Genomic DNA, 230,686 nt, shown 5'->3' with positions numbered 1-230,686 from the left:
CGATCGCCAGGGTTTTCGTAACTAGCTCTTTAATTGCAGAGATCAAATCTACTCGGACAGTGGGTGGTGATTTAACCCAACCGTTGAGCAGTACGTCTGGTTCTTGCTGTGTCACGGTAGTTCACTCCTGATGTTAACTGGTCGCCTGTATAGTGAATAAAGACATCATCCAAAGTTGCATTTGGGTTATCTAAAGAAGCTTTTAAGTCCCTTGGTGTGCCTGTGGTAACGACTTCACCTTGCTGCATAATCGCCACTCGGTTACACAGGCTATCTGCTTCTTCTAAAAAGTGGGTTGTTAAAAATATAGTTGTGCCGTAATCAGCACAGAGTTGTAGTACAAGCTGCCATACTTGAGTTCGAGCTATGGGATCTAGTCCGACAGTCGGCTCATCAAGAAACAGAATTTGGGGTTGATGGAGAACTGATATGCCGATTTCCAGCTTGCGGATCATCCCACCAGAGTAGTTTCGTACCAAGCGTTTCGCCGCATCTTGCAAACCCATGTACTCTAGAATTTCATAGATGCGGCGATCGCGTCCTTTGGCAGGTATTCCATACAGCTTGGCGAAAATTAAGAGATTTTCGTAACCCGTGAGACTACCATCAGCAGAGAGCGCCTGGGGTACATAGCCGATAGCCCGTCTCACAGGATTAGATTGACGAGCCACATCATAGCCAGCTAAGGTTGCTTTCCCTGCACTGATAGGCAGTAAGGTTGTCAACATCTTAATAACTGTACTTTTCCCTGCACCATTGGGGCCAAGCAGACCAAATACTTCGCCTTGTTCCACAGATATGCTCAGGTTATTAACTGCGGTTAACTTACCAAAACGGCGTGTGAGTCCCTGAGTTTCCAGAATCAACGGTTTTGGTTCGCTAGCAGGTTGCGATCGATTTATCTTTCCCGTCAGTATTGTCACAAGTTTGATGCACTTCTATTAATTAGTAAATCTAACTATTAGCTTCTCAATAGATTTACTAGAAGTCAATAGACTTCTGGCGGAAATTTGAATCAGAGTAAAAGGAAACTCGGTAGAGTAACAGCGAGGTTCTTGATGGGCAAAGCATCACTGACAAATTAACCGCAAACACTTGCTAGGGATGGTTAATAAGTAAAAATTTTCAGAATGCCTACTGCTGCCCAGCTAGAGAGTCTATGCCGCATTTATTTTTCATCAACAAGCTGCAAAACCCTCTTGTATAAAGGTTCCGCTACCCAAAATCCTGCTTGGTTAATCAGAGCATCTAACAAAGGTTTCACAGCAGAAATCAGCCTTTGACTTTTAGCTTCAACCAAGATTCCTAAAATCCCTGTGTAACCAAGATTTAGCCTAGCTGCAACCATGCGACCACGACGTTCATCAATTAAAACTTGATCTGCTTTCATTTCCAGCGCTAGAGCGATGGCTTCAGCTTCACCAATATCCAGTTCATTGCTGAGTGCTTCAACCAATGTTCGATCTTGAACTGGACGAGTTTGAATCCAGATAAAAGTTTGAACTTCAATTGCACCTGCCACTGGAAAGTTGGGATCAGTTAGTTCTCGGTAGACAGCTTCAGGAATTAGGACTGTTCCGTAAAGCTGTTGTAGTAAATGAAGATGGTTAATGGCGGCGAGGTTATTAATGGGTGAAGTATCACTGACAATGATCACAGTCTACCCATCGCCCGCAAGTTTTCTATATCTTGGTCAAAATCCTCGACCCCATAATGCACTGAAATTTGACGACTTGCGAGTAGATGCTGAAATGCTATACGATTCATGCCTGCAAATCGGCTGGCTTGAGCAAGGGTTAACTTTTCTTTTTGAAAGAGCATCACCGCAATTTCCTGCTTCATTTCGCCTTCAGTCATCCGAGTTGCGGTTAATATTTCATTAGGAATGATGACGTTCATAATTATAATCCTCTCTATCACTACTATTCTAAGCAGCTTGGGCATCGCCAAGTGATAATCAGGTAAATAAACCGAACCGTATCCTTTTTATAAATCTTGTTCATGTCATAATGTAACGCTTTGTTCTGGTTTGGGAACCCTAAGAATAATACTTGAGTACTGAATACAGTCTACATGACAATAAAGGATGTTCTTGCAGATTTCGAGGGAGATGATTTCGTCCCTCCCAGAATTATTCGTGCTGCTCGCAGTTTTAATGGTCAAGGTACTTCACTTTATTACTATATTGATGGTAAAGATTCTGATGGGCTTGTTGCTGGTCTAAAACTAGACTTCTTTAAAGAAGTTCGTTTTACTAACTTTAAGAAACCTCATCCAACAGAGAAATATAAACCTTATTTTGATAAATTCATTTCTGGATGGTCTTGTAGCCATGATGATGTGTTGCAATGTTTTACATCATCGAATTCAGTAACAAAAGTGCAATTAGACAAGATGGCTAGACATTGGGAAATTTCTGTAGAGCAATTTATCAATACCTTGTTACTTGCATATATGTTGTTGTGCGATGCTGAAGATGATGGCTGGCTTGATGGATCTGATTGGGACGGCGGAGACTTCGGGGGTTTTTTGCCTCCACCAAAGCGATGAAGCATTAATAAAATTGATTTATATTTTTAAATATCCTCAGATTACTAAACAGCATTGAGTTACATATCTACTTTTAGCCTAGATTAAGCTCATATCTATCTATAAGAAATTGCTCGTTTCCCTTTATAGAATCTAATTGTCTGGTCAACAAAAAATGGATGCTAATGATAACATCCATTTATCGCTTTCATTTCATTAATTTCATGATTTTGGAAACCATACATTACAGACTAATACAATTCTCTCAAAAAATAATTAGATAGTGAGTGAATTATATCAATATTGTTCCTATATGAATTCCAAAGCTTTACCTATGCTATTTCTAGTCATGGCTTACTATTGGTCAAGCCTAAAACCTAAAACTAGGATGGGAATTTGATCCCCATCAGCAGTGGTCAGATTCCCGGTTATTCTAATATCAGGATTACCTCGCATATCGCGATTACGTCGCCCTCTTGAAAAGAATTGTCCTCCAGACAGATGTTGCTGTTGGTCTGAAGGTATCTCTACAAATAACTCTTGTTGTTTGGCTATAATTGACATAATTACCTCACTTACGTACATAGGTATTCAATACCTATATGATTCTTTATAAGGATATTTATTTGAAATTAAATTATCCAAAAGTAATAATTTTGAAACCTATGTATACCTTTATTTTTTCATCTAAAAGCATTAGGGCGCATCTAGCGGTTAGGGGATGGCAAATCAGAATCTGGAAATAAGTTATCAGAAGCGTCCATTCACCCAAGCCAGTCGTAAATATAACAAATGATTAAAACCGGACTCACTCCACCACATTCCAACACCTTTAAATCTTGGCGTTCATCAACCATTTACAAGCCCTTTCAACTCATGCCACTTCCCAACAGCAAATTCTACTCAGTAGAAGAACAACTGGTGCAGGTATCTGTTGTGGCGTTCAGGAAGTGACTCTGCAAGAGTATCGCTCATCGCAGCAAAGTATACTGACCATAAATGCAACTTGGTAACAGCGACACTGATGTCCATTCCTGGTAGAAATGCTACATAATAACGCTGATTGTAGTGATCGGTGCGATCGCATTAAAAATTATTGAATCATTGAGCGCTTGTTGACAAAATCCTTCTTGGTAATCAGAATATAATTACTGAAAATTACGAATTATGAATTTTCTAAATATCTCTAGTTATCTTCAACATTTTATTTCCACCAGGCTGTAGCTCATATTCAACATTTTCAATATCGATCTTGTAACCTATTGAAGTGTAATATTTTACTATTTCATCTAAATGTTGAGAATGTTTCCACATTAAAGTTATCAGGGGAAATATTCTGATTTCTTTAGCAATACGTAGCATCTCACCTATAGAATTTAGGTGAAAGTTGTAATCTAGATGGTCTGAATATAAAAACAATAAATGTGAACACAGGGCTATGTCAAACTCTTGATCTTTAAATTCTAATTTTGGAAACTCATCGACTATGTATCTGTTACTTTTTTTGCCATTTTCATAATCAGACAGAAATTCTCTAATAACTTTGACTCGATTGTGTCGCAAATCATCTGGAGATTTATGATAGCCCCATACCCAATCTTTCGATGTAGCCTTGACTTGGTTAATGATGTTATCTACCACTTCATTAAATCGTTGCAATATCTCATCACCAGAAAATTGGTATAGTGGATCAACAGAAACTACACTTTTACCCTGACGTGTCATTTCTGCATTAAAGCTTGCCGGGCCATCCCCAATTCCAAGGATTTTTTTATTTAAATCTGCGTCTGTTAAATTGAATATTTTTATATATTCATCCATTGATCTCCCAAAAGGAACTACTTTATCTAAAACCATTGCCATAGAATTTACCTCGCCAAGAGACTGATTAAACAGGTTGATAGCAAAATCAAAAAACTTTATGTATTGCTAGACGGCAATCATTTAGAAGCAATTCAAGTTCTTTTACAACTTTCAACGGATTTCTACCTATAAATACAGCAGCTAATGCAGCTTCATAAGGATTTCTACCTGTTTTCTTGACAGCAGCGATTGCAGCTTGATTTGATAATCCTCGGACACTAACTAGCCATGCCGCTAATACATGTCCAGTACGTCCAACTCCACCAGAACAATGTACAACGACTTTCTCATTTTGTTTATCTGCTTCTATTAAGAAAGGAAGTATTTTTTGTGTGAGGGTTTCTAAATCAGATAGATGGAAATCTACAATTGGTGCCCAACATACTAGCTGATTACCAAATTCCTGTTTGTAGCTATCCAGAAGATTAGAATAATAAGCTAGCTGTTGATTGGGAAGAAGGCAACAAACTCGCTTAATATCTTGGCACTTCATGAATTCTATCCAATCCTGAACCTTATTGTTAGTGTATCCAGGTCGCGCAGCACCAAATACTATTTGCTCGTTCTCCCAAGCCGGGGCAAACTTATACATCTTTAAGCGGGTAATATTGTCGTTGAAATCAGGCGATAGACAATAGGCATAAGGGTTTTAGCCTAGTTCATTTTTATTTACATAGTTTGATTTTATTGTGTCAACTTACTTGTATTAGGCACAAATAATTAATTTGATAACACCACATCTTTACGCAATTTGAGATTTTGAATGCGAGTATCTTCTGCGGGTGGCACATCCCCTTGAGAAAAGGGAATCTGCTTAAAGTTAGCAGCTAGATATTCGGCTAATGTATCTTGCTCGGAACCATCAGCAGCAAAGGTGGCTAAACCTGTGCGTTTGTTCTTATCAGCATCTTTTGATATCAAATCAACCCGTTCTGTTTTCGGAAGAGGATAGCCATCGCCACCAGTTGCAAGGAAATTGAGGGTAACAGTGCGGAAGATCCGATTAGGATCACCCACTAACTCGGCATTTTTAACTACTACATCAATAATTTTGCCCTTCTCATCCTTGATAGCAAGGGATTTGACGCGCTTACCTGCTGGCAAATCTGGGTCAAAGCTAAAGGTTAATCCCGCTACTTGGGGAAAACTGCCAGGGGTAGCGCTGGGTGCGATCGCTGCTACGCTATGTTCAATGACCGCTAGTAGTTCTTTTGCACTCAGAGTAACTAAAGTCAAGCCATTGTTGAATCGTAGCGCATTGGTGATATCAAGTTGGGAAATTTCTTTTGCTTTCTTACCTGCTACAGGATTTGCTTGAGGTGGTAGTTTGATAACATCTTGTGAGCGAGTCGAACCAGGGGGAAAGGTGTAGATACCGATATTGTCACGGATACCACCGCCATTTTTGATGGAAATGACTGTTTTAGGATCGTATCGTTTAGCGATCGCTAAATTAGCTTCGGCTGTCAAATTCCCTAAATTGGTTTCTTGTGTGCGGACATCACCGCGCCAGCCATTGAGGAAGACGTTGGTTTTCCCAAAAATTTTACCATCTTGGGCAATAATCACTTTTTGAAGTGCCTCTGTAATGGCGACAATTTTAGGATCGGGTTTCCCGCCGACAGTTGCTACACCTTTAGAATCAGTCGCATAAGCACCACTGATTTTGGAGTCAATATTAAACGGAATAATCACTCCATTGGCATCAAAGTTAACTACTAGACGACCAACATAACGATAGTTTCCATCGGTATTAACTACGGCTATCGGATTACCATCTGCTGCTTTTGTGAGGATTGGATAAGTTCCAGCAGATTTATCACCGACTCGTAGACGGTCTGTTTTGTCGGCTAGTAAGGTATTAGAACCACCAGCAACAACAATATCTACTCCTTTGAGTAATTTTGCTAGCTTTTGCTCAATAGCAATTTGCTGCATGTGCGCCAACAGAATAACTTTATTAATATCTGGATTTTTTGTCAGCAGTGCATCGACAGAAGTTTGAATTTCAGCAGCTAAGGCGGCGATGTCTGCGGCATTACGATCGTTAAATGCTTTAGGCAACACAGTCACATTACCGGGAGAAGAAATCGTCCGCAGAGTGGGAGTTGTCGCGCCAATTACACCAATCTTTTCACCATTGAGGGTAATGATGGTACTACGGGCAATTTTATTAGGAATTTTACTTGCCTCTTGTCCATCAGCAGTAACTAATTTTGCTAGGTCTTTATCAGTGCTGAAGTCTAGATTCGTGCTGAGATACGGAAAATTTGTACCTGGGTAATCTTTTTTAGCACCGAGTAAATCGGCAACAACACCTGTACCTAAGTCAAATTCGTGATTACCAAAGGCGATCGCACCAAACCCTAAAGCATTTAAAATTAAAATATCTCCTCTTCCCTGTCCACCAAAAACTGTATCACTAGCAAATAAGAAGGGACTGGGAATATAGGCATCTCCAGATGAAAGGATTAAGGTATTAGGATAATCAGGCTTACCGTCACGATTAGCATCCTGATTTTTGAGTGCATTCAACACTGCCGAAAAGTTTGGTGCATCCTTCAGTGCTGGAACACCAGCTTCTTGATCGGAAGTATGTAAAAGTTGCAGTGTGAATCCCGATTTAGGTGTTGTTCTGACTTGCGCTACACCAATACTAGTTCCCAGAGAGAATAATATACCAAATATAACTAACGAACTTAACTGGTTAGTACTTAAAATTAGGCTATTAAGCTTACCGAAAAATCTATTTTTGGAATTTAACAAAGGCATAATAACTTTTCAACGTGTTATGTTAACTTGTAACATTATTCGGAATTCAAAAATCATTATTTATTAATTATTCACTTTTCCTTGCCAAACAATTTCCTTAACTTTGATTTCTTTCGGGATCAACTTAATTTTGTAGAAGGTATCTGCAATCTCTTGTTGTTTAGTAATCACTTCATCTGTGAGCGGAAGTACATCATATTCACGTCGCTTTTCTGCTATTTCCAATACAGGAGCATCTATACCCAAAGCAGGGGAAAGAAGTTTAGCAACTTCACTAGGATTATTCTTTGCCCAGCCACTAACTTTTTTCACCCTATCTAAAACTATTTTCAAAACATCAGGTTTGGCATCAACAAAAGATTTTGCAGCTAGATAATAACCACGATTGGGAGCTAATTCCGTTGCGTCTGTTAAAATACGTGCGCCTGTTGCTGCTTCTGCTGCGGCTAAATATGGGTCCCAAATTGCCCAAGCATCAACCTTTTTTCCTTCAAAGGCAGCACGAGCATCGGCAGGTGGGAGAGTTGCTGGCTGGATTTTACTGTACTGTACCCCTGCTTTTTCGAGCGCTTTCACTAATAGGTAGTTAGCATTAGAACCTTTGGCAAAAGCAACTTTTTTGCCCTTGAGTTCAGCCACACTTTTAATAGGTGAATCCTTGGGTACTACAATGGCTTCCGCTTTCGGACTCCAAGGATCGTAGGCAACATAAACTAGAGGGATACCCCCAGCTTGGGCAAATATTGGTGGTGATTCTCCGGTATAGCCAAAATCAATGCTACCTGCATTCAATGCTTCTAGCATTGGAGGCCCAGCCGGAAATTCTGACCAAGTTACGGAAGATCCTGAAGTTGCAAAGGCTTTTTCTAATTCTCCTCTCGCTTTCAGTGCATAGAGGACAGTTGACGCTTTCTGGTAGCCTATACGAATTGTAGTGCCGCTAGCTACAGCACTGGGGCTAGCGGTTTGAGTTGTTCCATTGTTACTTGCGCTTGGAGAGCAAGCAGAGATAGCCAAAGTTAAGCTAAGTCCCAATGCAAATAATAGGGAAAAGGTGTGGATTCTGTGCTGTTTGAACCTTTGGAGGAAGGCAAAAGCCATACTCAAAAATCGACTTGAAGAGAACTTAGTAAACATCTTCATTCTGCTTTCAGGGGTAAATAAATATCAGATTTCAGCTACTTAACAGTGAATCTACGATAAGTTTATTGATTCACCGTATTATTATGTAATGATAAAAATACCACATAATTACAGATGAAATGCAAGTTTATTCATTGAAGAAAAAAATCTTACTGAAAGTCATAGCAATGTCAAATATAAATTCAATCGGATCAGAAAGGACGCGATGACAGATAATATTCTTCAACAACAGATTGAGTACTATCGCGCTAGAGCCAATGAATATGATGAGTGGTTCTATAGGAAAGGACGCTACGATCGCAGTCCCGAAATAAACCAGCGCTGGTTTAATGAAGTAGTTGTGATAAAAAATACATTACACCAAATTGGTTTGATGGATGATATTTTGGAGTTAGCATCTGGAACAGGTATCTGGACGCAGGAGCTTTTAAGAATCGGTAAAAAGATTACTGCGATCGATGCCTCTGAAGAAATGATTGCAATTAATCGCTCGAAGTTGAATTCACTGAGTGTTGAATATCACCTAATTGATTTATTTACTTGGCAACCTGACACTGAATATGATTTGGTGTTTTTCGCCTTTTGGCTATCTCATGTGCCACCAAAATTACTCGATTCTTTTTTGACGAAAGTCTACCAATCTGTTCGCCTTGGTGGGGAAGTATTTATCATTGACTCTTCCTTTGAACCTACATCCACAGCTAACAATCATATCCTTGAAGACGACGGAAACATATATAAAACCCGTAAATTAAATAATGGTCAAGAATTTCAGATTGTCAAAATTTTTTATCAGCCGGATGAACTTAAGGATAAGCTAAAAAAAGCAGGCTTTCAGGCTGAGGTAAAAGTGACAGATAATTATTTTATCTACGCACAGGGAAAAAAATTTGAAACAATTCGTAATTCAGAATCTGTAATTATTTAAACTACACCTGATGTATTACTAATTAAATACTATGGGAATATCAGACATATTTTTTCTTGCAGAGACATTAATTCAAGATGGCATCAGAAAACATCTCCTGCTATTTTCTCTGACATACTCCTAAAACTAGGTACTGTTGCAAAATCTATGTATATATATTGGTTATAGCTATACAGATGACTTATGTGGGGCTAAAGGAGTAGAAATGAAATGTATTTTGATTGACTGCAAACAACATTATCAAGAGCTATATGAACAGAGAATTGAAGACCTTTTCAAGTTGAAGATAGACTATATTCTTGATCAATCTTAGTTAACTATGATTGCTGAGTAAGCAAAATAAAATCCATTAGCTGCCTAATAGATAGTTTGCAATGCAAATTCTTAAAGTATTAACCAGAGTCTATCTTAGTCCGGTAGACTTGGATGAGGCGATCGCTTTCTATGAAAACCTTTTTACAGAAAAATGTTGGTTGTGGTTTCAATATTCCGAGTCTGAGTTGGAACTCGCAAGTGTGGGTTCTATTCTTTTAATTGCTGGTTCGGCAGAAGCACTCTCTCCATTCAAGAGTACACACGCAACATTTCTTGTGGACTCACTCAATGATTTTAAAGAAGCACTTATTCAGCAGGGTGCTGTGATTCTGGCGGAACCGAACAAAGTTACCACTGGAGCGAATATGCGAGCGATGCATCCTGATGGAACCATTATTGAGTATCTTGAGTTTGGATAATGGAATGGAAGGTTTCTAGTTGATGTGATTGGTTTTTCTGGTGTACTGACTTAAGGGCAGATAATAGAGTTTTATCTGTCAGCATTAGTCCCAATGGTAAGATCCTTGCAAGTGCTAGGGACAATCAAACGATTAGGTTTGGGATTTAAAAACTTGGGAACAGTGCTATATTCTCACTGAAGATTTGGCAGTTGTGAATACAGTTGTTATTAGTCTTAACAGTCAAACTCTTATTAGTGGTAGTACAGACTCCACAATAAAGCTGCGGAATCTCCAAACCGGAGAATTACTCAATGCTCTGCTTAGGCATTCAGCAACAGAGATAGTATTATCAAACTTTGGAACCTCCATACCGAGAAATACTACAAAATATTTCTGGGTGTAGTCCTGTTGCTAAGACGCTGCTAAGTGGCGATAATTGCAGGAACATTAAGATTTGGAGTCAAATACAAAGCTTTGATAAATTTACTCTTGACACCGTATTATCTGGGGAACGGTGGGAAATATTAGGTGTAGATCAGAGTTATAATGTCAACTTTGTTAAACTTGCGTATCGTCGATTAGCAAGACAATATCATTTTGATATCAACAGTTCTGCATCGCAAAACCTTTAATGCAAGCAATTAATCAAGCTTTTGATACTTTCAGGTCTAAAGATGCTGAGATTATTTAATCAACGAGCCAAGCTACTCCGTGTCTTTACACCTCTCTGTGAGACTTGATTACTATTCTTAGGCTTACTTTTATAAACACCCCATGTCATCTGCCAGTGGGGTAAAAAATTTAACCCTTCAGAAGTATTGACATTTGAAATTTTTCAAGAATTCATCTTGCATATTCTGAAAAAAAGTTATAAATTATTATCTTATAGGGGAATAATCTGACCTCTTAGTGTCAAAAACTAATCCTGCTCAAGTAAATATACTGCAACCAGTTTTAACTTCACACAAACCATAAGCAGCGCTGAAGATATATTTTTGTTTGGTAAACCAAAGCTTCTGGACATGAAACAGAACAATAAATAATCTAAAAATATATCTTGTGTGACTGTTTGAAGAATTATATTACTACTCTGGGTGAATAAAAACAACTATAATTCACCAATGCAGTAATCGATTATAGGGCAATTAACTAATAATAATGCTGTAAAAATTTCAGCAGATTTATTTCTTGTTAGTTGATTAACTTTCTCCAATTATGCTATTCAAAGAATCGTTTTTGTTATGCTGAGAATAGCAAAAATAAGGAATGAAGACGCATCTACCACAAATTCACAACCCGAATGGAGTTATTCTGGCGATGCACTTAAACGAATTGGAAACTACTGAAAATTTAAAAGAAGTAGAAGAAGCGTGGCTAACACTAGAAAAATCAATTCTCTATTATCAAGGCCGCCCCGTTGGTACTGTAGCCGCTTATGATGCATCTGTAGAGGCTCTCAATTATGACCAGTGCTTTGTTCGGGATTTTGTCTCTTCAGCTCTAATTTTTCTGATCAAAGGTAGAACAGATATTGTTCGCAATTTCTTAGAAGAAACCTTAAAGTTACAGCCTAAAGAAAAGGCATTAGATGCCTATAAGCCTGGACGAGGATTAATACCAGCTAGCTTCAAAGTTGTATCAGACAATGGGCAAGAATATTTAGAGGCTGATTTTGGTGAACATGCGATCGCGAGAGTTACACCTGTTGATTCTTGCCTATGGTGGATTATTTTGTTACGTGCCTATGTAGTAGCCACTAAAGATTTTTCTCTAGCTTATCAACCTGAATTCCAAAATGGCATCAGGTTAATTATGGAAATCTGCTTGGCGAATCGCTTTGATATGTACCCAACGCTATTGGTTCCAGATGGTGCTTGTATGATTGACCGTCGTATGGGCATTTATGGGCATCCTTTAGAATTGCAAGTTCTTTTTTACACGGCATTGCGTGCATCTCGTGAACTGCTAATTTGTCAAGGGAATTCCGATATTGTTGCAGCCATTGATAACAGGTTGCCTCTTTTATGCGCTCATATTCGCCAGCATTATTGGATAGATATTAATCGCCTGAATGAAATTTATCGCTTCAAAAGTGAAGAATATGGTAAAGGTGCTGTGAATCTGTTCAACATATATGTAGATTCTGTTCCCTATTATGAATTAGATAAGTGGTTGCCAAAAAAAGGTGGTTATCTAGCGGGTAATGTCGGGCCGTCGCAGCTAGATACTCGCTTCTTTTCACTCGGAAACTTAATGGCGATTATTTCAGACTTAGCCACCGAAGAACAATCACAAGCAATTATGACTCTCATTGAGGAACGATGGGATGATTTGGTGGGAGATATGCCGATGAAAATTTGTTTCCCAGCTTTAGAACATGAAGAATACAGAATTGTAACTGGATGTGACCCCAAAAATATCCCTTGGTCGTATCATAATGCTGGTAGTTGGCCAGTTTTAATGTGGATGTTGGCAGCTGCGGCTGTGAAAACTAACAAAATAAGTCTTGCACAAAAGGCTATTCAAACTGCCCAAGGACGGCTCAGTACAGATCAATGGCCAGAATATTACGACGGTAAGAAAGGGCGACTGATTGGGAAACAAGCTAGGAAATATCAAACTTGGACAATTACTGGATTCTTATTGGCAAAAGAACTGATGGCAAACCCCACTTATTTGCCACTAATCAGCTTTGGTAAATTACCAGCAGAACAGGTTTCTAGAGCATGTGAGTTTGAAATCGCTAGTGTAGACCCGTATATGCCTAGATAGGGAAGTTAGGAGAGACGCGATTAATAGCGTCTGTACAGGAGTTGGGAGTTAGAATACAAAAGCCTCCTGACTCCTGATTCATGTTTCCATGACAAACCCCCGTCAACTAGCTTTTATCGCCCTGCGAGATGTTCATAAGGGGGCTTATGCTGATGTTGCCCTAGATAGAGTACTGCAAAAAGTTAATTTGCCCGATCACGATCGCCGCTTGGTGACAGAATTGGTTTATGGGAGCGTCAGAAGGCAGCGCACTCTTGATACTCTCATAGATCAATTCGCCAAAAAGAAATCTCACCAACAACCACAAGACCTCCGCACCATCTTACACTTGGGTTTCTACCAGCTGCGCTATCAAGAGCGTATTCCCGCCTCTGCTGCTGTTAATACCACTGTCCAACTCGCTAAAGAAAACGGTTTTTCTGGACTTACGGGTTTTGTTAACGGTCTATTACGCCAGTATCTTAGAAAAGCAGGGGAGCAAGGGGGCAGAGGGGCAGAGGAGCAGAGGAGCAGGGGAGCAGAGGAGAAAGATTCTTTGTTACTTCCCCAGTCCCCAATTCCCAGTCCCCAGTCCCCAGTTCCCCATTTTGATCCGTTACAACTTCCAGAAAAACCAGTGGAACGCTTGGGTATTTTACACAGTTTTCCTGACTGGATTATTCAAATCTGGTTAGAACAACTGGGTTTGACCGAGACAGAACAACTGTGTGAATGGATGAACCAATCACCAACAATTGATTTACGTATCAACCCACTTTGCACTTCAATCGAAGAAGTTGAGGCGGCTTTGCAATCTGTTGGTCTTTTGGTGAGACGGATTCCTGATTTACCCCAAGCTTTAAGATTCATGGGTAATACTGGATCAATTCAAAAACTACCTGGTTTTAAAGAAGGTTGGTGGACTGTACAAGATGCTAGCGCCCAATTGGTAAGTCATTTGCTCGACCCCCAACCAGGTGAGGTGGTAATTGATGCCTGTGCTGCACCAGGGGGTAAAACAACCCACATTGCTGAGTTAATGGCAGATAGTGGGAAAATTTGGGCTTGCGATCGCACTGCTTCTCGTCTTCGCAAACTTCAAGAAAATTCTCAACGCCTAAATTTACAATCTATCCAAATTTACACTGGCGACAGCCGCCATTCCAAGCAATTTCAAAACACCGCAGACCGCGTATTACTTGATGCTCCATGTTCTGGGTTAGGAACCATGCACCGTCATGCTGATGCTCGTTGGCGACAGACACCAGAATCTGTCCTGGAACTTTCGGTGCTGCAAAAAGAATTGTTAACACATACATCAACTTTTGTCAAAGCTGGTGGTGTACTAGTTTATGCCACCTGTACATTGCATCCAGCAGAAAACGAAGAAGTGATTTCGGCATTTTTAGCTGAGTCTCCTCATTGGCAAATTGAGCCTCCAAGGGGCATTGAGTTGGCTGCTTCTGCATATAGCACCCCTCAAGGTTGGTTTAAAGTCTGGCCCCACCAACAGGACATGGATGGCTTTTTTATGGTTCGCTTAAGAAAAACCAATAATTCCGAGTGAATACTGTTTAGGATTGTACGATTTGATGGTGGCCTGAATCTACCAGAGGAGGCAGCAATGGTTACACCTTCCAATGTCAAAAACTTAGTTAAAATCCTGATTGGAGCAGCCTGGATTGATGGCAGAATCCAGCCAGAAGAACGGCAATATCTCCGCGAAATAGCTCAAGCAAAAGGTTTGGCTAACGATCCAGAAATTAAGCCTTGGCTATACGAATTAGTTCCTGTACAGCCAAAAGAATGCTATGACTGGGTGCGGGAGTATTTAGGCGATCGCCCCAGCCTTGAAGATTGTGAAAATCTGATTGAAGCCATCAGTGGCTTAATTTATAGCGATGGCGAAGTCGCCGTCGAAGAAGCTAGACTCTTGACAGAATTGCAAGATATAGCGAAGCCAAATGATTCAACTCAACCGATTCAGACAAAACTTCTCAAACAAATTCAAAAGCTGTACCGTCGTTGGGTTGACGTACAAACCTAATCATAGTCAAAAGTTCATAGTCTAATGACTAATGACTAATGACTAATGACTAAATTATGACTTCGGTTTCCCCACACCCGGAGTTTCTTCTTTATCAACTTTAGGCACAAAATCAGGACGCTCTTTGCTTTCCCAACCTGCGGGGCGTTTCGAGTTGTACCAAGCTATTGAACCAATGCTTACAGCAGCAATAAAACCAACGACATACACCAAGGTGAAAGCAAAGGGAAAATGACCACCACCTGTTGCAACTGAATCTGCTGCCTGCATCAATATATGCATGAGTATATTCTCCAATGTTAAGTGACACTACTTGACACACTATAGAATGAGCGTATCACTTAACATCCTCCCCTAGTTTAGTTTGAGCAACTTCATATTGCATAAAAAAGGCAGAGGGGCAGGGGGCAGAGGAGAAAGATTCCTTGTTATTTCCCCAATTCCCAATTTCCAATTCCCAATTTTCAATTCCCAATGCCCAATGCCCAATTACCAATTCCCACTCTTCATTAATTAGAAGGTCTAAGTCTTTCGCGCCAGGATGGTTGTGGCGATGAAGAACCAGAACTATTATTGTCGGGAGAGGAAGATCGGCGAGTTCTGGGAGGCGGGGGAGAATCAGATTCTACTCTTCTAGAGCGCCGCCGGGGAGTAGATGATTCTGAAGAAGAGTTACTAGAATTTGATTCTTCGCTGCGATCGCGCCTTCTCCGTCTTGGGGTATAGTTTGACTGCTGTTCTTCTTGAGAATAGCTCCTTCTCCTACGTCTCCTTGATGAACCACTCTCCTCAGAATTTCTAGCACTTTCTCCTTCTGAGTCATCATTAGATGAAATAGAACGATTCAGCACTTGTTTGGGCTTGATGGACTGGGCTTTGATAGTACCTTTGCGACCTTCTAACTTTGGCCGTTTGGGAAACTTTTCGACAGGCATCCCCTCTGCCGCTTTCTCCATAAATTCGTGCCAGGTGTAAGCGGCGCTGCCACTGCTGCCATAAGTGGGGCGGTTATCATCATTACCTAGCCATACCCCTGTCACCATTTGGGGGATGTAGCCAATAAACCACAAATCGCGAGCTTCATCGGAAGTACCTGTCTTGCCAGCAACTGGTCTCTCACCTAATTGGGCAGCAGCACCAGTCCCCTCTTCTACGACGTTACGTAGCATCCAAGTCATGATGGCGGCACTGTCAGCGTCAAGGGCGCGTTTAGATTTGAAATTAGCTGACCAGATTACCTTACCTTGGCGGTTGAGGATGCGGGTAATACCATGAGGTTCTGTGTGCAATCCCTGAGTTGCAAAACTGCCATAAGCGCTGGTCAACTCCAGTAGATTTACTTCATTTGAGCCGAGAGCCAAGGAGTAGGTGGGCTTGAGTTCAGATTTTATCCCCATATCATGGGCAAGTTTAATCGTCGGCGTAAATCCGACATCAATCAACACCTTCACCGCAATAATATTAATAGAGCGGGTGAGGGCATCTCGGATATTCATTGAACCCCGAAATCTTTCACTATAGTTTTTCGGTTCGTAGCCATCTACTACAAAGGGTGCATCCTCGTAGCTATCATAGGGGCTTTTACCGCTAGCGATCGCAGTGGCATATACAAACCCTTTAAATGTCGATCCTGGCTGTCGTTGTGCCTGGGTAACTCGATTAAACTGGTTTTTACCAAAGTCTTTTCCCCCAACCATTGCCTTAATTTCACCGCTTCGGGGGTCAATGGCAACCATTGCTGCTTGTTTAAAGTTCTCCCAGCGTCCTTGATTTCGCAGTGTTTTGGCAACCGCCTCTTCTGCAACTTTCTGCCAAGCCGGATTCAGCGTGGTTTCAACTACTAATCCCTCACTTGCCAGCACCTTAGCAGAAACGTACTTCGGCAATTCTTTTTGGATATAGCTGGTAAAGTAGGGTGATTCTACTTGTACTCGCTTGGGTAAACTGTTTTTAAGGGTTAGTGGCTCTTGGAGTGCTGCTTGCCTTTGCTCTGGTGTAATCACTCCATCCTCTTGCATCCGTTGCAATACCAGATTTCTTCGCCGGATTGCCGCTTCGGGATTCTTATCTGGGGCATATAAGCTAGGAGCAGGGGCTAATCCTGCGATCGTTGCCATTTCTGCAAGGGTAAGCTGGTCTGGCGATTTACTAAAGTATACCCAGGCGGCATCTGCCACACCATAAGCTCCACCTCCCAAATAAACCAGATTCAGGTAACGCTCTAGAATCTGATCTTTGGTTAATTCATGCTCCATTTTTTGTGCTAGGCGGACTTCCTTGAGTTTGCGCCAGATTGTCTGTTCTTGTTTCAAAAAGAGAATCCGCGTTAACTGTTGGGTGATGGTGCTACCACCTTCTACCACACCTTGCGATCGCAAATTATTCAAACCCGCCCTGACAATCCCTTGCGGGTCAAATCCATTGTGTTGCCTAAATCTTCTATCTTCTGAGGCGATGAAAGCTTTTTTTAAATTATCTGGTATTTGTTCTAGCTTGAGCTGTTCTCTGGTAGCCTCACCTTGTTGTTGTAATATAGTTCCATCAGCAGCTTTGATGGTCAGTGTTTGCTCTCTCAGCACGGCGTTTAACTCGGCCTGATCTGGCAAAGTGCGGTCTATTAGACTGATGCCATAGATCAAGGCAACTATCCCACCACCTACACCCAAGCCTGCCCAAAACCATAATCGACGATAGAGTGGTTTACCGCCAGTTGCTTGATTGGTCTTCATCCTAGATGGTAAAATTTTCATTTGCTCAGTAACTGCCTCGCCTGCGCCATATATGCTGGTGGTAAGCTCTCATTTGTTCCTCCTTGTTCAGAGTCACTCAAATTAGTCGGTTTTCGCTTGAACCAGGAGGTAAGCTTCCCCACGTCAGTTCCTCGCTCAAAGTAGTAAATATCTAACCATCATCAATCAGCTTTGGGGTTATAGCACCACCGTTGTGTTAGTATAATATCCTATAAATAATTAACTAAATTCACCATAAAATAAATGTTTTTTAGATTTGGTTAATTTAGTTTTGTAAAAATGTTGTAATTCTGCTAATTATTCGGAATATCAGGCTGTTAGCATTTTCTGGAACAGTGCAGCGGAATATCCGCAAAGATAGCCCAAAAAGAGCTTAGTTTCAGGAGATTAAGATGTCTGGGTTGGATTACGCCTACACTAAGCCCAGAAGAAGCGCCGTTGCCCTTGGTAGTAATATCGGCGATTCCCAAACAATTTTAGAAGCAGCTACCAAAACTTTAGCCCAAACGCCAGGTATTCTCTTAGAAGCTAAATCCAGGTGGTATCAAACAAAAGCTGTAGGGCCACCACAGCCAGATTATCTAAATGGCTGCGTGACATTGCAGGTAGAGATGCTACCCCAGCAGTTATTAGAAATTTTGTTAGGAATTGAGCAACAATTTGGGCGTGTGCGTCAAGAACGGTGGGGGCCACGAACTCTAGATTTAGATTTGTTATTATTTGATGACTTTATTGTAGATACACCAAATCTACAGATTCCCCACCCACGAATGCGGGATCGGGCCTTTGTGTTAGTACCACTGGCAGAAATTGCCCCCGATTGGATAGAACCAGTATCCGGGTGTGTTATTAAAGAACTGCTGAAAGAGGTAGACTGTTCTGATGTACATTTATCGATGGGCAATTAAAATTACCATCTTTAAAACACAGAAAAGGCTGATATCACCTCTGTACTTAACAGATAATCAGATTTTACTATGCCATTAGGTAGAGAATTACCACAACTGCTAAAACAACGCCTGTTTTATAAAGGACGCAAGTTTGATTTTGAAGTCAATCGCTTGCGTTTGCCTAATAAAGCCGAGGGAGAATGGGAATGTATTCGTCACCCTGGTGGTGCTTTAGCAGTGCCTGTGACACCAGAGGGCAAACTTGTGCTGGTGCGCCAGTATCGTTTTGCGATTCAGGGACGGATATTAGAATTTCCGGCAGGAACTGTGGAAGCAAATGAAGAACCTTTAGAGACAATACAGCGCGAAATCGAAGAAGAAACAGGCTATAGTGCCCAAAAATGGGATAAATTAGGCGAATTTTTCCTAGCGCCTGGTTATTCTGATGAAATTATCTATGCTTTTCTGGCGCGAGATTTGGAAAAGCTAGAGACACCACCAGCACAAGATGGAGACGAGGATATCGAAACTGTGTTTTTGACTCCCGAAGAATTAGAGAAAGCTATTCTGGAAGGAGAGGCGGTAGATGCTAAATCAATTTCTAGCTTTTTTCTGGCGCGTCCGTTTTTAGTTTAATACCCTTATGCTGCTAGAGTTAGCGATGCCTTCGGCGGGCTACGCCTACGCAGATGCCTACGGTGCAGGCTTTGAATATGCTGATGAGATGATCGTTAACAACGATTTGAGTCGATACGTCGAACATCCCCGTTTTCGACTCATTTCTGGCAGCTATACCGATGACACCCAGATGAGCATTGCCATTGCAGAAGTGATTGTTGCTCAAGCACCGTGGACACCAGAAGTTTTAGCCGATAGCTTTGTTAGAGCTTTTAAACGCGATGAGAGAGAAGGTTATTCTCGAAACTTCTACCATTTTCTGGTAGAAATTCAGAATGGAGAAGAATTTTTAACCAAAATTAACCCTGACAGTGACAAAAGCGGGGGTGCAATGCGTGCAGCACCCATTGGCATCTATCCCACACCAGAAAAAGTTATTGAGGCGGCAACAATTCAAGCGGCAATTACCCACAATACAACCGATGGAATCAATGCTGCTGTTGCCGCTGCTTTGATGTCACATTATTTTATCTACCGACTGGGAGCAAAACGCAAATTAGGAGAGTTTCTCCAAGGTTATGTATCTGGGGAATGGGCTAAACCTTGGGAAGGTAAAGTCAAGTCTAAAGGTTGGATGAGTGTCAGAGCCGCGATTACTGCCGTGATGCGAAATGACAGGATGAGCGAACTTTTACAAGATTGTATCGCTTTTACAGGAGATGTGGATACAGTAGCTGCGATCGCCCTGGCTGCTGGTTCTTGTAGCGAAGAAATTACACAAGACATTCCCGCTCATCTTGTCACAGGCTTAGAGAATGGAACTTACGGTAGAGATTACCTCATCGACTTGGATAAGCAGCTGATGAGTTTGGCAAAAAATATCAGCTAAATGTAATACTCGGTTGCAAGCATTGCATCTCCATCCATTTCTGGTAAAGATGCTGTCGCGTATAGCCTTCAAAAACTGTCATTGCTGTTTGCGTTGCTTCCTGTCAAATTTCTTCAATGATTATATTCTCCATCCTTGGGGAAGCACTTGGGCAAGTTTCCTAATTTTTAAGATTGTGAGGCAAACTTACCTTTTCAAATACTACGGTTTTTCGATATCATTACAGTGATTTAGGTAAAAATAAAGCTACATTAGCCTTCACTATCTCCAAATTTGGGTAGTAAAGTACACATTGGTTGCTTACCTATATACCTGTATGTTGAAAAGATTAACCTATCATTGAGGAATTTACTACTTATTTTTCACACGTCTAGAGTGATATGAAAATTGACTAAGAGCCAAAGTTATAAGAGCATAACGGCAAGAAGCTTACAACTCCTAAATATGTGTCTCTGTGCCAGACGCATACATGTTTCACACAGATGATAAAAAATAAAACTTTTAACAGTGCAGGTAAACTGACTGCTCTTTTGTTCCTGATAACTCTCTTTCTTACGCCTTGTGTAATTGTAAATGCAGGAGAACGTGGTGTATTGATGAAATTTGGCGAAGTGCAAAACCAGATATTAGGAGAAGGACTTCACTTAATTATTCCTGTAGTCAATACTGTGAAAAAGTTGAGTATTCGAGTCCAAAAACAGGAAATTTCGACTGAAGCTTCTTCCAAGGATTTACAAAATGTTTTCGCCGATGTTGCTCTCAATTGGCATATTATCCCCCAGGAAGCAAATGTGATTTTTCAAGAAATTGGAGATGAACAAGCTGTAGTCATACGGATTATTAACCCTGCCGTTGAAGAAGTATTAAAAGCAATAATAGCAAAGTATACTGCTGAAGAAATTATTACTAAGCGAGGAGAAGTCAAAGGTGCAGTAGATGATGCGTTGTCTACACGGCTGGGTAACTATCACGTTGCAGTGGATGATATTTCTCTAGTTCATGTCCATTTTTCTGAACGATTTGGTGAGGCGGTGGAGGCGAAGCAAATTGCGGAACAAGAAGCAAAACGAGCAGAGTTTATTGCACTCAGAGCAACAAAAGAAGCTGAAGCAAAAGTTAATTTAGCTAAAGGAGAGGCTGAAGCACATAGATTATTACGTGATGGTTTAACTCCAGAAATACTACAAAGGCAAGCAATAGAAAAATGGAATGGTAAGCTACCATTAATCGTAAGTAAGGAGGCTCCAAAACTATTGAATTTAAGTGAATTTTTAAAATTTGATTAAAATTGAATCTTATTTTGTAATTATTTGCTCTCTACGAAAGGAGCAGATACCCGACTTCTTGAAGAAGCCGGGTATCTTTTTTTCTATAGAAACGCAATCGACTAAATTAACCGTTGGCAAATAAAATGGGAGAATCGAGAATCTTCAACTGGATTAATAGTATAATCAAGATGGTATAAGCGGTTGAAGATATTAGACCCGTGAATAATTCTTTTTTGAGGTTATGCTCTTGAGGTTCTTTTTGAAAAATGTCCTTAGAACCAAATTGCATCAAGAGAATTCCCACAATATTAGAGAGCCAATATCCTATAATTGAACAAGGTAGAAGTAATTTTGGGGAAAGTAAACTACATATATACCCAAAACCATAAGCTATCGGCAGATTGAATAGTAGGTCATTCCACCAACATAGTGGTGACAATAAATATCCTAGTACCAGAAAAAATCCACCTCTGAGTTTTTTGAAAATGTCTTTTTTGAACTCTTCTGGAGTCGATTGTTGCAAATCCTCTAGGGCTTTGTCTCCTGTTACATTTAACTCTTGACTGACATTTTGGACGCTTTCCATAAAAACCCACTATTCCTATCGGCTTAGTGTATTATAGTATGTAAACTAAACCCAAGTCTAGTACAGGAGTGAGAACAATTTGGCTTTCTGAGGCTGAAAGTTTTACAGATAAATAGTTTCAGCAGAATAGTAAAAACTAAAATTTCCGTTTAACTCAGATGTAAATTAATTTTTATTGTTGCACATATAGCAGTCCTAAATAATGAATGAGAATTTGAGATAATTGTAAAACCCTTGTCATCTCCCCCATATTTTGGGGGACGACGTTAGCCAGAGGGTGAATTCTCTTACAAATCATTTAGGATTGTTATAGTAAGGACGCAAATTTAGACTAATAATAGCTACAATAAAAATATTGAGGTATCTTAATAGTGGTATGACAGATATAACTCCAAACAGCACATTTTTAATAGCAGGAATTGTTTTTGTAACGATTGCTGTCATCGGGCAGTCTAAATTAGGTTTTATTGAAATTAATCCCGGTTGTTTTGGTAGACTTTTAGCTCTTTTTATCGGTATTTCAAGCCTATTATATGCTTTGGGATTACTCAATTTTTCAGGCGAAACCCTTGACTTATTAAGAACTTCTTTAACACAACAAATTAAACAGAGTTTAAGTTCAATTAATGAGCTTTTACAAGGATCTTAATAGGTCGGTAAAATTTATTGAGGATGTATCTTAAATACCTTTTAGTGAAAAGTTTGTCTGGAAAAGGTTTAGTTATAATATTAGGCAGTCATTAATCTACTCTAGCTCTTAAAAAGGGGGAAAGCGGAATCACATTCTCCCTTTTTAATGGGTATTTAAGAGGATACAAAAGTCTTTAAACAAACATAATATCACTCCTAATTTATCAACTTTTCTTCTTCAGGCAATAAGGTAGTTTCATCCTTGGGGAGTTCGCTATCTGCGGGTTTGACTTTAGTTATATACGGTTTGATAATTATACTGACACCAATTGTCCAACCTAATGTAACCATCCAACCTGCGAGAATATCACTGGGAAAATGTACCCCCAGATAGAGACGACACCAGGCAATAGCTATTATGTATAAGCTGCCGAAGGTGAGAACCAACCAGCGCCAAGAGCTAGCCCAAGTTAAGGATAGCAAAATTGCTACCAAAGTTATACTTGTCATAGCATGACCACTGGGAAATGCAAAACTAGACTCAGGTGCAATGGACTGCCACAATTGTGGACGCACTCGATGCATTAATTCCTTAGCTGTGCGGTTAATAATGACACTTCCCAGTGAGACGGTGAGCAAATAAGCTAGCGATCGCCAGCGTTTTTTTAGTAGTAATATTAGTGCGATCGCACCCAGAATCGGTATCGCCGTCCAAGGCAATCCAATGATAGCCAGCGTCACTGCTAAAATATCAAGCTGTGGGTTGGCTGTAGAATGAACTGCTAACAGAATAGGCACATCCCACGGGAAGCCTGCTTGATTTTCCCATATCTTCACTGTCAGAATTTCAAAGACCTGCAAAGGTAAATAAACTCCGATCAACAGGAGTAAGAGCGATCGCCAACGAGCAATCAACAGATTTTTGAGAAAAGAAAGCGGTGACTGACTCTCGTTATTGGCTTTTTCCATAATCTAAGTTAAAAATACCGATTAACTACTTCACTGATTACAAATTACTGGTGGAATTTTGAGAAGTTCCACAATGCTTACAGTAGGACAGATGTTTATAAGTAAGATTATGACAGTTTTGGCATTCAATGTACTGATAATAGCCACAGTGCGGACAGTAAGTATCAATCTGTCGAATTTTCTTAGCGCAATTGACACAGCGTGATTTTTGAACTCTACTAGCTGCCTGGACTTTAGTATTAAAGACAACTTTTTGGAAAAACTGAATAATTCCGAAACCAATAATTGGAATCAGCAAAATATAAGCATAATTTATTAGGAAAAGCAACCCACCAAAAAAGGTGCTAATAATATTAAAGAAAAATTGAAATATTGCACCTATTTGCAGAAATTCAAATATTTTGACAATTAGTGGAATAAAAAATATAACTAGCAAATGCCAGCTAATTAACGATACGAGTCCATATCCTCTTCTCTGAGCAAATTTGTGAACTGATAAGGCAATGATAATTAGAGGTAGTAGAAAGAGCGACTGAAAAGCAAGCTGGATACTTGGATACCAAAATGATGCCTGCTGATAACCTTTGTCAACTTCACGAAATTGATTGTCATCTTTAAGAAAGGCGATAAAACTAATGCTTTCTGGTTTGGCAAGCAATTCATTTTTAATAGTAGAAATTTCTTGTCTAAGAAGAGAAATTTGGCGATTATTTTGTTCTAATGTCTGTTTAGCTTTTTCAGCGCTAACTTGATTAATTGATTGTTGACGACTCTGGCCTGCAATTTTTTCTAAGAGCGTTGAGTCATATTGGGCTTCAATAGTGCTATTGGCTTGTGCAAGGGAACTGATTTTCGCTTGTTTCTGATCAATAGTTCTGATGATTTGCTGCTTTTCAGGATTGTTAAGTTTATCCTTGTAGCTGGCATATTGCAAACACGTTTGAGAAACCTTACCCAGATGTCCTGCTTCAGCCTGTTGATAGTTTTTCTGAAAACTAAGTTGATTATTCTGGTAATCTGGCAATGAAAGTCTCACAATTTCATAGTCTTTATCTTTATTGGTTTTTGCCCGGTAATTTTGCCACTCTGAATAACATGGATAAGCCTCGGTCGGGCTGATATGCCATCTGCTAATATCATCTAGTCCCGTAAAAACATTCATTAAGATAAAAATATCAATTAAAATAATCACAATCAAACTCACTTTATTCAGTGGTTCGTTGTTGATTGTTCTTGATTTACTAAAAAATTGACTCAAAATTTGGCGGATTCTGGCAAACATATTAGTTGTGAATAAATGGAAATTCAATTCGAGTCAATTCTATATGAGAAGTAGTAATTAACTGGACAAAAATACATCTATTCGTTTGAAGATTTGTTAATTAATGATTTTCATGAAAATATCCAAAATATCACTGAGGCTGTTTAGATAAATATTTTACAAAATATAAGATGGTCAATACTTAATCTTAATAAGTATGGGATTGATTGTGGTACTTCTGATCGTCGGCTTATCACTTGCCTTAATCAAACTGTGGTCATCTCAATCACGGAGCAAGGTTTCTAAGCCATACTTCAGTGACCCGAAAAACAGAAAACTGCAAAAACGTTTACTTGTTTTACTTAACGGTGATGCGACAACAGCCGAACGGCTACTCAAACAGCAGCGCCAGAGGCACCAAGGTCAATCGGATAAATGGTATTTGGAGAAAGTAATTTATGACTTGGAACGCGATCGCCGTTACTAAACCTCAAAACAGAAGAGCAATCTCTGAATCCCTTGTAGGGACGCACATCTGTACGCCCCTAGTGAAAACTATTTAGCAGCGAAGTAGGCTTCTAATGCCTCAGAACCACCAATTAATTTACCATCGATAAAGACTTGGGGAACTGTTGTCGCCCCTGTAACAGCTCGTAACGAGCGTGTGGTGACATCCTTACCCAAAGTAATTTCTTCGTAGTTAATGCCATGTTCCTTGAGCATCGCTTTCGCACGGGCACAGAAGGGACAACCCACTTTCGCAAACAGAGAAACTACTTCGGGCTTCACTGCTTGGGGGTTGATGTATCTAAGCATTGTTTCAGCATCAGATACCTTAAAGGGATCTCCTGGCTCGTCTGGCTCAATAAACATTTGGTTAATGACACCATCTCTTACCAGCATCGAGTAGCGCCATGATCGCTTACCAAAACCCAAGTCTGATTTATCTACCAGCATTCCCATGCCTTCAGTAAATTCACCATTACCATCGGGAATTAGTGTAATATTTTCTGCTTCTTGATCCTTTGCCCATTCGTTCATGACGAAGGCATCATTAACAGAAATACAGATAATTTCATCGACACCATTTTCTTTGAAAATCCCAGCCAACTCGTTGTAACCAGGAAGATGAGTGGATGAACAAGTCGGAGTATAAGCACCTGGTAAGGAGAAGACAACCACTGTCTTATCAGCAAACAATTGCTCGGTTGTTACATCCACCCACTGGTTATCCTTACGAGTATGAAAAGTTACATTAGGAACTCTTTGTCCTCGGCGATTCGTTACCATGTTCTTGCTTCCTCAAGTAATCAATTCCAGTCATAACCTAGCATGGGAGAACTAGTATAATGTAACTATCAATCAGCTAAGAGACTTCGTTAATGAATGGTGCGATCGCTGCTACAAATTCAGCAGTGGATTCATAAGGCAAAACATTACGCCCATTTATTTTTATACCTCTACTTTGAGGAAAACAGGCGAGGTAGTTAGCCAAGCGATCGTCTGGCGTTTCTTTTCTATTATTTTGGCTAATACTCGATGCAGTTTCCCCAACAACCGCTAATGTTGGTTGTTGAATCGAGGCCATAAAATTAGTATAATCCTGTCGCCAAAACCCGGCTAAAAAAGAAAACACTGCATGACGACTAGCAGGATTTTCTGCACCTGCAACTAATGTATTTAACCACTCTGCATCTACAGCACTCTCAGAAGCAAATAGTTGACGAGTTGAGAAAGAACGTAAAAATTGAGGAGTGCGTGCATAGCGATAAAAAGGAATCCCAAAAGGAGAATCTAACACATTCCAAAGAAATTTTTGTTGCCATTCTGGTGGTTTATTTGTCATCAAAGCCCACGTTGGAGGGCCAGCAAGTACAAGCTTGGAAATTAAGTTCGATTCCTTTTGGACTAATGCGACCGCAACTGGTAATAATGCCCCTTGTACAACTACAATGACAGGTTGCCGTACTACTGTTTGTAAAAAGTACTGCAACTGTTCTGCCCAATCACTAGGAGTATAAGCCAGATGAGGCATATCACTCTCACCACATCCTAGTAAATCAGGGTTGTAAATGGTATTACGCTGACCTGAATTATACCATTCATGACAAAATCGCTGCCAAAATTGTCGCGACAATCCAACACCAATAGGATGAATCAACAGTAAGGGAATACCCTCAGATGTTGTGTTAGTTGGTTGATGAACTTCATAGGCGCAACGATAATTCTGCCAAGTGTAAAACTGGCTAGGAGATGCTGTCAAATTAGTTGTATTAGTCACAGCAGAGGGTTGCATAATTCCTAGTTATAATACTTGCTAAAAAATCATCTGTGGATGAATTAACTGGTATCCAGCCTCTTTCAGCTTTTCATTCGATACCCAAGCATTATATGGGCGAGTACTCTTAATAGAAGTATCCCATATAACTTTGGGTAAATTATGTTTTTCAAATAGACTATCTAGCAAGTCTCGGCTGGTAAGATGTGCATCATCTACTAGATTATAAATCCCTTGCAAACGACGATGACGGGCAAATTCTATTGCAGCAACAATATCATCCAGGTGAATCCAATTTGTGATATCCTCGCCGCCGGGACGGTTTGTACCCGAATATCTACTAAATATTTTCAAAAGTTCTCTACCGGGGCCATATATTCCTCCTAAGCGGAAGATACAAACGCGGAGATTTTCGCTAGATGCTGATAATAATATGTCCTCTGTTTTGCGGAGAATTTGGGCATTTAAATTAGCGGGTGCAAGTGGTGTTTCCTCATCTACCCATACACCGTTTCTGTCACCATATACTGCATAACTACCTGTATATATTAATTGTTTCACACTCGGAATTTGCTGCAAGCATGAAACTAAATTTTGGGCAGTTTTTAGATAAGTTTCTTCATAAAAATCTGCACCTTTTGCACCAACGCTCAAAAGTACAACATCTTGATTGTGCAAAACTGATTTTAGACTATCTAGGTCATTTCCGCAGGTAACGACAACTCTTTGGGATACTGATTGTAGTGTAGAGACACGATCAGAGGAAGTTGTGGTTGCGGTGACAAAAAAATTCATTGTTTGCTGCCAATATTCAGCAACTTGATAACCAACATAACCACAACCAATAATTGCGACATTCATGACAAATTAAACACAAATAAATTAAACTACTAGTTGAGACACTATTCTCAAATTAAGGAACTGGGCGTAAATAAATTTAACCGTCCAGAGCTAACAGTCAATAGTACAAAAATTTTGACTTAGTGACTAATGACTATTTTGCTAGTTCTTTTTCAATTATGGCAATTATTTCTGGTGAATTGGGTTGCACACTACTATTAAATCTAGCTATCACTTCACCTTGTTTATTAACTAAAAATTTTTCAAAGTTCCAAGCAATAGTTCCTGTTGGCTCAACGGCTTTGGTAAGTCGCTCATAAAGTGGATGCTGCTGTGAGCCTTTTGCATGGACTTTATCGAATAGTTCAAAGGTAACACCATATTTACTTGTGCAGAATTGCACAATTTCTTCATTGCTTCCTGGTTCCTGCGCTCCAAAATCGTTGCAGGGGAACCCCAAAATCTTTAATCCTGCTTCGCCATACTTCTGGTTCAACTTTTCTAACCCGTCGTATTGAGAAGTATAACCACAGTAGGAAGCCACATTCACAATTAAGACCACCTTCCCGGTATAGTCGTTTAATTGTTTATCCTCACCGTTGATGGTCTTGACTGCGATATCCGAAATTGTGTTACTCATCTTAAATCTGATTTATAGGGAATATTGCCAAGTCTCCCATATTACAGGTACTCTAAACCCAGTTTGTTGAAGGAAATTAGATTTGTTAATCTTGTTTAGCACTACAATTTTGTTTAACTCACGTGAAATAGGGAGTAGTGTACTTCAATTACTTGAAAAGGGCTATCTGTAGCGATCGCCTATAAGTTTATACTTATAACCAGATTTACTTCTCCTGTAAATAGCTCGACTAATCCGCTATCTCAGAAATATGCGTTATTTTTAATACATTTTTTATTGCAGAGATTAATTATCAATACAACCAGTAATCGCTTTAAAGGAGAATTACTGAATTTTCAACGTAGATACCAAGAAAGTAACGAATAATTAACTTTTAGTATAAAAAATTAACGAAATTAAGTATTTCCCGATATCGAGATCGGAAAATACTTAATCATAAAGGATATAGTTGCTTTATTTGTTGCATCAGAAGCTATTTTGCACAGTTTAACTAGAAAATGTATTTTATGATACAGTTTTTTGGTTACAGTCAATAGAAAATCATTCAAATTTATCCATTTAGGAATAAATTCACTGAAGGTAAAACAATAAGTAGTCTCATAATTTTTGTGAAAGGATGTTTATATATTTTCTAATCAGAGTTTTTTGTCCATCCCGAAGCCGATCGCATTGGGATCGATGCTTATAAACACGCCGAATCAGTATGAACTGATGTTTATGCGCTCGAATAAAAAAATAATACTAAGACTTCGGAAATAGGAGCTTTCGAGAGCGAATAGAGCCAAGAATAACGCTTTCAAAAGAAAAATAGTCATTGTACAGTAGTTAAAGTAAATTGTCATAGATTATTTCCGAATATCTACCCTATTTTTATTGATAATTATGTTGATAATTTTAGAGAATTTCTATAGTCATGCAAATAATTTTTTGGCAATGTTTAAAGTTTAAGTAAAGGAAACTTGACTTTTTGAGAAAGGACATAATAATTTCTTAAGAAGACTTCCAAAAAAGATTTACAGATGTACCAATAGTTTTCTAAACTCCTACTAAGGTTATTTGATTTTCTGGTTTGGAAACAAATGGTCTAAGGAGAAAATATAAAAAACCAGTGGCTTTTACTTCTTCCGTTAGTTTTTTCCTGTTTTTAAGGATGGTTTAGAGGATAATGCTCAAGTTTATGTACAAACAAAAATCGAAAACAAAAAATAGGCGTTTGTTTGCAAGAAATTACGCTGTAAATTCACAGTCCAACTCAAAAGTCAAGCTATTTAATCAAGCCATTAAGCGGCTCTCTCCCAGTTGGCAAGCCTGCTTACCTATAGCTTGTCTGATTGTTTTGGGTTGGGGTTATGCCGCAGTTGCCCAAGCTCCAGCCGCAGGGCCAACGACAGCAGAACTTAAAGTTGCTCTTGATACCCTGTGGGTTGCGATCGCAGCCTTTTTAGTGTTCTTCATGAATGCTGGTTTTTGTATGTTAGAAACCGGCTTTTGTCGCCAGAAAAACGCTGTCAACGTTCTTTCTAAAAACTTGATTGTATTTGCTTTGTCCAGCGTTGCTTTTTGGGTCATTGGTTTTGGCTTAATGTTTGGTGATGGCAATGACTTCATCGGATTGAATGGGTTTTTCTTAGGAGGAGCAGATAACAGTCCCGCCACAGGAGAAGCCTATAAAGGCGTTTTCAGTGCCATTAGTTGGACAGGTGTACCCCTAAGTGCCAAGTTTTTATTCCAGCTAGTGTTTGCTGGGACAGCAGCAACAATCGTTTCTGGTGCAGTAGCCGAACGGATTAAGTTTGTTGACTTCCTAATTTTTAGCCTCTTACTTGTAGGTATTCTCTACCCCATTACCGGACACTGGATTTGGGGAACTGGTTGGCTAGCAGACAGAGGCTTTTGGGATTTTGCCGGTTCTACGGTGGTTCACTCCGTAGGTGGTTGGGCAGCTTTGATGGGAGCAGCATTTCTTGGGCCCCGCCTTGGTAGATATCAAGATAGGCAAGTTGTGGCTATGCCTGGTCACAACATGAGTATTGCCACTTTGGGCTGTCTGATCCTGTGGTTGGGTTGGTTTGGTTTCAACCCAGGTTCTGTGATGGCTGCCGATCCTAGTGCGATTAGTCACATTGCTGTCACCACTAACATGGCTGGTGCTGCTGGTGGAATTGCTGCTACCATTACAGCTTGGTTCTACTTAGGTAAACCAGATCTGTCAATGATTATCAATGGTATTTTAGCTGGCTTGGTTGGTGTTACAGCATCTTGTGCTTACGTAAGTATTTCTGCTTCTTTACTCATTGGCTTGATTGCTGGGATACTGGTAGTTTTCTCTGTAACATTCTTTGATAAACTTGGCATTGATGACCCAGTGGGAGCTACCTCAGTTCACCTAGTTTGTGGTACCTGGGGAACTCTCGCAGTAGGATTATGGTCTGTTGGCCCTGGTGTTTATTCCTGGTATGGCGATACACTTGGCCCAGCAAAAGGTTTATTTGCAGGTGGTGGCTTTGGACAGTTCGGTGTTCAGTTGCTGGGCGTTGTCTCAGTAGGTGGTTTCACTGTTTTACTCAGTAGTATTTTTTGGTTGGCACTGAAAGCTACTTTAGGTATCAGAGTATCCAAAGAAGAGGAATTAGAAGGTTTGGATATCGGTGAACACGGTATGGAAGCCTATAGTGGATTTCTCAAAGAAGGTGATGCAACTGGATTTTCTGAAGAAGAAAGCTCAATTGGGAGACTTTAGGAGAAATATTTATTTCTTTGGTTTAACCTCTGGAATATTCCTAATCCGAGCTACCAACACAGCATTAGTCTAGTAACCTGCTTTGATTTTTGTTCGCGCAGCGTTGCATAGACATACTAGTTAATAGGCAGCATGAAAAAAGGCTGTTCGAGTTGCACGGGGTTTTTTCAAAAATCAAATATGAGTCTTATAGATTAAACTGATTCCGTCAAATTCTGTGTCCAAGCGGGGAAAAGTAAGCGGTTTTATACCTTGTGCTTTTCCCGCTTTCTACCTTATTAAAAAAGGCAGAGGGCAGAAGGGAATGCTGACTCCAGCGTTGAAGCCCGTAACCAAAGGGAACACGGGTCTGAATCCCCGCCCAATTGTTCGTTCTGCCTCCTGCCTTCTTCAATAATTTAGCGATCCTATTTCACGAAATGCCTGATTGAAAACTTATTTTATTCTGTGAAGATTTTATGGCTAGAGAATTGAGAGTTGGTATGCTGCTATTGGCTATTGTGGGAAATCTGGCATGGTCGTTGAGTGCCAAGGCAAATTTTAACGGTAAACTTACCCTAGAAATTGATGGCTTAAAGAATAAAGAAGGACAAGTCTGTACCAGTATATTTGCTAGTAGTGAAGGATTTCCTAGCGATCGCGATCGCGGCTTACAAAAGCAGTGTACCAAGATTACTGACACTCCCTTATCCATTACCTTTGAGAACTTGAAAGCAGGTAATTATGCCGTTGCTGTCTTCCACGATCAAAATAATGACCGCATTCTCAACAGTAATGTTTTTGGTGTACCAAAAGAAGGCTTTGGATTTTCCAGAAATCCAGAAATTCGCACAGGTGCGCCCAAATTTAGCGAAGCAGCATTTTTAGTGGCAGGCCCAAACACTAATATCCAAATTCAGTTGAAATATTTTTAGGCTTATTCTCGTACATCGTTGTGTGAATTTTCTGGTAAACCTTGTTGTTCCGGTAAGCCACGCATTCGATTCATCTGTGTTAAAGCATATCGTGCTGTTGCTTGTACTTCGGCATCTGGGTCTTCTAATGCATGGCGCAACATCTGACTCATTTGACCCATCATGTCATAAATGCGCGTCAAGTCTCGGATCGCATTTTGCCGTACTTGGGGACTTTCATCTTGCATTGAAATTGCTAAACCCCGGTTCATCGGTTTGAGTGTGCGGATACCAATTTCTGCCAAAGCTGCCAAAATCAAGCTGCTTTCTTGAGAATCAGCATCAATCATTAGGTCAACCATTGGTTGAATTGCCCGCGAATCTCCCTGCTGACCCAAATCCCAAATAGCCTTGCGTCGCTTCGTTGGGTCAGAACTGCGTAAGTCTTGAATTAATTCGTCAACGATATTGAGTTTAGCAAGCCGGGAAGTTTTTTCTGGTAGTAGTAATTGTGTGGATAGCGGCGGCGTAGCTGTTTCTGGACTAGTTACAGTCTCTGGTGGGGGTGGTATCATCGTTTTTTTGTTAGCTTCACTCAAACTTTTAGTATCTGATATTTCGGACTTTTGCACTTGTTTAATCTGACGAAACCACCTCATCAGGTAAATAAGTGCGCCAATACTTCCTAAAACTCCGATGGCAAATATAAACCACCAGATGAAACCTTTCTCAGGTGGCTTGGGTTTTGCAGTCGGTTTGGTGGGAGTTGGATTAGGAAAAGTGACTATTGGAGAAGTGACGGTCTGATTTTTGGCAACTAAAGCTGCTTGCAGCCTCCTCCTAGTTGTTAGACCAGCAAGTCCATCTACTTTTAAACCCTTTGCTTTCTGGAATTTAGCTACAGCGATTTCTGTACTAGCGTTGTACTGTCCATCTATCAAGCCATTGTAGTATCCCAACTGTTTTAATTGGGTTTGTAATCTCTGCACATCTGATTTTTGACTACCATATCTTAATACAGCCGGACTAGCGGTAACTGTCGAACTAGCTTGTGCCAGTTCTAAAATTTCAGGCGCTAGGTTAGGTGTGGCTGTACTTGCACGATTTGGGTAAAAACCCACGCAAGAAAAACAGGTAAATATCAGAATTGAGGAACGGCATAGCCTCATATTGAAAGTTTCAGCCTGAACGTGCTTTTGAAGTCTTCGATACCACAATACCTTCTAGATGACAAAATGTTAACTGTCATTGGGCATTGGGTGTTGTCTCTAATCACCCTCACCTATACTTAACGAGTTAGGGTTAAATTTCTGGTTCAGATTTTCTAACTGCTAGGCTTACAGGGTTCAATTTTTTAGCAGATGAATCTAAAACTGGTTGCTTTATATTAGCTATTTCGCCGACAGTAAGTGTGTCGTTTTGCGCTCCTAAAGCATCACGTTGGTTAATGAGATAGATGCTAATTAAAGTGAGGAAAACACCTACCCACTGCACCGGACTGAGGACTTCTGAGAGAAAGAGATTGCCGAATAATAGGGCAAAGACGGGTGTAAGGAAGGTAAGAGAACTAAGACTAGTGAGACTGCCACTAGAGGCAAAGTAGAAGAATAACCCGTAGGCGATCGCACTGCCAAAAACAGTAGCATAACTCAAAGCCACTAAATCAGATCCTCCCAGATTTTCCCACTGCTGAGATTCGACAACTGACGAAATCCCCCATAGTGGTAATCCCCCCAAAATCATGTGCCATCCCGTAGCGGTTACTGGGTCAGCATACCGACAAACAAACCGAATCAACACTGTTCCCACAGCCATTGATAAGGCTGCCAATAGCATCAACCACTCACCGCTAGCAAACAAGTCTTGCCAGTTGCCAATTGTGATATTTGCGCCTGAGTCGAGAATATGTAAAATCCACTCATCAGGTAAGCCAATTAAACTAATGCCTGTGACTCCCAAACCTAACCCTAGCCATCCCCAAAAACCAATGTGTTCTTGGAATAGCCACAACGATAGCAATGCTACTGCCAAGGGTTGCGAGTCAATCATTACAGACCCTAACCCTGCGCTGGTTCTGACTAATCCTTCAGCCAAAAAGCCTTGAAATAAAGTCCCATCTATGAGGGCAAATAAGGCAATCCACAGCCATGCAGCCCAACCCTTGGGCTGGGGTTTACCCATGAATGCTGCTGCAATCAGAATTAACATCCCTGCTGGTATCAGGCGCACTCCCGCCATGAATAGCGGTGTGGTGTGGGGTATCACTCCTTTCATGGCTACCATTGCCGTCCCCCATAGGAAAAAGGGCGCAATTAACAAAAGAGGGGCGAAGGGAAGTCGAGATGCACTGAGTTTCAGTTGCATGGATTTGCTGATGCCTTTGTTTAACAAGCACAAAAATTGCTTTACCCAATTTTACCGAATTATGTAGTTTTGCGATCGCTTCTGGCGGGTGCTTTACAACATCGTGTAGCGTCTCAATGATCAGGGAAGAATACTCAGGTGTAGCTTAGGTTACAGGTGGTTGAATATGTTTTTAATTAGACAGATAGCTTGAAAAAGCTTGATCAGTTAACAAACACAAATGCTTAAAATCAAGTAGATAGCACTGTTTGTATGTATAATATGGTTATATTCTTGATTCCAATGATGGGCTCAAAAAAGTAGCAATTCGCTTGAGATTTTAAATTCAGCCAGAGAATAATCGGAAGTTAATATATTGCTCTGAAGTTTTTTACTGTAAACAAATCGGTTAATTTAGGCTTGAGATAAATTAAGATATACTCCAATCTTCTAAATGTAAATTAGGCAATTTTTCAAAAAGTTCAGTATTTTCCTTTTTTATATCTGTGTCGCGCCCTCAGATGAGCAAAGGACTTGCTTCTCTACACCTGAAGCGGTTTAATGCAGAAAAACATGCAGTCTCAACTGCTTTCTTGAGATTTTATATTATAGAAAGATACCTAAGTTTTCCCGGCTTAGGTATCCAATAGCAACATAACCTATTAAATAGATTGTTGACTATATTCTAATTACTAATTTTAATTTTTAAATGCTTCTTAGGACACTTTATAAATTGCTCCTTAAGTAGGATGCCAAAATCAGAGATGAGGTTTACTTTAATTCTGAAACCATCTTTATCAAAATAGAATTCAGGAGTCAGGAGTCAGAATTATGAATAAATTCTGACCGAAAAAAGGGATGGCGTATCGTAAAGCCTGCAAATAAGCAAGCTACGCGGGGCATCTCGTAGAGAGTATCTTGATTCTGACTGCTGAATTCTTCTTTAACTGCAAAATCTTGTTTTGTAACAGGTGCGTTACACTGCGTTAACGCACCCTACTGGAGCGGCAAGGCTAAAATGTTGCAAAAAAATTGTAGGTTGGGGAGCCAATGCGTTGCGCGGGTTTCCCGCGTTGTAGCAAGTGGCGTTGGAGGCTTTGCCAAAGCCAACATTTTTATATATGTTGGGTTGCGCTCTGCTTCACCTTTAGTCTGGCCACGCTACTACTTTCTAAAACAATTTAACAACCTTAAATTTTTCTAAAAGGTTTTTCTAAACTTGCTACTAATTTAACTCCAAATTCTTCCTCAAGCACTCCTTTTTTATAATCTAAACTCCAAAGTTCTAAAGCACAGTCATCATCAGCTTGAGATGGAAAAATTAGCAGGTTTACCTGTCGAAGTTGTTGATAATACTCACATTGCACTTGAGATATCGCACCAATTTGTCGTCTATCTAGTGCCACCGCTAATCTTAGGATTGCACTTAATTGACTAACCATTTGGCACTGCTCTTTAGTCAGCAGACTCTGGTAAATTTCATGTTTTTTCTTGGGCGGCGATTTGCGATGATAACGTGCTAAGTTGGCTATGATTTCAATCTCAGTTTCTGTATAACCAAGTAATTCACCATTGCGAATTAGATAATAAGAGTGCTTGTGGTGAGACGAATGACTGACATAATGACCGCAATTGTGTAATATTGCAGCTGCCCATAGCAGTTGTCGCTCGTCAGATCCCCAGTGATGTAACGTACCTTGAGTTTGATCAAATAAACTCTTGGCAAATTTGGCGACGCGATCGCTATACTCTAAGTTAACGTGGTATTTATTAGCGATTTTTAAAACATTCCGTTCCCGAACTGAACTTTGGTAACGCAGCTTATCTTCAATTAAACCGTGGCTTAACATCCAGTCTACAATTACACCTTCCCTTAAAGAGCGTTCGCAAACAGTGATCGATTCACTGCCTAAAAGGGTCATCGCTTCCTGTAATATTACTGCGCCAGCCAGTATAACTTCAGACCGTTTATCTGGCATACCAGGAATCGCAGCCTTTTCGGAATTACTCAGTTTCCGCAAGCGATTTACCAATTCTCGCAAGTCTTTAAGACTAAACTGGTAGCCATTAAGAGTAGAAGGAATAACACCCGATTTTTCTCGTGCATGAATCATCGCCAGAGTTTCAATCGTGCCAGATGTACCCACTAAACGGGGAGATTCTCCAGGTTGGAAATTTGCTAATACCTCATCCACGGAACGTTCTAACATACCGCGTGTATAGGATTGCAGATACAGAAACTCCGCGTTGCTGATGGGATCGGTAGTGATTAACTCGCTAGTGAGTCGCACTGCACCGACTTTGGTACTGGTGAGAGTCCGCGCTTGGTGACTATCGCCCAAAACTATTTCTGTGGAACCACCGCCAATATCAATAATAGTATGGGGTTGGTTGTGAAATTCCATCCCCGACAGCACGCCAAGGTAGATTCGTCGCGCTTCTTCTTGACCAGAAATTAAGTCAACGCTTAAACCCAATTCCGTTTCTACCCTGTACAAAAAATCTTTACCATTGGGGGCTTCGCGCACGGCACTAGTCGCCACAGCAATGATTGTTTCAGCATTGATGGTTTTGGCAACTTCTTGAAAGCGTCCTAAAGCAGCGATCGCCTTTTTAATGATCTCTGGTTTGAGTTCTCCAGTGGTAAGATTGCGATCGCCAAGTCTCACAGTTTCTTTTTCTCTGGCGATAATGCTAAAGGCTGGTAGCGTCGGGTCAATTTTGACTACTACCATGTGTAGAGAATTTGTTCCCAGGTCAATGGCAGCAATAATCCGATGTTGCTTAGGTGGTTGAGTTGCAGAACTCTCCCAGCTAGCCGAAACTAAATTCTGCATCTAGTTTTCTCTCTTTATAAGAAATGATGGCAAACGGTGGTATGTCGGGGTAGCTGGCACTGATATTAATTGCAATGTACTTACTCAAACTGAGTGCTGAGTAAATTAAAAAATACTCAGCAATCGCAACTCAGTTTCGTCAAGGGCAACTGAGCTAAGTATATTCACCCTAATGCGTCTAACGCTAGCGACTATTAAAAGATATTTAAAGTTGCCACTTTGGGTGATGTTTTTACAAATAACAAATAACGTTATTCTATAGATGTAAAGATGTGTGAATTCATCTATCTAAAGTTATTTGTTGATTTCTATGTTAACGATGCCAGAACGCCCCCAGTTACCAGTTTGGCTTGTAATTATCCGGCTTTTACGCTGGCATAAACCAGAAGGACGGTTAATTTTAATGATTCCGGCTCTTTGGGCAGTGTTTTTAGCAGCTTCTGGGAAACCGCCTTTACCTCTGGTTGGTGTAATTATATTGGGTACTCTGGCCACGAGTGCGGCGGGATGTGTTGTCAATGATTTATGGGATCGGGATATCGATCCAGAAGTGGAGAGAACACGCGATCGCCCCCTCGCTTCTCGCGCTTTGTCTGTGAAAGTTGGGATTGTAGTTGCGATCGTATCACTAGCATGTGCAGCTATCCTGGCCCTTTACCTTAACCCCCTAAGTTTCTGGTTATGTGTGGCAGCAGTGCCCGTAATTGTCCTTTATCCAGGCGCAAAGCGAGTGTTTCCTGTACCGCAACTGGTACTTTCCATCGCTTGGGGTTTTGGAGTGTTGATTAGCTGGAGTGCAGTTACTCAAACCATCACTCAACCAACTTGGTTACTTTGGGGCGCGACTGTACTGTGGACATTGGGATTTGATACAGTTTATGCCATGAGCGACAAGGAAGACGATCGCCGCATTGGTGTTAATTCAAGCGCCCTATTTTTTGGGAATTATGCCCCTGTAGCTATTGGAATTTTCTTTGCTGGCACAATCTTGTTATTGGCTTGGTTAGGTTTACTCATAAATCTGCACTTAGCCTTCTGGATTAGCCTTGCAGTTGCTACTATGGGATGGGTTTGGCAATCTCTGCGATTAAGACAGCGAGATTTACCTAATTCTGTTTATGGTAAGATGTTCCGGCAAAACGTGTGGATTGGTTTTATTTTACTTGTTGGGATGATCGCTGGATCTTTTTAATCAGTAAAAAGGGAATTTTCATAACTTTGATGATGGGATTTTTCCTTGAAGCGTACTTTGAAGTCGAAGCAACTGCGCGTCTATAGAGTTAAACAAAAATATTTATGAGTTTTTCTATGAGTAAATTCTTTGATTCCTTTAGTCCATTAATTCAGTATATGCGTACTTGGGCAGCAATAAGTCTGCTCTGTTTAGTTATCACCTGGTCATTTCCTGCACAAGCTGCTAGCCGAATTGATCCGCAATTAGAACAGCAAGTCTTACAAATTATCCGCGAACATCCACAGGCAATTATTGAATCTGTTCAAGCTTATCAGCAGCAGCAACAACAAAAACTCAAGCAAGCACAGCAAACATTTTTACAAGATTTAAAGACGAATCCTCAAACAGTGATTGGTGAGTCTCCCACCACAGGTTCAATTCAATCAAAAACTGTGCTAATAGAATTTTCCGATTTTCAATGTCCCTACTGTGCCGAGGCGCATAAAACATTGAAACAATTGTTAGCAAAATATCCCGATAAAGTAAAATTAGTTTATAAGAATTTACCACTAATTTCAATTCATGCTGAAGCATTACCATCGGCAGCAGCAGCTTGGGCAGCATATCAACAGGGCAAATTTTGGGAATATCATGATGCGCTATTTACTAATCAAAAGCAACTAGGTAAAGCGTTATATTTAGATATTGCTAAAAAACTGAATCTAGATTTAAGTAAATTTAAACGCGATCTTACTCTTGCTACTCCCGCAATTACAAAAGATATCCAATTAGCAGAGAAGTTGGGTGTTTCCGGCACACCTTTCTTTGTCATTAATAGTCCAACTTTTTCAGGAGTTGTACAGCTAGCGGATATCGAAAATATATTGACTGGTGCTAAGTAAATTACTGTGTTGAAAATAACCTCTGACTGTTTAAGTAACTAAGTGTAAATAAATTCAAGTTTGTAGTAATGACTTTAGTCCTGATAAACCTTTCCATGAGCGATTCATTGCTTACTACAAACTAGGATTTTATTATATTTTTAATTATGCCTAGCTACATTTTTTTATAATGATGCTTGATAACTAGCAATAAGCTTGATCAAGATATAAAGCTCATATTTGATTATTGAAAAAACCCTGTACAACTCAAAAAGCCTTCTTTTCTATTGCCTCTTGCCTACCCACGTAAGTATGGCTAGACTACACTATGCGAACAAAAATCAAAGCAGATTACTATATACTGTGTAAGGATTGTATCTCCATAGTATTTGTTTAGATAGATACTTTTTTATTTAACAATAATGTGCATCTTTAGTTAGAGGTTTCATACAACAGTTTAGTGATGTACTTGAGGCAAGTGTAAGGAGTAGCTGATGAGGAGTGATGAGAAGAAATTTTCTTCACTCCTCATGTTCTTAAATATATGGTAACTTAAAGCTTCTTTTAAGATTAGGGAAGTCAGAAAATTTGCTGCGCCTGACTCACCTTAAAAAGGCTTCCTCTAGTTCCCTTCTTTTTAAGGAAGGTTAGGGAGGATAAAGTCTTAACCCAAGAGTATTACTTTATGAATAGTCTTTCAGACTTCCTTTTTGATGCTCTAAATATTTATTCTTTAATTCCTCTGGAATAGGAATAGGACGACTATTTTGTAAACTGACAAAAGCACCCTTTTGACTAGCTACGGCTGCTAACTCATTATTAGATAAAATTTCAGCTTGTACAGTCCACTTCAATCGTCCTAAATTACTTAGCCATAAACGTCCAATTACTTGGTCAATAATTTTTATTGGGCGTTTATATTCAATTTTAGTTCCAGCTAGAACAGGTGCATATCCTTGATCAATTTGTTGATTGAGGTGCCAATATTCATCTAAAAACTTTAAACGTAAATCCTCTAACCATCTGATATATACAATATTGCTTACGATTCCCATAAAGTCAATGTCGTATGTTCTTACAGGAATTTCTAATACTACTTCTAATGGTCTGTGCAAACTGTTATTTACTAGCATTATTTCTCTTGATACTTTAAAACCGATCGGTCTGTAAAAATAGAAAAAATTTTACTCTTTTCAAGCATGGGTAATTATTAATTGCCTAATAACCCATTACCTACAACAATTTCAAACTTCTACTTTGTAGTTTAAGGTTAACTCGTCGCCAGGTACCCCTCTAATACCCCAGTTAGATTTGGGCGTTTCAAAAATTGTGATTTCAATATCGTATATAGGAATATTGAATTTTTCATTAATATTTTTAATCAGTAGGCGAATCAACTCTTTTTTTGTTTCCACTGAGCGTCCCTCAAACATACTAATTTCGATAACCAGATAATTGTCTGTTCTATCAGATGGATAGTAAAAATCTGATTTATCCAGTGGGAAAAAACGGTGAAATCTTTTTTCAGGGGCAATCTGTAAAACCTCTATGAGGGAGGTATGGATTACATTTGATAGCTCCGTTTTAATAGGATTTAATTTGTCAGCTAAAGAATATACTTTGATTTGTACCATATATTTAAAGGTGAGTTTCCAAGTATTGATTCAGGTGATTAATTATCCTGTGCATGTGAATTGAATCTCCATAAAGCTTACTCATCATTATGGCCCCTTCTAGCGTTGCAATTATGACGGTGGCAATTTCATCAGCATTTACTTCAGAGCGAATTTCACCCTTGGCAATTCCCGTTTCAATAATTCGACGAATTAGATGCAGCCAAGAGTTCATCGCCTGTTGAGCGCGTTCCCGCAACGCCGGATGAGCATCATCGCTTTCCACAGCAGTATTCATCAGTGGGCACCCTCCTTTGATAGGTGGGTTTTCTGCGAAGCTACTAAATATCCCAATGATTGCTTGCAGGCGTTCTACTGCATGGCGTTTGCTTCGCAATGCAAATCTAGTATGCTGTTTAATGCGAGCGATCGCAAAATCAAAAGCCTGTAATGCGAGATCGTCTTTGCTTTGAAAGTGATTATAAATTCCTCCTTTTTGCAATCCAGTCACACGCATGATGTCTGACATTGATGAGCCTGCATACCCCTGTTGGTTAAACAGTTCGGCTGCTTGATAGAGAATTCTACTTTTTGTTGCTTCGCCTTTGGACATTACAGCGATTTATTAGAGTAGGAAGTCGTGTAGTTTATTGATTAAAAATTACAGACCAATTGGTCTGTTTGTTTTTATCACTATACATGCTTGTAAGTCAAGTGTTTTTTGTAGTCCAAACAACGCAGACTTCACTCGGTTATAAACGCCGTTAGTTTTGATGCTACCTCCACTGTAGGTAATGAGATGTTTTTTTGAGCATCAACAGAAGTTTCAGCAGTAATATTGGCGATTTGAGCTTTGCCAAACAGGATTTTGACGGGGTTGTAAAAAACAAAATTTTCCATGAGTCATTAGACTTGCGGTGTATTATCCAGAGAATATAGCGATATACAAAACGAATACGCTAGACGTTTGCTCGTGTTTACAAGTAAAATACGGTAAGTACATAGCTTTACCGGCTTTTACATGTAAAACCGCAAAAAAACCAGTAAGAAGTTGATTTAGTAAAACAACTGACCCATAAGCAGTTATAAAAGTCTGTTTCAGCTAAATGTCAGTTGTCATACTTCCAAAAACTTTCAGACAGGTTTTAAGTTGTCTAGTAATTCTCTGCCCTAATTTTTAGCTAGATAAACCTTTCTTTGTGTCACTCATCCTTTGAGAAACACAATAATTTGCCATGACTAGCTCTATCACTGGGCTGTAGTTCGGCTGAGTTATTGCTCTCTAGTAGTGAAGTTCTAGCTGACTTTCTCAAACCCCCAAAGAGTATGCACTATTTATCACTACCATTCTTAAGCTTCTTCGTTGGCATCATAGTTGGTTTGACGGGAATTGGCGGAGCCTCTCTCATTACCCCAATGTTGATTTTTGTTTTTCAGGTTCCGCCTTCCATCGCAGTGAGTTCTGATGTTGTAGCTGCCACATTGATGAAGATTGTTGGTAGCGTTAAGCATTGGGAACAGAAAACTCTGGATATAGAAGTTGTCAAATGGCTGGCATTCGGGAGTGTTCCAGGCTCACTGTTTGGAGTGGGAATTTTGCACTTTCTTAAACGTACAGGTGATTATAATCTGGATAACATCTTGCTCCGTTTGCTTGGTGTGATGATTTTGCTAGTCACAGCGTTAGCACTAGTGCAATTGTTGTTATTGACTTTTTTACCCAAATTCAACTTACCCGAACTACCAAAGTTAGACTTAGAAACTAACTTTGGCCGCTTCCTAACAATCACTTTGGGGGCCATTTTAGGCTGTTTAGTTGGTCTAACTAGCGTCTCATCAGGTTCAATGTTTGCCCTAGTGCTGATTGGGTTTTTCCGTTTAGATGCACGGAAGTTAGTGGGTACTGATATCTCACACGCAGCAATTTTACTGCTGTTTACAGCCCTTGGTCATCTCAGCCTGGGAACAGTTGATTGGAATTTAGTAATACCTATCTGGCTCGGCTCTGTACCAGGAGTTCTGCTAGGTGCTAAAATCTGCCAAGTAGCTCCCCAGCGCCCACTACGGTTTATTATTTACGCCATTTTGATGATGGTGAGTTGGAAATTAGTTCATCAAGTGTAAGCAAATTGAGATTTTAGATCCCAAATCCAACATCCAACATCCAACATTGATTAACTTCTCACCCAAGGTAGTAGAGTGAATGTACCTCGCTCATACATAATGAACAGACCCAAGCCGATTAACACAAAAGGTACAGCAGCTTTACCGTAGCGACTTAAAATATAAGCAATGGTAGGTTGACGACTTAAAAAATAAGCGATCGCACACCAAACCCCTACCATGATAAAAAATATACCTAAAATTATTCCCAAACTGGCTAGGTCATGACCAGCGAACAAAGGGATATATATACTAATATTGTCACCCCCATTAGCGATCGTTACTGCTGCCACTTTATAGGTTTGGGGGTGCAAAACACTCAAAATAAAAGACAATAACGGGTTAGTAGGCGTAGGTTGATTAAAATCACTACTGACTGTCTGAACTGTTATAGTTTCTTCTTTTCTATATATTAATTGTTGAATACCAATTGCTATTGGTAGCAGTCCTAGTAATCCTATCCATTCTCGCTGTATGACCAATCCACCAAAAAATCCTGGTAAGCTAGCGATGATAATGGCTGAAAAACCCAGATATTGACCGAGTAAGATATGCCGCCGCCGAAAATTAACATCTATCTGTGAAAAAAATATTAACAAGATAATGATGTCATCTATGTTAGTGGCTATGAAGGCAATTATCCCTTCACTGAAGACTGTCCCTAACTTACTCATGCTGGATTTTTAGAACCTACGATTTCTCACCATAGCAAATTAACCTTTCAAGTAATTAAACTACACTACTTTTTAATACCCATTCCTGATCTGATCAGTCTAAAGACCTAGAAACTGCTGTAAAATATGAACGAATTAGTTACTGCAATTACTACAGGGGCAATTGCGTTCATTGCCACTAATATTGATGATATTGTCATTTTATTATTGTTTTTTTCTCAAATAAATACTAGCCTTCGTCCTCGGCATATAGTTGCTGGTCAGTTTTTAGGTTTTACAGTTCTGCTAATCCTTAGTCTTCCTGGTTTATTTGGCGGTTTAATATTATCTAAAACCTGGATTGGATTACTTGGTTTATTACCAATGTCCATAGGTATCAGTAGTTTGGTGAATCAAGAAGAAGATTCATCAAAAGAAGTTGTTGCTACGACAGAAGAGGCTGAAACATCAACAATTACGAGTTTTTTTTCTCCCCAAAGTTACAGTGTGGCAGCCGTTACACTTGCCAATGGTAGCGATAATATTAGTGTCTACGTGCCTTTATTTGCTAGCAGCAACTTAGAGAGTTTTGTGGTAATTATCGGATTATTTTTTATATTGTTAGGAATTTGGTGTTATGGGGCATACAAATTAACTCACTACAAAGTAATAGCTGATATATTGACTGGCTATATTAATAATTTTGTGCCTTTTATTCTTATCGGATTAGGCGCTTTTATTGTACTAAAAAGTGAAGCTTTGAGCTTAATCAAGCTAGCTGCTAGTTGTTTATGTTTGATGATTTTGGTGAAAAATAATGAAAGTGTAGATGAAATTGGCGAAAATTCTAAGTAAGTGGACGTGAATAGTATCGAGGGCTTTAGCCCTATTTTAAGGGCTGTTCGCAAAGCGTTCTCACAGGGTAGACCTCACTACGAGCCAATTTAATTAATTTTCTATTAAACCTCATCTATGTTGAAACCTAGAGTTTTTTAAAAGATATATTTATGTAGGTTGGGTAGAGTGAAACGCAACCCAACATTACCACCAAATTTTATGTTGGGTTACGCGATCGCTGCACCCAACCGACAAAACTACGGTTCTCAAGGTAGACGAGGCTTATGTAAGATAGTTTGAATTATTCTTTCCTACTTACTTAAAATTGTTATGCAGAATCAAACTTTACTCAACCACTCATTTTCTTCTGGATCTTTGAATAGTGAGGTGCTGAGGTAGCGTTCGCCGAAGCTAGGCTGGATCATGACGATTAGACGACCTGCATTTTCTGGACGTTGTGCTACTTGAATAGCCGCATATAAAGCAGCGCCAGTAGAAATGCCCGATAACAATCCTTCTTCTTTTGCTAGGCGACGGCTGTAAGCGATCGCTTGCTCATCCGCTACCTGAATCACTTCATCCACCAATTCTGGACGATAAATTGCTGGGACAAATCCCGCGCCGATACCCTGAATTTTGTGAGGCCCTGATTTTCCACCCGTTAATACCGGACTGCTGCTTGGTTCAACTGCGATCGCTTGAAAACTTGGCTTCCGTCCTTTAATAACTTCTGCAACTCCTGTAATCGTCCCACCAGTACCCACTCCCGCCACTAGAATATCCACCTCTCCATCGGTATCATTCCAGATTTCTTCTGCTGTGGTTTCGGCGTGAACTTTCGGGTTGGCGGGGTTGCGGAACTGCTGCAACATATAAGCATTGGGCGTTTGAGCTAAAATCTGCTCTGCACGACCGATCGCTCCTCGCATCCCTTCTACCCCTGGCGTTAACTCTAATTGAGCGCCATAAGCTTTGAGCATCGATCGTCTTTCGTGGCTCATTGTGTCAGGCATCGTTAGAATGAGATGGTACCCCTTAGCGGCCGCCACCATCGCTAGCGCAATTCCTGTATTCCCAGAAGTCGGCTCTACTAAAATAGTTTTTCCGGGGTGAATCAAGCCAGCTTCTTCCGCCGTTTCCACCATACTCGCGCCAATCCGATCTTTCACAGAAGATGCTGGATTCATGCTTTCTAGCTTCACCACAATCCGAGCAACCGCTCCTGAAGCTTGGGGAATTTTGTTTAATTGAACTAAAGGAGTCCGTCCGATTAACTCTGTGATATCTTTCGCTATCCGCATGTGAATACTCCATCGTGTTTAAATATAATACATCGGGCTTTGCTGTGCGCGAGTCTCTCTTTCCTCGCACAAGTCTTGGAGTGTATAGCGACCCAATACTTCAATTGCAGCAGTGTTAGCTTGCTCCCAAACTTCATAAACCAGAGTCTTTTCTAGAGTCGGAGAGTCAGATGTATCTTTCTCTTTCCGCTCACCTTCGACTAAAGTGACAATTTCCAGAAGTGTAATCTGCCAAGGTTCACGAGCTAAAACAAAACCTCCTTTAGAGCCGCGTTGACTCTGCACCACACCAGAACGCCGGAGGTTGGTCAAAATTTGTTCCAGATAGCGTTCAGGTATAGGTTGTTTGGTAGTGATCTCGCTCATGGTTAGAGGAAGTTTTTTTCCGTGGTGGCTTGCCAGTTCTAAGAGTGCTAGCAATGCATATTCCACTTTGGAAGACAGATCCAAGAGAGCGTAGTTTTGGCTATTCAAGACTGTACTCAACATACTACGGTGAATTGGGGGACTTATGGCAGTTTATCCGAAATTAATTTTTTCAACGTGTGGAATGTGATAGCATCCCACTTACTACCCACAAAAACACTATATTCTATCGACTTACCGTAGATTATTATCTTACATAATTCCCATAAATGACTCGATCTTTTAGTGGGAATTATCCTGAGTTTCTGTTTTCAGAGCCTCAATTACCAACGAAAATCTCAACAGAGTATGCTACTAACTGATTTGCGAACCATTTTTGAGCGTGACCCAGCAGCGCGTAACTGGCTAGAAGTATTGTTCTGTTACCCTGGACTCCAAGCCCTAGTGTTTCATCGATTAGCACACTGGCTGTATAAAATTGGGATTCCCTTCATACCTCGGTTTATCTCTCATATTAGTCGGTTTTTAACTGGGATTGAAATCCATCCTGGGGCATTAATTGGACAGGGAGTGTTTATTGACCACGGTATGGGAGTTGTGATTGGTGAAACTGCGATCGTGGGCGACTATGCCCTGATTTATCAAGGTGTGACCTTAGGTGGTACAGGAAAACAAACCGGCAAACGCCATCCAACTTTAGGCTCTCATGTGGTTGTGGGAGCGGGTGCAAAGGTATTGGGAAATATTCTAATTGGCGATCGCGTCCGTATTGGAGCTGGTTCTGTGGTGTTGCGAGATGTACCCAGTAACACAACCGTAGTCGGGATTCCAGGGCGCGTAACTCGTCAGAACAACTTGTCTACTAATGTTCTGGATCATGATAAAGTCCGCGACGTAGAAGCTGAAGTTATCCGCGCTTTATTTGAACGTGTCAAGGCTCTAGAAAAACAGTTCGAAGAGTTGCAAGATGAATCAAATTTGTCCTCAAATGAGCTTGGCGACGAACAAACATACAACCCTAAGAACAATAAGTCTGATGGGATGATTGAAGATTTTCTTGATGGTGCGGGAATTTAATTTTGGGCATTGGGCAAGGCAATACGGTTTGGTTAAAGGGGAAAGGGGAAAGGGACTCATGTTTTGAATACATCCTTTCCTCTTTAACCCTTAACCTTTACCCAGACCACAAGGAAAGTGAAAAAAGCTTATCCGAACCTATTGAGGGGGAAAGGAGAATAATTCTGCTCCCTTGCTCTATCTCCCTATTCCTTCTTTAAAATGCCCAGATGCTCTTAGAACCTGATATAAATATAATACTACGGTTAATTTATCGGAGAATAGTGTTATAGTCATGGTATCTTTATATGCAAATTTAACTAGCTTAAACAGTAATAATACTAAAGAAATTTTTGCCCGGAGGTCATTTCTACCAGAGCATCCAAACGGACTTTGGAAGATTGAAACTGGTTTTGTCAGGACTTTTACCTATTTGGAAGATGGTACAACCGTCGCTTTGGGATTGTGGGGCCCTGGAGATATTGTTGGTAAGTCTTTGTCAAAATTAGAACCTTATCAGATGGAATGCCTAACTAAAGTAGAGGCGACAGTCTTACCTGTAGAGGAGTGGACTCAACTAACAGAAACTCTACTTGCCCATATCCAACAAGCTCAAGAATTGATGGTTATTCGTAGCCATAAAAAAGTTGATACCATGCTGATCAAGCTGTTGGCATGGTTATCTAAAAAGTTTGGTTCGGAAGTTGAGAAGGGACGTTTAATAGATATGCGTCTGACTCACGAAGACTTGGCTGAAATGCTAGGTTCAACTCGTGTGACTATCACTCGTGTTCTTGGACAGTTTGAGCAAGAAGGCTTAATTGCTCGTCTTTCCCTGCATCGAATTGTGGTGCGAGAAGAAGATATTTGGTACTACGAAATTTAAATTATTTAGATTATTTCAACAAAACCAGCTATCGCCGTCTGCATTCGGCTTGCCCACAATTCTAAGATTCAGGGATTCCAGATAAGCCAAACCGTTAGAGATTTGTGGTAATGTTCCCCTTAGTTCAATATCAAAGCACCCTTCTTCGTCTGTATTTGGTTGTAGCATAGCCTTAGTAATATTAACTACCAAGCCGTAACTAGAAATTAATTGTGAAATCACAGGCGCTTGCAGATAGCATTTGGGAATATATATCCGCAGGCGAATCTGAGAGACTTGGCTTTTGTTAGAGACTGAAGAAACCAGTGATAATCTGGTTTGGGAATTGGTTTGACGTTTATTTAATGCTGCCATTGGATAGTGACGATTTTATTACTTAGCTATCGCTATAAACGCTAGATAAATCCAGCCAAATCGGTAGCCCCAGTTTTTCTAAATAACTCAGGCTAGAGTAAAGTTGTTTGGTTCTCCCCCACAAATCCAAGTCAAACCAGCCGTCATCTTCTGTATCGGGTTGAAGTGTAGCACTGGTAATATTTACAGTTAATCCATAACGAGAAACTAATTCAGAAATCACCGGCTCTTTGTAATAAGATTTTAAGACACACAGTTGCAAGCGCAATCGATTAGTTTGACCTAGAGAAATCCATTGCTGGAATTGTTCTTGCCATTGATTTGTCAGGAATGCAGAATCTTTGGGACTCAGTTTGCTAACTAGATTTGGGAAAGGTAAAGAGTGCTGGTTAGATTGAATGTGGTTAGCGATCGCTAATTCCAGTAAATTCACTCCCAATCCTTGCAAGTAAGATAGGCTATTTGTCAGTTTTTGGGGATTTCCCGAAAGTTCCAAATCAAACCAGCCATCGCTGTCACTATCGGATGTCAATGATGCTGCTTTGATATTGACGGTTAAACCATAACGAGACACCAGCCGCGAAATTACAGGTTGCCTATGATACCTCTGAGGTACGAGAATGCGGCTGTGTACTGAAGCAGGTTCTACAGATTTACACTGAGACATCAGATTAATTCCCAATAGCGATGCCTAGGCAATTTTTTGGTTCGACAGAGAATCTTGCTGATGCCGCGCCCCTAGAACTCAACTTTGCCTGGTTGAATGTCAGCCTTATAGAAATTTTCATCTTTTTGGCTCTTATTAAACTACGGTAGCTCTATCGATTTAACGCATTTTTGTTATGTAAAGGAGAATCCCACGAAGAATGCAAAAAAGCAATGGGTAAATTCACGTAAAATATGATTAATTTATGTAAAGTAACTCGATCCAAAATATATTGACAATTTACTATATTTGTGGCGTGGATGTATTCATAAGAATATTTAGTGTTTCCGCAAATGGAAACGCAATTTTAAGTTTTTTTAATCGAAATCAATTGACCGGCTAGAGAGCGATCGCATTAATTTTGATGGGTAATCAAATTGCCGAATTGGCAACCCATCAAAATTAATGATGACTGAAAAAACTAGGGACACTCAGGTAAAAGCCTAGTGGCGGAATTTGTATGTTTAATTTTCATTGATTTAATATATCCGACCAATCACCGTCAACCTAAAGCGTGCAGAATTTACGCGCACAGAAAGCAAGTCTGCTTGGTTTTGAAATCCTGGTCTTGCATATAACCGAGACTCAGAGCTACCTGATACCAGATATGAGCTACTCCCTGAATAACAAAAAATACAGGAGAAAATCATGGCTAATTCATCCTTCAATCTTGCTGACCTCAATGGCACTAATGGCTTCGTCATTAACAGCATTGCAACGGCTGACAGATCAGGCTCCTCTGTCAGCGATGCGGGAGATATTAATGGCGACGGCTTAGACGACCTGATTATCGGGGCACCCGGTGCCGACCCCAACGGCTCTGAATCTGGGCAAAGCTACGTGGTATTTGGCAGCAGCACAGGCTTTAGCTCTAGCCTCAACCTCTCAGACCTCAACGGTGCTAATGGCTTCGCTATCAATGGCATTGCGGCGAATGACTTTTCAGGCAATGTCAGCAGCGCTGGAGATGTTAACGGCGATGGCATCGATGACCTAATCATCGGAGCATCTGGTGCTGACCCCAACGGCTCCCAATCTGGACAGAGTTACGTGGTATTTGGCAAGAACACAGGCTTTAGCTCCAGCCTCAACCTCTCCACCCTCAACGGTACTAACGGCTTCGCCATCAATGGCATCGCAGCAAATAATATATCGGGTAGCTCTATCAGCGGTGCTGGAGATATCAACAACGATGGCTTCGATGACCTGATTATCGGCGCACCTTATGCTAATAACTTTTCCGGGCAGAGCTATGTAGTGTTTGGCAAAAGCACAGGCTTTAGCCCCAGCCTCAATCTCTCCAGCCTCAACGGTACTAACGGCTTTGCTATCAACGGCATCGAAATGGGTGACATATCAGGTGGCTCTGTCAGCGATGCCGGAGATATCAACGGCGACGGTATCGACGACGTGATTATCGGGGCATCCAATGCCTCACCTAACGGCTTCTCTTCTGGGCAGAGCTACGTGGTGTTCGGCAACAGCACAGGCTTTAGCCCCAGCCTCAATCTCTCTACCCTCAACGGTGCTAACGGCTTCACTATCAACGGCATCAAGGAAGGTGACTTCTCAGGCTCCCCTGTCAGTAGTGCTGGAGATGTCAATGGCGATGGCATCGACGACCTAATTATCGGGGCAATAAGTTTCAGTTCCGAGAACGGTACCGTCTTCGCTTCTGGGCAGAGCTACGTGGTGTTTGGCAACAGCACAGGGTTTAGCCCCAGCCTTAACCTCTCGGAACTCAACGGCTCTAACGGTTTCACTATCAACGGCATTAGAACGGATTCCACAGGGTTCTCTGTCCGAGGTGCTGGAGATGTCAACGGCGACGGCTTCGACGACCTGATTATTCTCAGATCGGAGCAGAACTTTGTGGTATTTGGCAAAAGTACAGGCTTTAGTTCTAGCCTCAACCTCTCGGATCTCAACGGCTCTAACGGCTTTACCATCAACGGCTTCACTTTGAACAACTCAGCCATCTCTGTCAGTGGTGCCGGAGATGTCAATGGCGACGGCTTCGACGACCTGCTTATCGGCTCCCAATCTGGGCAAACCTATGTGCTGTTTGGCGGGACGAATATCGGCAACTCTAACCTCACAGGAACTGCTGGTGCAGATACTCTCTTAGGCACATCTGGCAACAATATCATCGACGGCAAAGGTGGTAACGATACTCTTACTGGCAACGGCGGTCAAGATAAATTCGTAATTCGCCGAGGCGATCGCAATGATACCATTACAGATTTTGGTGGCGTTGGTAAAGGCTCAAATCCTTCATCAGCAGTGATTGGCAATGTTGACACCTTGCAATTTACAGGGAGTGGTTTAACTGCCCGAAATCTGCAACTAACTCAAAATGGCAGCAATTTGGAAGTCACCTTTGAAAATGTGGCTAATACCAAAGTTACTCTGCAAAACTTTCAGTTAGAAAACCTCGATAACTTGCCAGCTTCAGGAACAAGACTTGCCATTGGTAATATTTTATTTGATGGGCAAAATAACATTGCCGACAGCTTTGATGTCTTTGATGCAAATTCCACTCAAACTAGCCTGTACAACAAGAACACGGTAACTTTCCTCAATGAACTCAACAATAACATCACGGGTTTTGACAACTCTGCTGATGTGGTCAATGGTCAAGGAGGTAACGACAAAATCGACGGCAAGAGTGGCAACGATATATTGCGGGGTGGTGCTGGTAATGACACTCTCATTGGTGGTGCAGGTAATGATACCCTTGTAGGTGGTGCGGGTACTGACAAATTTTTGTACAACACCAATGCTCCCTTTGCCAGTGCTGCTGTTGGTGAAGATACGATCGCTGACTTCAAACACTTCCAAGGCGATAAAATTATTCTGGATAAGACTACTTTTAGTGCGATCGCTTCGACCCCTGGAATAGGTTTTAGTAATGTCAGTGATTTTCAAGTGACCAATTTAGGCAAAGCCAGCACAGCGAAAATTGTCTATGACGCTGTGAGTGGGCAGTTGTTCTACAATCCAAATGGTAGTGAGGCTGGTTTTGGTAGTGGTGGTCTATTTGCCACTCTTAGCGGTGCCCCCGCTCTCACAGCTACAGACTTCATTATTCAAGCGTAGTTGGTTAATATAGTAGTTCTTTATCGGGTATTCGTGAGGGCGTGCAGCTAGCTGTGCGCCCATACTATTGTTGCTATAATCCTTACCAATCAATTGTTTTAGTATCATCCCAGACTTCTAATTCCAAATCATGGAGATAAGTTAGTCCGCTCTGAATTTGTGCATCTGTTCCTTGTAATTCAAGGTCAAACCAACCATCCCCGACAGCATTGGCTCCCAGAATGGCTGCTGTGATATTCACAGTCAGATTGTAGTCAGACACTAGGCGAGAAATCACAGGTTCTTGGTGATAGTCCTTGGGAATTCTGAGTCGAATCCGTTTATTGGTAGGTGTGTTACTAGACATAATTAGTTAATAGCCGTAGAGGGGAGTGGGGGCAGAGGGGTGGAGGGAAACAAGGATGAATAAAAGGGAAAAGGTTAAAGGGGAAAGGGATGAACAGGTCGCGCCACTTGTGGGCGAGGTTTTTACCTTCCTCATAAAATTTGGATTATTTCGCGCCACTTGCGGGCGAGGTTTTACCTTTCCCCCTTCCCCTTTCCCCCTTCCCCTTCTTATAACCAATGCCCAAAACCTAACTATTCAACATCTTTGATGCTGGTTTTCCGTTCTAAAATCTCTTTTAGCACCAAAGTTACTACTGCTAGCAATGCTAACAATACAGCCGCAGAGAAGGCAGCTTCGGTTTCATACTGTTTGTAAGCATCTTCTACAAACAGTGGTAAGCTCTGGGTTTGGTCAGCAATATTGCCAGATACCACCGAAACTGCCCCGAATTCACCCATTGCTCTGGCATTGGTCAAAATTAAACCGTAGAGTAAGCCCCAACGGATGCTAGGTAAGGTGACACGCCAAAATATCTGCCAATCTTTCGCACCGAGAGTTCTAGCAGCTTCTTCTTGATCCTTACCAAATTCCTCTAAAACGGGAATCACTTCCCGCGCCACAAAGGGCATACTCACGAAGGCTGTAGCCAGCACCATACCTGGAAAGGCAAAGATTATTTTGATATCATGTGCCTGGAGCCAAGGGCCAAACCACCCATTGCGTCCGTAAAGTAGCACAATCATCAATCCTGCAACTACGGGCGAGATGGAAAAGGGCAGGTCAATAATGCTCAAAACTATGGCTCGTCCAGGAAATTTATGACGAGCGATCGCCCAAGCTGCACATAGCCCAAATACTGTATTTAAAGGCAGAGAAATTACAGCCAGCAAAAGTGTCAGCCAAGCTGCATGGAGAAAAGCTGGTCGTGTCAGGTTGGATAGAAATGGCCCAACTCCCTTACTGAAGGCTTGAACAAAAACGTTGATTGCAGGGATGTATTGAACTAAAGCTAAATAAGCGATCGCTATACCAATTAAAACTATTGGCACCCAACTCTTCTGCTCTTTAGGCTTGGCTGTATGTGTATCAGATGCAGATGAGTGAAAACTTGGCTTATCTACTGTCATATCGTCTTGCCCATGCTTGTAAGAAATTAATTGCTAATAGCAATACCAACGAAATTGATAGTAAAACTATGCCAATTACTGTTGCACCAGAATAGTCATACTGCTCTAACCGTTGGAAAATCAATACAGGTGCGATCAAATCTTGATAGGGCGTATTAGAAGAGATAATTACAGTTGACCCATATTCGCCAACCGCACGGGAGAAACCCAAGGCAACACCAGTTAAAATCGTCGGAAATAAAGGTGGCAAAATTACTTTCCAAAAGGTCTGCCATTGAGAAGCGCCTAGACACCAAGAAGCTTCTTCAATTTCATGTTCCATTTCCTGAAGTACGGGTTGCACAGTTCTCACAATAAAGGGTAGTGAGATAAATATCATTGCCACCGCTACTCCTGTGCGAGTAAAAGCTACCTTAATTCCCAGTGGTGCTAGTAGCGAACCTATCCAGCCATTATCACTGTAAACAGTTGCTAGGGTTAGCCCCGCTACTGAAGTTGGCAGTGCAAAAGGTAAATCTACTGTGGCATCAATCAAGCGTTTGAAGGGAAAGTCGTAGCGCACCAGAACCCAAGCAATTAGAGTACCAAATACGCCATTGAGTAAGGCAGCAAATATTGCCGTGACAAAAGTTACATTATAGGTAGCTAATGCGATATCACTGGTTGCGATCGCCCAAAATCTCGCCGGAGGTTCCGTACTCGCTTTCAGGAACATGGCAATTATGGGGATAAACAACATCACTGTCAGGTATGCTATTGTGATTCGCCAAGTCCAGGGAACCCGCCGCAATTTCTTCCAGAATGGTGTTTTGCGCTCAACTTCCAAAGAAGAAGATACAGTCGTCATAGTCAAGAATTCAAAATTTAAATTTCACAAGAATTTTTTTGCCAGTATTCGTAATTGCTAATTCGTAATTCAAAGACATTCCAACAAATTTTAATTTTCGATAAAATAATTTTGTAAGGTTATCACTACGAATTACGAATTACGAATTACTTAATTACCGTTTATTTTTGGGCTTGAATCTTATCAAACACGCCCCCATCGGCGAAAAATTTCTTATCGATTGCACTCCAACCGCCGAAGTCTGCAACTGTACCCAAAGTTTTCACCTTGGGAAATTTGTCTGTGACTTCTTTAGTTTGAGCTAAAGTCTCATCCACAGGACGGAATCCTAATTTGACAAACTCTTGCTGTGCTTCTGGAGTATAGAGGTATTTCACAAAACCTTCAGCAACTTCGCGGGTTCCATGCTTATCGACATTCTTATCTACCACTGCGATCGGATTGTCGATGGATATGTTTACATCGGGAATGACATAATCAACCTTCTCGCCCTTTTGCTGTGCCAAAATGACTTCGTTTTCGTAGTTGATTAAGACATCTCCCTGCCCTTGCTTGGCAAATGTATCAGTAGCTTCCCGTGCATCTTTAGGCAAGATTGGCACATTTTTGTAAACTTTAGTCACAAATTCAGTGGCTTTAGCCTCATCGCCACCTGTTTTAATCACAGAATCCCATAGTGCTAAGAAATTCCACTTAGCAACACCTGAAGTTTTGGGGTTAGCAGTAATTAGTTTTACACCGTCTTTAGCTAAATCTTGCCAGTTTTTGATGCCTTTAGGATTGCCGGAACGAGTTACTAATGCTGCAACTGATTTGGAGACAATACCGTTGTTGGGAACTTCTTTCTCCCATCCTGGCTGAATCAATCCAGCCTTCTCAATCTTTGAAGTGTCTCCAGCTAGTGCCAAGTGGACGACATCTGCTTCCAAGCCATCGATAACAGCGCGAGTTTGAGAACCAGAGCCGCCATAGCTTTGCTTGAAGACGACAGTTTGATTATGATCTTTCTTCCACTGTTCTACAAATTTAGGAATAATTGCTTCGTGAGCCGCTTTGGTGACAGCAAAGGAAACCAGAGTTAGTTCAACACTATCTTTGTTTGCAGCCACAGGAGTAGCGCTAGCATTAGGGGTTTCAGAAGAAGAAGTATTCCCAGTTCCTCCACCAGAGCAGGCAGCAAGCGCCACACTCAATACAGTCCCTACCAAAAAGAGTGATACAAAACCTTTAAGCGAATTTAGTCTGAACCGATATGTTCCATGTTCAGCAATTGCTTGTAATCTTTTCAGTGGGTGTTGCCACAAACTCATTCCATTTCCTCCGCTAAATCTACAGATAACTGATGGGAATACAGTTATATAGTGTTTATCATACCGGATGATTACATCTAACTAGTTGCAAACACCAATAAACCTCACATTCTTCATCAAGAATATGGTGATTCTACCAATTATGTAAGGAATTACAATACTTTTATTTTCAAGTATCAAGCAATTTGCTAGGGAATTGAGAATTAGACATTAGTTATTTTTTCTCCCTCATTTGAAATAGTAGTCGGATATTTTACATATCTTCACTACGAGTTTCCCCAGGAAAAATCAAAATTTTTAGTATAAAGGAAGTACAGAATAAATTTCCTAAGATTTCTAAGCTTTACAACGTTCAGAGTTTGGGAGGCTGGGATACTGTTCAGAAGAAGTTTTTCGATGACGGCGCAATATTCGACAAAATCCAAAGTGGACAACGCTAACATGGCCTTTTTGAACTGAATTAGAGAGGCGTGACATTGCCCTTTAGCGGCAAAAACTTGGATTAAAAAAGCGATCGCTCTTTCCCAACAAAGACAAAAGTGCGATCGCTATTTATATTTATGTCTTGGCAGACATCCCGCCCACCTAAAATCTAAATATCTATCTCGCTCAACTCGCGTGTGATGTGATCAAATGGTTCATCCACAAAAGCAGTATTAACCACACCTGCTGCTGCTACTTGCTCCTTAATCAGATCCTTGAGAATCTGGATACCGCGAACCGTAGGTCCAATAGGCACGCCTAGAGAATTGTAAGTTTCCCGTAGCCCTTGTAGCACTCGTTCATCCAATACATTTGTGTTCCCAGCAACTAGTGCATAGGTAGCGTAGCGCAAATAGTAATCAAGGTCGCGCAGACAAGCTGCATAACGACGAGTTGTATAGGAATTTCCACCGGGGCGAATCAATTCTGGCAGTTCTTCATATAACTTCAAACCCGCCTGCTTGACAAGTGCAGCCGCATTAGAATTTATCGCCGCCGCCGCTTGGACTCGGACTGTACCACTGTCAAAGTAAGACTTTAGGCTATCGATCGCATTCCGGTCAAAATACCGACCAGCTAAGTCATAATTCTTAATTAAACTTGTTACCGCATCGCGCATTCTTTTTTCTCCCAATCCTTGCTATTTATGGTTTGATATTTATTTGGCTGCACTTACGCACCAGTAAATTTTTGTGCTATTTAAAATAGATTCGGCACAAAAACAATCTATCCACTATTTAAGGATTCTATGCCAAAGTTGACCCCTATATGATGAACTTTCCAGTTTTGTACAGATGAGCGCTGAAAGGTTAATATAACCTGATAATCCAGATATCTGTAACATAAACTACAAAATCAGCTAATGTCTACTATTTAAGATATTTCTGGTGTGTCACGGTCTGATTGAGATCAGCAGGGTTAGGATGCAATGTAAGATTCTGGTTGACTTTAGGAAATTGGTAGAGAAGGAGTAACAATGACTACACCACAAGAACTCTTGAAGAGAATTCAAGATGAAAAAATTCAACTGATTGATCTCAAATTCATCGACACAGTAGGGACTTGGCAGCACCTCACACTGTACCAAAACCAAATCGATGAGACTGCGTTCACTGATGGCGTAGCTTTTGACGGTTCCAGCATTCGGGGTTGGAAAGCGATCAACGAATCGGACATGACGATGGTACTCGACCCCAACACTGCTTGGATCGACCCATTCATGGAAGTGCCAACACTAAGTATAATTTGTAGTATTAAAGACCCCCGCACGGGTCAACCATACAACCGTTGCCCACGGGTTATTGCCCAAAAAGCAATAGATTACCTGGTTGCCAGTGGCATTGGTGATACAGCCTTCTTTGGCCCTGAAGCTGAGTTCTTTATCTTTGATAGTGCTAGGTTTGCCCAAACTGCTAACGAAGGCTATTACTTCTTAGACTCCGAAGAAGGTGCTTGGAATTCCGGTAAAGCCGGTACAGATGAAAAACCCAACTTGGGTTACAAACCACGCTTCAAAGAAGGTTACTTCCCAGTCGCACCGACGGATTCTTTCCAAGATATCCGTACAGAGATGCTGTTGACAATGGCAGAATTAGGTGTGCCCATTGAAAAACATCACCACGAAGTTGCTACTGGTGGTCAGTGCGAACTAGGTTTCAAGTTTGGGAAGTTGATCGAAGCGGCTGACTGGTTGATGATTTACAAATATGTCATCAAGAACGTTGCTAAAAAATATGGCAAAACCGTCACCTTCATGCCAAAACCGATTTTTGGCGATAACGGTTCGGGAATGCACTGTCACCAGTCCATCTGGAGAGACGGCCAACCTCTGTTTGCAGGTGATAAGTATGCTGGTTTGAGTGATATGGCGTTGTACTACATTGGTGGTCTTCTCAAACACGCACCAGCGCTGTTAGCAATTACTAACCCCAGTACCAACTCATACAAGCGCCTAGTACCTGGTTATGAAGCTCCTGTAAACTTGGCTTATTCTGAAGGGAACCGTTCTGCTTCTATCCGTATTCCTCTATCTGGTAAAAACCCCAAAGCCAAGCGTTTAGAATTCCGTTGTCCAGATGCTACATCTAACCCCTACTTGGCATTTGCTGCAATGCTTTGTGCTGGTATCGACGGCATCAAGAACAAAATACATCCTGGTGAACCCTTAGATAAGAATATCTATGAACTCTCTCCAGAAGAGCTTGCAAAGGTTCCCTCAACTCCAAGTTCTTTAGAACTGGCATTGCAAGCACTAGAAAACGATCACGCTTTCTTGACAGAATCAGGCGTATTCACGGAAGACTTTATCGAAAATTGGATTGACTACAAGCTTAACGAAGCCAAGCAGTTACAGCTACGTCCTCATCCCTATGAGTTTTACCTCTACTACGATGCTTAATTAATTAAATTAAGAATCGTATCTAACTAAAATTAATAAGTTTAGCCACCCTAGAGTACAGGGTGGCTTTTTTTCCAGAGTTGCCAGTTGAGATATTCACTCAAAAAATCTAGCTTCAAACTCTTGAAACTTAACTCATGGAAGCGTGGCTGGGTCCATAAATCATCCGACTACTAGCATCTACCTTCCCTTGAATTGGGTTCCAGTAGTGAGAGACTTCTTCAGGAAGACCAAGTTCTTGTGCGGCCCGCATCAGCATTGATTGTTGGCGATTCTTGACTTGCTGATGTTCACGCACCATCAACGCACGAGATTTATCTGCGATAGACATAACCATAGTCCTCTTTATTTGGTGAATATATAATTTTTGTTTTCTTACAAGACTAATATAACAAAAAATCTGTAACATAAGCTACTTTTTACATAAATTTATATTTTGCTTTGCTGACAATATTAGCCATTTGTCCCCAAAGCTGGAAAAATCTTCCTTAATCTATCTATGATGGCTAAAATCATCTGGCTTCAAGTTTGTCTTGCCTGGGAGCTTTTACTTTTCCAACAGGAGGTAATTTTTTCGTTACAATTATTTACATAAAAGTAATCAAAACTTAAGCTATTTTTATGCCTGAGAGTTTAACTAAGCTGACTTATCAGACCTTTCAGCAGGGTAAAAATTACTTTGGTCTGGCTCACAAGATATTAAGTTCACAGTTGAGGAACCTGGTGTATCCGACACTTCAACAAAAGACCAAACCCATCCCAAATGAGCTTTTAGTCAAGCTTCAACAGAGATTGAACCAGCTGCTCGAAACAGACTGGCAAGATGCCCAAAAAGGTGTCTACCCGGAAAGTTTATTGTTTGATAACCCCTGGCAAGACTTTTTTTCCTACTATCCTCTAGTGTGGCTAGATTCTCCTCAAATCTGGGAGCGGGTTAAACAACAAAATTATCAAGATTTTTCGCCCGAAATTGACACAGATGGTTATCCCAGCTACTACGTGCAGAACTTCCATCACCAAAGCAATGGCTATTTAAGTGACTTGTCAGCCAATTTATATGACTTACAAGTAGAAATTCTTTTTGGTGGGGCAGCTGATGCGATGCGGCGGCGAATTCTCGCTCCTCTCAAGCAAGGGCTGAAAGCTTTTGATTCGTTTACACCAAAGCAAGTCCGTATTTTGGATGTAGCTTGTGGAACTGGGCGGACTTTAAAGTTAATTCGGGCAGCCTTGCCTCAAGCATCTCTGTTTGGCACAGATTTGTCACCAGCTTATTTGCGGAAAGCAAATGAACTACTATCGCAAATCCCAGGAGAACTACCGCAACTTTTGCAAGGCAATGCCGAAGAGTTACCTTATGTAGATGATTATTTTCATGCTGTAACTTCTGTTTTTCTCTTCCATGAGTTACCAGCATCTGTACGTCAGACAGTTATTGAGCAATGCTTCCGGGTAACAAAACCAGGCGGAGTCTTTATTATCTGTGACTCCATTCAGTTGAGTGATTCACCTGAGTTGGAATATATGATGGACTCTTTTCCTGAAACTTTCCATGAACCCTATTACAAGCATTACACCACTGATAACTTGGTAGAGCGTTTACAGAGAGTAGGCTTTGAGAATATTGAGATACAAGACCATTTTATGAGCAAGTATTTCATTGCTCATAAGCCAGCTTGAAACAATACCTTTTCATTGCCTTTTCTTTAAGGAAACTTTACCTAAAAAGGACAGATGCAAAATTTTGCATCTGTCATTGGGTGTAGAATAATTAAGATGAGTGAGATTATCTAGCAAATTCTTCTTAATATTTATTTCGTTGAACACCATCTACGAGGAGAACGAACCAGGGTGCAAGAGTAGCTCATAAATAGTAATATTTGTTGCCAAGTGCAATCAATCTATACTACTTGTGCGAATCCATGTCCTAGATAAGCTCAAATGGAACGAAAGGGATTTTATGCTTAGGTAAAGGACGCTAAACACGCGTCGAAGTGAAGATCCATTAGTTGCTCATATAGAAGCCAGCTACTCAATGTATGAGAAGAAAAGATATTGGGGAATAAAGTGAATGAAGTTGCCTTAAGACTATTTCCTTAGCAAGCAAAATGTTTGAATTAGACGTGCTTTAGATTAACTGATAGTCTAAATAACATCTATTTCTAGAGCCGTTAAGGATTGAGATGCAGAGCTTCCCACCGAATATAAGCAACAGTTATGTAGCTTTTGGGAGTTGTTAATGCTGCTGATCAAGACACTTAATTTTATTTGCGTTTTGATCGCCAGGATTAAAAGACCAACTAATGATATACAAAGCTTGCAGTTGAAATACTAAGCGATCGCTGAAGATTTTCGCGTGTCAACTGTATATATCTCTGTCAAAAAAGCTGTGTCAAATATGTTGGCATAACATCGTGTTTTCTGGAACTTTGGTTCTTTTGGAAGAACAGGCATTATCCTACGGTGGTTAAACCACAACATAGGTATTTCCGAATTTTTGTGTCACTTCCCTACGCCCACTACCGCGATGACGTGGCGCATCATCTGGATTTTGTTCAGATGCTGCCGAGAGCCACTGTTCCGAAGTAGGCGTGGAAAGTAGCCCCGTTGATAAGTGATTGACCATTGCTTGGCAGTTAGAAGCTAAGGGGCCGAACACCAGACTCGATACTAAAAGTGAAATGGCAGCACGCATAGCAAATGTCTATTTTGGAACTCTCCACTTCACTGATACTTAGCTTTTTGATTAATATCCGGACAATTAATCAAAAAGTATTCTGTTTTACTGAAAATAAACTCTTCTTATCCTCCGATTAAATGTTCGACTAATAACCAGTTACCAGAGTGGTTGTAACGACCCCACAATGTAACTAATTGTTCGTGGGGGTAAGTGCGTAATTGCTCGTCGATATGCGATCGCAAAGTCACAAGCTGCCAATTTTGCCCTTGATATGCGGCTGGCGCTGTGACAGCAAATCTGTATTCCTGCTGTTCCAAGCGGAAGAAAATGCCTTTGAAACAGTTACTTTCCCGAATTAATGCCTTTTCAAAAGCAGAGTCAGGGTACTCATTCTCCGATGGGCAAGGGCAATAACCACTAACTGGATAGGCTTGTGGGTTATTTAAGTAATACAGTTGCCAGTCCAGCCAATCCGAACGATTGGGTGGAAGATTAAATAAAGGAATAATTGCTGTTTTTGAACGATTATCCTCTAATAAAGCTGTTTGCAGTGATCTAACAGGTAAATGCCTCGGCTGACAGTTTAACTCAACACACATCGCCGCCGCCATACCTGCTGCTTGACCGATGCCCATAACCACAGGTTGTAATCTGGTAGCGCCATTGGCAATGTGAGAGACAGAAATGTTCTTTTCACAAACTAAGAAACCATCTGTTGTGGCTGGAATTAGGGAACTGTAGGGAATTGTAAAGGGTGTTCCAGTCCAACGCCCGCCCCAACGGATAGATTTTGGTTGCAGTGGGAATTGAACACCAGGATAATGATGGTCATTGGCGTAGTTACCAACTGCGATTGCATCATTAAATATAGATGCAACTCTTCCGCCGGCGATCGGCAAAATATCCTGTTCTCGGACAGTACTTAGTCCCAATAAGCGGCGGCTTTCCCGATAATAGGGATGCAGTGCAAAAGCTGTAGGGGCGTGAGGAAATACTTTTTCTGCTAAACCATAGCGACGACCAAGCTGATTTTGGATAAAATGGGCAAAATTTTGGCTATGCCAGCGAGATTCTTGGATGAATTCACCTCTGGACACATCTGACTCTATCAGCCGCCCTACTCCTTGGCCGTAGTCATTGCCACAGATTGGCCAATTAATCATGAATCGATTACCAGGCAAACGTCCATAATTCAAAAATGTCTCTGCTCCATAGCCATTCCAAGCATCTGTAAACTGTGATGGATTATAGTTAGGGGCAGCCGGAATTTCTGGTGCAATTGCATCACCAAAGTCTTGCATAATCACTACATAAGTAGGCGCTTGCACAGGATATTTCTGGGTCAAAGAGTTAAAACCCACTGGAGCGCTTGGTTCTCCCCACTCAGATTGCAATTCCCAACCCCAACGGTAAGGTATCTCAGCTAAAGCTAATAAATCTCCTAATTCTGTACCATCGAGAATAATTTTGGCTGTGACAGCAAAATCAGCAAAGCGCACACCAGTAATAGAATCACCTTGGCGGAACACCTCTATTGGCACTTGTCCAGAAATCCAGTGCAGATTTGGCAATTCCTGCACCCAGTCTGCAAAAATCTCTGCCCCAATTTGAGGATCGTAACTAAAAAAGCTTACCCAGCTGTTATCTAATCCTCCGGGCTGCCGTTGCCGCAATTCCTGCAAAAACGCACCCCATAAACCCGTTTGAAAGGCTTCTAATTCGTTGCCATCGGGTACAGACACCCCAGCCGAAGTTAGCATTCCCCCCAACCAAGAAAATTCACTCACCAGAATCGTTTTAGCTCCCCATCGCGCCGCTTGGATAGCAGCCGCAGTGCCTCCGGTTCCTCCACCGACAACTAAGACATCAACTGTGTATGTCTGATTAACCATTGCTTAACCTCACTGGAGTTACGTTATATTCCCCCAGATAGCTTGGCATCAAACAGATAAATTATTTTATTTTTTAGTTACCTCAGTAGATAGAGCAATCCTATTTATATTTACATAGTTTGATTTTTTACACTGCGATACTTGGAGAAGTTTCTCATGTCAGGAAAAACAAACTTTTTATCTATATACCACTTTTGTAAAAGTGAGATTATTTAAATTTTTGTACTCAGCTAGTAGAAACCTTGTAGCAAATTTGTTCCTTTTAATTTATACATAAATCAGAAAATACAATATCAAATCCTTGAATAGCAAGACTTATAAAGAATTGTCTTCTAACTGGATCTGCATAGTATTTAGTATTACATAATAACCAGAGATTGAATTTTTAGATAGACTCATGAGGACTTATTTTAAATGGATATAAATAAATACAACTTGTATATACAGCTAAAGATAGAGGTTATGACTATAGATTGGTATTTAAAATTAAAATAAATAGATTTTATAGATTAATAGCACTAAGTAACATCAAAATATTATGTTTACTAATTGTCTAAAAAATAATGATAAATTAAGTGGAAATCAAGGTAGAAATGTCTCAAATATTGAAATAGCACTTTTTATAGATCAAATTAAAAGTAATATCTGGATATTTGGTATTCCATCTTGGCTTTTTGGAATAACCGATAGAAGTATAGCTGCATTTGCTGATGGTTATTTATCTTATATAGAAATATTTCAGCTATTTACAGCTTCTTTCTTTTTTGTGAGTTGGCTATATCTCAAGCCTAACGAAAGCTTTAACAGTAATGATTTAGGTGCCAGCCAATATCAAGAATATCTCGCTCGTACTCAAGCTAATAAGCTTCAAGTAAAAAAGCTCCACATGATTAGCCAGGAGTATATTTTACCGTTTCCTTATCTTTGCCAAATTTATCATCTATTGAACTTAAAGCATTTAGAAACAGTTCATAATTTTAGCCTTAATAACCTGAAAATTTTCCAAATTAGCCAATTTCAGCCCACTAACACTGGTGGAATAATCAAATTCCAAACAATATTAGACTCGCCAGCTAATCCTTTGAGAATTTGGCGGCAACCGATTGTGGAGGTAGATTTAATATTACATACTCCATATACCGTTGAATTGAGTATTCCAGTTTACAATAACAAAAGGATAATTGTTTTATTTAATGCTTTTCCGTTAAATGACTCAGAACATCAGTTTTTTATAGATATATATAGTGACCTAGAGTGGCCAAAGCCATTATTACAAATAATATTGCATTTTGCTTCCTGTTTGACACTATTTGAAGATTTGCCGTATCTAAGAGCTTTAGCGGATAAAAATATAGGGCGTTTATTCCACTTAAGCAGGGCTTCAAATCACGAGACTGCATTGCTATTTAAAAGATTCGTTGAACTATATGCTTCGAGTGGAGAAGCAACTAAATTACTTAAGGGGAGGGAAGAGAATTAGGAGTTAGAGACGCGATTAATCGCGTCTGTACAGGAGTTAGTAATTCATAACTCCTCACTTTGTTGAGTTAGGCGCGTGCTAGTAAAGGGGCAGCAGCTAGTAGTGTTTTGGTATAAGGGTGCTGAGGATTGGCAAAAATAGTTTTTGTCAGACCAAGTTCGACAATTTTGCCACCATTCATCACGGCAATACGATCGCACAAAAATCTAGCTAACCAGAGATCGTGAGTGATGAACAGATAAGTTAACTCAAATTCTTCCTTTAATTGCAACATCAAATCTAGCACTTGCGACTGCACGCTAGCGTCTAACATACTCACAGGTTCATCGCAAATCAAAAGTTTAGGGTGAGTAATCAAAGCACGAGCGATCGCAACTCTTTGCTGTTGCCCTCCAGATAAATCTGATGGATAACGCTCATAATATACTTCTGGGGGTGTTAACCCAACTTTCTCTAGCATCCACAAAACCTGTTCTTTTGCCTTAACAGGATCGGCTAAATTGTGGATAAATAAAGGATCGGCGATACTTTGTCCCACAGTCATCGCTGGATTGAGACAAGCATGGGGATCTTGAAAAACCATTTGGATTTGTCGCCGTGAGGAGCGAATTTCTTGAGGCGACAGTGTAGTTAAATCTTGTCCTAAAAATTTAACTTTGCCACTGGTGGGACGAATTAGTTGCAGGATTGTTCGTGATAGTGTGCTTTTACCGCAACCTGATTCACCGACTAAGCCGAGAATTTCTCCTGGATAAATATCTAGATTGATACCATCTACTGCTTTTATTGTCTGTGCTTGTGTGTTAAACAGTCGTTCGATAAAGTTAGGTTCTATGGTGTAGTATTGCTTGAGTTCTGTAATACTCAAAATTGGAGATTGCTTATTAATAATCGGTAATTGCTTTTCTGAGTCGTTGGCAATTATCAATTCTCCATCATCATTTACTGCTTGAATGTGTAAAGCTGCTTTTAAAAGCGATCGCGTGTATTCATGTTGAGGTTGTCTAAAGACGGTTTCTGTAGAACCCATTTCGACCATTTTGCCCTGGTACATCACACCAATGCGATCGCAATACTCAGCCACCATTGCTAAATCGTGAGAAATCAGCAACAATCCCATGTTTTCTTCACCACACAGGCGAGTTAATTCTTGCAATATCTGCGCGGAGACGGTGACATCTAAACTGGTGGTGGGTTCATCAGCAACAATTAACTTGGGGTTGAGGAGTAAAGCTAAAGCGATCGCAACCCGTTGGCGCATTCCACCGCTAAATTCGTGGGGATACTGATTCCAGCGACTAGCAGGGATATTCACCTTCGCCAAAGTAGCAAGTGCTTTTTCTTTGGCTTCCCACGTTGATAATTCTGGTGAGTGCGCCTGAAGAGTTTCGATACAATGCTTACCAATCGTCATCAACGGATCGAGGCGTGTCATAGGATCTTGAAAAATTAAGGCGATCGCCTCTCCTCGAAATTTCCGCAACTGGTTAGGCATCAAGTCAAGCACCGACTGTCCTTGAAATGTCACCTTTCCCTCAACACAACTAGAGGCTGGTAGTAAACGCATTACTGCCCGCCCGATAGTTGACTTACCACAACCTGACTCTCCTACCAATCCCATTCTTTCACCTGGTTGCAAGGTGAAAGATACATCATCAACCGCCCAGCTTGCCTCTTCTCCACTCCGTTGTGGATAGGCAACTCGCAGATTTTCGATACAGAATAAGGCTTCACTCATATTTAGTTATCAGCCCTGGGCTACCAGCTTTTATAATTTCAAATTTAAGATAGTCTATCAGATTATTATTAAACCTCCGTTGTGCGAATATCTTTATTCTCTTAGCTTACTGATTTATACCGCTTGTCTCAACTTTTATCAGTTAATGTTAGGAGACAAGCAAGTATTTTTACTATTAAGCTAATTAATGTTCATGATCTTGATGATGATCGTTTGTGCCTTGCTCAGTTTCTAGTAGCCGTGAAATCAGTACGTCTGGTTTTCTACTAATAACAGACCTAACTTTATCAATAGCAACTACTTCACTTATTTTTACAACCATTTCCCAGAGAGTATCCTCTTCTGTATCTTTGTTGTAAGTTCTATGTTTAAACCACAACAAATCATCCCAAACTCCAATAATTGTGGCGAAATACCACTTCTCTCGTACTAATATCCAAATTTCTTGTTCTAAGTAAGTCTGTAGAAGAGATTTCACAATGACTAAGATAAAGAGAAAGATTGTGCTACATATTAAGTAAGTATTAACAGGTAAGACAACAGTTAAAATACTGATATATTTTAGTGTAAATTAAATTTATATATTTAACGATTAGCAAGCATAAAACCTATAATAACTATGTTTCAGGCAATATCTCAGTTGATATTGTCTAAATTTGACTAACAATACTTGTATAAAATATAATTTTATGATTTAGTATTAGCTGTTACAGACAAGAAGTATATAATACAGCACTATCACTGAGATATATCGAGACTATTGCTCAAGTAGTATTATTCCCAAGAGTGCGACCCAATCTAACATAACTGTTTCCTATTTAGAACCTTGGATGATATAGAACTCATATTTGATTTTTGAAAAAACTCCGTACAACTCAAAAAGCCTTCTTTCCTATTGCCTCTTACCTACCCACGCAAGTAAGTATAGCTACATCACGCTGCGCGAATAAAAATGAAAGTATATTCCTATATCAGCTAGTTCCAGATATTTAATAAGGTAGTTTAACTGATTAATTCACCCATTTGCGGGAGGTAATTAACAAGCCAATAAGTGTAGCTTGATTATAGTAAGACCAACAGAAGATGGTTTGAAGCAGCAGTTACACAACAGATGTATCAATCATGTTAAACCTAATATTAACCAGATGTATAAAAAGCCAACTCTTGCTGATTTCAGCAGCTTTTTTGCTGGCTGTGCAAACTTCTGCCAATGCTGAACAACCCCTTCCTAGTTTGACTCCTGCACAAGCTCAAAGTTTATCCCGTGACTTAGTTCCATATAATTCTCAAGACTTTTTTAGACAAGGAAAAGATTCGATTGAGAGAGAAATTCAAATTCTTAGGCAAAGGCAACTGCGCTCAATTAAACCTGTTCTAAAGATTGAGTCAGTACAGCAGATTAAAAGACCACCTACGCAGCAAAAACCCTAATATAGCAGTCAGCTTTGATTTGTATTTGCACGGCGTGGATAGGCAAGAGGCAATAGGCAACAGAAAAAAAGCTTCTTTGAGTTCTACCTAGCTTCTTAAAAATCAAATCTGAGTTCTGTATGTTATCTAAGTCGGAAGTATTGTGATTTTATGATACTGATACCTTAGATAGCCTTGAGCTATAGCACATAAATCGCACTTTCAGGCATCACAATAACTAGGCTCTGCTTTCCATAAACAGAGTTTTTGTGTTTCAAATAACCTTTGTAACAAAAAGGTACAATTTTAATCGTCTAGTAAACTCATCAATGCTTGAACTTCAACGTCTTGCGGCTCTGATAATTGACACTGCAACTTTAATAACTGACTCTGTAGTGCTTCTACTACATGGATCATATTAGATTCTTGGGCAATTCTTAACTGATTTTCTTTAATTTGGATTTGTTGAAGCAAGTCGTTTTCAACGTGAATTGAGTTGTAATGTTGAGCAATCATAGGTTTACATTTTTTATCAATAGCTAGAGGGGGATTGAAGAAGAATTCAGAAGTCAAGGCGGAGACGTTTAGCCCATTCTGGCTCCTGACTTATGACTCTTATTTCGACTAAATTTATAACCAATGCATTATTCCACACTTTTATCATTTTTTAAAGTTCTGGTAAATTAATTTTCATTACTCATAGTGTTTATGGGTATGGCAGGCTTAATACACCATGTCCATTTTTTTAGGGGCTTTTACAAAAATGTAAATCATGATATAAGATTGGTTGACTTAAGGTTAATTTTAGATGAAACACATAATATTTACGCATGAGTCACAGAAAAGCTAGGCACAGAGAACACCGATAAATAAGAGTTTGAGATATTTTTTGCGTAGGTTATCACAGATAAACTTATCTGTTACTTCATCGAGTCTTGTAGAGAATTTTCAACGATTGTTTTGTGAATGGCATGAACTTAAAACTTATAAAGAGAACAATTTTTACCATTGTAAAAATTATATCTACAGTTCTTATATCCAGCGCAATTGGATTAGAATCATGGCATATTTATGCATTAATAACTAATAGTAATATTCCCAGCAGCCTTAATCCAATTTTTTGGATTGAGCGTTTTGCCATGACGTGCCATTTTATCGAAGGTATTATAGCAGCTTTTTATGCACCTTCAAGAAAAAAAATGCCAATACAATATGCCACTTATACTTTTTTTGTAGGCACCATCGGGTTGTTAGAACTGTTTGATCGAGATGATGCTTCTACATCTTCTACATTCTGAAGGTGTGAGGTTTTTGGATTAGGTAGGTTGGTAGGTGCGATGTCTACGACGGGCTACGCCTACGCACTAGATGTAAGATTATTAAATTCCTGCTACTGACTTTTGCTCAGTAGTGGGGATTTGCCAATACAGGTACACAGGTAGCTGGTGAACCTGACGGACAGAAGAAGGTATAGTTTGTATAGTGAGTGAGATTTTTGCTGCAATTTTAGTTTGATACTAAGGAATTAAAAAATGTCTGCTGATACTCAGATAGTTGCTTATCTTGAAGAAAGTGAATTTGATGTTGTTTTAAATGGAAGTGAAGAGAAAGTTGTTGTTGTTGATTTTACTGCTACTTGGTGTGGCCCCTGTCGGCTGGTCAGTCCTTTGATGGAGCAACTTGCTGAAGAATACAAAGGCCGCGCCAAAGTTGTTAAGGTAGACGTTGATAGAAATAAGCCGATTTTCAAAAAATTCGGTCTTCGCAGTATTCCAGCAGTTTTAATTTTCAAAGATGGCATTTTAGCAGAAACCATTGTGGGAGTTTCTCCTTACGAGCAGTTTAGCGAAGCTGTTCAGAAGCTTCTTGAGGTTGTTTAAACTTAATTCGTAATTAAAAAGGCTTTTTACCGGATACCTAATAAAGGCATTAACGTTTCAAGTGGTGTTTAAATTTCCCGAAGTTTTGAGTATCGGACTTATCACCACTTGAAACATAATTATGAATTGTACATTTTTAAAGCTTCCCTTTTCGCCTATAATGTGATTGCAGTAAACCACTAGAATATTGTTTTGAGTTAATCAGTTCCAATTTTTCTTCAGGGGTAGGCGGTGGGAAAAGCTGTATACCGCTACCTAAGATAGTTGGAATAGTTGAAATAATATATTCATCAATCAAGCTGTGCTGAAGAAATGAATTGATTAATGCTCCGCCACCAACTAGCCAGATATTTTCAAAACCTTGAGCCTCTATATTTGCCAAGGCGTTCTTGACTGTATCAGAAACAAACACAACGTCCTCGCGGTCAGATTGGAGATGGCGTTTGGTGAAAACAAATGATTTCTTCCCCGGATAAGGCCATTCATCAAAACCCAGTCCTACTTCATAAGTATTGCTGCCCAAAACAATAGCATCAATGGATTTGTAGAAAGCACCATAACCGTAGTCTTCTCCCTCTATATCAAGGATTGATAGCCAATCAATTCCGCCATCGCTGCGAGCAATATAACCATCCAAACTAGCTGCAATATAGAGTGTAACTTTCGTCATTTGACTCTCCAAAATTTCACTGCTAATTAAAGTCTTAATCGCAAATTGGTAAATTTCTGATTGTATCACAAAAAACTTTTGCAAGAGTTCTAAAGCACGAGCAACTTATACTTTGATAAAGATGGACTGGAAGGAATGCAAGTCCTGCCTTATTTCCTTTGCCTTATTTTTGGTCTACAGTTTGAATTGTCAGCATTTGAGGGGGCGTAGCATCTGGTGGGTAGAGAAAATCTACTTTTACCATTCGCAGCTGACCTGGAGATATTTTTAATTGAGCAAGCGGTTCTCCCATCTGTCCCCGTTGTTGAACTAAATGCCAATATTGGGTTTTGGGTAAGCCATTATCGTCATTGTAGCGAATACGAACTGTGCCACGAAAAAAGACGGATGGTTGGGGTGGTGAAAAAAAGCGAAGCCCAGGTTTACTTAAGTCGTCTTCTTTAATAGGTGTTTGAAAAAGCACATTTACAGTTTGTGGTTTGGCGGTATTGTTGATTAATGGTAGCGAAATGTTATATTCAATACCGTAATTACCGTGGGCTTCGTAAGCAGTACCAGGATAACGCACCGCGAGTTTGGCAGTTTGGTTTTGTCCAGTACCCATTTTGCCTGCTAAAAGGGTACTTAAACCGTATGAAAAAGCTTGTCCTGAAGCGGGAATTGTCAGGTATGAACTATTGGAGTCGGTAACTTGTGCTTGCCAACGAGAGCCGACAGCTACCGCCGCTACCCGACCGTAAATTTCTGCTGTCGCTGTAAGATTATTTGGAGGACTAGGAGCAGGTTCACGCGGCCACGCAAAATCACCATTTTCTAACAAGTTTTCCCATTCTTTTAAAGTGGGCGCTCGTTCAGTAGCATCTGGATTGGGTTTGGCAAACATGGCTAGGTTCGACATATAAACTGGACTATCACTGTACAAACGCAACAAAGTAGAACGTCCATTTAATGGCGGTTTTAAAGGACGCACTGGAATTGGATGATTCATTAACATCCGGCTTTGTTTTGGTGGAATTACTAACTGCGCTGGCCATCCTGACTGCCGTTTTCCTCGTAGCACATCATTCATGACGCGATCGCCAGGCCCAGCATAAATTTTTCCCGAATTATTTGACTGTATAGGGGGAAGTTTGAGAAAAGGTGCATCAGGTTGACTAACATAACTGGCTGCTTGCAATATGTTTATAGTTGCAGGGCGATCGCTTGGATTGTAAACAATCACCCCCAAATAAAGAGTCCGCAAATCATTTGGAGTCTCAATGGCTCGAGCAATATGATGAGAAAACAAATCAAAGCGTCCCTTCCATAGAAAGTTCAGGTGTGCGCTTGGCACTTTTTTGCCTTGAGGAGGAAATGTAGACAGCAGAATACCTTCACTCTGAACTACTTCTGGGTTATTACTGTTAAATACTGGTATTGCATCAAGATGGCCAGGTAAAGGTCTTGTTTGTTGGGGAATGAAGATTTCCTGGGGTTCAGATACTGGAGAAGGTGCTGCTTGAGCCAAAAGCAAATAGGAAATAAAATTAAGCATTTATTCGAAAAGCAATTTATCGGTGAAGTTAAGAATACAGCATACTGTTAGTAATTATGTATGATGTTGCGCTTTATTCACCTATGCCATATAAGTAAAAATTTTTATGTTGACATTGACTTAAATCCAATACCTGTGAATGAAATTCTCAAGTTGATTTTGAAGAAAGAATTTCTCCATTTTTTTTCAATGTCACCCAGAGGATAATTTGTCGGAGTCTGGAGGCATAAGCTATTTAGTACCTAAAACCCTGATTTTGAGAAAAGTTACCAAGTTGTCCCAGCCGCCATGCGACTCTCAAAAGCATTGATTTTAACTTTCCTGTTGGGGATAACCGTTCTTCTCGCGTTTGAGGCTTTCTTCTAAGGCTTGAATTTGTTCGCGACGAGCTTCCAATTCTAAGGAACGCCTCGCTAAATCTTGGTTTTGCAACGTCAAGGATTGCCGCCAATGTTCTGCTCGCTCGGCTTCGTGCTGCAAAAACTCTGGGGTAATGCCGATAGTGAGGTAGTTTTGTACCAAATGGAGTACCCAGTTGGTAGCGTCTTCTATTCTTTCAATCTCGCCTGTTGAGGAAAGTTCTACTAAAACAAGCAAGTTTTCACTCATGTTCTTTCCCTTTCCTAGCAGAATGAAAGCCTCTTCTGGAATTATCGCCCACAAGTTATCAGCTTCTTGACGCGCTAACAAGCGTAACTGGTGCTGGTCTAAAAAATCGTTTTTACGCACCTGGGCTAGATATAGCATGAGGGTCGCTTCGCTCCAATTAAAAATTAAAAATTAAAAATTAAAAAAATTTAATAAAATAATAAGTCCCAGAAGTGATATTTGGATATTGTTAATTGGTAACAGGTAATTGGAATTATTAACACTCCCATTACCCATTACAGTTATCCTAGACCACGCAGGCTATGCCTACATTAACCCCTTAAGGCGATCGCGCAAAATTTCAGCTTGCTTTTGTGCTTCTGCTAAGGCATCTCGCGCCCCTTGTACCACATCAGCCCTAGCTCTATCTACGAAACTAGGATTGTTTAATCTGGTACTCAGGGATTGAACTTCGGCTTCAACTTTACTCAAGCTCTTTTCTAGCTTGGCACGCACAGCTTCAATATCTACCACACCGCTTAGAGGAATTAGCACTTGTATTGTACCAATTACACCTGCGATCGCATTTTCTGATTCTTGTGGTTGCTCTAATTCTTTCTGGGGGAAAAAGCGTCCCCATAACCTAAGTCTCGCTTGAGCAGTTAATAAATTTTGGCTAACAAACCAAGCTGTGTAACCAAAACCAACTAATTCAAAGAAAGTTCCGACGATGGGAATGTCATCAATGGCATTTCCCGCAGCTAAACCCAATCTAGCAAAGACAATGGCCACAAGAATTAAGCCAATTATCTTCAAACCCCTCTGAGGTTTCTTTGCAGTAACAGTTTGGTTTTCTTGTTTGTCAGTAATGGTTAAAATCTCAACCTTCGCCAAATCTTTAATATAAGACTGTCCAGCAGTGAGAATTTCCCGCTCCTTCTCGCTTTCAGTTTGCAAATTCGCTGTCACTTTTACCCCTGGCTTAATATCCGCTTCTGCGCGCAAATTCCGAATTGTGCGGATAGTAGCAATCAGCAATTCAAACTGTTCTTCTAAAGCTGGATCAATTAGGTTTGCATCTACCTGGGGATAGATTTGCAATGGTAAAGTTTGCGGGGAATCTGCTGGTTGTTGGGTGAGAGTTTGCCAAATTTCTTCGGTAATATGAGGCATCAACGGATGAAGCAGTTTTAAAATTCCTTCCAATATGTAGCCGAGGGTTTGCTGTGCTACCCGCCGCGATACTGGATCGGCATCTGCTTGCAATCTGGATTTTACCAGTTCAATATACTGATCGCAGAAATCACCCCAGATGAATTCGTAGAGTCCTTTTGCTGCTTCCCCTAAACCGTAATTATCGATGTAATTGGTGGTTTGTTTGATAACTTGATGATACCGCGAGATGATCCAGCGATCGCTCAATTCTGTAGCGACTGGATTCCCCAATTGCTGCGGCGTTTGTCCATCCAAATTCATCATCACAAACCGGGCAGCATTCCACAACTTATTTGCAAAGTTGCGGGATGCCTCTACAGATGCTGATTCATCCTTTTTGCGATCGTATTCCAGGCGGATATCTTGACCAGCGCCAGCCACTTCCCTAATTAGGGTATAGCGCAGGGCATCAGTACCATATTTGTCAATTAATAACAGAGGGTCAATGCCATTACCTTTGGTCTTTGACATCTTCTGACCTTTTTCATCCAGCACCAAGCCGTGGATGTAAACTGTTTGGAAAGGCATTTGCTGCGTAAAATGCCCAGCCATCATTGTCATTCTGGCTACCCAGAAAAAGATGATGTCAAAGCCTGTCACCAAAGTAGTAGTCGGGTAATAAGTTGCTAAATCTTGAGTTTGTTCTGGCCAGCCTAAAGTCGAAAATGGCCACAGTCCAGAAGAAAACCAAGTATCCAGTACATCTGGGTCTTGTTCTAACTTGACATTTTCGCCAAATTGTAATTTAGCTTTTTCCCAAGCTTCGGTTTCCGACTTTGCCACTACAAAGGGCGTGTTATCGGTAATTTGCCCATCCGTTTCACTGATAGCGTACCAAGCCGGAATTTGGTGTCCCCACCATAATTGACGAGAGATACACCAATCTTTGAGTTTTACTAACCAATCACGATAGACCTTTGTCCAGCGTTGGGGGACAAACTCTGGAGAAGTTTGCTGGTCGAGGAATTCGAGAGTGTTGTCAGCTAAGGGGCGAATTTTGACGAACCATTGAGTTGAGAGGAGGGGTTCAATAGGTACTTTACCGCGATCGCTGTAGGGAACGGTATGCTTATAATCTTCTATCTTCACCAAAAAGCCATCTGCTTCTAGGCGAGAAACCACATTCTTTCTAGCAACAAAGCGGTCTTGTCCTTGAAACTCCCCAGCGTTGGCGTTGAGAGTGCCGTCTTTGTTCATAATGTTGATTAACGGCAGATTGTGACGCTTACCCATGTCGAAATCATTCGGGTCATGGGCGGGAGTCACCTTTACGCAGCCTGTGCCAAAAGTGGGGTCAACAAATTCATCGCCAATAATAGGAATTTCTCGTTGTAGAATTGGCAGAGTTAGAGTTTTGCCAATGAGATGTTTGTAGCGATCGTCATTGGGATTAACAGCTACAGCCGTATCACCCAGCATCGTTTCTGGTCGAGTTGTCGCCACCTCTACAAAACCGGAACCATCGGTGAGGGGATAGCGGAAGTGCCAGAGATTTCCATTCACCTCTTGATTTTCCACTTCCACGTCAGACACAGCCGACTGAGAAGCTGGACACCAATTAACTAAATATTCACCACGATAAATTAAGCCTTCTTCGTAAAGGCGAGTAAATGCCTCCACAACAGCTTTGGATAAACCCTCATCCAGGGTAAACCTCTCCCGTGACCAGTCCACTGAGACACCCAAGCGTCGTAGCTGATTCAGAATTGTTCCTTCAGACTCCGCTTTCCATTGCCAAGCGCGTTCTAGGAATTTCTCGCGCCCCAATTCGTAGCGAGTCTTCCCCTCTTTCTTGAGTTGCTTTTCCAGCATACTATGCACAGCAATGCTGGCATGGTCAGTTCCGGGTAGCCATAGGGTATTGCGTCCCTGCATCCGGTGGTAGCGCACGAGGGTATCAATTAAGGCACTTTCAAAGGCGTGACCCATGTGTAAGCTGCCGGTGACATTCGGGGGGGGAATGACGATGCAGTAGGGTTCGCCGCCTTTGTTGGGGTCAGCTTTGTAAACTTGGTTGTCTTCCCAGAATTTTTGCCACTTGGCTTCAGTGGAAAAGGGGTCGTAGAGACTGGGGAGATTGGGAATGGTTGCGGTCATGCGGGAAAACTAAGGAAGGACTCTAATAAATTTTGCCACAGGGTTGGAGAGGGATTGATGGAAACGAACCGCAAAGGACGCAAAGGACACAAAGGAAGAGGAGGAAGGTAAGATGAGGCAACCAAGTGTTCAGTTAGAAAATCTAGCTTATAGGGTGATTGGAGCGGCGATTGAGGTACATCAGGTATTAGGAGCGGGGTTTTTAGAGGAGGTTTATCACAAGGCGTTGAGAGAAGAATTTCTGATTCGCGGAATACCTTATGAGTTTGAGCATCCAGTAAAAGTACACTACAAAGGTCGTTCAGTAGGCGAGGGCAAATTAGATTTTTTGGTTGGAGGCTCTCTAATTGTTGAATTGAAAGCTGTCCAAAACTTAATCCCCATTCATGAAGCCCAAGTCCTCTCCTACCTTAAAATGACTCATTATCCTCTAGCCCTTCTCATCAACTTTAACGTCCCTCTCCTCAAAGATGGCATCAAACGCATTATCCTTTCTTCTTAATCTTCTTTGCGCTCTTTGCGTCCTTTGCGGTTCGTTCTCCAAACCCATGAAACACCAAACAACCTCCCCTTGGACATTCATCCCCACCCTATATTTCACCTCCGGCATACCTTACATCATCATCAACACAGTTTCCGTAATCTTTTACAAAAAACTCGGAATTGATAACGCCCAAATTGCCCTTTGGACAAGCTTTCTCTATCTACCTTGGGTCATCAAAATGTTTTGGGGCCCAATTGTTGATATTTACTCTACCAAACGTAAATGGATACTTTATACCCAATTTGCCATGTTTTGCTGCTTGGGTTTGATAGCCTTCTCCTTACAACTGCCAAATTTCTTTTTTATCTCCCTTATAGCATTAACAATAGGAGCATTTATTTCTGCAACTTATGACATTGCCACAGATGGCTTCTATCTGCTGGCTTTATCTCCAGAACAACAAGCCTTCTTTGTCGGCATTCGCTCACTATTTTATAGAATGGCTGTTATCTTTGGTTCTGGAATATTAGTAGTCTTAGCAGGTCAGCTTGAAGTATCACTCAATAATATTCCTTTAAGCTGGACTATTGCTATTGGGTTCTCAGCTTTAATTTTAGCAATCCTGTTTATTTCCCATCGTCTATTTTTACCATTGCCGGAATCAGATAAGCAACGGCAAATACAAGTTAGAGAAAATATACCATTTTGGTCAATCATTAGCTCATATTTTGCTCAAGATAAAATTATTAGTATTTTAGCCTTTATCTTACTCTACAGATTTGGCGAAGCGATGCTTGTCAAGATAGCCTCTTTGTTTTTATTGGATAAACCAGAAGTAGGTGGTTTAGGGCTATCAACGTCAGATGTCGGGCTAGTCTACGGTACATTTGGGGTAATATCCCTAATTTGTGGAGGAATTTTAGGAGGCTTGCTAATTTCAAAACATGGATTAAAAAAGTGTTTATTTCCTATGGCTTTGGCATTAAACTTACCTGATATATTTTATGTATATATGGCTTATGCTAAACCTTCGTTAAAATTAATATATCCCTTGGTTTCATTAGAGCAATTTGGCTATGGTTTTGGATTTACGGCTTTTAGTGTTTACCTAATGTATATTTCCCAAGGTGAATATAAAACTTCTCATTTTGCCATATCCACTGGCATTATGGCTTTAGGAATGATGCTACCTGGATTAGTTAGCGGTTATCTCCAAAAATCTTTTGGCTATCCATTATTTTTTATCTTGGTTTGTTTGTTTACTATTCCTGGAATGATTGCTATCTTTTTTATTCCTTTAAAGGAAGAATCGAAGCGTCAAGATGAGTAATCTTATTACAAATCTATAGCAATTCTAAATGAGTTATAAAAAATAGAATTTTAATCGAACCACAGAGGCGCAGAGAACACAGAGAGATAAGAAATGGAGATTTTACAAGATGATTTAGGACTGCTATATGACTTATGTTTTGGGGGTAGATGGCGGTGGTAGCAAGACTGTTTGTGTCTTGATGGATGATTTGCGTCAAGTGCTAGGTTACGGTGAAGCAGGCCCATCTAATTATCAAAGTATAGGTATTGAAGCAACTTTAGAATCTATCAAATCTGCAATTAAGAATGCTGTTGAGGCAGCAACAATTACAAATAGCGTGAATATTAACGCGATATGTCTGGGTTTAGCGGGTGTTGGTCGTGCAGCAGATATTGAATTAATAAAAGGTTTAGTTGAAGAGTTACAATATCACAAATTTCTCCCTATTACTTGGGCATTGCAAGCAGAGAATATTGTAATTTGTAATGATGCTTTAATTGCTTTAGTTGGTGGAATTGGTCAGCCTGTAGGAATTGTGGTTGCAGCAGGTACTGGTTCGATAGTTTTTGGCCGAAATAATGAAGGACATACTAAGCGAGTCGGCGGCTGGGGGTATATTCTAGGAGATGAAGGTAGCGCCTATAAAATTGCGATCACAGGCATGAATGCAGCATTAAAATCTTATGATGGACGGGAAATATCAACGAGTTTGATAGAGGGTTTCAAACAGTATCTTGATTTGGAAAGTATAGAAGATTTAATAGAAGTAGTATATCGGCGAGAATGGGGAGTTAAACAGATTGCGGCTTTAGCACCAATTGTAGATTTTGCAGCAGCGTCAGGTGATATAGTAGCGAATATTATCATTGATGATGCTGTAAAAGAGTTAGTACAAGCTACATCTACAGTAATTAATGCAATTTTTACTGCCGACTCAGTTTTAGAAGTAGTCACAACGGGAAGTGTATGGCGTGGTAGATGCAAAATCCATGAAAGATTTGCAGCGTCTCTTCTTAAGAAGTTTCCTAATGTAAACGTGATTTTTCCGAGGTACGAACCTGCTTATGGTGCTGGGTTATTAGCTTTGCAGACAACTCAAAATTGACGCGAAGAAAGCAAAAATAAAAGTTTTCAGTTTGCAAATATGCGCCCCAAAAAAGTTATTATTTCAGACCAAGCTGCGGTGGTAGCACTAGAATCGTAACGATAACCGTCGTCGCGCATGAATGTATGTTCTGCTTCATACAAGAAAACTTGGTGAGGTATGTTAGCATCCTCCATTGCTTTGATTATGATTTGGCGATCGCTATCTGGTATATGAGGGTCAAGAGTACCGAACACCATTAGCATCTCACCTTGGATTTCATTTACCCTGTGGATTGTATCGGCTACCTCTTTACCCAGTTTACCACTGGGAATACCAGTCGGGTAACAGCAGACACAAGCACGAATTTCGCTTTGAAATGCTGCGCGGAATGCTAAATGTCCACCAATACAAAAGCCTAGAGTGCCTATTTGATTTGGAGAAACTGCACTCTCTCCTTTAAGGAATTCAATCACAGCAAGGCAATCGGCATCATAATCAGCTACCGAGATTCGACGCGCATCGTCATTTCCCCGCATCCGTCCCAGATCGTCTGGCTCAATTACTAAACCAACTGGCTCAATTCGATGAAAAATTTCTGGGGCTGCAACTACATAGCCGTATCCTGCTAAGTAGTTAGCTAGACGAATCATTGGATCACCTAACTGATAAATATCACTGTAGAACACAATACCAGGGTATTTTCCTGCTGCTTTAGGAGCCGCAACATAAACACGCATTAAACTGCCATCGACTCTTAACTCAATGTTGCGCTTAGTAATTTGCACTTTTTTGTCTCCGTGTATATCAATATGGCATCTAGCGATCGCCTCATCGCAATAATCCGCTTAAAGATGCGTTAGTGTTGCAGGACGAAGTACAGCCCAATGCCATTTTGCGTCTTTAATATTGAACTGCTTGTAGTATTCTTCTACATTTTTCAAAATCTACAGAACGAAATTAGATTAATTTATTGATAGTAAAAAACATCCCATCTCCGGGACTTACATCTGAAATGTGCTTTTTAAGACTTAGGTATTTCCAAGAAATAAATTATCCCAATCAACATACCACAGAGGCGATCGCAGATGATGACTGTTGGGAAATTACTAAATAAACAAGTACAGCAAGGAAATCATCAAAATCCAGAGGTTAGCTATTTCTGGTCAATTTCCAACTTCAACTCTTGTAAAAGTTCAGTACTAATGGGTGAAGTTGCCAAAATTGGATGCTTAATACCTCCCCAAATACTTCCAGTGCGGATACGATAGGAAACTAATATTTCAGAAATTTGACTAGAGATTAAAACCTGTGGTGCTGCAAGTTGACCGATGGCTCTAGCTCTTTGGTAATGATATGATTCTGATAAAGCTAGATCCAATTGTTCGACAATAATTTCTGGGGTTTCTTTTGCCGAATCTAGTAATAAAATATAGTGTGGAGGATCGGCAATGGGCATCAAACTTTTAAAATTAGTTTCTTGCAAATTTAACATATTCAGAGCATTTTTTACAAAGGTTTCTTGCAACTTTTCGCCTACCAAATCGCTAATAGCCTGATGTCGTCCGAGAAACTCTAAACAGGGAGTGTGGCGATAGTAATGAGTTACCCGGATGCGATCGCCAATCCGATAACGATACAATCCTCCTTTCTGGGATAAAATAATTGTGTATTCCTTGCCAATGTTGAGTTCATGTAAACCATGCAGGGAACCAGTCTCATCCTCGAACTCGAAAAATACTTCATCGAGAATCGGCACACATCCCCCAGCTACAATCAAGGGAATCGTTATTGGGGCTTCTGTTGCTAGCAGTCCTTTACCTTGAATTAATACGCCTGGAAATTTTAATCTTAATCCTTGCGCTTGATCTGCTGCATTGGCGCTATCCCAGCAAGAAATCAGCTTCAAATGTGGCCAGAGTTGCATCCAGGGAATATTACTTTCGCTAAGGAGTTGCAAGCGATAATGTGAAATTCGATTGTGTAATTCTTCTCGCAATAAATCCTGATTTTCTTGAATATATTTTAAATGTACTTGTAGAAAACTTGGACTCCAAATAGAGATAATTTCTAGTTTTTCAGCTTCTAATAATGCCAAAGCCAGTTGATGTTTAAATAAGTTCGCGTCATGCAGTCGATTAAGTTTATTTGGCATCACCAACCAAGGACGCAAAAACAAACGTAACCAGCCATCTAAGTAATCTAGATCGTTCTGTAAAGTTTGGCTATCAGCTACATTTAATTGCGGCGAGATACAAGCATAAAGCTTCCCTGTGGAAAATTTCGGCCCATGTATAATCAGATCGTGCGCCCATACACAGAACATCTGATTAAACGATCGCCGCAAAGATTGAGTATAAGGAATCCATTTTACTGCCCCACTACTACCAGAGGTTTTTTCATAGAACAAAATGGGTTCTGGTGTGAGGGAAATTTGCTGCTGTTTCTGATTCAACCAGGGTTCGAGTGCATCATAATCTACGATTGGTACACGCTGCCAATCGTCTATAGAATGAATCCCCAAAGTTTTACCATACTCACTATTGATGAGGCGATCGCAAATCTCTCTCTGCAAAGATGTCTGCATTAACTCTGGGTTATCCAAAGCTTGATGAAATCGCCTCGCAGTTGGCGCGAGGATTTGCCCAAAAATCTGAATAATCGGACGCATTATTGCACCTTTTGATTAGGATAAAGGTTACTGACTGCTGGTATATAAGAACCATCACCAATGATTACACCGGCAGCAAGATTAGATCCAGCACCGACAAAGACATTGCTGCCAATCTTGACTTTTTTGACATACAACATTAAATTTTGCTTGCGGGGTTTAATGATGTGAGAATAGATACCTACACCATGCCCGATAACGACGCGATCGCCAATTTCTAATAAACTGCGATCGGCAATCTCCAATCTTGTTGTCCAGTATACATCTCGCCCCACTTTAGCACCCCACAATCGCAACCAACACGAAAACACCCCCGGAATCAGTCGCAGCACTGCTTCCAATACCGGAATTGCAATATAAATTACCTGGATTTGATGACTACCCCACCAGGGACTATATTCTTTACCTTGTAGATAACTAATCCCCTCCCGCACAGGATAAACCCATTCATGCAAGCGGTAAACTAGCACTGGTAGCCCATAAATAGAAAAGAACACCGCCAGAATACTGAAGATGTTGGGTGAATAGGCGAGATAGACTATTGCTGCCCCAGTTAGCAATAATATAAAGGTGGGAAAAAACGAAAGAATTTTACTTATAACTGTCATGAGAAAGGGAAGAAAAGTTTTTGAAACAAGTTTAATGAGCTAGAAATTCCGATTATAGATGGCAATTTTTTGCTTTCATAATATGTTCCATGTAACTTATCCCAAATTTTCAGATTAGCCCCATAGTTATAATTGTGGATTTCGCGGCAATGATGCCAAGCATGATCCTGTGGTAAGATTAGCCAAGAAGATAAAAATTGATAAAACCACCTATTCTCAGGAATTATCAAACTGCTATGCCGCCATAAATCTAAAGCAGAAGTTAGACTTACTCCAAGTAAATAACCTATTGGATCGGCTAACAGATACAAAAATAAAGTGTGTATCCATAAATAAACAATTAACAAGCTTGTCCAAAGTGTGTTGCGAGAAGTTCCTAGTACATCCATCTGAGTGACAGTATGATGTACTTGATGAACATTCCACAACAATTTAGTATGTAATAAACGATGATTCCAATAATATAAATAATCAACTACAACAAAACTGATAATAAAAGCCGGAACTACTGATACTTTTAAACATCCTTGTTGAGTGGGTAATAAATATTGATAAAGCCAATAAACTAAACTAGCTTGTAGTAAGGGAATCAAAATTCCTTGAATCGTTAATCCTGTACCATCTAGCAACCAATCTTCACGACTTTTAACTTTTAGTTGAGTTCGTCCAACCTGATTGGTAATAGTCCAACCAACTAATCCAATAAAAGAACCAAAAATTAGTAGTTGTGAAAAGTTCTGTATTCCCACTTCTGATTGCTCACGGTGATTTGGATTAATTACGAATTATTCTTAGAGGATGTTTGAAAAGTCCTTTTCTTAGTAGCAAAACATTTTATATCCCCATAAATTCCCCTTAAAAAGGGGGACTTTGATTCCAGTTCCCCCCTTAAAAAGGGGGGTTAGGGGGGATCAACAAATGCCTAAAATCACAGCTAAATACTTTTCAAACAACCTCTTAAACCCAAAATGTAACTTTTACTGATTGATTTGGCAATAAACGCGGATCTTCTCCACGAGATATAGCTACCATAATTGACTCAACAAATATATGAATTGTGTCCGCAGAGGTATTATAAAATTGTGTCCCGTATTTAGCGATCGCTTCCCCCTGAATACCTAAAATTTCCACATCTTGGCGGATAATGTGTTGAGCAGTCCACCGCACAAAGGGACGTGCTAACTTATTCCAAATACCATAGTTATAAGTAACATCCGTGTAAACCAGAGTTGAATTATCGGTTTCTGGAATAGATTGACTGGTAATGAACAAATGGCGATTATGTGCCATCTTATACTCTACAGAGGTAATGTTTGGCATATAAAAGCGATCGCTATGTTTAATCTCTGCACCCTGCAAATTTAGAAAACGGCTGTACCATCCCAAATTACTGTCTTCATTGCGATACTCCACCAAAACAGAACCATTCCACCGTTCAACAGTCATCTCTAACTTTTGTTGGCGGGAAGTACGGAAAACACCAGGATGAACAAAAGCCGTATGGGGAATATCAATAAAGTTCTCCGCACAATTAGTAACATTGTTAGCAAAACGGTTAATTACCCGCACCGTCTCCCATCCTGTTTGTCCGTAGTGAGGCATAGAAAAGGGTTCAAAATCAACGCTATTGGCTAACCGCACATAAACATAGCCATCCTGTTCTTTGGTAGCGTAACACTTGGCTCGACGCTGTGGTGAAGGTTTGAAATCATCTCCTTCGGCTGGAACAGCAATAACGTTCCCAACCGCGTCATATACCCAACCATGATAGGGACATTGTAAAGCACCGTTACAGATTTTACCTGATGATAGACGGCTATTGCGGTGTAAACAGCGATCGCGCAAAGCTACGGCTTGTCCATCTTCACCGCGAAATATCGCTAACCATTCTCCTAAAACAGTGCGTGATAATACCTTGTTAGGTTGTAACTGTTCGCTGAGTGCGACAATGTACCAGAAATCTGCAAATTGCATGGTGGGTGGGAAAGAGCGTATTAAATTATGGCAATGTCTTAAGTAGAACTGCATTGCTGTATCTATCAAATTCCAAAAGAGCTAATTTACAATTCAAAATGAGATAACCTGAGATGGGAAAATGATCATGACATTACAACAATTGCAAAAGCAGATATTAGAGTTACCAATTAGCGATCGCTGGATATTAGTGCAGATCCTTTTGGAGTCGCTACAGCAAGAAACTAGTTCTGAATTGAAAAAGGGTAACTTGTCCCGACTGCGAGGGATTGCAAAAGGTACAGAAATATCAAGTGAAGATGTTGAAGTAGATTATGTTAACTATCTGACTGAAAAATATCAATAATGCGAATTTTTGCGAGTCACTATTACGAATCCATACTTGCTCTTTTAGTTTTTTTTAATCACCATCTAAACCTTACGAACTTGAACATTACCTGTAAGCTCAACTTGACAAGCTAACCGAACATTCGGAATATTAGCTGCTAACGTCTCCAACGTTTCCTGTTCATCAGATTGAGCAGGAGGAATATCACCAATAACCTCAATCAGACAAGTGCCACAAATACCAGTCCGACAACCAAACAAAACAGGTGAATTCTGAATCGTGAGATGTTCGGATAAATTTTTATGGGGTTGTAGAGTCAGGGGAAGATAATCAGTTCCCGGAAAAGATATCTTACAAAAGTCAGACATATATTTATTGCAAAGTATTCACTGAGAGTATTTTTAGTAATTGTGTAACGGTCAAGCTTAAATGCAACAGATCCCCTTTACATCACTACCAATATTTGGGTTTTGTCGATTGTAGTGCAAAGTTGAGCATCTACCATTCACCAAAATTATTTCAAATTAAACAGAAATGGTTTGACAGATGAAATCATACGCTCTAGCTCAGTCTTATTGTGTATGAGAAGATCGTGCCCCCATAATTCATTCGTGTTATCAGAGCAATCTTTTGCAAGAGCTTCTCCAATTTTTTCAAAACTCTTCTTAATATCTCTCCTTAACCTCTCTGGTTCAGATAACACCCCAATAACAAATACTCTATTTTTTACATCATCTGGAATCCGACCCTTTACATAACTCAATCTCTCTTTATCCTCATCAAAATCAATCAGCAAAGCAACCATTGTGTCTGGATATTGTCGCATTATAGAGGCATAATCATTCGTGAATTTCTCCAAAACATTTTTCCAACCACCAGCCTCCGGTAGAACTTGAATAGCGCGGCTATTGAGGTTTAAATTAAGAATAAATCCGTTTGCAATCTGACGATTAGCATCATCTTCAGGCAACACAAGAATGTGCGGTCTATGCTTATTTATGCTCATAGTTCTATATCACCACGAATCAAGGCATCTACAAGATCACCTTGAAAAGACAGATCACTGAGCAATCTGATTAAAGTTGGCTCTAAGTGGCTTTTTCGATCAAGTACAAAGGTATTTTCATTTGAAAATTTTCGGATTGCTTCAGGATTATGAGATGTCACCAAAATTTGACCAACATTCTTAAAAGAGCGTCGTAGTGATGTTAGAAAATGTCCAACCTCTGATATAGCGAGATAGTTATCAGGCTCATCCCAGAAGCAGAAAAGAGGGCCGTATGATTCGTTGGCAGCTAAGACAACAGAGCAAAGAAAAAAGCATTTTTCTCCGTCAGATAAGGCTTCAAAGTCAACACTCAGATTCGCATTATTTTCTTGAAACCGAACAATCATGCTTTTGGAGTCTTTGCCGATTAGTTCATTCAGAAAATCCTTAATATCAGGCATAACTTCACGGAGATATTGGACAACCTCTGTGTACGCAGCAGGATATCGACTCAATAACCCAGAAAACCACTCTCCAAAGTTTGAACCATCCCGTTTTGGCTCCAAAGTGTCGCCGTTGGAGTCTCCTGTCATCAAGCTTGGGATGGGAGCTAAAATAATCATGTGAGCAAGCCAAGTCTTGAACATACGGAGTGGATCAGTTTCTGATTGCTCCTGAATTACTGGAAGGGCGACAAGATGCCAATCAACCAAAAACTGAGCCTCATAATTTTGTGAACTGTTGTGAAGAGTGACTTTTGCTTCTTTTCGAGAGTATATTGGATCTCCTGAAACTAGCAGCTGCTCTTCAAAAACTCGAAGTTCTTTAAATCTTTCTGGCAACTCTAAAGCAAGCGCATATTTGTATAATTTATTTTCAATTAATACTTCTATTTCAAACCTGATCGGAACATCAGACCTTCCACGAGCGAAATCCTTTGACTGGACAAGTTGACCAACTCTATTTATGCCTCGACCAATCTTCTGAAGTACCTCTAATGCAGCAGCAGTAGTTGATTTACCTGAACCGTTTTTTCCAATCAAGAGAGCAGATGACATCCCCTTTATGGGCAGTTCAAAGTTTTCTAGGCATCTGAAGTTGTGTATATATAGTCTTTGGAGCATAGGAAAACGATTCTGAGGAGTGGAAAGTGAAAGAACTTTTTGATCTGTCTAAGTAGTGAATAAGCATTGCCAGAAAGATCCTGAAATTTCAGGTGCTTTGCTGATCTACAGAGGGATTAGCTACATATTAGATTACATTTACTTTCATCACAAATGCTATCCTCGATAAATGGGAAGTGATAGAAGAGCGATAAGTAGGTAGGCGTGAATATTTATCGTTAGGATAAAGCAGTAGGCAGAAGGAAAAAGGGTTTGAGCCTAATCGCTTGTATATCGTTATACACCAACTATTCTCTTTACCAAATGTAAACAAACCAGTATAAGTTGTTATACTTTTAATTTACACAAACTGAATTTCCCTTATTTTTAAAAGTCTATTCATGTGCAGCAAATCCCTGTAAATTATCAGTATAATGCTGTTCAAAACCTTGAAAAGCCCTTTGCTGAGTCGCCAAATATCGAGAAATTGAATTAGTAGCCATCAGCGACATATCCCGATTACGTTGCCAAAGATAATCGAGCTTTCCAACATACACCTGATAAGATTTCATCGCCTCCTGATGAGTTGAAAAACTGCGCTGCAATCCTTCCGATTCCTCAGTAAAGCAACGCCGCATCATTTCTTTAGCATCTTTATCACTCATCTCAAAAATTGGCGATCGCAACACCCGATAAATCTTGCCATACAGCGCCGGATCGTACCAAAAAATCCCGTTTATCGCCGCCGAAAAATGAAAATGATCGCGCTGACATCCCAGCAATCCTAAATTAGCTACCAGTCGCTCAAAAGCAGTCGGTGGCTTAAGACAAGTGATAACATCGTGAGATATAATTGTCGAACTATTGAAGTGAAAGCTTTCATCCATGAAGTGATAATAGGAGACTTTAGCAGGAATGGGAGCGGCTTCAGGATAAGGATGTTTTTGATAATAATTGCTGAGTTTGTGCTGTACTAATTTGCCGTTTAATGTCCGCACTCCCCGGACTGTGAAATACTGACAAGCCAAAAAAGTATTATTCGCAGAAATCAGCCCAAAGTATTGAAGCTGAATTTTTTTCCACCAAGTTTTTAGGGCATTGGTGTCAGCATAAACCATCGTTTCTGTAAAGGGGCCGCGCATGGGGTAGGTAAAGATAAGTTCCCCAAACAACGCTTGTTCAACCTGTTTAGCAATTGTGCGGAAGGCGTTAATGTGCGATCGCTCTTGGGCGGATTCCAAATCTAAGGTATCGCAGATTAAGCGAAAATCTTCTTGGGCGTAAAGTCCGGCTGCACTGGTTTGATTGAAGAAGATGGTTGCAATTTCGGCAGAAACAATTTGTGAGTAGTAAGCTACCCAGTAAAGTTGGTTTAAAATTATACGCTGATGTTGGCTGGACTGCTCCCATAAAGGTGTACCGTATAGCAGGGAAAATTCCTCTGGATTCCAATACTCGTTTTGGCAATCCTCATAGCGAAAATTGTTAACTGCTTCATCCATTAAAGCAGTATGATCTTGCTGTTTGTTGCGCGTGTGGTTAATTTGTAATTTGCGATGAATATTTTTTTCCATATCCGTTTTTTTTTGACGCAGAGATAAGATTAATATTTATTACACGCATTGATGGGCGGGGAGTGGTTCAAAGGCTCCGCGTTCTTCTAAATTTTGCAGGATAGACTGGGCTGATGTTCCCCCCATGAGCGATCGCAATATTTGTAATCGCGTTCCGCTATGAGTTTCTGTATCTAGTTCTTCTAAGATTTGGATTTTTTGCGATCGCGTCAGATGTCCTTTGACTTGTTCGATTGCTGCAAGTACGCTTTGTGGCCCCACCTGTACCATAAACAAAAACTGTGCCAATACATCGAGAATTGTTGTTTGACTAAATGCTGAAACAGTAATTTGATTAAATAAGGTGGTTCCCGTAGCATGATGGCGGGATTCAGATTGTAAAAAACTGGAAAAAAGTTCTGCTAAAACTGGATAGCAACATTCCTTCGCTAAACGTCGATAATGGCTTAAACCCCATCCTTCTAAAACGACTTGCAGCACAAACAACAAAACTGTTTTATCTGCACTTTCAACCACTTCTGATAATAAGCGTAAAAACGGATCGTCTGTGCTAGTTACTACCATTTCCGGCAAAAAATGGCTAATTTGGTGAAGGTGACTAGCTTCATCAGCCGTAAACAATCCATAAAGGATTCGTTCTTCAACTGTTTCGGCTAACAGTACCATTTTTGCCATGTAGCCAACGCCTGCTTTTTCAATAAAATATGATTCTTCTAACAGGCTGCGGTTGGCAAGCTCCAGAATAGCAGATTGTTCCGTAATATTAGATTCTTGAAAAATTTGGACTCGATGTAATTTGAAAAATTCAGCATCCCAATAATTTAATTGTGGGTAATTAGCACAATAATTCTGATTGGGTAACGCTGCTGTTAATATCCGTCGTAAACTGTCATAAGAATTTGTGTGTGGTAGATCAAAACCAACAATATTATATTTAAAATTCATGTTTTTCTGCTAAATTAAATTCAATTCAGGATATCTTATTCAAGAATATGCTAATTTTTCACAAATTCACGGGATTGACGCACAAACCCTTTACAACTGTCTTACCTTTGCGTCCTTTGCGCTCTTCGCGGTTCGTTTAATAATTAACCGCATTTTCATAGCGAATTATTATTAGGTGTTGCTAAAGTTTGAACATTTGGATAATTAACAGTTTCCCAAGTTCCCCAGCTTAAAGCTTTCTGATGATTAACGTGCTGAATAAATTCCAGAATAGATTGATCTGCTTTAGTCGGAGTCTTCAAATCAAACTGAATTGTCTGAAATACCTGCGTATCCCCTTTTGCAAAATAATTACCAACCTGTTGAGTTAACCATAACAAACCACGATTTAAAACCCATCCCCAAAATCCCGGACGCTTAGGAGTGACAAGAATTGTTTGCCCTTCGGTTTTACCACCTTCTACCATTCGCAGTGTAAATATAATGTAGAAGTGCAGAAAATCCGGGCCTAGCGTCACAGTGCCAGTGCTGCCATACCAGTAACACATACTATAAGTAACTTCGTTGCGATATAGAGGACGAATCAGGCGGATTAACCAAGAATCATCTCCTCCGCGTGTAGTGTTGCTGAAGGTAATAGCGTTAGGGTTGAGGTTTTGAGAATCAAATACAATCTCTAAAGGTAAATTGTGTACTGTATTGAAGTGGTGAGCATCAATCGCATTAATTAGTAAGACATTGGGATGGCAGTTTTTAACAAAACGAGTCCCCAATATATAATCACAATCTGCCTGTTCTAACTCTGGTACAAAAGGCAGCAAACTTGGCTTTTCTTTTCCCAACCAAACCCAAATTATACCGTATTTTTCTGCTGTATGCCAAGTTTTAATACATACAGGTAGCGGTTTTCCCAAAGAAGGAACATCTACACAAATTCCGCGACTATCATACTTCCAATTATGAAAAAAGCAGCGAATTCCATCACCTTCTACCTTACCTTCTGCTAAATGAGCGCCCATGTGTGGACAATAAGCATCTATAGCTACTACCTGGCCACTAACTCCTCGATAAATTGCCAGATTTCTACCTAGCAGCGTTATTGCTTTTACCTTGCCAATTTTTAATTTTTTTGATGCTAATGCCCAATACCATCCCTCTATAAATTGTGTCGGATTATTAAAGTTTGATTGTGGATTTGTAGATGCCATAAAAGTTAAATTAAAACACAATCTTGCACAAATTGTAACGATGATTCTGACTCCCACATCCGTTTTCCAGCACGAGTGAGATTATCATAGTTAATTTCAGTTAAACAAACTAATTCATCCCCTAATCGATAGCCGGGGTTTTTCTCTTCAAAAAATTGGATATGGGGGTTAGTCTGTCTTCCTGTGGGGATTTCAATTAATGCCTCACAGAGAATTTGGGGATGCGGGAAATTGACGATACCAGTTGATTCTTGGTATAAACTACCATAGTATTCGCGTGCTAAACTTGCCATCAGATTTGTTACATCCGCAGGTGTTGTGACATCATAACGCGGATAGAAATCTTGCCAAAAAGTAGGGAGAAAACGATAAGTGCGAAAACCAGAGCAAATTAGCAGCCAGTAAAGTTTATTTTCTGCATAGTGTTGACGCAGAAAATTGATGGCGGCAATCCAACTACGTGGTAGTGTTGTACTCGACCAAGCACTCGGATCAACGATAGTGTCGCCAGAATACACCACACTAATTTTTTCTCCCAAAAAAGTTGTTTGGCATAACATCAAAGTTGAAAATCCTTTGAGTGCGTTGGATGTCTCATCTCTCAACAACAAAGCCCAGTTTTTGCGCTCTAGATCAATTTCAAACCCATCCCAGGTTATACCTTTAAAGTGATTTTGCAGCAGCGCATACATGGCGGTGCGATCGCTTGGCTGCAAATTCTGAACAGGAATCAGCAAACTTTTCATTATTCGTAAATTACCTAGACTCGATTTGTATGATATTTCATTAAAACTTTATCGACCATTATGGTAAATTTACGGTGTAATGTGACAGATTCCAGAATGGTTATCTACACTACAATTCTGTATTCACATCTTGCACCTTTTGAATAAGAGTTGATGTAAATAGCGCACTCTACAAAATAATTAAGATGTATTTAGATTGAGAAACAAAACGCAACATTCCCAAAGCTTTTGTTGGGTTAAGCGATCGCTAATCCAACCTACTATTCTACACCCCTATTTTTTGACCATCGAGACGGTTTTAGCTGATTCACATACTTTATATATTCAGCTAATGGCCGATCGATACTAAGGAGTAAATTCGGATTAAAGCGAATATTGTCGTAAATTTTACCATCTTCATCCCTGAGCATATAGTAAGCCAAGCGCGTACAGAATAGCAAAAACTGACTCAGCAAATATCCCACAACACCTTGACGTTTTTCAGTTACATAAATCGGTTGAATTATCGTTCTTCCAGGCGCAATTGGAGTATAAGCATATATCATAAACAGCGGCGGAAAAAGTCTAACATCCTTCATCATTGTTAACAAACCAATGCAACCATGAGCATAACGCATTGAATACTGATATGTAGAACCAAGAAATCTTTGACCTAACTTTTCTCTCCAAGTAGTTTGAGGGAATTCTCCCCGCATTGTAAAGTCAATTTGTGTTTTTAATTCACTGTGATGTAGCGACAGATCCATCTTGATGTCTAAATGATGGATTGTTTTTAAATGTTGAGCATCAATCCCATTCATCATACAAATATGATGATGGCAACTTCTTGCAAATGCAATATCAGCTTTTGCAACAATTTCTTTACCCTTCAATTCATCAAAATCAGCCACTCCTTCTGGTGCTTCAGTATCAGGATAAATCCAGATAAATCCATACTTTTCCTCTGTTGCATAAGCTTGTAATTTAGCTTGAGGAGGAATTTCTGATTGACAGGGAATATTTTGACAAAGCCCTGTTTCATCAAATGCCCAATGATGAAATGCACAACGAATCCAATTACCGTCAACCTTCCCAATTCCTAAATCTGTTCCCAAATGAGGGCAGTAAGCATCTAAAGCACGTACTTGACCATCTTCACCTCTAAAAATGGCAATCTTATGACCGCATACTTCTACAGATTTTGCTGTTTTTTTAGGAATTTCATGACTAGGACAGGCAATATACCAACCTTTAACAATTACATTCCAATTATTGAATATTTGCATAATTATTTAATATTTCTTGCCGCTGACGAATATCATCTCGATATTTACCCGTCAAAATTCTAAATAACATTTTACCTAAACAATAAGAAGCCCGCCAAGAAAAAACAGCATCTTGTAAATCAATATGGCTACGCTCAAATAAAAAATGTCCAGTTAATCCCACTAATTGAGTTAATGGTAATCCTAAGAGTAACCAAAAGTTTTGCAACTTCCAAGTATAAAAAAGTAAACTGTAAAAGAAGAATATCCCAAAAATGTGTAGAGTAATATTAATTGGATGTTGATGTTTAAGAATAAAAATATCCCAATAGTCTGTAAAAGGATGATCCAGAATTTGATTATTAATTCTATTTCTTAGTTTTTGTTTATGATTAGAATTGATATTAATCATAATAGAGTGTATGATAAATCAATATAAGTTGTACTTTAATAGTCATTATCAGCCACACAAATACCTTTACATTTAATACCGTTTGTAGCAGTACGCTGGCAATGAGAACATAAAACTTTTTCGTTTTCTGTTTCTTGATTTATTTCTATACTGGTGCTTGTCTGTAGCTTGTCTTTTTCGGTCTGAAGTTTTTCACTCATAAGAATGGAGGGATTTTTTGCTGTTTAAATTTTACAAGTTATTTACGAGTGATTATTGGTGAGGCACTATCTAATATAGCAAAGTCATACCTGTCCTGAATAAAGCGATCGCTCCACCTGCCGTAGGTATTACTTTCATAAAAATGGTGCGTTATATTTCGTTAACGTAGCGTACAGGAAGAGCGATCGCACTTGACCATATTCCACACCTTACATTCCATAATACTTACTACTGAATCCTACTGACAGAGGTGCGCCCTCATACTGGCAGGATATGCTGACCTTTAACTTCCTCTTGTGGTCATAATAGGTGTGAAAGTGCGTCTGTTTGCGGACTAGTTCTAACTCGGATGGATTAATACTAAGTACACCCAAGATTTGCTCAGAATCGAACGGGCGGCTTTGACTCCAGGGCGCAGTCTTTTTGATTTCAACATCCACATAGCTGATAAAGTTTCCTTCTGCCTCTAATACCATGTGCGATTGCTCAGAGTCAATGATAATGTTACCTACTTCATTAGGCTTCCCCCCAACCGCTTTTGTAGCTTCTGTGATAGACATTCCAATATACTGGAAAGGACGATGGAAGGGTGCAATCACTATATCTAATCCAGAATTAATAGCTCTCTTTATAGCATCTGCGAGAGTCAACGTTCCAAGATAATTGCCATGCTGAGGAGTCACAGAAGCCTGTGAATTAACTATTGAAACTAATTGAGATGGTAAAGAGTTTATATCTTGCTCAAAACGGTTTTGAATAGAAACCGGGAGCGATACCTTTTTTTGTTTTTGCCAGTTTTTCTCAAGTGAACTAAGAAAATCTTTTGGAAAAGACCAATAAAAAATGTAATTTTGGCAGTCAACAATAATTAAGAATGTGGGATTTTTCTGAAGTAACCAATAATTAAGAGTCGTTACTGCAATAGGAACTGTAATTGAAGTGCCTTTTACTTCAGCTTCTTCTGTCCCTTTACATTGAATGTTAAATAACTTTCCAGTTGGGTACTCTCCCTGCATAATTTCACAGATAAAATCAATGCCAAGATCCAGTTCTTGAGGAACAGGAATAACAATGCAAAATTTAGTAAAAATTGATTTGAGGAAGTCCGCCGCACTTTGGCCGATTCTCTGAGACTTTGTACGTTTTGGTAACTTGGTCATCACAGTATTATAAATTTTCTCATAATCTTAACTCAACTGCTATCTAGGATGATAAATAGGTAGGAGTAGCAATACCTAAAGTAGAACTAATAAGGAAACAAAACAGTTCTCAACTTTTCACGCCCCAAGCGAGCGCTCACCTTGCCCACACAAACAACCTGAATCCCATTAATATAAGTTCCCTTTCATAGGTATATTATATCGATATATCAGATATGATATAAAATAGTATGGGAGATCAAAGTAAGCCTTTAGTTTGGTTACATGGTGAAGTTAAAACCCCACCTTTCACTCAAGAAGCACGCATAGAAGCGGGTGTTCTGCTCAGACAATTACAGGAAGGTGAATTCATTGGGTTGCCACATTCACGCCCTATGCCAAGTATAGGAATTCACTGTTATGAATTACGTATTAGAGATACAGATAAAAACTGGAGAATCATTTATCGAATCGATGACGATGCAATCTTGATTGTTGAAGTCTTTAATAAAACAACGAGAACAACATCCAAGAAGATAATTGAGGTTTGCAAAAAGCGTCTGAGCAAATACGATACCGATCAACAGGAGTAATATGATGGATCAAGCGAAGAGAGAACGTTTGGAATCTAAAGGCTGGAAAATTGGTACAGTTTCATATTTTTTGGAGTTAACACCCGAAGAAACTATCTTGGTTGAAATTAAGCTAGCTCTCAGCCAAAACTTGAAGGAGCGCCGACAAAAACTGATGACTCAAAGTGAACTCGCTGCTAAGATTAGTTCCAGCCAACCTCGGATTGCTAAAGCAGAAAATGGCGATGCTTCAGTATCAATTGAATTGTTGATCCGGGCAATGTTAGCAACAGGTGCAACCCCTCAAGATATTGGGCAGGTGATTGCTGGTGTGGGGTAAAAGCAATTCAATGCTCCCCTCTCAAGCCTCCGCGTGAGATAATTCAACAAGGAAACAAAACAGTTCCCAACTTTTCACGCCCCAAGCGATCGCTCACTTTCCCCCGACAAACAACCTGAACCCCATTAATATAAACAGCTTGCACAATCTCATCCGAACCACGCTTAACCATCCGAGGTTCACCATCTAAAACTGGATCTGATATCTGCACCTGCGGGCTAATTGGCTGATTTAAAGCATTGGGATCGAGTAAAACTATATCCGCTTTCGCACCAACTTTGAGAACTCCTGTATCAAGACGAAACCAACCAGCAGGTTCTCCCGTAACCCGGCAAATCGCAGCTTCAGGTGAAAGAAACTTCGTTGCAACTGCTTGTTTGAGCAAAGATAAAGCTCCATCATAGTAGCCCAGGTTACGCACGTGAGCGCCAGCATCGGTAAAACCAGGCAAAATATGAGGATGCTGCATCATTGCTAAACGGGGTTTTAGGCGATCGTTCGCTCCTGTCGCCACCCAGCGTAAATCTGTATCGTATTTTTGTAATGCGTCGATAAATAAATCTACTGATTCTTGTTGCTTTTGACGAGCAATTTGGGCAAAACTTAACCCTTGCCAACTTGCTTCGGGACAGTGAATAACTTCCATCAAATCTAACTGACGATGGAATGATTTACGCCGTTTACTCAGCCATTCTTGGCGAAACTGACGACGAAAAATTTCCGATGCCCATAGTTGTTGCCTTTCCTCTCGTGACTGACAGCCATTGAGTTGTGCGCCTGTGGAGAATTCTTCAAATAAGGGAGTCACAGATCCATCAGAGTAAATGGTGAAAGGTTCAGTTAGGGTTTGAAAGCGCACATTACCATTTAGAAGCCGATTCCAAATAAAAAGTAGGGGGGAAAATATTCGCCATAGTTTGCGATTGTGTACGGCATCTAAGGCTGAGAGGACAGTTAGCCGCAGTGGTTTTTGTCCAATCCCTGAACCCATACGCAGAATATCCACAAAGGAAGCGAGTCGTTGTAAATTGGGTGTGACTTGAAAAACGCGATCGCACCGCCGACATAAATCCGCCAACATTGCATATTCATTAAATTTCGCGTGTTGAGAGGGAATTGTGCAGCCTTGCCATTTTCCACTCATCCGATGCCAGGGAAACATATCAATAGAAATGCCAATAAAGCCAGCATCTATTGCATCTCTAGCTATGCGCTGCATAAGATTTAGTTCAAATTTTGTCGGCTGAACAGTTAAGCTGCGTTCTAATCCCATCACATAAGCGCGTAAGGCACTGTGTCCAAACATTGGGGCAACATTGGGGCCAAGGGGTAACTGTTGTAAATGCTGTAAATATTCTGCTGGTGTCTGCCAGGAAACCGACTTTTCTAGCCATTTTGCAATCAGCCGATGGGAAAGTGTCTCTACCCTCTGAAAAATATCAGCCAGGATTTGGGGTTCTGCGATCGCAACAGACAAGCTACAGTTACCAATAACCACACTGGTAACACCATGACGCACTGATTCACTCAATCCTGGTGCAATTTCTAACTCTAAATCGTAATGAGTATGAATATCTATAAATCCAGGTGTCACCCATAACCCAGAAGCATCAACCACTTCACGCGCTGGGGTAGTTAAAGAGGGTGCAAGGGTGACAATGCGGCCGTTTTGAATGCCAATATCTCCGCGCAAAGTTGGAGAGCCTAAGCCATCAAAAATTAACCCGTTTTGAATCAACAAATCTAGCATGATTATTTGTTTGATCGTGATTGCTAATTATCATTATTAATTTCACATAAGTATAAAATAATAAAAATTTCAAATAACAAAGATTCATAAAATATTACTGCTACGTTTGTTTGAACACGCCTTCAATTATATTTATTAATTCACTTAAATAAACCTTATCATTTTCTAATATCCACTTCGTAATCTCAGGAGAATGTTTAGTTTTCCTAAATTCTATTTTATAGTCATTAAACAATGTTTCTAAAATATGTGAAGCATGGATTTCCTGATAAATCCATTCTTGATTATTATTTTTTTCTTTTTTAACACCATTTGGAAAATATCTTTTGTTATTAGATTGAAATTCTTTATTAATTTTGTCCCTTAACCACATTTCTAATTTTTCAGTAGTTATGGATTCTCGTGGTAATTCATTTACGTCTCTACTAACGGTAGCAGTTTGTAACTCTTTATTAATTACGTATACTAAAGCTTCTGGGTGCAATATGTAATTTTCATACATGGTTCGAGTTAACCAAGTAATTGGTTTATGTTTGAGTTTCTCCATATATCTACAATTTTCACTTCTTTTTTCCAGTTCAATACACTGTTCTTTTGTTTTACCTTCCTTATCAAATACAAAACCAATTGCTGGTGGAAATAAACTTTCTTTATTACTAACTTTTTGATAAAGCCAAAAGAAAGCCTCAGATAATTTATCTTTTTTAGTATCAACTAATGTCCCTGTGGAATGAACACGTAAAATCTGAGTTCCTCTAAGCTTTTGTTTTGCAATTTTTTTCAAAATTAAAGGAAAACATATTTCTTCAGTTTCACCTTCTACCCAAAGAATACGATCCGCACCAAAAATATCTGATAATTGAACTCCAATTTCACTTAAGAGGCTATACATATCCTGTGTCCTTTGTGAATCAATTACAGATATAACTGTTTTATACTCTTTTTCGTCATATTTAAGTTGGATGATATTAGAAGGTTCAGCAACAGCAATAATTGCTGGCGAATGAGTTGTAATAAAATATTGATGTTGAGGAAACTCCTTGAGAATTTCTATCAAGTCTTTCGTCGCTCCTGGATGCAAAAAAGACTGAGGTTCATCAATAATAATAGTTCTAGAATCTTGTGAGGTAACGACAATATATAAAATAGCTAAAACTTGGCTAATTCCAGTACCGCATGATTCCAAAGAAAGTGCTAAATCGGATCTTTCTGTACTTGGATATATATTCCAAACTAAGATTTTAAACTTTCCATTATTAGGAATAACCGAAATCCATTTAATTTGGGGAAAAATCAAGTTAACAAAATCATTAAATTTTTTAAATCTTGTTGGATTTGATTGCAAATAATTCAGCACTTCTGCAAGATTAGAGGCATCCGGTTTTAGTTCATCACTGTCTCCATAGGGACAAGTACCAGCTTGAGGACGTTCTGCATAGAATCGATAAATACGAGTTTTATATAAATCAAAAATTTTATAGGCTATCGATTTAGTGTAATCTCCTACAAAACGATCATAATGAGAAAATACTTCATAACTTTCCCCATTATCATATTCTCGCTCATTAACTAATATAAGTTCAATAGCATTATCATGACTGTGTTTTTCAATTTTGGCAAAAAGATAATATCCTTTCCCTGTTTGATAATTATATGTGTATTCTGGATTATATATATCAAAATTAAATCTCTTGCTACCTTTTCCATTTTCTAATAATTTTGAATTATCAGAAATAGATAAACTCAAATTTATTAGTTTATCATCTTTGGCTAAAAAATCCTTAAATTTTTCAAAACTTTCTTCAATCTTCATTATATGAAGGTCTTTTGGATCTGCTATTCCTTCTTCTTTAGCTTCTCTGTAGCTATTAGATATAAGAATAGGAATTCCCAGAGGTTTAGGTATTTGCTCTAAAAAGCGATAAAATTCTTGATGAGTAAAACTTAATGTAATTTCAGCACTAGAATTGGTATTTATTAAGGTTGTGTATCTATCAGGTAAAGTTTTAATGCTACTATGTGGTAAGTTTTTAAAGTTGAGATTTAATCTTTCAATTAGTGCAGTTTTGCCAGAATTATTCTTACCTACAATAATATTAATACCTGAATTAAATTCAATGATGTCAGTTTCTTGAAAACATTTATAATTGGAAATAGAGAAGTTTGAAATATACATCTGTCAAAAGAGTACAGAACAAGCAAGCCGGATTAAAGGTGCTGACCTTACAGTATCTATGAGACTGTAAGCCATTATAGACTCAAAATTAATTAAGTAAGGTGATTTGCTACAAGTTTTTAATTACACCATGATGTTCAGTTTTCACCCAGTGCGATCGCTCCCTTTGCACACACATCTTTAAAGTCGTCACAATCATTACAGGAATCCAATGCACCATGTAGAATGATCCTTGAATTGTTGCCCAAAGCAAAGACCATCCTCGTAAATTTTGAAATTGGTAAAGTCCAGCAATAAAGGCAATCGTCAGAATAATGCTGAGTAGTGTCTGGAGGGAAAACAGAACTGGATGATGGCTATAAAATATTGTCCAAAGTAAATCAGGTATTAGTCCAATTGGTAGAAGAAATTGTAATAGAAAAAATAATAGTAAATCAATTTCTTTCGCCCAACCTAAAGTAAGAATTTGCGGAAAATAATCTAGGTAACGCTGATAGCCACCCTCAGCCCAACGACAGCGTTGATGCCAAAGTTTTTCCCAAGTAGTTACACCTTCTTCCTGAATTGATGGAACTGTCACAAACTCAATTTCCGTACCTGCTAAATAGAGTTTGAAGCAAAGATCCAAATCATCGGTGACAGTGTTCTCATTCCAACCTTGACACTTTTCTAACAATTCTCGACGAACTAACATCCCATTACCCCGCAGTTCAGACATTCCACCAATAGCAATGCGATGGGTTTGTAGAAAGCTATCACAGTTCATTTCCATCTGCTGACAACGGGTTAAGAAATTGGTATTAGCATTAGAAATCGCTTTTCGCACTTGCACTGCACCGATCGCTTGCTTCTGAAATAGAGGTACTGTTTGCTGGAGAAAATTGGCTCTTAATTGAGCATCTGCATCGCAGACTAAGATAATTTCCGCTTGAGTAAAGGGAAACACCGCATTCAACGCCCCTGATTTACCACCTTTTGATTCCCGTCGATGAACTTGCAAAGATGGAAATTTAGTTTGTAATTCCCTCAAAACCTGGGGGGTTTCATCGGTACTACCGTCATCAACAACCCAGATATCTAGGCGATTGCTGGGATAATTTAATTGGCATAGGCTGTAAACTAGATTAGCCAAGACTGGACTTTCATTTTTAGCTGGAACTAAAATCGAGACTGGCGGTAAATTAATCTCATTCTCCATCACCGCCGCCTCTGGCTTTGCTAACAGCATCCGTAATGTTTGCACAGTCAGGATTGCCGTTAATCCCAGCATCAACCATTGTGTTTCTGGTAGCCAGTGCAGCAAACTCACGCCACCCCAAACTAATAAAACTACTATGGTTGCTTTGAGACGACGATGAAAGCTAATATTTTTATTGGGCTGATAGGTGCTTCTTCCCACTTTATTTGCTATATCCTTTCGGTTCGTGGCTTAGTTCTGCGACGTAATAATAGCATCGTCACTGCTCCCAGAAGGAAACCGCCGACTCCTGCTGCAACTGCTAGAATTCGTCCCAATTGTTGAGCAGCATTTAGCACTGGGTTATTCAGCAGATTTGAGGAGAAATGCAGCGATTAAATCGTCCATTTATCTTGGAGTTTTTGCAGCACTGCTGTCCATCGCAACGCCATATCAGCCGCTTTGCCATCTTTGAAAGAGAAAGATGCGATCGCTTCTCCAGAGGCAACATCAATTTCTGGAGTAAGAAATGTTCTGAGAGTATCTCCCTTTAATTGCATTTTAATATCTTTAATGGAACTGGAAAATTGCTGATTCCAGTACTTTTCAAACTCAGGGACTTGATGAAAAGTCTGATTATCAACCGTTGTGATTGTGAAGTTTGGGTGCAAGTAAGGCTGTATTTTGGTAAAATCGCGGGTGTTTATGGCTTGCAGGGCAATATCCCGCGTGTGAATAATTGCATTTATCTCCTGTGAGTTGACATCTGCCAGAGCGGATTGGGGTACATTCCAAATTACCAACACTAACAAAACACTCCAAAGTAGCTGAGTGTATTTGTATATACTTGCCTGTCTCTGTTTCATCATCTAAAAAACCTGTAGATTGAGTGACGCATACCGAGAATTTTTTAATATTACTATCCACATTTAGCACTTCTTTTTGTTAGACATAAAGAAATACAAAAAGAAGTGCCGATCAAGTCAATCAGTTTTCTCCAACCCTGATTTTAGGTTAGGTATTTTCATTAATCTATAATTGTTGACAATCAGCCTGTATAAAAGCCGGGTTGTTTGAGAACTTACCGTGAAAAATCAGATAGATTAACCAGTTGGAGATGTCTGCTGAGTAACTACATTAGTTCCTTCAAATAGTAAGTAGGTTTTAACGGAGTTTACTTTATACTTCAAATGACCATTGTGAAGTGCGATCGCTTTCCTAATCGCACTTCACAACGGTCACTCAATTTTTTATTTTGTCATAGGCGCGATCGCGCCTATGATTTTTGTCTTACGAAGCAAGACGACGTAACACCATGAGAGAGCGGTCTGTAACTGGCACAGTTTGCTCACCCATAACCAACTTTCCTGGGCTAAGGAAGCGAGATTCATTGGTGTCAATAACTATTTCCCATTCCCTGTCTTTGAAAACCTTGGGTAAAGCAAACTCAATCGTTTCGTAGTGAGCATTAAAAAATAGCAGAAAGCTCTCATCAATAATCCGTTCACCACGGCGGCCAGGAGTAACAATACCCTCGCCATTCAAGAAAATTTCCATAGCTTTGGCATAACTAACTAGCCACTGCTTTTCAGTCATTTCGCTGCCATCGTCATTAAACCAACCAATATCACTGATCCCAAAACCGTGAATAGGACGGCCTTGAAACCACTTACGCCGCCGAAATACTGGATGCTGATGACGAAAATAAATGAGTTCGCGGGCAAAATCTAGTAGTTCGGAATTAGACTTTTGTAAACTCCAATCACGCCAGGCAATTTCATTATCTTGGCAGTATACATTGTTGTTACCCTTCTGAGTGCAACCAATTTCATCTCCTCCTAATAGCATGGGTATGCCTTGAGACAGCATTAGAGTCGCTAAAAAGTTGCGTCGCTGACGTTGCCGTAAGCGGATTACATCTGGGTCATTAGTTTCTCCTTCTACACCGCAATTCCAAGAGCGATTATGGCTTTCCCCATCCCGGCTATCTTCGCCGTTGTCCTGATTATGCTTTTCGTTGTAGCTGACCAAATCATTGAGCGTGAAGCCATCATGAGCAGTGATGAAATTAATACTGGCGCTGGGATTACGCCCGTTTGCTTGGTAAAGGTCAGGGCTGCCGGTAAAACAGTAAGCAAATTGCCCGAGGCTATCATCCTCACCACGCCAAAAATCCCGTACAGTATCACGATATCTGCCATTCCATTCAGACCAACGTAAAGGAAAATTGCCAACTTGATAACCGCCTTCTCCTAAATCCCAAGGTTCAGCAATCAGCTTTACATCTGCCAGAATTGGATCTTGATGAATAATATCAAAAAAAGCTGCGAGATTATCTACTTCATATAGTTCTCGCGCTAATGCTGAGGCTAAATCAAACCGAAAGCCATCAATATGCATTTCTGTTACCCAATAGCGCAGGCTATCCATGATTAACTTCAGAACTTGGGCATGACGCACATTGAGAGAGTTGCCGCAGCCTGTGAAGTCCATGTAGTAGCGGGAGTTATCTTTGACCAAGCGGTAGTACACAGCATTATCGATGCCTCGTAGCGATAATGTTGGCCCTAAATGATTGCCTTCGCCAGTGTGGTTATAAACCACATCTAAAATTACTTCAATACCAGCAGAGTGTAAGTCCTTGACCATCTGCTTAAACTCGGTCACTTGTTGTCCGACTGAGCCACTAGCACTGTAACCAGAGTAGGGGGTGAAATAATTAATGGAATCGTAACCCCAATAGTTTTTCAATCCTTTATTTACCAGAAATCCTGGAGAAGATAAAAAGTGATGTACAGGCATCAATTCCACAGATGTGATTCCTAGTTGTTGGAGATATTGAATTGCAACTGGATGTGCCAGCCCTGCATAAGTACCACGTAATTCTTCTGGAATTTCTGGGTGTAATTTAGTAAAACCTCTAACGTGAGTTTCATAAATAATAGTTTCGTGCCACGGTATAGAAAGTAGTTTGTCATCTCCCCAATCAAAGGATTGATCTACAACAATACACTTCGGCATAACTTCGGCATTATCTAAATCGGAAAAAGCTAAGTCTTGTTCTGGCGCATCTAAAGAGTAGCCAAAAATAGCTGCGGTATCGCTAATTTCCCCATCAATTGCCTTGGCATAGGGATCAATTAATAGTTTATTAGGGTTGAAGCGATGACCAAGTTCTGGGGCCCAAGGGCCATGTACTCTAAATCCATAGCGTTGCCCAGGCCCTACTCCTGGTAGATAAGCATGCCAAACAAAATTATTTTTTTCTGTTAAAGGCAAGCGAATTTCATGATTGTCAGCATCAAATAAACAAAGTTCTACACCTGTTGCATTTTCCGAAAATAAAGCAAAATTCGTACCTTTCCCATCCCAATTAGCACCCAAGGGATATACATTCCCAGGCCATACAGCTACATACATAAGCGAATTACCAAGAACTAATTTTACTGTTAATAAAAAACTTGAAGATGTGTTTAATACTAATTAATACAATTTAATTTTAAGGTTAAATCTAATAAGTTTAAATTAACGAAAAATTACTATTTTATTGCAATTTCCATCCTTAAAAATCTTAAGATCTGATGATGGCAAGGCTCGTTTTAAATTCAAAAATAGGATTTTTCATCGTTAATTGATAATATTGGAAGCATCCTTGTTACCTTTGAAGTCATAAATATGCTAACAAGTTTCTCTGCACATTTTTTTCAGTTTCATAAATATATGAAAAATAGCAAATACGGACATCTACCAAAATGAATAAATTTATTTATATCAGCGTGTAGATTTACTTAAAATATCTTTTATGAGACTATTATATAGATTTTGGCATTTACTTATTGTTGTAATATTTGTATCTGATAGCAAGCATCATCTTGAGTGATAGAATTGCCCAATAAATATGGTTTTCCTTTAGCCAATGCGTTGTTGTGGAAGAAATAAATTTACTATTTACTAAGTGTATTGATATGTTTTGGGCAACAAAAGTTGCAGATAAAACTGTAACTACGGTACAAGAGCGAGAATACGTTGAATTTTAAAGAGAAATATCACCTTACCATTTATACCATCCGGTATATGTGCGCGAACCGCAGTAGCGATTAACCTAAATATTAGGAAAATGCGCGAATTGACTGGGGTTTAAGCTAAAGGGAATCAATAAAAGCCCTCTGGCTTGCTTTTTGAGCAATGGTATTTACGTAAAGTCTCACTGCCTGCGTTTTTCAGCCTTGGGAGTTTTTAACAAGCTTACTAAGTTGTTATGCTGCCGTGTTTAGGCAAAATCTCTAGTAGAAATCAACCTGTATAAGGAAGTGGGCGATGCACATTGGATTTCTCAACCCTCAAGGCAATTTTGATTCAAACAATAGTCACATAACCAAACACCCAGATTTTGGGGGTCAACTGATCTACGTTAAGCAAGTCGCCATAGCCATAGCCGAAAAGGGACACAAAGTTGATATTCTCACCCGTCAAATTATTGATCCGGAATGGCCGGAATTTGCCGAAGCGTTTGACACTTATCCAGGAATCGATAACGTCCGCATTATCCGCTTACCAGCTGGGCCAAAAGAATTTCTTCCCAAAGAGTTGTTATGGACTCATCTGATTAGTGATTGGGTACCCAATATCTTGGAATTTTATCAACAGCAAGGTGGCTTACCCGATGCTATGACTGCTCACTACGCCGATGGAGGGCTGTGTGGCGTTCTAATTGAAGAGGATACAGGCATACCTTTTACCTTTACTGCTCATTCTCTTGGTGCCCAAAAGATGGACAAACTGGAAGTCACTTCAGAGAACTTGTTAGAAATAGATGAGCAATTCCATTTTAAATATCGCATCCTAGCCGAACGCCTGAGCATGAATCGCTCGGTCGTTAATATCACCAGTACACGACAAGAACGCTTTCAACAGTATTCTCATCGAGTCTATAGGAGTGCAGTGGATGTAGACAACGACAACCGCTTTGCAGTGATTCCACCGGGAGCAGATTTCTCGATTTTCGGTGCAAAGGCACGTTCCGAAAATGAGAAAGCGACTGAAGAGTTCATTCAGGAGCGATTGGCACGGGACATTGCAGAGCCACGTCGAGATTTGCCTGTCATCGTAGCATCCAGTCGATTAGAGCCTAAAAAAAACATATTAGGGCTAGTGCAAGCCTTTGCAATCAGTCCAACACTTCAGGAACGAGCTAACCTGATGTTACTTACAGGGGGGCTGGACGATCCCTTACGCGAGGAGACTAGTGACAGCATAGCTGAAGAGGTATTAGCCCCCATTCGAGAGGTGGTCAAGGAAAACGACTTATGGGGCAAGATTAGTGCATTTGGCTTGTCAGATCAGTCTCAAGAGTCACTGGCAGCAGCCTATCGGTTTATGGTTAAACGCCGCTCGGTATTTGCGCTGACAGCACTTTACGAACCCTTTGGACTTGCGCCCTTAGAAGCAGCAGTTGCAGGTTTACCAGTGGTAGCAACCAAGAACGGTGGCCCTAGCGAAAGCTTGCGACAGGGAAATAAGGAATATGGCATACTCGTAGACCCAGAAGATCCTGCTGATATTGCACGAGGCTTGGAGCGGGTGCTATGTGATGCTCAAGAGTGGGACTATTTTGCCCAAGCTGGTCAGCAACGGGTGCTGAAGACGTACAGTTGGGAATCTACTGCTGAAAACTACCTGACTTTGCTTGAGCAGATTCTGTCTTTACCAGAAACCCGCCCTCGCGCTGAACTCCTGCCCATCCATCCCTACTTTCGTAATCCAGAATCGCAGACCGATATTTCTTTGGAAGAATTAAGCGACCTCTACTTTGGATCTAACCAAAAGTTACTCAGTACATCTAGCCTTTAAGAAGATTTGGTAGTAGGGGCGTACAGTTGTACATTGGTGCGAACTTAAGCTAAAACCCTTTTCAATTCTCGTTCCCAGCCAGAGTCTGGAAATGTTGCTCATTGCGGCTCTGCCTCAGCGACGGGCATTCCCAGTCGGACACTGGAAACGAGATAAGAGATAATCTTTAAAAGCTGTTTATAGGCTGGCTTTCACGTTAAGTTGACACCAATGTACGCCTGCGAATCTCTACAAGAAGGGATTGTGGTTCAAATACGGGACTTAAACAGAGTCAAATGTATTTTTGACCTTTGGCATAAATTACTTTAAACTTCTGGTACAGTATCATCGTCAACTGGCAGTGGCAGTGGTGGTAATGATATTGGGTTGGGTAATTCGGCCCAAATATATCTGTGCTGATGAGATTGATGTAACCAGCCCTTTTTTAAAAAAATAAGCCAACCAAAAACCCAAACTAGTCCTTGTAAGACAAACCCTAAAAAAAAGCATAAAACTACAAAGAAAATTTCAATATTATTGATAGGAACAAGTTCTGGTGAAAGCGAACGAACGCTTAATATTTGTATTACACTCATCACTACAAACAAAGGCAAGAGGGCAATTGCCGAGAGGATTAACAACCAACGTCGTTTGCTCTTTGGAACGTCATTTCCAGTGTGCATTGTATATAACTTGCCAGATAACCATTTTAACGGCATCATCCACACGAAAAACACACCAGCCCATCCCAGAATATAGAGAATCAGAGTTAATATTGAAACTCTCCACAATGAAAAAGTATTAGGTATAGGTACTAGAAGACACCCCAAAACAAAACCAAATCCCAATACCAACGATAAATACACTAGTTTCATTGGTGAAAGTAAACGTTCTTCAGAAAAATCAGCCTTGTCAGCAAAGGCAGCTGCTTGGAGTTGAAGACCAACAGTAGTGATAACTGGAAGCAAGCCAAAAGCCGTGACGAGAAAAGCAATACTCAATAAATATATTAATGAAAGTGCCTTAACAATAATAAATGCTATTAAGACGATTGTTCGATCGTTAATGTCTTGTATTGCGTGACTAATCCAATGCACAACTTCCCCAAGCTGACCCATTGCAGCTGCCATAATAAAACTGGCGTTGAGCGCTAGCCCGGTTAGAAGGCCTGAAATAAAAGCAACTTCATAATTGAGTCTGAAAAGCTGACGGGTATCCATTAAAGCAGTAATGCGTTCCCGATTGGTTGGATGAAGTGGTGCAAATTTTGTATGGAATTGTTTTTCGATAAGATTCCACAGTGAAAATGCAGCTTGCTGTAAACCATTCTGTTGCATTTGAGATATGACGAGTAAAACTTGCTTGCCAAAATCCTTAATTTCACTTCTGCCCGAAGAAGAATTCTTCTCAGACAAGAGTTCAATCAATGGGTTTGCGGTTCCAAGCCATTGCTTAGCACATGCATCGGCGTAATATTCTCTAACTTTCAAGATACTATTACGAATTACTTCGACTAACAACAATAGTAAAATTGTTTTAATATTAATTTCTACAATCAATGGTATTCCTTCCCAAACAGAAGCAAGTGTTTGTCCTGAAATTAAGTCTTTAACTATAGATAAAACAACATAGGCATTGAACAGTAATAGAATAGTCAATGCCACAGGAAAAAAACATTGAGTCAGAGCAATAGCAAAAATAGTTTTATTCACATCTCTATTAGCTATGTGACCCAGTTCATGGAGAACAACTGCAATAAATGAATTTGGTAACAGAAGAAATGCTGTATACAGACCTTTTCTAAGACAAACAAGCTTTTGTTTACCAAATCCAAAAGCCATTCCAGTCGGGCGATCGCAACCTTGACTTGTATCATCCCAAATAAATCTAGGATTTGTTGCTTTTACATTCGGAAGGGTTTCTACAATTGCTTGAACATAGTCTGCTAACTGTTGTAGAGAATTAGCTTCCTTGGGGTCTTGGCTTGAAGGTGGAAAATCTTTCCAACCCTGTTTTATAATCTTGCTATTTGCATACCATTTTGCTTGATACCATGCCCATATAAAAACAAAGAGTGTAACTGCTATAGCAAATAAAAATGACAGTAATACACTTAATTTTAATATTCCTCCGGCAATAGCATCGACTAAAACTACTGTGATACCAATAACAGCAACGACTAATAGCAAAAAACGAGAATCTGTCTCTGACGGAAAAATAAAAGGATTAAGTTGAGTTGTATTAGAGCGAAGAATAGCCTGGTTCATGAAATAACCTCCCGCTATTTTTTGCAGGGCAAACTCACGTAGAATATGAAACCCTTCCAAGCTAAGAATTTTAAAAAATACACTAAATGAGAAACGGCTAAACGCTTGCTATTCAAGGGGTATACTACTTTGAATACATTTAACATGCTATTTCTTGGCAAGGGCAAGTCTGGTTATTACTGAGTCAGTAACCGTTGTAACTTTGACCCATTCAATATTCTCAATATTCTGTGTATTTACTTTATCATCGGTAATTTTTTGAATAGTTTTTGCAATTTCTTCTAACTGTTCCTGACTAAAAAGTGGTTTTGGTTTCGGTTCTGAAAATAAACTTCGCAACCATTGAGATGCTTCTTGAAAAATTTCCTCTCCAGTTTTTTTAGCCATTCCTTTAGCAACTTCAACTATTAAATATTCTAGGATGGGAGTAATAATAGGAAATACTACTTGTGTTAAAGTTCCTAATATAGCTATTTCTCCCATTCCCAACGGCTCATCAATGGCTTCACTAGATTCTTGTGAAAACTTTTCTGGATTAGCAAAGTATTTATCCCGAATTCCAACGTAAAGCGGTCGTTCTTTAGGAGCCTTTTCACTCACAATGCGATATGCTACTTCATTAATCAGTTTTCGTCCCTCTTGAGTATCTGTTAGCATTTACCATCTCCTTTACTTTTTTTGAAGAAGATTTAAAAGGGAACAAGGAAGGGGCAACAGCGAACAGGGAAATTCCCCTAATTAAAATTAGAGGATTTGTATCAGGACATATTTGTTTTTTCTACGAGACGCTGCACGAATGCATTACGTGTCTCGAAAAAAAATGTTTTTACCTCTTTTCATCAATAAATTTATGGGCTTAAAACCCAGTATTTGGTCAGGATTTTACGACTGTTGCTTGTTCTCTATTCCCTCTTCTGTGCCCGTTGGCGCAGCCGACGCACCAGAAGAGCTTGGTGACGATAATCACTAGATTCTTCAAATGAGCGCTCGAATAATAACTACATAATCAAAGTCTCACCAAGAATCTTAAGGTTTTAAATATTGTTTTTGCAAAAACTTTTTTTCCATTCATCTTCTAAAAGATGTATGTACAAAAGTTCTCGTATGTTCCTTTCGAAGGATAAATTGACGAACTGAACTTTGGCGGAAGCTCTGACGCGGCGACACACCAGACGCGGACAGCTTTTTTTGATAAGTGATTAGGCGGACATAATAATATCACGTTAATCCAGAATCGCAGACTGATGTACGCTTAGCCTTTAAATAAGCTTTAAGCGATCTCAGCTATGAGCAGCCAGCACAAAATCTGCTGACTGCTTCGCTAAACTGCTGATTTTGTTCCATCAATGCCATGTGTCCGCCTGGTTTGATGGTGACTCTTTCAGAGTAAGGTAATTCTGCTTTCATGCGATCGCTTGCCACAGGTTTAGTCGCTATATCTGAAGCCCCACACATGACCAATACAGGTACGTTAATAGTTGCGAGTGTTTGTGCTTCGTCAAACTTCAACATTGCCAGTGTGCCACGAGCCAGAACACCAGGCGAACCCAATGCTGATAGGAAAGCGGCAAAATTAAGTTGACCGCGTGTTTCAGTACCCGTAAATCCAGATAGTTCTACGCTGATATACAGCGAACCATTGAAATACGAAAGCCAAGTCATCAACCAAAAAATCGGCCACAGCACGATAGTCAGGTATAACAAAGGTTCGAGTAGCGGTTTCTGTAATTTCCTTACCAGATTGCTGAAGATGCAAGTTTTAACCGGATTGGTGTAAGTAGTATCCACAAGAATTAAGCCAGCCACCCGACTCCCTAATTGCTCTGGAAACAGGCGACAGAATGTCTGGTTAATCATCCCGCCCATGCTGTGTCCTAGCAGGATAACAGGTTTATTCCCTGCTATAGCAACAACAGCTTCTAAATCACGGGCATATTTTTCTAGGGAGTGATCGTTATTTTTCGGTTTAGAGGATTTTCCTAACCCTGGTAGATCCCAAACAATTACTCGGAAGCGATCGCTTAATTGTCGTTTGGCATAGTACCATATAGTACTGTTTGGTCCCCAACCATGTGACAAGATAATTGGTTGACCATCTTCAGGGCCAAAAAACTCTACTTGTAACACGCTCCCATCAGGCCGTGGCAACCGTTGCACGGTTTTACTACGCATAAACTTGGGTTCCTGATTTCCAGGACGACGCAGCAGTGGCAAACTGATAAAACGGCCGCCAAAAGTCCACAGAACCATTACTAGTCCAGCTACTAAGTAGGAAGTTCCTATAAGTTCTCGTTCGTACCACTCATAGAGAATGTAGATTCCCCCACCAAGTATCCCAACGGATAGCAGTTGAAACAGCCATATAAGTAGAAAATTATGAGGCATGAATATCATGAGCCTAAACCTTGGGATACCTTGTTAACTGCATTGTCTTTTAGGTTCATACCATAGTTATAATCATCCAACTTTCACTCCTAGGAATGATTTATACAGTGTTGTCAGGATGATAAAAATACTGAGTTAGCTAATAACTACTAAGTAAAAAATGTAATGATGCTTGGAACAGATTAATTGTGAAGATAAAATATTTTCTATAGGAATCTGCTTTGATTTTTGTTCGCACAGGGTGGTGTAGCCATACTTACTTGCGTGGAAAGGCAAGAGGCAATAGGCAATAGGAAAGAAGCCTTTTTGAGTAGTACGGAGTTTTTTGAAAATCAAATAGGATTCCTATATATCAGGATATTTAAGAGAGTAATTGTAATCCCTTAGTCTGTAAATGCTGCTCAATATACTGCATTTGTTCGATAGTTTCTCCAGCAATGATCGCATAGAGATCGGTATAGATTTTTCCGTATTTAGCCTTCTCTAAAGCCGATAAAATAATCAAGTCTTTACAATCTAATTCTGGTTTCAAGGTTATGAGGATTGATTCTAATGTTCCCTCCATTCGGTAGCTGCTGGAGTATTTAGCTACTTCTTTTCCCAGTCCCATTAGAGTATGACGCTGCAAGCACAACGGAGTAGAACCATTAACTCGGAAATTGGCATCGATCGCGTAAAATTGTCCGTCTTGGTTTTCCAATACATCAAAGCCAATCACGCCAAAATATCCCTGTTTGTGAGCATAATCACCAATGTTGGCAATCATTTCAAAGAACTTGCTCATGTCAGTTTTACCGTAGTCAATAACTCCTCCTAAATAGTTGCCTTCTGGAGTGACGAGTTGTCCAGTAGTGCCGATAAGAGTTATCTCCCCTGCTTTGTTGACATAGAACTGTACGCAGTAATTCTGCACCTCATTCTTGACGAACTCTGAGACAATAATCGTATCAAGCAACTTAATATCAAGATATTTCCTAATTTCTTCAAGGCAGTAGTTTAGATCGCTGGGACTTTTGATGATATAAGTGCCTTCTCCTGAGAGTCCGTGGGACGTTTTAATTAAGTAGGGAAATTGTGGTAACTGAATGTCTGCGATATTGACTTGGTGCAGATTGTAGCTCTTGTATTTTGGACATTGCACCCCTAGTTCGTCTAGCGTTACTTTGCTGAGTAAACGGTAATGGGTGTCTGAAGTAACAGCGTGTTTTTCAGGTTTTAGACAATCGAAGGGAAATAGAGTGATGAGTTTATCAAAGCGTTCGCTGTGGCTGAGATCGTCTAAATAAGTCGAGCAATCCATCATCTCAATATTGGAGTGCTTGAATCCGAAATGCTCTTGCCAGTATTCAAGCAGGGGCTTTGGTGGCGGAATAATCACAATTCCGGGAATGCGATCGCCTAAGACAGCCAGATTTTTCCAAGGTTCTTTCTGACAAATCTTGTCGAAGGAGGTTTTGCCGGCTTCACTACTACCATCTTGAATAAAATATTTTTTCCGGTTGGGATAAGCAGCCCAACTCGCAGTTGCAGGATAATTTAAGATAAATCCATAAGATCCATCTGTGATATCTTGAGCAAACAAGTCAGAAAGAGAACTGCCTTGAAAGTATTGAAAGTTATATTTTGAGTTCATTAATTCCTCCGATAAATTGCATTCATTTGTGAATGCGGTTGTTTCTATAAAACAAGCCTATTGGATTGATAAATAACGCCAATACAAAGAAAGCTGAGGTTTTAGCAAATTCTGGTGTAATTAATCTATCTGCTGCTTGAGATTGTTCCTAAAGCTCTTGTAGTTTTTTGTTCTGACTAGCTTTGATGCCCTGAATATTGGCATAAATCTTTTGCATAAAACTAACAATTTATAGTTTGATTTTCAAATATGGATATTGTTTTTTATTTTGGTCTTTTTTAGTTTTGATTTAATCTATCAAGAGAAATAAGAAATTTAGCTAGATAATTCCATCAAAAGAAAGCTCCTCTAAAATGGTTCATAGACCAAAGATGATCCAGTAAACTAAATAGCCTTTACGATAAAAAACGTAATATTCGATATTCTTCGTTTCACAAATAGGAAATAAACAGTGTTACCAAAAAAGGCCACCGCTCGCAATCAAACTCAACGCTGGACATTTGCTCAACTTTTTGGACTGGTAAAACGTAATCCCCTGATGATTTCGCAGTGGGTGCTCCTCTGGGTAGCTGTAGGTACTGCTGGTGGTCTATTCGCTGCGTTTTACTGGAATGTTTTAGAATTTTTAACTCACTATCTGCAACGATTTGAAGGTTTTAGCCTGCTGATAGTGATGCCAGTCGCCGGTTTAGTTATTGGGCTGGTGATTCATTTCCTGGGAAATCCCGGTGAAATCGCCGTAGTTGTTGATAATATCCATTTTCGTGGCGGACGCTTAGATGTTCGCAAAAATCCCTCAATGATTCTTGCTTCTCTAATCAGCATATCGGCAGGCGGTAGTGCTGGGCCAGAAGCGCCACTAGTACAAGTAACGGGTTCTTTTGGTACTTGGGTTGCCGATCGCTTAAAACTCCAGGGTGAAGACCTCAGAACTTTGAGTTTAGCGGCGATGGCGGCTGGCTTCACAGCGTTGTTTGGCGCACCTCTTGGCGGTGCAATGTTCGCGTTAGAAATTTTGCACCATGAGCATATTGTGGAATATTACGAAGCCTTAATGCCAGCCATTGTTTCAAGTTGCGCGAGTTATCTGGTATTTGCAGCGATTACGCATTTGGGAATTGCACCCACTTGGCATTTTCCCCAGTACCACCTAGAAAAAATTGATGATTTTGCGATCGCGATCGTATTCGGAATCATTGGGGCGGTGGCGGGATGGATTTTTATGAGCATTTTTCGGGGCTGCGATTACTTGTTTGCTAGAATTCCAGGCCCCATTTATGTACGCACAACATTAGCAGGATTTGGGCTTGGCACTTTAGCAGCTTTATTACCCCTAACCCGTTATTTTGGACATGAAGAATTAGAGCCAGTCCTCACTACTAGCTTTGGTGCTATTTTTCTCTTAACTCTTGCTCTTGGTAAAATGGCAGCCATTAGCATTACGGTAACAGGTGGGTGGCGCGGTGGATTCATCATCCCTCTGTTTTTCACTGGTGCTTGTATTGGTAAAGCAGTAGCAGTGTTAATTCCGGGGCTTAATCCCGCCCTTGCCATGATTTGTACAATGGCGGCCGTCAATGCAGCCGTAACGCGCACACCTATAAGTACAACTCTGCTGCTGTCAAAACTGACTAACTTAAGTCCTTTTACACCAATCCTTTTTGCCAGTTTGATTGGATTTTTTCTCTCGCCCAAAGTTCCTCTGATTGCATCTCAACTAAAGTCCCGGAGAGAAGCTACTGAATGAAAGGTTAGCTAGGGGTATTGGGTTAATTTAAGTAGGTTGGCGAAACTAAAGTTAACCGGCTAAGGCTGTCATTTGTCCTTTGTCATTGGTCATTAGTAAGGATTTTAAGCCTATTTACGTTTCGTAACATACTTAGTTTTTTCACACTAACTTATTTACCTGCCAAAGTGCGATCGCCTTTTGATTTTCCTGATGAACGCTTGATTTTTAGGATGGCGATCGCTTCTTGCGTGTAACTTCGACTCTTTTGTTTACCAAAACTGTATTACTGACCGAAGAGTAATTTAGCCTAGTTTGTACCTATTCCTCTTGCCATTATTGCTGCTAATAAAGGAATTAGGGTAAAACCAACCAATTCAATTCTAATGAGCCAGATGAGACGATTTAGTTTTAGTAATTCTAGCTTGGGTGCTTGTCCCTGTCGCAGACTTTTCACCCAACCAATGAAAGAAATAGTGGGATAGAGAGATAGCAAACCCACCACGATGAAAACCACAATTTTGGCGTAAAAAACTGGGTTGCTTAAATAGTAAACCGTGCCTTTACCAAAGTAGATAACACGTAAAATGCCTGTGACAAGAACGACAGTTGCTGATATACCATATACTGCATCAGCTATGACAATCTTCCAAGCCTCATTTAAACTCAATTCTTTTTTTAAATTCAATGCTTCTGATACCAGAGCGCCAAAACACAACATGAAGCTTAAATAATGTAAGTACGCAACTATGGCACTTATCCACATATTATTTTTAGTTTTTGCTAGTTTACTGTTTTGATATTGCTTTTGATGCGAAAACTTTCATCATCAAGCTCAAATTAGCACTAAGACAACTAGCTAAAAAGTGACCAATAATTCAGATTTTCATTGACTACGAACCCACAATCATTAACAGGGGTTGTTACTGCATTCCCTGGTGATTCCAGCTTCGAATTTCAAAAATTAGCTGGCATCGGCTTTGTTGTGGCCAACGTTAAAAAGTTTGATGGTGTAGATGAATATAGGAATAATCGAGTCTTACTGTAACGGGTTTTTAGAAATTGTACCAGAGAGCGATTATTGGCAGATTGTAGCTATACATATCAATGGCCATGCCTACTGCCCTACTCCTCGGCTTTATCGTTCAGAAAAAGTGGCATTGGCAAAAGCTGCACAAATTTATGATTGGCTAGCTGATCGCGAAGGAGAAATTAGTGATGGGGCTTGTAATTGTTCTGAGTTGAAACTCATCTTATGGAAGCAAACGAAAGTATCTTAATTACCGAAGAAAGGCAGAGGGCAGGAGGCAGAAGGCAGGAGGAAGAAAATATATTTTTTGCCCTCTGCCAAACGGGTTTAAAGCCCCTAAATTTATTTATGAATAAAGGTAAAAAAATGTATGTATTTTGAGACGCGTAGCGCAAAAAATACAGCGTCCATTATAAATCCCCTAAATTTATTTATGGGGATTACCTCCTGCCTCCTGCCTCCTTACCCTTGCGATCCAGAATTTCACTTTAAATTAGTCTGAGTGGCGATTTTCTCCAAAGTAGGGAGTACCTAAAGCTTTAGGAGGTGTAGATTTTCCCGCTAATCCTACTAATGCCAATAAAGCGATCGCATAAGGTAGCATGACTAAAAATTGGTAAGGTATATTTGCCCCTAATGCCTGAATTCGCAGTTGTAAAGCTTCTGTAGCCCCAAACAGCAAACAAGCCAAAGCACTACCTACAGGATGCCATCTGCCAAAAATTAATGCTGCGATCGCAATAAATCCCTTACCAGCACTCATCCCCTCGGCAAAAAATCTTACTTGTACCAGGGTTAAATAAGCACCTCCTAAACTTGCAAGACAGCCACTAATCACCACAGCGATATAACGGATATTTCGTACTGAAATTCCAGCCGTGTCAGCAGCTTTCGGAGATTCACCCACTGCCCGCAATGTCAGCCCAAAGCTAGTTTTAAATAAAAGGTATGTAGTTAAAATAACTAAGATAAATAATAAATATACTAAAAAATCTGACTGAAATAGTAGCGGCCCGATTAGGGGAATATTGGCTAAACCAGGAATAATAATTGCCCCGATTCCAGGTAACTGCTGTGTACTACTGCCACTAAACACTAACCGGGCTAAAAACGATGTTAATCCAGCTGCAACAAGATTAATTGCTAGCCCAGACACCAATTGATCGACACGCAAAGTTACACACAAAACAGCATGGAGTAGTCCGACTAATCCCCCAACAATCAAGGAAGCAAGGATACCAAGCCAGGGATTACCAGTGTAGAAAGTAGCCGCAGCACTAGTAAAAGCACCTGTAAGCAACATTCCTTCTAAAGCGATATTTAACACCCCGGATCGTTCCGAGTACAATCCTCCAAGGGCTGCAAATGCTAGGGGTACGGCTAGACGTAAAGTAGCTATTAAGTAATCAGAGAAGAAGTTTAGATTATTCATAGAGTTATTTTTTAACGCAGAGGTTCGCAGAGGGAAGCGCAAAGTATCGCAGAGTTTTCTCCGTGTTCCTCTGCGTTAAACCTTTGCGCCCCTTTGCGTTTTTACTCTTATTTCTCTTTCGACTGCGAAACTGATAGCAATAAATAACACCATAAACCCCTGAATTGCGTAAACCACTGTTACCGGCACACCTGCACTACGCTGCATCACATTTGCACCACTGCGAAGCGCTGCGAAAAACAAAGAAGTTAAAACTACACCGACAACACTACCACGACTTAAAAAAGCGATCGCAATGGCATCAAATCCATAACCTGGTGAAACTTGTTCAAATAGCCGATATTTCAACCCCATCACTTCACAACTCCCAGCTAACCCAGCTAAACCACCCGCAGCAGCCATTACCAGCATAATGGTACGTTCAACAGATATGTGGGCATAACGGGCAGCAATGGGGTTAAATCCCACTGCTGTCATTTGATAACCTAGAGGCGATCGCACTAACAATACCCATAAAATACCTGCGGCAATTAAACCGAATAAAATCCCAGCGTGGGCGAGGCTTTGCGGTAAAATAATCGGCAAGCGGGATGTTTTGGCAATTAATGGGGAATAAGGGCTAGGCGCACCTGCTGCCATTAATGGATTTTGGACGAGGTAGCTAACTAAATTCACTGCAATATAGTTGAGCAACAATGTAGTAATTACCTCATTCACTCCGCGTATGGCTTTGAGATAACCAGGAATCCAACCCCAAACTGCACCAAAAACAAATCCTGCTAAAAGTGCTAAAGGGATATGAATCACCGCAGGTAATCCTTGCACATATAACCCAATTAAAGTACTTCCCAACGCACCTAGATAAATTTGTCCTTCACCACCGATATTAAATTGCCCAGCCCGCAACGCCACTAATACGCCTAAACTAGCGAACAATAGCGGTGTCATTTTGGTGAGAGTGTTACCAAATCCAAAGTAGGTAGAAAGAGATTCTTGAAATAAGATGCTGTATGCGGTGATGGGATTTGCCCCAGCAATTAGCATCAGGATAGCACCGACGATGAGGGCGGAGGCAATCGCAATTAGCGGTGATAGTAGGGGTAGCAATCTAGGATGAATCCGATTAATTAGTGTCAGCACGAGCCTAACCCAATAGAACGCTTGCACTGAGGCATAACTGGGAATTTATGTGGTAGTGTTTCCAGCTTGAAAAATTTGCTCGGCGGTTAAATTCAATTCCGGGAAAGTAGGTGAGATAATGCGTTGTTTACCGCCGCAGGCATCGCTCCCACGGAACTGTCTGACTTGGTATTCGCCCTCAACTAGTGAATAAATCGATATTGTAGGCTCTTTGGAATTGCCAATGAACGATTTGCCTGCCAGAGCTAGGTAATCTACAATCCAATACTCTAGAATACCAACTTCTTCATACACGCCACGCTTAGTGTAATAGTCAGTACGCCAATTGGTACTAACTACCTCAATCACCAGAGGAATTGATGCAGCCTGAGTAACAGTAGATTCCTTTTTCCACAAAGGTTCATTTACCAGATTGGAGCGATTGATTATTAATACATCTGGAGAATAACCGGATTCATTTTCAGGTGGTTTTACGAGTGCTGTTTTTGGTATGAAGTAAGGAAGTTTAAGCCGATCGTATTCGATTGGAATTTTTGTAGCTAAAAATCCTCTGATCTCTTCATGATCGCCTAATGGTTGTGTCATTTCTACAATTACTCCATCATGCAGTTCATATCGCCCCCCGTCAGGTTTCCACTGTACAAATTCTTCAAAGGTTACTAGCTTGGTTTTAGGTAAAGCTTGAGTCATAGAGTCACCTTTATGAATTTTTTCTGTTTTTATTGTTAATTGTCTACTGATTTAGATTTTCGTTTAGTAAATTTATCAAGAAAATCCCCCAGCCATCAACAAACCAATTTCTTCCACCTTCGCTGTAGCGGCATCCAAAATAGCCACAAACTCACCTCTGTAGATTACTGCAATGCGATCGCTCATTGCCATCACTTCTTCTAACTCAGTAGAAATATACAAAATTGCCGCACCGCGATCGCGTTCTGTTAAGATTCGAGATTGGACGGCTACTGTCGCCCCGACATCTAATCCCCTTGTGGGTTGCATAGCGATAATTAAAGCTGGTGTTTGCGCCAGTTCTCGCGCTAACACCACTTTTTGTTGATTTCCTCCCGAAAGCTGACTTACCAAGATATCTTTCCCACTCGCCCGAATGTCAAACTCTTGCATTGCAGCTTGGGCACGATTAGCGATCGCTTCTTGTTGTAACAAAAAACGGCGACAAAATGGCAGATATTTAAAAGCTTTTAAAATCAAATTTTGGGCGATGCTAAATTGCAACACCAATCCCATTGTCTGCCTATCTTCTGGGATGTAGCCCACTAAAGAATTCTTGTGCGTAAACTCAATTTTACCCTGCTTAATAGTCCGCACAAGAGCGATGGCATCAGCTACTTCTCGCTGTCCATTGCCATCGACACCAGCAATTCCTAAAATTTCTCCCGCCCGCAGTTCAAAAGATACATTATTTACAGCAAGAATATTTCTTTCGTCAGCAACTTGCAAATTTTGCACCGACAGAATGATTTTTCCTGGCAATGTCGGACTTTTATTTAACTGTAAAGCTACCTCCCGTCCTACCATTAATGTTGCTAACTGCTGAGGTGTTGCCACTTCAGTTGATGTTGTTCCTACTACCTTTCCCTGGCGCAAAACTGTTACTGAATCACAGAGATTCATTACCTCTTCTAATTTATGACTGATAAAAATGATTGTGTTGCCTGCGGCTGCCAATTGGCGCAGGATAGCAATTAATGATTCTACTTCTGGCGGTGTCAAAACTGCTGTAGGTTCATCAAGAATCAACAACTTTGCTCGACGGTAGAGAACTTTGAGAATTTCTACCCGTTGTTGTACCCCAACAGATAAATTTTCAACTTTGGCAGTAGGGTCAATTTCTAATCCATAAGCTTGGGATAAAGCGGCGATTTCTTGCTGTTTGGATTGTAGATTTAGCCGCCAAGTTTTCTCTATCCCTAAGATGATATTTTCTGTGACAGTCAATTTCGGCACAAGCATGAAATGTTGGTAAATCATGCCAATCCCTAATTTAATTGCCTCATTTGGTGAAGTAATTTTTATTGGTTGTTCTTGGAGATAAATTTCACCAGCATCAGGTTGATAGAGTCCACTAATAATATTCATTAAAGTACTCTTCCCTGCCCCATTTTCGCCTAGTATTGCATGAATGCTTCCAGATGCCACAGAGAGGTTGATATTGTCGTTAGCAATAAAAGACCCAAAGCGTTTAGTAATATTGTTTAAGCGTAAATAGTTCATATTCACAAAACTGATAGCTCGTAGTGAGGACTTTAGTCCTCCAAATCTGGACTAAAGTCTTAACTACAAAAGGTTTTTAATATAGTCTGCTAAACTTATGTTGTTGCTTTCTTCACACAGCGCGTATCTTTACCAGCTTCTTTGCAGTCTTCAAAAACAATTTTTTTATTAACAATTTCTTGCTTTGCATTCAATACCTTTTGCTTAACCGCTTCCGGTATGATTGCCCCAAATTTCCCTAAAAATAATATATCTGGTCTTTCCAAACCAATTGTATATATTTGTCCTTTGATTTGTTTTTGTTTACCTAATTCTGCTAGGTAAGCAATGGCTAAATCTAAGCGTTTGACAGCGCTGGTTAAAACAGCTTTTGGTGCAACCTCTAATTGATCATTGGTATTACCAAAAGCATATACTCCTTTTTCACCTGCTGTTTGTAAAACTGCGGCTGAAGCATTATCTAACCATTGATAGATAACATCAGCACCGGAAGAAATTAATGCTAGAGTCGCTTCCTTCGCTTTGGCAACATCATTCCAATCACCTGTAAAAGTAGAAGTAATTTGGATATTTGGTTTAACAGATTTTGCCCCTAATTCAAATCCCCGCAGTTCTCCCTCGGTAGCGGGAAACTTCTCTCCAGCAATATAAGCCAATTTATTAGATTTAGTTACAAAAGCAGCGATAATGCCACATAAATAACTAGCTTGTAGGTGATCTATTCGTAAAGAAGCAATATTCTCACCCTTGAGATTACCATTTACTCCTACAAAAAATGTGTTGGGGAACTGTGAGGCGACTTGTTCAATTGCGGCATCAAATTGTCCGCCATGCGCGAAGATGAGATTGTACCCTTTACGAGCAAAATCTGTTAATACTTCTGTTTGATCTGCTTGTGCTACTTTTTCGACATAGGCAGTTTCTGCACCTAGCTTTTGTTTTGCTAGATTGATTCCTTCATAACCAGATTGATTCCAGCCTTTGTCGGTAATCGTGCCAGGGAGAGCGATCGCTATTTTAAACCCTTCAGTACCACCCGTTGTTGTCGCTGTTGGTGTCGTCGGCTTATTACTGCAAGCTTGTACCACTAAGCTGGTAGCAAACGCGCCTGAACCAAACAAGATAAATTCACGCCGACTAAAGTTTGTTGTCATACCTCGCCTTCAGATAAATAGTTATTTGAGTTATTTCAACACTCTAAAGTCGTAGGTGCTATTTTGGAAACAATTTCTCCCGAATTTCTAAATTCAGCAAAATCATCGCATTACCTTGACTGTTTGAAGACAGCAGTGATTTATACGATATTTTATTACTTATAAAACCACCAGCCAATCGTAAATAACTCATTTGCAGCCCTGAAGAGCCGGGATTACCATTCTGAGTGATTGGTTGATAATCAATACGGTGAATAAATTTTATAATTCATTAACCGTAAAGGGAACTATGGATGGTAAAAACTCTTGAAGAGATGGGGAAAATTCTAATCTTGCTGCATAATCATCTGTTTGTGATACTTCTAATTCAATTGTTTGCTGATTCTCTTCATCAAAGAGCAATTGAATTTGATAATCTGTCCAGAATTTTTCGCCTAGTTCATCTTCTAAATCGAAAAGGAGTTGTTCATCATCACTCCATATATTCGACCAAAGTATTATCCTATTAGCGCGAAAATGATTTTGACCTGTTGTATCTCCAATTACAAAATATGCTTCGACACTTAAATTAAATTCTAACTCATCGACTTCTGCCTCTGTGATGTTACATTTAACCACTATTAAAGTATCTGGGTTAACGTTTACTAGCTCCTCTTGGCGTTTTAATAATTCTTGAAATACAAAATTTGGCAACAACTGGGAACTCTCTTCAAGTGCTTGCTTTTGAGTTTCTGGTGAATAACGAGTTTTTAATTCTTGTGTGATTATATTTAAAATATCTTTACTTGCTAAATTGATAACTATCTTTTTATTTGCAGGATTAAGGAAGCATCCTTGATTAAGCTCAATGCGCTTTTTTATTGTCATAGCTCTCTAAAGTACTTTTACTGCGATCGTATCATCTATAAATCAAACTAAAATTTGGTCGCATTATTTTAGCCTTAAGCTACGCCAACACAACAAAATGCGAACAAGCCTTTTTGATACCCCAAAGACTTGACACACCCACTAAATATTAAAAACGATCAAATCCGAGTCAGCAGCCTCACCTTTTCCCTAGATGATAATCTTGATCGCACAAGTCAAACCTTCTTAAAAAACCTTTTTCTCCTAATCCCTCAGAACTCACACCAATAATTAGTAAAGGGGATAGATGACATTCGCTTGTGGCGAAGCACCCATCCCCGAATAGCTGCCCAGATCATTAACCTGGAATCTATAGTCCGGTATCTAATCATCCCAGTATGGTCTGAGATATGTCGATTGTCACTGGGAGAGATACTGATTTAGAAGATATCTACGAAAAGATAGTTACACGTTACTCTTTTTCACGCCTTCCATACCCAATAACGCCGTTCCGTAAGCAGCTTCTGTATACACTGACACTACTACAGGAATCCGCAAATAACGCGCTCTAATCGTAGTCCAAGTATCATTAGCCGCACCACCGCCAGCAGTATAAACACGGCTTAACTTGTCTGCTCCCATTTGCTGTAATAATTCATACCCTCGCACTTCTATGCGGGTAATACTTTCTAACAACCCATGCAAAAATTCCACTGGGTTATCTGGGCGTGGTTCCAAACGTGGGGCTAAATTGGGATCATTAATTGGAAAGCGATCGCCTACCTTCAACAACGGATAATAATCTAACTCGCTGGCAATTGATGGATCAATCTCACGGCTAAGGCTTTCTAATTCAGCATTGCTGAAAAATTGCTGAAGTACTGCACCTCCAGTATTAGAAGCACCCCCAGTCAGCCACAAATCCCCTAACCGATGGCTGTAAATCCCATATCTGGCATCTTCTACACGGGTATGACTTAATAACTTTAGTACCAATGTTGAACCCAGTGAAGTCACGGCTTCACCAGGTAATTTTGCCCCACTAGCGAGAAAAGCCGCGATACTATCAGTTGTACCTGCACATACCAGGCAATTACGGCTAAAACCAAACTTATCCACAATTTCCGGACGCAATTCGGCAATGGGAGTCCCAGGAGTTAAAACTTTGGGTAGCTGAATTGGTATTTGCAGTTTTTCTAGCCATTCTGGGTATTTCAACTCTTCCACGTCATAACCCAGCTTTAAAGCATTATGGTAATCGCTAATTCCCAACTGTCCATGTAGGAGAAACCCCAGCCAATCTGCCTGATGCAGAAAATATCTAGCTTCACTAAAAGAGGGTAATTGCCTCATCCACAAAAGTTTGGCTAGGCTGGAGGTGGCACTCAACACGGTATGATTTGGAGGTGCTATACTCCTCAAATGCTCTAGCAGCAATGATCCCCGTGCATCGTTATACATCATTGGTGCGTCTGTTGGATTGCCAGCAGCATCAACCAGTAAGACGGTGGAAGAAGTACCATTAATGGCGATCGCTTTAATTTTTCGCCGTAATTGGTCAGGTATTTGTTCCAGCAGCACAAACAAAGCCTCCTGCCAAATTTTTGGCGTAACGATGGCTATTGACTCCTGGAAAGGATATCTCACCTCAGCTTGAATACAATAGGCTTCCTCGTCAATTACCACGCCGCGTGCGCCAGATGTACCGAAGTCGATACCCAAATACAAATTCATAATTTTTATAAATTTTTTTAATAGAGAATAAATAAGGAATACTGACTAATAACTGCTTTTGTTGCATCTTGTAACAAGATATTCCACAATTCTGGCAAAACAAGGAAAAGTAGTAAACGAACTGTTCAAAATCTATTCAGGTTAGGAGGTTTTCAGCCATGCCTATCTTAGATACTCTGTACATCGCTCAGATATCTTCCATCTCAGACACTCAAGTCTACATCGCTCTAGTTGTAGCGCTGATTCCAGGAGTTCTAGCTTGGCGATTAGCCACAGAACTTTACAAATAAGGCTACGATGTGACACAGTTGAAAAGCTAATAATCCTGGCAGTACGGGGTGCAATTTCCTTTCTTCTTTTGGCGTTATGCCATCAGTAGCGAGGAAACTAGCACTTACGTAAGCCAGGTTATTTTTTAACTGGTGCAACACTTGTAGCTATTTCGAAAAAATGAAGTAATATGACAGCTAAATCAAGCATTCAAGAGTACTGAGTGCTGTTAGCAGTAGCGGGGCGTTTAGCCTGTGCTGAGTGCCCAGGAAGAAGTAATGAGTAAAAAGTAGTACTTATGAACCTTCCCACTCTAAGCCGAGGCACTAGCTACTCTGAACTGATTTGATGCTGAGTGTGATTAGTTATTTTTTTACTCAGCACTCATAACTCAGCACTCAGCACTCTTCATAGTGCTTCCCTTCACTAAGCGAGGTTATCTTTTAGCATCATGAACGCGATTCAACCCTCCAGACCACCGTTACAACCTATACAAAAACGCCGGGCCATTCCTCGACCAAAGCGGCATCTTCGTCAACGTTCTTACCAGGTGATGGCACTAGAAAGCACAGCTAAGATAGCGGTTAATCTTGTAGTTACAGCCGTTGCAGCATCTGCTTTAGCACAACTTTTGCCTCATCATTGGTTACAGCAAGAAAAGTTGCGAGAAATTAATACTGAAGTCAAGTTGATGGAAGTACACGTCGATGGTTTACAGGTGGAATTTAGTCGTAACTTCGATCCCCAGCAAACTAAAAGAATTATGCAACAACAAGGATTCCGATTTGCTCCTAATCAGCGTCGGGTCGTGTTGATGAATAAGGATCTTAGAGAAGATGAACAAACAGAGTCATCACCTTAAGCTAAATGGCTAATTTGGGATTATTTAGGTTTCTTGTGATTTTGGCTACGTAAAAACCGGGTGCTAATTTTTATTATTGCTAATAAATAATGGTTAATAGCTAATGTTTGAATAGCTATGTAGTTATCATCTATTAGTAAAATTCTATTCAAAATTTAATCAATTATTTTGAATTTTGAATTCTCAGTAAGTAAGTCGGCGTAAATAATTATCCTTGGGATCAGCCAAGGGACAAGGAGCAGTAAAAAAAGGGCTTGAGCCTTGTTTACTTTTCTTCACGCAATTTGGTTTTATTGTGCCGACTTACTTAGAACTAATCTACCAAATAGGAAGTAGGATGCTCAGGAGATAACAAATCGTTTAGCCAATTTTCGATTTGTAAACGCAAGTGAGAACCAGTGAAGTCCCTAGTTGTTTCGAGAGCAGGCAGTTGGGTGAGGGCACGACGATAATCAGCGATCGCACAATTCCAGTCACCCCAAAGATGGTAAGTTCTGCCGCGTTCAGCCCAGATATGACCTTCTAGTTGACCGAAAAGCTGTGCTAACTCAAAATTCTCAATTGCCTCCTCGTATCGCCCCAATTCACGCCAGGTAATGCCTCGGTTAATCCAAGCCCGAACATAGCCAGGATTCAAATCAATGGCTTGATCGTAGTCGGCAAGTGCTGTTGCTAATTCTCCACAAGCTGCATAGTAATTTGCCCGGTTATTATAAGCACTAGCCAAATAGGGATTGAGTTTCAGGGCGGTGTTATAGTCGTAAAGCGCTTTTTGCCTTTCACCACTTTGGAAATAAATTAGTCCCCGGTTGTTGTAATCAACGGCATTGTGCGGACGGCGGTAAATTAGTTGGCTTAAAAGTGCGATCGCCTCAGCATAGTCACCTTCTTGAGCCGACTTCAAAGCAAAAGAGCGTAAGTAGTTATTCCCTAAAGTAGATGCGCTGCGATCGTTTTTCTTATGATCTTGGACTTTGCTTGTATTATTTAAAACACATTTATATTGCTTTCTTTGCTGGTCATCGTCAGCTAAAAATGAGTGAATATTCATCTTTCCCTGCTTGAAATCCCTGCTTTGTAAAATTAAATTCTAGTTTTTGCTCGGTAGTGCTTTTACCACTGTGTCTATTTTTAAGGTATTTAGGGTTACAAAAAAGCCATCTAAAGAGAGAACTTTACCTAGCCGCACAAGAGAAATATACGTCCTAAATAAACAATTGCTCCTCAAACCTAATGATGGATACTTGATCCCAGAGGTCAATTCCAGAAATAGCAGATGTCAATCTCAAAGACTAGTCAGGTAGTGAGAGCGACAAATTGGTAGAATGCCAACAAGACGTTCTTTTAGAGATGAGAAAGAGGGGAGAGGGGCGGAGGGGGACAAGGGAGATGAGGGAGCAGGGGAAGCAGGGGGAGAAAGAATAAAGAACTAATGCCCAATGCCCAATGCCCAATTCCCAATGCCCAATGCCCCATGCCCCATGCCCCAGCATCTAGATTTAATTTTTAAGTTTTGAGAAATTTTCCAATGACAACTGCAATTTCCTATCCCAATGCCCCTGATTTAGCAACCGATGACTACATTGTTCTCGGCTTGGCAACCTGCTTCGTCAAAGAAGATGGAGAAGTTTATCAAATCGAAGTCATAGAACCGATTCCCTCTGCGGCTTTAGAAGCGCTTTTAAAAGGCATTCCTACCTCCTATAAGCTGGCTCATGCAACAACTTTGGGATCTGTCTTGGATGGCGATTCGCAATTCCTGCCAGATGGCTTCCCAGAGTCGGCTCAGTTTGGAGAGGAATTTGTGCCGCGAGTATTTGCAGCAGCTCGTACATACAAGCGTCGTGAATCTGCAAAATCCCTGATTCCATTAGGCACAAACTACACTGAATTTAAGTATTCCATTGAGCGCAAACGGGTGCTAAATGCCGCTAGGGTTGTAACAAAAGAAGATAACGTTAAACAACATTCTCACACTCACAAAGTTCTTTAAGTAATTATGCTCAAACTTTACGGTGGCGCTCGTAGTCGAGCCTCAATTGTTCAATGGTATTTAGAGGAAATACAAGTTTCTTACGAATTCGTCAAACTCGATATGCAGGCGGGTGAACACCTCAAGCCTGAATATTTGGCAATTAACCCAGTTGGTAAAGTTCCAGCAATTGTTGATGGGGATTTTCAGCTTTGGGAATCTGGGGCAATTTTGCTGTATCTTGCTGAAAAGTACAGTAAAAGTCCACTTTCATTAGAGGAACGTGCTGTATTTTCCCAGTGGGTGTTGTTTGGCAATTCTACCCTAGCTACAGGGATTTTTGTAGAAGCAAATCGGGAGCGAGAAATGCCCCGCTTGTTGAATGCGTTAAATGAAATTTTCAGTAAGCAGCCTTTTTTGCTGGGTAATGAGTTCACTGTTGCTGATGTGGGAGTGGGTTCTATTCTGAGTTATATTCCCATCATGCTGAAGCTAGACCTCAGCCCTTACCCAGAGGTGTTGAACTATATCAAGCAGTTATCTGAGCGTCCGGCATTTCAAAAAAGTATTGGCGGAGGGACTTGATTCTAGTCAACTTAAGCCTCGGCTAATGGAATGATGCCTCCGGCACGCCAAGGGGGAACGCGGCTACACAAACAAAGCCCACCTCCGTGGGATAAGATAAGAGAAAATTAAGGTTTTTAACCCGCACAGGCGGGTTTTGCCTGTGTAGACGCGGTTTCTAACCGCCCTTTTAGCGTTAAGTTAACTACCGTGTCTTAGATCCAAACAAAAAATCTTCACAAAACTGAGTTTGGATAGGTAGTACCCACCATGCAAATGTTTTAACGATAATTTGTAAATTGCAAAGCTACCGGGTAGTCTTCTTGTTTGAGTCGCTGCATGACTACTTGTAAGTCATCTTTAGATTTGGCAGAAACCCGCACAGCATCACCTTGGATTGAGGCTTGTACTTTTTTGAATTCGTCCCGAATCAATTTGGAAATTTGCTTGGCGATTTCTTGACTGATGCCTTTTTTGAGTTTGATTTCTTGACGGACGCGATTACCGCTAGCTGATTCAACTTTGCCAAAATCAAATATTTTCTGGGAGAGGTTACGCTTGGCGGCTTTTTCTCGCAGGATGGTATGGACAGAATCTAAGGTAAACTCGCTGTCAGTACTAACGTTAATGCTTTCTTCGACCAACTCGACAGTAGTTTGAGTGTCTTTGAGGTCGTAACGACCTTTGATATCTCGTATCACTTGATCGACAGCGTTAACCAACTCTTGTCGGTCAAAGTCGCTCACAATGTCAAAGGAAAATGTAGAAGCCATAAAACATTTTAGATTTTAGATTTTGGATTTTAGATTGGGTATGGATTTTGGCTTGGCTATTGGCTATTGAAAAGAGGCAGAGGGGCGGGGTGCTGCTCTTGCTGAGGGGAAAACTTCTCTCCCTTGCTCCCTACTCCCTTGCTTGTTCCTATTCCCAATTCCCAATTCCCCATTCCCCATTCGCCATTCCATACTTAATTAGTAGCTTGGATAATGCTCAAGAAGATGAGAGTGGTAGAGCCAAGCATACCAATGGCAAACATGAGCGATCGCAAAAGGGGTATATTCAAAATATAAAAAATCGAGTATAGCAAACGAGCCACCACAAAGGCGATCGCAGCCACTTGTCCTGTAAAGGAATTTACACCAGTTACATAAGCCATCAATGCGGCTGCGGCAAATACCATAAAGGCTTCAAAGGTGTTCTGATGTTCCCAAGTAGCTCGTTGAGCATAAGGCGGCAATTTATCAAACATGGCGCGAGGAGTAGCAAGCATTTCCTTGCCAATACGCACACGGGCATAAGCTACTACCAAAAATGGCAGGTAAATCAGAACGACAGCAGCAGCAATCGAGTACAAAAAAATTATCATCACTTAATTGTTGTTGGTTATTAGTCATCAGTCATCAGTCATTGGTCATGAGTCAAATACAAATGACAAAAGACAAATGACAAATGACTAATCAAAGTAGAAAAGCGTTACCACTTTTCTTTGTTCTTCTGCATCTTGACAAGTTTGCAACAGGGTGCGACTGTCGTGAAACGCAAAACAGATCAGTTGCTGGCAACGGGAGACAATCTCCTTGTTGCACAAGTAACTAGCTTCAGCAAGAGACAGATTATCATTACTGGGATTTTCCACTAAATGCATTACCTGTTCTAGCTGCTGGCGCGATTCTAAAGGCTGGCGTTCCAGGCTTTGGGGTAGAATCACCGTCAACAAATTTGCATCAGCCCGCGTTGCTCCCTTGATGGCAGCTGAGTTTGTACCTGTAGCACCAGAAGTAATGATGCGATTACCCGATAAAACTAGGGCATAAGTCATCATTTCAATAAGATTCTGGTGCGTAATCGGAACGTGACGAGAACCCAACAAGGCGATTCTTTTAGAACCCGTTTGCTGGATGGTCGCCAGTTCTTGCGCTAATGTGTCTAGGTTAATAAGGTCTGTTGATTGGCTCAAAGATAGACATAATCCGATTAAACGACCCAGATATTTTACCAAACAGCGTGTAGATGCGAGGAAAACTTGAGTTAGACATTGCTACAATTTTTCGACTGTTTGGTTCAATAACTCCATTGCTTGATTACACCAGGTTAGCCAATTTGTTTCATAAATAAATTTATCTACCCACGAGGGGTAGGACTGATTCAGTATTGGCGATCGTTTGAGGATTTGGAGTATTTTGCCAGAAATCAAGCTGATGCACACCTATAAAACTTGGCAAAGATTTAATCAAGCCATTGGTACTGATGCAATACTTTTCGGTTTTTGGGGGAAAGGTTAAAGGGTAATGGGGAAAGGGTTTGAATTTCCCTTTCCCCAGATCAAAAGAGAGATTATTAGGTTTAACCGAAAAGTATTGGGTACTGATGGTAGTGTTGGTATTTGGCACGAAACTTATTTAATCGAACCGGGAAGAGATGAAGCGATTTACGGAAATATGCCTGTTTTTGGATTAGCTGCTGCAACTAAGCACGTCCCAGCTATGGGGCGGAGGGAAACAGCCCGCCGTCGCCTGGGAGGTGACAACGAGCTGGTTATGCCTTTACCAGTAATACAGCCTCCTAACTGATAACTGAGCATTGATGATCTCAATTATTTGAGTTAATGAGGTTAAGACAATGCTGCTGCGGGAGTTAAACCCAGTTTCGATAACAAGCGGTCAATGTCAAAATGCTCAGACATTAACTGGCGAACGCACTGAACCTTAATCGGCTCGTGGAGACGGACTTGGCCAAAAGTACGGTTAACAATTTCTACAGTGGTGAGAGTGTCTAAGTCAACAGATAGAATAGGGATTTCTAGTTCTTCAGCACGACTGAGAATGAACGGTGGCGGTGGTAGTTGCCCGGTGAGAATTAAACATTGGGTAGAAGTTTCCAAAGCGGCTTGCTGAATTTCTACGCGATCGCCTCCTGTCACCACCGCCATATTTCGGCGTTTACGGAAATACTTGACAGCAGAGTTGACATTCATTGCTCCAATTGCCAGACTTTCCACCAACAAATCCATGCGATCGTTGCGACAAAGAACATCAGCCTTTAACTGCTTCACCAGTTCGCCAACACTAATACTGCGGAGCAAATCGCTACTCGGCAGCATAGCTAGCACAGGAATCCCTTGCTGTTCCAAAAACGGACGCAAGAGAGTGTTAACCGCTTCTAGTTGGGTGACAGGGATATCATTGATCACAACTCCCATCAAGCGATCGCCCACACGCCCTTTAGCAGCCAATAGCGCCTCAACCGAAAGCAACGATTTATAGCGGCTTACTAACAGCACACCAGCATCCAATACTTCAGCCATTTGCAGCAAAGACAAGTCAAACAAATTGCCTTCGGAAAAATCACCAGGCCCCTCCAGTAATACCAAATCTCCTTGGGACATTTGCAAATATTGCTGTATTAGGGATTGCTGATAATCGGTTTTGTCTTCCCCTCGTAAGCGCTTTTGCACATTGAGTTCATCCAAAGCCAGCATTGTAGGTGCAACACGGTTTTCCGGCAAATTGAGGCTAAGAGCGATGAATTGGACATCTTCCTCAATTACGGTTCCACTAGACGAATTTAGACACGTACCAAGCGGTTTACCGTAGGTAATATCCAGTCCTTTTTGCTGTAGCTGATGAGACAAACCCAGAACAGTTGCAGATTTACCGCTGTAGGTCTCGGTTGATCCAATCAGCAAATATTTAGGGGATTTTGGCACACATGCACTCCTAATTTCAAAATTCAGAAGAACCCAGCTAGGTGTTTCCTAATTCTAGTTCCTTCTGGCAAAAGCCTTTCGCTCTCACAAATTAAGGTTTCCCATAATTATCTTCTAAATAAGCAGGGGTAAGTAGACTTGTTCCCACTGCACTATGCGCTTTTTTGGTCAGAATGAATTCTGTCTGTTTATAGGACTTACGCAAAATTACACGCACGGTAGGATATCCTGCGGTTACTCCGTTGGAGAACTTGTGGAGTACCCAATACTTGTCGGTTAAGGGCAAAAGGGAAAGGGGAAAGAAAAAACCTTTAACCTTTACGCTTTAATCTTTTCCCCAAACCCAATTCTGAGTTAAAAATCCTTAACCGAGCAGTATTGGTGGAGTATCTGCTTTGCGTCTACATGAATTGCCCTAAGAAAAAAATCTTTCTTTTTGGCTAAGGTTTTGCGTAAGTTTCGATGATAAATATATTTTTTAATTACTTTTCTCAGGAAATACTTCTAAGTGTAGATGACTAGATGATAGGGAAAGGCATAATGCTGAAAGAGTTGATCTTTTCTGACCAATTACTGACTAGGAGATTATTTGATGAAAACCAGAAAACTAGGAAAACTTGGGTTAGAAGTTTCAACTATCGGACTTGGTTGCATGGGAATGTCTGAGTTTTATAGTGGTCGTGATGAAAATGAGGCGATCGCTACAATTCATCGAGCATTGGAACTTGGAGTTAATTTTCTTGATACTGCCGATATGTATGGGCCTTTTACTAATGAGCAATTAGTAGGCAAAGCAATTAAAGATCGTCGAGATCGAGTAGTATTAGCAACCAAATTTGGCAATGTCCGCACTGAAGATGGTGGTTGGAAAGGAATTAGCGGCAAACCCGAATATGTCCATCAAGCTTGCGATGCCTCACTAAAACGTCTGGGAGTAGAAGTAATTGACCTCTATTATCAACATCGGGTAGATACAACCGTACCCATTGAGGATACTGTAGGAGCAATGGCGGAGTTAGTAAAGCAAGGAAAAGTGCGTTATTTAGGGCTTTCAGAGGCTGCTCCGGCGACGATTCAGCGGGCTGTGGCAGTTCACCCTATTGCGGCACTCCAAACAGAATACTCTCTTTGGAGTCGAGAGCCAGAGGATGAGATTTTACCTACTGTGCGGGAATTAGGAATTGGGTTTGTTGCCTATAGCCCATTAGGAAGAGGGTTTTTATCAGGTGCGATCGCTAAACTTGACGATCTAGCACCTGATGACTATCGCAGAAATGCGCCTCGCTTTCAAGGTGAGAATTTTGATAAGAACTTGAAATTAGTTGAGCAAGTGAAGGCAATTGCCACCGAAAAAGGAGTAACCGCTAGTCAGCTTGCACTAGCATGGCTATTGGCTCAAGGAGAAGATATTGTCCCAATTCCTGGTACAAAACGCCGTACCTACTTAGAGGAGAATATTGCAGCTACCGAAATTACCCTGACTGAAGAAGAGTTGAATCGACTGGAAGCAGTTGCACCAAAAGGTATCGCAGCAGGTGAGCGCTACCCTGACATGAGTACTGTTAACCGTTGATCCATTAACGAAATGTAACCAGATTTATGCCGATTGTTCCCAGTAGTGCGATGTCTACGACGGGCTACGCCTACGCAGTGAAAAGCTAGGACTACACAAAATAATTATGTTGTGAATCAAGGTAAGTATGTCATTTCAGGTTTTTATTAATCATTTTCGGATGGTAAATAGACCTGCGCTGTAGGGGCAATTTATGTAGATGCAAAGCGGCTTCCCTCTAGATATTGTCCCTACGACATACATGGTTTTTCAAATCATCTATACTTGGTATTTATTGTTAATGCGATAAGCTTTAAAATTGTTCATAATTTTACTCAAAATCCCAACACCTGCCTTGATTTTTCAAGTACTTCTTTGGGACGAAATGGTTTAGTTAGATATAAATCTGCACCAACCTCAATCCCTTTTTGTTTATCAAATTCCTGTCCTTTAGCTGTCAATATGACAATGTAGATGTCAGTCATTTCCAAGTCATGTTTAACAATGTGGCAGACTTGCAAACCGTTCATTTTAGGCATCATCACATCGAGAAAAACTAGATTTGGTTTTTCAGTTTTAATAGTTTCAAGAGCTTCTTCTCCATTTCTAGCAGTTAGAAGTTCTACACCCTCGTCTTCTAATGCTTCTAAGGCTTGTTCCATCAAAATCAAGATATTGGGTTCATCGTCAACAATCAGAATTTTATGAGTCATAAGATTTAGGGATTGGGGATTGGGAATGGGAAATTGAGAATGGGGAATGGGGAATGGGAAATTGGGAATAGTAATACCATTTCTTTGTGAGGCTGCGCCAAATTTTCTTTCTTCCTTTGTGTCCTTTGCGCCCTTTGCGGTTCGTTCCTTATATAATTTGGCGCATCTTTATACAGAATTGGTATAAGTTCTAAGCTTGACGCTTTACGCTTTGTGTTCAGAGGTTGAAGTTTCGAGTTCAGAAGTCGAAGTGCCAAGTTCAGAAGTCGAAGTTCCGAGTTCAGAAGTCGAAGTGCCAAGTTCAAAGCTCAAAGTAATCATCTTTACTCTAAATTCCTAATTCGCAATTCCCAATTCCCAATCGGAGAGATTACTGCTCAGACAGCATAATAAAAAATACATTTTCTAACTCTTTCTCAAACCGTAGGGTTTTCACCAAATCACCTTCTTGAGAGAAGATAGAATCGATGATGATCATGTCAGGTTTGGCTGACAGAGCTTTATTGATGCATTCTTGCGGATTTGAGGCTTCAATCACGTTGTATCCCTGAGCTTCTAGTACATCGGATAAGGTTTTTAAAGCTGATGCATTTTTATCTACAACTAATACCTTTTTACTAGAAGTACCCTGGTAAAGCAGTGAGCCAATTTCGTTGAGGAGTTTCTCTGTATTAATGGGCTTGGTGAGATAGCGATCAATACCAATATGGTAGCCCCGTTCTTTGTTTTCAATAATTGACAAAATAATGATCGGAATGTCTGCGGTCTGAGGATCATTCTTGAGAACAGCTGCCACATCAAAACCGTTGATTTGGGGCATCATCACGTCCAAGAGAATCAGATCGGGACGGGCTATTTTAATTTGATGAATTGCATCCACGCCGTCCTTTCCTTCCTGAACGTTGTAGCCTTCATTTTCTAGTTGTTGACGAAGCAGTTCCCGAATGTTAGCGTCATCATCCACAACTAAAATGGTTTTACGGTTTTTGTTCACCACTGGGCTTGTGGTAATGACGTGTTCTTTAAGTTGTTTGACTAGCGTATCCAGATTCAGATTAGCAGTGGTTTTTTGATCGCTGGTGTAGGTGGGAATGATGAATGAGAATATACTGCCATTCCCTGGTTCACTTTCAACCCAGATTCTACCGCCATGATGATCGATGATTTGTTTACAGATGGGTAGTCCTAACCCTGTGCCTTTGGGTTTGTCGGTGAGGGTGTCACCAACTTGGCGGAATTTCTCAAACACTTTTGGCTGATCTTCTGGTGCAATCCCAATGCCTGTGTCGATGACGCTGATGCAAACACCGTCGTCTCCTTGTTTGACGCGGCAGGTAACACAACCAGATTCGGTAAACTTAACGGCATTGGAAATCAGGTTGATTAAAACTTGCAGCAGACGGTTGCGATCGCCTACTATCTGAGGCAGTCCAGGTTCAATCTCGCTAACCAACTGCAAGCCATTGGTTTCAAACAACCCGGCGGTAGAATTGGTTGCCCAATCGAGTAATTCGCTGGGATCGAGCGGCTGCATCTGCCATTCCACCTTACCTGCTTCCATCTTGGCGATGTCTAAGACATCGTTAATCAAAGATGTGAGCCGTTCTGCTTCTGACACAATAATGTTGAGATTATCCGCCACCCGCTTAATGGTTTTTTGAAGCTTGCGGTCTTCAGTAGAAATTATTGGAAACACATCGGTTTCTAGCTTTTCTTTAATAATTGATGCAAAACCGAGAACAGAAGTTAGTGGTGTTCGCAGTTCGTGGGAAACCGTTGAGATAAAGTCGGTCTTCATCTTGTCAATCTCTTTTTCTGCTGTTATATCCCGAATCAGCAGCGCAGAACCGAAGCAGGCTAGGGGTTCTTGCTCTACCGTTTTTTTGAAAATAGCGGTCGCCACTGCCTGACCAATACGTTCCTTCGTCAGTGCAACTTCAGCAGAAAATACCTCTTCGGGATGAGATTGAGTTCGAGCAACCAGTTCTGCTAAACCAGATATCGGCAGTTCTCGGTAGTGACCTTTGAGGGCGGTAGCTGTCAATCCATACATGGTTAAAAAGGCAGGATTGAAGTGGGTAATTTGTCCTGCGGTGTCTGCCACTAACAAACCATCTGCTAAGTTATCTAAAATGGCATTTAATCCCTGCGCTTCTGCTAGGGTATTTTGCAGGGCAGCTGTCCGGTCTACAACTCTGGCTTCCAGTTCTTGATTCAGTTGCCGTAGAGCGATTTCTGCTTGTTTGCGGGCAGTGATGTCGGTATTGATTTCCATCACCGCGCAGGGCTGACCAGAGATGTCTCGTTGCAAAGTCCATCGACTCTGGACGGTAATCAGTTTGCCATCATGGGTGAGGTGTTGCACTTCTCCTTCCCAATTACCTTGCTCTAATAACTCTGCGATGATTTCTTCTTTTGGTTTTGGAAAAGTTTTTTTGATAAATGCTTGAATGCATTGGCCTTTTACTTCTTCACGCGTCCAACCGTAGAGTCTCTCGGCACCCTGATTCCAGTGAGAGATTTTGTCGCTCATATCACGGACGATGATGGCATCGCTGGAATGATTCAACATATCCAATAAACGTTGATTTTCAGCTTCTGCCAGCTTGCGATCGTGAATATCATTACAGGTGCCAATCCATTCCCGAATGCTGCCGTCTTTCTCCAGGACAGGGGCACCACAGACAGAGAAGTAGCGGTATGTGCCATCTTTGCTACGCAACCGATATTCGGTTTGGTAGATAGCTCGGTTTACCACAGCAGTATTCCAAACTTCTGTGGAACTGGCACGGTCATCGGGGTGAATTGGATCAATCCAGCCCCAACCCTCAACTTCAGCTTCGCTCTGCCCCGTATAGTCCATCCAGGTGAGCATTTCATTGCTTATTCCCAGTCCTTCCGGGGTAGCTCCCCAGACGATCTGTGAAGTAGCAGTTACTAACGAGCGATATCGTTCTTTAAGACGCTGATTTTCGGCTTCTGCCAGCTTGCGATCGTGAATATCGGTACAGGTGCCAATCCACTCCTTGACGCTGCCATCTTCTTCTATAACGGGCGCACCCCAGACCCAAAAGTAGCGATAGTTGCCATCCTTGCCACAAATTCGGTATTCAATTTGATACATACTCAGATTTGCCACGGCAGCACTCCAGACTTCTCCGGTGTAGGCGCGATCGTCAGGATGAACAGCATTAATCCATCCCCCATTCTCAGCTTCAGCTAGACTTTGACCTGTATAAGCTATCCAGCTTGCCAGTTCAAAGCAAATTCCTTCTGGTGTGCTTACCCAGACAATTTGTGTATTAGCTGTCACCAGAGAGCGGTATCGGGCTTCACTCTGTTTCAGGATTTGTTCAGTATGTTGGCGTTCCTGCTGAACGCGTCGAAGGTCGCTGATATCCTCCACACTAGACCAGATCAGTTGCTCCCCATCTTTCTCAATTATCAGTCCAGAGATCCTGACTGGAACCAGATACCCTTCTTTGTGGATTAACTCCTTCTCATAGGGACCATAGCGACCAGTTTGTTCTAGGTTCTCTAGCGTAGCTTGGTCGGCGATCGCATAGTTTTCCGGAGTAATTTGCCAGTAGTTGAGATTCAGTGTTTCTGGAACAGTGCGCCCCAAAATGGCAGCATAGGCGGGGTTGATGTTAATTAGTGTCCCATCTGTTCGGCATAGTACTAGCCCAACAGGACATAGTTCAAATAGCTGACTGTTGTATTCATCAAGTTGGTTAAACATGGTTAAGGTTTCTTTAGTGGCGTATTTGGGTAGGGTTAGAACAACAGAACCAAGACAACAAAGTGGCGTAAAGCTTTAACGAAATTGGGTGGCGTTGGAACATCTGGTAAATTTGATCGGGTGATGCACCTTCCACACCTGGATTGTGCTGTGAAAGTCGCTGGATCAGTTGAGTATGGCGAATCAGCAAATCTGTCGGTTTGAGCATTGGAGCTGTTGATGGAATGAAGCCGTCAGCATCGGGAGTGGGGGATGATGTGGTTGTGGGAGTTGGCGAGGCAGAGGTGCTATTTTGTTCTTCAGCAGCGTCTGCCAATGCACAATTTACTGGAATCTGAATCCAGAATTCTGTGCCTTTACCTGGTTGAGAACGACACTTGAGCATTCCCCCATGTTTGTCTACAACAATTTGGTAGCTGATTGCCATGCCTAACCCGGTTCCCTTGCCAACATCTTTGGTGGTAAAGAAGGGATCGTAAATGCGGTGGATTACTTCCTCCTTCATACCTGGGCCGTTGTCGGCAATGCGAATCACAACCCATTGGTTGTCGAGGACTTCAGTGCGAATGGTGATTTGTCCCGTAGGGGGGGATATTTCTTCATTGCCCATTCCCTCCTCTAGAGCATCAATGGCATTTGCCAGGATGTTCATAAATACTTGATTCAACTTTCCGGGGTAGCATTCAATTAAGGGAAGTTTGGCATAGTCTTTAACTATTTCAATTTTCGGTCGGCGAATAGCCGCTTTCAGGCGATGGTGAAGAATCATCAGCGTCCCATCGATGCCATCGTGGATGTTGACGGCTTTCATTTCTGCCTCGTCATGGCGGGAAAAGTTTTTCAGAGATTGGACAATTTCTACGATGCGACCTGTGCCCAGTTTCATGGAATCTAGAAGTTTGGGGAGATCCTGTATGATAAATTCCAGGTCTATATTGTCTAACTCTGATTCCAGTTCTGGAGGAGTAACAGGTAGGAATTTCTGATACTTTTTCAACAGGTGCAACAAGTCTTGAGCGTATTCGGCAACATACCTTAAATTGCCGTAAATAAAGTTAACCGGGTTATTGATTTCGTGGGCAACTCCGGCAATAAGTTGTCCGAGACTGGACATTTTTTCGCTTTGGATTAACTGAGTTTGGGCCAATTGCAGCTCATGAAGAGCTTGCTGAAGCTTTTTTGTCTGGGCTTGTGCTTGGACAGCTGCTTGAGTGCTCTGCTCGTAAAGCACAGCTTTGTCAATGGCGATCGCTGTTTGAGAGGCAAAGATACTCACAAGTTTCAGGTGTTCGGCTTTGTATGATTCGGTTTTGGATGCCCCAATCGCGATCGCTCCCAGTACCCGCTCTTTGGCTCGTAACGGTACACAAATTATGGCGCTAACGTTTTTTTTCACCTCTAATCGAGGATCGGTTTGCACATCATTGATCAGTTCTGCCCGGTTGGATTGCACAATGTTGCCAATAATTCCCTTACCTGGTTGTGGGTGGCTATCGTCAAAAAACTCTCCAAATTCGGCAATGATTTCAAATGCAGTTGCATCTGGACTCAAAAGCACAATCATCCCCGCAGACGATTCAATTAATCGACTTAATTCCTGAAGCACGAGTTGAGCAATCTGTCGCGTATCCAAACTTGTTGCAAGTTGAGTCGAGATATCGTCAAACAAATCAATTTCTTGGTATCGCTCTAGCAATTCTATGGCCAGTACTTTCTTCTCAGCTTCTTGCTTTGCCAACAATGAGAGCAAATTTGCAACTAGAGTTGCCTGTTCTCCTCCTACAACCCAACCGATGATTTCTCCTGACATTTCGATTGGATATCGGTTTTCGGTAGTTTGCTCCCCAATGCTAAGTAGTTTTGTACCGTCTACCAGTTCAATATCAATCGCAATGTTGAGCTGGTAGACTAAGTTATGAAGGAGAGATGGCAATTCTTTTTTGTTGAGAATCTTTCTGAGGCTAACTGGGGACATAAAATACCTCATAAGCAGCAAGTTGCAAATTAACCCCAGTCAAGCAAATTGGGTGATTAATTTTATCAATGAAGACAGGAAATACAGGGCAAGAAGTGAGACAGGGCGGTCTTGGGGGTTTTCCCCATGAGCGACTGCGTTCGCGTAACGTCTCCGTTCGCAAAGCGTGCCCGAAGGGCTTAGGAGATACCCGAAAGGTAGAAGGAAAACAGCCCTCTCTGGAAAAGAGAGAAATTATCATAAAAATCTAGAGATATAATAATTTACTAATTAAGACTAGTTTTCCCAAAAATATTGGCGATATAACAGTGAAGTTGAACATTAGCAAATACCTTTATACTTCGTTACAAAGGTATACTTCTGTTTGTGTAACTCGCTTATTTTAGGACTTACACAAAGCCACATACAGTAGGGGCAATTAATATATTTTTCTGAAAAGATAAATATCGTACCAAAAGAAGCTGCGATCGCAACTTCTTTTGGTACGTTTAAAAAGTATTGAGATAAGTAGTAGCTTCAGTTAGATCCGAGAGTAGCGAACACGAAGTCTGAGTAACCGAAGCCAGCGTAACCACATTTGTGCAGGTTGTTCAAAGAATGTAAAAATATCACCGAAACCTAAATTAGTTTTGTGATGATGTAACCAGTGTCTCTCAGGAGTAGTAACAAATAAAATTTGGCATAAAATATTTATAGGCTTTGGAGTTTGCCAACCAAGTACACTTATGTGTCTCCACCATACATGAAACTGACCAAGCAGTAATCCCGAAATAACGCCAATGGGAGAGAAAGACCACAAGACTACTGCTATGAGTACATAAGGCAAAGCTCCTAAGATACCATCTAAAAGAACTTGAGGATTAAAAGTCAGAATAGCGTAGTGGCGGAAATCTTTTTTCCAGGAGTGGTGCGTTTTTAAATGAAGGCTACCAAAAACATGCTCGGGTACGTGGTAAATAAATGTAGATAGAAAATCACCAAAAAACAGTAATAACCAAGCAACAGCGATAGCCTCAAGCATTTGTACTCCTCAAGAATAGTTAAGAAAACTCCACAGAAAATATGCAAATGTCATGCTGTCGGCGTAGACACCTGGTTTCCTCCGTGCAAACAGCATTTGTGCTTATCATGGGTCTACGCTCCAGTGAATTTGGTTCAGAGTATATGTAATTGGATCAGTTGCAGTTTCATGAATCTCCAATCCTTAAATGCAGTAAACAGTAACTCCTAAGAACCTCCAGCTTGACTTCTAGCTCTAGGTTAGTGGTAGTAATACACCTAAAAACCGATTGGAATACAGTATTTTACCAGAGTTACTACACAATCTTCTTACTAAGGCATACAGCGTAGGCAAAGATTGAGTTAAAGTTAGTACAAATTTAGGTTAAGACTTTTTTCGAAATTGTTAATTACAAATTGATTGCAATCAAGTCTCAATGATGAATTTAATCAGAGCCACAGAAATAAGGATTCTGCCAAAACAACTTGGGTCATCAAGGTGAGTAAAGTGAGTTTACAATTAAATTGAGATATGGCAAAATTTTGAGTATATAGAACTAACATGATTTTTCAGAGACAAGTGATGTAAAATCTACATTTAGATCCCTAAAATTCAATTCAAATTTTACCCATAAAAAGTAGATAAATGCCTTGATTTGGCTACGAATAAGCTAAAATTAGTCCTGACATTATGATCCTATAATAGAAAAAATAACCCTGTTTTTTATAAGCGGGTTCGGATGAGCTTCTGAGGCGAAATATGACTATTCTAAGCATATTGCCATATATCCTAATTATTTTATAATCTAACAACAGAAAGAGCTTGATGAGTAATTTATCTATAAAAGTTGCTAAAATTCCTCAAGATTTTCCTACAATTAAAGCAATTAGACAAGTAGTCTTTCAGGATGAACAAAATGTAGATCCTGCTTTAGAATTTGATGGCAAAGATGCAATATCTGAGCATTTGATTGCTTATTTAAATGAAGAAGCTGTTGGTACTGCCAGAATTAGATACTTGGAAGATAAAACTGCCAAGATAGAAAGGCTTGCAGTTTTATCTACAGCTAGAGGACAGGGTATTGGTACAAAAATTATGGAGAGGGCACTACAGATTATAGCTAACAAAAATATTACAGAAGTTGTGATTCACGCTCAAGAATATGTGAAAAATTTATACAGAAAGCTGGATTTTATAGAAGAGGGAGAAATATTTGAAGAAGCAAGCATTCGCCATATAACAATGAGAAAAAACATCTCATAGTCTAAATAATCTGCTTATTTTAATAACTGGTAATCACAGCAGTTGACAATGATTTTAAATACTAAATTGCCTAACCAATAAACAATAAATTTCATAGTAAAATTAGCTCAAGTATCGCATTAGTAATGACTCTAGATGAACTGTGCGGATTGGCTTAACAAGATAGTCATTAGCACTACCTGGTAACTTATTAATTTCTTTTTCTATAGGTTCGTTCAAGGTCATTATTACAATTGGTGTATCTTTCCAAGAAGGCTTTTGTCTAAGGAGATTTAGCAAATTTAAGATACTAGTTTTTTTAGTTAGCTGTAAATCAAAAAAAACTAAATCTGCTTGGAGGCTTTGCACCTGGTTCAAAAAATCGTTTTCATTATCTATCCACTTAACTTTATAGCCAATTGACTGAAGATAGTCTTGCAAAACTGTTGCAGTTTTTTCCTCTTCTTCTATAAGTAAAATAGTTTTATTTTTAGGGATGTCTGGGGAGGAGGATAAAGTAAACTCTTCTCCCTCATCTCCCTGATCTTCCTCATGCTTTTCATTTTCGACTGCTTTCGAAAGTACTGGATTTGGTAGAAACAAAGTGAACTGACTACCTTCTCCTAAAGTCGATGTAACAGTTAAATCTCCACCATGCAAACGCGCTAGTTTGCGTGTTAAAGCTAAACCTAAACCAGTGCCTTCATACTGCCGATTTAATTGGCTATCAAGCTGTTTAAATGGTTCAAATAGAAATTGAAACTGATTTGGGTCTATACCAATTCCAGTATCTGAAACTGTAAAGGTTATTCCTTGAGGTACTTTTTTCACTACCAGCGATACATCACCGGCTGGGGTAAATTTAATGGCATTGGTGAGCAAATTGAGTAGCATTTGCTTGATGCGCCGCTCATCAGCAATACAAATATCCTCTTGTAGGTCAATTTTGTAGGTGAGTTTTAACCCCTTTTCTGAGGCGCGATCGCGCACTGTCCAGATGGCATAATTACATAAATCAGATACTGGTAAAGGTGACAGTAACAGTTCTTCTTTGCCTGCTTCTACCTTCGATAAATCAAGAATATCGTTAATCAGTGCCAGCAAATGCTCACCACTACTATATATACAACTTACATATTCGTTCTGCTTTTCATTGAGAGAGCCAACTACTTCTTGTTGCAGCAACTGTGATAAGCCCATAATCGCATTAAGAGGTGTTCGCAACTCGTGGCTCATGGTTGCTAAAAATTCACTTTTTGCCCGACTAGCAGCTTCTGCTGCTTCTTGAGAGGCACGTAGTTTCAATTCTGTTTCCTTGCGTTCAGTAATATCCTCAATCATCGCTAGAAAAAACTCAGGTTCACCATTGCTGTCTGGTATAACAGAAACAGAGATATGAGTCCAAACTAGGCTACCATCTTTATGTAAGCAGCGTCTTTCCATCTCAATGCGATGTTTATCGACAGCCTGTTCCTCAAGTTGGGAGACTGGGAAGGCGAACCTTGAAGTTTTCCCTGAGTTTTTGCCAATTTCTGACACCAGTTGTTTGTAAAGTTTTAAATCCCCCTTTTGCGTGGAAATGTAATCTGTAAAGCGCTTACCGTATAGTTCTTCTCGGCTGTATCCTAAAATCTCGCACATTACCGGATTAGTATCGACTATCTGCGCTTTCATATCTATAAGTCCAATACCAATAGAAGAACGTTCAAAAATTGCTCGAAATTTCGCCTCACTCTGCCGCAGTGCTTCCTGTACCATGTTTCGCTCGCTCGCTTCTATAGCCAAAGTCACGAAATCTGCAATCGAGCCAGCAAAAGTTTCTTCTTCTAAAGTCCACTCGCGAAGTTCGCCTATGTGTTCGTGGCATACTACGCCTACCAAACGACCCTCTAGCCAAATGGGTGCATCCAGTAGGGATGTGATGCCTAAAACACAAAGATAAGGCTGGGATAATTCTTGGGTTCTTGTATCGTTTCTGGCATCATTTGCGGCAATGGTACGTTCTTCTTCTAAAGCCTGGAAATAAGCTGGATAATTTTCTTGTGAAAGCGAGTTACCAAAGCTATGCTCCTTAGTGTTTACATCATATAAATCGATGCATTCAATTTTTGAGCGTTCTTCATTATATAACCACACCCCAACTCGCTTGACTAAGAGCGTCTGAGCAGCAGTTTCTGTAATCTCTCTCAATACTGCATTAAGATTGCCTTGTTGAAATGTCTTGCTTCTTGCCAGTTGTACTAATGTCTGGCTTTGTTTTCGACGACTATTTTCTCTAATTTGTAAAGCCTCTTGGGACTGATTTTGCTCTGTAATATCTCTAGCTGACACCACCTGCATTACTTGACCTCAAGAAGAAATAATTTTGCCTTCCAGTTCTACGCAAAAAAAGTAGAACCGTCTTTGTATAACTACAATTACTTGGTATGGTTTTTCATAACCGGAAAGTATATTTTTATAACCCGATTTTTTTAATTCTAGATAAGGAGTTCCAAAATAGATATTGCTAATCAATTTTATTACTTTATATCAGTAGCTTTTGCTAGGGATAATTAGCATTTACAGTAATTTTACTATCAAGTAATTTCACTCAAATATTAAGTAGTATAGTGTTTTGATTTGGGAAGTAAGAAGTAGTGTAGTTTAATTACTTGAAAAGGGCTGTAAGTCAATTAGTTGGTTAGTGTTAATATTAATTCATTTTTTTTGGAACTGTATAAAATCAAGCTTGCTGAGGCAATAGGGCATAAATCCTAAGTTCTGAAGCAACTTCACAGATAATCGATATGATTACCAAAACACAGTTGATTCCCCTAGAGAAAGATACTTAATGACTAAAATTTTGAGACTATTAAGGTAATGCGAGCTTTTATGGAGGTGGAGCGATGACGGTTAGTAATGTGAGAATTGTTTCCCTAATTCCCGGTGGAACAGAGATTTTAGCGGCACTAGGATTGGTTAATGCTATTGTGGGGCGATCGCACGAATGCGATTACCCTCCAGAAATCCTCGATCGCCCCGTTTGTACCCAAGCACGCTTAGACTCTAATGCCTCCAGCAGCCAAATTCACGATGAGGTGAACGATTTATTACAATCTGCTCTCAGTATTTATGAAATCAAAACTGATGTTTTAGAGCAGTTGCAGCCTACTCACATTCTCACTCAAGACCAGTGTGATGTTTGCGCTGTTAGCTTAGACGAAGTTGAAAAGGCAGTTGCCACACTCATTGACAGTAAACCACAGATTATTTCTTTACAACCCAATATTCTCCAAGATATTTGGGCTGATATTGAGCGAGTTGGTAATGCCTTCGAGGTAGACTCGGTAAAAGCCTTAGAAAATTTAGAAGCTCGCGTCAAAATTTGTCAGCAAAGAATCCAAGGACTTTCTTTAAATGAACAGCCTACAGTTGCCTGTATCGAGTGGACTGATCCTTTGATGGTTGCCGCCAATTGGATTCCTGAATTAGTTAACTTGGCAGGAGGACAGTCTCTATTTTGTTATACAGGTCAGCCTTCTCCTATCTTGCCGTGGGAAACACTATTAACAACTGATCCAGATGTAATTGTTTTTATGCCTTGTGGCTTTGATTTAAATCGCACTCGCCAAGAAGCCAAATTGTTAACTCAACGTCCAGAGTGGGAAAAACTACACGCTACGCAAGCTGGTAGAGTCTACATCACTGATGGCAATTCTTACTTTAATCGTCCAGGGCCACGACTGGTAGATTCTCTAGAAATTTTGGCTGAAATTTTACATCCCGAAATTTTCCAATACGGCTACAAAGGAACGGCTTGGGAACTTTTGTAAAGAAGAATTCAGAACTCAGGAGTCAGAATTCAGGAGTACGATGGTTACTGAGTTTGTCGTACCACTTGCCTACGGCACGCTCCGCGAACGTGGAAGCAAGCTACGGTCAGCGTCTCGTAGAGAAGTACTGAGTGATATAGTTTAAAGCTTTGGCGGGTTCCAATAGCCCACAAAGAATAAATTCTGATTCCTGGATTCTGAATTCTTCTTCAAGGTGTTTCTTCAGAATCAGCCGATGGTTCATTGTTAAAGAACAGCAGGCGTGCAGCAAGGATGGCAAATCCGATCGCAGCGATCGCTTTTAATAAACGTGTAGGTAATAATTCGGCTACTGCTCCCCCTGCTAATGCCCCCAACAGGCTAGTCAACAGCAATGCGCCTGCTGCACCAAAAAATACCGCGCGTGGAGAGTTAGAACGCCCTGAAAGTGCGATCGCTGCTAGCTGACTTTTGTCACCCAATTCTGATAAAAAAACTGTAATAAAGCTCAGTCCTAAAAGATGCCAATCCATATTATTAAGGGGGAATGGGGAATGGGAAATGGGAGTTTCTCCAATGACCAATGACCAATGACCAATGACCAATGACCAATGACCAATGACCAATGACCAATGACCAATGACTAATGACTAATGACCAATGACAAATGACTAATGACTAATGACTAGTAAATACATCCCAAAACAGCATTAGGGAAATTACCAACAACATCACACCTGCTGATTTTTCTACAGTTTTTGGGCTGAGTCGGCTAGCCATCCAACTACCTAAAAGTACCCCTAATAAGCTGGTGGTTATCAGCGCCGCTGCCGATCCGAGAAATACCACCCAAGGCGAATGAGATTCTGCACTCATTAATAGGGTGGATAGCTGAGTCTTATCTCCAATTTCTGCGAGAAAAATGGTTACAAAAGTTGTGCCAAAAACTACTAACACTGATTGCTGCTTTGGAGGACTATCGGCAACTACAGGCTGAACTCGCTGGGCGATCGCAGGAGTTAAGTTAAAATCAGTGCTGTCTTTCACTTCTAGCTCGATTTCAGTCTGAGCTATGCCAGAAATCTCCAAAGGTGCAGAGTCAAGTTTCACAAGCAGTAGTTTGGGTTGCTAGGTTATTTTCATATTTCTATCATATTCTCAGATTGTTGTAATAAATTGCAACTACATAAATGGTGATAAAAAAATTATGGGGGTGTTTTTGTGTCCTAAAGATCCTCCTTACAGCCCAATAGCTTGATCGAAGCGTAGTATTTCTAAACTGCGATCGCCGTATACTCCTTCTATTTGCTGGCGACAGCAGTCTATAGCAAAATCGTTGACTTCTTCAGGTTCAACCCCATACATATCTTGAAAAACCTCTGGTTCCACGCGGCAGAAACGAGGACGATCTGAGTAGATGCGACATTCGCGCGTGGTATGGTCGAAATTAACGCACCAGCCGCCTTCGCCTACCATGCTGAGATAGAGTTCTAGTTCTGGTGGAGAGAGATACTCATCCAAATCTGGACGATCTGCTGGATCAAGATTACAGCAGGCTCCACATTGTTTTACACATTGCCAAGTTGCCATTTTGAATTAGGGAGTGGGGAATGGGGAATGGGGAATGGGGAATGGGGAATGGGGAATGGGGAATGGGGCAGGTGGAGAATTCGTAACTCCTAACTCTTCACGGGCTAAACCTTAGCTATCCGCTAACGGAACTGTTTTGCCCAATGCCCAATTCCCATATTTTACGTTTTTATGTCTTTTCTTATAATTTTGTTAAGTAAATTAAATCCAACAGGCCATAGACAGATATGATCGATTGCGGGTTTTGTAATTAAGTTATTGAATTTTTTAAGACAATTGGGAGGAGAAAGGGAAAAATGTTTGACGCTGTATCTGACTTGTTTAACGCTTTTACCAGTATCAATTGGGAAGTTATTTTCCAATTGCTGTCCGTGGCGCTAATTGTGATTGCTGGCCCAGTGGTAATCTTTTTGTTGGCATTTCGCAACGGCAACCTATAAGATTTATGAGTGCTGATTAAGAGTTAGGGGTGAGGAGTTAGGAGTGAGAAATTAAATTTTATTCTCAACTCATAACTCATAACTCATAAATCAGCACTCACAGTATCACAGTCAGAAGCAATAAGTTAATAAAGAACTTCTAACTCTTAACTGACAACGCTTGAAGTGCAGCTTGAATAATACTGTCATACTGTGGCTGAGAAATATCAACTTCTTTAGCGTTTTGACGATTAGTACCAAGTAAACCGATTATATGTCCTGGCTGCATGGCCAAGACTTTGCCTTCAGAATTTTTAATTCTTAATTCTGCTTCAATACCGTTTTTATAGAAACCACAAGTATATTGTCGCTGGTTGTACTCAAAGGTGGTGCTTGACTGGATAGGTGAAGAAGCAAAAAATTGTTGAATCTGAATTGGCAGTCTGGCACCGACTAACTCTAGCTCGATAGTGGTGTTACCGTTAAAATAATTTTCTCGCAGTTTGTAAGCTACATCCACTCGCGGCGGTAAGCGGAAGTAGTCGCCCCAACGCCAAGCGATCGCTTTAATTCTGTAATCCTGATTATCAATAGTTTGGGCAATTGTTAGTTTGATGTGACCCTTCCCAACGATTTTTTGCTCAACCACTTGAACATTAGCTGTCCAAAAAACTGGATCGGGGTTGTCCATACCGCAGGGATGTAGAGCATTAAGCTGTTGGTAAAGCTGCTGATTGATCTGATCGAGGTTGACTTCGGCATCAATTTTGAGCAGAGGCTTGAGATGCTGGGGTTCAAGACACTGGTTAGCAAACTCAATCAAACGCGATCGCACCATCTGTAAATTCTCTGCTGGTAGAGAGAATCCCCCGGCGGCTTTGTGTCCGCCATATTTCCCTAGTAAATCGTGACAATATTCTAAAGCTTCAAACACATTAAACTCTGGAATTGAGCGTGCAGAACCGCGTATATGTTCCCCATCCTCATAAGTACCGATAAATACAGGAACACCGTAGCGTTCTACCAAGCGGGAGGCAACAATCCCAATAACGCCGTGATGCCAATTGGGTTGAACAACAATTAATACACGGTCTTGTTGTAGAGATGTAACAAATTCTAATTCTACATAAGCGATCGCTTCTTGTTCAATTTGCTGACACATTTCCTGGCGAGAAGCGTTGATTTGTTCGCACTGCATTGCTCTTTCCAGCGCCACCCCCATATCATCTGTAGTCAGCAATTCAATCACAGTCTGGGGATTACCAATTCGACCGATAGCATTAATTCGTGGCCCTAAGCGAAAACCAATATCTTCAGGCTTGAGCGATTTTGGATTAGCAATTTTCTTCTCTGCTCCCCTGCTCCCCTGCTCTCCTGCTCCCCCTGCTCCCTCATCTCCCCTCGCTTGCACGCCACCTACCTGAATCAAAGCCTGTACCCCAGCTAAGTTGGATTTGGGTAAATGCTGTAAACCACGTTTCACCCAACGGCGATTTACACCAGTTAAGGGAGCTAAATCTGCGATCGTTCCTAGCGTAAATAGTGCTAGCATCGGCTGGATTAAGCCCTTAGTCTCGCCTAGCTGTTGTGCTAGAGACACTGCCAAAATATAGGCAACACCAACACCAGCAACACCCCTATAGGGTGACGATTCTGCTATTAGTTTAGGGTTGAGGATAGCATTAGCTGGCGGTAATTTTTGGGGGATATCGTGGTGATCGGTGATAATCACTGCTAGACCAAGTTCTCTAGCTCTAGCGACTGGTTCAAACGCAGATATACCATTATCTACAGTGAGAATTAGCCCCACCCCTTCACTGTGGAATTCTTCAACTATGCGTTTATTAATACCGTAGCCTTCGTGCATCCGGCTGGGAATAGCATAATCTACCTGTGCGCCTAAAGTACGGAGACTACGCAAAAGTAGAGCCGTGCTGGTCATCCCATCAGCATCGTAGTCACCACAAATAGCAATTTTTGTTTGAGAAGCGATCGCATTTTGCAACAACTCCAAACTAATTACCAAATCTGGGAAATCTTCTAACGGCGAAGGTAAGATTAAAGACTCTGGCTCTAAAAATGCTTGTGCTTGTTCTGGTGTTTCCATACCCCGATTAATCAGCAATTGGCTGATAATAGGTGAAACATTAATCAAAACCGCCAGTTTTTGGGCAAATTCTGGTTTTTGTGGATAAATTTGCCAGCGCTGATTAGGTAAGCGCCTGGTAGGTTTTGAGAATTCAGATACAGGTCGGTCTAGCACAATACAAGTTAGAATTTACTTAGTTATGAGTGTTGAATTGAAAGTTGTTTCTTAACTCATAACTAATAACATTAATTTGCTGTCTAAAACACGTTTATTCTACCATCATCCATAATATACAAAGAGCGATCGCCTGGAGAGCGCCAAGTCGGACGGAGTTCGAGCCGCAATGTGCCAAAGTTAGGTTTCGAGACAATTGCTTGTAGTGATAAACCTTTTTCGCTCCAAAATATCAGAGATGTATTTGGCTCCGTACCCTCTATTTGTTCTAAACTTAGTTTCTGCCCTGGACTCAAGGTCATTGCATCAGTCCCAGAGGGTTTTTGGATTTTGATGATGTTAGGCGTGCTATTTATCACTTCAACTCGGATGTGTTGCCCAGGTGTAAACTGAATTGGATGCGACCCACACTTAGAAGCACAAGTTCGAGCTAAGGTAGCACTGGGATTATTGATTGATGCTACTAAAACCGTAGCTGCAACTAAAGCAAATGACAGAGGCTTAAACATAATACACAGTATAAGTACCAAACTGAAATGTTACTTCAATTTAGTACTATTAAGCCTCAGCATATTTTCCAGAATTAAGCTAATGCAAAGCAACATCAGCTCATGATTCATCGATAAGCGATTTAATCGTGATTTAGCCAGTCGTCGAGTTGTTGTTGAGTCACCACTGGGTGCGTCGCTTCGCTATGCTAATTGGACTGGTGTAAGCCATAATCAAGACAGAATTAGGAATCAGAAACACAGAAGTGAATCATACACATCCTATCCCTTCATTATCCCGATGACTTACTCATTACCTCTGGTAAATCACCCCAAGCGTTAGAAGCAGAACTCACATTTTTGCTCGCAGTCAAACTATTTGAGCTACGCCGACTATCGCTTGGTAAAGCCGCCGCCTTTTGCAGCATGAACAAACCGCAGTTCATGTACGAACTAGGACGTTTGCAAATCCCTGTTATCAACTTAGATGATGACCAAATCGCCGACGAATTGCGCGAGGATTAACTAGTCCACTCCAGATAGTACGGTACTTTTGGATGATGCTCAAGCACGAAGGGTTGCAGAACGCTTAGGAATTCGCCGGATAGGTACTCTTGGCATTTTGCGTAAGGCGAAAAAAGCAGGCTTGATTGTTGAGCTTAAAGTATATATTGAGCAGTTACGCACCAATGGAATTTATATCCGACCTAGCCTCATTGATGCAGTGCTACGGGATGTCAGAGAAATAGACTAATCGCGGGTTCAGATAAAACTCAAGCAAAATTTTTTGAGTGTTATGCACCATAGGGTGATTCTTCTACGCATTATAGATTGAGTCTGTAGTGCGATCGCTATTTTCGTGAGTCTGGGATCACAAAACAAAACCCTGTACAAAGTTTTAACTTATTGTACAAGGTTATCTATTATCCTAAATACTTAGGACAAGCTCTTTAACCGAAGCGTCCACTGATATAGTCTTCAGCTTCTTTAGTTTGAGGAGAACTGAACATCTGGGCTGTCGGATTAAACTCAACTAATTTTCCGCGACGTTTGCCATACTCGTCAATTTCTGTATTGAAGAAAGCAGTGAAATCTGCCACTCTGGAAGCTTGCTGCATATTGTGTGTCACCATGATGATGGTGTATTGCTGCTTCAGTTCTAAGCAGAGTTCTTCTACTTGGCGGCTAGAAATTGGGTCGAGAGCAGAACATGGTTCATCCATCAATAATACATCTGGCTTCATTGCGATCGCACGGGCTATGCAAAGTCGTTGCTGTTGTCCGCCAGATAATGCAGTACCTTTCTCTTTGAGTTTATCTTTGACTTCATCCCAGATAGCAGCACGTCTGAGGGAATCTTCCACCAATTCATCAATGTTACCTTTGTAACCGTTAGAACGCGGCCCAAAAGAAATATTTTCGTATATTGACTTGGGGAAAGGATTCGGTCTTTGAAAAACCATTCCGACTTGGCGGCGTAATTTGACAGAATTTATCTTAGGATCGTAAATATTGCGATCGCGGTAATTCAGTCTACCCTCAACCTTAGCTCCAGGGATTAAATCATTCATCCGGTTGAAGCAACGCAGTAAAGTACTTTTACCACATCCTGAAGGCCCAATAAAAGCAATAATTTGTTTTTCAGGAATCTTGAGATAGACATCTAAAAGTGCCAGAAATCCCCCATAAAAAACCTTCACACCTTCAACATCGAATACGCTCTTTTCATAGTCGATTGTGGCACTATCTGATTGACTTCTACTATTATTGCTATAAGTCATTTTTCCGATCTCCTAATAATCGTGAATGTATCCAATTAGATATTTAATTACCTAACGTATTGAGAAGCGTTGTCTAATATAAATTGCTACACCATTTAAAACTAAAATCAGAAGTAACAACGCAATAATTGTCGCTGCTGCTGCATCAGCAAAACCCGGTTCAGGACGAGTGATGTAACTGTAAATTTGAATGGGTAATGCCATAAATCTCTGAAACAAACCGGGGTCAAAAGTGAGAAAACCCACAGCACCGACAACAATCAGAGAGGCTGCATCACCAATAGCGCGGGATACAGAGATAATCACCCCTGTCAAAATACCGGGAATAGCATAAGGTAAAACATGACTGCTGATAGTGCGCCATTTTGTAACACCTAATCCATAAGAAGCATTTCTCAGGGAATCGGGGACAGCGCGAATCGCTTCTCTAGCTGTCACAATAATTACTGGTAAAGACAACAAAGATAAAGTCAATGCACCAGAAATCAAAGCGGGGCCAAACCCAAGCAAATAATTGAAAACTCCTAAACCCAGCAATCCATAAACAATAGAAGGTACACCCGCCAGATTACTGATGTTAATTTCAATAATCGCTGTCCACCAAGCTTTAGGTGCATACTCTTCTAGATATAATGCTGCTCCAACACCAATGGGTACAGTAACCAAAATTACAACTGTTCCTAAAAGAACACTGCTGATAATTGCAGGACGAATACCACCTTGGTCAGGAAAACGAGAAGGAGTTTCTGTGAGAAAACCGGGTGTTAAAAATCTGCCTAATCCATCTCGAAAAATATCAAAAAGTAGCAATACTAGGATAAATAAACCAATTAATAATCCTAATAAAAAAATTACTTCAAATACTTTTCCTAATGTCTCCCTACTTTCAACATTATCGGTAAATTCTGCCGCCGAATCTAGAGAATCATCTTGTTGGTAACTTGTAGCCATACTTATTAATCGTATTTTTCTTTAAAGCGATTTGCAACCCAGTAACTAACAATATTCAAAGCTAGGGTAATTATAAACAGAACAGCACCTACAGCATATAATGTCTTGAAATTTAGACTACCACGTGGGCTATCTCCACCAGAAATTTGTGCCATGTAAGCTGTCATTGTTTCTATTGATTCCGCAAAATTAACAGTCAGCTTTGGCTGTAGTCCGGCAGCGATTAGGACAGTCATTGTTTCACCCACAGCGCGAGAAATACCCAATATAATTGAAGCGATGATTCCAGAAAGCGCGGCTGGTAGAACTACTTTAAAAATGGTTTCTAGTTTAGTGATACCTAAAGCATAAGATCCTTCTCGCAAAGAGCGTGGAACTGCTTTAATAGCATCTAAGCTGATAGAACCAACAGTAGGAGTAATCATTACGCCCATCATTAACCCTGCACTCAAAGCATTGAATATTTCCAGAGGGATAATATACCGCAACAATGGTGTGACAAACAACAGCGCAAAGTAACCATAGACTACTGTTGGTATTCCTGCTAAAAGTTCTACTGCTGGACGTAAAACTGCTGCTACTTTGGGTTGAGCATACTCACTTAAATAAATGGCCGAAGATAAACCCAAAGGAATAGCAACTGCCATCGCAATAGCTGTAGTCAAAAAAGTGCCATTAATCAAGGGCCAAACGCCAAAATGTCTATCTGCAAATAGAGGTGTCCATTTAGTATCAAGAAAAAATTCGGCAAAGGAAACTTCTTGGAAAAAACCAAATGTCTCTTGAAAGATAATTACGACAATACCAAAGGTAGTCAAAACAGAAACTAAAGCACAAGCAAATAAAATTACTGCAACAATCTTTTCAGAGATATCTTCAGATGGGTTTTTATCCAGTGACTGTCTAGATAGTAAATAAGGATCGTCTTGAGAATTGAGATTTTGCATAAATAGTTAAGTTTGAACTCTACTCCGACTACAATAACTGCAACTTTATTTAAATAAAGTTTGTGATTGGTTCACCTGGTTTTGCTTTTTTAAACTTTGTCCCAGTTTCACCCGTAGCAAATTTTTGTTTAACCTTGACGTAAGCTTCATCGGGTAGTGCCACATAACCAACACTATCTACCCACTTCCAAGAATTTTCTAGATAAAAGTCTACAAATTCTTTGACTGCTGGCTTGGTATCTAAAGACTTTTTGCTGACATAGATAAACAGGGGACGAGATAAAGGTGTGTAGATATTTTTGATGACATTATCTACTGGCACTGGTTTTTCGCACTTTCCAGTAGGACTTTCTACAGCGACCAAATTGAGTTTTTCTTGGTTTTGAATGTAGTAAGATATCCCTACGTAACCCAATGATGATACATCCCCGGATACTCCTTGTACTAAAAGGTTTTGATTGTGGCTGGGAGTGTAATCTGTACGGCCATTTTTGGCTTTTCCAGTAACAGCTTGAGTCATATAATCAAAGGTTCCAGTATCAGAAGCTGGAGCATACAGCTTCAGCTTTTGGTTAGGAAATTTGGGATTAACTTGATTCCAAGTTAAGATTTTCCCGTCTGATTTAGCACCCCAAATCTTACCCAGTTCCTTAATAGTTAGACATTTGACGAAGTTATTTTGACGGTTAGCAATCACAGCGATGCCATCTAAACCTATAGGCAACTCGACAAAATCAATATTTTTACTTTTACATTTTTTGATTTCTTCATCTCGAATGGTACGAGAAGCACCGGCAATATCAATATCACCATTACAAAATTTACTGAAACCACCACCAGTCCCACTTGAAGCAACGCTAACTTTTGCTTCAGGTTTAACTTTGCCGTATTCTTCTGCAACTGCTAAAGAAACAGGAAAACCTACAGCCGCACCATCAATACTCACTTGACTTTTTAATTCCTGTCCGCTATTACAAGCAGTGACACTGCTGGTAATCAGCATTAAAAAAGTGAGTGAAAAGCCATCTTTCAATCGGCTATGAAAACTCATAAATTATCAATTGAGGTAAAGTGATTGAGAATTATTTATATTTGGCTAGCTGCTAGAAAAATATAGATATTATGCTTTGCTGGCAGCTTGAACTTTGTCAAAAATTGCCCCATCGCCAAAAAACTTTTTCTGGATAATATCCCAACCGCCTAAATCTTGAGATGTAAATAAAGTTTCAATTGGCTGATATTGAGATGCTACTTCTTGCGTGACAGTGGGGTTAACAGGACGATATTGTAATTTAGCAAATTCTCGTTGAGCTTCTGTAGAGTAAAGAAAATCAACAAATGCTTGTGCTACTTCCCTTGTACCGTGTTTCTCAACGTTTTTATCAACTACAGCTACAGGATTATCAATAGAAATATTGACTTTGGGTACAATATAAGGCAGCTTATTTCCATTTTTACCTGCTAAAATTACCTCATTCTCGTAGGTGATTAAGACATCACCCTGATTTTTTTGAAAAAATAAATCGCTAGCTTCACGGGCATCTTTCGTCAAAATGGGAGTATTTTTATAAACTTTAGTGACGAAATCTAATGCTGTGGCTTCGTCACCTCCGTTTAGAGTTACCGAACCCCAAAAAGCTAAGAATTCCCAGATAGCAATACCAGAAGTTTTTGGGTTTGCCGCAATCACTTTCACGCCATCTTTTGCTAAGTCTGCCCAAGTATTTATACCTTTGGGATTACCTTCACGGGTAACGATCGCAGCAACCGATCTACTCACAATACCACTTCTGGGAGCTTTGGTTTCCCAACCTGATTTTATCAAACCTGCAAGAGCAATTTTGCTGACATCCAGAGGAAGCGCTAAATGTACTATATCTGCTTCTTGGGAACCAGCAATCACAGCCGCCGCTTGAGCTACAGAACCACCATAACTTTGCTCAAATGTGACGTTTTGGTTATGTTCTTGCTTCCATTTTTCGACAAATTTGGGGATTATCTGGTCATGAGCCGCTTTGGTGACAGAGAAAGACACAAGTTTCAACTTGACATCATTTTTGCTAGCTGAACTGCTTCCAGAGCAGGAGGCAACTGTTATACTCAAAAAAGCACCCACTAGAAACAGACTCACAAAGCTTTGCACAGTGTGTCTATTTAACCAATTTCTAATTGTGTCTTTATATGAGAGTTGTATGGTCTGTAATGCTTTCATGACATAAGACTGTATTCTCTCAATTAGCAATTTACTAAAATGTGTCGTTTGTTGCGACTTGCTCATCAGAATTCACCCCTAAATCTACGGTATTTCTAAGCAGATACCGTATTAGAGATTATAGGGTATATAGAATAATATTTATCATCTGACTTGGATTTTTTTTATAAGTAGCAATAGCAGGGTCTAAACTTTGCGTTCTGCCAAACTTCAAAAAGCTGATTTGTTTACAGCATACATACATTATTTTTGTATAGAATTGCCACAATAATTTATTATGAAGAATTGGGGGAAAGCTAAAAAAGTTTCTCGCTTTTGTCCCTAAAAGACTTCTCCCTGGTTTTACTACCCAAAACCTGTCCCTCTGCAAAGCTGTGAGGGAGAGAATTGAAGTTTAAAGAAGTTCGTCGCACTTACGTAACATTAGTTCAGTTGATGGCTGAGGTAATTATCGAAAATCGATATAATTCGTAAGATTGATATAAGTATCTTCACTAGTAATTCAGCCGTAGACTCTACTCGTATTATTACAACCAGCTTAGGATAGACTAAAAGCAATTTTTGCAAAATAATGGTAGAAAAAATCACAGCTGTGTTTAATGGCAAAGTCTTCTATCCGGCTGAAACGATCGCACTGCCAATCAATACCCGCGTGCGAATCAGTATCGAAATTTTACCGCCAAGCGAACACGAAACGGTGTCATTTCTGCAAACGGCGCGATCGCTCAACCTAGATGGGCCATCTGATTGGTCTAGCAATATAGATAAATATTTGTACAGTAAGTAAACTTCCCATGCATTCTGAAGTCTTTCTTGATACATCATTTGCCATTGCTTTATCTGCACCGAGCGATCGCTTACATGACCGAGCCTTACATCTGGCTAAAATGTTACAAGCGGCAGAAACTCGTTTGGTGACAACACAGGCGGTAATGTTGGAAATTGGCAATGCCTTATCCCAACAACCTTATCGTCAGGCGGCAATCATATTATTAAATTCTCTAGTAGCAGACTCCAAAGTAGAAATTGTCCCTCTCTCTCAAGAACTCTACGAACGTGCTTTTGAGCTATATCGGGAACGAACTGAGAAAGAATGGGGATTTGTGGATTGCGTATCTTTTATTGTGATGCAATATAGCGGAATCACTGAAGCACTGACTGCTGATGAGCATTTTCAACAAGCAGGATTTCGAGCATTACTGCGAGAAAATTTGCCTTAAGAGCCAATACGGTTCGGATCAGAATAATTGTCGTAGCACGATAAGCTTAATTTGAGGGTTGAATAATAGAATAGACATCTCCAAAAAACAATGTAGAGACGTTGAATTGCAACGTCTCTACAAGGGTTTTAGGTAACGCATAATTTTCTGGAGATGTCTAATGGTATTATTTGGGACTTTATAGTCTGTAGTAGTGTATCAAAATATTTGTTTACCCCACCCTAACCCTCCCCGTATGTATTGGCTACGGTGTACACACATCTCTCTACAAAACCAAAATATTGTAGATCCTCCTAAATCCTCCTTAAAAAGGAGGACTTTTAGAGGTTCTTGCCCCCCAATTTATCGGGGGATTGAGGGGAGTAAAAATGTGATTTTAATCATAGCCAACCACTTTTAAAATAATCTCTAAACTAGGGAATGTCAAAATCCAAGAAAATTATTATATGAATGCTGAAGAATTTTTAAACCAAGGATTGAACCACAGTTTGCAAGGCGATTATCAAGGAGCGAAGGTAGCTTACACCCAAGCAATTAAGCTCAACCCTAATTCTGCCGAAGCTTACCATCATCGAGGAATTATTCTCACTGGTCAACTCAAAGATTATCGTGGTGCGATCGCAGATTTTAATCGGGCTATAGAAATCAATTCTAATTTTGCCACAACCTACTATCACCGGGGTAATGCACGTTACTTTTTAGGCGATTATCAAGAAGCGATCGCAGATTATAACCAAGCATTAGAAATCGATCCAAATCTCGCCCAATCTTACCACAGCCGGGGTAATGCCTACTTTGCCTTAGAAAAATACGACAAAGCGATCGCTGACTATATCCAAACAATAGAAACTAGCACCCAGTTAGCTGATAATATCAATATTGATCTTGCCAATGCTTATCATAATCGGGGTGTAGTTTGTTTTGAAAAGGGCGATCATCAAGGAGCGATCGCTGATTTTCAACAAGCTTTACAGTGGTATCCCAATTTTGCCGCAGCATACAGCAATCGGGGTAATATTTACCATATCTTAGGAAATTTCAAGGAAGCGATCGCCGATCATGACCGAGCATTAAAATTAGATCCTAAGTTGGCGGAAGCTTATCATAATCGAGGTAATGCCCACTACTCTTTAGAAAATTATCAAAGTGCGATCGCAGATTACAACCGCGCCTTAGAAATCAATCCCAGGTTTGCTGGAGCATATTACAACCGGGGTTTGGTTCTAGCTCATCTCAAAGAATATCACCGAGCAATTGAGGATTTTAATCAAGCGCTAAAGTTCAATCCTGATGATGTGCAAGCCTATTGTGAGCGGGGTCTTGTCCGTAGTACCCTTGAAGACTATGAGGGTGCGATCGCCGATTATGATCGAGCTTTACAAGAAAACCCGACTCTAGCTTTAGTATATGGCTTTCGGGCGAATGCTCTCCGCCGACTGGGAGATTATCAAGGCGCAATTGAAGATAGCAATCGGTTATTACAACTCAATCCTAGTTTAGCTGAAGGATATTGCGATCGCGCGGCAGCTCGTCGTTCTTTAGGAGATCATAAAGGAGCAATTAAAGATTATGATCGGGCATTACAGATTAATGATAAATTAGCCGCAGCTTATTACGGTCGGGGGATTGCCCGTGAAGCTCTGCAAGATTTACAGGGAGCAATTGATGATAACACCCAAGCGATAGAGTTGGTTCCTGAATTTTCGCAAGCGTACTGCAATCGAGGAAATGCTCGTCGTCTTTTAGGGGATGAACAAGGAGCGATCACTGATTATAATCAAGCATTAAAAATTAATCCTGATTTAATTGAAGCATATTACAATCGAGGTTCAACGCATTATGCTTTAGAAGCTTATGAAAGTGCGATCGCAGATTACACCCAAGCTTTACAAATAAATCCTCAATCTGCTGCATTTTACAGCGATCGCGCTAATGCTCGCTATGCTCTAGAAGATTATCAAGGAGCAATCGAAGATTACAGTCGGGCGATCGCAATCGACTCCAGCTTTGCTGAAGACTGGTACAATCGGGGTCGTAGTCGTTCTCTACTGGGAGACTTACAGGGAGCGCTCACAGACTTAAACCAAGCCTTACAACTTCAGCCTTATTGGGCTTCAGCTTACATCCTGCGAGCAGATGTCTACCAAAATCTGGGTGATTCTCAAGGAGCAATTGCGGATTTCCAAAAATCCGCAGATTTGTATTACCAAGAGGGAAATGTTCAGTATTATCAACAAATTATGGAGCTAATTGAACAGCTTCGATGAAGGGATTAGGTATTGGGTATTGGGCATGGGGGGACAAAAATGGCGTTCCTGAATTCAGGTATGAAAATGATTTTGCGTGATTTCAAAACCCTTGTAGAGACGTTGCAATGCAACGTCTCTACACCAAGATTCATATATTTAATCAGCAACGCCATAAAAACTACCTCTTTCCCCTGCTCCCCATTCCCCATTCCCCATTCCCCATTCCCCATTCCCCATTCCCTTATTTATTCAAAACGGAAGCGTTTCATAAAGCGGCGGTCAATACAATCTTTGTAATGCCACAAGAGTTTATGAGGTGGTAAAGTAAAGATGCCTTTTGTTGCAATTGCTCTTCCATCTCCTGTACCAATTAGACTTAAATATTGTTTCTGCGGCTTATAGGGTTTGAGTGACTTACCTAATATAATTCGCTGCAAATTCTTAAATAAAGGTTTACCTTGTCTAACAGCAAATACCCCAGCTTTTGGACGCGGATAATTTACCATTGTGGCGATGTCACCAGATGCAAATACCTGCGGGTGCGTTTGAGATTGTAACGTGTCTTCTACCAGAATAAAACCTTGCTCATCAGTTCCTAGTCCCGCAATTTTTAACCATTCGGGTGCTGAAGCTTGTGTTACCCAAAAAATTTTATTACACTCTACTCTCAAACCAGAGTCGCACTTAATCTCAAATGTTTCTCTAGTTTTCTTGGAGTTTTTAGGTGCGATATTACACACATTTTCTCCAAGATGTAGCTTAATACCTCGCTCGGTGAGAATTTGCTGAAGTTGATGCCGTACTGATTGATGATAATTGGGCATCAGTTGTTTGTTACGCTGAAATAAATGAATTTCCAGATTTTCAATTGGTTGTTGATTTTGATGGAAAATCTGATGTAAATGAGATTGCATCGCCAACGCCAATTCTACACCGCCAGCACCTCCACCTGCGATCGCGATCCGAATTGATTCTTGAGGATTTTTACCTACAGCTGCAATTAGTTCATACCAATGTTCCAATAGCTGGGATACTGGTTTAGCTGCGATCGTATATTCTGCTGCTCCTGATACAGACACTCTGGCCGGAGTGCTGCCAATATCAATAGACAGCACATCAAAATCTACCGCCAATCCGTTAGCACAGAGAACTTTGTTGTTTTCCAAGTCTAGGGCAACTACTCTGTCAATATACAAATTTGCTTGAGCAAAGTTAGCCAATGGTTTCAAATCAATATGACATTCATCATGGGTGTAAAATCCAGCAATATGTCCTGGTAACATTCCAGAGTAGGCTGTCTTTTGATTTGCAGTAATCAACGTCAAATGCACTCCGGGTAACGGCTTTATTCCAAACATTTTCAGGGCAATTGCATGGCTGTGACCGCCACCAATTAGCACTAAGTTTTTAACCATAGTATGTTGACAGTAATCATTAATTATTTTCACGCTGTAAAAGATATTTCATTAATCAATAACAGTCAATTAGCAAAAATATATCTAGGGATACAGGTTTTCCAAGAAAAAATTATCCAAACTCAACATAAGTCCCCAAAAGATTATTTAAGAATAGCAATTGAACAACTAGAAAATAACACAACAGAAAACAGTTTAGCTGTAATTAATGATTTAGAGCAAATTGCCAAAAATCATCCACAGTACCACTGGATAATTATGAACATTCTTACTACTTTTATCCGAAAAAATACTCTTTATCTACCTCAAGAAGAAGTAACAATTAATCTGTTAGAAAAAATTCGTCTAGATATTCAAGCAGCCCTTACCGTTATCGCTAAAAGAGATATAAATAAAGACCCAGAAAATGAGCAGCTTGATTTGAGTTATATCGATATGAGAGGAGCAAACCTGAATAAGGCGAATCTACAAAAGACAAACCTTTATCAAGCTAATCTTGCTGGGGCAAACCTCACAGAAGCTAATCTTGCAGGAGCAATTCTCAGTGCGGCTAACCTCGAAGGTGCTAACTTATATTTAGCTAACCTAGAAGGGGCAATTCTTAGTGCAGCTAACCTAAAAGGAGCTAATTTAAAAGGAGCTAACCTGCATTGTGCAAGCTTATATCTAGCTGATTTACATGGGGCAATTCTCAATGATGCCATACTTGATGGAGCAAACCTTAGAGAAGCTAAATTTTCTGAGTAAAGCACCAGTCCTGCAAGGCGAAAGTTAAACTTAAAAAGTTTATAGGGTAAGATTTTCACCAATTTTCAGTAATTGTTCTATTTTCGCCCTAATCTCCTAATATATTCGATATTATTACTTAGTTAAAGAGGTCTTCTGACACCTATTATAATTTTCTGCTAAATGCTATACTATTTTTTCCAAGCATCTAAGTAATAATTCTAGGTTGTAAGGAAAATCTTTACCATGTCTTCTAAAAAGACAGACACTCTGTTGAATTGGTTGATAACTATAACAGTTATATTTGGCTGCTCATTGATTGTAATTTTCTTTGCTTTGTCCAGTATTAAAGAATTGTCAATTCAGGAAAAGATTGAGTATAGAAACCAAGCTTTAACAACTACTGCAATAGTTTTTCTGGCATCGGCGGCAATGTTTAATACCTATTACGCAGCAAAGCGGGCCCAAGCGATGCAGAAAAATGCGATCGCAGCTGAGAAAAACCTAGAAATTGGCCTTCAAAATGCCAAACTCAATCAAGATAGATTGATTTCAGAACGATTTATGGGGGCAATTGCCCAGCTTGGTCATGATAAAGTTGAAACCCGAACAGGTGCAATTTATGCCTTAGAAAGAGTTGCTCAGGATTTTCCTAAAGAACACTGGACAATCATGGAAATCCTCACTGCCTTTGTGCGAGAAAATGCACCTATCCAGCAGGTAAAGGTTGAGCAACAAAAGCCGGAATATACACCAGATGCTTATTCAGGTAGGCGTAGAGTTGGGCCGCGTCCGACACAGCAGTTAGAGCAAAACCTCCATGAAGAATTTCCCACAATCCGCACTGATATTCAAGCAGCCCTAACTGTTATCGGCAGGCGTAATTTACTCGAAGACCCAAAAGATCAGAAACTTGATTTACGTCATATCGACATCAGACGAGCAGACCTGCTAGGAGTTAACCTGCAACAAGCAGATTTACGTGGTTCTGACCTGAGTGGGTCTGACCTGCGTGGAGCAGACTTGAGTGAGGCTGACTTAAACGGCGCTAAACTCATTAGGTCTATTCTCTATGAAACCAAATTACTGAAAGCTAGCCTCTGTGGAGCTAATCTATATTGCGCTAATCTTAATCGTGCTAATCTCTCAGGGGCTAACCTGCGTTCAGCCAACCTTTCTGGAGCAAGTCTGCGTATAGCGAATCTCCAAGGAGCAAACCTCTATAAAGCCAACTTGCAACAAGCAACTTTGAAAGTCGCCAATCTATCTGGAGCGAAGCTGTTTTTAGCTAACTTGCAAGGTGCAAAACTGGGTAAAGCCAACCTAAATCTAACGGGTTTGATTGGTGCTAACCTTTCAGGGGCTAACCTGAATGGAGCTAATCTTTCAGGGGCTAACTTGAATGCAGCCAAACTTCACCAAACAGAAGTCTATTTTGCCAATCTCTCAGAAGCCAGTTTAACGGAAGCTGACCTGCATCAGGCAAACCTGATTGGAGCCAACCTGCATAGAGCAACCTTTTATCAAGCTAACCTGACTCAGGCAAACCTGATGGGAGCTAACTTTTTAGAAGCTGACCTCAGTGATGTCAAACTGGAAGGGACAATTTTAACAGGGGCTAAAAACTTAGAGTTGCATCAGATTAGAAAGGCACTTGGCGATCGCACTACTCGTCTACCTGATTATATAGAAGCACCGACAGATTGGCGGCAATCAGGTTGAGTTAACGCAGCATCAGTTAGTTATTTGGGTGCATTCTACCGTTTTCACTTCAGCTTATTTTTCCAGACTCCAACCCAGTGCTAAGGCTACTTCAGCAGCTAATTCTAGCGGATTGAATGGTTTAGCGATCGCACCAATCATTCCCATCTGATTATAACGACGGCGATCGGAAGCCTGGATTTTGGCAGTTAACAAAATTACGGGAATCTTTTTAGTTACCGGATTAGCTTGTAACTTTTCAAAGGTGGCAATCCCATCCATCTCTGGCATCATTACATCTAGTAAAATCGCATCTGGTTGGTAAATCTCAGCTTTCATTATCCCCTCTTCACCTGAACTCGCTGTTTCAACTTTCCAGCCTGCAACTGTTTCCAAGCAAATCTTGGCAACTTCTTGAATATACTGCTCGTTATCGACCACTAGAATTTGCTTTGTTGCCATCATTACTATCCTCTTTTTGGTTGTGATTCAATACTTTTGAGTTAAGCATTTTTCACTCGGAATCGGGTTTGGCGTAAAGGATACTGGTTACAATACTTTTCAGTTAAGGGGAAAAGGGGAAAGGGAAAGGGTTTAAGTTTACCTTTACCCCAAACCCAGTAAGCTTTCCCCAGACCAAAAGAGAGATTGTTGGGTTTATCCGAAAAGTATTGATACTGGTTAAAGGTTTTTTCTTTCCCCTTTCCCCAAAATCCGATAAATATTGGGTTGTGATTAATTCGCTGAAGTAACTCCATCAATCGTTGTTCAAATTCCTAGGGACAACACGCCCTTTGGTCAAAAATTCTGCATCTTGACTTAGGCGGCTATTTATAATTTGCTCGTGACGACTATAAATTACAGGAATATTGGAAGAGTTTTGTAAATCAGTATGTGGTAAAGTCCCAAACAACGGCAGAGTGACGTAAAAAGTGCTACCTTCGCCCAATATACTTTCAGCCCAGATGCGTCCGCCGTGCTGTTGCATAATGCTTCTACAAATTGCTAAACCTAAACCAGTACCATCATGGTTACGCGAATCTGAAGAGTCAACTTGTTGAAAGCGCTCAAATATACTCTCAAGTTTGTCAGTTGGGATGCCGCGTCCGGTGTCTTTGACTGTCAAAAAAACTTCGTCACCTTCTTGTTGTGCCCCCAACCAAACCGTAGATCCGGCAGATGAAAATTTAATGGCGTTACTCAGTAGGTTAGTTAAAGTTTGAACAATGCGATCGCAATCTGCCAATACTTGACCAGATAGGGCAGAAATGGATAGTGTCACTCCGGCTTTGTCAGCCAAAGGCTGGATAACATTTACTGCTTGAGTAATCAAATCAACGATATTGCAGATTTCTGCTTCCATCTTTGCCTTACCCGACTCGATCCGCTCAATGTCTAGGATGTCGTTGATTAAGCGTACTAGGCGTTCGGTACTATCAGCAGCAATTTGCAACAGACGTTTTCCCTGCTCTGAGTCTGTCGCTAGCAAACCACTGGCTAGCATTCCGAGAGAGCCGTAAATCGAAGTTAAAGGTGTGCGGAGTTCATGACTAACAACAGAGACAAACTCATCCTTCATCCGTTCGATTTGCTTGCGCTCTGTGACATCTCGTAAGATAACTGTATAAAATATTTCATCACCCATATCTATTTTAGAGATAGAAGCTTCTGCTGGAAACTCACTTCCATCCTTTCGGCGACCATAAATTTCACGCCGTTCTCCCATCCGCCGGGCAACATTGGGAGATTGCCCAAAGTCAGCTACGTGTTGACGATGTGCTTGGAAAAAGCGCTGCGGTAAGAGTAAATCAAGACCTTGGCCAATCACTTCCTGGGCAGAGTAACCAAAAATCTTCTCTGCTCCTTGATTAAACAAGGTGATATTGTGGAACCCGTTGATAGAAATAATTGCATCATCAGCAATATCTAAAATTCGGGCAAATCGGGCTTGAGAAAACCGTAATTCTTCCTGCGTTTGCTGACGTTCATCAAGTTGTGACTGCAACTGCTGATTCACACTTATTAACTCAGCCGTTCGCTCTGCTACCCTCAACTCTAATTCATTAATAGCTCGGTAAGAGGAAGATGGGAAAGATGAGGGTAAATTTACTTCCCCTGCTCCCCCTGCCCCTCTGCTTCCCTGCTCCCCTGCCCTTCTACCTCCCTGCGTCACACGCTGCCGTAATTTCATTCGTTCTAAGCGATTGACGATCCGAGTTACAAGTTCTGGCCCGACAATGGGCTTGCTTACAAAGTCATCAGCACCAATGCTAAATACCTGATTTACCATCTCGGCATCGCTATGAACAGTGAGGAATAAGATGGGTAACTCACTCCAGTGTGAATCGTTGCGTACCAATCGACAAAGTTCTATCCCATTGATATAAGGCAATTCCACATCTAAAATCAGCATATCTGGGGCAACTGCTTCTAAAGTTTCCCAAAACTGAAGCGGATTTTCAAGAGCGATCGCTCTGAGTCCCCAAGGGCTAAGTAAGGTTTGCAACAATGCCTGAATTTGCGGATCATCGTCCATAACCAATATTTTAGTTTCTGCATCGGGATGATTTTGCAGTGGTTGCGTCACTGTTTCTAATTCCGGAATTGGTGATACAGATATTGCCTCTGCATCGTTTCCCTCTATTTCTCGACGCAATAAATTTACCCAACTTTGGAGGTTGCCAATCTCAGATTTACTCAAGATTTGGCCAGAACTCAGCAGCAGTTCGATATTGCGGGCCAATTTTGAGCCAAGAGGCAAGCCAAAAGTCCCTAAAGACCCTGCCAAGGTATGGGCTTCTTTGGTTGCAAGGGAGAGTAATTCGGGATTTAAACTATTATTTTGATTTAAAGTTGCGATCGCTTGCTCTAGCACCCTCACCTGCTGCTCCACCCGCCCTTGAAATCGTTGCCAAATTTCTGCAACTGCCATTAGCGCTTGCTGCTGTGATTTGAGATTGGGTACTGGCGATTTTACTCTATCTACTTCCCCTCTGCTCCCCTGCTCCTCTGCTCCCCTGCTCCCCTGCTCCCCTGCCCCTGTATCCCCGTGCTTATCCTCTTCCAGTGGTTTCAGACGATAGCCAATACCATAAACTGTTTCAACCAAATCACCGGGCGCTCCTACAGCTTTAAGTTTGTGTCGTAACCCTTTGATATGAGTGCGAACAGCTTCTTCTTGGGGAGTATCTTCATAAGACCAAAGATGTTCTAAAATCATGCCACAGCTAAACACCCGACGACTATTTCGCAAGAATAGTTCTAACAGAGCAAACTCTTTTGGGGTAAGCGGGAGCAGATTTCCAGAATAAATCGCTTCACAGCTACTAGGGTCTAGCCGCAACTTCCCAGACTCCAGAACAGGTTGTGAGGTTACGGCTGGGCGACGTAACAGCGCCCTCACACGAGCAACTAACTCTTCTATATCAAAAGGTTTAACTAAATAATCGTCTGCACCTGCATCTAAGCCGATCGCTTTCTCATGACTACTATCGCGCCCTGTCATCAACAAGATCGGCATTTGCAGACCATTAGACCGGATTTTACGACAAAGACTAATGCCATCTAGCTTAGGCAAAACTACATCCAGGAGAATTAAGTCATAATCGTAAGCTTGAATAAAATCCCAAGCAGCATCGCCATCAGTAGCAACTTCAACCGCATAGTTTTGGTTAGTCAAAAGGTTGGTCAGTGTACATGCATTTAACTCGTCATCTTCTACAACTAATATTTTCATGTTAAAAGCTTTCCAAGTTAAAATGGATACAACAAATAAAAACTAATAAACTTAAATTGGAAAAAAAATTATATTGCTTTTTAAATAATTAAACCATATCACTCCCTACTCCCTACATCGTCTAAATCTTTCGAGTTATAAAACTTCCAATACGTTACAACAGAAAAAACCCTCTGTTAAACCTGTGAAAAAACGAGTAACACTAACCTTCCCGAAACGCGCCGTGCAAATGCCAGTCACTTACGTACTGGCCAAAGAATTCAACGTCGCTGCTAATATTATCCGTGCCCAAGTTGCCCCAAATCAAATTGGCAAACTCGTAGTGGAACTAGCGGGAGATATCGATCAACTAGATGCCGCTATTGAGTGGATGCGATCGCGCCATGTTAACGTTTCTTATACTTTAGGCGAAATTGCGATCGATGAGGATGTCTGTGTCCATTGCGGCTTGTGTACCGGGGTTTGTCCTACCGAAGCTCTCACTCTCCACCCAGAGACATACAAACTGACATTCACGCGATCGCGTTGTATCGTCTGCGAACAATGTATCCCTACTTGTCCCGTACAAGCAATCTCCACTAACCTTTAACAATCCAAAAACCAAAATTCATCTTTATTCCATCTTAAACACATCCGCTATTACAGCACCATCACCCACCAGCCTACTTTTTGCTGGAGAGTCATAAACTACCAATAGCGAAGGTATACCAGCCACATCCTGAAACAGCGTCATTCCCTCAGCATGATCTTCCCGATTTCCAAATGGAATATCCTGGACAAAATCTGGATTGCTAAAGACATTTTCTCGCAGATTCACGCCATTTACCCAACGATAAATTTGTACGGGCCCATCTAAATCCATCGTTGGGCCCGCTAAAATCAACAAATCTTTGCCATCTACACATAAATCCCGAATTCCCAAACCATTCAACCAGACAAAATGCTTTTTATATAATTCCTTTGCTTCCCCAATTTGCCGCAGTTTCAGAATTCCAGCGCTAGAATCTTCTAATTCAATTTCCAGCACCATAGCCCAACCCCGCAATACAGGGCCACGCAAACCCAAAAAAATCCGGCTTTGATAAACGCCTATTCCTTCAATATCAAAGCCATTATCTTTTCCTGGAATTGATGCCTTGATAAACAAGCCTAAATGAGGGTCGTCTGCCAAAGCTGTCATCAGCAAATTACCCTGTTCCGTTACCTCTAGTTTAGCGGCATTCAACTGCATATCTGGATTTTGGGGATGCGGGTAAGATGAGAATAAGCTACCGTTTATTAGAGGAATCCGTCCTAAGACGTAACGGTTAGGTTCTGATTCAATTTTTGCTAGCCGTTTAAAGTTTTGTGCATCAGTCTTATCAGGTTTAGGCTTTTTACGTTTGTAGCTATGAGAACCAACAAACCATAGATAATTATCAGTGTAAGCAAGTCCCTCGATATCTATTTCTTGATTTTCTGGTGCAGGTAGGTTGATAAATTCTGCTACCCGAAATTGTTGATGGTCTGTAAATTTATCAGTATCAACTAAAGACAGACGCTCAATAGTTGAAGTTTCATCTGACCCTAACCATAAATACTTCTGATGTGTTAGCAACAATGCTGATAAATCTTCTCTATGTTCTTTAAAATTATCTATAAAAGTCAAGATAACTTGATTCAGTAAATGTGAGTTTGACATTCTAAATTATCCTGATGATTGCAAAAAGGTTAATCATGCTATCATAATAAATTATTCATGTAAAAAATTATTATCAGCTATCGTAAATATTAAATCGCAAAAGTGAATCGGCTTTTTAGACCTTTGGTAGATAATTTATCTTACTATTAATAGTATGCAACTATCAATAGTAATAAAAAGCGTAACAACTTCATTGAATAAAAAATATATTAAAACTAGATATAAATTTTTAACTAATGTTATTATGCAATAACCTCATGAGGTAGTAATTAAGCTCAATTATGAAATTAGCCACACAAACCACGGTAAAAACTCTAGGGGACTACGCCTACCAAGCGATTCAAAAACACTTTAAGAAAACCTTGAAGTGGGAAAAATCAGTAAAGAAAGATGAAGATCCAGAAGCGCTTCATCAAATGCGAGTAGGAATGCGTCGTTTACGCACGGCTGTAACTAGGTTTGGACTAGCAGTGGATCTACCAAAACCAATCAGCGATAAAAATATTGGTAAAATAGCCCGTCGTCTTGGTAATCTGCGAGATTTAGACGTACTTAAAGAAAGTTTGGAAAACAATTACAAACCAAACTTACCCCACAAAGAACAGGAATCTTTACAAACAGCTTTCAACGCTTTAGCTAAACAACGTGAAGATGTACTATCAAGTGTACAGAAAACATTAAAAGATGAATCTTATAAGTCTTTAAAAGAGGCATTAGATAAGTGGTTAGATAAACCAACTTATCAACCATTGGCATCTATTACTATCCAGCAAGTACTACCAGATTTACTTCTACCAGAAGTGAGTAACTTTTTACTACATCCAGGTTGGCTAGTTGGTACTCAACTTGTGGAAGCAGAGGTAAAAATTCAGAAGAACTGGGAACCAGAAAAGATAGAACAACAATTAACAACACAAGGCGAAATTCTGCATAGTTTGCGAAAAGAAGCTAAACGTATACGCTACCAGATGGAGCTATTTACAGACTTATATGGTGAGTCTTACGGAGCTTATATGACAGAAGTGAAAAATATCCAAGAAATTTTGGGTACGATGCAAGATAGTGCGGTCTTAACTGACTGGCTTGAAAAGGTATTTAAATCAGAAATTAAGACTGAGTTGCCTACCCTTGCTAGTTTGTTAACTGAAAATCGTTATCAGTCGTGGCAGCAGTGGCAACCCTTGCAAGAACGGTATTTAAAAGCTGAAACTAGGCATAGCTTTCATTTAACAATATTGCACCCACTTTCGGGAGTAATCAATTAAAAGTTGCTCTTTATTGGCAAGCATTAAAGAAGGCAGGAGGAAGAAAATATATTTTTTGCCCTCTGCTACTTTCTTTAGGCTGCCGTGTATACACAAGTCTGAAATAGCTGATTAACCAAGGTTTTACCCCACCCTAACCCTCCCCTTATAAAGGCTTGTGTGTACACCGAAACTCCTTTTAGGAGAGAGTGCATCCAAACGAGAAGCGCTATGAAGCGCTATATAAATGATTTTAAAAACCACATCTATCGTAAGAGTAATTGATGAATTGCCCCTACAGCTCATCAAAGAATAATTTCTTCTGCTTCCTTCACCTGCCTTCAGCTTTACTATGAAAGTTAATCTTCTCTAAGATTTGGTAATTTGGCTCACCGGAATTTCAATCCAAAATTCTGTACCTAACCCCGGCTGAGAATCACATTTCAACACACCACCGTGTTTATCTACGACAATTTGATAACTTATTGATAACCCCAAACCAGTGCCTTTTCCCACTGGTTTAGTAGTGAAAAATGGATCACAGATTCTTGCTTTCAAAGCCTCGGGTATTCCTGAACCATTATCTGCAATGCGAATTACTACGCTCTTGATATTGCCTTCAAGTTCTCCGATCGCAGTACGAATGGTAATTTGACTGTTATGAAGTTTTGATGGAGATTCCCTGTAATCTTCAAGAGCATCGATTGCATTGCTTAAAACATTCATAAATACTTGATTCAGTGGCCCGGCATAGCATTCTACTAAGGGAAGCTCACTGTATTCTTTGACTAATGTAATAGCCGGACTTTCTGGTTTTGCTTTCAAACGATGTTGCAAAATTAGCAAAGTGCTATCAATGCCCTCGTGAATATCAACTGGCTTCATTTCTGCCTCATCAAGGCGAGAGAAATTCCGTAAACCCAAGACAATCTGACGGATGCGATCAACCCCAATTTTCATGGAAGATAGAGTTTTCGGCAAATCCTCAATGAGAAATTCTAAGTCGATCTCGAAGGTGCGATCGCGAATCTCAGGGCTGGGGTTAGGGGTATTTTGTAAATAGAGGTCTAGTATACTCAGTAAATCTTGGGCGTAATTGTTGACATGATTAATGTTGCCATAAATGAAGTTGACGGGGTTATTAATTTCGTGAGCAACACCAGCTACCAGTTGACCTAATGAGGACATTTTCTCAGTTTGGATCAGTTGGGTTTGAGTTTGCTTTAAATCATGTAGAGCTTGAGTCAGCTTTTCTGTCTGCTCTTTAGTTTGATTATGTAATTGGGCTTGTTTGAGTGCAACCCCAAGCTGATTAGCAATTTGAGTGATAAACTTAATTTCCGAGGCTTCCCAATGGCGGGGTGCAGAGTTCTGATAAGCTGCTAACAAGCCCCATAGCTGCTGCCCAATAAATATAGGTGCGATCGCATAAGCCCTTGCTTGAATTTGCTCTAGAACTGCAACGTGGCATTGAGAATGTCCAACTTGATAAATGTCATCAACTGCAAAGGTTTCGTTGTGACGATATCGTCCACCTTGGGTTTCCTGCAAATAGCTATCTTGCCAAACTGTCTTAGTATTAGAACCTACTAGTTTTACCCAACCATCGCCGACAAACTCGGCAATATATTCACCACTCCAATCAGCTTGGAAGCGGTAAACTGCAACTCGATCCGCTTGTAGTGATTTACAGATTTCTTGGGTGGTTGTCTGAAAAATCGCATCTAGATCGAGAGATTCCCTAACTTTGGCGACAACTTCAAACAATACCCGTTGTTGTTCTGCTGCTTGTTGTAAATTTAACGTCTGTTGTCGTGTCTGGGTGAGTAATTCAGCTTGCTGGAGTGCTACGCCCATTTGGGCAGCAATCTGAATGAGAAAGTTAACTTCAGAGGCTTTCCATTGTCGGGGGCCAGTGTGTTGATAAGTTGCCAGCAAACCCCAAAGTTTTTGCCCAACAAAGATCGGAGCAAGCACAAAAGCGTGAATTTGAAACTGCTCTAGGTTGTCGATATGACACTTAGCAAATCCCATCTTGTAGATGTCATCGACTGCAAATGTTTCATTCTTGCGGTAGCGTCCTCCCTCTGTATCTTGTAAGTAGGTGTCATTCCAAATTGTATTAATACCTAGTTCTGACTCATTCGACCAATATGGGCTAGCAGCCTCGAAATCACCAACAAATTCACCACCCCAATTAGAATCGAAACGATAAACAGAAACGCGATCCGCTTTGATTAATTGACAAACTTCTTTAGTGGTGGTTTGAAAAATGGTATCTGTGTCCAGAGATTCTCGAATCTCGGCAATAACCTTAAACACAGCTTGTTCTTGTTCCGATGACCGTTTTAACTCAACTGTGCGTCTTTTAACTTGTTTTTCTAAATTTTCATTGAAGACTTGTACTTGTTGCTGTAATTCATATTGCTGAATTGCTGAAGCAAAGTGTTTACCTAGATTTCTAGCCAGTTCAATCTCTTCATTCGTCCATTTTTGAGCTTGTGCTTTTTTAGATTCGCGCCAAACCTCAAACGATCGCCGGGGGTATAGTTGCCTTTGATCGCTATCATACTGCCCTGCCCATAAAGTCTCTGTATCTACTTCATTGCGGAAAATGCTTAAGTAGCCCAGTAACTGCTGACGATACTGGAGTGGGATTGTCAATATGCCACGAATTTTAGTTGGTTGAAAAGCAACTTGTAAGCTTCGCAAGTCAGAGCTATTATATAAATCTGAAATTGCCCAAACATCGTATTTACCAAACTTATAGTGTTCTTGCCAGATACTATACTGCTCTATTAGTGGATATATAGTTTGTTCTGGCATCACAGGTTGCTGTCCACAGATAAAAAGCTTGATACAAGTATTTCCTGGTATTAAGCATTCTGTTAAGCTAGTAAGATTGCCGTTGTAGTAATCAAAAGCCTCATTTCTAATGCAAAGCCTGCCACCAACACCATTAAAGGCAGCAACAGCCGCTTCTAAGGCTGGTTGTAATACAATTGTCGGTAGTGAATGTAGCAGCGTAGCAATGCGGTTAATGATAGTTTCCCGTTCGGCTGTTTTGCGGACTTGAGTGAGCAGAGTACTTTGAGCGATCGCTACAGAGAGTTGCTCTACCACCATCTGCACTGCTTCTAGTTCATATTCTGAAATCAAACGCGCTTCAGAATTATGAGAAACCAGTAGCCCCCAGAGTTGATCTTGATAGAGAATAGGCGCTACTACAGAGGATTTTACCCCCATTGCCGTCAAATATTCAATATGGCAGGAGTCTACAGAGCGGTAACGGATCTCCTCTGAGACAGTTTCTCCATTATCCAAGTCACGTAGGTGAATTTGACCAATTTCTTGAGTATCAACATTCACAACAGAACGCACCCGTAATTTGAGAAATAGCTCACGGGCGCTGAGGGGAATATCGTCTGCCGGGAAATTCAGCCCCAGTAATGACGGTAAACGATTATTGTAAATTGACTCAGCAATGACCTGACCGCTACCATCGGCATGAAATTTGTAAATCATCACTCGGTCAGTTTTTAATAGCGATCGCACCTCTGCTGTTGTCACTGTGATAATTTCTTCTAACTCTAAGCTTCGTCGGATACGGTTTGTAATCCGGCGTAGTAAACTTTCTTCCTGGCTATATAAAAAATTTTGTTCAGGATTGGAGGTCATTGCTTATAGAAAAATAAATTAGTAGTTTGCAAAATGAGATTAGTAATTCTAACAACATTGTGAAATTTATTTCATCAATTTGTCTTCAGTAAAACTACGGTCTAATTACTAGTAAAAATATTTTTTACCTTATGTAAAAATTCATCAAAAAATCATAAAAACAGACGCTAAAAAGTTGCGTCTGTACTAGCTATTAAGATAGAGTTCTTGCTTGTTAGTTCTAACTTTTTGTTGACAGAAAAACATTCAACAAAATTAAACTCTTGTGTTGTCAGAAAAGCGGATTTTTAGATAGTCATCTTCCATCTTTGCCCCTCCTGGTTGTAGTGCTGCTAAGGCTTGTGGCAAAACTAAGTTACGACGATGGTTGCCAATAGTAATGTTTAATTCGTCTCCGGTTTTACTTAGTTGAACTTGGTCTTTAGGAATACCAGGTAAATAAATTTCTAAGCTGTATTGGTTTTCCTCTTGCACGACTCTAAGAGTAGTTTCTTTGTAATAAACCTGAGTCGGATCTTCATCTTTATAAAGAGTTTCCTTGAGGCGTTCCAATGCAGCTAATCCACACATTTCTTCAGAAAATAGGGGAACTTCTTTCACTGGTAGAGGGTGGAAATTATCATGAATTTCCTGGCGATATTGTTCCTGACTTTCCTTCCAACGTTGGAAAAAGGGATCTTGGACAACGCTTGGAATAATCCGATTAGCCACTACTAAATCTGTTGCAACATTATACAAACTCAAATAAGCATGGGCACGCAGAGACTCTTTAATCACCATCTTCTCAGGATTGGTGACTAGACGCACTGAGGTTTGGGTATTGTCTGTTAATACTTTTTCTAGAGCTTCAATTTGTTCATAAAACTCATAAGGTGCATCCATTACCTCTTTATCGGGTAGCGAAAAACCAGCAATTGGTCTAAAAAAAGGTTCAACTAGAGGGCGAAGTGCTACCGAGATGTTTTGAAATGGTTTGTAAAAACGGCGCATATACCAACCACCAACTTCAGGTAGACTCAGCAAGCGCAGTGCAGTGCCAGTGGGGGCTGAGTCGATAATTAATACATCAAACTCACCTTCATCGTAATGGCGTTTCATCCTTACCAAACCAAAAATCTCATCCATGCCTGGCAAAATCGCCAATTCTTCCGCCTGTACGCCGTCTAAACCCCTCGCCTGTAAAACTTGGGTAATGTAACGTTTTACAGCACCCCAGTTTCCCTCTAATTCTTGCAGCGCATCCAGTTCTGCGCCCCACAAATTTGGGCGAATTTTTTGGGGTGCGTGTCCTAGTTCTATGTCAAAACTATCAGCTAGGGAATGAGCCGGATCTGTACTTAAAACCAATGTCTGATAGCCTAGTTCTGCACAACGGAGTCCAGTTGCAGCAGCGACGGAAGTTTTGCCCACGCCGCCTTTACCAGTCATTAAAATTACACGCATAGATGCTTCTATCCTGCCTGAGAATTTTTTACATTTATTTACATTATCGACTGTTTAAGGAAAATAAATGTTGTCTCTAGGCATGAACAGCATCTAAATCTAGGGCGCGATCGCGGCAAAAGCCTTGCGCCCCTAGCGTCTGGTCTATTTACCTGAAAATCGCTGTAATTATCAGCCCGTTTCATTTTTAGAACTGCGATCGCAAATATCCACATCCACTTTAGAGGATGTTTGAAAAGTCATCTTGCCGGTATCAAAAGTTCTAGATTCTCCTAAATACCCCCTTAAAAATGTGGGTTAGTGGGAACTCAAAGTGCCTAAAGTCACAGCAAAACACTTTTCAAACAACCTCTTAGTCTCACCACAAAAGCTACTAAGCTGTTATGCAAATAAGATTGCACATCAACTGGTGAGGTTGTCCTTTGTCCTTGGTAAACACAAATGACTAATGACTAATGACGGTCTACACGGAAAATATTGCAATATGTAGGCGCGTTAGCTTAGAGGCTTTGGAAGTTCTCCAAGAGCGATCGCTTTGCTTACTTTTTATTCCAGAGGCTTAAAAATGCTTGAGAGATAGCTGGGGTAATCTGACTTTGTAAGTGATTTAGTGCATCACGATGGTTTGGATTGTTGTCGTCATAATAAATAAACAAATTTGTCAGCTTGACAATCTCAGGATTTTGGTCGTTTGTCCCTCTCCATTTGTTAGTAACTTTGTGTAAAACGTCCTTGGGTAGGTTTTGTTGTAAGTTATTTAACGCTGCGATGTAAGAAGGATTTTGAGGATTCTTTTTGAATTGGAAGCACAAATCTATCAGCTTGAGTTGTGATTGTGGCGGGGTTGGAGGCTTATCTGTCAGGTTAGGCTGCTGTAGAATTTGACGCTGTTCAAAAGTGGCAATGCCATTTTCAGTTAAACCCTGAGATTTCTGAAATTTCTTGACTGCTGTATAAGTGGCTGGCCCATAAAAAGGCTTGTCTGGAGGAATTTCGGCAGGGGTTGCAAAACCGTGAAACTTCAATCTATTTTGAAGCCCTTTGACTGTCTCTTCCATTACAGTTCGAGTTTCAGCATCAGCGTTACCATTTACCACAAGTTTTTTTGAGTACTGCTTCTGAAACTTTTTAATCGCTTCTTCAGTAAGATCGTCTGTCAATGAGTTGTTGTTGCGCTTCCAGGGAGCGAATTTAGTGAGATCCGGTTTCGGATCAATCTCAGGTGCTAAATATCCCAGCCCGATCAAGATATGACGGATGACTTCAGGGCTACTAATGGCCATGCTCTTCGATTCCTTTGCTACTAAACTACCATTTAATGTATCTGGTTTTACAAAAATTAAGTAAGTAGAGATAAATAAATCTAACATATCTTATTTGCAAGGCGTTCCAAAAGTTAAGCGATGTGTCACACCAAGTTGCTTTTCTAGAAGAGGTTCGGCGTAAGTAACTAAACACCTGGAAAAAGAAAAGTGGTTTTAAGTCTTGGTGAGCGATCGCGATCGCTTATTCTCAACTATTGATGATGATACTACGTGCTAAGGGCATACATCTTAAGTCAATACGGTTCGGTTGAAGGGGAAAGGGAAAAGGTTTTGAATACATCCTTTCCCCTTTACCCAGACTACAAGGAAAGTGAAAAATGCTTATCCGAACCGTATTGCATCTTAAAGTTACACACTCCTACACTTCGCACTCGTTCTGTAACGCATAAACGAAGCGTGAAAACACTTGATTGGTTGAATGTATTTTTAGCAGATATTCACGATCTATGGCTGCGATCGCAACTCTTGCCTTAATTTTCTTCTGGTTTTTCATGCGCGAAACTAAATCTACAGCCTATCCGGTAAGCTCTAAATCGGGGCTTGCTACGTTTAGGGAATAGAGCAATGGTAGTTTTGCGATATCTCGTGATTATTATCACCTACATCGGGCTAGGATTAGGATACTTGCCCGGGCTGCGGATGAATCGGGCGACGATCGCCATTGTTGGTGCTGCCTTGTTAATGGCATTGGGAGTACTAGATTTGCCTGCGGCGTGGGGTGCGATCGACTACAAAACACTAATTTTTCTATTTGGCATGATGGTAATCAGCGCCAATCTCGCCGCCTCTGGTTTTTTTCAGCTTGCCCTTGATTATACAATCTGCCGCATCCACAGCCCATTTGGATTACTGGTGGTATTAACTTTTGGCAGTGGCATCCTCTCAGCACTTTTTCTCAATGATACGATTGCTCTAATTTTGACACCTTTAGTAGTTGGTATTACCCAGTTACTCAAGCTTAAACCTATCCCCTATTTGCTGGCGCTAGCAGGTGCAACTAACCTCGGTTCCGTTGCCACCTTGAGCGGTAATCCTCAAAATATCTTGATCGGTTCCTTTTCTGGCATTAGTTATCTAGATTTTGCGAAAGCCTTAACACCACTTGCGTTGATTTGTTTGACGATTCAGGTAGGTTTATTGTGGTGGTTATATCCAGAGGTGCGATCGCTTCGTCCTTACTTAAAAGTAAAACCCGCGCGTTATCACATCTTCAAGCCACTGTTAATTAAAAGTCTATTGATTACCACCGGATTACTAGTAGCATTTTTAATCGGAATTCCTACTGCTGAAGTTACCTTAATTGCCGCCGCACTATTACTGGTAACGCGCCGCCTCAAGCCTGAGCGAATTTTACAAAAGGTAGACTGGGATTTGCTATTAATGTTTTGTGGACTGTTCATCCTTACCGAAGGTGTACAAAAACTTGGTTCTTTAGAATGGCTTTCTCGTTTTGTTGACAATCCCTTGAGCATTTTAGGGATAACAGCTTTGCTATCAAATTTAGTGTCGAATGTACCGGCTGTACTGCTACTACATCACCTAATTCCCCATCCCGACACCCGCACTTGGCTACTACTAGCGGCGGCTTCAACACTAGCAGGAAATCTCACCCTACTGGGTTCGGTGGCAAACTTGATTGTGGCGGAGGCTGTTGCCAAACAGGGATATCGACTCACTTTTGGGGAACATTTGCGATTTGGGCTACCGCTAACTGCTATCACCTTGATGCTTACCTATTTTTGGATTGCTTAAAATCATCAATAGACATAGGAGTGAAAATGAATATAGAGACGTAGCAGTGCTACGTCTCTACAAGGATTCTGGATAACGCATATTTAATTTCTAGAAATGTCTAATGAAAATCGTGATGTAACATATAAATACATAAATGTAGTATAAATATACCAATTACAAGCAAATGAGTGATTCTCGCCTCGTCAAAATCAGCAAATATCTCAGCAAGCATCTGCGACATGCACCGGATGCAATTGGGATTAAACTTGCTCCTGGTGGTTGGGTTGCTGTTGATGAATTAATTACCGCTTGTGCTAAAAACAAGTTTTCGATTACCCGTCAAGAATTAGAGGCGGTAGTAGAATCTAGCGAAAAACAACGTTTTTCTTTTGACTCAACAGGTACTCTGATTCGGGCTAACCAAGGACATAGTGTAGAAGTCGATTTACAATTAGAACCTGCTGTTCCCCCAGATGAGCTTTATCATGGCACGGGACACAAATCTGTAGATTCAATTATGGAAACAGGACTTTGCAAAATGTCACGGCATCATGTCCATTTATCAAAGGATATTGCAACAGCACAAACTGTTGGTGCAAGACATGGAAAACCAGTGGTTTTTGCTATATCTGCTGCCACAATGCATCAGGCAGGTTACATCTTCTATTGTTCTGATAATGGTGTTTGGTTAGTGGATCGTGTACCACCTGAGTATCTCCAAAAAATTTGAATTTTCATCAGTTGTTAAGAGTGATTTAAAAAGAAACACTTGTAGAGACCGCGATTTATCGCGTCTCGAAACCCCAAACTTTTGCCAGTAGCCCTTAAATGAACCATATTGGGTTATAAAGATAGCAATCACTTATGTATAGATACAAAAAAGTCCGCTTTCGCGGACTTAAATAAGGGCTTCTGTCACTTTTTCGGCTACAATCATGTATGAATCATGATGCTTTTATTGTTAATTATCGACCAAAAAAAATCAAGATATTTCAGCTAAGATAATGGACATATTTACTGGAATTATATCTTTTTACAAATACTCAAACTGATTAAATTTTAATTGTATAAAATAACTTTTATTATTATTTTATTTTCATAAAAAACGAATTCATAATAACACGAATTGACTTAATTCCAAAAGTATATTTGGACAAAATCCAGATATATATGTCTTTTGAAAGTTCAATATTTACATGGCTTTTAGATTAAAAATGTAAAGGTGGTCAGGTATAACAGCCCCAGGAATGAATTCCCAGTCCTGGGGTTTTATTATGCGATCGCATAGAAAAATGGATTTAATATCATGTCCGGCTAATTAGTTATAATTTCCGCATCTGTGCAAAAACCTGAAAACCCTTTCTCCTCCTGCCCCCTGCCCCCTTGCAGTCTTAATGATAAGTCTTTAACCGAACATGATATAACCCCAACAAAGGAGAAGTTTCCCTTGTTTTTACAGCGCTTATCATGCTTATTCTTCCGTATAGCGGCGCGGCGTATAAACCCAGAAATTACCATCACTGCGTTTGATGGTTCGGGTTTTTGTGGAACCAACGAGAATAATTGTTCGCATATCAGCGCTTGCTGGTGCTAACTGCTCAAGTGCGATCGCTTTCACCGTTTGTCCTGGTCTGCCAAGATTCCGCGCCAATACTACTGGGGTATCCGGTGTTCTATGTCGCAGCAAAATATTTCTCGCTTCTGCCAGTTGCCAAGTACGTTCTTTGGAAACAGGATTGTAGAAAGCGATTACAAAATCAGCCTCGGCAGCAGCAGCAATTCGTTGTTCGATCGCAGACCAAGGCTTCAAGATATCAGAGAGGGAAATAGCACAGAAGTCATGTCCAAGGGGCGCACCAATAGCTGCTGCTGCTGCCTGCATAGCTGAAATACCTGGTGCTACATGAATATCGATATTTTCCCATTCGGGTTTGGCATAGCGATCGCACACTTCAAAAACTGCGGTTGCCATTGCATAGATACCAGGGTCGCCAGATGAAACCACAGCGACATATCGCCCAGATGCAGCCAAATCAAGGGCCATTTTTGCCCGTGCTTCTTCTTCACGGTTGTCAGACTCATGCCGTTGCTTGCCATCAGCCAGAGAACCGATTAAATCTAAATAAGTTTTATAACCTACGAGGTCAGTTGCCGACTTGAGTATCTCCTTCACTTCTGGAGACATCCATTGCGATCCACCAGGCCCCGTGCCAATAATCGCTAACCTTCCGCGTGGCTGACCGATAGTGTTGAGGTCAATTGGTTGGGGGGCAATTGCGATCGCAACATCAGAAGATAAGGAAGATAATGGAGATGTGCCTGTGGCGGCGATCGCAGCTGCTTGGGCAGGGCTATAACCTTGTGATAACAGACTTTCTAGCTGATTTGGGTTAAAAAAGCGGGCAGGTACTCCCAAGGCGCTAGCTACAGCATTAACTGCGGGATTGGCGGCGGTGATGGGTGCAAATATCCCGGCGACTGATGTTTTTTCTAGTTTGGTATCAACTAGTAGCTGCTCTACTAAAGCTACTGCATCATCAATGATGCCATTAATTGCGATCGCTACAGTTTTTGGGTGATAGACAAGACAGTTGGCTGTAGGAGTTACCAAACGTTCCGTAACTTGGATGGTCAAATCTCCATTGGGATTTATGGGTAATTTACTATCGCTCAACCAAGGTGCTATGCCTTCTAGTCTGACTTCTGCCCCAGCTAGCACATCTGAAATAAATTTCTTAGCATCGTCTGGGTTTGCTAAACGGTATCCGTTGGGAGGAGACAAAAGCGTTGTACCCAAACGTAAATCACCTGTAGTTGTAATTGCAGGTTTAACATCAAGCGCTTCGGCAATGCGGCGGGCCAAATCGTTTACCCCACCAAGTCCACCCAAGAGGGGAACAACAGCACTACCATCTTCAGCCACAGCTAACACAGGTGGTTCCTGCTGTTTATCCGAGAGTATGGGAGCTAGCGTCCTAATTAAAATTCCGGCGGCACAAATGCCAATTAGCGGCGTTCCCTGAGCAAATAACTCGCGTAACGTGTCGCCAAAATTAGTAAAGCTGACATCCACTCCCGATGTGCGACCCGCTAGACCGTATAGCGTCGCTCCTGGTAGAACGCTGATTATTTTGCGTGCTACTGTCACGCTATTTTGACCTAGTACTACAATGGCGGGTGCAACGTTCATGATCATAAGTAGATATCTTGCAAAATTCGATATCCTTCAAATGAAACCACAGATTTAGTCATGAAAAAATCATAACTGTCGTTCAATACTTATCCCGACTTGATTAGAAAGGGTTTCCTTTTTCAAATCTTTGTCGTTGCAATGCTTCTTCGTACCACTCTAATTCATCCAAAAATTGACCGACTCTCTTCGTCAAAGCGATCGCCTGTGAAGTACCTGCTTCATCCAGAGATTCCCCAATTTTGGAGATGGCAAAAATACTTGAAATCGTAGTCATTCCCATCTCTGACAGAAAAGAACGTAACTGTATGGCTGCCCGTACTCCTCCAAAGCCACCAGCTGAGTAAGAAACAATACCAGCCGGGCGGAAAAAGTATTCTTCTAAATAGTGATCCATCAGGTTGCTCAACCCTGGCTGAATGGAATGGTTATACTCTCCCGCAACAACTACAAAACCGTCTGCTGTTCGGATATGTTCTGCCAGTTCTTCCATCTTTGCAGGAGCATGACCTGTATCATACTCCTTATACATCCGGTCTAAAATGCCAAAGTCATACTCCTTTGCATCGACAAAAATCACCTCATGGTTTCTTTGCTCAAGCTGATTAATTATGAATCTGGCAGCTTTGATGCCCTGGCGATCGCTCCTGTAGGAACCATAGAAGACTACTGTTTTAAAGCTCATGATCAATAATTTTTAACAATGTCTAGCCACAAGTTGAATTTACCATCTACTTACAGCGTCAGATTGCAACAAGCTGATGTGTGTTTAGACATTTGGGTAATTAGGGCTACGCCTACGCATTTCCTGAAATTAAAAAATGCGTAGGCGTAGCCCGTCGTAGACATCGCTTCTTATTTCAATTAGCTTTACGCTCTTTAAGGACTTGATCTAGCAAATTTCTTGCAGGTTGGGCTTTAGCCAACGCTATTTGATGGTCATTATAAGCCCGCACAAGGCGAGAAAGACTGCTCACACCTGACTTGAGTTGCTCAAGTTCTTCACCAGCAACTAATTCGCCATCAAGCATCCGCCCAATTAACGGTTTGATGTCGCCTACTTCCTGCCGAACTTTTTGGAGCTTTTCTAGACTACTCAGCAAGGTTTTGAGTGAGTTCAAGATGTCGTCAATATCCTGCACATCCTCTACTTGTTCCGGCAAATCTTCAACTTTGACTGTATCTTCATCTGAGATTGTAGGCAATTCCTGTGCAGACATTTCAGTTTGAACCCCGTTTGACCGTGCCATTGACGCTTCCTCAAGGAATTTTCCTTAGTGTATCGCTGATTTAGCCTATGTTAAGCAATTTCGCCATAGCTAACCGTTGCAGTTTCCCCGTAGCACCACGAGGTAGTTGTTCCAAAATGTGAATTTGTTTCGGAACTTTGAAGTCTGCCAACATAGTTGAACAGTGAGCTAAAAGTTCTTTTTCGCCAACTTCTCCCTTGAGGACAACAGCAGCGTGGATATCTTCACCTAAAGATTTGTGGGGGACAGCAAAAGCTAAGGCTTCGGCGACGGCGGGATGGCGAAGCAAAACATCATCCACTTCTAAGGGAGAAATTTTTTCCCCACCCCGATTAATCAATTCTTTAATGCGTCCAGTTAAGCGGAGATAGCCGTCTGCATCCACAGTACCCTGATCTCCTGTACGGAACCAACCGTTTACAAAAGCTGTGGCGTTCGCTTCTGGGTTGTTTTCGTAACCATCAATGACATTAGGCGCTTTTACCACCACCTCGCCCAAGCTTCCCTGAGATAATAGGTTGCCTTCGGAGTCCATAATGCCGACATCCACACCAAAGCCATAACCTACACTACCTGGTTTCCGCACTTTTGGCGGTAAGGGATTGGTGGTCATTAAATGGGATGCTTCAGTCATGCTGTAAGATTCCACCACAGGAGCATTGAGAGTTGCCTCCAACTGTTCAATAATAATCGGGGGCAAGGAGGCGCTACTAGAGCGAATGAAACGAAAGGGGTTAGCTTTGACAATTTCTGTGTTACGGCTAGCGCGGGCCAAAATTGTCTGGTGCATGGTTGGCGCTGCGGAGTACCAAGTAGGTTTGTAGGTATCTACTAGTTTCCAAAACTCTAAGGCATTAAAACCATTAGGGCAAATTAGTGTGCCGCCTGATGCTAAAGTTGACAGCAAACAACCTACCAATCCGTGAACATGGAACAGGGGCATTAAGCAAAGTGTAGTATCAGATGCTGTGAGTGAGTAAGCACCAATGATGTTGTTGGCTGAGGCGATTAAGTTGCGATGACGAATCGGCACACGTTTCGGACGGCTGGTAGTACCGCTAGTGTGGAGAATCATAGCCAGATCGTCGGCGTTGGGCGCTGCGGGATTTGATGATTCAATTGGTTTTGAGCCTGTTTTGACTAATTCAAAGCTCAATGTACCGTCAGTATTTACCTTGGCATTAATCACCATCATATTGGGTGTGACGGCGGCGATCGCTGCTTCTGGTTCATCAGACAAGGTAATCAGTGCATTTGCCTGAGTATCTTCGTAGTAGTAGGCAAATTCGTCTTGTTTGTATTTGGGATTTAAGGGTGCAGCAGTACCACACAGGGCGGCAGCCAAAAAGGTAATAGCCATTGGTGAACCGTTAGTCATGGCAATGGCTATGCGTTCTCCCTGTGTCAATCCAAAGCTGTTGAGTTGGGATACGAGTTCAACAATATTCTCGCGTAATTGCTTATAAGTCAGCGATCGCCCCCCAGGTGTAACGAGGGCTGAATGATTATCTTCCCCTGCTAAAAGCTCAAATAAGTTCATTAAAAACCTCCAGATTAGTAAAGTTGGGCATTAGACATAGGTTATTAATGCTTCTCGCTCATTTCCTTTTTTTCATTAAAAAGTATTGTGCTTTTGTATAATATCAACCATTATTTGATTTCTTTTGGTAATAACTTAACGGCAAAAAACAAGAGCTAAAATTAAGTCAAGAGTGTATCTGTCGTTACTAGAAATCAGAAAAATATTTTTCAGCAACTAAACCCCATCAATAAAATATGGATCGTCGGAATTTTCTAAAGTATGTCACTTTAGCAGGATCTAGTTTTGCTTTAACGAGTTGTGTTCAAGGCAAAAATTCCAAATTGCTGGGTGAGGTGTCTCCCTCAGCGTCGCCTGTAGCGGTAAATGAACCTCTCAAGGTGGGATTTGTTTATGTGGGCCCTGTGGGTAATTTTGGTTGGACTTATGCCCATGATTTAGGTCGCAGAGATATGGAAGCCAATCTTAACGATAAGGTAAAAACTACCTTTGTCGAAAATGTCAATGAAGGTGCTGACGCTGAAAAGATAATTCGCCAACTAGCATTAGATGGTAACAAGTTGATTTTTACCACTTCCTTTGGGTATATGAACCCAACAATTAAAGTCGCTAAAGAATTTGGTGATGTTATTTTTGAACACTGTGCAGGATACAAACGTGCTGCCAATGTCGGCACTTATCTAGGACGTTTTGAAGAACCGCGTTACTTAACCGGTATGATTGCTGGCAAAATGACAAAATCAAATGTAGTTGGTTTTATTGGCGCATACCCAATTCCAGAGGTGATTCGGGGAATTAGTGCATTTACACAAGGAATGCGTTTAACCAATCCCCAAGCAAAAGTTAAGGTACTTTGGGTACAAAGTTGGTACGATCCAGCTAAAGAAAGAGAAGCAGCTATTGCTTTGGTCAATTCCGGTGCAGATGTACTGACGCAGCATACCGACTCTGGCGCTGTTATCCAATTAGCTGAGGAAAAAGGCATTTATGCTTTTGGCTACAACAGTGATATGAACAAGTTTGCTCAAAAAGCCCACCTGACATCAATTATTAACAAATGGGGCAAGTTCTATACAGATAAAGCCTTAGCTGTAATGAGTAATACTTGGAAATCTCAAAACGTTTGGGATGGCATTGGTCAAGGAATAGTGGATATTTCGCCGATGAATCAGGCGATTCCGGTAGAGGTACAACAACTAGTGAATGCGAAGCGCGATGAGTTTATTCAGGGTACTGCACATCCTTTTGATGGCCCGGTGAAAGACCAAAAAGGGGTGGTGCGAGTCCCAAATGGTAAGGTGTTGGAAGATCGAGGACAATTGGCGATGGATTGGTATGTTGAGGGAGTTGAAGGGTCAATTCCCCAGAGGAAACTATAGTAAGCAATTTTAGCGTTAGCGTATAACTTAGCGTCTTATAGAGAAACGGCAATTATAGGAGAAGTTCAGATACTACCCTACGAATTATCTATGATCCATGCGATCGCAAACCGCTATAGAGAGTTAAGAGTAAAAAGTTAGGAGTTGGGAGTTATTCTTTTCATCTCACTTATCCCCCCCTTTCAAGGGCAGGTTTTTAGAAAAGGGTAGAAGATAGAATAAAACATCGTGACATAAAGCAGGTCATGAACGAGTATTCAGGTTTAAACAGCTGGATAGCGATCGTTAGCACAAAGCTACCACATTTAAGTCAGCCACAGGCGAAGGTACTGGCAATGTGGAGTAATGGATCTGGGAATGATGCTTTTCCCCAGGTCTAACAACAGTAGCAGTATTTTTAGCAGAACTACTGGGTGAGAAAGAAAATACAGTCCGGCAAAGATTGAGGGAATGGTATCGAGACGCAGGTGATAAAAAAGGTAGTCATCGGCAAGAAATCGATGTGAAAAAGTGCTTTGCACCAATGCTTTGTTAACAATCATCGCTGTTGAGAACGGAGGACGACAATAGACTAGGGGTATGCGAGGGCGGGGGAACCACCCAGTAACGCTACGACTTGTTGTCACTGCTGCAAACAAATACATACAACCTTGCACGGTTCTATGGTGTAGCGTTACTCTCTTCCTCACCATCGTCATTGTCCGTTAACAGTGTGTACGTTTACCGTCAGGGTAGGGATAGCGAGAATCCCTACCCTTTTTTCTGTCTTGCCGTCAACGGTAGAGATAACGCGTGTTACCGCTACTAATGCTACCAACGATTTATTTATGTTGGATGCAAGTCTACTGCGAGTGGAAGCAGGATGCCAGAGGTGTTTTTGTCTGTAAGTTATGCCAGGAACCGGACTTGAACCGGTGACACGAGGATTTTCAGTCCTCTGCTCTACCAACTGAGCTATCCCGGCTGGGGCTTTTGTGAGCCACGATTAATCAATGTAGCAAACATCCCAAAATATAGCAAGCCCTTGGAGAAAAAAGATTTATGCAGCTTTCAAATTCAACTTAAACCAGATGAAAACGGCTATAAATAGCAGGAATTGTACAAGAACAATACTTGGACCAGAAGCAAGGTTGAAAATACCAGAGACAATGATGCCAGCAATGCTGCTGATGGAACCAACTATGACCGATATGACTAAAAAGCGGCTAAAGTGGTGACTCATCAATTTGGCGGTGGAGGCGGGAATAACCAAAAAAGCGTTCACTAGTAAAACGCCGACAGCTTTAATCGCTACGGCAACGGCGAGTGAAAGCAAAACCACAAATACATAGCGGTACAATTGGACGGGAATGCCTTGGACTTGTGCTACATCAGGGTTAAGGGTCAATAAAATTTGCTGTCGCAAGGTTGATAGTAAAAATATGCTACCTCCTACAAGTACTAACAGCGTCAAAATCAAATCTGTGGTATCGATCGCTAGAATATCCCCGAACAGCACAGCCATCAAGTTACCGCGATATCCTTTAATCAGGCTAGTGAGAATCACACCGATCGCTAATGCCCCAGATAGCACTATGCTAAGGACACTATCGCTACCTAAATCGGTTTTGTCGATGAAGTAGAGGACAATAACGCCGAAAACCAAGGTAAAAGGTAACAGCATCCAAGTCGGATTTATTTGGAGTAGTACACCTAATGCCACACCTACTAATGCTGCATGACCAACGGCGTGGCTGAAAAAGGACAACTGGCGCAAGGTGACAAAACTACCCAACATCCCGCCAAGTATTCCCATTAACACAGCACCGACGATCGCACGCTGCATGAAGGGGAATGTTAACAAGCTTACCAAGTCATTACTACTGGCGATCGCAAGCCAAGCTATCTGACAATCATTGAAGAAATCCATATTTATAAGCTTTAATGTTGGTGCTGGTAACGGCTGAAACCTGGGCCGTATGTTGCTAACAGGTTTTGCGGTGAAAGGGCAATTTCCGGTTTACCAGTACAAACAATGCTTTGGTTCAGGCAAAGCACGCGATCGCAATGGCGATTTACCATATCAATATCATGGGAAACTTGTAATACCGTCCAACCCTCCTCTCGCTTTAATTCATTTAGCAAAGCGTAAAAATCTGCTGAACCTTGCACATCAACACCAGCAAAGGCTTCATCGAGTACCAAAAGTTTCCGAGGCATTACCAAACAATAAGCTAATAAAACCCGCTTGAGTTGACCACCACTAAGAGTACCAATAGCTTGATGCTGTAAATGATAAGCATCGGTTCGCCGTAAAGCTTCTACTACTGCTGCCGATTTTTCTCTGTCTTGTTTCCACAGCTTGGAGAAAAATAAATCTCCCTTTTTTCCTTCCTTTGCCCATCCCAGTCCCACCAATTCGCTAACAGAAATAGGAAAGCTGCGGTCAAAGATGAAATTTTGCGGCATATAGCCCAATAAATGACGCAAACGCCCCAACCTTGCAATTGGACGACCGAAAATTTCAATCGTACCAGCACTTCGAGGTATCAAATCTAAAACCGCTTTTACTAAGGTACTTTTACCAGCACCATTGGGGCCAACAATAGCTGTATCTGTTCCTGGCAACAATTCAAAAGAAACATCTCGAACAGCTAAATAACTACCTTGATAGACAGTTAATCCTTCTACTTTTAAAATAGCAATATCATTAGTCATTGGTTCTTAGTCATTAGTCATTAGTCATTAGTCATTGGTCATTGGTCATTAGTCATTGGTCATTAGTTTTTACAAAGGACAGATGACAAAGGACAAATGACAAACCTATTTACACGACGTTTCCAAAATTTGTAAGTTAGCTTTCATTGCCTTGAAATAATGCTGCGGATCTGTTTCGCCAGTTTCCAGTGAATCCAGAGAACGCAAAGTTAATTTCAAGTCTTTTGAGAGGCTACTTAGGAGTTTATTATCTACTCCTGGTTCACTAAATAAAGCTTTAACTTTGTACTTTTTAACAGCATTGACGGCATTTTGCACATCAGTTGGTGAAAGTTGATCTTCGGGAATTTGCACCACAGCAACTTGCTTGAGGTTATAGCGTTTGGCTAAATAGGGAAACGCATCATGAAAGGTAATAAAGGTGCAACTAGGAGTTTTTTGTAAAGTCTGTTGAAATTCATTATTTAAACTTTCTAATTCTTTAATATAAGCCGCAGCATTTGCTTCATAAGTAGCTTTATTTGCCGGGTCAGCAGCAATTAATCCATCCCTAATATTAGTTACCTGTTGTTTTGCCAAAACTGGATCTAACCAAACATGAGGATTACCTTGGGCGTGTTCGTGGTCTTCTTTCTCCTTCGCTGTTTTTACAACGGGTGAAATTTCATTTAAGGGTTTAATACCTTTGCTGGCATCAATTTCAGCTAGTTTGGTATTTTCGGCATTTTTAACAGTATTTTCCAGAAACTCCTCTAAACCTAAACCATTTTTTACTAACACATTCGCAGTTGCGATCGCTTTGACATTTTCTGGTGTCGCTTGGTATTCATGTACCTCCGTACCAGGCGGCACTAGAATTTCTACATCTGCGACATTCCCAGCTACTGCCTTAGTAAACAAATATATCGGCAAAAATGTCGTCACAACTTTAGTTTTTCCTAACTGTGCTACTGGGGTAGATGCAGTCGCCTGTGCTTGCGGTGACTGTTCAGGTATTGTTCCCTGATTCGGATTCGATTGTCCACAGCCAGCAATCATCGACAACATTAGTAGAGTCATCATGGACATGCCACTTCTTTGTCTTCCTATGATCAGCCCTTTGCCATTGATCATCACGGTGTTTTCCTCCTCAAAATGGATGCAAGTCTATAAGACTTATTCTAAATTTTAGACTATAATAATTCTCATTCTCATTCCCAATACATAATATCATTCTCAGTTTCCTGTGTAATGAGTAACAACAAAACTTTGTCAGATGGTACAGTCCTCTGCAATTTAGTTTTCCTTGAATAATTAGGATTTCTTGACTTTTTTTGTTAAAAAGGTTGTCTATTTCTGATAATATTACTGACAAATATTTGCATGAAATACACGTTAAAAAAACGTGCTTTGGGTGTGAATTGAAGATCAGTGTGAGGAGAAAAATGCAAAATTTCTGTAAATATCTGCTAGTTAGTCCAGCAGTCTGCTGTGCAATGCTATTTGTGAATACTGCTGCATTTGCAGGTGAAACATCCGCTACGTCTGAAATCAATCAACCGCAAGTTTTAGCTAGTCCAGACACAAACACTCAGATAACGGGGCAAGTTACTTCCGTATCTCAATTTTCTGATGTACAACCCACCGACTGGGCATTCCAAGCATTGCAGTCGTTGGTTGAGCGCTATGGCTGTATTGCAGGATACCCAAATAGTACTTATCGCGGTAATCGCGCATTAACGCGATATGAGTTTGCGGCTGGTTTGAATGCTTGTCTCGATCGCGTTAACGAACTTATTGCTACAGCCACAGGCGATTTAGTTAACAAACAAGATTTAGCCACATTACAAAAGCTGCAAGAAGATTTTTCAGCAGAACTGGCGACACTCCGAGGCCGTGTAGATGCAGTAGAAGCTAAAACTGCTGAATTGGAGGCGAATCAGTTCTCAACCACAACCAAACTGCAAGGACAAGTTGTTGCTGTCGTTAGCGATGTTTTGTCAGGAAATACAGTTAACGGTGCAGAAATTACAGACGAAAATACAACTTTAGGGGTTAGGGCGCGGATAGAACTTGTGACCAGCTTCACAGGGAAAGATACGCTGTTCACCAGAATCCAGGCTAATAATATTCTCAGCCCTAATATTGGTACGCCAGAGGGTAACTTATTCTTTGCTGGCGAGGATGGTACTACTAATGCTGCGATAGATGCACTCCTCTACAGATTTCCGTTAGGCGAAAAAACAGAGGTTGTTGCGATCGCTAACGCAGGTGCAGCAGATGATATTACCAGTACTGTTAATCTCTTTGATGGTGATGGTGCTTTTGGTGCTTTATCCACCTTTGGTACACGCAACCCAATTTATGGCCAAATGAATGGTGCGGGGTTGGGAGTAACGCACGAGTTCAGTGATAAATTGGCACTGAGTTTAGGGTATTTGAGTGGTACAGCTAATGACCCTACACCCAATAATGGTTTGTTTAATGGATCTTACGGTGCGTTGGCACAGTTGACAGTTAAACCAAGCGATCGCATTACTATCGGTTTAACTTACATCAATTCCTACAACCAACCACTACTCACAGGTAGCAATGCAGCAACTCTTGCGCCCTTAGATATAGATGACAATGGTACGTTAGATTCCCGATTTTCCAGTAATTCTTATGGTGTCCAAGCATCCATCGGCATCACCGATAAGATAGTTTTGGGTGGTTGGGCTGGATACACCAACAGCCGCACCTTGACTGGAAACCGTGGAGAAGTTGATATTTGGAACTATGCCGTTACCCTCGGCTTCCCTGACCTCGGTAAAGAAGGAAGTTTGGCTGGTATTATTGCCGGTGTGGAACCTAGATTAACAAGTTCTAATATCGCAGGACTAGATACAGATCCCGATACATCCTATCATCTTGAGGCCTTCTACCAGTATAAGCTGAGTGACAATATCACCATTACTCCAGGGGTCATCTGGCTAACATCCCCAGATCATAACAATAACAACGATGATGTTGTGATTGGCGCACTGAGAACCACATTTAGTTTCTAATTTTAAAGATTCCCAAAAAAGACGCAAATTTATCTTTTGCGCCTTTTTTTTGTGCGATCTCAAAAATAAAACCACAGTTAAGCATAGTTATGTTTGCACACCAAATGCCTCTGGGTCTACACCCCAATTCACCCACCGAATTGCCTCACGCGCTGATTTCATATTCGGTGGAACTCGTAAAGCGTGAATAAAGCCTGTACTGGGACAAGTCATTTTTAGTAAATGAATTGATTCTTCATCAACATCAGCATCAATTTTTAATAGAGTATATTCTTGCCAAGTATCTAATTCAATAGCTTGTAGTTCTTGGCAAATTCTGGCATAACCAATACCCTGAATTAATACTCGCCGTAGTTCGGCATTTTCTTCTGTTAAAAGCCAAGTAGCTTGCCATTGCTGAGGGTGGATTTTACCGTACTTTTCAGGTAAGGTTACGCCGTGATAGGAGTAGAGGCTATATCCATCGGTAAATTCAATGGCGGGTTCGCCTTCAGCGTGGAGGTGGTTTTCATTGTCGAAGCGTAGGTGAAGGGGGCGATCGCAGATAATACAAAGGTTTTCAAATGGAGAAATCCAACCACAAAACCTTGATAGAGACTGTAAGGTTTTCCATCTTATTTTGCTGTAAGAACAATTTAATACAGATATATAAAAATCTAACCAACAACAATCACTAGCCAACTTTTGTGATTTTAACCAAAGACGATCTAAATTCATCTTAGGTTGAATTTTGAATTTTGATTTTTTTTCAAATACATATTCAGATATAATAAAATCTAGTCTAAAAATAGTTAATTGCCTAATAACCTGCCTATCTAGTTGATATAATGTTTTTGAACTTTTATTAACTAAAGCTGTAGAAATATAGTTAATTAAATTGTTATTTAAATTTATGTTATTCGAATTTAATTTATTATTTCGCTTTTTAAGAATAATTTTCAAACCTGCATAAGGACTGTCACAAAAAATAATTTCCGGCTGTTGTTTACCGATCGCTGTATATGCAGCTTTAACGACTTCCGCCGCCTTTTCTTTATCAATTCGCTCAGTTGAAAGCGCGATCGCTCTCCACTTTTCCCGATAAACTGGAATCAAAGCCTCTTGCTCAGGCGTTAAATTTTCAATCAGCGACATAACGCCAACCTTCAGGCTCGTATTCTCGCTGAATTTTCACCATCCAGTCACCTTGAGGAATAGAAATAGCTTTATGCTCTTCATGAGCTAGCAATGCCGACTCTGAGAACACACGCAAGTAGAGTGTGCTATCTTTTTCGTATAATTCGGCGTTTCCCTCAGTAATGCGATGCTTATGCCCCGTAACTTCGCCTTCTGCCAAAGTTAAGTGAGGTATTTTTTGTCCTTCAATTTGCTGCACAGGCAGTAAAATTACATCACCTTGACGAATTGGTTTCATAGTTTTGCTTTCCTGACATGGATACAAACCCTACTTCGCTTTTACTCTCAAATTTGGTTTAATTTTGGCACAAGCTATATGAAAGTGGGAATTGGGCATTGGGCATTGGTCAATAAATAGTTATTCTTCCCTTCCATTCCCCATTCCCCATTCCCCATTCCCCAATTCCCCACTCCCCATTCCCCAAATTTTAAAACTGTAGTCGCCAATTATGCGTTAGATAAGTTAAAGATTGAAATAGCTGGAAATTCACACCCAGCGTAGCCTTCTCTATCCTTTGGGACAGACTGGGCCACAAGTTCAGGGGATTTTCTCCCAAGCAGACAGTTTATGTGAGGATTAAGTCACCGCCCTAAGCGCGACCTTTTATCTTGACAATTTGCAAAAATTACCTCAATTTGACTGTTTAGCTTAGTAGCTATTCTTTTTATTGAAATTTCCATGTCAACTCTCGTCATCGTCGAATCTCCAACCAAAGCTCGTACCATTCGCAACTACCTGCCAGCAGGCTATCGGGTGGAAGCGTCTATGGGTCATGTGCGTGACTTACCCCAGTCGGCTAGTGAAATTCCTGCTGCCGTCAAGGGGGAAACATGGGCGCAGCTAGGGGTAAATGTGGACGCCGACTTTGAACCGGTATATGTTGTCCCGAAAGACAAAAAGAAAATTGTCACCCAGCTTAAAGAAGCCCTTAAAGATGTAGATGAACTGATTCTGGCAACGGACGAAGACCGGGAAGGTGAAAGCATTAGTTGGCATTTATACCAATTGCTGAAGCCAAAAGTTCCGACTAAGCGGATGGTGTTTCACGAAATTACCCAAGAGGCGATCAAAAAAGCTCTAAAAGACTGCCGTCAAATTGATGAGCAGTTGGTTCGCGCCCAAGAAACGCGGCGGATTTTAGACCGACTTGTGGGCTATACCCTGTCTCCCCTGCTATGGAAGAAAATCGCCTGGGGATTATCTGCTGGGCGGGTGCAATCTGTAGCTGTGCGGCTTTTAGTCACTAGGGAACGCCAACGCCGCGCTTTCCATGAGGGTACATACTGGGATTTGAAAGCCAATTTGTCAAAGGAAAAAACGCCCTTTGCAGCCCAGTTGGTAACATTGGCAGGAACCAAAATTGCTAACGGCAGTGATTTTGACGCAACAACTGGACAAATTACCGCAGGTCGCAATGTCTTGTTGCTCAACGAAGACCAAGCGGTAGCCCTCAAGGAACGCCTAACAGGGAAAACCTGGAGTGTTACCGACATCGAGGAACGCCCAGTGACGCGCAAACCGTCGCCGCCGTTTACCACCTCGACGTTGCAACAAGAATCTAACCGGAAACTGCGCCTGTCAGCCCGCGACACGATGCGGGTTGCCCAGAATTTGTACGAACAAGGGTATATTACCTATATGCGGACAGATTCGGTGCATTTGTCAGATCAAGCGATCGCAGCTGCTCGGAGTTCTGTAGAAAAGCTTTACGGTCAACAATACCTCAGTCCCCAACCCCGGCAATACACCACTAAATCCAAAGGCGCACAAGAGGCGCACGAAGCAATTCGTCCAGCCGGTAGCACCTTCCGCACGCCTCAAGAAACTGGTTTGGGCGGTCGAGAACTTGCCGTTTACGATTTGATTTGGAAGCGGACTGTCGCCTGTCAAATGGCTGATTCCCGCCAAACTCAAATTAGCGTGCAATTGCAAGTTGAGGATGCTGGATTCCGTTCTTCTGGCAAACGAATTGAATTTCCTGGATATTTACGTGCTTACGTCGAAGGTTCAGATGACCCAGAAGCAGCACTGGAAGACCAGGAAGTAATTTTGCCCAATCTGAAAGTGGGAGATCATCCGAATTGTACAGATTTAGAAGCAGTTGGCCACGAAACTCAACCGCCAGCTAGATACACCGAAGCTTCTTTGGTGAAAACCTTAGAAAGTGAAGGTATCGGTCGTCCCAGTACCTACGCCAGCATCATTGGCACGATTATCGACAAAGGTTATGCCCATTTGGTGAGTAACGCTCTTATTCCTACCTTCACCGCTTTCGCCGTCACCGACTTGCTGGAAAAACATTTCCCAGACATCGTTGATCCCAGTTTCACCTCGAAGATGGAGCAAACCCTTGATGACATTGCCACAGGTGAAGCGAAATGGCTACCCTACTTGCAGAAATTTTATCTAGGAGAAAAAGGGCTGGAAACCCTGGTAAAAGAACGGGAAAGTCAAATTGATGCCACCACAGCTAGGACTGTAGAACTGGAGAATCTAGATGCCAAAGTCCGTATTGGTAAATATGGCCCCTACATTGAAGTTACAAATGGTGAGGGGGTAATCACCGCCTCAATTCCCAAAGACTTGACCCCAGCCGACCTCGACCCCAAACAGGTAGAGGTTTTGCTGCGACAAAAAATCACAGGTCCTGACCAGGTAGGTCGGCATCCCGAAACTGGCGAACCGATTTATGTGAAAATTGGTGCTTATGGGCCTTATGTCCAATTGGGTGATAAAACCGACGAAAACCCCAAACCGAAACAAGCTTCTCTACTCAAGGGTGTCACCCCAGAAACTGTTACCCTGGAAATGGCTGTTGGTCTGTTGGCACTACCCCGGACATTGGGAGTTCACCCAGTGACAGGCAGCAAAATCCAAGCAAGTTTGGGACGCTTTGGCCCTTATGTGGTTCATGACCAGGGTAAGGAAGGGAAAGATTACCGTTCCCTTAAAGCTGCTGACAATGTATTGACAATTAGCCTAGAACGTGCATTGGAATTATTGTCCGAACCCAAAAAGGGACGTAGTTCCACCAACAGCAAGTCCAAGGCAGCCTTACGCGAATTGGGCCCACATCCAGAGGACGGGGAAACAATTAACATCTACGATGGCCCTTATGGCCCTTACATCAAGCATGGCAAAACTAATGTGAGTATCCCAGAAGGTCAAACTGTAGAAGATATAACCCTGACTGAGGCGCTTAACTTATTGGCAGCTAAGGCATCTACAGCGAAATCGACTCGCAAAACGACTAAATCAACGACTTCCAAATCTAAGTCAACTGCTAAGTCAACTGCTAAGTCAACGACGGCTGCCAAAAAGAAAGTCACAGAAGGCTAACTGCAAGTCAACTAATTTTAGATTTTGGGTAACACCTTTGGTGCGCTTCCGGCGTAACTTGGATTTTGGATTAAAAGAATTAATTTTGGGGTTCATGCCCCGAGGCCACTTGCTTTATGCCGGGGAACCTGTCCACCCTAGTGGCTCCCCCTTGTAAGTGAAATAAATCTAAAATCTAAAAGACGCTCCTACGGACGCTCGATGACTCGCTAACGCTAACGCTACGCTATCGTAAATCTAAAATTCGTAGTCAAGAGTCCAAAGTCCGATCTTTAAACTCTTGACCCTTGATATTTATCCTTGATAGGATGCAGTTCTCTAGGTTGCAAGTGTGATACTCTAAAAAGTAAGGGAGAACACAACGCCAAATTTTAGAAGTGGCTTATGTCCCAAATACGGGATTGTGTCTGTGCCCGGTTGGAAGCCAGAGGTACGACAATGTGCCATTTTCTGCGTACCTGTTAATCAAAATTTGAGGTAGTATCTCAGGAGCATTCAGTTCATGGACTATATAGAAAAGGTGCTGGAAAAGCTTAAGGAATTAGCACGCAGGCTGATTGAGAGCCTGTTAGGGCCAGAGGCTGAACCGGAACCGGAACTGATTCCGATTCCTGTAAACGATCGCTCGCGTCGTCGCCACTAGAGCCAAAGTGCTGAACTCGACATCACAACCCTTAAGCATTCTGGCACTGCATGGGCCAAACTTGAATTTGCTAGGACAGCGAGAACCAGGAATTTATGGTTCGTTGACACTAGCTGAAATTAACCGCCTGTTAGAAGAAGAAGGATTCAAGTTACAGGTGAAAGTTTTTCCCTTGCAGTCAAATCATGAAGGAATTTTGGTAGATACTATTCATGAAGCATTAGGACAACATCAAGGAATTTTGATTAATGCCGGGGCATATACTCACACAAGTGTGGCATTGCGAGATGCGATCGCGGCTGTTAACTTGCCCACAGTCGAAGTGCATCTGAGTAATATTTACCGCCGGGAAGATTTTCGCCATCATTCGTACATCGCCCCAGTTGCGATCGGGCAAATAAGTGGTTTTGGTGTTCAAAGTTACTTGTTGGGCTTACAAGCTTTGGTAAATCATTTAAGAAAAAATGAAACGTAAAGAATGAAAAATGAATCGATTTTAGAGTTTAGATTTGGAATTAAATTATTCAATCCCAAATCTAAGTTACGCTAGAAGCGCACCAAAAGTGCGACCCAAAATCTAAAATTCTATGCGTTACTCTCCTATAAGTCGATTTAGAGGTACTTTCCTCGGAGCATTTCTGGGGGGAAGTTTAACATCTGATGGTAAAATACAGTCTCAGAGTTACCTAGATTTAGGCAGAATGGCGATTCTGGGTACTGAGAGTTTAATTAACTTGGGTAAATTAGATTTAGATGATTGGATAGCGCGTCAGCAGCAAGAATCTCTTCATTTAGCAGCTGATGATATATCGATAAAAATAATTATTGCCACACTACCAATAGCACTTTTTTTTCACGAAAATCCGATTAAGCTGCGACAAAATTTGCTGCGTTTACTAAAAATCTGGGAAGATGATCCAGTAGTAAGGGATGGAACACTCGCGGTAGCTTATGCGATATCTCTTGCTCTAACTGAAAAACTCGACCCTCTAACCCTCATCCCACAAACAATTTCTTTTCTTGGTGAAACACCGACATCCATACCAAAAAAATTATTAAAAGTCCAGAATTTATTAGGGCAAGGGGCGGGATTGTCAAGGGCGCAAGCTGAGTTTGTTAAGGAAGAAAAACTCAGTAACACTATTGCTATGGCATTTTACTGCTTTTTGAGTACCTTAGAAGACTTTCGCCTTGCGGTTTTGCAGGCTACTCACAATGGCAATTCTAAAGTGCAAGATGCTACATCTCTAAGCTCACAGGCTACAGGTGCAATTACTGGTGCTTTATCAGGAGCATATAATGGTATAGGCGGAATTCCTGTAAATTGGCAAGTCTTGCTCTTGCAAAGAAATTCTCCAGCATGGGGATTAACTAGCTTTTCCCAAATGTTAAAATTGACCGATGCATTTGTGGCGGTGTGGTCAGGAGTGTATGATATTGACCTAAATCCCAGAGAGTTAACACAGGGATGTGAGGAGGCTTTGCTTTCAGTTTACGCAGCTCCCCGCGTTATTCGATCGCGTTAATTTTATTTTCACCGAGAAATGGTGCGGGTACTAAACTCTCAAAATTAGCTTGTTGAAGAAGAATTCAGAAGTCAGAATGGGCTAAACCTTAGCTAAACCTTAGCTATCCGCTAACAGGAGTCAGAATCAAGATGTTCGCAGACTCGCTCTAAGCGAAGTCATGCCGTAAAGCCTGCGGCATAGCTACGCTTAGGGCGCAGCCTCTCGTTCGCGTTAGCGTCTCTGAAAGAGAAGAGAAGGCTTTACGCTGCGCTATCCGCTTTTTCGTGACGCTCGTAGACTCGCTATCGCTGCGCTATCAGAATTCAGAATGAATTCTGACTCCTGACTCCTGTTCGATAAAACATAATAGGACAAGCTTGAATTAAATCCAGCTACCATCTCAATTAACTAGACAAGGGGCTTTTGCCCATTGCTATAGTGTACTAGTCTTATATACTAGAACTTTTCAGCCAACCTCAGACAGATTCTGTCAGTAGCTATTGTGGCAAATCAGCTTTAATTAGCCTCCGTCACCGTAGTTGCAACAGTAGCAGATGAAATTTCCCTGATGATTGTCTTTTTTTGAGCTATCAAAGTAGGCAATTGCAGGCAGAGATAATGAAAATGCAGGAATTTTTGCAGTTCTTAACCCAGCAATTGACTCACTGGCGGCGACAGTACAAAGGACTACGCCGTAAAGGAAAGTTAATGAGAAGTCCCAAAAGTAAAAGCGATAGAAAGCAACTTTTAAGGACTTTCCAGAAGAATGTAATCTTATTTTTATCCAAAAGCAATGACAAAAGCGCTCGTCGAAAACAAGAAAGAGCGCTCCAGTCAAAGGCAAAATCGGTAACAACTAAGAGTAGTATTTATTCAGTCTGTTTAGATTGGGTGCATGAACACCGCTCCTTGGGAATTTTAGCGATCGCAATATTATCCCTTACAGGCGTTATTGGGCAAAAATTATACAACCAAACTCAACTGCAAGTAGGGCATCCCGCGCCCCAAACCATTACAGCGCCTTATACAGCTAAAATCGAAGATCAGAAAAAAACAGAAGCCGAGCGCAAAGCCGTCAGTAGAAGCTCCTTACAAGTGTTGATGCTGGATGCGCGAATGAACGAACAAATCAACGAAAATTTGCAACAACTTCTAGATGATGGTAACGAAATTCGCGTTGTTGCTGGAGCTTTTCCTTTTTTTGATTCTGTAGTTTTGCCCATCTCTACCCAGCGTTACCTCCGCTCTTGTAATGACTCAGAATGGCAAGCGGTACAAGCTGCCGTAGAAAATAGTAAAAATCAGCAGAAGAAAGAAACAGGACAAACCACCTCATCCCGTCCATCATCTATAGCTGCACCCAATCAGGAACACCAACCGCGCACAACACCACAGAAAACAGAGCCAGTTGATTTTTCTCAAAGTACTGATTTTACTCAAGCAGTTGCAGAACTAGAATCTTACCGCCTCACAACTTCTGAAAAAAACTTGTCTTTACTGATTGCCCAAATTTCCCAAACACGCAAAAGATACACTGAAGCGACTACCAAACTTTTACAGTTAGAGACTGTTACCCCAGAAGCAGTATACGAGGAATCATTCCTTTTGGATTTGTCAGATGTGGAGTGGGAAAAAACACAAATGGGAATCCATCAGAGTGCAGAGCGGATTCTTACCCAAGGCATCCCACAAGGACTGCCAAAAAATATCTTACAGGATGCGGTGAGTTTACAATTGCAGTCCCTTGTACCAGAATCCGCCGAACCTTTGGCAAAGAACCTGTTGTTAGCTGTACTCAAGCCGAATCTGCAAAAAGATGAAGAAGAAACGAGAGTAAACGCTCAAAAGGCTGCTGCTGGAGTGCCACCTGTAATGGAAGAGGTACGGCATGGTGAGGTAATTGTCAAAAGAGGAGTGCAAATTACTACATGGAACTTAGAGGTGCTGGAGCATTATCGCCTGGTTCGCCGAGAGGTAAAATGGCGGGGGTTGTTGAAGTTAGGAGGCTTGATTTCGATCGCCATTGGCATTTTTGTCTGGGTAGAACGCCATGTTGATTATGAATTACGACAACGCGATCGCCTATTAGTTTTATTGCTAACTCTAAGTGTGCCAGGATTGGTGACAATGGGATTGCCTTACACCACTTGGAGCGCCCTTGGTTTATTGTTGGGAAGCTTCTACGGCCCGACTTTAGGGTTAACAGTTGTTGGACTGTTGTTGCCGATATTAGCTGTTATCTTGGATATGAGCAAAGTTGCGCTTTTAGCTGGTGCTGGTGGGGCAATATTAGGTAGTTACATAGCGCAACGATTGCGATCGCGTGAAGAATTGGCATTATTAGGGGTTGCGATCGCTTTAACTCAGGGCGGCATTTATCTGGTTGTTAAAATCTTAATTGGTCAAGCATTTGGTTCAACCTGGTATATCGTCCTCCGAGAAGCCGGGTTTTTTGCTTTATCCGGTTTAGGCTGGAGTGTTGTAGCTTTAGGGTTGAGTCCTTATCTCGAAAAAGTTTTCGATTTAGTCACTCCCATCCGTTTAGCAGAGTTGGCTAACCCTAATCGGCCCTTATTAAAACGACTCGCTACAGAGACTCCTGGAACTTTTCAACACACGTTATTTGTAGCTACCCTTGCCGAAGCTGCTGCCAAAGAACTAGGATGCAATGTTGAACTAGTTAGGGCTGGAACATTATATCACGATATTGGGAAAATGCACGACCCACTTGGATTTATTGAAAATCAAATGGGGGGGCCGAATAAACATGATACAGAGATTAAAGACCCTTGGAAGAGTGCAGAGATTATCAAAAAGCACGTAACAGAAGGGTTAGTGATGGCGCGTAAACACCTTTTACCGACAGCGATTCAAGCTTTTATTCCAGAGCATCAGGGAACGATGCTAATTGCCTATTTCCATCACCAAGCCCAGCAAATGGCTCAAGAAGATCCGAGTTTAACAGTAGACGACGCAGATTTTCGCTACGATGGCCCGATTCCCCAATCACGGGAGACCGGAATTGTGATGTTAGCGGACTCTTGCGAAGCAGCGTTGCGATCGCTGCAAGCATCGGCTAAATCTGTGGGAGAGAAGCGATCGCTTAAAGATGTCTCCACCGAACAAGCTTTAACAATGCTGAATAATATCCTGCGTGCTAAATGGCAAGATAATCAACTCGTTGATTCAGGATTAAAACGGGAAGAGATGTCACAAATTGCTCAAATATTTGTAGATGTTTGGCAGCAATTTCATCACAAACGGATTGCTTATCCGAAGTTGAAGGCTAGTAACACTGTGCGGAATTCGTAATGCGATGTCTATGACGGGCTATGACACTCGTTCGCGTATTAGTCCTATAGACACTCTATACAGTTAGCAAATGTTACACAAATAAAAATTATTTATATGAGAAATACTATCAAAAGTTCAATTTTCAAAAAACGTAATTTAGTATTTTTATTGCCACTAACAATATATGTAATATGGATATTGATTATAGATTTATATGGTGTAAATATTCCGATATTAGATCAGTGGAAAGTAGGGGGTGAACAAATAGAAAGTTTTTTCAACAATCAATTATCTTTTGCAGTACTTTATAAACAACATAATGAAAGTAGAAAGTTAATTCCAAATTTAATATTTGTTATTCTTGCAGGTATTTTAAAAGAATGGAATGTGAAAGCAGAAATGATCATAGGATTACTTTTTGCTTTCCTCATGTCAGTCCTGATTTATTTATTGTTGTTGTTAACAAATAAAAGTTTTTATAGAAATATATTTCTGCTAATAATTTATGATTTTTTATTATTGTCACCGTCCTCTTTTAGTAGATGGTTGCGAGGTATCACTATACATAGACTTATCCCTGATGCTTGTTTAATAGTAAATGCATTAATTTTTAGATTAAATATAAATCAAAATCTCAAAGTATGGCTATATTCATTTTCTTGTGTAATAGCACAGTATTCTTTTTCTGGAGGCATTGTTACATGGACTATTTCACTGATATTTATTATTTTTAATAACAGGATAAACTTAAATGAAAAATTAAAATATATAGGCTTGTTTATATTATTATTTACAATATCTAGTATCTTTTACTTTAAGAATTATGTTCAGCCATCCAATCTTACAAAACCAATTGAAATAGTTAAATATTCTTTACAAGATATTACAAGTTATTTTTTGGCATTTTTGGGCAATATTTTGGGAGATTTTTATGAATTAGATATATTTTTAGGATTAATTTTCTTGATTAGTTTCACTTTATTACTAATCTTAAATTTAAAATTTATTAAAGAAGAAATGATAGTATGGTTTACTATTGGATTTTACACAATTGCATTAGGAATCGTAAACACTATTACTAGATTGCCAATGTCTAATAATGAAAATAGCCATGCATTAAGAGTTGATTATATTATTCACTTAGTTTATCTACCATTATCATTAATGGTAATTATCTTGTATTTATTAGAAAATAATAATCAAAAATTTAAGAATTTGACTTTTTATTTGTTAGGCATAATAACTGCATTTTATATTAACAAGAATTATCCTACTAAAATTTTAAACGAATTACAAGAATGGAACTATCACTATAGCTATGCCAAGAGTTGTATTCAGTTAGTCAATATTTATCAAAAAGATGATTGTATTATGGTGCTGTTTCCCTTTGTTGAGCCTACATATTCTTCAAGCTTAAATTTAGTAATTACAAGATTTAAAAATTTGAGTCAATTAAATATCTTTCGCCCTGGAATTGTTAAAGATTTAAAAATCTATAATCAGGGTGAATGGGGCTATATTGATTCTATACAAGAAGACCAAAATGGTTTTTTTAACATTCGTGGATGGGCTAAACTACAAACGAGAGTAGCAGATGCTGTAATATTAGCTTACACAAATGAATCTAATGCTTTGATAGTCGTTGATATCTTATCTATAGGACAAGTGAGACAAGATATTTCAAGGCTTTATGGTTTAAAATATCAAAATTCAGGTTGGTCAGGATATGTGGATTTAAAAAGCAAAATTCCTAATTTTAATAAATCTAATATTCAAGCATATTCATTTGATGCAAAACAGAACATTTTTTACCCTTTAAAAAGTTTGCATTCATAATCAAAATTCCGAATTCAATCTCTAATCTCCAGTACGTCGCACACCAGCCAAAATAAAATTAACTGCTGCTTGAGTATGCTGCTCAATCATTTCTGAACTTAGTAGTTGCAAATCGGGTCTAGTATGTTTGATGTTTTCGTAAGCGTTGAAGTACATATTACAAACCCCAATAATATGCAGAGTTGTGAGAAATGGATCGATCTGACGGAAACAACCTTCTGCCATCCCCCGCTCTAAAATCTTGATGAGATAGCGAAAATTTTCTTGCCAATTTGCCTGTTTGAAATACTTTCCCTGATTTTGGTTGGCTTCTTGAAACCAAAGCATCCCTCTGTGCGGGTGAGCAGCTTCGTAAGCGATCGCTTCTTTGACTAGCACCTTCAACGCCTCCTCTGGTGGGAACTGATCCAAATTTAGCTGCTCAAACCCTTCGTGCATCTCCACCGCCGGACGTTGCAGAACAGCTTCATATAGTCCTTCTTTGCTCTGGAAGTAGTAGTAAATCATCGCTGTGGTGACACCTGAACCTTTAGCGATCGCTCCTGTCCGCGCCCCACTAAGTCCATTTCTGGCAAACTCCGCTTCCGCCGCATCGAGAATCTGCTTTTTCGTCGCTTCTGCATCGCGCACCTGACGCGGCTTTTTAGTTGAAAATTTTGGCTGTGTTAAACGACCCACGTTGCTCCATCATCATAACGAAAATATATTAACTAAAAAATTGGTTAGTAGTTGACATAGAAAATGAAATTTATTACATTAATATCAACTAACTAAAAATTTAGTTAATTGTATAATTCATTCATGCAGTAGCCGAAGTTAGCCAAGTAAATGCTTGGTAGTGTTAGTTCATCCATTGCAGATAAGACTTGAATTTCCCAATTGCCGTTCGAAATAGCAATATAGGGCAAGTGGCACCAGCTTGTTCACAACTTTTAATTTCCAAGATTCCGTTACCTTTTGCTAACGCATCTATCGAACTTCAATAAATAACTTTTCAATATTTTGGAGGAAAAATGGAACCAATTTTACCAGGTGCGCCTTGGTTAATCGCGCACAAATCTACATTAGGAGTCAATAAACCCAATAAAATAACTTTAAACGGACAGGATTATGTCATTTGGCAAAACCCAAAAGGCGAAGTATTTGCCCTTGATAACATCTGCCCACACATGCAAGCTCCATTATCAAACGGCTGGATTTGTCAAGAGAGAGATACTATTACTTGCCCTTTTCATGCACTAGAATTTGATGGACAAGGCAGACTACAGCAAGGAGAAAAAAAAGATAATCAGCCAATTACCAAACCATTAAAATTAATTATTAGCAATGATTGTATCTGGACTTATGCCGGATTTGAGCCAAGATTACCAATTCCCGATTTGCATCAAAAAATTGTGGATAAATACGAGTTTCTCGGAGTAACTGGGGATAAAAGTATTCAGGGTGAGTTCTTGACTAACCTGATGGTTAACTATGACTATAATCATCAAAATGGTACTCATAAAGAACTATTTAAAATTACAACTTGTAACGTCAGTGCTTTTGAAGAAAAAGGATATTATGCCACAGTTAAACAAGAACTGATCAGAGCTAACAACACGCTAGGAGAAATTATCAAAAATCCTGTTTTGGGAATCTTTCCTAAAACACTTTCTAACACACTAGAATATGCATTTCCTTCAACTACAGCTTTTTTTGCTAAAACGCCAATTGGTGATATTGCTCAAATTCATATTCTTTATCCTGAAACAGAAAAAATCACCAAGACGTTTATTTTGATGTATGCCAAAGTCGTCAATCCTTTGATGAAATTTCTGTTTAAAAGCTCAGTTTTACAAGCAGCAGCCACAGTCATCGAACAGGATACAGGTGCAGTTGAAAGTTTGTATCCTCGGCAAAAACCAAAAATTAAATTGCCAAATGAAGAAATTATGTTCTATGCAGAAAAACTCTACCACAATTGGTAATTTTGATTTGCAAAGCCTAACTGCGCTTTACAATTAAACTGTAGCTAACACTGCTGGAGATACTCAAATATGCGGCAACTAAAATCCGCCGAGGAAATGCCTGGTAGCTATGGCTTGCCCATCTTGGGGGAGACTTTAGAAATATTTCGGGATTTAGAACTGTATCTATGGCGAAGATTTCAGCAGCATGGTTCAATTTTTAAAACTAGCGTCATGGGGCGTAAACGTGCTTATTTAATTGGCCCTGATGCTAATCGGCTAGTGCTGGTGGAACAGGCTGAAAAAATGTCGTCGCGGATAGGGTGGTATTTTTTAGAATCAACATTTGGCAATAATATTTTATTACAAGATGGGGAAGAACATCGGTTAACTCGTCGCTTGATGTATCCAGCATTTCACGGAAAAGCGATCGCTACATACTTCGACACCATTCAAAATATCGTGCAAGACTTCCTTAAAGATTGGAGAGAGCAAGGAACGATTTCCTTAAATTCTAGTTTCCGTCAGCTTACCCTGATAGTTGCGACTCGCCTATTTTTGGGAAGTCAGAACAAGAGCGAAGTTGAGCAAACCAGTCAGTGGTTTACACAACTGATAGATAGCAGTATGGCAATATTGAAATGGAATGTCCCTTTTACCTTATATGGTCGCGGTCAAAATGCTAGGGGTAAATTAGTGGCTTTCTTGCGTCAAGAAATCGCCCAACGTATCGAGCAGGGTAACTTAGAAGAATCAAAAGATGTTTTGGGATTGCTGCTAGCAGCTGTTGATGAAGACGGCAATAAGTTGAGCGAAACACAGGTAATCAACGAGGCATTACTATTGCTGTTTGCTGGACATGAGACAACAGCCTCATTACTGACTTGGGTAATCTTTGAATTAGGTAATCACCCAGAATGGCGAGAACGGCTGCGCCAAGAACAACTAGCAGTTGTGGGAAATAATCCCCTTAGCCTGTCTCATCTCAAACAATTTCCACAGTTAACCAACGTGCTAAAAGAAGCAGAAAGACTCTATCCGCCAGTGTATGCCTATAATCGTGGTGTCCTCAAGGATATTGAGTATGGAGGCTATCGGATCCCAGCAGGTTGGTTTGTGACTATTTCGCCAATGCTGACTCACCGTTTACCAGAACTGTACACCGAACCCGATCGCTTCGACCCCGATCGCTTTGCACCACCTCGTGAAGAAGATAAAAAACATCCTTTAGCGCTCATGGGTTTTGGTTATGGTTCGCACAGTTGTTTAGGTATGGAATTTGCCCAGATGGAAATGAAAATTGTGCTTTCCACACTACTTCGCCATTACGACTGGACAGTAAAACCGGATTATTCTGCGATCGCTCCAGTTCGCCAGCCTTCTAAAATTAAAGATACTCTACAAGCATATATTGAGCCTTTGGTGATAAAGCATCCTTTGAATAGTCAAACATAAATCTTTGATTAAACAAATCGATTTTGCGCGTTTAGAGACGCAAAACTATGCGTCTCTAAACAGGTTGATACTGAAAGTGTTAGACAGTAAATGTGATACCAGGAGTGATAGCACTTAAGCTGACATCCTCAGCCACAGCAATCACATCACCGAAAATTGGCGAACCGAAGAAGATGACCGTATCTAAGATAGATGAGTCATTTGAAAAAATACCACTACCAAAACTATTATTAGTATTGAAGTTTTGCTGTACAAATGTGTAATCGCTAGCAGAACCGCGAAGAGCGATCTTGTCCCCATCTAGTAGAGAAAAATCTGCGATCACAGCATGACCAGCTTGCCGATAGGAGTCACCTAGGTTAAATGTATCAACAGATTGAACCCCTCCAAATGCTAATCCTCCTGTTAAAATATCTATCTCTCCGCTATTAAAATTACCACCACCACTGAGGGTATCATTACCCTTACCTCCCGAAAGAATATCATTGCCAGAGTCACCATTTAGGCGATCGTTACCTATATTTCCATCAAGGCGATCGTTGCCCAATCCGCCAAATAGTACATCGTTACCGCTACCAGCTAGCAGAATATCGCTGCCATCGCGACCATTAAGAATTACATTGACGTTTTGGCTGGCACGACTGGCATCTATGCGATTGTTGCTATCTCCTCCTTGGATTTCGACGCTTTCAATATTTTGGAGGGTATCAGTACCTGTGGCTGAATCATCGAGATTGGCCCCAGGGCCAAACTTACCACCTTTGAGTTGGCTTTTGTTTGGGTCATTTGCAAATGAGAAAAGCTCAAAGTTATTGTCGCCATTTATGAATAGGAAGTCCTCACCTCCTCCTCCGATATATTGGTCATCACCCGCTCCATCTAAGGCACCATCCGAAAAACTATCTCTCCCGCTTCCACCTTGGATAAAATCATTTCCTTGTCCACCATTAAAATTATTGTCGTCATTTCCACCTATGAGGGTGTCATTGCCATTATTGCCACGCAGGAAGTTAAATCCCGCTCCTCCTACTATGCTGTCATTCCCATCACCACCGTTGATCTGGTCAAGACCACGGCTACCTATGATAGTGTCATTACCAGCACCACCAAAGAGAAAGGTTCGCCCGGACAACAGAGCTTGAGACGCATTAATCGTGTCATTACCCGCAGTACCAGTGAGCCTGACATTCTCAACCTCAGAAAATTGGTGAGCTAAATTACCGACAAACAGCTGATTATTGGTCAAGAAATAATTTGAGGCTCCCTCAACACGCAGTTCGTCATCACCTGCACCGCCAATCAGGGTATCCCCAACATCGCCGAGAGCCGGAAAGTTTCCGTTTTGAGCGATGAGAATATCGTTACCCGCACCGCCATTAACGCGATTGTTTCCAGTTCCACTTATAAGAGTGTCATTGTCATCGCCGCCGTTGAGAGTGTCGTTACCAGTGCCACCATCAAGGGTGTCTCTGTTAAATCCACCATCAAGGAAATCATTACCAAGCGATCCTGATAGAGAATCATTGCCAAAGTTGCCTATTAGAGTATCATTGCCCGCACCACCAAAAACCGTATCGTTACCGGCCAGAGCATCGATTTTATCATTTGCTCCATCAGCTATAATTTTGTCGTCAGCAGGAGTTGGGGTTCCACTAATAATCGCCATAATTTTGTATCTTTGTTTGATTTGGTTGTGAGTTTGTGTATTGTTTTCTTGATTTAGACTTTGGACAAATTTTTCAAAAAAGCTAAATTTGTCCAAAGCCAAACAACTGCTATTGCTGTTATTACCAGGTTGCCTTTTGAACTCAAAAAGGTAAATGTGGATAATTTAAGGAGTTTGATTCCCAAAAAACCAACGGCAAAAGTGGTCAGGTAAGGTTAAGTAAGAAAGTTTAAGGACAGTAATCTTTGCTGAACCAGGACAGGACTGGATTTCAGCCATTAGAATATTATTTGCGAAAAAATCTGGAAAGTTAAAAGTTCGGACTGGATCTCAATATATAAATAGTTGTGATTCATCCATGAACAATGGACTTTGAAACGGCATTAAAAATATTAGATGCAGCAGTTGTTACTCAGACAAAAAGACATCTGAAAGATATTGAAGTAACCATACTGCGTAGCTCTTGGGAAGGGAAGAAGTATGACGAGATTGCCCAAACTCATGGCTACACTACCGAATACCTACAGCATGATGTTGGCCCGAAATTATGGCAGATGCTATCAGCAGCATTTGGCGAAAAGGTCGGTAAAAAAAATTTTCAAGCAGCACTAGAGCGACGGCGTGTTTCCTGGACTGCTGCTTCATCAAAGCGGTTAGAGACAATTTTACAGCCTCAAAAGCTGATGTCATCTTCACAGCTAACAATGGAGAAATTGGCATCGAACAACTCAGTTTCTGAAGAAAATAGCAAGACATTACTAAGCGTATACACAAACGAACAACCCCTACTGAATGCAGAGCCAGAATTACCTGTAGGTCAAGTCCCTCTCTCTTCTAGTTTTTATGTTGAACGCCCTCCAATTGAAGAGCGTTGTTATCAAGAGATTTTGCAGCCAGGTTCCCTGATTCGGATCAAAGCACCTAAACAAATGGGCAAGACCTCGCTAATGGCTAGGATTCTTGATGAAGCTAGACAACATGGTTGTCAAACAGTTTCTATCAGCTTCCATTTAGCAGATAAAGCAGTTTTCGCCAGCTTGGATACATTTTTGCGCTGGTTCTGTGAAAGTGTTGGTAGAAAACTGAAGCAACTTCATCAGTTAGATGATTATTGGAGCATTTATGGCAGCAAGGATAAAACTACTGCTTACTTTGAAGAGTGTTTGTTAGAAGAAATCGATAGCCCATTAGTAATTAGCTTAGATGGTGTCGATCGCATTTTTCCCTATCGTGACACTGCCGAAGACTTTTTTAACCTGTTACGAGCTTGGTATGAGTATGCTAAGTATGGCGATCGCAGTAGCGAACTCTGGAAAAAACTCCGGCTAGTTTTGGTACATTCCAAAGAAGTTTATATTCCGCTAAATATCAATCAATCTCCCTTTAATGTAGGATTGAGCATTGAATTACAAGAGTTTACTCCAGAACAAGTCCAAATTTTAGTTGCACGTCATCAGGGACTAAATTGGACTGATACACAGGTCAAAAAACTGATGGATATGGTAGGAGGACATCCGTATTTAATCCGGCTAGCTCTTTATCATGTTCAACATCGGTACATTACCCTTGAACAGTTGTTGCAAACAGCCGCAACTGGAGCTGCAATTTACCAAGATCATCTCCGAGGACATTTGTGTAATCTCGAACACGATCCAAATTTAGTGACAGCTTTTAGCCAGGTTGTAAAGAGTTTAGTACCGATAGAATTAGACTCGGAATCAGCGTTTAAATTACATAGTATGGGTCTAGTGGTATATTGTAATGACAATAAGGTGATGCCACGCTGCAATTTGTACCGCCAATATTTTCAAAATCGCTTCACTTAGTACAGTTTTGCGTAATAATCTTAGCCTTTTTTATTAATGCAGAGGGATGCATTGGCATTGTAGCGAGATACATTGGCATTGCAGAGGGATACATCGACATTGTAGAGGAATACATTGGCATTGCAGAGGGATGCATCGACATTGCAGAGAGATGCATCGACATTGTAGAGGGATGCATTGGCATTGCCAAACTTAATTTGCTACGAATTAATGAAATGCTGTACTTGTACCAATTTTTTGTAAAACTGCACAAAATCCAGTTTAGTAAAACTTGGGGCTTAAGCCTCTTGTTCTAGAGTAAACTCACAAGTAATCGGTATTAAGTGTAGATTTTACCTAAAATTATACGTTGCTGATAGCTGGAAGTTAGGATGCATCCGACGAGCAAAGCAGAAAACTCACCTTATAAATATCAAATCGGAGGGAGTCTGCAAATTGATGCTCCGTGCTATGTGCAGCGAAAAGCCGATAAAGATTTTTATGATGCACTCAAGGCCGGAGAATTTTGTTATGTCTTCAACTCGCGGCAGATGGGTAAGTCTAGTTTGCGAGTGCAAACAATGCGTAAACTGCAAGCAGACGATATTGCTTGTGGTGTTATCGATATTACGGCCATTGGAAGTCAAGATATTACCCCATCTGAGTGGTATTTGGGTGTGTTACGGAGGTTAGCACGTAGCTTCATTCCCAAATTCAAAGTATTGAGTTGGTGGAGCGATCGCTCTGGATTATCACCAGTGCAGCGCTTGAGTGAGTTTATTGAGTCGGTGCTATTGGCAGAAGTCTCTGAAAACATGGTGATTTTTGTAGACGAAATTGATAGCATTCTCAAGTTAAACTTCAAGGATGATTTTTTAGCTTTGATTCGAGCTTGCTATAACAAACGAGCCGACAATCCAGCTTATCAGCGTCTTACCTTTGCCTTACTAGGGGTAACTACTCCCTACGATTTGATTCAAGATAAACACCGAACACCTTTTAATATTGGTCGAGCAATTGAACTAAGCGGTTTCCAATGGCATGAAGCTCAACCATTAGCTGAGGGATTAGTGGGTATCGCGAATCCTCAGATAGTGTTGCAAGAGATTTTAGCTTGGAGTGGCGGTCAACCTTTTCTGACTCAGAAGCTTTGTCAATTAGTTGTTGCATCTTCCTCTGTCATTCCAGCAAACGGGGAAGCAGAGTATGTTGAGAAACTGATACGTTCTCAAGTAATTGAAAACTGGGAATCTCAAGATGAACCAGAACATCTCAGGACGATTCGCGATCGCATTTTGAAAAGCGAACGGCATACTAGACAATTGCTGCGCCTTTATCAGCAAATTTTGCAAACAGGCCAAATCACAGCAAATAACAGTCCTGAGCAAATGGAATTGCGACTCTCAGGATTAGTGGTCAAGCAACAGGGTTACTTAAAAGTTTATAACCCCATTTATGCTACTGTTTTTAATCAAAATTGGGTTGATAAAGCTTTATTTGACTTACAATCGGTAGCAACACGGCAAACATTGTCCAGCCAGCGATCTTTTCAAACTGTGCTGATGTTAGCTGTGGTTGTCACAGCCTCGATAATGGGAGTGCGGCATCTTGGACAATTACAAGCTGGGGAGCTAAAGGCTTTTGACCAACTGCTGCGGCTGCGTCCTAGCGAACAAACAGATCGCCGCCTTTTAGTAGTTGCGATCGCTGAAGATGATTTTAAGCTTCCTGAACAGCAAGAGAGAAAAGGGTCGCTCTCAGATCGCGCACTGGCTCAAATTGTCCAAAAACTCGAAAAGTTCAAACCACGAGCTATTGGCTTAGATATTTATCGTGATTTCCCTGTAGATGCCAAAGAAGCACCTTTAGCCATTTGGATGCGGCGTAGCGATCGCTTTATTGCTATTTGCAAAGTCAGCGAACCGACAATTAATGAACCAGGCGTTTCACCCCCTCCAGAAATTCCTATAGAACGTCAAGGCTTTAGCGATTTTGTCCAAGACACGGATGGTATTCTCCGCCGCCATCTGATCGCTATGCAACCAAGTGACTCATCCCCTTGTACTACGCCATACTCCTTCAGCGCTCAATTGGCATTTCGTTATCTACAAACAGAAGGCATTGATATCAAGTACACCAAAAAAAAAGATTTACAGATTGGTAAAGTTGTGTTTAGGCGCTTGCGAGTGCATATTGGTGGCTATCAGAAAATGGATGACTGGGGCTATCAAATATTGCTAAATTACCGTTCCTCTGGCTCTCCCTTAAAGGCTGTGGAGCAAATTACCTTAAAAGAGTTGCTCAGAGGTGCGATCGATCCCAATCTTGTGAAGAATCGGATTGTACTTATTGGTATTACTAACCAAAGCGCCGGTGATTATTTTTCCACCCCCTACACTACCGATCGTAAGCAGGAAATTCCAGGAGTTATGGTTCATGCTCAAATGGTGAGTCAAATTCTCAGTGCAGTTTTAGATGGACGAACCCTGTTGTGGGTTTGGCCTGTTTGGGGTGAGGCTTTTTGGGTCTTTTTCTGGTCTGTTTTAGGAGGAATATTGGCATGGCGGATTCGTCATTCCTGGCTTTTAGGAATAGCGGGAGTTGCTGTAATTGCTGCTATATCGACAATTAGCTTTTTTATGCTGCTGAAAGGTATTTGGATACCGCTTATTCCGGCTGCGATCGCTCTGGTCGTTACAGGCAGTATTGTAGTAATTTACAGCCTTTCTCAAAGCAGTGACAGCAATAAATATATTTAGCCAGTAAAGGTTTGCGAAAATATCTTTTATGCTTTTGAAGATATAAATAGCCTTTATCCAACAAAGGCAGAGGGCAGGAGGCAGGAGGCAGGAGGAATACTGCAACAGCCCTCTGCCGCGACCAGACGGGTCTTGGGTTTAAGACCCCCACCAAATTTTTAATTTGGTGGGCACTGAGCGTAGCCGAAGTGTGGCTTTTATTCAGAAGGTCTTATTCAGACCCTTCTGCCTCCTGCCTCCTTCAATATTCTGCTTATTATATTTATCCTAGCCATTTCAAGGTGGGTAAAAATTTTACTGTTCACTTAAAAAAGGCTATGACTAGCTCTGTAAAATTGGATAGTTGCTAATGGAAGGATGTAAAAACGTTCAGTTAGTTGTGATATGAGCTTAGGTCTTCGACAACTTAAACTTGCCTTTGCGATCGCTTTGGTATCGTTCTGCTTCACGCCAGTACAAGCACAGCCTATCAAATCTAAAGTTCTCCCATCGTTGATTTTTAACGCACCTCCTCCCCCAGATGACATTAACGCACCAGGTAATCGCGTTGGAGGAGGGAAGCGCGGCTGCGAAAACATGGACAAGCAGCTTACTACATCTAAAGAAAAGCTACTGACAGCGTTAGTTCCGGTTTACCCGTTTCCAAATACAGAATTAGTCTTTGGATTAACAACTAGTTCTCATCCAAAGTTCTGGTTTTACGTTCCTGATGTAACCGCAGTTTCCACAGAGTTCGTGCTACAGAATGAAGCGGGGCAGACTGTATATCAAACCCCTGTTTCGCTGCCTGGGGTACCAGGAATTATTAGCCTTTCTTTGCCATCAACAGCTTCCTCGTTAGAAATTGGCAAGCGTTATCATTGGTACTTCAATATTTACTGTCATCAACAACAACCACCTGTTTTTGTTGATGGTTGGATTAAAAGGGTCGAACCTAACGCCCTTCTAAAAAGTCAGTTAGATAAAGCTACACCAAACCAGCGCGTTGCTCTTTATGCCACTAATGGTATTTGGTACGAATCCCTGACTGCTTCAGCCGAACTTCACCGTATAGACCCAAAAAGTGCTGATTGGGCTAAGATGTTGCAAACTGTTGGTCTAAATGACATTGTTACAGAACCGATAGTAAACTGCTGCCAATCGCTATAACCAATTGCCCACTAGGACGTAAGGTGCCCAAAATATGGGATGTTGATACTTAGGGTTCTTTAATAAAGCTAGTTGGGCTTGACGGAGTGCTTCGGCTTTAGTTAGCTGTTTGCTAATTAATTCTCCGTAGAACCGACTCATCAGTTCTGCTGTGGATTTATCATCCACATTCCACAAAGAAGCAAGTGTGCTGCGTGCCCCTGCCCGTACAGCTATTCCAGCAAGCCCCAAAGTCGCCCGCTTATCCCCAGCAGCAGTTTGGCAGGCGCTAAGAACCAGTAATTCGATCGCACTAGCTTTTTCGCTATCTCGAATCCGAAGTAGGCTATCTAACTGATTGACGTTGATCCGACCATCCCAGGTGAGAATAAACGTCTCCTCTGCTTTGGAACTAAACTGGCCGTGAGTTGCAAGGTGGACTACTGAGAAAAGAACAGAATTGATTTCTTTTTGGAAAGTTTTGCTAGTAAATTCTTGATTGAGAAGCACTGTAGTCGGGACTTCAGACTTAATTTGGTTCAACTCAAGCGCTACATTGCTCAGAGCAGAAAAGCCCTGACGAGCTTCAGTAATTCCGGCAGTCAAAACTTTTACTTGTTGCTGTGACAGAGACTTTGGGGCTAATAACTGTAACCCTGGAGTCAAAGCGATCGCATATTTCTCGATCAGATATTGTTGACCGTCGTACAGAGCAGCCATTGGAATATTTCGCAAGGAACCATCCAAGACAAATACCAAAGTTTTGATTTGGGATTTAGCTAAGTTTTGCTGTGCTGGTTGCAGCAGCCAATTATATACCTGCCTGGATAATAACTGAGTTTCTTGCAGTGTGTAAGGTTTGATCAGTTGTTGTCGCAATTGTTCTAAAGTTCTTTCCACTTCCATTGCAGTGATGGCGGTTTTGTAATGGCGCAATGGTTGTTGAGGTAACTTGAGAATAACTTCTAGTTTGTCTGCCAAAATAATTGGATAGATAACTGCCGCCGTCGGATCTTTTTGATCGATAACAGAGTCAATTTGGATTGGTTTTCCTTCCAAGCAAGCAACCCGAAAGAAGTTGTCGAGTTCAGCTAGTTGTAGAGATTCAATAACGGCGCGAGCTTGGATTAGGTTCTTTTGGGAGTTTCCTTCTGATTCCAACAGCAAATTGACCAACTGCCGATAGATTGGCTCTACTTCATCTCGAAAAGAAAACTGTACCTCTGGATTAATCGCAACTAAATCGTTGCGGAGGGACTGAAGGATTTTAACTGATTCGGTGTAAGCTGCGATCGCCCCCTTAATATCTCCCTGTGCTTTCAGTAAGCGTCCTAGCTGCCATTGCCAGCGATAGGTAATATCTGGCACATTTATGGCTTGGGATAGAATTAAGGCTTGCTGAGTGAGTTCTTGAGCGCTACTAATTTGTTGGGTCTGTTCGTATAATCCTCCCAGATTTCCCAGTGCATAAGCAACTGAGCGCTGGTCTTGTAAATCTCTGGCTTGTTGAACTGCTATAGCCAAAAGCTGGGCAATTTCTTTCACCTCGTGCCCGTTTACGCCTTTAGCTCTTAATTTCATGAGACTTTGAGCAAAGTTAATTCGAGCATAAATCGTCTTGCGACTGGAAGGCAAATTAGGGATTTGAAGTTGAATCTGAGACACCAACCCTTGAGCAGCAGTTAATTGATTGTCATCCAACAGTAAGTGAAGTTGATTCAAATCAGCTTGGATGCGTGTAGTTAAAGAGGTAGAGGTAGCGGCAGCCTGTTGATAGTAATTGAGAGCGGCTGGAATATCGTGCTGGGCTGTGGCGGTGTTGCCTAAACTGAGCCAAGTTTCACTTATTATTTGAGGAGATTGCTCTGGCATTCGCATTGCCACCTCTAAACTCTGCTGCAAAATTTGTCGAGATTGTTCTAAATTGCCAACTACTTGCAGTACATTGCCAAAGCTACGCAATCCTGTAGCTTTGAGAGTTGAGTCGGGTTCATTTTGCAAGTTTTGGTTAATCTCAGTTAATATTTTCTGGGCTTGACGATAATGCCCCAAAGTTTGCAATGCTTGGGCAGAGTTAATCTGGCTGCGGATTAAGTTAGTCTTGTCTTCTATCTGTGCATAAATTGCAGCTGCCTGTTGCCAGGTATTTAAAGCTGATTCAGCTTTTCCTTGTGCTAATTGTAGGCGACCTTGAATATCTAAAGCTTGGGCTAAAATTTGCGTGAGGGAGGCTGGCTCGGTAAAAGTGTTTATATTTTGTCCAGTCTGTAATAGATTAAGACTTTGTGCGTGAAGCGAAGCGATCGCATTGCGAATCGCTTGACTGGCTTTAGACCACTCTCCTAATTGTTGATAAGCCAAGGAGAGATTGCTCAAACTCATGGCTTCTCTGAGTTCATCCTTTTGAGCTTTGAAAGCGATATATGCTTGTTGAAAGACTAAAGATGCTTCATAAAAACGTTCTGTTTCATATAAATTTTTGCCCTGTTGCAATAACTCTTCAGCATTAGTTACACCTTGAACGAAGACGCAGGGTGAAGAGAGCAGAGAACAGAGGGGAATGACTTCTGACTCCTGCTGTGAAGTGGAGCGGAACATGGATTTGAGTCCCCCACTTAATAGAAGTGGTTTTTGTGGCTGTGAAGTCGAATCCATATCTAAACTATCTCTCTTGCTTCCTGCCCCCTGCTCCCTTACCTCTTTTTCAATAAAAGAGTTTTGGGCAGCTATAAAAGCGAAAGTAGGCGGTAATATACTAGTGGTTAAAAACACAACCAAGAGTAAGACTAGAATTCCCGAACGATTCACTTTTCTGTGTAAATACTTCAACAGACGGCGGATTCTCCAGAAAAAGAAACCATTATTTCTTTTCACATTCTTGCCCTCAATGCCTTTTGCGTCTTTGCAAAAGATATCTGGTCTGGTACTGGCAATCTATTTACTAGTTATTCATGATAAGCAAGTGGGCGTAGATAATTGCCTATTGCCTATTCCCTATTCCCCATTTCCTATTGCCTATTGCCTATTCCCCATTCCCCATTCCCTATTCCCTATTCCCAACAATAATTATTTACGCCAACCAATTTAGTCTTGTTGCCACAAATTGCATGATTCTGGAGTCAACCCAGAATTATTGGATGTGACAGTAGGTGCAGAAGCTATGAGCAGCACCTCGCCATTTTTACCTATTACCCACCCTTGAGCCTCGATTATAGGAGCCGACATAGGAGGAGATGCGATCGCATTTCTTCCTGTCCGAGAGCGACTTATTTTCGGGTCAAGAGTAACTAAATTTACCTCAATTGCATCACCCTTAAGTATCTCACTGGGATTGTCTGGCAAGCCACCGCGTCCTGTGGTAACAAAACTACTAGTCTGCTCACCTCTGGGAGTACAGCCTTGAGCAATTTGTTGTGAGGCATCAACTAAATTTGTTGGCAGTTGGGCTAATCCCCAACTAGGGTCAACATCAGATGTAGTAATTTCTACATTACCACTGAACTCACGACTTACCCCTGTAGCGGTAATATCACTCGTTTGCTCGGATGGCAAATCTCGCAGTTGAGTCCCAAAAATACCTTGGGCATTAATTCTGATATTCCCTCCACGGAAGTTAGTAGAATTAGCGCTGATGTCACTATTTTGATCGGCAACTAGAAAATAAGTGTCAATGTTGATATTACCACCGATGACATTTTCTCCAATGGCGTTAGTTCTGATGTTACTATTGCTACTCATCGCCAAAATTTTTGAGTTAATACTAATTGTCGCCTGCTCTAAGTTGGGTTCCACTTGAACGTTGCGTGTATTAGCGCTGAGTAAAGCGTTGTTGTTTAAGCGGATAAAGTTTGCATTTACTGTCATATTGCCTGCGGTTCCTGTTCCAGAACTCTGCACGCTGACCCTAGCTCCATCTCGCACTAGCAAGGTATTAGTTGTAATAGTCAAATCTCCTGCATCCCCTGTTGAGTTTGGCTGTGCTGAAGTAAACAAGCCACTACCAAACCGATTATCTGCGCTTCTACCAATCAGCTGCACGTCAAAAGCATCAACGGTTAAATTTCCCCCTTTACCCGCACCAAATGTACTCGTAATGACCTGTGCCCCTCCTTGAATGAGCAATTTCCCTGTGCTAATTGTCATGTCTCCTGCATCTCCGGTTGAGCCTGGGTTTGCTTGAGTAAGCAAGAAGCTAGTACCAGTCAGTTGTACAATATCTGCTTTTATAGTCAAATTCCCACCCTTACCAGTCAGAAGTGTACCAGCGCTAACTGATGTCCCATCTTCTAAACGTAGGTTGTTAGTGTTAATTGTTATATCACCTGCTTTTCCTGGGCCAAGTGTTGAAGCGCTAATCCGTCCCCCTTTCTGCATTAATAACTCACGAGTATTAATTGTCAGGTCGCCTGCATCACCTGTTGAGTCTTGGGCAGCACTAGTAAACAAACCATTGTTACCAACAATTTGTATAGAATCAGTGGCATTTACTGTCAAGCTTCCTGCCTTACCCTCACCGAAAGTTGCAGTAGTAATTTCGGCTCCCCTTTCCAACACTCGTAAATGTTGAGTATTAATTGTCAAATTCCCCGCATCACCTGTTGCTCCTGACTGAACTGTAGTTATTAAATCGCTCCTAATGACTTGTACAGAATTTTGAGCATTAATAGTTAAATCTCCACCTCTGCCCGCACTTAATGTACCAACAGCAACTTGCACCCCATCCTCCATAAGGAAGTCACGGGCGTTGACGATTAAATTCCCCCCCTTTCCCTTTGCTTGTTCGCGTACATTATTGAAGACAAAGCTCCTTTGCCTTGCAACTTTTATTTCTCCTGTGGCATTGAGCGTAATATCTCCTGCAACAGAGCTAACTGATCCCAAACCTTTTGCAATACCAGCACTTAAGAAACTGCCTCCCAAAATCTCTATATTTCGGGCATTGGCTGTAATACTACCACCACCTCCACTTTCTACACTTACACCAGCACTATTCGTTAAAGATATATCTGCTCGCGTTACGTTATCAGGAAAGCCCAAGCTTAAATTGTCGCCATCGACTTGAAGCGTCACAGTTCCACTGTCGGACAATCCTCCCAACTCGACTCTGCCACCATAAGCATTTAGTTGACCGCCATCCATGCTGATATTCCTGCCTACTAGCAGCAAACTCTTACCATCTGGAACACGTAGACCAAACGAATTTTCACCTGCCGGAGTTAGTCCGGCTGGCGAGGTTGAGTTATTTTGAATGGATGCAGCAATTTGATTGAAGAGTAAAGCAGAAGGATTGACTGTCAGCAAAGGCGAGGGTGGTTCTGGATTGTCAGCGCTCAAAATACCTTGAGTTCCAAATTGTATGGCTTTGGCAGTAGTGGCGACAAAGGAACCACGTATATCTAAACGTGCATTTTGCCCAAAAATAATTCCATTCGGATTGAGTAAAAACAGATTGGCTGTACCGTTGGCTTGAATCAATCCATCAATGTTAGAGATAGAGGAACCTGTGACTCGACTGATTATGTTCTGAATATCTGTAGCATTGTTGAAGAGCGCTGTACCTCCAGTTTGGACAGAAAATTGATCAAAGCTGTGGAACAAATTTTTACCCCGTGTTGCTCCGCCCGAAATCACATTAACGGCGGAATCGGGAGTTTGGGGTGTAACTATAGAACTTTCAGATCCTAAAGTGGCATCGGGTACGATCTGGGCTACCGTGGAATCACAATAAGCGATCGCTCCACCTATCATTAACCCACTTACCAAGTACGATTTCCACCTGCAACTGCGATCGCTTGTAAGCATCTGAGAATTTACCTGTTGAACGAAATTTTGCCGCGCAGTCCTGGTAACTAGAAGTGGCGGCTACATGAGACTGTTAATGCATCGGCTTACATTGTTAATGCGTCGGCTTGCATAGTTAATGCGTTAGCTTGCATTGTTAATGTGTCGGCTTGCATAGTTAATGCGTCGGCTTGCATAGTTAATGCGTTAGCTTGCATTGTTAATGCGTTAGCTTGCATTGTTAGTGCATCGGCTTACATTAAAAACGCTACGCTTTTACGCAAAACTGTACTACGCGGGATCTTGCTTAAGTTGATAGCATAAACAATCTTAAACCCCCATAAGGTTTGGATAAGCATTTTTCACTTTCCTTGTGGTCTAGGTAAAGGGTAAAGGATCTATTTAAAGCTTTCCCCTTTAACCTAACCGTATTGTCTTATGCCCCTACCTGATAATCCAATACGGTTCAAAGCGCTAGTTGTGCAAAATCATGGGTTTTGAGACGCGATAAATCGCCGTCTCTACAAGTGTTTTAGTCTTATCTGAACTGTATTACCTGATAATCCACAAACTAAAATCCTAATTTCTCCAACACTGGCTTGGTGGAAACAACGTGCCTTTCTAAACCCAGTTCTTTTGGATTAACCCCAAGTGCTAAAGCAATCAACTGGGGTAAATGCAATACTGGTAAACCTAACTTTTGCTCAATTACCTTTTCCACCTCTGGCTGACGCGAGTCTAAATTTAAGTGGCACAGTGGGCAAGGTGTAACTATACAGTCAGCACCAGAACTCAAAGCGTCTTGAATATGCATCCCCGCCATTTTGAAAGATTGGGTAGTGGCATAACTAGCAAGAGGCCAACCACAACATTGTGTCCGGCCTCGGTAATAAATTGGTGTTGCACCTACAGCCCGAAACATATTTTCCATCGCTTCTGGTTGGAACGGGTCGTCATAAGGCATGGATTTTTGGGCGCGGAGGAGATAACAGCCATAAAAAGCCGCGCATTTTAATCCAGTTAACTTCTGGTTGACACGTTTGGTAATTTCGTCTAAACCGTAATCTGTCACCAAAGCGTAGAGAAGATGTTTAACGTCAGTACTGCCACGATAAGGCGAACAGCCTTCTTTATGCAGCAAGCCATTCACCTGTTCAATGTATGTAGGATCAGTTGTCTTACATTCTTTCAGGTGTTCGTTCACATGACCAATAACACCTTGACAAGTACTGCAATGGGTAAGTAAGGGCAAATTTAATTCTTCTGCTAGGGCGATATTTCTAGCGTTGACTGTATCTTCTAACAGTTGAGAATCTTCTTTAAATGTGCCTGAACCACAGCAAGCAGCTTTTTTAAGTTCAACCAATTCAATACCTAGTGCTTTAGTAAGGGCTTGAGTTGACTGGTAAAGTTCCCGACAGGCCCCTTGAGCAACACAACCAGGGAAATAAGCGTACTTGAGTTTGAGTGTCTGAGATAGCATAGAGGTATATTTGGGTTAGAGCGATCGCTCTAAACAATAACTGTTTTATTACTTCCTTGTTAGCACCAAAATTATGATGTTTGACTTTCAGCGATTCTTTAACCATCTAGGTTCAAAGCCGCAGCGTCTAAATATTCTGATTGCTAGCAAGGCTGTAAATACCGATCGAGACATTGTAAAAAAATTTAGCAATAATTGACAATAAAAGCATTTACACGGTATCGGCGATGGCGTAGCCCGCTCCCATAAACAACTGTTCCCAGAAAAGTTACCCTATTCTTTTGAGGAACAGGAGAGGTTTTCTAACAGAAAAACTCTTGGTAGTATACGGGCGATCGCGCTTGACGATAAGATGTATATGCTCAAAACAATGTCTTCTCTAAAGAGTAGATCCTAGCAACTGGTTAAGGACTTTTATTATTTATGAGCCAAACGGAACTTTTTGAAAAGGTCAAGAAAATCGTCATCGAACAACTGAGTGTTGAAGATGCTTCCAAAATCACTCCACAAGCTAAGTTTATGGAAGATTTAGGAGCTGATTCCCTGGATACTGTTGAACTCGTGATGGCTTTGGAAGAAGAATTTGATATCGAAATTCCCGACGAAGCTGCCGAGCAGATTGTATCGGTTCAAGACGCAGTAGATTACATCAATAACAAAGTTGCTGCATCAGCTTAAAAAAGTTTTGAGTCTCTGTTCGCCCTTGGAGTCTCCGATTAGGAGAAGTTCAGATGGCTTTGTCTCGCTCCCTCTGGGCGTTTATGGCAAAAACCACTGCTTTGACTTTTAACTGAGTGCTGAACAGTTAAAAGTTTAGGAGTTAGAGTTTTCGGAGGCAAAAGTTCGGAGTTTTCTCCATCTTTGGGTGCTTCCAAAACTCAGAACTCAGGACGGGCTAAACCCTAGCTATCCGCTAACATAACTCAGCACTGTTTAATGCCTGCTGCTTTTTCGCCACCTTTAACTGAATCATGACAGATCATACACGTAAACGCGTTGTTGTAACTGGTGTTGGCGCGATTACACCGATAGGTAACACAGCAACAGAATATTGGGATGGATTATTGAGTGGACGCAATGGCATTGACTACATCACATTTTTTGATGCGTCTAGCCATGATTGCCGCATTGCTGGTGAGGTAAAAAACTTTGATCCACATGATTACTTGGAGCGCAAAGATGCCAAGCGCATGGATCGATTTGCCCAATTTGGGGTTTCAGCAGCAAAACAAGCTATAGCTAACGCGCAGTTAGTTATTAATGAACTGAATGCAGAACAGGTAGGTGTCATGATCGGTTCTGGCGTTGGCGGCATTAAGGTATTAGAAGACCAGCAAACGATCTACCTCAACCGTGGGCCCGATCGCTGTAGTCCATTCATGATACCGATGATGATCGCTAATATGGCAGCAGGATTGACGGCAATTCACACGGGTGCTAAAGGGCCTAATTCCTGCCCTGTAACTGCCTGCGCTGCTGGATCTAATGCTGTAGGCGATGCGTTCCGCTTAATTCAAGGGGGATATGCCAAAGCAATGATTTGCGGCGGAACAGAGGCAGCTGTGACACCATTATCAATGGCTGGGTTTGCGGCCTGCAAAGCCCTTTCTTTTCGCAATGACGATCCGGCTCATGCTTGCCGCCCCTTTGACCGCGATCGCAACGGATTTATATTAGGTGAAGGTTCAGGAATTTTAATTCTAGAAGAACTGCAACACGCCCTAAGTCGCGGCGCTCACATTTATGCCGAAATGATCGGCTATGGTATGACCTGTGACGCATACCATATCACTTCCCCTGTCCCTGGCGGATTAGGTGCAGCGAGAGCCATAGAACTGGCGCTCAAAGATGCTAATATAACCCCCGAACAAATTAGCTACATTAATGCCCACGGCACTAGTACCCCGGCGAATGATTCAACTGAAACCTCAGCCATCAAAAAAGCCTTGGGAGAACACGCCTATAAGGTGGCAATTAGTTCAACCAAATCGATGACAGGTCATTTATTAGGCGGTTCTGGAGGTATTGAAGCTGTGGCAACAGTACTAGCGATCGCTAATGACCAAATTCCACCGACAATTAATCTGGAAAATCCCGATCCAGAATGTGACTTAGATTACGTGCCTAACTACAGCCGCGCTCAAAAAGTCGAGGTGGCAATATCCAATTCTTTTGGGTTTGGCGGTCATAATGTCACACTGGCCTTTAAGAAATACGTTTAAAAGAAGTCAGGAGGCAGGAGGCAGAAGGCAGAATTCAGAATTCAGAATTCAGTAATTTAATCCGACTCTGCTCGTTTGCCCAATGCCCTTTGCCCAATGCCCCATGCTCAATGCCCAAAGTATCAGAAATATCATTCCGATATAACTTAAGCGTTCAGCATGACCCAATTATCAGCTTGATTTATCACCATAAACTCAGGAGATCCCGCTTGTCCATCGACAAGCGGGAGTGGGATGATGAGGATACTGTGGGGAATCTAAAATAACCCCAGCAAGAGAAGCTACGAAGAGTGCTAACCCGTCGTTAAAAACAAGAGATTATGACTGTTGCAACCCAATCCGCCAAAGAATTGTCCGTCGAAGAACTGGCTATTAACTCGATCCGCTTCTTGGCTATTGATGCCGTAGAAAAGGCGAAATCGGGACACCCAGGACTACCAATGGGCGCGGCTCCGATGGCTTTTGTCCTCTGGGATCGCTTTTTGAAGTTTAATCCCAAGAATCCCAAGTGGTTTAACCGCGATCGCTTTGTCTTATCTGCCGGTCATGGCTCGATGTTGCAGTACGCCCTACTGTACTTGACAGGCTACGATAGCGTCACCATTGAAGATATCAAGCAATTCCGTCAATGGGAATCCAAAACCCCTGGACACCCCGAAAACTTCATGACCCCAGGCGTGGAAGTCACAACTGGGCCCTTGGGTCAAGGAATTGCCAATGGAGTTGGTTTAGCGATCGCCGAAGCGCACCTTGCCGCTAAATTTAACAAACCTGATACCAAAATTGTTGACCATTACACCTACGTAATTTTAGGTGATGGTTGCAACATGGAAGGTATTTCTGGTGAAGCTGCTTCTTTCGCAGGACACTTGGGATTAGGCAAACTCATCGCTCTGTACGACGACAACCACATTTCCATCGACGGTTCCACAGATGTAGCATTCACCGAAGATGTTTCTAAGCGGTTTGAAGCTTACGGTTGGCACGTTCTCCACGTTGAAGACGGCAATACCGATTTAGCAGCGATCGCCAAAGCAATTGAAGAAGCTAAAGCTGTCACCGATAAACCATCAATGATTAAGGTGACAACCACAATTGGTTATGGTTCTCCCAACAAACAAAACACTGCTGGTATTCACGGCGCTGCTTTGGGTGGAGACGAAATAGCCTTGACTCGGAAAAATTTGGGTTGGGAATATGAGCCTTTTGATGTTCCACAAGAAGCCCTCAACCACACACGCAAAGCAGTTGAACGCGGTGCAGGTTACGAAACCGAATGGAACAAAACATTTGCCGACTACAAAGCTAAGTATCCCCAAGAAGCAGCTGAATTTGAACGCTACCTAAGCGGCAAGCTACCTGATGGTTGGGATAAGGTACTACCCACCTACAGCCCCGAAGACAAAGGACTACCAACTCGTAAACACTCAGAAACTTGCCTTAACAAACTAGCGGCGGTTTTACCTGAATTGATTGGTGGTTCGGCTGACTTAACCCACTCCAACTTGACCGAAATCAAGGGTAAGGGCGACTTCCAAAAAGGGCACTACGAAAACCCCAACATCCACTTTGGTGTGCGGGAACATGCTATGGGCGCAATCTGTAATGGTATAGCGCTGCACACTTCAGGATTAATTCCTTACGGTGCAACCTTCTTAATCTTCACAGATTATATGCGTGCTGCCATCCGCTTATCCGCTCTTTCTCAAGCTGGGGCGATTTGGGTGATGACTCACGACTCCATCGGACAAGGTGAAGATGGCCCCACACACCAACCCATTGAAACTCTAGCTTCCTTGAGAGCCATTCCTAATTTATTAGTGTTTCGTCCCGCAGACGGTAACGAAACCTCTGGTGCTTATAAAGTAGCGATCGAGAAAGCGAAGCAAAACGCTCCATCTCTATTGGCATTCACTCGTCAAAACGTCCCCAACTTGGCAGGTACATCAATTGAAGGCGTAGCAAAGGGTGGATACACCGTAGTAGATAGCGAAGGTACACCTGAAATCATCTTGATTGCTACTGGTTCAGAATTGAGCCTCGCCGTCGGCGCAGCCGAAAAACTCAAGGCTGAAGGTAAGAAAGTCCGTGTTGTCTCGCTACCTTCATGGGAACTCTTTGAAGCACAGGATGCAGCTTATAAAGAGTCTGTTCTACCAAAAGCTGTCACCAAGCGTTTGTCTGTAGAAGCTGGTAGCAGTTTCGGTTGGCACAAATACGTGGGTACTGAAGGCGATTGCGTTAGTATCGATCGCTTTGGTGCTTCGGCTCCAGGTAATATTTGTCTAGAGAAGTTTGGCTTTAGTGTTGATAATGTGTTAGCAAAGGCTAAACAATTGTTGGGTTAATAGCAACAGAATATTCTCAAAATGTTGTGAGGTGGGCATCTTGCCCGCCTTTTTTTTACGCAGAGGGAGATTGTTCATATAGCGATCGCCAAGGCAGCGCTCTTTTCTACTCGCCTTTAGATTCAGTATATAAATAGCCTCTTGTCAAATACTAGTTAAATTAAATACTTGTATCCGATGTTTTTTGTATAAGTCGATAATTGAAAATTTTTTTGATAAGTGTGCTTTAATAGTGGGCGGCTTTTGTTCGTTCATGAATTTTCATCACACAAAACGATCACCGATGCTCCTCACACACAAAGAAAACCTTTTAAAATTTAGCTGGCTTCTACCCAGTTTCTTCAGCTTGTTCCTGTTTGGCTCCACTGTCAAAGCTGCTGCGATCGCTAATTGGCATTTTGATAGCAATCGTAATCATTTAGATTTTACGACAGACGAGAATATTCAACCCAAAGTACAATTACTTACCAATCCAACCCGTCTGGTAATTGATTTACCTGGAGTCAAACTAGGATATCCACAGACTAGTCAAAGAGTGGGGTTAGTAATTAAAGACATTAGCATCGGGCAGTTTAATGCAGATACTACCCGTATGGTAGTTACCTTAGCACCCAATTACACTTTCGACTTAGCACAGGTGAAGCTGCAAGAGGAATCTCTCAATCATTGGTCTGTGCAGTTACCCCAGCCGATACAATTGACTGCAACCCGTCCAAACATTTTAGAAATAACTCCGACTCAATCGAGTATTTCTCCAAGAGTAAGTGATAATAGCACTCTGTTTGCTGGCGTAATTCCTATGCATTCACCGATGAAAGCATTGGAACCGCAGATTAAAGCCTTGATGAATCGTTACAGCTTCCTGAAAACAGGAATGTTTTTCCTAGATTTGGATACTGGGGATTATTTGGATGTTGGGGGCGATCGCGTTTTCCCCGCAGCTAGTACGATTAAATTGCCAATTTTCATTGCCTTTTTCCAAGATTTAGATGCGGGTAAAGTCACCCTTCAGGAAAACCTGACTATGCGACGTGACTTAGTAACTAATGGTTCTGGAACTATGCAGTATGAGCGAGTTGGCAAGAAGTATACAGCTTTGGAAACCATCACTAAGATGATTACCATTAGTGACAATACCGCCACCAATATGGTTATCGATCGCTTAGGTGGAGCTACAAAACTAAATCAGCGCTTCCGTAACTGGGGACTGAAAGATACAGTAATTCGGCATCTTTTAGCTGACTTGAGAGGAACCAACACCACAAGTTCTCAAGATATGGCGCGGGTGCTGGCTTTAGTTGTGAATAACAAGCTAGTTTCTCCACAAAGTCGGGAGCAAGCTTTGGATATTCTGCGTCACACTACAATTCACACACTGCTTCCCGCAGGTTTGGGGAAAGGTGCAGTCATAGCCAACAAAACCGGAGATATTGGGTTTCTCATCGGCGATGCCGGATTTGTGACTATGCCAAATGGAAAACGTTATTTAGCGGCTATCTTCGTCACACGTCCCTATAAGGACACTAGGGGGAGAGACTTTATTCGTCAAGTTTCCCAACTAGTTTACGATTATCTGAATCAGACAAATCCAGTCGCTGCGGTTGGTTCGTCTAACAGTGCTACGAGATAGAAAGCCATCAAAACCTTAACCCAAGCGTATTGGATTATAAGCGACTACTAGTGTCCGCTAATAAACTAAGCTCAGAACTCTTAACTTTCCTACTATACCCCGGTTAATCACTGGGGTTTATTTATTGCTGCTACTCAAAATAAAAAACCCCGCCATCAGGCGGGGAAAAATAAAGTTCAAAATTATCAATGGATAGTCAACAGTCTAGAAGGTGAAAGTTGTTCTGAGTGTACCGATAATTGCATCATCGTTAGCACTGCTCTGACCAGGAGAGGTCAACCAAATTACGCCAGGGGTAACAGAGATGTTATCCGATACGCGATACTTGTAGAAGCCTTCAAATTGATAAGGTACATCATTACCAGCAGCAACACCTACCCGGTTAAAGGAATAGGGCTGTGCACCAGCAAAGAAACCTAGAACGTTACCCTGTTTACCAAAATCAGCTAAAGCAACCCCAGCACCGTATGACCAAGCTTCATAATCATCACCTACACCGAAGCCAGTCACATCGTGGTAAGAGACGAAGCCACTAACGGATAGTTTGTCGCTGGGTCTAAAGGCAGCCGACACACCGTAGGAGTTGCTGGAAGCTGCACCTAGTAAAGCGTTAGATTGCTCAGTACCTACTGCAAAAGGTCTTGCTCCCAAAGCAGTGTTTACATCTGATGCCTCACCCGAGTCGAATAAAGCACCGCCTGCGCTATATCCGTGAACGTAAGTAGCAGCTAAGGCCAAGCGATCGCCAACACTAAAGTTCAACTGTCCTAAAGCAGCATAATCGCCGTTGGTCAGACCTTGACTAAGACCAGGATTATTAGCTTGGGATGCCAAGTAACCTGCGGTGATTGAGCTATTTCCTAAGATGCCGCCACCTTTACCAAGGGGTAGATTGAGCGCTATACCGGCACCGCCACCAATCCGATAGATGGGACTTTCAGAAGCAAAAGCAGACAAAGCGCCGTTACCGCCATCAGTGTTGTCGAAAAAGTAAGGATTGTTGACAGCAGCATAATGGCTGTGTCGTCCACCGCTAGCTGCCAAGTACACATTGGCTGGGCCTACAGGAACTTCATAGGTCAATCGGTCAATTCTGACACTGTTGTTACCAGTGCTACCAATTTCAAATGTTTGTGTGCCTTCAGCAGTGTTGATCAGACCGCCACCGTTGTCAACTTGTGTGAAAGCTGTTGCATTCCCTGCTGCGAGACGAGTATGTAAAATGTCTCTACCAGTGAAGCTGGTTTGCAAGTCTAAACGTACCCGATCTTGGAAGACTGTATTGTTGTTATCACCAGTGTTGCCGCCAAACACATCAGTAACGGCAAAAATGGCTTCACCGACAAGTTTTGTAGTGGTGGAGAATTGATTGGCTTCCAATTCAGCAGTCCGCGCTTCTAGGGAATCTACGCGACCGCGTAGGGTTGCCAATTCTGCGGAAAATTCTTCTTGTAAACGCTGTAGGGTAGCTAAATCTTGTTTCGTCACCAAGTCAGCTGTTGCTGTGGCAATCAACTCGTTAACGCGATCCAAACAGGCGTTCAAACCAGCAGCAAATTCATAACGGGTCAAAGCACGATTACCACGGTAAGTGGCATTCGGATAACCTGCAATACAACCATAGCGTTCAACCAAGGACTGCAATGCTTGGAATGCCCAGTCAGTGGGTTGTACGTCGGAAAATTGCGAAACCGATGTTACTTGAGACTGAGAGTTATTTTGGTTGCCTTCGTTGCTGTAACGATTAACTTGATCTATCGTTGTTTGAGCCAACAATTCTGGCTGTTGGACAACTTCAGCTACACCTACTTGTTTTACTGGTGATACTTCAGTGGTTGTGTTTGGAGCCGCGATCGCTGTTGTCGAAACTAACAACGTTGCTCCCAAAACTGCTGGGCTAACCACTAAGGATTTCCATAATAGATTAGACATTTTTTCTTTACTCCTCACACCTTGTTTAGATAATTGGTTTCGTTTCACCTAATTCTCGAAAATGCGACATCTCATCGAAACCTATGGATGAGGCATAATTGCCCTACTACAATTCTAGTTTTTGCAAAGCTAATAAACGATTAACTTAGGGTTAAAAACTGATGTGATTAACTTATGCAAAAACATATCTTTATATCATAACATTATAAAACATCTGATCTAGATGGCAAGATTGGAGCGATCGGCTTAATAACTGTCACACATAGCTATCTATATATCTAAGCAGGGAGTAAAGTTTAGGGCATTCAGTTCCTACTTGGCTAAATTGCTGAAAGTCTTCTATACTTAGAATCTTGCAGATAAAAATCACTTCTTACACTTAGCCTGTAGAAATTGCACACCAGTTGAAATCCACTGGCTCGGCCATAACAAACATAGCAAAGCCTTTCAGGAGGGTCGTTGCCTGGTATTTTTGGAATAAAAAACAAAATCAGGAATCAAGTTTTTTGAAACCCGCGCACTTTCAAGAAAAACGCATACCTTTACTCTCAATCAAGCTACGGGTTAGTTTTCCCTCATGAGTACAGATATGCGTGTTTTGTCTTTGTCGCTGTTACTTTACAGTCGCCTGGTGCAAGATATCAGAAGAAATCACTTATTTAATTTGAGAAATCGTCTGCGCTACATCAAAGTCTGCCTGTGTTAGTCCGCCTGCATCATGGGTTGTGAGTGTAATCTTCACTTTGTTGTAGGAAATCTCTATGTCTGGATGATGTCCTGCTGACTCAGCTGGTTCCACCAGTTTATTGACGAACTCAATTGCTTGGATAAAATCCTTGAATGTGCGAGTAATATACAACTTAGATTCTTCGACAGTCCAACCTGACAAAACCTTTGCCTGCTCTTGAATTTCCGTTTCCGTGAGTAGTTGTGTCATGTCAAAAAATTCCTACTTATATATTTGTTACATCTTGCATTTGACAGAAATAGACCTATTTAATTTTCCACACATAAACTATGGGAAGATCAGCTAATGCCTAATGCGTGTGTGTATATTTAAATCAGGCTTGGTAAATAAATGCTGTAGCTCACATCGGGTCATACTCCAAGGTTTGATGCAAGATATTTTTAATTTTAAGAAAACTTAAACGCATTGGCTTTATTCATCGCGTGTATTGCTATCTAAGTTTTAAAAAGTCACCCATAAAAAACTATCCGCTCTGATCTGGATCGGATGATCTAAATCAGAGCGGTCTAGCGGGTCTTCAGGTTGCAACCAGACTGCCGGAAGGAACTCCGAGCTTGCCTAGCTACTTGAGCTAACTTAGTATCTCAAAGATGACTAAGGCTAACTTTTAGAGAACAGCCCCGGCACACAGCCGGCTAACTGCAACCTGATGACCCACGCATTTACTACTTTCTATCATGGGCATCACCTCCTTATTGCCTAAGCGGTCTTAGTTTTAAAAGGGCAGAGTATTTACTCTGGGTTTATAACCTTCACCTAACATAACACATAAATTTAGAGATATTAGCTATATATAAAAAAATCTCCCGCCTTTTGGTGGGAGATGACTGGAGAATGGGGAATATTGACACTTTTTTAGCTTATGCCAAGGAGATTATTTAATCTGGCTGATGTCAATTTTCGGCAACCATACAACTGATTCAAATCATGGTCAGCTTTTAATATTACAGAGCATTACCGCGAGGTAGAACTTCTTCAGGGAATACAAACTGTTCGTGGGGTTGATCTTGAGGAGCCATCCAAGCGCGGATACCCTCGTTCAGCAAAATGTTTTTGGTATAGAAGGTTTCAAACTCAGGGTCTTCCGCCGCCCGTAATTCTTGGGAGACGAAATCATAAGCCCGCAGGTTGAGTGCTAAACCGACGATGCCGACGGCACTCATCCACAAACCTGTGACTGGCACGAACAACATAAAGAAGTGCAACCAGCGTTTGTTTGAGAAAGCAATCCCGAAAATCTGTGACCAGAAACGGTTTGCTGTCACCATTGAATAGGTTTCTTCAGACTGGGTTGGATTGAAGGCGCGGAAGGTGTTAGCAC

Annotated in this window: 200 protein-coding genes, 1 tRNA gene and 4 pseudogenes (1 of these 205 cut by a window edge); 78 read left to right on the top strand and 127 right to left on the bottom strand. The window is 40.9% G+C overall.

Translation table 11 applies throughout. The features are described 5' to 3' along the window. The 4 genes from IQ274_RS01005 to IQ274_RS00990 form a co-directional block, all read right to left on the bottom strand. On the bottom strand, positions 1-115 hold the 5' end (the start) of the coding sequence (locus IQ274_RS01005; RefSeq protein WP_193867086.1) for an ABC transporter permease. It extends 740 nt beyond the left edge of the window; the window shows 115 of its 855 coding nt (coding positions 1-115); the start codon lies at positions 113-115; its stop codon lies off the left edge, out of view. Then, entirely contained in the window at positions 72-923 is an 852-nt protein-coding gene (locus IQ274_RS01000) for an ABC transporter ATP-binding protein (protein ID WP_193867085.1), read from the bottom strand. The genes IQ274_RS01005 and IQ274_RS01000 overlap by 44 nt, the downstream gene beginning before the upstream one ends. 245 nt (positions 924-1,168) lie before the next feature. Continuing rightward, positions 1,169-1,657: a DUF3368 domain-containing protein gene (locus IQ274_RS00995; protein WP_193867084.1), complete on the bottom strand. Its 489-nt coding sequence runs from the start codon at positions 1,655-1,657 to the stop codon at positions 1,169-1,171. Then, on the bottom strand, positions 1,654-1,899 hold the full coding sequence (locus tag IQ274_RS00990; RefSeq protein WP_193867083.1) for a UPF0175 family protein: 246 nt from the start codon (positions 1,897-1,899) through the stop codon (positions 1,654-1,656). The genes IQ274_RS00995 and IQ274_RS00990 overlap by 4 nt, the downstream gene beginning before the upstream one ends. 174 nt (positions 1,900-2,073) lie before the next feature. Here IQ274_RS00990 and IQ274_RS00985 point away from each other — a divergent pair, with 174 nt between their 5' ends. Continuing rightward, positions 2,074-2,550: a hypothetical protein gene (locus tag IQ274_RS00985; protein ID WP_190936966.1), complete on the top strand. Its 477-nt coding sequence runs from the start codon at positions 2,074-2,076 to the stop codon at positions 2,548-2,550. 336 nt (positions 2,551-2,886) lie between these two features. Here IQ274_RS00985 and IQ274_RS00980 read toward each other — a convergent pair whose 3' ends face one another. Continuing rightward, positions 2,887-3,093: a hypothetical protein gene (locus IQ274_RS00980; RefSeq protein ID WP_193867082.1), complete on the bottom strand. Its 207-nt coding sequence runs from the start codon at positions 3,091-3,093 to the stop codon at positions 2,887-2,889. 275 nt (positions 3,094-3,368) lie between these two features. On the opposite strand from IQ274_RS00980, the gene IQ274_RS37940 reads away from it, so the two are divergent. Further along, positions 3,369-3,542, top strand: a complete 174-nt coding sequence (locus tag IQ274_RS37940; protein ID WP_416209826.1) for a hypothetical protein — start codon at positions 3,369-3,371, stop codon at positions 3,540-3,542. A 163-nt stretch (positions 3,543-3,705) separates the two neighbouring features. Here IQ274_RS37940 and IQ274_RS00970 read toward each other — a convergent pair whose 3' ends face one another. The 4 genes from IQ274_RS00970 to IQ274_RS00955 form a co-directional block, all read right to left on the bottom strand. Beyond that, positions 3,706-4,392: an SAM-dependent methyltransferase gene (locus IQ274_RS00970; protein WP_193867081.1), complete on the bottom strand. Its 687-nt coding sequence runs from the start codon at positions 4,390-4,392 to the stop codon at positions 3,706-3,708. Between the two features lie 46 nt (positions 4,393-4,438). Next, positions 4,439-4,984 (bottom strand): protein-tyrosine phosphatase family protein, encoded by a 546-nt coding sequence (locus IQ274_RS00965; RefSeq protein ID WP_163928877.1) that lies wholly within the window; start codon positions 4,982-4,984, stop codon positions 4,439-4,441. A gap of 128 nt (positions 4,985-5,112) precedes the next feature. Then, complete coding sequence (locus IQ274_RS00960; RefSeq protein ID WP_193867080.1) at positions 5,113-7,164, bottom strand: 5'-nucleotidase C-terminal domain-containing protein; 2,052 nt, start codon at positions 7,162-7,164, stop codon at positions 5,113-5,115. Positions 7,165-7,227: 63 nt separating this feature from the next. Beyond that, complete coding sequence (locus tag IQ274_RS00955; protein ID WP_193867079.1) at positions 7,228-8,301, bottom strand: sulfonate ABC transporter substrate-binding protein; 1,074 nt, start codon at positions 8,299-8,301, stop codon at positions 7,228-7,230. 211 nt (positions 8,302-8,512) lie between these two features. Here IQ274_RS00955 and IQ274_RS00950 point away from each other — a divergent pair, with 211 nt between their 5' ends. The 5 genes from IQ274_RS00950 (at position 8,513) to IQ274_RS00930 (ending at position 14,749) form a co-directional block, all read left to right on the top strand. Further along, positions 8,513-9,235, top strand: coding sequence for a class I SAM-dependent methyltransferase (locus IQ274_RS00950; protein WP_163928882.1), 723 nt, complete (start codon positions 8,513-8,515; stop codon positions 9,233-9,235). Between the two features lie 374 nt (positions 9,236-9,609). Further along, the gene (locus tag IQ274_RS00945) at positions 9,610-9,969 is read left to right on the top strand and encodes a VOC family protein (RefSeq protein ID WP_114085223.1); all 360 of its coding nucleotides are present in this window, start codon (positions 9,610-9,612) and stop codon (positions 9,967-9,969) included. Positions 9,970-11,268: 1,299 nt separating this feature from the next. After that, positions 11,269-12,723, top strand: coding sequence for a glycoside hydrolase 100 family protein (locus tag IQ274_RS00940; RefSeq protein WP_163928886.1), 1,455 nt, complete (start codon positions 11,269-11,271; stop codon positions 12,721-12,723). An 88-nt stretch (positions 12,724-12,811) separates the two neighbouring features. After that, positions 12,812-14,269: a 16S rRNA (cytosine(967)-C(5))-methyltransferase gene (locus IQ274_RS00935; RefSeq protein WP_193867078.1), complete on the top strand. Its 1,458-nt coding sequence runs from the start codon at positions 12,812-12,814 to the stop codon at positions 14,267-14,269. A 57-nt stretch (positions 14,270-14,326) separates the two neighbouring features. Further along, positions 14,327-14,749 carry a TerB family tellurite resistance protein gene (locus IQ274_RS00930; protein WP_012410962.1) on the top strand — a complete coding sequence of 141 codons (423 nt, stop codon included), beginning with the start codon at positions 14,327-14,329 and terminating at the stop codon, positions 14,747-14,749. A gap of 54 nt (positions 14,750-14,803) precedes the next feature. On the opposite strand, the gene psb35 is transcribed toward IQ274_RS00930, so the two are convergent. Further along, positions 14,804-15,031: a photosystem II assembly protein Psb35 gene (psb35, locus tag IQ274_RS00925; protein ID WP_114085228.1), complete on the bottom strand. Its 228-nt coding sequence runs from the start codon at positions 15,029-15,031 to the stop codon at positions 14,804-14,806. Between the two features lie 227 nt (positions 15,032-15,258). Next, positions 15,259-17,621, bottom strand: a pseudogene (locus IQ274_RS00920) (transglycosylase domain-containing protein). A 270-nt stretch (positions 17,622-17,891) separates the two neighbouring features. Between IQ274_RS00920 and folK the strand changes: the two are divergent. The 4 genes from folK to IQ274_RS00900 all read left to right on the top strand — a co-directional run bounded on the left by folK (position 17,892) and on the right by IQ274_RS00900 (position 21,182). Beyond that, positions 17,892-18,407, top strand: a complete 516-nt coding sequence (folK, locus tag IQ274_RS00915) for a 2-amino-4-hydroxy-6-hydroxymethyldihydropteridine diphosphokinase (RefSeq protein ID WP_193867077.1) — start codon at positions 17,892-17,894, stop codon at positions 18,405-18,407. Positions 18,408-18,476: 69 nt separating this feature from the next. Continuing rightward, positions 18,477-19,025, top strand: coding sequence for an NUDIX hydrolase (locus IQ274_RS00910; RefSeq protein ID WP_163929743.1), 549 nt, complete (start codon positions 18,477-18,479; stop codon positions 19,023-19,025). Between the two features lie 7 nt (positions 19,026-19,032). Beyond that, the gene (locus IQ274_RS00905; protein ID WP_193867076.1) at positions 19,033-19,896 is read left to right on the top strand and encodes an ADP-ribosylglycohydrolase family protein; all 864 of its coding nucleotides are present in this window, start codon (positions 19,033-19,035) and stop codon (positions 19,894-19,896) included. 482 nt (positions 19,897-20,378) lie between these two features. After that, positions 20,379-21,182, top strand: a complete 804-nt coding sequence (locus tag IQ274_RS00900) for a prohibitin family protein (RefSeq protein WP_193867075.1) — start codon at positions 20,379-20,381, stop codon at positions 21,180-21,182. Between the two features lie 106 nt (positions 21,183-21,288). Here IQ274_RS00900 and IQ274_RS00895 read toward each other — a convergent pair whose 3' ends face one another. Further along, positions 21,289-21,750: a hypothetical protein gene (locus IQ274_RS00895; RefSeq protein WP_163929746.1), complete on the bottom strand. Its 462-nt coding sequence runs from the start codon at positions 21,748-21,750 to the stop codon at positions 21,289-21,291. A 376-nt stretch (positions 21,751-22,126) separates the two neighbouring features. Here IQ274_RS00895 and IQ274_RS00890 point away from each other — a divergent pair, with 376 nt between their 5' ends. Next, positions 22,127-22,399 (top strand): hypothetical protein, encoded by a 273-nt coding sequence (locus tag IQ274_RS00890; RefSeq protein WP_228057963.1) that lies wholly within the window; start codon positions 22,127-22,129, stop codon positions 22,397-22,399. 197 nt (positions 22,400-22,596) lie between these two features. Here IQ274_RS00890 and IQ274_RS00885 read toward each other — a convergent pair whose 3' ends face one another. Then, the gene (locus IQ274_RS00885) at positions 22,597-23,349 is read right to left on the bottom strand and encodes a phosphatase PAP2 family protein (protein ID WP_193867074.1); all 753 of its coding nucleotides are present in this window, start codon (positions 23,347-23,349) and stop codon (positions 22,597-22,599) included. A 37-nt stretch (positions 23,350-23,386) separates the two neighbouring features. Further along, entirely contained in the window at positions 23,387-24,631 is a 1,245-nt protein-coding gene (locus IQ274_RS00880) for a hypothetical protein (protein ID WP_163929749.1), read from the bottom strand. A gap of 208 nt (positions 24,632-24,839) precedes the next feature. Here IQ274_RS00880 and IQ274_RS00875 point away from each other — a divergent pair, with 208 nt between their 5' ends. Then, entirely contained in the window at positions 24,840-25,097 is a 258-nt protein-coding gene (locus IQ274_RS00875; protein WP_322745163.1) for a hypothetical protein, read from the top strand. Between the two features lie 68 nt (positions 25,098-25,165). On the opposite strand, the gene IQ274_RS00870 is transcribed toward IQ274_RS00875, so the two are convergent. From IQ274_RS00870 to IQ274_RS00855, 4 genes are all read right to left on the bottom strand, one after another. Next, positions 25,166-25,900: a redoxin family protein gene (locus IQ274_RS00870; protein WP_193867073.1), complete on the bottom strand. Its 735-nt coding sequence runs from the start codon at positions 25,898-25,900 to the stop codon at positions 25,166-25,168. Between the two features lie 76 nt (positions 25,901-25,976). Then, positions 25,977-26,906 (bottom strand): alpha/beta fold hydrolase, encoded by a 930-nt coding sequence (locus IQ274_RS00865; protein ID WP_193867072.1) that lies wholly within the window; start codon positions 26,904-26,906, stop codon positions 25,977-25,979. 21 nt (positions 26,907-26,927) lie between these two features. Next, positions 26,928-27,749, bottom strand: coding sequence for an SDR family oxidoreductase (locus tag IQ274_RS00860; RefSeq protein WP_163929752.1), 822 nt, complete (start codon positions 27,747-27,749; stop codon positions 26,928-26,930). 133 nt (positions 27,750-27,882) lie between these two features. Beyond that, positions 27,883-28,368 (bottom strand): glutathione peroxidase, encoded by a 486-nt coding sequence (locus tag IQ274_RS00855; protein ID WP_163929753.1) that lies wholly within the window; start codon positions 28,366-28,368, stop codon positions 27,883-27,885. A 1,177-nt stretch (positions 28,369-29,545) separates the two neighbouring features. Here IQ274_RS00855 and IQ274_RS00850 point away from each other — a divergent pair. Next, entirely contained in the window at positions 29,546-31,108 is a 1,563-nt protein-coding gene (locus tag IQ274_RS00850) for an ammonium transporter (RefSeq protein ID WP_193867071.1), read from the top strand. 458 nt (positions 31,109-31,566) lie between these two features. After that, complete coding sequence (locus IQ274_RS00845) at positions 31,567-32,022, top strand: DUF2141 domain-containing protein (protein ID WP_193867070.1); 456 nt, start codon at positions 31,567-31,569, stop codon at positions 32,020-32,022. 2 nt (positions 32,023-32,024) lie between these two features. On the opposite strand, the gene IQ274_RS00840 is transcribed toward IQ274_RS00845, so the two are convergent. From IQ274_RS00840 to IQ274_RS00830, 3 genes are all read right to left on the bottom strand, one after another. Then, positions 32,025-33,170, bottom strand: a complete 1,146-nt coding sequence (locus tag IQ274_RS00840) for a peptidoglycan-binding protein (RefSeq protein WP_193867069.1) — start codon at positions 33,168-33,170, stop codon at positions 32,025-32,027. 133 nt (positions 33,171-33,303) lie between these two features. Continuing rightward, entirely contained in the window at positions 33,304-34,365 is a 1,062-nt protein-coding gene (locus IQ274_RS00835; RefSeq protein ID WP_163929756.1) for a DMT family transporter, read from the bottom strand. A 1,169-nt stretch (positions 34,366-35,534) separates the two neighbouring features. Beyond that, the gene (locus IQ274_RS00830) at positions 35,535-37,181 is read right to left on the bottom strand and encodes a Ppx/GppA phosphatase family protein (protein ID WP_193867068.1); all 1,647 of its coding nucleotides are present in this window, start codon (positions 37,179-37,181) and stop codon (positions 35,535-35,537) included. A 310-nt stretch (positions 37,182-37,491) separates the two neighbouring features. Between IQ274_RS00830 and IQ274_RS00825 the strand changes: the two genes are divergently transcribed. Beyond that, the gene (locus IQ274_RS00825; RefSeq protein ID WP_163929758.1) at positions 37,492-38,373 is read left to right on the top strand and encodes a 4-hydroxybenzoate solanesyltransferase; all 882 of its coding nucleotides are present in this window, start codon (positions 37,492-37,494) and stop codon (positions 38,371-38,373) included. A 104-nt stretch (positions 38,374-38,477) separates the two neighbouring features. Beyond that, positions 38,478-39,257 carry a DsbA family protein gene (locus tag IQ274_RS00820; protein WP_228057962.1) on the top strand — a complete coding sequence of 260 codons (780 nt, stop codon included), beginning with the start codon at positions 38,478-38,480 and terminating at the stop codon, positions 39,255-39,257. Positions 39,258-39,919: 662 nt separating this feature from the next. Here the strand turns inward: IQ274_RS00820 and IQ274_RS00815 are convergent. The 4 genes and pseudogenes from IQ274_RS00815 to IQ274_RS00800 all read right to left on the bottom strand — a co-directional run. Beyond that, a complete protein-coding gene (locus IQ274_RS00815) occupies positions 39,920-40,369 on the bottom strand; it encodes an acyl-CoA thioesterase (protein WP_193867066.1) in 450 nt (149 codons plus the stop codon). Positions 40,370-40,480: 111 nt separating this feature from the next. Next, the gene (locus IQ274_RS00810; protein ID WP_163929761.1) at positions 40,481-40,870 is read right to left on the bottom strand and encodes a tautomerase family protein; all 390 of its coding nucleotides are present in this window, start codon (positions 40,868-40,870) and stop codon (positions 40,481-40,483) included. 4 nt (positions 40,871-40,874) lie between these two features. After that, positions 40,875-41,462: a TetR/AcrR family transcriptional regulator gene (locus tag IQ274_RS00805; RefSeq protein WP_193867065.1), complete on the bottom strand. Its 588-nt coding sequence runs from the start codon at positions 41,460-41,462 to the stop codon at positions 40,875-40,877. A 114-nt stretch (positions 41,463-41,576) separates the two neighbouring features. Continuing rightward, positions 41,577-41,749: pseudogene (locus IQ274_RS00800) on the bottom strand (NADH-dependent alcohol dehydrogenase); the annotation flags it as partial. Positions 41,750-42,175: 426 nt separating this feature from the next. Here IQ274_RS00800 and IQ274_RS00795 point away from each other — a divergent pair. Continuing rightward, positions 42,176-42,973 (top strand): sulfite exporter TauE/SafE family protein, encoded by a 798-nt coding sequence (locus IQ274_RS00795; RefSeq protein ID WP_163929763.1) that lies wholly within the window; start codon positions 42,176-42,178, stop codon positions 42,971-42,973. Positions 42,974-43,023: 50 nt separating this feature from the next. Here the strand turns inward: IQ274_RS00795 and IQ274_RS00790 are convergent, their stop codons facing one another. Then, positions 43,024-43,686 carry a cadmium resistance transporter gene (locus IQ274_RS00790; protein ID WP_163929764.1) on the bottom strand — a complete coding sequence of 221 codons (663 nt, stop codon included), beginning with the start codon at positions 43,684-43,686 and terminating at the stop codon, positions 43,024-43,026. A 126-nt stretch (positions 43,687-43,812) separates the two neighbouring features. On the opposite strand from IQ274_RS00790, the gene IQ274_RS00785 reads away from it, so the two are divergent. Next, positions 43,813-44,520 carry a cadmium resistance transporter gene (locus IQ274_RS00785; protein ID WP_193867064.1) on the top strand — a complete coding sequence of 236 codons (708 nt, stop codon included), beginning with the start codon at positions 43,813-43,815 and terminating at the stop codon, positions 44,518-44,520. A gap of 320 nt (positions 44,521-44,840) precedes the next feature. Here IQ274_RS00785 and cysK read toward each other — a convergent pair whose 3' ends face one another. Together cysK and IQ274_RS00775 are read right to left on the bottom strand one after the other, a co-directional pair. Continuing rightward, positions 44,841-45,803: a cysteine synthase A gene (cysK, locus tag IQ274_RS00780; RefSeq protein ID WP_114080548.1), complete on the bottom strand. Its 963-nt coding sequence runs from the start codon at positions 45,801-45,803 to the stop codon at positions 44,841-44,843. A gap of 18 nt (positions 45,804-45,821) precedes the next feature. Next, on the bottom strand, positions 45,822-46,292 hold the full coding sequence (locus IQ274_RS00775; protein WP_193867063.1) for an RrF2 family transcriptional regulator: 471 nt from the start codon (positions 46,290-46,292) through the stop codon (positions 45,822-45,824). A gap of 225 nt (positions 46,293-46,517) precedes the next feature. Here IQ274_RS00775 and cysE point away from each other — a divergent pair, with 225 nt between their 5' ends. Next, a complete protein-coding gene (cysE, locus tag IQ274_RS00770; RefSeq protein ID WP_193867062.1) occupies positions 46,518-47,246 on the top strand; it encodes a serine O-acetyltransferase in 729 nt (242 codons plus the stop codon). Between the two features lie 274 nt (positions 47,247-47,520). Continuing rightward, positions 47,521-48,111 carry a Crp/Fnr family transcriptional regulator gene (locus IQ274_RS00765; RefSeq protein WP_163929767.1) on the top strand — a complete coding sequence of 197 codons (591 nt, stop codon included), beginning with the start codon at positions 47,521-47,523 and terminating at the stop codon, positions 48,109-48,111. Positions 48,112-48,126: 15 nt separating this feature from the next. On the opposite strand, the gene IQ274_RS00760 is transcribed toward IQ274_RS00765, so the two are convergent. Further along, positions 48,127-48,465, bottom strand: coding sequence for an NIL domain-containing protein (locus tag IQ274_RS00760; RefSeq protein WP_193867061.1), 339 nt, complete (start codon positions 48,463-48,465; stop codon positions 48,127-48,129). A gap of 22 nt (positions 48,466-48,487) precedes the next feature. Beyond that, positions 48,488-49,132, bottom strand: a complete 645-nt coding sequence (locus IQ274_RS00755; protein ID WP_163929769.1) for an NIL domain-containing protein — start codon at positions 49,130-49,132, stop codon at positions 48,488-48,490. A gap of 20 nt (positions 49,133-49,152) precedes the next feature. Between IQ274_RS00755 and IQ274_RS37190 the strand changes: the two genes are divergently transcribed. Together IQ274_RS37190 and IQ274_RS00750 are read left to right on the top strand one after the other, a co-directional pair. Next, positions 49,153-49,281: a hypothetical protein gene (locus IQ274_RS37190; RefSeq protein WP_265578503.1), complete on the top strand. Its 129-nt coding sequence runs from the start codon at positions 49,153-49,155 to the stop codon at positions 49,279-49,281. 538 nt (positions 49,282-49,819) lie between these two features. Then, on the top strand, positions 49,820-52,270 hold the full coding sequence (locus tag IQ274_RS00750; protein WP_193867060.1) for a beta strand repeat-containing protein: 2,451 nt from the start codon (positions 49,820-49,822) through the stop codon (positions 52,268-52,270). 82 nt (positions 52,271-52,352) lie between these two features. Here the strand turns inward: IQ274_RS00750 and IQ274_RS00745 are convergent, their stop codons facing one another. The 4 genes from IQ274_RS00745 to IQ274_RS00730 all read right to left on the bottom strand — a co-directional run bounded on the left by IQ274_RS00745 (position 52,353) and on the right by IQ274_RS00730 (position 55,882). Further along, positions 52,353-52,619 (bottom strand): NIL domain-containing protein, encoded by a 267-nt coding sequence (locus IQ274_RS00745; protein WP_163929773.1) that lies wholly within the window; start codon positions 52,617-52,619, stop codon positions 52,353-52,355. A gap of 230 nt (positions 52,620-52,849) precedes the next feature. After that, positions 52,850-53,725 carry a sulfate ABC transporter permease subunit CysW gene (cysW, locus tag IQ274_RS00740; protein WP_163937183.1) on the bottom strand — a complete coding sequence of 292 codons (876 nt, stop codon included), beginning with the start codon at positions 53,723-53,725 and terminating at the stop codon, positions 52,850-52,852. Beyond that, positions 53,712-54,572, bottom strand: coding sequence for a sulfate ABC transporter permease subunit CysT (cysT, locus tag IQ274_RS00735; protein WP_163937186.1), 861 nt, complete (start codon positions 54,570-54,572; stop codon positions 53,712-53,714). Before cysT ends, cysW begins: the two co-directional genes overlap by 14 nt. A gap of 161 nt (positions 54,573-54,733) precedes the next feature. Next, entirely contained in the window at positions 54,734-55,882 is a 1,149-nt protein-coding gene (locus tag IQ274_RS00730) for a sulfate ABC transporter substrate-binding protein (protein ID WP_163937189.1), read from the bottom strand. Positions 55,883-56,187: 305 nt separating this feature from the next. Here IQ274_RS00730 and IQ274_RS36220 point away from each other — a divergent pair. Then, positions 56,188-56,322: pseudogene (locus IQ274_RS36220) on the top strand (sulfate ABC transporter substrate-binding protein); the annotation flags it as partial. A gap of 152 nt (positions 56,323-56,474) precedes the next feature. On the opposite strand, the gene apcB reads toward IQ274_RS36220, so the two are convergent. After that, on the bottom strand, positions 56,475-56,984 hold the full coding sequence (apcB, locus tag IQ274_RS00725) for an allophycocyanin subunit beta (RefSeq protein WP_069071277.1): 510 nt from the start codon (positions 56,982-56,984) through the stop codon (positions 56,475-56,477). Between the two features lie 357 nt (positions 56,985-57,341). Here apcB and glnA point away from each other — a divergent pair, with 357 nt between their 5' ends. Beyond that, positions 57,342-58,763: a type I glutamate--ammonia ligase gene (gene glnA, locus IQ274_RS00720; protein ID WP_163937192.1), complete on the top strand. Its 1,422-nt coding sequence runs from the start codon at positions 57,342-57,344 to the stop codon at positions 58,761-58,763. Positions 58,764-58,893: 130 nt separating this feature from the next. On the opposite strand, the gene IQ274_RS00715 is transcribed toward glnA, so the two are convergent. Next, positions 58,894-59,094, bottom strand: coding sequence for a hypothetical protein (locus IQ274_RS00715; RefSeq protein WP_012411649.1), 201 nt, complete (start codon positions 59,092-59,094; stop codon positions 58,894-58,896). A gap of 290 nt (positions 59,095-59,384) precedes the next feature. Between IQ274_RS00715 and IQ274_RS00710 the strand changes: the two genes are divergently transcribed. Further along, a complete protein-coding gene (locus tag IQ274_RS00710) occupies positions 59,385-60,443 on the top strand; it encodes a class I SAM-dependent methyltransferase (protein ID WP_163937195.1) in 1,059 nt (352 codons plus the stop codon). A 651-nt stretch (positions 60,444-61,094) separates the two neighbouring features. On the opposite strand, the gene IQ274_RS37185 is transcribed toward IQ274_RS00710, so the two are convergent. From IQ274_RS37185 to IQ274_RS00700, 3 genes are all read right to left on the bottom strand, one after another. Next, positions 61,095-61,217 carry a hypothetical protein gene (locus tag IQ274_RS37185; RefSeq protein WP_265578502.1) on the bottom strand — a complete coding sequence of 41 codons (123 nt, stop codon included), beginning with the start codon at positions 61,215-61,217 and terminating at the stop codon, positions 61,095-61,097. Positions 61,218-61,230: 13 nt separating this feature from the next. Beyond that, positions 61,231-61,458, bottom strand: coding sequence for a heterocyst-inhibiting protein PatX (gene patX / locus IQ274_RS00705; RefSeq protein ID WP_041565664.1), 228 nt, complete (start codon positions 61,456-61,458; stop codon positions 61,231-61,233). 107 nt (positions 61,459-61,565) lie between these two features. Then, positions 61,566-63,335, bottom strand: a complete 1,770-nt coding sequence (locus IQ274_RS00700) for an FAD-dependent oxidoreductase (RefSeq protein ID WP_163937198.1) — start codon at positions 63,333-63,335, stop codon at positions 61,566-61,568. A 538-nt stretch (positions 63,336-63,873) separates the two neighbouring features. On the opposite strand from IQ274_RS00700, the gene IQ274_RS00695 reads away from it, so the two are divergent. Continuing rightward, positions 63,874-64,815 carry a hypothetical protein gene (locus IQ274_RS00695; RefSeq protein ID WP_193867059.1) on the top strand — a complete coding sequence of 314 codons (942 nt, stop codon included), beginning with the start codon at positions 63,874-63,876 and terminating at the stop codon, positions 64,813-64,815. A gap of 67 nt (positions 64,816-64,882) precedes the next feature. Here the strand turns inward: IQ274_RS00695 and IQ274_RS00690 are convergent, their stop codons facing one another. Together IQ274_RS00690 and IQ274_RS00685 are read right to left on the bottom strand one after the other, a co-directional pair. Next, a complete protein-coding gene (locus IQ274_RS00690) occupies positions 64,883-66,553 on the bottom strand; it encodes a dipeptide ABC transporter ATP-binding protein (RefSeq protein WP_193867058.1) in 1,671 nt (556 codons plus the stop codon). 184 nt (positions 66,554-66,737) lie between these two features. Further along, positions 66,738-67,031: a hypothetical protein gene (locus IQ274_RS00685; RefSeq protein WP_114080534.1), complete on the bottom strand. Its 294-nt coding sequence runs from the start codon at positions 67,029-67,031 to the stop codon at positions 66,738-66,740. Between the two features lie 644 nt (positions 67,032-67,675). On the opposite strand from IQ274_RS00685, the gene IQ274_RS00680 reads away from it, so the two are divergent. After that, positions 67,676-67,984 (top strand): hypothetical protein, encoded by a 309-nt coding sequence (locus IQ274_RS00680; protein ID WP_114080570.1) that lies wholly within the window; start codon positions 67,676-67,678, stop codon positions 67,982-67,984. A 285-nt stretch (positions 67,985-68,269) separates the two neighbouring features. Here the strand turns inward: IQ274_RS00680 and IQ274_RS00675 are convergent, their stop codons facing one another. Then, positions 68,270-68,479, bottom strand: coding sequence for a hypothetical protein (locus IQ274_RS00675; protein WP_114080571.1), 210 nt, complete (start codon positions 68,477-68,479; stop codon positions 68,270-68,272). A 455-nt stretch (positions 68,480-68,934) separates the two neighbouring features. Between IQ274_RS00675 and IQ274_RS00670 the strand changes: the two genes are divergently transcribed. Beyond that, complete coding sequence (locus IQ274_RS00670; RefSeq protein ID WP_163929655.1) at positions 68,935-69,261, top strand: hypothetical protein; 327 nt, start codon at positions 68,935-68,937, stop codon at positions 69,259-69,261. 234 nt (positions 69,262-69,495) lie between these two features. Continuing rightward, positions 69,496-69,843, top strand: coding sequence for a thioredoxin (gene trxA / locus IQ274_RS00665; RefSeq protein WP_012411639.1), 348 nt, complete (start codon positions 69,496-69,498; stop codon positions 69,841-69,843). A 136-nt stretch (positions 69,844-69,979) separates the two neighbouring features. Here the strand turns inward: trxA and IQ274_RS00660 are convergent, their stop codons facing one another. From IQ274_RS00660 to IQ274_RS00645, 4 genes are all read right to left on the bottom strand, one after another. Beyond that, complete coding sequence (locus IQ274_RS00660; RefSeq protein ID WP_163929654.1) at positions 69,980-70,513, bottom strand: dihydrofolate reductase family protein; 534 nt, start codon at positions 70,511-70,513, stop codon at positions 69,980-69,982. A gap of 163 nt (positions 70,514-70,676) precedes the next feature. Next, positions 70,677-72,047, bottom strand: coding sequence for a DUF3370 domain-containing protein (locus IQ274_RS00655; protein ID WP_193867057.1), 1,371 nt, complete (start codon positions 72,045-72,047; stop codon positions 70,677-70,679). A 312-nt stretch (positions 72,048-72,359) separates the two neighbouring features. Then, positions 72,360-72,794, bottom strand: a complete 435-nt coding sequence (locus IQ274_RS00650; protein WP_193867056.1) for a hypothetical protein — start codon at positions 72,792-72,794, stop codon at positions 72,360-72,362. A 168-nt stretch (positions 72,795-72,962) separates the two neighbouring features. Further along, positions 72,963-75,947 (bottom strand): valine--tRNA ligase, encoded by a 2,985-nt coding sequence (locus tag IQ274_RS00645; RefSeq protein ID WP_193867055.1) that lies wholly within the window; start codon positions 75,945-75,947, stop codon positions 72,963-72,965. A 112-nt stretch (positions 75,948-76,059) separates the two neighbouring features. On the opposite strand from IQ274_RS00645, the gene IQ274_RS00640 reads away from it, so the two are divergent. From IQ274_RS00640 to IQ274_RS00630, 3 genes are all read left to right on the top strand, one after another. Further along, positions 76,060-76,449: a GxxExxY protein gene (locus tag IQ274_RS00640; protein WP_193867054.1), complete on the top strand. Its 390-nt coding sequence runs from the start codon at positions 76,060-76,062 to the stop codon at positions 76,447-76,449. A 46-nt stretch (positions 76,450-76,495) separates the two neighbouring features. Beyond that, entirely contained in the window at positions 76,496-77,761 is a 1,266-nt protein-coding gene (locus IQ274_RS00635) for an MFS transporter (protein ID WP_193867053.1), read from the top strand. Between the two features lie 127 nt (positions 77,762-77,888). Continuing rightward, on the top strand, positions 77,889-78,848 hold the full coding sequence (locus IQ274_RS00630; protein WP_193867052.1) for an N-acetylglucosamine kinase: 960 nt from the start codon (positions 77,889-77,891) through the stop codon (positions 78,846-78,848). A 26-nt stretch (positions 78,849-78,874) separates the two neighbouring features. Here the strand turns inward: IQ274_RS00630 and IQ274_RS00625 are convergent, their stop codons facing one another. The 5 genes from IQ274_RS00625 to IQ274_RS00605 form a co-directional block, all read right to left on the bottom strand. Further along, on the bottom strand, positions 78,875-79,615 hold the full coding sequence (locus IQ274_RS00625) for a dienelactone hydrolase family protein (RefSeq protein WP_193867051.1): 741 nt from the start codon (positions 79,613-79,615) through the stop codon (positions 78,875-78,877). 368 nt (positions 79,616-79,983) lie between these two features. After that, complete coding sequence (locus IQ274_RS00620; RefSeq protein WP_193867050.1) at positions 79,984-81,498, bottom strand: GH3 family domain-containing protein; 1,515 nt, start codon at positions 81,496-81,498, stop codon at positions 79,984-79,986. Further along, on the bottom strand, positions 81,498-82,106 hold the full coding sequence (locus IQ274_RS00615) for a DapH/DapD/GlmU-related protein (protein WP_193867049.1): 609 nt from the start codon (positions 82,104-82,106) through the stop codon (positions 81,498-81,500). Before IQ274_RS00615 ends, IQ274_RS00620 begins: the two co-directional genes overlap by 1 nt. Further along, positions 82,103-82,855 carry a sterol desaturase family protein gene (locus IQ274_RS00610; RefSeq protein WP_193867048.1) on the bottom strand — a complete coding sequence of 251 codons (753 nt, stop codon included), beginning with the start codon at positions 82,853-82,855 and terminating at the stop codon, positions 82,103-82,105. Before IQ274_RS00610 ends, IQ274_RS00615 begins: the two co-directional genes overlap by 4 nt. Positions 82,856-83,063: 208 nt before the next feature. After that, positions 83,064-84,080 carry an aromatic ring-hydroxylating oxygenase subunit alpha gene (locus IQ274_RS00605; protein ID WP_193867047.1) on the bottom strand — a complete coding sequence of 339 codons (1,017 nt, stop codon included), beginning with the start codon at positions 84,078-84,080 and terminating at the stop codon, positions 83,064-83,066. 127 nt (positions 84,081-84,207) lie between these two features. On the opposite strand from IQ274_RS00605, the gene IQ274_RS00600 reads away from it, so the two are divergent. After that, positions 84,208-84,426 carry a hypothetical protein gene (locus IQ274_RS00600; protein ID WP_193867046.1) on the top strand — a complete coding sequence of 73 codons (219 nt, stop codon included), beginning with the start codon at positions 84,208-84,210 and terminating at the stop codon, positions 84,424-84,426. A gap of 65 nt (positions 84,427-84,491) precedes the next feature. On the opposite strand, the gene IQ274_RS00595 is transcribed toward IQ274_RS00600, so the two are convergent. From IQ274_RS00595 to IQ274_RS00545, 11 genes are all read right to left on the bottom strand, one after another. Next, positions 84,492-84,776, bottom strand: a complete 285-nt coding sequence (locus IQ274_RS00595; protein WP_193867045.1) for a 2Fe-2S iron-sulfur cluster-binding protein — start codon at positions 84,774-84,776, stop codon at positions 84,492-84,494. 146 nt (positions 84,777-84,922) lie between these two features. Next, positions 84,923-85,414, bottom strand: a complete 492-nt coding sequence (locus IQ274_RS00590) for a hypothetical protein (RefSeq protein ID WP_193867044.1) — start codon at positions 85,412-85,414, stop codon at positions 84,923-84,925. After that, on the bottom strand, positions 85,411-86,520 hold the full coding sequence (locus IQ274_RS00585) for an AAA family ATPase (RefSeq protein WP_193867043.1): 1,110 nt from the start codon (positions 86,518-86,520) through the stop codon (positions 85,411-85,413). The genes IQ274_RS00590 and IQ274_RS00585 overlap by 4 nt, the downstream gene beginning before the upstream one ends. Before the next feature lie 374 nt (positions 86,521-86,894). Further along, positions 86,895-88,073 (bottom strand): P-aminobenzoate N-oxygenase AurF, encoded by a 1,179-nt coding sequence (locus tag IQ274_RS00580; protein ID WP_193867042.1) that lies wholly within the window; start codon positions 88,071-88,073, stop codon positions 86,895-86,897. A 39-nt stretch (positions 88,074-88,112) separates the two neighbouring features. Continuing rightward, on the bottom strand, positions 88,113-89,018 hold the full coding sequence (locus IQ274_RS00575) for a ferritin-like domain-containing protein (protein WP_193867041.1): 906 nt from the start codon (positions 89,016-89,018) through the stop codon (positions 88,113-88,115). Between the two features lie 155 nt (positions 89,019-89,173). Then, positions 89,174-90,226, bottom strand: coding sequence for an aromatic ring-hydroxylating oxygenase subunit alpha (locus tag IQ274_RS00570; protein WP_193867040.1), 1,053 nt, complete (start codon positions 90,224-90,226; stop codon positions 89,174-89,176). Positions 90,227-90,231: 5 nt separating this feature from the next. Continuing rightward, positions 90,232-90,972, bottom strand: a complete 741-nt coding sequence (locus tag IQ274_RS00565; RefSeq protein WP_193867039.1) for a hypothetical protein — start codon at positions 90,970-90,972, stop codon at positions 90,232-90,234. A 260-nt stretch (positions 90,973-91,232) separates the two neighbouring features. Next, positions 91,233-92,237, bottom strand: a complete 1,005-nt coding sequence (locus IQ274_RS00560) for an aromatic ring-hydroxylating oxygenase subunit alpha (protein ID WP_193867038.1) — start codon at positions 92,235-92,237, stop codon at positions 91,233-91,235. Beyond that, positions 92,221-92,628, bottom strand: a complete 408-nt coding sequence (locus IQ274_RS00555; protein ID WP_193867037.1) for an Mpo1-like protein — start codon at positions 92,626-92,628, stop codon at positions 92,221-92,223. The genes IQ274_RS00560 and IQ274_RS00555 overlap by 17 nt, the downstream gene beginning before the upstream one ends. Before the next feature lie 35 nt (positions 92,629-92,663). Beyond that, positions 92,664-92,828: a hypothetical protein gene (locus IQ274_RS00550; protein WP_193867036.1), complete on the bottom strand. Its 165-nt coding sequence runs from the start codon at positions 92,826-92,828 to the stop codon at positions 92,664-92,666. Between the two features lie 210 nt (positions 92,829-93,038). Beyond that, the gene (locus IQ274_RS00545; RefSeq protein WP_193867035.1) at positions 93,039-93,989 is read right to left on the bottom strand and encodes a DUF4365 domain-containing protein; all 951 of its coding nucleotides are present in this window, start codon (positions 93,987-93,989) and stop codon (positions 93,039-93,041) included. A gap of 230 nt (positions 93,990-94,219) precedes the next feature. Between IQ274_RS00545 and IQ274_RS00540 the strand changes: the two genes are divergently transcribed. Next, positions 94,220-94,561: a type II toxin-antitoxin system RelE/ParE family toxin gene (locus tag IQ274_RS00540; RefSeq protein ID WP_193867034.1), complete on the top strand. Its 342-nt coding sequence runs from the start codon at positions 94,220-94,222 to the stop codon at positions 94,559-94,561. 4 nt (positions 94,562-94,565) lie between these two features. Next, positions 94,566-94,880 (top strand): helix-turn-helix domain-containing protein, encoded by a 315-nt coding sequence (locus tag IQ274_RS00535; RefSeq protein ID WP_193867252.1) that lies wholly within the window; start codon positions 94,566-94,568, stop codon positions 94,878-94,880. A 43-nt stretch (positions 94,881-94,923) separates the two neighbouring features. Here IQ274_RS00535 and IQ274_RS00530 read toward each other — a convergent pair whose 3' ends face one another. The 6 genes from IQ274_RS00530 to glgX all read right to left on the bottom strand — a co-directional run bounded on the left by IQ274_RS00530 (position 94,924) and on the right by glgX (position 103,403). Next, positions 94,924-96,630, bottom strand: a complete 1,707-nt coding sequence (locus IQ274_RS00530) for an N-acyl-D-amino-acid deacylase family protein (RefSeq protein WP_193867033.1) — start codon at positions 96,628-96,630, stop codon at positions 94,924-94,926. A gap of 100 nt (positions 96,631-96,730) precedes the next feature. Beyond that, complete coding sequence (locus tag IQ274_RS00525; protein WP_193867032.1) at positions 96,731-98,806, bottom strand: AAA family ATPase; 2,076 nt, start codon at positions 98,804-98,806, stop codon at positions 96,731-96,733. Between the two features lie 109 nt (positions 98,807-98,915). After that, positions 98,916-100,205, bottom strand: a complete 1,290-nt coding sequence (locus IQ274_RS00520) for a glycosyltransferase (RefSeq protein ID WP_193867031.1) — start codon at positions 100,203-100,205, stop codon at positions 98,916-98,918. An 8-nt stretch (positions 100,206-100,213) separates the two neighbouring features. Beyond that, positions 100,214-100,342: a hypothetical protein gene (locus tag IQ274_RS37180; protein ID WP_265578501.1), complete on the bottom strand. Its 129-nt coding sequence runs from the start codon at positions 100,340-100,342 to the stop codon at positions 100,214-100,216. A 36-nt stretch (positions 100,343-100,378) separates the two neighbouring features. Further along, on the bottom strand, positions 100,379-100,852 hold the full coding sequence (locus tag IQ274_RS00515; RefSeq protein WP_228057960.1) for a YybH family protein: 474 nt from the start codon (positions 100,850-100,852) through the stop codon (positions 100,379-100,381). A 421-nt stretch (positions 100,853-101,273) separates the two neighbouring features. Beyond that, positions 101,274-103,403, bottom strand: coding sequence for a glycogen debranching protein GlgX (gene glgX, locus IQ274_RS00510; protein ID WP_193867030.1), 2,130 nt, complete (start codon positions 103,401-103,403; stop codon positions 101,274-101,276). A gap of 897 nt (positions 103,404-104,300) precedes the next feature. On the opposite strand from glgX, the gene IQ274_RS00505 reads away from it, so the two are divergent. After that, positions 104,301-105,833, top strand: coding sequence for a glycosyltransferase (locus IQ274_RS00505; RefSeq protein WP_193867029.1), 1,533 nt, complete (start codon positions 104,301-104,303; stop codon positions 105,831-105,833). 305 nt (positions 105,834-106,138) lie between these two features. Here IQ274_RS00505 and IQ274_RS00500 read toward each other — a convergent pair whose 3' ends face one another. The 4 genes from IQ274_RS00500 to IQ274_RS00485 form a co-directional block, all read right to left on the bottom strand. Further along, positions 106,139-108,079 carry a M48 family metalloprotease gene (locus IQ274_RS00500; RefSeq protein WP_193867028.1) on the bottom strand — a complete coding sequence of 647 codons (1,941 nt, stop codon included), beginning with the start codon at positions 108,077-108,079 and terminating at the stop codon, positions 106,139-106,141. 147 nt (positions 108,080-108,226) lie between these two features. Next, positions 108,227-108,736, bottom strand: a complete 510-nt coding sequence (locus IQ274_RS00495; protein WP_193867027.1) for a hypothetical protein — start codon at positions 108,734-108,736, stop codon at positions 108,227-108,229. Positions 108,737-109,363: 627 nt separating this feature from the next. Beyond that, complete coding sequence (locus IQ274_RS00490; RefSeq protein WP_228057959.1) at positions 109,364-110,464, bottom strand: alpha/beta fold hydrolase; 1,101 nt, start codon at positions 110,462-110,464, stop codon at positions 109,364-109,366. A 361-nt stretch (positions 110,465-110,825) separates the two neighbouring features. Then, the gene (locus IQ274_RS00485; RefSeq protein WP_193867025.1) at positions 110,826-112,097 is read right to left on the bottom strand and encodes a carbamoylphosphate synthase large subunit; all 1,272 of its coding nucleotides are present in this window, start codon (positions 112,095-112,097) and stop codon (positions 110,826-110,828) included. Between the two features lie 451 nt (positions 112,098-112,548). On the opposite strand from IQ274_RS00485, the gene IQ274_RS00480 reads away from it, so the two are divergent. Further along, a complete protein-coding gene (locus IQ274_RS00480; protein WP_193867024.1) occupies positions 112,549-113,844 on the top strand; it encodes a chloride channel protein in 1,296 nt (431 codons plus the stop codon). A gap of 289 nt (positions 113,845-114,133) precedes the next feature. Here IQ274_RS00480 and IQ274_RS00475 read toward each other — a convergent pair whose 3' ends face one another. Further along, positions 114,134-114,589: a DUF2214 family protein gene (locus tag IQ274_RS00475; RefSeq protein WP_163933215.1), complete on the bottom strand. Its 456-nt coding sequence runs from the start codon at positions 114,587-114,589 to the stop codon at positions 114,134-114,136. A 250-nt stretch (positions 114,590-114,839) separates the two neighbouring features. Here IQ274_RS00475 and IQ274_RS00470 point away from each other — a divergent pair, with 250 nt between their 5' ends. Beyond that, entirely contained in the window at positions 114,840-115,103 is a 264-nt protein-coding gene (locus IQ274_RS00470) for a hypothetical protein (RefSeq protein WP_179073646.1), read from the top strand. A 243-nt stretch (positions 115,104-115,346) separates the two neighbouring features. Here IQ274_RS00470 and IQ274_RS00460 read toward each other — a convergent pair whose 3' ends face one another. The 7 genes from IQ274_RS00460 to IQ274_RS00430 all read right to left on the bottom strand — a co-directional run bounded on the left by IQ274_RS00460 (position 115,347) and on the right by IQ274_RS00430 (position 123,391). Next, positions 115,347-116,285 carry an ABC transporter permease gene (locus IQ274_RS00460; RefSeq protein WP_193867022.1) on the bottom strand — a complete coding sequence of 313 codons (939 nt, stop codon included), beginning with the start codon at positions 116,283-116,285 and terminating at the stop codon, positions 115,347-115,349. A gap of 75 nt (positions 116,286-116,360) precedes the next feature. Further along, complete coding sequence (locus IQ274_RS00455) at positions 116,361-117,422, bottom strand: ABC transporter permease (protein ID WP_228057984.1); 1,062 nt, start codon at positions 117,420-117,422, stop codon at positions 116,361-116,363. 48 nt (positions 117,423-117,470) lie between these two features. Beyond that, positions 117,471-118,115 (bottom strand): Uma2 family endonuclease, encoded by a 645-nt coding sequence (locus tag IQ274_RS00450; RefSeq protein ID WP_193867020.1) that lies wholly within the window; start codon positions 118,113-118,115, stop codon positions 117,471-117,473. Between the two features lie 75 nt (positions 118,116-118,190). Beyond that, entirely contained in the window at positions 118,191-119,657 is a 1,467-nt protein-coding gene (locus IQ274_RS00445) for an ABC transporter ATP-binding protein (protein WP_193867019.1), read from the bottom strand. Positions 119,658-119,752: 95 nt separating this feature from the next. Continuing rightward, positions 119,753-120,811: a BMP family protein gene (locus IQ274_RS00440; protein ID WP_193867018.1), complete on the bottom strand. Its 1,059-nt coding sequence runs from the start codon at positions 120,809-120,811 to the stop codon at positions 119,753-119,755. Between the two features lie 261 nt (positions 120,812-121,072). Next, positions 121,073-121,678, bottom strand: coding sequence for a hypothetical protein (locus IQ274_RS00435; RefSeq protein ID WP_228057958.1), 606 nt, complete (start codon positions 121,676-121,678; stop codon positions 121,073-121,075). 444 nt (positions 121,679-122,122) lie between these two features. After that, the gene (locus IQ274_RS00430; protein WP_193867017.1) at positions 122,123-123,391 is read right to left on the bottom strand and encodes an FGGY-family carbohydrate kinase; all 1,269 of its coding nucleotides are present in this window, start codon (positions 123,389-123,391) and stop codon (positions 122,123-122,125) included. Between the two features lie 200 nt (positions 123,392-123,591). On the opposite strand from IQ274_RS00430, the gene psaM reads away from it, so the two are divergent. Together psaM and IQ274_RS00420 are read left to right on the top strand one after the other, a co-directional pair. Next, on the top strand, positions 123,592-123,681 hold the full coding sequence (psaM, locus tag IQ274_RS00425) for a photosystem I reaction center subunit XII (RefSeq protein ID WP_040630342.1): 90 nt from the start codon (positions 123,592-123,594) through the stop codon (positions 123,679-123,681). A 431-nt stretch (positions 123,682-124,112) separates the two neighbouring features. Continuing rightward, the gene (locus tag IQ274_RS00420) at positions 124,113-124,523 is read left to right on the top strand and encodes a hypothetical protein (RefSeq protein WP_193867016.1); all 411 of its coding nucleotides are present in this window, start codon (positions 124,113-124,115) and stop codon (positions 124,521-124,523) included. Positions 124,524-124,836: 313 nt separating this feature from the next. On the opposite strand, the gene IQ274_RS00415 is transcribed toward IQ274_RS00420, so the two are convergent. Then, a complete protein-coding gene (locus IQ274_RS00415) occupies positions 124,837-125,574 on the bottom strand; it encodes a tetratricopeptide repeat protein (RefSeq protein WP_193867015.1) in 738 nt (245 codons plus the stop codon). Between the two features lie 477 nt (positions 125,575-126,051). On the opposite strand from IQ274_RS00415, the gene IQ274_RS00410 reads away from it, so the two are divergent. Together IQ274_RS00410 and IQ274_RS00405 are read left to right on the top strand one after the other, a co-directional pair. Beyond that, positions 126,052-126,516 carry a hypothetical protein gene (locus tag IQ274_RS00410; RefSeq protein ID WP_163934819.1) on the top strand — a complete coding sequence of 155 codons (465 nt, stop codon included), beginning with the start codon at positions 126,052-126,054 and terminating at the stop codon, positions 126,514-126,516. 6 nt (positions 126,517-126,522) lie between these two features. Further along, positions 126,523-127,080 (top strand): glutathione S-transferase family protein, encoded by a 558-nt coding sequence (locus IQ274_RS00405; protein ID WP_193867014.1) that lies wholly within the window; start codon positions 126,523-126,525, stop codon positions 127,078-127,080. Positions 127,081-127,340: 260 nt separating this feature from the next. Here the strand turns inward: IQ274_RS00405 and IQ274_RS00400 are convergent, their stop codons facing one another. From IQ274_RS00400 to IQ274_RS00390, 3 genes are all read right to left on the bottom strand, one after another. Continuing rightward, entirely contained in the window at positions 127,341-127,832 is a 492-nt protein-coding gene (locus IQ274_RS00400) for a YajQ family cyclic di-GMP-binding protein (protein WP_114086052.1), read from the bottom strand. A gap of 194 nt (positions 127,833-128,026) precedes the next feature. Then, positions 128,027-128,425 carry an MAPEG family protein gene (locus tag IQ274_RS00395; RefSeq protein ID WP_193867013.1) on the bottom strand — a complete coding sequence of 133 codons (399 nt, stop codon included), beginning with the start codon at positions 128,423-128,425 and terminating at the stop codon, positions 128,027-128,029. Positions 128,426-128,512: 87 nt separating this feature from the next. Further along, positions 128,513-129,016, bottom strand: a complete 504-nt coding sequence (locus IQ274_RS00390; protein WP_041565591.1) for a hypothetical protein — start codon at positions 129,014-129,016, stop codon at positions 128,513-128,515. A 141-nt stretch (positions 129,017-129,157) separates the two neighbouring features. Between IQ274_RS00390 and IQ274_RS37665 the strand changes: the two genes are divergently transcribed. Both IQ274_RS37665 and IQ274_RS36215 read left to right on the top strand, forming a co-directional pair. After that, positions 129,158-129,271: a monooxygenase family protein gene (locus IQ274_RS37665; RefSeq protein ID WP_322745171.1), complete on the top strand. Its 114-nt coding sequence runs from the start codon at positions 129,158-129,160 to the stop codon at positions 129,269-129,271. Between the two features lie 76 nt (positions 129,272-129,347). Beyond that, positions 129,348-129,629: a monooxygenase family protein gene (locus tag IQ274_RS36215; protein ID WP_265578500.1), complete on the top strand. Its 282-nt coding sequence runs from the start codon at positions 129,348-129,350 to the stop codon at positions 129,627-129,629. 41 nt (positions 129,630-129,670) lie between these two features. Here IQ274_RS36215 and IQ274_RS00375 read toward each other — a convergent pair whose 3' ends face one another. Continuing rightward, positions 129,671-130,765 (bottom strand): phosphotransacetylase family protein, encoded by a 1,095-nt coding sequence (locus IQ274_RS00375; RefSeq protein ID WP_163934832.1) that lies wholly within the window; start codon positions 130,763-130,765, stop codon positions 129,671-129,673. A gap of 592 nt (positions 130,766-131,357) precedes the next feature. Here IQ274_RS00375 and IQ274_RS00370 point away from each other — a divergent pair. Continuing rightward, a complete protein-coding gene (locus IQ274_RS00370; RefSeq protein ID WP_163934835.1) occupies positions 131,358-132,338 on the top strand; it encodes an aldo/keto reductase in 981 nt (326 codons plus the stop codon). A 314-nt stretch (positions 132,339-132,652) separates the two neighbouring features. On the opposite strand, the gene IQ274_RS00365 is transcribed toward IQ274_RS00370, so the two are convergent. The 4 genes from IQ274_RS00365 to IQ274_RS00350 all read right to left on the bottom strand — a co-directional run bounded on the left by IQ274_RS00365 (position 132,653) and on the right by IQ274_RS00350 (position 139,768). Next, positions 132,653-133,030: a response regulator transcription factor gene (locus IQ274_RS00365; protein WP_114086157.1), complete on the bottom strand. Its 378-nt coding sequence runs from the start codon at positions 133,028-133,030 to the stop codon at positions 132,653-132,655. Between the two features lie 370 nt (positions 133,031-133,400). Next, the gene (locus IQ274_RS00360) at positions 133,401-136,772 is read right to left on the bottom strand and encodes a PAS domain S-box protein (protein ID WP_193867012.1); all 3,372 of its coding nucleotides are present in this window, start codon (positions 136,770-136,772) and stop codon (positions 133,401-133,403) included. 13 nt (positions 136,773-136,785) lie between these two features. Continuing rightward, positions 136,786-138,747: an ATP-binding protein gene (locus tag IQ274_RS00355; RefSeq protein ID WP_193867011.1), complete on the bottom strand. Its 1,962-nt coding sequence runs from the start codon at positions 138,745-138,747 to the stop codon at positions 136,786-136,788. Positions 138,748-139,267: 520 nt separating this feature from the next. Then, complete coding sequence (locus IQ274_RS00350; RefSeq protein ID WP_163934845.1) at positions 139,268-139,768, bottom strand: fatty acid hydroxylase; 501 nt, start codon at positions 139,766-139,768, stop codon at positions 139,268-139,270. An 804-nt stretch (positions 139,769-140,572) separates the two neighbouring features. On the opposite strand from IQ274_RS00350, the gene IQ274_RS00345 reads away from it, so the two are divergent. Beyond that, positions 140,573-141,010, top strand: a complete 438-nt coding sequence (locus IQ274_RS00345; protein ID WP_163934850.1) for a GNAT family N-acetyltransferase — start codon at positions 140,573-140,575, stop codon at positions 141,008-141,010. Between the two features lie 102 nt (positions 141,011-141,112). Here IQ274_RS00345 and IQ274_RS00340 read toward each other — a convergent pair whose 3' ends face one another. Then, the gene (locus IQ274_RS00340) at positions 141,113-143,329 is read right to left on the bottom strand and encodes an ATP-binding protein (RefSeq protein WP_193867010.1); all 2,217 of its coding nucleotides are present in this window, start codon (positions 143,327-143,329) and stop codon (positions 141,113-141,115) included. A gap of 545 nt (positions 143,330-143,874) precedes the next feature. Here IQ274_RS00340 and IQ274_RS00335 point away from each other — a divergent pair. Then, positions 143,875-144,801 carry a cobalamin-binding protein gene (locus tag IQ274_RS00335; RefSeq protein WP_193867009.1) on the top strand — a complete coding sequence of 309 codons (927 nt, stop codon included), beginning with the start codon at positions 143,875-143,877 and terminating at the stop codon, positions 144,799-144,801. A gap of 209 nt (positions 144,802-145,010) precedes the next feature. Here the strand turns inward: IQ274_RS00335 and IQ274_RS00330 are convergent, their stop codons facing one another. The 3 genes from IQ274_RS00330 to IQ274_RS00320 form a co-directional block, all read right to left on the bottom strand. Further along, positions 145,011-145,313, bottom strand: a complete 303-nt coding sequence (locus IQ274_RS00330) for a TMEM165/GDT1 family protein (protein ID WP_179073595.1) — start codon at positions 145,311-145,313, stop codon at positions 145,011-145,013. A gap of 145 nt (positions 145,314-145,458) precedes the next feature. Next, positions 145,459-145,890 (bottom strand): TMEM165/GDT1 family protein, encoded by a 432-nt coding sequence (locus tag IQ274_RS00325; RefSeq protein ID WP_163934858.1) that lies wholly within the window; start codon positions 145,888-145,890, stop codon positions 145,459-145,461. Between the two features lie 129 nt (positions 145,891-146,019). Beyond that, positions 146,020-146,370: a YkgJ family cysteine cluster protein gene (locus IQ274_RS00320; RefSeq protein WP_163934862.1), complete on the bottom strand. Its 351-nt coding sequence runs from the start codon at positions 146,368-146,370 to the stop codon at positions 146,020-146,022. A 296-nt stretch (positions 146,371-146,666) separates the two neighbouring features. Between IQ274_RS00320 and psb30 the strand changes: the two genes are divergently transcribed. After that, entirely contained in the window at positions 146,667-146,810 is a 144-nt protein-coding gene (gene psb30, locus IQ274_RS00315) for a photosystem II reaction center protein Ycf12/Psb30 (RefSeq protein WP_114086065.1), read from the top strand. A gap of 139 nt (positions 146,811-146,949) precedes the next feature. On the opposite strand, the gene IQ274_RS00310 is transcribed toward psb30, so the two are convergent. Together IQ274_RS00310 and IQ274_RS00305 are read right to left on the bottom strand one after the other, a co-directional pair. Next, positions 146,950-149,052, bottom strand: a complete 2,103-nt coding sequence (locus tag IQ274_RS00310; protein WP_193867008.1) for a single-stranded-DNA-specific exonuclease RecJ — start codon at positions 149,050-149,052, stop codon at positions 146,950-146,952. Between the two features lie 83 nt (positions 149,053-149,135). Beyond that, entirely contained in the window at positions 149,136-149,561 is a 426-nt protein-coding gene (locus IQ274_RS00305) for a hypothetical protein (protein WP_012411065.1), read from the bottom strand. 249 nt (positions 149,562-149,810) lie between these two features. Between IQ274_RS00305 and IQ274_RS00300 the strand changes: the two genes are divergently transcribed. Both IQ274_RS00300 and IQ274_RS00295 read left to right on the top strand, forming a co-directional pair. Beyond that, complete coding sequence (locus IQ274_RS00300) at positions 149,811-150,065, top strand: UPF0175 family protein (protein ID WP_322745170.1); 255 nt, start codon at positions 149,811-149,813, stop codon at positions 150,063-150,065. 28 nt (positions 150,066-150,093) lie between these two features. Beyond that, entirely contained in the window at positions 150,094-150,294 is a 201-nt protein-coding gene (locus IQ274_RS00295) for a DUF3368 domain-containing protein (RefSeq protein WP_228057957.1), read from the top strand. Between the two features lie 196 nt (positions 150,295-150,490). Here the strand turns inward: IQ274_RS00295 and pstB are convergent, their stop codons facing one another. From pstB to IQ274_RS00270, 5 genes are all read right to left on the bottom strand, one after another. Next, positions 150,491-151,321, bottom strand: a complete 831-nt coding sequence (pstB, locus tag IQ274_RS00290; RefSeq protein ID WP_193867007.1) for a phosphate ABC transporter ATP-binding protein PstB — start codon at positions 151,319-151,321, stop codon at positions 150,491-150,493. A 51-nt stretch (positions 151,322-151,372) separates the two neighbouring features. After that, positions 151,373-152,272, bottom strand: a complete 900-nt coding sequence (pstA, locus tag IQ274_RS00285; RefSeq protein WP_012411067.1) for a phosphate ABC transporter permease PstA — start codon at positions 152,270-152,272, stop codon at positions 151,373-151,375. Positions 152,273-152,277: 5 nt separating this feature from the next. Further along, a complete protein-coding gene (pstC, locus tag IQ274_RS00280; protein WP_163937008.1) occupies positions 152,278-153,219 on the bottom strand; it encodes a phosphate ABC transporter permease subunit PstC in 942 nt (313 codons plus the stop codon). Positions 153,220-153,268: 49 nt separating this feature from the next. Further along, complete coding sequence (locus IQ274_RS00275) at positions 153,269-154,270, bottom strand: PstS family phosphate ABC transporter substrate-binding protein (protein WP_163937004.1); 1,002 nt, start codon at positions 154,268-154,270, stop codon at positions 153,269-153,271. Positions 154,271-154,339: 69 nt separating this feature from the next. After that, positions 154,340-155,497: a sulfate ABC transporter substrate-binding protein gene (locus IQ274_RS00270; RefSeq protein WP_193867006.1), complete on the bottom strand. Its 1,158-nt coding sequence runs from the start codon at positions 155,495-155,497 to the stop codon at positions 154,340-154,342. Positions 155,498-156,002: 505 nt separating this feature from the next. On the opposite strand from IQ274_RS00270, the gene IQ274_RS00265 reads away from it, so the two are divergent. The 3 genes from IQ274_RS00265 (at position 156,003) to IQ274_RS00255 (ending at position 158,918) form a co-directional block, all read left to right on the top strand. Next, positions 156,003-156,218 carry a hypothetical protein gene (locus IQ274_RS00265; protein ID WP_163936997.1) on the top strand — a complete coding sequence of 72 codons (216 nt, stop codon included), beginning with the start codon at positions 156,003-156,005 and terminating at the stop codon, positions 156,216-156,218. 7 nt (positions 156,219-156,225) lie between these two features. Continuing rightward, positions 156,226-156,651 (top strand): type II toxin-antitoxin system VapC family toxin, encoded by a 426-nt coding sequence (locus tag IQ274_RS00260; RefSeq protein WP_163936993.1) that lies wholly within the window; start codon positions 156,226-156,228, stop codon positions 156,649-156,651. Positions 156,652-157,097: 446 nt separating this feature from the next. Further along, a complete protein-coding gene (locus tag IQ274_RS00255) occupies positions 157,098-158,918 on the top strand; it encodes a tetratricopeptide repeat protein (protein WP_193867005.1) in 1,821 nt (606 codons plus the stop codon). Between the two features lie 227 nt (positions 158,919-159,145). Here IQ274_RS00255 and IQ274_RS00250 read toward each other — a convergent pair whose 3' ends face one another. Next, entirely contained in the window at positions 159,146-160,315 is a 1,170-nt protein-coding gene (locus IQ274_RS00250; protein WP_193867004.1) for an FAD-dependent oxidoreductase, read from the bottom strand. A gap of 3 nt (positions 160,316-160,318) precedes the next feature. On the opposite strand from IQ274_RS00250, the gene IQ274_RS00245 reads away from it, so the two are divergent. Both IQ274_RS00245 and IQ274_RS00240 read left to right on the top strand, forming a co-directional pair. Continuing rightward, positions 160,319-161,062, top strand: coding sequence for a pentapeptide repeat-containing protein (locus IQ274_RS00245; protein ID WP_193867003.1), 744 nt, complete (start codon positions 160,319-160,321; stop codon positions 161,060-161,062). 225 nt (positions 161,063-161,287) lie between these two features. Further along, on the top strand, positions 161,288-162,763 hold the full coding sequence (locus IQ274_RS00240; protein WP_193867002.1) for a pentapeptide repeat-containing protein: 1,476 nt from the start codon (positions 161,288-161,290) through the stop codon (positions 162,761-162,763). Positions 162,764-162,817: 54 nt separating this feature from the next. Here the strand turns inward: IQ274_RS00240 and IQ274_RS00235 are convergent, their stop codons facing one another. Both IQ274_RS00235 and IQ274_RS00230 read right to left on the bottom strand, forming a co-directional pair. Continuing rightward, positions 162,818-163,204 carry a response regulator gene (locus tag IQ274_RS00235; RefSeq protein WP_193867250.1) on the bottom strand — a complete coding sequence of 129 codons (387 nt, stop codon included), beginning with the start codon at positions 163,202-163,204 and terminating at the stop codon, positions 162,818-162,820. 295 nt (positions 163,205-163,499) lie between these two features. Beyond that, positions 163,500-166,478: a response regulator gene (locus IQ274_RS00230; protein WP_193867001.1), complete on the bottom strand. Its 2,979-nt coding sequence runs from the start codon at positions 166,476-166,478 to the stop codon at positions 163,500-163,502. Positions 166,479-166,662: 184 nt separating this feature from the next. Here IQ274_RS00230 and IQ274_RS00225 point away from each other — a divergent pair, with 184 nt between their 5' ends. After that, entirely contained in the window at positions 166,663-167,067 is a 405-nt protein-coding gene (locus IQ274_RS00225; RefSeq protein ID WP_012411079.1) for an NIL domain-containing protein, read from the top strand. Positions 167,068-167,091: 24 nt separating this feature from the next. On the opposite strand, the gene IQ274_RS00220 is transcribed toward IQ274_RS00225, so the two are convergent. Continuing rightward, on the bottom strand, positions 167,092-168,159 hold the full coding sequence (locus IQ274_RS00220; protein ID WP_193867000.1) for a DUF3616 domain-containing protein: 1,068 nt from the start codon (positions 168,157-168,159) through the stop codon (positions 167,092-167,094). Positions 168,160-168,440: 281 nt separating this feature from the next. Here IQ274_RS00220 and IQ274_RS00215 point away from each other — a divergent pair, with 281 nt between their 5' ends. Next, positions 168,441-169,424, top strand: a complete 984-nt coding sequence (locus tag IQ274_RS00215; RefSeq protein WP_193866999.1) for a CHAD domain-containing protein — start codon at positions 168,441-168,443, stop codon at positions 169,422-169,424. 348 nt (positions 169,425-169,772) lie between these two features. On the opposite strand, the gene IQ274_RS00210 is transcribed toward IQ274_RS00215, so the two are convergent. From IQ274_RS00210 to IQ274_RS00200, 3 genes are all read right to left on the bottom strand, one after another. Continuing rightward, positions 169,773-173,081: a GAF domain-containing protein gene (locus tag IQ274_RS00210; RefSeq protein WP_193866998.1), complete on the bottom strand. Its 3,309-nt coding sequence runs from the start codon at positions 173,079-173,081 to the stop codon at positions 169,773-169,775. Positions 173,082-173,336: 255 nt separating this feature from the next. Then, on the bottom strand, positions 173,337-174,524 hold the full coding sequence (locus tag IQ274_RS00205) for a TRC40/GET3/ArsA family transport-energizing ATPase (protein ID WP_193866997.1): 1,188 nt from the start codon (positions 174,522-174,524) through the stop codon (positions 173,337-173,339). 539 nt (positions 174,525-175,063) lie between these two features. Next, positions 175,064-175,894: a peptidoglycan-binding protein gene (locus tag IQ274_RS00200; RefSeq protein WP_163929619.1), complete on the bottom strand. Its 831-nt coding sequence runs from the start codon at positions 175,892-175,894 to the stop codon at positions 175,064-175,066. 225 nt (positions 175,895-176,119) lie between these two features. On the opposite strand from IQ274_RS00200, the gene IQ274_RS00195 reads away from it, so the two are divergent. From IQ274_RS00195 to IQ274_RS00185, 3 genes are all read left to right on the top strand, one after another. Continuing rightward, positions 176,120-176,323: a hypothetical protein gene (locus IQ274_RS00195; protein ID WP_163929618.1), complete on the top strand. Its 204-nt coding sequence runs from the start codon at positions 176,120-176,122 to the stop codon at positions 176,321-176,323. A 90-nt stretch (positions 176,324-176,413) separates the two neighbouring features. Then, positions 176,414-177,601, top strand: a complete 1,188-nt coding sequence (locus IQ274_RS00190) for an anion transporter (RefSeq protein ID WP_193866996.1) — start codon at positions 176,414-176,416, stop codon at positions 177,599-177,601. A 166-nt stretch (positions 177,602-177,767) separates the two neighbouring features. After that, positions 177,768-178,313, top strand: a complete 546-nt coding sequence (locus IQ274_RS00185; RefSeq protein ID WP_163929616.1) for an RNA 2'-phosphotransferase — start codon at positions 177,768-177,770, stop codon at positions 178,311-178,313. Between the two features lie 741 nt (positions 178,314-179,054). Here IQ274_RS00185 and cobJ read toward each other — a convergent pair. From cobJ to IQ274_RS00165, 4 genes are all read right to left on the bottom strand, one after another. Next, on the bottom strand, positions 179,055-180,779 hold the full coding sequence (cobJ, locus tag IQ274_RS00180; protein ID WP_193866995.1) for a precorrin-3B C(17)-methyltransferase: 1,725 nt from the start codon (positions 180,777-180,779) through the stop codon (positions 179,055-179,057). A gap of 97 nt (positions 180,780-180,876) precedes the next feature. Beyond that, positions 180,877-181,458 (bottom strand): NADPH-dependent FMN reductase, encoded by a 582-nt coding sequence (locus tag IQ274_RS00175; protein WP_193866994.1) that lies wholly within the window; start codon positions 181,456-181,458, stop codon positions 180,877-180,879. A 175-nt stretch (positions 181,459-181,633) separates the two neighbouring features. Then, positions 181,634-182,023: a hypothetical protein gene (locus IQ274_RS00170; protein WP_012411090.1), complete on the bottom strand. Its 390-nt coding sequence runs from the start codon at positions 182,021-182,023 to the stop codon at positions 181,634-181,636. A 40-nt stretch (positions 182,024-182,063) separates the two neighbouring features. Further along, positions 182,064-183,563, bottom strand: a complete 1,500-nt coding sequence (locus tag IQ274_RS00165) for an acyl--CoA ligase (RefSeq protein ID WP_163929613.1) — start codon at positions 183,561-183,563, stop codon at positions 182,064-182,066. A gap of 236 nt (positions 183,564-183,799) precedes the next feature. Between IQ274_RS00165 and IQ274_RS00160 the strand changes: the two genes are divergently transcribed. Beyond that, a complete protein-coding gene (locus tag IQ274_RS00160) occupies positions 183,800-184,942 on the top strand; it encodes a BMP family ABC transporter substrate-binding protein (protein ID WP_193866993.1) in 1,143 nt (380 codons plus the stop codon). Between the two features lie 305 nt (positions 184,943-185,247). Here IQ274_RS00160 and IQ274_RS00155 read toward each other — a convergent pair whose 3' ends face one another. From IQ274_RS00155 to IQ274_RS00135, 5 genes are all read right to left on the bottom strand, one after another. After that, on the bottom strand, positions 185,248-185,634 hold the full coding sequence (locus IQ274_RS00155; RefSeq protein WP_193866992.1) for a hypothetical protein: 387 nt from the start codon (positions 185,632-185,634) through the stop codon (positions 185,248-185,250). Between the two features lie 199 nt (positions 185,635-185,833). After that, positions 185,834-185,906, bottom strand: a tRNA-Phe gene (locus IQ274_RS00150). 75 nt (positions 185,907-185,981) lie between these two features. Further along, positions 185,982-186,851: a metal ABC transporter permease gene (locus tag IQ274_RS00145; RefSeq protein WP_193866991.1), complete on the bottom strand. Its 870-nt coding sequence runs from the start codon at positions 186,849-186,851 to the stop codon at positions 185,982-185,984. 11 nt (positions 186,852-186,862) lie between these two features. Beyond that, on the bottom strand, positions 186,863-187,639 hold the full coding sequence (locus tag IQ274_RS00140) for a metal ABC transporter ATP-binding protein (protein WP_114085699.1): 777 nt from the start codon (positions 187,637-187,639) through the stop codon (positions 186,863-186,865). A 105-nt stretch (positions 187,640-187,744) separates the two neighbouring features. Next, on the bottom strand, positions 187,745-188,752 hold the full coding sequence (locus IQ274_RS00135; RefSeq protein WP_193867249.1) for a metal ABC transporter substrate-binding protein: 1,008 nt from the start codon (positions 188,750-188,752) through the stop codon (positions 187,745-187,747). A gap of 311 nt (positions 188,753-189,063) precedes the next feature. Here IQ274_RS00135 and IQ274_RS00130 point away from each other — a divergent pair, with 311 nt between their 5' ends. Next, the gene (locus tag IQ274_RS00130) at positions 189,064-190,665 is read left to right on the top strand and encodes an iron uptake porin (protein WP_193866990.1); all 1,602 of its coding nucleotides are present in this window, start codon (positions 189,064-189,066) and stop codon (positions 190,663-190,665) included. 87 nt (positions 190,666-190,752) lie between these two features. Here IQ274_RS00130 and IQ274_RS00125 read toward each other — a convergent pair whose 3' ends face one another. Then, entirely contained in the window at positions 190,753-191,799 is a 1,047-nt protein-coding gene (locus IQ274_RS00125; protein WP_193866989.1) for a DUF6745 domain-containing protein, read from the bottom strand. Beyond that, complete coding sequence (locus IQ274_RS00120) at positions 191,786-192,079, bottom strand: hypothetical protein (protein WP_193866988.1); 294 nt, start codon at positions 192,077-192,079, stop codon at positions 191,786-191,788. Before IQ274_RS00120 ends, IQ274_RS00125 begins: the two co-directional genes overlap by 14 nt. A gap of 441 nt (positions 192,080-192,520) precedes the next feature. On the opposite strand from IQ274_RS00120, the gene topA reads away from it, so the two are divergent. From topA to IQ274_RS00090, 6 genes are all read left to right on the top strand, one after another. Continuing rightward, entirely contained in the window at positions 192,521-195,181 is a 2,661-nt protein-coding gene (gene topA / locus IQ274_RS00115; protein ID WP_193866987.1) for a type I DNA topoisomerase, read from the top strand. 502 nt (positions 195,182-195,683) lie between these two features. Continuing rightward, a complete protein-coding gene (locus IQ274_RS00110) occupies positions 195,684-195,824 on the top strand; it encodes a hypothetical protein (RefSeq protein ID WP_012410890.1) in 141 nt (46 codons plus the stop codon). A gap of 7 nt (positions 195,825-195,831) precedes the next feature. Then, positions 195,832-196,299: a type II 3-dehydroquinate dehydratase gene (gene aroQ / locus IQ274_RS00105; RefSeq protein WP_163938153.1), complete on the top strand. Its 468-nt coding sequence runs from the start codon at positions 195,832-195,834 to the stop codon at positions 196,297-196,299. Between the two features lie 112 nt (positions 196,300-196,411). After that, positions 196,412-197,350 carry an ADP-ribosylglycohydrolase family protein gene (locus IQ274_RS00100; protein ID WP_193866986.1) on the top strand — a complete coding sequence of 313 codons (939 nt, stop codon included), beginning with the start codon at positions 196,412-196,414 and terminating at the stop codon, positions 197,348-197,350. Positions 197,351-197,950: 600 nt separating this feature from the next. Next, positions 197,951-200,644: an HD family phosphohydrolase gene (locus IQ274_RS00095; protein ID WP_193866985.1), complete on the top strand. Its 2,694-nt coding sequence runs from the start codon at positions 197,951-197,953 to the stop codon at positions 200,642-200,644. Between the two features lie 96 nt (positions 200,645-200,740). Further along, positions 200,741-202,462, top strand: a complete 1,722-nt coding sequence (locus IQ274_RS00090; protein ID WP_193866984.1) for a hypothetical protein — start codon at positions 200,741-200,743, stop codon at positions 202,460-202,462. Between the two features lie 21 nt (positions 202,463-202,483). On the opposite strand, the gene IQ274_RS00085 is transcribed toward IQ274_RS00090, so the two are convergent. Next, positions 202,484-203,140 carry a TetR/AcrR family transcriptional regulator gene (locus IQ274_RS00085; RefSeq protein WP_193866983.1) on the bottom strand — a complete coding sequence of 219 codons (657 nt, stop codon included), beginning with the start codon at positions 203,138-203,140 and terminating at the stop codon, positions 202,484-202,486. A gap of 335 nt (positions 203,141-203,475) precedes the next feature. Here IQ274_RS00085 and IQ274_RS00080 point away from each other — a divergent pair, with 335 nt between their 5' ends. Together IQ274_RS00080 and IQ274_RS00075 are read left to right on the top strand one after the other, a co-directional pair. Continuing rightward, on the top strand, positions 203,476-204,429 hold the full coding sequence (locus IQ274_RS00080) for a Rieske (2Fe-2S) protein (protein ID WP_163930254.1): 954 nt from the start codon (positions 203,476-203,478) through the stop codon (positions 204,427-204,429). A gap of 69 nt (positions 204,430-204,498) precedes the next feature. Continuing rightward, positions 204,499-205,863, top strand: coding sequence for a cytochrome P450 (locus tag IQ274_RS00075; RefSeq protein WP_163930252.1), 1,365 nt, complete (start codon positions 204,499-204,501; stop codon positions 205,861-205,863). A 79-nt stretch (positions 205,864-205,942) separates the two neighbouring features. Here the strand turns inward: IQ274_RS00075 and IQ274_RS00070 are convergent, their stop codons facing one another. Continuing rightward, positions 205,943-207,529, bottom strand: a complete 1,587-nt coding sequence (locus IQ274_RS00070) for a calcium-binding protein (RefSeq protein ID WP_193866982.1) — start codon at positions 207,527-207,529, stop codon at positions 205,943-205,945. 365 nt (positions 207,530-207,894) lie between these two features. Between IQ274_RS00070 and IQ274_RS00065 the strand changes: the two genes are divergently transcribed. The 3 genes from IQ274_RS00065 (at position 207,895) to IQ274_RS00055 (ending at position 213,242) form a co-directional block, all read left to right on the top strand. Continuing rightward, positions 207,895-209,355, top strand: coding sequence for an AAA-like domain-containing protein (locus IQ274_RS00065; protein WP_193866981.1), 1,461 nt, complete (start codon positions 207,895-207,897; stop codon positions 209,353-209,355). A gap of 371 nt (positions 209,356-209,726) precedes the next feature. Then, a complete protein-coding gene (locus IQ274_RS00060) occupies positions 209,727-212,093 on the top strand; it encodes a CHASE2 domain-containing protein (protein ID WP_193866980.1) in 2,367 nt (788 codons plus the stop codon). Between the two features lie 384 nt (positions 212,094-212,477). Next, entirely contained in the window at positions 212,478-213,242 is a 765-nt protein-coding gene (locus IQ274_RS00055) for a DUF928 domain-containing protein (protein ID WP_193866979.1), read from the top strand. On the opposite strand, the gene IQ274_RS00050 is transcribed toward IQ274_RS00055, so the two are convergent. From IQ274_RS00050 to IQ274_RS00040, 4 genes are all read right to left on the bottom strand, one after another. Then, positions 213,237-216,095: a CHAT domain-containing protein gene (locus IQ274_RS00050; RefSeq protein ID WP_322745162.1), complete on the bottom strand. Its 2,859-nt coding sequence runs from the start codon at positions 216,093-216,095 to the stop codon at positions 213,237-213,239. The genes IQ274_RS00055 and IQ274_RS00050 overlap by 6 nt on opposite strands. 210 nt (positions 216,096-216,305) lie before the next feature. Continuing rightward, on the bottom strand, positions 216,306-218,984 hold the full coding sequence (locus IQ274_RS00045) for a filamentous hemagglutinin N-terminal domain-containing protein (RefSeq protein WP_193866978.1): 2,679 nt from the start codon (positions 218,982-218,984) through the stop codon (positions 216,306-216,308). A 125-nt stretch (positions 218,985-219,109) separates the two neighbouring features. Then, the gene (locus IQ274_RS37170; protein WP_265578499.1) at positions 219,110-219,241 is read right to left on the bottom strand and encodes a hypothetical protein; all 132 of its coding nucleotides are present in this window, start codon (positions 219,239-219,241) and stop codon (positions 219,110-219,112) included. A 332-nt stretch (positions 219,242-219,573) separates the two neighbouring features. Next, positions 219,574-220,485 carry a CoB--CoM heterodisulfide reductase iron-sulfur subunit B family protein gene (locus IQ274_RS00040; protein ID WP_193866977.1) on the bottom strand — a complete coding sequence of 304 codons (912 nt, stop codon included), beginning with the start codon at positions 220,483-220,485 and terminating at the stop codon, positions 219,574-219,576. Between the two features lie 423 nt (positions 220,486-220,908). Between IQ274_RS00040 and acpP the strand changes: the two genes are divergently transcribed. The 4 genes from acpP to IQ274_RS00020 all read left to right on the top strand — a co-directional run bounded on the left by acpP (position 220,909) and on the right by IQ274_RS00020 (position 226,685). Next, a complete protein-coding gene (gene acpP / locus IQ274_RS00035) occupies positions 220,909-221,163 on the top strand; it encodes an acyl carrier protein (RefSeq protein WP_012410880.1) in 255 nt (84 codons plus the stop codon). A 293-nt stretch (positions 221,164-221,456) separates the two neighbouring features. Next, a complete protein-coding gene (gene fabF, locus IQ274_RS00030; protein ID WP_163930239.1) occupies positions 221,457-222,707 on the top strand; it encodes a beta-ketoacyl-ACP synthase II in 1,251 nt (416 codons plus the stop codon). 320 nt (positions 222,708-223,027) lie between these two features. Beyond that, a complete protein-coding gene (tkt, locus tag IQ274_RS00025; protein ID WP_193866976.1) occupies positions 223,028-225,055 on the top strand; it encodes a transketolase in 2,028 nt (675 codons plus the stop codon). 283 nt (positions 225,056-225,338) lie between these two features. Continuing rightward, positions 225,339-226,685, top strand: a complete 1,347-nt coding sequence (locus tag IQ274_RS00020; RefSeq protein WP_175586746.1) for a serine hydrolase — start codon at positions 225,339-225,341, stop codon at positions 226,683-226,685. A gap of 204 nt (positions 226,686-226,889) precedes the next feature. On the opposite strand, the gene IQ274_RS00015 is transcribed toward IQ274_RS00020, so the two are convergent. The 3 genes and pseudogenes from IQ274_RS00015 to IQ274_RS00005 all read right to left on the bottom strand — a co-directional run. Then, positions 226,890-228,617 carry an iron uptake porin gene (locus IQ274_RS00015; RefSeq protein ID WP_163930235.1) on the bottom strand — a complete coding sequence of 576 codons (1,728 nt, stop codon included), beginning with the start codon at positions 228,615-228,617 and terminating at the stop codon, positions 226,890-226,892. A 655-nt stretch (positions 228,618-229,272) separates the two neighbouring features. Beyond that, complete coding sequence (locus tag IQ274_RS00010) at positions 229,273-229,554, bottom strand: 4a-hydroxytetrahydrobiopterin dehydratase (protein WP_114085681.1); 282 nt, start codon at positions 229,552-229,554, stop codon at positions 229,273-229,275. 755 nt (positions 229,555-230,309) lie between these two features. Next, positions 230,310-230,686, bottom strand: a pseudogene (locus IQ274_RS00005) (photosystem II D2 protein (photosystem q(a) protein)); the annotation flags it as partial.

The sequence above is a fragment of the Nostoc sp. LEGE 12447 genome (assembly GCF_015206985.1).
Lineage (GTDB): Bacteria > Cyanobacteriota > Cyanobacteriia > Cyanobacteriales > Nostocaceae > Nostoc.
Note: the sequence above shows the minus strand (reverse complement) of the source record. Positions and strands in the feature narration are given on the sequence as shown.

Excerpts from the sequence above, each read along its gene's own strand:
- IQ274_RS00990 (WP_193867083.1), bottom strand. The coding sequence starts at position 1,899 with ATGAACGTCATCATTCCTAATGAAATATTAACCGCAACTCGGATGACT.
- IQ274_RS00985 (WP_190936966.1), top strand. The coding sequence starts at position 2,074 with ATGACAATAAAGGATGTTCTTGCAGATTTCGAGGGAGATGATTTCGTC.
- IQ274_RS00980 (WP_193867082.1), bottom strand. The coding sequence starts at position 3,093 with ATGTCAATTATAGCCAAACAACAAGAGTTATTTGTAGAGATACCTTCA.
- IQ274_RS00970 (WP_193867081.1), bottom strand. The coding sequence starts at position 4,392 with ATGGCAATGGTTTTAGATAAAGTAGTTCCTTTTGGGAGATCAATGGAT.
- IQ274_RS00965 (WP_163928877.1), bottom strand. The coding sequence starts at position 4,984 with ATGTATAAGTTTGCCCCGGCTTGGGAGAACGAGCAAATAGTATTTGGT.
- IQ274_RS00960 (WP_193867080.1), bottom strand. The coding sequence starts at position 7,164 with ATGCCTTTGTTAAATTCCAAAAATAGATTTTTCGGTAAGCTTAATAGC.
- IQ274_RS00955 (WP_193867079.1), bottom strand. The coding sequence starts at position 8,301 with ATGTTTACTAAGTTCTCTTCAAGTCGATTTTTGAGTATGGCTTTTGCC.
- IQ274_RS00950 (WP_163928882.1), top strand. The coding sequence starts at position 8,513 with ATGACAGATAATATTCTTCAACAACAGATTGAGTACTATCGCGCTAGA.
- IQ274_RS00945 (WP_114085223.1), top strand. The coding sequence starts at position 9,610 with ATGCAAATTCTTAAAGTATTAACCAGAGTCTATCTTAGTCCGGTAGAC.
- IQ274_RS00940 (WP_163928886.1), top strand. The coding sequence starts at position 11,269 with ATGCACTTAAACGAATTGGAAACTACTGAAAATTTAAAAGAAGTAGAA.
- IQ274_RS00935 (WP_193867078.1), top strand. The coding sequence starts at position 12,812 with ATGACAAACCCCCGTCAACTAGCTTTTATCGCCCTGCGAGATGTTCAT.
- IQ274_RS00930 (WP_012410962.1), top strand. The coding sequence starts at position 14,327 with ATGGTTACACCTTCCAATGTCAAAAACTTAGTTAAAATCCTGATTGGA.
- psb35 (WP_114085228.1), bottom strand. The coding sequence starts at position 15,031 with ATGCATATATTGATGCAGGCAGCAGATTCAGTTGCAACAGGTGGTGGT.
- folK (WP_193867077.1), top strand. The coding sequence starts at position 17,892 with ATGTCTGGGTTGGATTACGCCTACACTAAGCCCAGAAGAAGCGCCGTT.
- IQ274_RS00910 (WP_163929743.1), top strand. The coding sequence starts at position 18,477 with ATGCCATTAGGTAGAGAATTACCACAACTGCTAAAACAACGCCTGTTT.
- IQ274_RS00905 (WP_193867076.1), top strand. The coding sequence starts at position 19,033 with ATGCTGCTAGAGTTAGCGATGCCTTCGGCGGGCTACGCCTACGCAGAT.
- IQ274_RS00900 (WP_193867075.1), top strand. The coding sequence starts at position 20,379 with ATGATAAAAAATAAAACTTTTAACAGTGCAGGTAAACTGACTGCTCTT.
- IQ274_RS00895 (WP_163929746.1), bottom strand. The coding sequence starts at position 21,750 with ATGGAAAGCGTCCAAAATGTCAGTCAAGAGTTAAATGTAACAGGAGAC.
- IQ274_RS00890 (WP_228057963.1), top strand. The coding sequence starts at position 22,127 with ATGACAGATATAACTCCAAACAGCACATTTTTAATAGCAGGAATTGTT.
- IQ274_RS00885 (WP_193867074.1), bottom strand. The coding sequence starts at position 23,349 with ATGGAAAAAGCCAATAACGAGAGTCAGTCACCGCTTTCTTTTCTCAAA.
- IQ274_RS00880 (WP_163929749.1), bottom strand. The coding sequence starts at position 24,631 with ATGTTTGCCAGAATCCGCCAAATTTTGAGTCAATTTTTTAGTAAATCA.
- IQ274_RS00870 (WP_193867073.1), bottom strand. The coding sequence starts at position 25,900 with ATGGTAACGAATCGCCGAGGACAAAGAGTTCCTAATGTAACTTTTCAT.
- IQ274_RS00865 (WP_193867072.1), bottom strand. The coding sequence starts at position 26,906 with ATGCAACCCTCTGCTGTGACTAATACAACTAATTTGACAGCATCTCCT.
- IQ274_RS00860 (WP_163929752.1), bottom strand. The coding sequence starts at position 27,749 with ATGAATGTCGCAATTATTGGTTGTGGTTATGTTGGTTATCAAGTTGCT.
- IQ274_RS00855 (WP_163929753.1), bottom strand. The coding sequence starts at position 28,368 with ATGAGTAACACAATTTCGGATATCGCAGTCAAGACCATCAACGGTGAG.
- IQ274_RS00850 (WP_193867071.1), top strand. The coding sequence starts at position 29,546 with ATGTACAAACAAAAATCGAAAACAAAAAATAGGCGTTTGTTTGCAAGA.
- IQ274_RS00845 (WP_193867070.1), top strand. The coding sequence starts at position 31,567 with ATGGCTAGAGAATTGAGAGTTGGTATGCTGCTATTGGCTATTGTGGGA.
- IQ274_RS00840 (WP_193867069.1), bottom strand. The coding sequence starts at position 33,170 with ATGAGGCTATGCCGTTCCTCAATTCTGATATTTACCTGTTTTTCTTGC.
- IQ274_RS00835 (WP_163929756.1), bottom strand. The coding sequence starts at position 34,365 with ATGCAACTGAAACTCAGTGCATCTCGACTTCCCTTCGCCCCTCTTTTG.
- IQ274_RS00830 (WP_193867068.1), bottom strand. The coding sequence starts at position 37,181 with ATGCAGAATTTAGTTTCGGCTAGCTGGGAGAGTTCTGCAACTCAACCA.
- IQ274_RS00825 (WP_163929758.1), top strand. The coding sequence starts at position 37,492 with ATGTTAACGATGCCAGAACGCCCCCAGTTACCAGTTTGGCTTGTAATT.
- IQ274_RS00820 (WP_228057962.1), top strand. The coding sequence starts at position 38,478 with ATGAGTTTTTCTATGAGTAAATTCTTTGATTCCTTTAGTCCATTAATT.
- IQ274_RS00815 (WP_193867066.1), bottom strand. The coding sequence starts at position 40,369 with ATGCTAGTAAATAACAGTTTGCACAGACCATTAGAAGTAGTATTAGAA.
- IQ274_RS00810 (WP_163929761.1), bottom strand. The coding sequence starts at position 40,870 with ATGGTACAAATCAAAGTATATTCTTTAGCTGACAAATTAAATCCTATT.
- IQ274_RS00805 (WP_193867065.1), bottom strand. The coding sequence starts at position 41,462 with ATGTCCAAAGGCGAAGCAACAAAAAGTAGAATTCTCTATCAAGCAGCC.
- IQ274_RS00795 (WP_163929763.1), top strand. The coding sequence starts at position 42,176 with ATGCACTATTTATCACTACCATTCTTAAGCTTCTTCGTTGGCATCATA.
- IQ274_RS00790 (WP_163929764.1), bottom strand. The coding sequence starts at position 43,686 with ATGAGTAAGTTAGGGACAGTCTTCAGTGAAGGGATAATTGCCTTCATA.
- IQ274_RS00785 (WP_193867064.1), top strand. The coding sequence starts at position 43,813 with ATGAACGAATTAGTTACTGCAATTACTACAGGGGCAATTGCGTTCATT.
- cysK (WP_114080548.1), bottom strand. The coding sequence starts at position 45,803 with ATGCGGATAGCGAAAGATATCACAGAGTTAATCGGACGGACTCCTTTA.
- IQ274_RS00775 (WP_193867063.1), bottom strand. The coding sequence starts at position 46,292 with ATGTTGAGTACAGTCTTGAATAGCCAAAACTACGCTCTCTTGGATCTG.
- cysE (WP_193867062.1), top strand. The coding sequence starts at position 46,518 with ATGCTACTAACTGATTTGCGAACCATTTTTGAGCGTGACCCAGCAGCG.
- IQ274_RS00765 (WP_163929767.1), top strand. The coding sequence starts at position 47,521 with ATGGTATCTTTATATGCAAATTTAACTAGCTTAAACAGTAATAATACT.
- IQ274_RS00760 (WP_193867061.1), bottom strand. The coding sequence starts at position 48,465 with ATGGCAGCATTAAATAAACGTCAAACCAATTCCCAAACCAGATTATCA.
- IQ274_RS00755 (WP_163929769.1), bottom strand. The coding sequence starts at position 49,132 with ATGTCTCAGTGTAAATCTGTAGAACCTGCTTCAGTACACAGCCGCATT.
- IQ274_RS37190 (WP_265578503.1), top strand. The coding sequence starts at position 49,153 with ATGCCTAGGCAATTTTTTGGTTCGACAGAGAATCTTGCTGATGCCGCG.
- IQ274_RS00750 (WP_193867060.1), top strand. The coding sequence starts at position 49,820 with ATGGCTAATTCATCCTTCAATCTTGCTGACCTCAATGGCACTAATGGC.
- cysW (WP_163937183.1), bottom strand. The coding sequence starts at position 53,725 with ATGACAGTAGATAAGCCAAGTTTTCACTCATCTGCATCTGATACACAT.
- cysT (WP_163937186.1), bottom strand. The coding sequence starts at position 54,572 with ATGACGACTGTATCTTCTTCTTTGGAAGTTGAGCGCAAAACACCATTC.
- IQ274_RS00730 (WP_163937189.1), bottom strand. The coding sequence starts at position 55,882 with ATGAGTTTGTGGCAACACCCACTGAAAAGATTACAAGCAATTGCTGAA.
- apcB (WP_069071277.1), bottom strand. The coding sequence starts at position 56,984 with ATGCGCGATGCGGTAACAAGTTTAATTAAGAATTATGACTTAGCTGGT.
- glnA (WP_163937192.1), top strand. The coding sequence starts at position 57,342 with ATGACTACACCACAAGAACTCTTGAAGAGAATTCAAGATGAAAAAATT.
- IQ274_RS00715 (WP_012411649.1), bottom strand. The coding sequence starts at position 59,094 with ATGTCTATCGCAGATAAATCTCGTGCGTTGATGGTGCGTGAACATCAG.
- IQ274_RS00710 (WP_163937195.1), top strand. The coding sequence starts at position 59,385 with ATGCCTGAGAGTTTAACTAAGCTGACTTATCAGACCTTTCAGCAGGGT.
- IQ274_RS37185 (WP_265578502.1), bottom strand. The coding sequence starts at position 61,217 with ATGCCTGTTCTTCCAAAAGAACCAAAGTTCCAGAAAACACGATGTTAT.
- patX (WP_041565664.1), bottom strand. The coding sequence starts at position 61,458 with ATGCGTGCTGCCATTTCACTTTTAGTATCGAGTCTGGTGTTCGGCCCC.
- IQ274_RS00700 (WP_163937198.1), bottom strand. The coding sequence starts at position 63,335 with ATGGTTAATCAGACATACACAGTTGATGTCTTAGTTGTCGGTGGAGGA.
- IQ274_RS00695 (WP_193867059.1), top strand. The coding sequence starts at position 63,874 with ATGTTTACTAATTGTCTAAAAAATAATGATAAATTAAGTGGAAATCAA.
- IQ274_RS00690 (WP_193867058.1), bottom strand. The coding sequence starts at position 66,553 with ATGAGTGAAGCCTTATTCTGTATCGAAAATCTGCGAGTTGCCTATCCA.
- IQ274_RS00680 (WP_114080570.1), top strand. The coding sequence starts at position 67,676 with ATGTTAAACCTAATATTAACCAGATGTATAAAAAGCCAACTCTTGCTG.
- IQ274_RS00675 (WP_114080571.1), bottom strand. The coding sequence starts at position 68,479 with ATGATTGCTCAACATTACAACTCAATTCACGTTGAAAACGACTTGCTT.
- IQ274_RS00670 (WP_163929655.1), top strand. The coding sequence starts at position 68,935 with ATGAACTTAAAACTTATAAAGAGAACAATTTTTACCATTGTAAAAATT.
- trxA (WP_012411639.1), top strand. The coding sequence starts at position 69,496 with ATGTCTGCTGATACTCAGATAGTTGCTTATCTTGAAGAAAGTGAATTT.
- IQ274_RS00660 (WP_163929654.1), bottom strand. The coding sequence starts at position 70,513 with ATGACGAAAGTTACACTCTATATTGCAGCTAGTTTGGATGGTTATATT.
- IQ274_RS00655 (WP_193867057.1), bottom strand. The coding sequence starts at position 72,047 with ATGCTTAATTTTATTTCCTATTTGCTTTTGGCTCAAGCAGCACCTTCT.
- IQ274_RS00650 (WP_193867056.1), bottom strand. The coding sequence starts at position 72,794 with ATGCTATATCTAGCCCAGGTGCGTAAAAACGATTTTTTAGACCAGCAC.
- IQ274_RS00645 (WP_193867055.1), bottom strand. The coding sequence starts at position 75,947 with ATGACCGCAACCATTCCCAATCTCCCCAGTCTCTACGACCCCTTTTCC.
- IQ274_RS00640 (WP_193867054.1), top strand. The coding sequence starts at position 76,060 with ATGAGGCAACCAAGTGTTCAGTTAGAAAATCTAGCTTATAGGGTGATT.
- IQ274_RS00635 (WP_193867053.1), top strand. The coding sequence starts at position 76,496 with ATGAAACACCAAACAACCTCCCCTTGGACATTCATCCCCACCCTATAT.
- IQ274_RS00630 (WP_193867052.1), top strand. The coding sequence starts at position 77,889 with ATGACTTATGTTTTGGGGGTAGATGGCGGTGGTAGCAAGACTGTTTGT.
- IQ274_RS00620 (WP_193867050.1), bottom strand. The coding sequence starts at position 81,498 with ATGCGTCCGATTATTCAGATTTTTGGGCAAATCCTCGCGCCAACTGCG.
- IQ274_RS00615 (WP_193867049.1), bottom strand. The coding sequence starts at position 82,106 with ATGACAGTTATAAGTAAAATTCTTTCGTTTTTTCCCACCTTTATATTA.
- IQ274_RS00605 (WP_193867047.1), bottom strand. The coding sequence starts at position 84,080 with ATGCAATTTGCAGATTTCTGGTACATTGTCGCACTCAGCGAACAGTTA.
- IQ274_RS00600 (WP_193867046.1), top strand. The coding sequence starts at position 84,208 with ATGACATTACAACAATTGCAAAAGCAGATATTAGAGTTACCAATTAGC.
- IQ274_RS00595 (WP_193867045.1), bottom strand. The coding sequence starts at position 84,776 with ATGTCTGACTTTTGTAAGATATCTTTTCCGGGAACTGATTATCTTCCC.
- IQ274_RS00590 (WP_193867044.1), bottom strand. The coding sequence starts at position 85,414 with ATGAGCATAAATAAGCATAGACCGCACATTCTTGTGTTGCCTGAAGAT.
- IQ274_RS00585 (WP_193867043.1), bottom strand. The coding sequence starts at position 86,520 with ATGCTCCAAAGACTATATATACACAACTTCAGATGCCTAGAAAACTTT.
- IQ274_RS00580 (WP_193867042.1), bottom strand. The coding sequence starts at position 88,073 with ATGGAAAAAAATATTCATCGCAAATTACAAATTAACCACACGCGCAAC.
- IQ274_RS00575 (WP_193867041.1), bottom strand. The coding sequence starts at position 89,018 with ATGAATTTTAAATATAATATTGTTGGTTTTGATCTACCACACACAAAT.
- IQ274_RS00570 (WP_193867040.1), bottom strand. The coding sequence starts at position 90,226 with ATGGCATCTACAAATCCACAATCAAACTTTAATAATCCGACACAATTT.
- IQ274_RS00565 (WP_193867039.1), bottom strand. The coding sequence starts at position 90,972 with ATGAAAAGTTTGCTGATTCCTGTTCAGAATTTGCAGCCAAGCGATCGC.
- IQ274_RS00560 (WP_193867038.1), bottom strand. The coding sequence starts at position 92,237 with ATGCAAATATTCAATAATTGGAATGTAATTGTTAAAGGTTGGTATATT.
- IQ274_RS00555 (WP_193867037.1), bottom strand. The coding sequence starts at position 92,628 with ATGATTAATATCAATTCTAATCATAAACAAAAACTAAGAAATAGAATT.
- IQ274_RS00550 (WP_193867036.1), bottom strand. The coding sequence starts at position 92,828 with ATGAGTGAAAAACTTCAGACCGAAAAAGACAAGCTACAGACAAGCACC.
- IQ274_RS00545 (WP_193867035.1), bottom strand. The coding sequence starts at position 93,989 with ATGACCAAGTTACCAAAACGTACAAAGTCTCAGAGAATCGGCCAAAGT.
- IQ274_RS00540 (WP_193867034.1), top strand. The coding sequence starts at position 94,220 with ATGGGAGATCAAAGTAAGCCTTTAGTTTGGTTACATGGTGAAGTTAAA.
- IQ274_RS00535 (WP_193867252.1), top strand. The coding sequence starts at position 94,566 with ATGGATCAAGCGAAGAGAGAACGTTTGGAATCTAAAGGCTGGAAAATT.
- IQ274_RS00530 (WP_193867033.1), bottom strand. The coding sequence starts at position 96,630 with ATGCTAGATTTGTTGATTCAAAACGGGTTAATTTTTGATGGCTTAGGC.
- IQ274_RS00525 (WP_193867032.1), bottom strand. The coding sequence starts at position 98,806 with ATGTATATTTCAAACTTCTCTATTTCCAATTATAAATGTTTTCAAGAA.
- IQ274_RS00515 (WP_228057960.1), bottom strand. The coding sequence starts at position 100,852 with ATGATGAAACAGAGACAGGCAAGTATATACAAATACACTCAGCTACTT.
- glgX (WP_193867030.1), bottom strand. The coding sequence starts at position 103,403 with ATGTATGTAGCTGTATGGCCTGGGAATGTATATCCCTTGGGTGCTAAT.
- IQ274_RS00505 (WP_193867029.1), top strand. The coding sequence starts at position 104,301 with ATGCACATTGGATTTCTCAACCCTCAAGGCAATTTTGATTCAAACAAT.
- IQ274_RS00500 (WP_193867028.1), bottom strand. The coding sequence starts at position 108,079 with ATGAACCAGGCTATTCTTCGCTCTAATACAACTCAACTTAATCCTTTT.
- IQ274_RS00495 (WP_193867027.1), bottom strand. The coding sequence starts at position 108,736 with ATGCTAACAGATACTCAAGAGGGACGAAAACTGATTAATGAAGTAGCA.
- IQ274_RS00490 (WP_228057959.1), bottom strand. The coding sequence starts at position 110,464 with ATGCCTCATAATTTTCTACTTATATGGCTGTTTCAACTGCTATCCGTT.
- IQ274_RS00485 (WP_193867025.1), bottom strand. The coding sequence starts at position 112,097 with ATGAACTCAAAATATAACTTTCAATACTTTCAAGGCAGTTCTCTTTCT.
- IQ274_RS00475 (WP_163933215.1), bottom strand. The coding sequence starts at position 114,589 with ATGTGGATAAGTGCCATAGTTGCGTACTTACATTATTTAAGCTTCATG.
- IQ274_RS00470 (WP_179073646.1), top strand. The coding sequence starts at position 114,840 with ATGAATATAGGAATAATCGAGTCTTACTGTAACGGGTTTTTAGAAATT.
- IQ274_RS00460 (WP_193867022.1), bottom strand. The coding sequence starts at position 116,285 with ATGAATAATCTAAACTTCTTCTCTGATTACTTAATAGCTACTTTACGT.
- IQ274_RS00450 (WP_193867020.1), bottom strand. The coding sequence starts at position 118,115 with ATGACTCAAGCTTTACCTAAAACCAAGCTAGTAACCTTTGAAGAATTT.
- IQ274_RS00445 (WP_193867019.1), bottom strand. The coding sequence starts at position 119,657 with ATGAACTATTTACGCTTAAACAATATTACTAAACGCTTTGGGTCTTTT.
- IQ274_RS00440 (WP_193867018.1), bottom strand. The coding sequence starts at position 120,811 with ATGACAACAAACTTTAGTCGGCGTGAATTTATCTTGTTTGGTTCAGGC.
- IQ274_RS00435 (WP_228057958.1), bottom strand. The coding sequence starts at position 121,678 with ATGACAATAAAAAAGCGCATTGAGCTTAATCAAGGATGCTTCCTTAAT.
- IQ274_RS00430 (WP_193867017.1), bottom strand. The coding sequence starts at position 123,391 with ATGAATTTGTATTTGGGTATCGACTTCGGTACATCTGGCGCACGCGGC.
- IQ274_RS00420 (WP_193867016.1), top strand. The coding sequence starts at position 124,113 with ATGAACGCGATTCAACCCTCCAGACCACCGTTACAACCTATACAAAAA.
- IQ274_RS00415 (WP_193867015.1), bottom strand. The coding sequence starts at position 125,574 with ATGAATATTCACTCATTTTTAGCTGACGATGACCAGCAAAGAAAGCAA.
- IQ274_RS00410 (WP_163934819.1), top strand. The coding sequence starts at position 126,052 with ATGACAACTGCAATTTCCTATCCCAATGCCCCTGATTTAGCAACCGAT.
- IQ274_RS00405 (WP_193867014.1), top strand. The coding sequence starts at position 126,523 with ATGCTCAAACTTTACGGTGGCGCTCGTAGTCGAGCCTCAATTGTTCAA.
- IQ274_RS00400 (WP_114086052.1), bottom strand. The coding sequence starts at position 127,832 with ATGGCTTCTACATTTTCCTTTGACATTGTGAGCGACTTTGACCGACAA.
- IQ274_RS00395 (WP_193867013.1), bottom strand. The coding sequence starts at position 128,425 with ATGATAATTTTTTTGTACTCGATTGCTGCTGCTGTCGTTCTGATTTAC.
- IQ274_RS36215 (WP_265578500.1), top strand. The coding sequence starts at position 129,348 with ATGGGGAAAGGGTTTGAATTTCCCTTTCCCCAGATCAAAAGAGAGATT.
- IQ274_RS00370 (WP_163934835.1), top strand. The coding sequence starts at position 131,358 with ATGAAAACCAGAAAACTAGGAAAACTTGGGTTAGAAGTTTCAACTATC.
- IQ274_RS00365 (WP_114086157.1), bottom strand. The coding sequence starts at position 133,030 with ATGACTCATAAAATTCTGATTGTTGACGATGAACCCAATATCTTGATT.
- IQ274_RS00360 (WP_193867012.1), bottom strand. The coding sequence starts at position 136,772 with ATGTTTAACCAACTTGATGAATACAACAGTCAGCTATTTGAACTATGT.
- IQ274_RS00355 (WP_193867011.1), bottom strand. The coding sequence starts at position 138,747 with ATGTCCCCAGTTAGCCTCAGAAAGATTCTCAACAAAAAAGAATTGCCA.
- IQ274_RS00350 (WP_163934845.1), bottom strand. The coding sequence starts at position 139,768 with ATGCTTGAGGCTATCGCTGTTGCTTGGTTATTACTGTTTTTTGGTGAT.
- IQ274_RS00345 (WP_163934850.1), top strand. The coding sequence starts at position 140,573 with ATGAGTAATTTATCTATAAAAGTTGCTAAAATTCCTCAAGATTTTCCT.
- IQ274_RS00340 (WP_193867010.1), bottom strand. The coding sequence starts at position 143,329 with ATGCAGGTGGTGTCAGCTAGAGATATTACAGAGCAAAATCAGTCCCAA.
- IQ274_RS00335 (WP_193867009.1), top strand. The coding sequence starts at position 143,875 with ATGACGGTTAGTAATGTGAGAATTGTTTCCCTAATTCCCGGTGGAACA.
- IQ274_RS00330 (WP_179073595.1), bottom strand. The coding sequence starts at position 145,313 with ATGGATTGGCATCTTTTAGGACTGAGCTTTATTACAGTTTTTTTATCA.
- IQ274_RS00320 (WP_163934862.1), bottom strand. The coding sequence starts at position 146,370 with ATGGCAACTTGGCAATGTGTAAAACAATGTGGAGCCTGCTGTAATCTT.
- psb30 (WP_114086065.1), top strand. The coding sequence starts at position 146,667 with ATGTTTGACGCTGTATCTGACTTGTTTAACGCTTTTACCAGTATCAAT.
- IQ274_RS00305 (WP_012411065.1), bottom strand. The coding sequence starts at position 149,561 with ATGTTTAAGCCTCTGTCATTTGCTTTAGTTGCAGCTACGGTTTTAGTA.
- pstB (WP_193867007.1), bottom strand. The coding sequence starts at position 151,321 with ATGACTTATAGCAATAATAGTAGAAGTCAATCAGATAGTGCCACAATC.
- pstA (WP_012411067.1), bottom strand. The coding sequence starts at position 152,272 with ATGGCTACAAGTTACCAACAAGATGATTCTCTAGATTCGGCGGCAGAA.
- pstC (WP_163937008.1), bottom strand. The coding sequence starts at position 153,219 with ATGCAAAATCTCAATTCTCAAGACGATCCTTATTTACTATCTAGACAG.
- IQ274_RS00275 (WP_163937004.1), bottom strand. The coding sequence starts at position 154,270 with ATGAGTTTTCATAGCCGATTGAAAGATGGCTTTTCACTCACTTTTTTA.
- IQ274_RS00270 (WP_193867006.1), bottom strand. The coding sequence starts at position 155,497 with ATGAGCAAGTCGCAACAAACGACACATTTTAGTAAATTGCTAATTGAG.
- IQ274_RS00265 (WP_163936997.1), top strand. The coding sequence starts at position 156,003 with ATGGTAGAAAAAATCACAGCTGTGTTTAATGGCAAAGTCTTCTATCCG.
- IQ274_RS00260 (WP_163936993.1), top strand. The coding sequence starts at position 156,226 with ATGCATTCTGAAGTCTTTCTTGATACATCATTTGCCATTGCTTTATCT.
- IQ274_RS00255 (WP_193867005.1), top strand. The coding sequence starts at position 157,098 with ATGAATGCTGAAGAATTTTTAAACCAAGGATTGAACCACAGTTTGCAA.
- IQ274_RS00250 (WP_193867004.1), bottom strand. The coding sequence starts at position 160,315 with ATGGTTAAAAACTTAGTGCTAATTGGTGGCGGTCACAGCCATGCAATT.
- IQ274_RS00245 (WP_193867003.1), top strand. The coding sequence starts at position 160,319 with ATGTTGACAGTAATCATTAATTATTTTCACGCTGTAAAAGATATTTCA.
- IQ274_RS00240 (WP_193867002.1), top strand. The coding sequence starts at position 161,288 with ATGTCTTCTAAAAAGACAGACACTCTGTTGAATTGGTTGATAACTATA.
- IQ274_RS00235 (WP_193867250.1), bottom strand. The coding sequence starts at position 163,204 with ATGGCAACAAAGCAAATTCTAGTGGTCGATAACGAGCAGTATATTCAA.
- IQ274_RS00230 (WP_193867001.1), bottom strand. The coding sequence starts at position 166,478 with ATGAAAATATTAGTTGTAGAAGATGACGAGTTAAATGCATGTACACTG.
- IQ274_RS00220 (WP_193867000.1), bottom strand. The coding sequence starts at position 168,159 with ATGTCAAACTCACATTTACTGAATCAAGTTATCTTGACTTTTATAGAT.
- IQ274_RS00215 (WP_193866999.1), top strand. The coding sequence starts at position 168,441 with ATGAAATTAGCCACACAAACCACGGTAAAAACTCTAGGGGACTACGCC.
- IQ274_RS00210 (WP_193866998.1), bottom strand. The coding sequence starts at position 173,081 with ATGACCTCCAATCCTGAACAAAATTTTTTATATAGCCAGGAAGAAAGT.
- IQ274_RS00205 (WP_193866997.1), bottom strand. The coding sequence starts at position 174,524 with ATGCGTGTAATTTTAATGACTGGTAAAGGCGGCGTGGGCAAAACTTCC.
- IQ274_RS00200 (WP_163929619.1), bottom strand. The coding sequence starts at position 175,894 with ATGTTAGATTTATTTATCTCTACTTACTTAATTTTTGTAAAACCAGAT.
- IQ274_RS00190 (WP_193866996.1), top strand. The coding sequence starts at position 176,414 with ATGGTAGTTTTGCGATATCTCGTGATTATTATCACCTACATCGGGCTA.
- IQ274_RS00185 (WP_163929616.1), top strand. The coding sequence starts at position 177,768 with ATGAGTGATTCTCGCCTCGTCAAAATCAGCAAATATCTCAGCAAGCAT.
- cobJ (WP_193866995.1), bottom strand. The coding sequence starts at position 180,779 with ATGATCATGAACGTTGCACCCGCCATTGTAGTACTAGGTCAAAATAGC.
- IQ274_RS00175 (WP_193866994.1), bottom strand. The coding sequence starts at position 181,458 with ATGAGCTTTAAAACAGTAGTCTTCTATGGTTCCTACAGGAGCGATCGC.
- IQ274_RS00170 (WP_012411090.1), bottom strand. The coding sequence starts at position 182,023 with ATGGCACGGTCAAACGGGGTTCAAACTGAAATGTCTGCACAGGAATTG.
- IQ274_RS00165 (WP_163929613.1), bottom strand. The coding sequence starts at position 183,563 with ATGAACTTATTTGAGCTTTTAGCAGGGGAAGATAATCATTCAGCCCTC.
- IQ274_RS00160 (WP_193866993.1), top strand. The coding sequence starts at position 183,800 with ATGGATCGTCGGAATTTTCTAAAGTATGTCACTTTAGCAGGATCTAGT.
- IQ274_RS00155 (WP_193866992.1), bottom strand. The coding sequence starts at position 185,634 with ATGGTGAGGAAGAGAGTAACGCTACACCATAGAACCGTGCAAGGTTGT.
- IQ274_RS00145 (WP_193866991.1), bottom strand. The coding sequence starts at position 186,851 with ATGGATTTCTTCAATGATTGTCAGATAGCTTGGCTTGCGATCGCCAGT.
- IQ274_RS00140 (WP_114085699.1), bottom strand. The coding sequence starts at position 187,639 with ATGACTAATGATATTGCTATTTTAAAAGTAGAAGGATTAACTGTCTAT.
- IQ274_RS00135 (WP_193867249.1), bottom strand. The coding sequence starts at position 188,752 with ATGATCAATGGCAAAGGGCTGATCATAGGAAGACAAAGAAGTGGCATG.
- IQ274_RS00130 (WP_193866990.1), top strand. The coding sequence starts at position 189,064 with ATGCAAAATTTCTGTAAATATCTGCTAGTTAGTCCAGCAGTCTGCTGT.
- IQ274_RS00125 (WP_193866989.1), bottom strand. The coding sequence starts at position 191,799 with ATGTCGCTGATTGAAAATTTAACGCCTGAGCAAGAGGCTTTGATTCCA.
- IQ274_RS00120 (WP_193866988.1), bottom strand. The coding sequence starts at position 192,079 with ATGAAACCAATTCGTCAAGGTGATGTAATTTTACTGCCTGTGCAGCAA.
- topA (WP_193866987.1), top strand. The coding sequence starts at position 192,521 with ATGTCAACTCTCGTCATCGTCGAATCTCCAACCAAAGCTCGTACCATT.
- IQ274_RS00110 (WP_012410890.1), top strand. The coding sequence starts at position 195,684 with ATGGACTATATAGAAAAGGTGCTGGAAAAGCTTAAGGAATTAGCACGC.
- IQ274_RS00100 (WP_193866986.1), top strand. The coding sequence starts at position 196,412 with ATGCGTTACTCTCCTATAAGTCGATTTAGAGGTACTTTCCTCGGAGCA.
- IQ274_RS00095 (WP_193866985.1), top strand. The coding sequence starts at position 197,951 with ATGAAAATGCAGGAATTTTTGCAGTTCTTAACCCAGCAATTGACTCAC.
- IQ274_RS00090 (WP_193866984.1), top strand. The coding sequence starts at position 200,741 with ATGAGAAATACTATCAAAAGTTCAATTTTCAAAAAACGTAATTTAGTA.
- IQ274_RS00080 (WP_163930254.1), top strand. The coding sequence starts at position 203,476 with ATGGAACCAATTTTACCAGGTGCGCCTTGGTTAATCGCGCACAAATCT.
- IQ274_RS00075 (WP_163930252.1), top strand. The coding sequence starts at position 204,499 with ATGCGGCAACTAAAATCCGCCGAGGAAATGCCTGGTAGCTATGGCTTG.
- IQ274_RS00070 (WP_193866982.1), bottom strand. The coding sequence starts at position 207,529 with ATGGCGATTATTAGTGGAACCCCAACTCCTGCTGACGACAAAATTATA.
- IQ274_RS00065 (WP_193866981.1), top strand. The coding sequence starts at position 207,895 with ATGGACTTTGAAACGGCATTAAAAATATTAGATGCAGCAGTTGTTACT.
- IQ274_RS00060 (WP_193866980.1), top strand. The coding sequence starts at position 209,727 with ATGCATCCGACGAGCAAAGCAGAAAACTCACCTTATAAATATCAAATC.
- IQ274_RS00055 (WP_193866979.1), top strand. The coding sequence starts at position 212,478 with ATGAGCTTAGGTCTTCGACAACTTAAACTTGCCTTTGCGATCGCTTTG.
- IQ274_RS37170 (WP_265578499.1), bottom strand. The coding sequence starts at position 219,241 with ATGCAAGCTAACGCATTAACAATGCAAGCTAACGCATTAACTATGCAA.
- IQ274_RS00040 (WP_193866977.1), bottom strand. The coding sequence starts at position 220,485 with ATGCTATCTCAGACACTCAAACTCAAGTACGCTTATTTCCCTGGTTGT.
- acpP (WP_012410880.1), top strand. The coding sequence starts at position 220,909 with ATGAGCCAAACGGAACTTTTTGAAAAGGTCAAGAAAATCGTCATCGAA.
- fabF (WP_163930239.1), top strand. The coding sequence starts at position 221,457 with ATGACAGATCATACACGTAAACGCGTTGTTGTAACTGGTGTTGGCGCG.
- tkt (WP_193866976.1), top strand. The coding sequence starts at position 223,028 with ATGACTGTTGCAACCCAATCCGCCAAAGAATTGTCCGTCGAAGAACTG.
- IQ274_RS00020 (WP_175586746.1), top strand. The coding sequence starts at position 225,339 with ATGCTCCTCACACACAAAGAAAACCTTTTAAAATTTAGCTGGCTTCTA.
- IQ274_RS00015 (WP_163930235.1), bottom strand. The coding sequence starts at position 228,617 with ATGTCTAATCTATTATGGAAATCCTTAGTGGTTAGCCCAGCAGTTTTG.
- IQ274_RS00010 (WP_114085681.1), bottom strand. The coding sequence starts at position 229,554 with ATGACACAACTACTCACGGAAACGGAAATTCAAGAGCAGGCAAAGGTT.